The organism is Azospirillum humicireducens (assembly GCF_001639105.2).
Classification (GTDB): domain Bacteria; phylum Pseudomonadota; class Alphaproteobacteria; order Azospirillales; family Azospirillaceae; genus Azospirillum; species Azospirillum humicireducens.
In genome coordinates this window covers 1,154,006-1,374,847 of the sequence record NZ_CP015285.1, presented here as the reverse complement: position 1 = coordinate 1,374,847, position 220,842 = coordinate 1,154,006, and the positions used below count along the sequence as shown (strand labels likewise).

Genomic DNA, 220,842 nt, shown 5'->3' with positions numbered 1-220,842 from the left:
GGTGTGCTGATGCTGCTCCAATATTGTATGGCGCCTGCCGGGCTGCTGGTTCTGGCCGCCGGCCTGCTGCTGGACCGGGAAGAGATCGGGTGGGCGGGAGCGGTGCTGGCGGCGGTGGGCGTCGCCCTGCTGATCGGCCGCAGCATCGCCGTCGTCCGGCGGTCGGCGCGAATCGGTGCGCTGCTGGGTGGGGCGCTCGAAGGCATGCCGGCGGGTCAGCTGCTCTGCGACGAGGCCGACGAGGTGGTCTTCGTCAATGCCGCCTTCCGCGAGCTTGCCGGCTGGCGCCGCGGCGAACGGCCGCTGGATGCGCTGGCGCGCCAGTTCTCCGACGATCCCGACAGCGCGCGCGAGTTCCGCCGCCTGCGCGAACGGGTGCGGGCGGGAGCGGCGGCATCCGCTGAACTGGCCATCCCGGCATTGGACAACCATCCGCCGGAATGGCGCAAGGTGCAGGGCCAGCCGGTGCCCGGCTTTGCCGGCTCCGTCCATTGGCGGGTCGAGGACATCACCGCCCGGCGCGAGTTGGAGCATGTGATGCTGCGCGAGCAGGCCAAGCTCGCCGATTTCATGGAACATGCGCCCGTCGGCTTCTTCTCCGTCGATCAGAATGGCCAGTTCCTGTTCGTCAACGCCACCCTGGCCCAATGGCTGGAGGCCTTCCCCGGTGACCTGACCGATGGCGAGCTGCGCCTTCACGGCATCCTGGCCGCGCCGCCGCGGTCCGCCGCGCCCTACGACCTGTTCGACCATGGCGGCGGCGAGCAGCGCGGAGAACTGACCATGGTGGGGCTGCGCGGGCGCCGGTTCCAGGTGGCGGTGGCGCAGAGCGTGGTGCGTGCCGACGATGGGACGATTCACACCCGATCGGTGGTGCGCGATCTGTCGCCCGAGCGGGAATGGCAGGAGGCCCTTCGCCAGTCCGAGCAGCGGTTCCAGCGCTTCTTCGAGGATGCGCCGATCGGCATCGCACTGGTGGACGAGACCGGCCAGCTGACGGAATGCAACGAGGCCTTCCTGGCGCTGATCGGCAGCGAGGCCGGCAGCGTCATCAACCGCCCGATGGCCGACCTGATCGTCCCGGCCGAGCGCGAGGCGGTGAGCGCCCGCTTGAAGTCGGTCCAGGGCGGTGCCGATCCGGTTCATCCGCTGGAGGTCCGGCTGTCCGGCGGCCGGGAGCTGACAGCGCAGCTCTATGCCCGGCGCCTCGCCAATCCTGTGCGCACGGACGGGCGCGGCGAGGCCGAGAGGACAGCGATAGGCGTCGGCCTGATCCTGCATTTCATCGACATGACCGAGCGCAAGAGCCTGGAGGCCCAGTTCGCCCAGTCGCAGAAGATGCAGGCTGTGGGGCAGCTCGCCGGCGGCGTCGCCCATGACTTCAACAATCTGCTGACGGCGATGATCGGCTTCTGCGATCTGCTGCTGCTGCGGCACAAGCCGGGCGACCAGTCCTTCAGCGACATCATGCAGATCAAGCAGAACGCCAATCGCGCCGCCAATCTGGTGCGGCAGCTGCTGGCCTTCTCGCGCCAGCAGACCTTGCAGCCCCGCGTCATCAACGTGACGGACGTGCTGGCGGAGCTGGCGAACCTGCTGCGCCGGCTGATCGGCGAGAACATCGAGCTGAAGATGATCCATGGCCGCGACCTGGGGCTGGTCAAGGTCGATCAGAACCAGCTGGAACAGGTCATCATCAATCTGGTGGTCAATGCCCGCGACGCCATGGCCGGCGGCGGCAAGCTGACCATCAACACAGCCAACCACGTCGTCACCCAGCCAGAACGGCGGGAGCATGAGACGGTGCCGCCCGGCAGCTACGTCTCCATCGACGTGATCGACACCGGCTGTGGCATCGCGCGGGAGAATCTGCAGCGCATCTTCGAACCGTTCTATACGACCAAGGAGGTCGGGTCGGGCACCGGGCTCGGCCTGTCGACCGTCTACGGCATCGTGCGGCAGACGGGCGGCTTTGTGCTGGTCGATTCAGCGGTCGGGGAGGGGACGACCTTCACCATCCTGCTGCCCCGCCATCAGGGCGAATTGCGCCCGGTCGACACTGCCGAGCCGCGGGAGCGGCGCGGCAGCGACCTGACCGGAACCGGCACCATCCTGCTGGTGGAGGATGAGGACGCGGTGCGCGTCTTTTCCGCCCGCGCGCTGCGCAACAAGGGCTATCAGGTGCTGGAGGCCAAGAATGGCGAGGCGGCCTTGCAGCAGATCGAGACCAACGGCGCCTCCATCGACCTGCTGATCACCGACGTGGTGATGCCGCAGATGGACGGCCCGACGCTGGCCCGCCATGTGCGCAAGCTGCGCCCGGAGATGCGGGTGATCTTCATCTCCGGCTACGCCGAGGACCGGTTGGGCGAGATCGACGGGGTCGAGGTGGCCCATTTCCTGCCCAAGCCCTTCTCGTTGAAGCAGCTTGCCTCCAAGGTGAAGGAGGTCATCCGCGATGCGCGGTGAGGACCGGATTCGCTCGCAAGAACACGCCCGGATTCACCCTGTGAAATAGGAACATATGGGAAACATTGCTCCTTGCAAATAAGAACGGAGAGAGTACATTAAGCTCCGTTGCAAGAGCGCCGACCGTGTGTTCTAAGAGAGGGGTACCGGGCATGTCGTCCGCACAGCTTCGTTTGGTCGAGAAGGATTCCATGGACAAGCAGAAGGCGCTCGATGCCGCCCTGAGCCAGATCGAACGCGCGTTCGGCAAGGGCTCGATCATGAAGCTCGGCGCCAAGGAGAACCTGGTCGAGACGGAGGTTATTTCCACCGGCTCGCTGGGTCTCGACATCGCGCTGGGCATCGGCGGCCTGCCGAAGGGCCGCATCGTCGAAATCTACGGGCCGGAAAGCTCGGGCAAGACCACGCTGGCGCTGCATGCCATCGCCCAGGCTCAGAAGGCCGGCGGCACCTGCGCTTTCGTCGACGCCGAACATGCGCTCGACCCGTCCTATGCCCGCAAGCTGGGCGTCAACATCGACGAGCTGCTGATCTCCCAGCCGGATGCCGGCGAGCAGGCGCTGGAGATCGCCGATACGCTGGTGCGCTCCGGCGCCATCGACGTGCTGGTGGTCGACTCGGTCGCAGCATTGGTGCCGCGCGCCGAACTGGAAGGCGAGATGGGCGACAGCCATGTCGGCCTGCACGCCCGCCTGATGAGTCAGGCGCTGCGCAAGCTGACCGGCTCGATTTCCAAGTCGAACTGCCTGGTGATCTTCATCAACCAGATCCGCCTGAAGATCGGCGTGATGTTCGGCAACCCGGAAACGACCACCGGCGGCAATGCGCTGAAATTCTACGCCTCCGTGCGTCTCGATATCCGCCGCATCGGCTCGATCAAGGACCGCGACACCGTCGTCGGCAACCAGACCCGTGTCAAGGTGGTGAAGAACAAGATGGCCCCGCCGTTCCGCGTGGTCGAATTCGACATCATGTATGGCGAGGGTGTGTCGAAGGTCGGCGAACTGCTCGACCTCGGCATCCAGGCCGGTGTGGTCGACAAGTCGGGTGCGTGGTTCAGCTACGACGGCACCCGCATCGGCCAGGGCCGCGAGAACGCCAAGACCTTCCTGCGCAACAATCCAGAGATGGCCGATGCGATCGAAGCCAAGATCCGCGGCAACGCCGGTCTGGTTGCCGACGCGATGATGGGCACCCCGGAAGCCGACGGCGAAGCCTCCACGCCGGAGTAAGTCTTTGATATTTTTGTGAGCCCGCCGCCCATGAGGGCGGTGGGCTTTCTTTTTGGCAGCAACGTCCAAAAGCAAGCCGGGATTTCGGAGGGGGAGGCAATGATCAATCTGATTGCGGAAACGGCGACCTTGCCCCATGCATGGCGGTCGCGGATCGTCGGCAAGATCGCCGGCGCCAATCTGAAGATCATCCGCATGGATGAGGCGGGCATTCCATCGGAAAGCCATGCAGATTTCGATGAAGCGCTGTTTGTTCTGGACGGCAGCATGACGCTCGATGTCGAAGGCGAACTGATTGCAATGTCCGCGGGTGACTTCTTCGTCATTCCGGCGGGCAAAAGTCACCGTGTCCTGGAAGGAAGCCGGGGCCTCCTGTTCCTGGTCGATGCGGAATAGGACCAGATCACGGTCCGTGGGGACCGGTTCCGCTTAGACATCCATCACCATATGCGGCCGGAACGCTCCCTCAAGCGTCAGCAGCAGGTGCAGGTAGACCGCGACCTTGCGGGCGCGATCGGTGTTGCGAGACAGACAGTCGCGCAGTTGTTCCGCCAGTCGGGCGGTCTCCGCGTCCTGCTCCGGTGCCGCGGCCGTGGCGGCCTGGACGATATGTTCGGGGTCGACCGGCAGTGGAGCGGCCGGATCCTTCAGCAGGGCTTCCGCCAGCGCCTCTTCGTCATGATGGACCGGAGCCGGCGAGGCCGGAGACGGCGGTGCGCGACGGGACAGATGGTTGCGCAGATTGTCCTTCAGCCGCGTCCGTTGGCCCTCGTCCAGCCCGTCGAACTGATCGACTTCTTCGAACAGAAGATCATAGAGACGGCGGCGTTGCGGATTGGGCGGGGTGTGGTCGCGCCGTTCCTGCTCGCGCTCGCGCTGTTCACGCCGCGGATCGCGGCGGTGGTTGCGGTCTGTGGCGCTGCCGGCCCGCTCGACGCCCGCGGTGGTGCGGACGCTGAATTCCGGAGGGCCGATACCGCGGCCGGAAGTGAGATTGCCGGACATGAGCCGCCTCCCGGGAAATGTTTCCCCTGCGAATCAAGTCTGGCAGAGCCGGCGCTTTCGTCAATCCGAAAGCGCCGGTGTTCCGCGGGTCAGTCGCCGGCGCCGGCGCCGACCGCGTCGTCCGCTTCTCCCGGCTTGCTCTTGCCGAAGCCGATGGTGGGGAAAACGTTGATCAGCGCGGTGATGAAGGCGGCCAGATAGGGCAGAGACTGCACCACCAGCAGGCCGGACCACATGAAGGCGTCGCGGTTCTCGTGGCCGAAGACCATGACGATGGCCAGCGCCGCACCCCACAGCGACACCAGCAGCACCAACTCCTCACGCGCCATCAGGAAGGCCTGCATCAGCGCCGGCTGGTTCTCGCACTTCGGCGTGCGGACGAAGGGCCGGCCGGAGGTGAAGATGCCGAGCCACATGGCGCGGCCGACCGTGTGGGTCAGCGCCATGCCGGCCACCGCAGCGCCGACCTTGTCCCAGAAGCCGCACTTCACCCGCGCCTCATAGAGCCAGAGTGAGGCGCCAACCTTGAAGGCGAAGACGCTCAGTGTCGGGATCATGAAGACATTGGGCGGGAACTCGAAATATTTCGGGAAGGCCATCAGGCCGATGGACCACAGGATGCCGGCGATGCCGAAGATCATATGGGCGGCATCGGCAAACCAGGGCAGCCAGCCGGTGATGAAATGGTATTTCTGGCCGGCGGTCAGTTCCTTGGCGCCCGGCGACAGCTGCCGCCAGTGATGCTTCAGGATCTGCACGGCGCCATAGGCCCAGCGGAAGCGCTGTGTCTTGTAGGCGGAGAAGCTGTCGGGCACGAGACCCTTGCCGTAGCTCTCCGGCATATAGACGGCTTCATAGCCATGCTCGAACAGGCGCAGGCCGAGGTCGGCGTCCTCGGTGATGCACCACTCGCCCCAGCGGCCGACCTTTTCCAGGGCCGATTTGCGGATGATGGTCATGGTGCCGTGCTGGATGATGGCGTTGCGCTCGTTCCGCTGGATCATGCCGATGTGGAAGAAACCGGCATATTCCCAGTTGGTCATGCGCTGGAACAGATCATGTTCCCACTCGCGATAGTCTTGCGGCGACTGGACGAAGCCGACCTCCGGCCGGTTGAAGTGCGGAATGGTCGCCTTCAGCCAGTCGGGATGGACCTGATAATCGCTGTCGATGACGGCGATGTGTTCGGCATCCGGCGCGGTCTGCGCCAGACCGAAATTCAGAGCACCTGCCTTGAACCCCGGCCAGTTGTCGAGGTGGAAGAAGCGGAACTTCGGCCCCAGCTTCTTGCAGTATTCCTCGATTGGGCGCCAGACCGCCGGGTCCTTGGTGTTGTTGTCCAGCAGCAGGACTTCGTAGTTCGGGTAATCGAGCCGGGCCAGCGCGTCCAGCGTCTGCATGACCATGTGCGGCGGCTCGTTGTAGCAGGGCACATGGATCGACACCTTCGCCGCGTTCGGCAGCGGGGCGGCGGAGCAGGGAACGAACTTGCGCTTGAACTTGTGCTGCCAGACGACCTCCGTCAGCTCCATGCCGTCGATCAGCATGACCGCGAACAGCACAAGCTGGCAGAAGATCAGCAGACCCCAGGCGATTTCGGTCGTCAGCGCCAGGCCGGCGGCCGAAGCGGCGCTCACGGTGAAGACCAGGACGGAGGCCACCGCCTGGATCAGCGCGCCGTAGAAGATCTGGCCGCCGATCTTCAGGTCGCTGCGGCGCCACAGGAAGAACACCAGCGGCAGGAAGCCCAGCGCCACTGCGGTGGCGCATTTGACCTCCCAGTTGCGGACCTCGTTCACCCCACCGATCATCGGGAATTTCGGGTTGCGCTGATAGTCCCACAGGCCCCAGCTGGTGCCGGCGGTGCCTTCGATCTCCCGTTTCCAGGGCTGGTCGAAGGCCTCCATGATGAAGTAGTCGAGCTTGTTCTGGGCGGCGACGTTCAGGAAGTTGCGGATGAACTTGGCCTGATTGACCTGGCTGGCCTCGGCGCCGCGGCGCCACGGGCCGTCGGCCGGCCAGCCGATCTCGCCGATCAGGATGTGCTTGTTCGGGAATTTCTGCTTCAGCTCGTTGTAGCGGAACATGGCGTAATCGACCGACTGGTCGACCGGAACGCCTTCCCAATAGGGCAGAAGGTGGACGGCGAGGAAGTCCACGGCCTCGGCCAGTTCCGGATTCTTCAGCCAGACATGCCACGGCTCTGCGATGGAAACCGGGACATTGACCTTCTTCTTCACCCGCTTGACGTAGTCGATGGCCTGCGGAACGGTGAGGTCGGCGCGCAGGATCGCCTCGTTGCCGACCAGCACGCGGCGAACGTTGCTGTTGGCGCGGGCCAGCTTGATCAGGCCGGCCAGTTCAGGCTCGTCGATCTCGGGCTTGCCGGTGGTCCAGGCGCCGGCGGTGACCGGCAGGCCATGCTTGGCGGCGATGGCCGCCACCATTTCCGAGCCGTCGGTGGTCGAATAGGTGCGGACGGCCATCACGGCGCCTTCCAGGGCCGCCATGTCCTTTTCGATGTCGTCGGCGGATGCCTTGTCGCCCTTCGACGGGCTCTTGTCGGTGTGGAAGGGTGTGTAGGCCACGCCGGTGATGGCGCCGGCCCAGGACCGCTCGTCCACCGGGCGGTTCCACAGCGCCCAGAGGGCGACGTTGCCGAGGATCACCAGAATCAGAACCGCGAAGGCTGATTTGCGCATGTGGGTCGTACTCGCTCGCCGCACCGGAAAAACATGGATGCGGCCCGGAAAATGGCGCAAAGCGACTGTTGCCGCCCCGACCATTGCCCCGGACCGAACTCTGCAATCGTCCAACGAATGCCGCTGCGCCGTATGGCCGGCGCACACGGCCTTCTATACAAGCTTCGCGGTTGTCCCGCCACTGCCGGCTATAACAGAGCAGCGTCCGGTTTATTCCACGCGTGCGTCCTTTGGACGTCAGGAACGGAGTGAAGCATGTTTTCCCTTAACGAACGGCTACAGGCCGACACCCGCCATGTGACCGATCTCGATCTCTGCCGGGTGTTGCTGATGAACAACGCGCTGTGGCCGTGGCTGATCCTGGTGCCGATGCGCGAGAACGCTGTCGAGATCCACCGGTTGGATGCCGCCGACCAGATGACTCTGATGCGCGAGATCGCGGTGGCCTCCCGCGTGGTGGAGCGGCTGTTCGCGCCGGACAAGATGAATGTCGGAGCGCTCGGCAACATGGTATCGCAGTTGCACGTTCATGTGATTGGCCGCACGCGCGGCGATCCGGCCTGGCCGGGGCCGGTCTGGGGTTCCGGCCATGCCCGGCCCCACGAGCCGGCGGAGGCGGAATCGCTGGTGGAGCGGCTGGCGGAGGCATTGCGGGCCGACGCGTGAACTTTGGAGGGGCTGGGGTGTTTGTGTGGTCAGCCACCATCTTGGGAGACCGCCGCCATGACCGACCAGAACCGCCCGAAATCCGTGACCTCCGATGCGCCGTCGGGCGCCGCCCAGCGAATCGAGGATAAGCTGGTCGACAAGACCGGCAAGGCGTCAGGCGACCCGGACAACCCCGTCCAGAAGAAGTGGGAGGAGATGGGCGAGCGGGAGGAGATCATCGAACAGAGCCAGCGCGAGGGGGGCGGGAGTTAGCGGCGAACGATCGCCGGCATTTCGCCCCGAACCCTCTTCCGCTCTCGGGCGGCCGAAGGCCGGTCCGATTGCGGGAGAGGGGATTGCCGCCGCATTGTGAGAACCTGCCCTCTTTCTACCGCTTCACCGTGCAGCTCAGGGACAGCACGTCGGCCGCCTTGTCGAAGTCATCGGCGCGGACCAGCACGTAATCGGTGTTGTAGGTCGAGATCGCAAAGATCGGCACATGGGCCTGGGCCAGCGGAACCGCGATGCGGGCCAGGATGCCGAACAGCGAGAAATCGACCACCCCTTCCACCCGGAAGGCGCGCCAGCCGCGTTCCGCCTTCACCCCCTCGGGCACACGCTCCTCCCGGCAGAGGATCGACAGTTCCTCGCCGGTGCGGGTGGCGCCGACCAGCGGGTCGCTCCAGTCGAGCCAGTCCGGCAGGCCGCTGCCGGACGGCAACTGCGCCACGGCCAGACGGTCGGGCAGCACGGACAGGGTCAGGCCGGTTTGCTCGCGCACCAAGGCTGCGGTCAGCGTCGCCTCGTCCACCTCGAAGGGCTTCAGGATGCGCCGGGCGCGGGCGGCCAGCGACGGCACGCCTGAGCGCATTGCGCGCCCGAGCATTTCGGCCGAGGTGGCGCGCAGGCCGGCATCCGATTCCGCCAGATCCACCACGGCCTGCAACGCGCTGGTCTGGACGATGCGGCTGGGGCTGTTCTCGAACCAGTCGGCCAGCAGGACGGCGGCGCGGCGGCGCTGTGCGTCGTCCATGGTCAGTCGGGGAACGATCTGGGCGATGTGCCAGCGCACCTCCGCCTGTTCGATGGCGACGGCGTCGGTCAGCAGATGGTCGACGTAAGCGTCGAGCCAGCCGGGATTGCCGCGCGACACCCGTTCCAGCGCGTCGGCGGCGCGCATGCGCACGCTGGCATCCTGATCGAACAGGCAGCCGACCAGTTCCGCCAGCTTGCCGCGGTCGGCCGATACCTCGTCGGCGACGGACGGTGCGTCGCCCGCCGACCGCCGGTCGCCGCGCGCCAGCCGGCGGGCGAGCGACGCTTCGCGGGTCAGGTCGGTCATCTCAGCGCCGCCCGGTCGGACGGCCGAAGCGGGACGGTGTGCCGAAGCGCGACGCGATCTTGGCGCCGGTCGGCTTTGGTGGCGGCGGGGGAGGGGGGGGCGGCGGGGTCTCGCCGCGCGGCACGCCGCCGCCCGACGCCATCTCCGCCAGATCCTTCACCAGCTTCTGCACGCTGCGCACGCGGGCCTGCGGATCGGGCCATTCGCGGACATAGACCAGCTTGTGGTCGGGCCGCAGCTTCATCAGCGTCAGATGCTGGGCGATGTAGGTCAGCAGTTTGGCCGGCTCGGCATAGAAATTGTCGTGGAAGGCCAGCACCAGCCCCTTCGGCCCGGCATCCACCCGGTCGATGTTGGCCTGTTTGCACCAGCGCTTGATGGTGACGACGTCCAGCAGGTTCTCCACCTCCTCCGGCAGCTTGCCGAAGCGGTCGATCAGTTCGGCGGCGAAGCCGTCCACCTCGGCCCGGTCCACCAGATCGGCGATGCGGCGGTACAGCGACAGCCGCACCGTCAGGTCGGGGACGTAGCTTTCCGGGATCAGCACCGGCGTGCCCAGGTTGATCTGCGGCACCCACTCCTGCGCCGCGGCGGCGGCGACCGCACCCTCCTGCATCGCCGCGCGGGCATTGGCGACGGCCTCCTCCAGCATCTGCTGGTAGAGCTCGACGCCGACCTCGCGCACCTGACCCGACTGCTCCTCGCCCAGCAGATTGCCGGCGCCGCGGATGTCCATGTCGTGGCTGGCGAGCTGGAAGCCGGCGCCCAGGCTGTCCAGCGTCTCGATGACGTGCAGGCGCTGCTGGGCGGTGCTGCTCAGCGGCTTGTTGGGAGCGTAGGTCAGATAGGCGTAGCCGCGCTTCTTCGACCGGCCGACGCGGCCGCGGATCTGATAGAGCTGAGCCAGCCCGAACAGGTCGGCGCGGTGGACAATCAGCGTGTTGGCGTTGGGGATGTCCAGGCCGCTTTCGATGATGTTGGTGGCGAGCAGAACCTCGAACTTGCCCTCGTCGAAGGCGGTCATCACGTCTTCCAGCTCGCTGGCCGCCATCTGGCCATGGGCGGTGACGATCTTGACCTCCGGCACCAATTCGCGCACCCGCTCGGCGACCTTCGCCAGATCCTCGACGCGCGGGCAGACATAGAAGCTCTGGCCGCCGCGGTAATGCTCGCGCAGGATCGCCTCGCGGATCACCACCGGGTCATAGGGCAGGACGAAGGTGCGCACCGCCAGCCGGTCCACCGGCGGGGTCGCGATCAGCGACAGCTCGCGCACGCCGGACAGAGCCATCTGGAGCGTGCGTGGAATTGGCGTGGCGGTCAGCGTCAACACATGGATGTCGGCGCGCAGCTCCTTCAGCCGCTCCTTCTGCTTCACGCCGAAATGCTGCTCCTCGTCGACGATGACCATGCCGAGCCGCTTGAAGTCGAGACCCTTGGCGAGCAGGGCATGGGTGCCGACGACGATGTCGGCGGTGCCCTCCGCCAGTTCCTTCTTGACCAGCGTCTGTTCGCGGGCGGTGACCATGCGCGACAGCTGGACCACGCGGACCGGCAGCCCATTGAACCGGGTGGAGAAGGTCTTGAAATGCTGGCGGGCCAGCAGGGTGGTTGGCACGACGACGGCGACCTGCTTGCCGCTCATCGCCACCATGAAGGCGGCACGCAGAGCCACCTCGGTCTTGCCGAAGCCGACGTCGCCGCAGACCAGACGATCCATCGGCCGGCCGCTGCCTAGGTCGGTGAAGATGTCCTCGATCGCCTTCAACTGGTCGTCGGTCTCGGGGTAGGGGAAGCGGGCGGCAAATTCCTGATAGACCCCTTCCGGCGTCAGCACCGGATCGGCCTTCTTCAGCATGCGCTCCGCCGCGATCTTCAGCAGGGCTTCCGCCATGTCCTTCAGGCGCTTCTTGACCCGTGCCTTGCGGCCCTGCCAGCCGGCGCCGCCCAGCTTGTCGAGCTGGACATTGGCATCCTCCGAGCCGTAGCGCGACAGCACCTCGATGTTCTCGACCGGAACATAGAGCTTGTCGCCGCCCTCGTAGATCAGGCGCAGGCAGTCGTGCGGGGCGCCGGTGACATCCAGCGTCTCCAGCCCGTCGTAGCGGCCGATGCCGTGGTCCATGTGGACGACGATGTCGCCCTCATGCAGGGCCGAATGCTCGGCGATGAAGTTGGCGGCCTTGCGCTTCTTCTTGGCCGGGCGGACCAGACGGTCGCCCAGTATGTCCTGCTCGGTGATGACGGCGAGGTCGGCGGAGGTGAAGCCATGCTCCATCCCCAGCACGATGGTGCCGATGATGCCGCGGTCGAAGCGGCGCACATCCTCCATGCTCTCCGCCGGTTCCAGCCCCGGAATGCCATGGTCGGCCAGGACGTTGGACAGTCGGTCGCGCGATCCGGCGGAATATCCGGCGATCAGCACGCGGCGCCCGTCGGCGCGCAAGCTGCGGATATGGTCCTTCACCGCGTCGAAGACATTCACGTCGGGCCGGTTGCGCTCCTCCGCGAAGTCGTGGCCGCGCTTGCCGCCGGCATCCACCGTCCCCTTGATGCCGGGGGGCGTGGAGAAAATCTGAAGTTGCGCCACCGCGCGCTCCGCCAGCAGCGCGTCCCAGCCGATCCCGTCGAGGAACATCGAGGCGACCGGCACCGGCTTGTAGACCGGCGAGCCCGCCCGCTTCTCGATGGTCATCATGCCGTCGCGCGAGGCGTGGAAATCGACCACCTGGGCGATGCGGGCGTCGCGCGCCTCGGCCGCCTGATGGTCCAGGCTGACGATGCCGCGCGGCAGGTAATCCAGCACCGTGTCCATGCTCTCGTGGAACAGCGGCAGCCAATGCTCCATCCCGCCATAGCTGCGCCCGGCGGAAATCGCCTCGTAGAGCGGGTCGTCGTCGGTCACCGCACCGAACAGCTCGCGGTAGCCGGAGCGGAAACGGGCGATCCCGGCCTCGTCGAGAAAGACCTCCGACATTGGCTTCAGCTCGACCTTGTCGCGCTTGTCGGTGGTGCGCTGGGTCATCGGGTCGAAGGCGCGCACGCCCTCCAGCTCGTCGCCGAACAGGTCGAGGCGCAGCGGCTCCTCGGTGCCGGGCGGGAACAGGTCGACGATGCCGCCGCGCACGGCGAACTCGCCCGGTTCCCGCACCGTCTGGGCGCGGGTGTAGCCATTGCCGGCGAGGTAGCGCTGGAGCTTCTCCAGGTCGATCCGGTCGCGCAGCTTGGCCGAGAACACCGCGTTCTTGAAGGCGCTGCGCGGCGGCACCTTCTGCAACACGGCGTTGACGGTGGTCAGCACGATCAGCGGCGCCAGACCGTCGCGGTTCGCCGCCGCGTCGCGCCGGGCGATCAGCCGGGTCAGCGTGTCGATGCGCCGGGCGACGATGCCGCCGTTCGGCGACACCCGGTCATAGGGCAGGCAGTCCCAGGCCGGGAAGGTCAGCACCTCCAGCTTCGGCGCGAAGAAGGCCAGCGCTTCCGCCAGCAGGGCGCAGCGCGTGTCGTCCAGCGCCACATGCAGCAGGCCATAGGCCCCGGCCTTCTGCGCAAGCTCCGCCAGGATGCGGGCGTCATGACCCTCGGGCGCGCCGCCGATCAGGAGACGGCCGGCGCGGCCGGGCTGGAGATCGTAACTGACCAAAGGAGGATGCCTCGGAGATGCGGGGGACAGTCTGGAAATGTCGGGAGCGGGCTCCGTCAGGAGCCTTGACGTGGTGTGTAACGGAACGCCGTCAACAGGCGCATCACGTCAGTGTCATGCTCCGCCGGGACCGGCTCGCGGCCCGACATCCAGTCGTAGAGGTCGGGATCGCCAAGCTCCAGCAGCGCCTCGAAGCGGTCGAGCATAACCTGGTCGAAGCCGCCGACATGGGCGTCGGCGAAGCTGCCCATCAGCAGATCCATCTCGCGCGTGCCGCGGTGCCAGGAGCGGAAGCGCAGCCGCTTGCGCCGGTTTTCAAGCGATTCGGCCTTCTCGGGAGCCGGTGCCTCGGAAGCCGTGTGGGGGCCGTTTTCGGTCATTGCAGTCCAACGTCGAAAGCCCCCAGCGCCGCCAGCGGCGAAGGGGGGAACCATTCAGGAACCCCATCCTGCACGGGCTGGCGTGGCGATGCAACATTCCCCGCCCGTCTTGACCCGGCCGTCTTGACTGGGCCTGCAGCCTGTCCTATCTGCGGTCAGGCCCGCGGGGACGACCCCGCCGATTGCAGAGGCAAACCGGGTGGGGACGACCCCGCCATTCCAGGACGGAGGGTACCGTCATGGCGTGGGTCACGCTGTTCTTCGCCGGTCTGTTCGAAATAGGTTGGGCCGTCGGCCTGAAATACACCGAAGGCTTTACACGCCTGGTCCCCAGTGTGCTGACCGCCGCGGCGATGCTGGCCAGCATCCTGCTGCTGGGGGCTGCGCTGAAGACGCTGCCGCTCGGCACCGCCTATGCGGTGTGGACGGGCATTGGAACCGTGGGCACCGCGGTGCTTGGGATGTGGTTGTTCGGCGAACCCGCCGGGGCGCTGCGGCTGCTGTGCATCGCGGCGATCGTCGGCGGGATCGTGGGGCTGAAAATCCTGCATGGGTGAGGGGGGTAGCTTACCCCCTCACAGCGCCTCGGTCCGGCAGGTCAGTCCCAGCGTTTCTGCGGTGTTGGCCACCGCCGACAGGCAAACCTCCGCCCGCTCCGACGGGATCGACACCGAGAAGCGCAGGACATAACGCTCGCCCGCACGGTCGGGCAGGGTCTGGGCGTCCAGCCGCACGATGTTGGCGTCGAACTGGGTGAAGATCTCCGACAGGCGGGCGACGAGGCCGGGCTGGTCGCCGCCCGACACCTCGACGCGATGGGTGACCATCGCCTGCGGGCCCGGCTGGGGATCGAAGGCGAAGGGCGTCACCTTCACCTCGGCGCCGGCCAGGACGGGCAGGGACGACAGGCTGGCCTGAACCTCCGCCACCGTCAGGCCGGCGGGCAGTTCACAGACGGCGGAGAACTCGGCGCCGCTGCCCAGCGATGCGAAGGTGGCGTCGCGCAGGTTGATGCCCTGGTCGAACAGGTGGCTGGTGATGCCGGACACCAGTCCGACCCGGTCGGGGCAGAAGGTGGAAACCAGGGCCAGTCCGTCAGTCGAGTCCGTCGCCATCGCTCATCTCCCGTTTTCTGTATTCTATGCGGGCACGGGGGCGGCCGTGCCGTCCGGATGCGCGATCATCGAAGCGGGGTGCCGGGAAGGCCAGCACAAAATGGCGTTCAGCCACCGAAGTCAGCCGCCGAACAGGCGGCGGGTGGCGGCGCTGATGGCGTGAAGCTCCGCGGCAAGCGCCGGATCGACGTCGTCGACATAGTGGGAGGCGAGCAGGCCGAAATTCAGGTCCCCGGCACGGTCCAGCCGCTTGGCGCCATCCCGTGCCGCGCCGTCGACATAGTCGAGCTGGCGCTGGATGCTGGTCAGCCAGCTGTTGTCCGGTTCCCGTCCCGCCAATGCCGATAGGCCGGCCAAGGCGTATGCGATGCGGCGGCGCAGCTCGTCGGTGGTGGCGATGTCGGCCATGGCCTGGGGCTTTCTCCTGTGGATGGCGGCGGCGGCCAGTCTGATCGTCCGCCGCCGGCAAGAGAACAGGGAATCGGAGTGGAAGGTCACGGCGCTATTGGGCGAGGCCGCCGCTGGTGACGCCGGCCTTGACGCTGTTGGGAACCACCACCTGGGTGCAGCCGCCCGCGGTCTGGACGCTGGTGCCGGGCGTGGTCCAACTGTCGACGATGGGGGCGGCAACGGACCTCAGTCCCTGGCCCGACGGCAGCACCGCCTTGTACTCCGCCCGGCCGGCGCCCGAAATGCCGAGGCAATCGGGCGTCGCGGTGACGACAGGCGAGAAGAAATTCCCGAATCGGACGGTGTCGTAGCCGGTGCGGACATACTGGAACCAGGTGGTGCCGGCAGGGATGTCGATCACCTCCAGCGGTTTGGAGAAATCGATTCCCTTTGAATCGTCGGCATAGCGGGCGGTGGTGAGGTCGGTCGCGGCATAGAAGTGGCTCGCGACCACGACACGCGCGTTCAGCTGATCGGCGCTGGTCCCGGCAGCCTTGGCGACCGCCACCTGCTCCGCCGTAGGAGCGGTCTGGGCGTGGCCCGGCAGCGCCGCGGCCATCGACACACCCAATGCCAGAGAAAGAGCGAGCAATGGGCCTTTGGAAAAGCGGGAAAAGGAATTCATGGGCATCCACCGCATCCGGAAAGTTGAAAATCTCCGAGATGACGATACCCAGGCAATCGACGTGACCAAGCCCCGAATGCGACGGGGGCCGGACCATGCCCCGGTCCGGCCCCTTCATCGCATCCGATGTGACGCTGAAAGCCGTCAGGCGGCGGTGCCGCCGACCGTCAGTCCCTCCAGCTTCAGCGTCGGCTGGCCGACGCCGACCGGCACGCCCTGGCCGTCCTTGCCGCAGGTGCCGACGCCGGGGTCGAGGCGGCTGTCGTTGCCGATCATCGACACCTTGGTCAGGCTGTCCGGGCCGTTGCCGATCAGGGTGGCGCCCTTGACCGCCGGTCCGAGCTTGCCGTCCTCGATCAGGTAGGCTTCGCTGGCCGAGAAGACGAACTTGCCGTTGGTGATGTCCACTTGGCCGCCGCCGAAATTCTTGGCGTAGATGCCCTTCTTCACCGAGGCGATGATCTCTTCGGGCGTGTGGTTGCCGTTGCGCATCACCGTGTTGGTCATGCGCGGCATCGGGTTGTAGGCGAAGCTCTGGCGCCGGCCGTTGCCGGTCGGGCGCATGCCCATCAGGCGGGCGTTCATGCGGTCCTGCATGAAGCCGACCAGGATGCCGTCCTCGATCAGCGTGGTGCACTGGCCGGGCGTGCCCTCGTCGTCGACGCTGATCGAGCCGCGCGAGTTCTCGATGGTGCCGTCATCGACGATCGTGACGCCGGGCGCGGCGATGCGCTGGCCCATCAGGCCGGAGAAGGCGGAGGTCTTCTTGCGGTTGAAATCACCCTCCAGCCCGTGGCCGATGGCCTCGTGCAGCAGGATGCCGGGCCAGCCGCTGCCCAGCACCACCGTCATTTCGCCGGCCGGGGCGGGGACGGAGGACAGGTTGACCAGCGCCTGCCGCAGAGCCTCGTCGACGAAGCCGCGCCAGGTTTCCGGCTGGATGTAGTGTTCGTAGGTGACGCGGCCGCCGCCGCCATACCCGCCGGTCTCCATCCGGTCGCCTTCCGCCACCACGACGGAGACGTTCAGGCGGACCAGCGGACGCAGGTCGGCGACGCGCACGCCGTCGGCGCGCATGATCTGCACCGCCTGCCATTCGCCGCTGATCGAGCAGCTGACCTGCCGCACCCGCTCGTCCTTGGCGCGGGCATAGGCGTCGATGTCGGCCAGCAGCTTCACCTTCTCCTCGAAGGGGACGAGGTGCAGGGGATTGTCGGGGATGTAGAGCGCGCGGTTGGTGCCGGCCGGCGGCTCGGCCAGCGTGCCGGTGTGGCCGGCCTGCACGGCGCGCACGGTGGCGGCCGCGCGGCGGATCGCCTCTTCCGACAGGTTGCTGGCATGGGCATAGCCGGTCGCCTCGCCGGCGATGGCGCGAAGCCCGAAACCCTGGGTGGTGTCGAAGCTGGCGGATTTCAGCTTCCCGTCGTCCCAGCCCAGCGACTCGCTCTGGGAATATTCGAGATACAGCTCCCCATCGTCGGCACTGTGCAGGGCGTCCTGCACGACGCCTTCCACGCGGGCGCGGTCCATGCCGGCGCGGTTGAAGAAGAGATCGTCGGTGACGGCAAGCGCGCTCATGAAAACTCCGAACCTGTGATGGGGCGGAACCCGGCCTGCCCGGCCTGATCGCTTGTGCCGGCCTCGTTCCATGGTAGGACACAGTAGCATCGCGGGCCTTCTCGCGCCGCGCCGTACGATGTGTTCTAACGGTCTGACTATAGTGTGGCGACGCTGGCGCGATCCGGCAAGTTCGCCGACGCCGGATTGTGTTACCTGATGGTGGGCCGGCCACGGGGTGGTGCTGGGATGGCGGAGGGAAACATGACCGACGGAGCGGTGCCGACGACCACGGATACCCTGAACCGTGCAGGCGCGTCCGGTACAGGCGGCGGCTTGGCCGGGCCTCGTCCCTTGCGCGACCATCCGCTGCGCCAGGTCCTGACCAACGAGGTTCATGCCCGTCCGCCGGAATGCATGGCGGCGCCGGTACGCGCCACGATGCTGGCGATGCTGTCGGGGGAAGGGGCGACGGATGCCGACCGCCGCCATCTGGAGGCGCTGTGCGATTGGGCCGGCGTGGTCCGCCCGCCGCAGGGCGCCACCCACCACAGCGCGTCCTTCGGCAGCTTTCATCTGAAGTGGGAGCGGCACACCGAATTCTCGACCTGGACCGTCTTCCGCCCCAGCGCCATGCCGCCGGGCGCCCTGGTCGATCCCTTTCTGGAGCCGGCGCTGCACGCCCTGCCGCGGGAATGGCTGGCCGGTCTGCCGGGCGAACTGCTTGTCGGCATCCATGTCGCCGTGCTCGACGCCGATACGCCGGAGCCGTCGCACGCCATGATGGCGGCGATGTTCGGGTCGGAAAGCTATGTCGGATCGCGAATCGCCGGACGGTCGGCGACCGCCTGGACCGATTTCCGCATCCATGGCGACGGTTTTTCCCGCATGCTGGTCGCCGATCATTCGATGACGCCGCGCCAGACCGGTCGGGTGTTGCAGCGGCTTCTGGAGATCGAGACCTACCGGGTGCTTGCCCTGCTGGCTTTGCCGATGGCGCGCGGCGTGCTGCCCCGCATCGGTCCGATCGAAGCCGGACTGGCGGAGGTCACCGCCCGCATCGCCAGCCTGCGCGGGCTGCAGGACGAGCGTGACCTGCTCGACCGTTTGACCCTGCTGGCGGCACAGACCGAGCAGATCTCGGCCGAGACCGCCTACCGCTTCGGTGCCGCCCGCGCCTATTACGAGCTGGTGGAGCGGCGAATCGAGGAGCTGCGCGAGATCCGGATCGAGGGGTTGCAGACCGTCCAGGAGTTCATGGACCGCCGGCTGACCCCCGCCATCCGCACCTGCGAGGCGGTCGAGCAGCGGCTCGAGTCGCTGTCGCAGCGGGTGGCGCGGGCCAGCACCCTGCTGCGCACCCGTGTCGAGATCGCGGTCGAGGGCCAGAACGCCGAACTTCTCCAGTCGATGGATCGCCGCGCCCAGCTGCAGCTGCGCCTGCAGGAGACGGTGGAGGGGCTTTCGGTGGTGGCGATCAGCTATTACCTCGTCGGCATCGTCGGCTATGCGGCGAAGGGATTGAAGGGCTTTGGGCTCAAGATCGATCCCGACATGCTGGTGGGAGTGATGATACCCATCGTCATCGCCTTCGTCTGGTCGGGGGTGCGACGGATCCGGAAGGTACTGGTCGGTGAGCATTGAGGGGCGTGCATCAGCGGTATTGCTGAGTTTCTGAACGGGAGGACCAGGCCCCCACCTATCACCTTCGCGCATCTGGCCCGAAGCCGACACCTGCCTCATCCTTGATTCCTGAGTCGCGCCCGTGTGCAGCAACAATCCTGCGCGTCGGCTGGCGCGGCCCTTCATATCCTTTCCAAACTTGAACTCCGGAAAAATCCGCTACTCCAACGGACTGCGACAGAATGCCGCATGGCTAGACCCCTGTGCATGCTCAACCTTTGTTCCAATGGCGCGGCTGATTGTGAGGAAAAGTCTATGGAAATGGTGGGAGAGAGGAAAGGCTTGTAACCCAGCGCGACGTGGGGATAAGCTCCAGATGCGGGTATATGTCGCGCTAAGATGGCGTGATCCCTGCATAAACTGGCGTTCGCTGATAAGCCCAACTATGGACCGCGCGAACAGATGCCGGTCCAGCGGACAAGAGGGCGGAGGGGGCGTCGGCGGGAAGAGACGACCGCGGGCCATGACGAGCGTCGCGGCTAAGAAGGGGTTGGGGATGAGAAGGCAAAGCCTGTACGCCGCCGGCCTGGCGGCGGTCCTGTCGATGGTCGGGCCGGCGATGATGGGGTGGGGTGCCGCCCTGGCGAACGAGCCGAAGCCGTGGGAGATGGGCATGCAGCCCTCCGCTTCTCCGGTCAAGCACCTGATGACCTCGTTCAACGACCTGCTGACCATCATCATCACGCTGATCGTGATCTTCGTCGCGGCGCTGATGGCCTATTGCATCGTCCGTTTCGATGCGAAGAAGAACCCGGTTCCGTCCAAGACCTCGCACCACACGCTGCTGGAGGTTGCCTGGACCGTGCTGCCGGTGGTCATCCTGATCGTGATCGCGGTGCCGTCTTTCAAGCTTCTCTATGCCGCGGAACGCATTCCGGAAGCGGAGATGACCGTCAAGGTCACGGGCCGCCAGTGGTATTGGGACTATGAGTATCCCGACCACGGCAACATCGCCTTCTCCAGCTACATGATCCCGGAATCGGAGATCAAGCCCGGCCAGCGCCGCCTGCTGGAGGTCGACAACCGGGTCGTCGTCCCGGTCAACACCACCGTCCGGCTGATGGTGACTGCAGGCGACGTCATCCATTCCTGGGCGATGCCGGCCTTCGGCATCAAGAAGGATGGCGTTCCCGGACGCATCAACGAGACGTGGTTCAAGGCCGAACGCGAAGGCGTCTATTACGGCCAATGCTCCGAGATCTGCGGCACCAACCACGGCTATATGCCGATCGCGGTCGAGGTGGTGTCGCGCGAGGCGTTCGACGCCTGGGTCGCCAAGTCCAAGACGGCCTTCGCGCCGAAGGACCCGGCCCGCGACGTGGCGGCGCGTCCGACCGGAACCCTGGTCGAATGACGATGTCGGCCGGCCCCGCGGACTTCGCACGGCCCGGCATAGGGATGACGCGATAAGAAGAACATACCCAGCCGCCGCCGGTTCGCGGAAGAACGGACGGCGCGGCGGCCAGGGACAGCGACAAAGGGTAGAGACATGGCAAACGCCACACCGGGACAGGGGCACGCCCCCGGACATGGGCACGGGCACGAGCATGGGCATGACGATCACCATATGCCCGGCTTCGTGCAGCGTTGGTTCTATTCGACCAACCACAAGGACATCGGCACGCTCTATCTGATCTTCTCGGTGATCGCCGGTCTGATCGGCGGCCTGTTCTCCGTCATCATGCGGGCGGAGCTTCAGTCGCCGGGCCTGCAGTTCGTCGCCGACGGTCAGATGTGGAATGTTCTGATCACGGCGCACGGCCTGATCATGGTGTTCTTCGTGGTGATGCCGGCGCTGATCGGCGGATTCGGCAACTGGTTCGTGCCGCTCATGATCGGCGCACCCGACATGGCCTTCCCGCGCATGAACAACATCAGCTTCTGGCTGATCGTGCCGGCCTTCCTGCTGCTGCTGGGCTCCGCCTTCGTCGGAACCGGCGCCGGAACCGGCTGGACCATCTATCCGCCGCTGTCGGCACAGCTGGGACACAGCGGGCCGTCGGTCGACATGGCGATCTTCGCCCTGCATCTGGCCGGTGCCAGCTCGATCCTGGGCGCGGTGAACTTCATCACCACCATCTTCAACATGCGCGCGCCGGGGATGACGCTGCACAAGATGCCGCTGTTCGTCTGGGCGATGCTGGTGACGGCCTTCCTGCTGCTGCTGGCCGTGCCGGTGCTGGGCGGCGCCATCACCATGCTGCTGACCGACCGCAACTTCGGCACCACCTTCTTCAATCCGGAAGGCGGCGGCGACCCGATCCTGTTCCAGCACCTGTTCTGGTTCTTCGGCCACCCCGAAGTCTACATCATGATCCTGCCGGCCTTCGGCATCATCAGCCACATCGTGTCGACCTTCTCCAAGAAGCCGGTGTTCGGCTATCTCGGCATGGCCTACGCCATGGTCGCCATCGGCGTGGTCGGCTTCGTCGTGTGGGCGCACCACATGTACACGGTCGGCCTCGACGTCGACACCAAGGCCTACTTCACCGCCGCCACCATGATCATCGCGGTTCCGACGGGCGTGAAGATCTTCTCCTGGATCGCCACCATGTGGGGCGGGTCGATCGAGTTCCGGGTGCCGATGCTGTGGGCGCTGGGCTTCATTTTCCTGTTCACCGTCGGCGGCGTGACCGGGGTGGTGCTGGCGAACGGCGGCCTCGACAACTACATGCACGACACCTACTACGTCGTGGCGCACTTCCATTATGTGCTGTCGCTGGGTGCGGTGTTCTCGATCTTCGCCGGCTGGTATTACTGGATCGGCAAGATGTCCGGGCGGCAGTATCCGGAGTTCTGGGGCAAGGTCCATTTCTACACCACCTTCGTCGGCGTCAACCTGGTGTTCTTCCCGCAGCACTTCCTGGGCCTGTCGGGCATGCCGCGCCGCATCCCCGACTATCCGGATGCCTTCTGGGGCTGGAACATGGTGTCGTCGCTGGGCGCCTATCTCTCCTTCGCCTCCACGCTGCTGTTCGTCTGGATCGCCTGGAAGACCCTGCGCAGCGGCGAACGGGTGCCGGGCGCCTATTGGGGCCCGCAGGCCGGCACGCTGGAATGGTCTGTCAGCTCGCCACCTCCGTTCCACGCGTTCGAGACGTTGCCCCAGGTGAAGTAAGCGTGCTAACGGGCGGGCGTTGCCGCACTGCAGCGCCCGACCCATCTGGAAAGGACCAAGCCGGATAGCCCAAAAAACGGGCATAGGCAGGACGGGCGCCGGGGCGACGGACCCGGGGTTAGAAGACGACAAGGACATGACATGACGGATGTGACGAACGAACTGACGCTCAATCAGACCGGGGGGGCGTCGGCCGGTGACTTCATCGAGTTGCTGAAGCCGCGGGTCATGTCGCTTGTGGTCTTCACCGGTCTGGCCGGCATCGTCCTGGCCCCCGGCCACATCCATCCCTTCCTGGCCGTGGTCGCCGTGCTGTGCATCGCGGTCGGCGCCGGAGCGTCGGGCGCCATCAACATGTGGTACGACCGCGACATCGACGCGGTGATGGCCCGTACGGTCAAGCGCCCGATACCGTCGGGGCGCGTGGAGCCGTCCGAGGCTTTGGGATTCGGAATTACACTGTCGGTGCTGTCGGTCGTGGTGATGGGGCTGGCCGTGAACTGGGCGGCAGCCTCGCTGCTGGCGATGACCATCGGCTTCTACATCTTCGTCTACACCATGTGGCTGAAGCGCCGGACCCCGCAGAACATCGTGATCGGCGGAGCGGCCGGCGCCTTCCCGCCGATGATCGGCTGGGCCGCGGTGACCGGCAGCGTCGATCTGCCGTCGATCCTGCTGTTCCTGCTGATCTTCCTGTGGACGCCGCCGCATTTCTGGGCGCTGGCCCTGTTCCGCAACGGCGACTACACCCGCGCGGGCGTGCCGATGATGCCGGTGGTGGCGGGAGAGGCGGCGACCAAGCGCCAGATGCTGGTCTATACGCTGATTCTGCTGCCGGTGGCCGCGGCACCGTCCTTCGTCGGGATCTCCGGTCCGGCCTATCTGGCGGTGTCGGCCATCCTCGGCCTGATGTTCGTCGGCTATGCCGTCCGCGTCCTGCGCGCGACCGACGACAAGCCGGCCAAGAAGATGTTCGGTTTCTCGATCCTGTACCTGTTCCTGCTGTTCGCCGTGATGATGGCGGAGCGGCTGATCCTTGGAGGGTGGGCATGACGGCGATGGAACACGATACCCCGATCGATACCCGCGCCTCGGTGGAGGAGCAGAAGCGGCAGGAGGCCGCTCTGCGGGCGAGGAAGCTGCGCGGCCGCAATCTGGCCGTTCTGGCGGCGCTGCTGACGCTGGTCGTCCTGTTCTACGCCATCACCGTCGTGCGGATGGGCGGGGCGCACTGATGGCCAAGAGCGGCGAGATGACCAAGCGCGACGACAGGCTGCGCCGCCGCAACCGGCTCGTTCTGGGCTCCCTGTTCGGGCTGGTGGCGGGAATGATCGGGCTGACCTACGCGTCGGTCCCGCTCTACAACCTGTTCTGCGCCGTCACCGGCTTCGGCGGCACGACCCAGCGGGCCGAGCAGGCCGCGAGCCGTGTCGTCGAGCGCAAGGTCACCATCCGCTTCAACGCAGACACCAACACCGCGCTGCCCTGGTCCTTCAAGCCGGAGCAGAAGGAACTGGCGCTGAAGCTGGGCGAGACCGGCTTCGCCGCCTACCGGGCGGAGAACCGGGGGGCCAAGCCCACCGTGGGAACGGCGGTCTACAATGTCTCGCCTGACAAGGCGGGCATCTATTTCAACAAGATGCAGTGCTTCTGCTTCACCGAGCAGATCCTGGAGCCCGGTCAGGCTGTGGACATGCCGGTGGTGTTCTTCGTCGACCCGGCAATGGCCGACGACCCGAACATGGATGACGTGACCACAATCACGCTGTCCTACACCTTCTTCCGCGCCAAGGACAGCGAGGCACGGCTTGCCCAGCATGCCGTGCCTCCCGCCCCGTCCGGCGGCACGGAAGCAAGCAAACAAAAGGCGGAGCCGGGGGCGACCGCCACAAACTGAACAATATGGGGTAGTGAGACGATGGCCGACATCACCCACGGGCAAATGCCGCACGCCGAACCGTCAGCCCATGAACCGGGCGCCGGCATCCCGCATCCCTACCATCTGCTGAAGCCCAGCCCCTGGCCGCTGATCGGCGCCTTCTCCGGCGGGCTGCTGGCGACCGGTCTGGTCGTCTACATGCATGACGGCGGCTCCTTCCTGATGATCCTGGGGGTGCTGGCCATTCTGGTGACGATGTTCGGCTGGTGGCGCTCCGTGATCCGGGAATCGGTGGTGGAGCATGCCCACACCCCGGTGGTGAAGATCGGCCTGCGCTATGGCATGGCGCTGTTCATCGCATCGGAGGTGATGTTCTTCTCCGCCTTCTTCTGGGCCTTCTTCCACGCCGCCCTGGAGCCCAAGGTATCGCCGCTCAACCCCGACGCCATCTGGCCGCCGCCCAACGTGCATGTCATCGATCCGTTCGACATGCCGCTGATGATGACCATCACCCTGCTGCTGTCGGGCGTCACCGTCACCTGGGCTCACCATGCGATCGTGGAAGGGCGCAACCGCGAGGCGGCGAAGGCGCTGGGCCTGACCGTGCTGCTGGGCGTGCTGTTCAGCTTCTTCCAGGTCTATGAGTATGTCCACGCCGCCTTCAAGTTCACCGACGGCATCTTCCCGTCGACCTTCTACATGGCGACCGGCTTCCACGGCTTCCATGTGCTGGTCGGCACGATCTTCCTGGCGGTGTGCTGGGTCCGCACGGTGAAGGGCCATTTCACCCCCGAGAGCCATTTCGGCTTCGAGGCTGCGGCCTGGTATTGGCACTTCGTCGACGTGGTCTGGTTGTTCCTGTTCGTATCGGTCTACTGGTGGGGTGGTTACGGCGGTGTGATCGCCAGCCACTGACGCCACCGGCGCCGAGCCGTTCCGGCAGCCTTCACCCTTTGCCGGAGCGGCCCGAACGGGAGGTTTCAGCGTGAGCGATCATTTCCCAAGAGTATCCCCGATGTCGGCGGGCATGCGTTGCGTCTGCCCACGCTGCGGACGCGGAAGGCTGTACTCCGGCTACCTGACGGTGGCCGAGCGCTGTAACGTCTGCGGCCTCGACTTCTCGCAGGTGGACAGCGGCGACGGCCCGGCCGTCTTCCTGATCTTCATCCTGGGATTCCTCGTGGTGCCGGTGGCGCTGTGGGTATCGATGACCGTCGACTGGCCGCTTTGGCTCCACGCCACCGTCTGGAGCATCGTGGTGCTGGGCCTGACTCTGGGCATGCTGCGGCCGGCGAAGGCCTATGTCGTCGCCCTGCAGTACCGCTATCGCCGCAGCGAGGTCGAGAAGGGATCATGAAGGCCGCAACCACCGGAACAGGAACGGCGGCGGCAGATGGCGCCGGATCGCGGGAGCGCCGCCGCTTCCGTCCGTCTCTCGGCGCCACCCTGGTCACGGTCATCGGGCTCGCGCTGGCCATCGGCCTCGGCACCTGGCAGTTGGAGCGGCTGCAGTGGAAGACCGATCTGGTCGCCCGCATCGCCAGCCGGATCGCCGAGCCGCCGGTCCCACTGCCGGCCCGCATCGACGATGCCTCGGCTTGGGAGTTCCGGCCGGTCACCCTCTCCGGCCATTTCCTCAACGACAGGGAAATTCTGCTGATCGCCCGTCCGCACCAGGGACGGGTCGGTTACGAGCTTCTTGTCCCGTTCCAGCGCGCGGACGGGGCCGGCATCCTGCTGGTCAACCGCGGCTTCATCCCCATGGATCTGCGCGATCCGGCATCCCGCCCTGCCGGTCAGGTAAAGGGGGAGGTCAGCGTCAAGGGCATCGTCCGCCTGCCGCAGCAGCCCGGCCTGTTCCAGCCCGGCAACGGCACGCCGCAGCCGGGGACCGCCTGGATGCGCGCCGATCCGCCCGCCATGGCGGCGGCGCTGTCGCTGGACCGCGTGGCGCCGGTGCTGGTGGAGATGCTGCCCGGCCAGACCTTCGGCCCTCCGGACGCCGGACTGACCGGCGCGCCGCCCGGCGCGCTGGCGGGGATCGAGCCGCGGGTGGACCTGCCGAACAACCATTTGCAGTATGCCTTGACCTGGTACGGACTTGCGGTAACGCTCGCCGGGATCTACGTGCTGTCGCAGCGCAAGCGCGCCGACACCGGAACCGACGGACCATCCGATGACCGCATATCAGGAGCTTGAACGCCGCCACGCCCGCATCGCCGCCATCGGCGACGCGCTCGGCATTCTCGGCTGGGATACCCAGACGATCATGCCGGAAGGCGCGAACGACGGCCGGGCGGAGCAGACCGCGACCCTGTCGGTGATCGCGCACGAGCTGGCGACCGACCCCCGCATGGCCGACCTGCTGGCGGAGGCGGAAAGCGACGGCAGTCTCGACGCCTGGCAGCGCGCCAACCTGCGCGAGATGCGCCGCCATCATATCCAGTCCACCGCCATCCCCGCCGATCTGGTGGAGGCGACCAGCAAGGCCGTGTCGGTCTGCGAGATGACGTGGCGCACGGCGCGGGCGGAGAGCGATTTCGCCAAGCTGCTGCCCTCGCTGACCGAGGTGCTGGCCCGCGTGCGCGAGGGGGCGGAGGCGATGGGCTCCGTCATGGGCATCAGCCCTTACGATGCGCTGCTCGACAGCCACGACCCCGGTGCGCGGGCGGAGCGCATCGACGCGCTGTTCGCCGACCTCTCGGCCTTCCTGCCCGACCTGATCGGCCGTGTGCTGGACCGTCAGGCCGCCGCCCCGGCGCCGCTCGATCCGCAGGGGCCGTTCCCGGTGGAAAAGCAGCGCGAACTGGGCGTGCGTTTGATGGAGCGGCTGGGCTTCGATTTCAGCCGCGGCCGGCTCGATGTCTCGCTTCATCCCTTTTGTGGCGGGGCGACCGGCGACGTGCGCATCACCACCCGCTATGACGAGGCCAACTTCACCGATGCGCTGATGGGCATCCTGCACGAGACCGGACATGCCCTGTACGAGCAGAACCGCCCGCGGGCGTGGCTTGGGCAGCCTGTGGGCCAGTCGCGCGGCATGGCGGTGCATGAGAGCCAGTCGCTGCTGATGGAGATGCAGGCCTGCCGCTCGCCGGAGTTCATCACCTGGCTGGCGCCGATGGTGCGCGAGACCTTCGGCGGGGAGGGGCCGGCCTGGGAGGCCGGCAATCTGCGCCGGCTCTACAGCCGGGTCGAGCGCGGCTTCATCCGCGTCAATGCCGACGAAGTCACCTATCCGGCGCATATCATCCTGCGCTACCGGCTGGAGAAGGCGCTGATCGCCGGCGACCTGACCTTGCCGGACCTGCCGGGAGCCTGGAACGACGGCATGGCGGAGCTGGTGGGCGTGGTGCCGCCGAACGACAAGCTCGGCTGCCTGCAGGACATCCATTGGCCGGGCGGCGGCTGGGGCTATTTCCCGAGCTACACCCTCGGCGCCATGACCGCGGCCCAACTCTTCGATGCCGCGCGTACGGCCGATCCGGAGATCGTCCCGGCACTGTCGCGCGGCGAGTTTGCGCCGCTGGTGGCTTGGCTGCGGGTGAATGTGCACGAAACCGGCTGTTTCCATGCCTCTGGGGATGAGTTGCTGACGGCGGCTACCGGCCGTCCGCTCGATGCGTCGGTGTTCAAACGGCATCTGGAGCGGCGCTATCTCTGATCCCGTGACCGCGGCCGGCCCCTTGACGATGGGGCCGGTCCGGAAGCCGGTTGCTAAACCGCGATCTGCGTGACCATCGGCGTGTTCACCCCGGCGTCCGCACGGCGATAGGCTTCGATGGCATCGGACCAGGGTTCGATGGTCAGTCCACTGCCCATGGCCTCCTGGTGGATGCTCTGGGCGACATAGCCTGCGTTGGGAACAGCCGTCATCGGAACGGGACCGCCGCTGACCGGGCTCTGGTCGTCGGCGGTGGAACCGATGGTGAAGCCGCCGGCCGACCCGCCGGCGCCTCGCGAGCGCCCGGTCGTCGAGTCGGCATCCGCACGGCCGCTTCCCTGCAGCGCATCCCCGGTTGCCTCGGTCCCCTCCCTGTTCCGCTTGCGCTCGTCCTCGCCGGGAATCCGGCGGATCGGCTGAACGGCAGCGGCATCGCTGGCCAGCATCTGACGCAGCTTCGCAACTCCCGAGGTGGGCATCGTGCCGGTCGGTGCGGGCAGGGCGGCCAGTCCGGACAAGGGGTGCAAACCTCAGGGTGGCGGGAGGGTGAAAGCAGGCATGGTCACGGCGGTCGTGAGGCCATTTCGATCTTGCACAAACCACACGGGATTCGAAACAGGATAGCAGAGCAAAAGTTCCGAAATGCTTAAACTGTCCATTAAATGTTCTCGGGTTGCGACACCCTGACATCGACGAAGGCTCGGCAGGATCGGAACCGCCTGTTACAGTGGTTCGTTCGATCTCGGACCCGCGTAACGATGGATGGCGCGCCGACCTTGCCAGCCCAGATCCCCGATCTTCCGACGAACCTTTCCGTCACGGCCGGAACCTCCGGGACGGGGACTGCCATCGGCGACGACCTTTCGGCGCTGGCGCTGGAGCAGATGGATCAGGGTGTGATCCTGGTCGATGCCGACCTGACCGTGAAGGTGATCAACGGTCCGCTTTATGAGTTGTTCGGCTTGCCACGGGGATTTATGCCGGGGGCCGATTATGCCCAAATCATCCATTTCCTGGCCCGCAGCGGCGAATACGGTCCGGGGGATCCCGACGCCATCGCCGCCCGCCATCTGGAGCGGGCGATGCGCGCCGACCCGCCGTCATACGAGCATTGCCGACCGGACGGGCGGGTGTTGGAAGTTCGCACGCGGCGCACCAGCGGCGGGGGCTTCATCCGCACCTACACCGACGTCACCGAGCGGCGCCGGGCGGAGGACGATCTTACCAAACAGCGGCACCTGCTTCGCCTGACCCTGGAAAATATGGGGCAGGGCATCGTCCTGCTGGACCGCGACCTGCGTTACATCGCCTGGAACGGACTTGCGCTCGACATATTGGGTGTGTCGGAGGAGGTCATGCGCGGCAGGCCGCGTCTGCAGGATGTCGTGCGTCACCAGATCGCCAGCCGGCTGGTGGAAATGCCGGCCGGCTCCCCCGATTTCGGCGACGATCTCGACGCCAAGACGGCCTATCTGATGGATCGGATCGGCCGGCCGACGGGCGAGTTCGTCTATGCCCGCCCCCAGGGCGATGGCCGCTATGTCGAGGTGCGGGTGGTTCCGCTTCCCGATGGCGGACAGGTTCGCACCTTCACCGACATCACCGGCCGTGTCATCGCCGACGAGGCCGTGCGTCAGAGCCGGGAGATCCTGACCGGTGTCATCGACGCCATTCCCGCGCTGATCGACGTCAAGGATCGTGACGGCACGGTGCGCCTGACCAACCGCTTTTACCGTGAGACCTATGGACCGGACGAAATCCCTCCTTCCGGTCCGCCTGCCGACCGCGCCGCGGCACTGGACCGGCTGGTGGTGGAGAGCGGTCAGGGCGTGCCGTTTCACGAGGACCGTGCGCCCGATGGCGACGGCGCGATGCGCGACTGGCTGACCACCAAGATGCCGCTGACCGACCAGGGCGGCAAGGTGACCCACATCGTTACCGTGGCGCTGGACATCACCGCCCGCAAGCGCGCCGAGGCCGAATTGCGCGATGCCCAGGCCAGCCTGATCCAGGCGGAAAAGTTGGCATCCCTGGCGCAGCTCGTCGCCGGCGTGGCGCATGAAGTGAACACGCCGATCGGCGTTACCCTGACCGCCATCTCCCACCTTGGCGAAGAGGTCGGCCGCATCCGCTCCCTGTTCGAGGACAATCGCATCCGCCGCAGCGATTTCCAGGAATTCCTGGACGTTGCATGGGAAACGACGCGGATGATCCTGTCCAACGTGGAGCGCGCCACCGGCCTGATCCAGAGCTTCAAGCAGGTCGCCTCCGACCAGGCGAGCGGCGAACGCCGCCCCTTCGATCTCGCCGCCTATGTGGACGAGGTGATGCTGAGTCTGCGGCCCCGCCTGCGCCGCACCCGTGTCACCGTGGAACTGGACATTCCCGCCGGCCTGATCGTCGACGGCTATCCCGGCGCCTTCGCGCAGGTGCTGTCGAACCTGATCATCAACGCCCTGGTCCACGCCTATGACGAGGGCGAGACGGGCCGCATCCTGCTGTCTGCCCGTCAGCAGCCGGCCGGTTGGATCGTGATGCGCTATGCCGACGACGGCAAGGGCATCCCCGCCGACATCCGCCCCCGCATCTTCGAGCCCTTCTTCACCACCAAGCGCGGTCTGGGCGCCAGCGGGCTGGGCCTGAGCATCTGCGCCAACATCATGACCGGCACCATGCGCGGCAGCATCGCGCTGGAGGATGGCGGGGGGAAGGGGACGCGGTTCGTGCTGCGTTTTCCGATCGCGTAGCGGGAACGGTCGGGCAGGGAAGCGGCCAGGCAACCCACCCGATCATGACCGCTGACGGTGGCGCCGGGTCTGCGAACCTCCGCTGCGGCGTCTCCGCTGGAATCTGACAGCAAATCGCCTGTAACCCGTCGATTCCTTGCGAATTCGCAATGCCACCCATCCAGGCAATCATTAGGCTGTGCTCATAAACAAGACCGCCGCCGCGCATCGCGGCATGGGAATGGAGCACTCGCCATGGCGACCCACACCGACCTGAACGCCCCCGTCTATGAGAAGTTCAACCCCGGCATCTTTCTTCTCGGGCTGCTCGCGGCGGCGGCGATGCTGCTGATCCTGCCGATCGGCTTCATCTTCCATCCGAGCATCATCCTCTATGCGGCCCTGCTCGGCACCGCGCTGTATTTCGTGGCGATCTGGAAGATGACGGCCGGAGCCAAGTAGCTCTGAAAAGGGCTGATCCGAGGAACGAAAAGGCGCCCTCCCCGGCATGAGCGGGGAGGGCGCCTTCGCGTCATCTCACATCGCTGGACATCCGACGGAGCATTCACTCCGCCGCCAGCGGCTGCGGGGCGGCGACCGGGGCGCGGTAGGCTTCCAGCAGCTTGGTCTCCTTCGCCTTCGCCATCGACACGTTGCGGGCCTTCACCGGGCCGTAGCCGCGCATCTCCATCGGCAGCCTGGCGATCTCCACCGCCAGATCCAGCTTCTCACGGGTCAGGCCGTGCAGGACCTCCCCCATCACTGCCTCATACTCGGCGATCAGCTGTCGCTCCTGGCGGCGCTCGGCCGTGCGGCCGAACGGGTCGAGCCGGGTGCCGCGCAGGCGCTTGCCCTTGGCGAGCAGGCGCAGCACCGGCAGCATCCACGGGCCGAAGGTCTTCTTCTTCGGTTCTCCACCGTCCTCACCGGTTTCGCCCATCACCGGCGGGGCCATGTGGAAGGTCAGCTTCCAGTCGCCTTCGAACATGCGCGCCACAGACTCGACGAAGCCGCTGTCGGTGTAGAGGCGCGCCACCTCATACTCGTCCTTGTAGGCCATCAGCTTGAAGTGGGAACGGGCGACCGCTTCGGTCAGCAGGGTGGAGCCTGGAACCTTCTGCTGCTCGATCCGGCGGGTCCAATCGACCAGCGCATGATAGCGGGCGGCATAGGCGGCGTCCTGATAATCGACCAGGAAGCGGTGACGGCGCTCGATCACCTCCTCCAGGCTGCCGGATTGGCGGCGCTGGTCGAGCAGAAGCGACGGGGCGGTCTGCGCCACCTCCTGCGGCTTTGCGGCGGCCTCGACCGACGCCAGATCGACGGCGGCGCGGCGACCCCAGCGGAAGGCGTCGAGGTTCAGCGTCACCGACACGCCGTTCAGCTCGATGGCCTTCAGGATCGACTCCTCGCTCAACGGGATCAGGCCCTTCTGCCACGCATAGCCCATCAGGAACGGGTTGGCATAGATGCTGTCTCCCAGCAGCGCGGTGGCGAGCTTCGTCGCGTCGAAGGCATCGACATTGGCGTCGCCGCAGGCCTTTCGGATGTCGCCGACCAGATCGCGCACCGGGATCACCATGTCCGGCTTCTTGATGAAGTCGGCGGTGATGCTGTCATGGGTGTTGATGACGGCGCGGGTGCGGCCGGCCGTCATCTTCGATAGTCCGTCGCCCGCGGCTGCGACGATCAGGTCGCAGCCCAGCACCGCGTTTGCTCCGCCGGCGGCGATGCGGACGGAATGGATGTCCTCCGGCGTGTTGGCGATGCGGATGTGGCTGGTGACCGCACCGCCCTTCTGCGCCAGCCCGGTCATGTCGAGAACGCCGACGCCCTTGCCCTCGATATGGGCGGCCATCCCCAGCAGCGCGCCGATGGTGACGACGCCGGTGCCGCCGACGCCGGTGACGTAGAGGCCCCAGGTCTTGTCGATGGTGGGGAGGGCAGGGGCGGGAAGGGTGCCGGTATCGGCGGACTTGGCCGCGGCCGGCTTCGGCTTGCGCAACTGCCCGCCTTCCACCGTCACGAAGCTGGGGCAGAAGCCCTTGGTGCAGGAATAGTCCTTGTTGCAGCTGGACTGGTCGATCTGCCGCTTGCGGCCGAACTCTGTCTCCTGTGGGATCACCGACACGCAGGACGACTTGGCGGAACAGTCGCCGCAGCCCTCGCAGACCAGCTCGTTGATGACCACGCGCTTGGCCGGGTCCACCATCTTACCGCGCTTGCGCCGGCGGCGCTTCTCGGTGGCGCAGGTCTGGTCATAGATCAGCACGCTGACGCCGGGGACCTCGCGCATCTCCTTCTGCACGCGGTCGAGGTCGTCGCGGTGCTCCACATTGGCATATTGCGGCAGGCCGTTGCCGATGCCGTACTTCTCCGGCTCGTCGGAGACGACGGTGATGCGCTGCACGCCCTCGGCCCGCAGGACGTTGGCAATGGACTGCACCGTCAGCGTGCCGTCGAAGGGCTGGCCGCCGGTCATGGCGACCGCGTCGTTGAACAGGATCTTGTAGGTGATGTTGACCTTGGCGGCGATGGCCTGACGGATCGCCAGCACACCGGAATGGAAATAGGTGCCGTCACCCAGATTGGCGAAGATGTGCTTTTCCTCGGTGAAGGCGGCTTGGCCGACCCACGGCACGCCCTCGCCGCCCATCTGGGTGAAGGTATCGGTCGAACGGTCCAGCCACGTCGCCATATAGTGACAGCCGATGCCGCCCAGCGCACGGCTGCCTTCCGGCACGACGGTCGAGGTGTTGTGCGGGCAGCCGGAGCAGAAGGTCGGCTTGCGCACCACGCGCGCCACATGGGCCTTCTGCTTCTCCTGCGCGTCGAGGAAGGCGATGCGGCGGGCGAGAGTCTCGTTGTCGACAAAGCGCTGCAGCCGGCGGCCGATCACCACCGCGATCTGGGCGGGGGACAGTTCGCCTGCGCTCGGCAGGATCCACTCGCCCTCCTCGTCGAACTTGCCGACCACCTTCGGGCGGACGTCGGGGTTCCAGTTGTACAGCTGTTCCTTCAGCTGGTTCTCGATGACCGCGCGCTTCTCCTCCACCACGATGATCTCTTCCAGACCCTCGGCGAAGTGGCGGACACCGTCGCGCTCCAGCGGCCAGGGCATGCCGACCTTGTAGACGGTGATGCCCCAGTCCGCCGCCATCTCCTCGGTGATGCCCAGTTCGTCGAAGGCCTGACGGACGTCGAGGTAGCTCTTGCCGGTGGTGACGATGCCGAAGCGCGGGCGGGGGCTTTCCATCACCACCCGGTCCAGCTTGTTGGCACGCGCGAACGCCAGGGCGGCGTACAGCTTGTGCTTCATCAGCCGGTATTCCTGCTCCAGCGGCGGGTCGGGCCACCGGATGTTCAGCCCGCCTGGCGGCAGCGCGAAATCGCCGGGGATGACGGGGGAGACGCGGTGCGGGTCGATGTAAACCGATGCCGAGGTGTCCACCGTCTCCGCAATCGTCTTCATCGCGATCCAGCAGCCGGAATAGCGGCTCATCTGCCAGCCGATCAGGCCGTAATCCAGGATCTCCTGCACCCCCGACGGGTTCAGCACCGGGATCATGGAGTGCATGTAGGCGTGTTCGGACTGGTGCGGGAAGGTGGAGGATTTGGAATTGTGGTCGTCGCCGGTCAGAACCAGCACACCGCCGTGGCGGGACGTGCCGGCCGCGTTGGCATGCTTGAACACGTCGCCGGACCGGTCGACGCCCGGCCCCTTGCCGTACCACATGGCGAAGACGCCGTCATACTTGGCGCCCTTGAACATGCCGACCTGCTGGCTGCCCCAGACGGCGGTGGCGCCCAGCTCCTCGTTCACGCCGGGCTGGAATTGGATGTGGTTCTTTTCCAGGAATTTGCGGGCATTCCACAGATTCTGGTCGAAGCCGCCCAGCGGCGACCCGCGATAGCCCGAAATGAAGCAGCCGGTGTTCAGCCCGGCGGCGAGGTCGCGCTGGCGCTGCATCATCGGCAGGCGGACCAGCGCCTGCGTACCGGTGAGGTACACGCGCCCCTGCTCAAGCGCGTATTTGTCTTCGAGAGACACTGTTGCAAGCGCCATTCTTCATTCCCTCCCATCGGTCGGCAGCCTGGCAAACTCCATGACGGAGTGCTGGGGCGTCGATTTGTTCGCTGGGCAAAAAGGTAATGAAGGCTGTCTTATATCGCAACGGATGCCGGCTGACGCCTTGCAAAAAGCAAGGAATGTCGCGGCAACCGGCGGTATTCCGTAACGGAGCGTATGGAAAGTCCTGACTTGTGGAATTTCCTGCACCGAACACCCTCTCGCCCAGATCCTCTCCAGACGATATGGGGACGGACTCAGCGTCCGGTCAGGGGGATTTGCCCGGAGGCACCGGGCTGCCGTTTTCCGGCCAGTTGCCGAAGTCGGTCTGGCCGCGGGCGGCCAGGGTGCGGACGCTGGCGCGCAGCGTGCGGATCAGGCACAGCGCCACCGCCATCGACTGGGAACCGCCGTCCGAACCAACCAGCCAGCGCAATGCCGCGGCATGGGCCTGAAGGGCATCGGCATACCCCTCCACATCGGGCTCCACCCAGGTGATGCAGGTGGACAGCGACGCAACAATCGACGACACGGCGGAATCGCCGGCAGCGGCCATCTGCAGGTCGGACAGCGCGTGGCGCAGACGGCTGCCGATGGGGTCGGGGCGGTCGATCGCCGCCTCCAGCTTGTCGATCGCCAGCATCAGCCGGACCCGCCTGGGATCGTTGCTGCGCAGCGTCGCGGCACCGGCGTCCGGCGGGATGGTCGCAGGGGGCAGGCTCGAAGAGGGCGGGGGCAGTTGCACCGCCCGTCCCGCGTCCGGACGCAAAGCGGGGGGATGGGGAGAGGAGGGACCGGAGCCGTCGGTGCGGCCGTCGCTGCGCGTTACCCCTCCCCCCGTGCCGGTGCTGTTGGTGCGGGGTGCCGTTTCGCGGCGGTTCAGCACCGCGTCGATCCGGCGGGCCAGCGTGGCGGCGGGCACCGGCTTCGCCAGGACGGAATCCGCGCCGGCATCCCAGGCGCTGCGAACGGTTGCGAGGTCGGCATTCGCGGTCAGCACGATGATCGGCATCGCGGGGCGCATGCTGTTCGCGGATTGGCGAACCCACTGGATCAGTTGGGCGCCGCCCACGGGTTCCATGACCCAGTCCGTCACCATCAGGTCGAAGACCTCGCGGCGCAGCGCGTCCTTGGCTTCCTGGCCGTTGGCGACCGCTGAGATCTGGCCCACTCCCCAAAGACCCAGCATGTCCTTCAACGCCCGCTGCAGCAGCGGGTTGTCGTCGACGATCAGGATCTTGACGGGAGAGGCGGGGCGCTTCGTCATGGAGCGGTTCCGATGATGCGGCTGTCTCTTCCCCATATCCGCCTCGTATCGCGGCTTTGCATGGAGGGGGATGGGTAGCCGACCAATGAGACATCGTTTGCACCCTTCGGCAGGCGGGATTATCCCTGCCGCTGTTCGAAAGGGTTGGAGAGCATGGCAGGCACCTCTTTCGATGACATCGAGGACGCTGCGCCCATTATATGAGAATATCCTGATGGGAGTGGACGGGTCGCGGGACGGCTTCTATGATCCTGGTCCCGGTCGTTTGTGAAAGGGCGATGAGATGGACGGCGGATGCTGTGGCGGTTCCTGTGGCGGCGGCGGATCCCGCCGGCCGGCGGGCGGCTCGGGCGACCTGAAGCACACCATGCGGATATCGATGGTGGTGAATGGGCTGCTCGCCGCACTTCTGCTCGCCGCCGCCGATGCGACGCAGGCGGTTTCCCTGTGGGCGGCCGGGCTGCTGGTGCTGAACCATGCGGCGTCCAATGGCGTTGCGCTGGCGGGCATGGGACAGGCACCCGAATGGCGTGTGCGTCTGTCGGCCGTGCAGGGGGTGGCGCTGGCCGTTGCGGCCGTGGTCCTGGTGGTGGCGGCTGGACGCAGCATCGCCGGCATGGCGTTTCCCGACGTTCCGCTCGCCAGCCTTGCGTTGCTGTTCGCAATCGGCGTGACGGTGGTGGCCTCGACCCTGCTGTTCGCCGGACGGCGCGGTACGCTGACTCCGCGGGCGATCTGGCTGTGCTCCCGCAAGAATGTGTTGCCTCTGGGCGCCGGTCTGGCGGGATTGGCCGCGAGCTGGCTGCTGCTGGACGGCGCGCCCGACGCGTTGGTCGGCGCAGGGGTGGCGGCGATTCTGCTGCCGGCGGCTTTCGGGCTGATGCGCGGCGGGATGGCTGATGAGGGGATGAAACAGCCGTAAGGGCTTCCCCGTTCCCGCCCCCGGACAAGCGGGGGAGGGACGGGGAAGAGGCGCGGGGATTGACCGCTCAAGACCGCTGCCGCAACCGCTCCAACAATGCCTTGGTGGCGAAGCCGTCGGGAATTTCCCCGATAGACGCCTGGAAGCGGCGCACCGCGTTGCGCGTGTTCGCGCCGACAATGCCGTCTGCCGCCCCCGGCTCCATGCCCAACGACGCCAGACGCTGCTGCAGGTCGATGCGCTCGTCGCGGCTCAACGCCTGTTCTTCGCGCGGCCAGCCGCCCTGGACGCCCGGCTTGCCGGTCATGCGGTCCGCCAGCAGGGCGACGGCCAGCGAGTAGCTGGTGGACGGATTGTAGCGCATGATCGCGCGGAAATTGTCGCGCACCAGGAAAGCCGGACCGCGATGGCCGGCAAGCACCAGGATCGCCGCCGGGGCGTCGCCGGCAAGGTCGCCGCCATCCAGCGGATGCACACCCAGCCGGCGCCATTCCGACAGCGGCTTGGTGATGCTCAACTCCGCCTGGTCGTAGGGGAATCCATCCGGAAGCCGGACCTCCTGGCCCCAGGGCTCGCCCTGCTTCCAACCGTTGGCGAGAACGAACTTGGCGGTGGAGGCCAGCACGTCCGGCATGCTGCCCCAGATGTCACGGTGGCCGTCGCCGTCCTCGTCCACCGCGTTGCGCAGGAAGACCGTCGGCATGAACTGGGTCTGGCCCATGGCTCCGGCCCAGGAGCCGGTCATGCGCTCCGGCGCGATGTCGCCCGAATCGAGAATGCGCAGCGCCGCCAGCAGTTCCGAGCGGAAATAGGCGGCGCGGCGGCCCTCGAAAGCCAGCGTCGTCAGCGCGTCGATGACCGGGAAGTTGCCGGTCGATTTGCCGAAGTCGGACTCCACCCCCCAGAAGGCGACCAGGATCTCTCCCGGAACGCCGGTGCGGCGGGTGATGCGGGACAGCAACGCCGCTTGCTCCTGCAGCTTGCGCCGGCCGTCCTGGACGCGCTTTTCGTTCACGGCGCTGTCCAAATACTGCCACACTTGCCGGGTGAACTCGGGCTGGGACGAATCGAGTTCAACGACGCGGTCGGACAGCTTCACACGCTGGAAGGCGCGGTCGAAGGTCTGCGGACGGATGCCCTGGGACAGTGCTTCGGCACGCAGTGCCGCCAGCCATTCGGGGAAGGGAACGGACTGCCGGACGGCGGCCTGCGATTGGGCGGCGGACGGTGCCGCGGCGCCGGAGGTGGCGCTCGCGCCGCCTGCCACGGGGGCGGTGACGCCTGTGCTTTGGCAGCCGGCCATCAGCAGGGTGGCGAGAAGGAGGCGGGCGGGATGACGGAACGGAAGTCGCATGCGCTCGACCGTGATCGGAAGGGAAAGGCGGAGCGTGACCCTAGGACGCCCGGACCCGCCGCTCAACCGCCAATTCGCCGTCACCGGTGCCGATGCCGCGCATTGCATTGCTGGTGGCCCCAGGTGCGCTTGCATGGGGAGTGGCGCGGTCCATATCTCCTTTCGTACTCACAACTTCGCGGCCATCGTCCGGCGGGTCTTCGTCCTTCGGGGCCGCTTTCCCGCTGGGAAACAGGAGCCGGAGCCCAGGCCGGAACCCGCCTCGATCGACCGCGTTGACCAGCTGCCGCTTCGATGAAGGGGCCGCCTTCTGCCACGGAACGCCAAAGGTGCCGACGCCATGAAAATCGTGATCTTCGGCTTGACCAACGGGTATCGCCACGATGGCGGCAACATGGTGCGCTGGCGGGCGCTGATCCAGGCGCTGGCGATCCGCGGCCATCGCGTGGTTGCGGTCGAACGCGCCGGTCCCGACGCGGCTGCGCCCTGGACCATTCCCGGAGGCGAGGTGATTTCCTACGCCGATTGGGATGCAGTGGCGGTGAATGCGGCGGCCCAGGCCGACGATGCCGGCGTGACGCTGGTTGTGGCGCACGGCCCGGATGCCCGCGCCGCCGCCAATCTTGCCCGCAACTCGAAGGCCGTGCGCCGCGTGCTCTACGATCCGGAGGCGCCGGTAAGCCTCACCGCGTTGGAGGCGGGGGAGGCGGTGGACCATCTGCCGGCCGATGGGCTGGGCGGCTTCGACATGGTGCTCGCCTCCTGCGGCGGGCCGGCGCTGGAGCGTTACCGGGCCAAGGCAGGGGCGGAGGCGGTGGCGCCGCTCTATCCCTGGATCGTGCCGGAGTCGGACAAGCCCGGCGCCTTCAGGCGGGAGTATCTGGGCGACCTCTGTTGCATCGTTGCCGGCTCAGAAGGCATCCGTGAGGGGGTGGGCCGCTTCTTCATCGATCCGGCGCAGCGGCTGACCCGGCGGCGCTTCGTGCTGGTCGGCACCGACCTGCCGGACGGGGTTCCGCGCGCTTCCAACATCCTGACCTTTCCGGATCTCGCCCCGGCGGAGCATGCCGATGTTCTGGCCTCCGCCAGTCTGGCGCTGACGCTGGCGCGCGACGACGAACGCAAGATCGGTTGGTGCCCGTCCAACCGGCTGTTCCTGGCCGCCGCCTGCGGTGCCGCCATCGTCGCCGACCACTGGGAAGGGCTGGACAGCTTCTTCGAGCCCGGCCGGGAGATCCTGGTCGCGGCGCAAACCGATGATGTGACCACCGCGATGATGCTGCCGCGCAATCACCTGACCGACCTGGGCCGGCGGGCGCGCAAGCGGGTGCTGTCCGAACACAGCGCCGAGCGGCGTGTGCAGGAACTGCGCAGCATCCTGGACCTGAAGGGCGGTGGCGACGACTGACCTGACGGGACGCACAGACCGGCACTGCAGTCACGGGGATGCGGAAAAACGGGGGGCGGGCTATGGTCCGCTCCCTTTCGTTTTCATCGATCGTCCCAACCGGAGACCCCGCCGCCGATGCCGACCGTCACCATCCGCCCCGCCGTCGAGGCCGATTGCGCCACCATCCTGCGTTTCGTCCGCGAACTGGCCGAATTCGAGAACGAGCCCGATGCGGTCAAGGCCACTGAGGAGGATTTCCGCCGTGACGGCTGGGGAGAGCATCCGGTGTTCGAGGCGCTGATCGCCGAACTGGACGGCTCGCCGGTCGGATTCGTCCTGACCTTCCGCAATTTCTCCACCTGGGAAGGGCGCCCCGGCCTGTATGTCGAGGATCTCTACGTCGCGCCGGATGCCCGCCGCTATGGCGTCGGCCGCAAGCTGTTGGCAGCGGTGGCTCAGCTTGCGGTTGAGCGGGGGTGCCGCCGTGTGGATCTGAGTGTCCTGGACTGGAACCCGGCTCGCGCATTCTACGACCGGGTGGGCTTCCGTCAGATGGAGGAATGGCTTCCCTACCGGCTGACCGGCGACGCGCTGTCGGCGTTGGCGGCGGAAGGGAACACCGGGGCCTGACCGTTCAAACCGGAGGGGCGTCCGAAATGACCGGGATCAGACGGCGCGGTTCAACGCGGACACGCCGATGATCTCGGCATAGTCTGCGCGTTCGTTGCGCAGGCTGGACAGAAGATCAACCAGGCTGTCGCGGACGAAGGTATCGTCCTGTTCCACGATGGTGTCTTGGGTCAACCGAATGAACTGGTCGAGAAGCGCAATATGAACCGCGGATGATGCGTTGATCTTCTTCGAGTTGACGGCGCTGATCATGTAAATCTCCCTTGGCCTGAGCGTTCCCGATGGGTTTATCAAGCCATCGAGCCGGTTAAGGACTTACTAACAGGACTATGCAGCAGGTCGTATCTTCGGTGGTACTTCCGATCTTTGGCAAGGGTGCTATGACCACTCCAAAGGAGTACCTCACTGGGCTGGATGGAACACCCAATTCCTGCCGCTTTCGATCCCTGTCCGATGCCCCCCGTCGCGTCTGGTGTTCCATGAACAACACGCAACGCAATGTCCGGTTTCGCAGAGCGGTCTGGGAATAAGGGGGATGGACTATCAAAGGGTGCATTCTCTGCAACCCATTGGATAGGCGCCCCCCTGAGAATGCCTATGCTTCTGTGGTACAAGCCGGTACAGGCAGGTCATGCCTGCGGTATGGCCGAACTCGCTGCGCCATCATCAAGACTGCGGAAAAAGGCAATTCGCAGCCCGATCGATGGGCAGGCAGGCTCCTGTCTTCAGTGGAGGCATGATTGGGTTGTGACGCTGACGTCAGGCGGCGCGGCGGGCATCCATCCGGTCGCGGGCGTCGGCGCGCTCCAACGCGCGGGCGACAAGGTCGTCGAACAAGCCGCCGATGGGCACCTGGAACACCGTCGGGCGGCTGGCGAGCATCGGGCCTTCCATCAGCATGGAGCCCTCCTCCACCGGGCCGAGAACGCGCCAGCCGCGGCTCTTCATTTCCGCAACGCGTGTCCGGGCAATGAACGCGCGGACATGGTCCGGTGCATGATCGTCCATTCCGTCCCCCATTCGCTTTGGCGGCCCGCTTAACGCCGGCCCATCGGTTCACCGGGAAAGCGTACGGAAGAAAATCGAACACAACAAGAACAAATTCGACGAAAGAGTGAGGATTTTCACCGAGTCGCTCCCGCTCATGCTTGCTATGCCCTTGGCGTCCCTTGCCGCCGGGGCCGTCACCCCAAAGATCAGGCGGGGCGGCGGCGATTGCAACCCGCCCCACCCGTGACCAAAAGCGGCGATCAGGAAAGGTTCAGCCATGAGTGGCGTCCGCACCGAAACCGACAGCTTCGGCCCAATCGAAGTTCCGGCCGACCGTTACTGGGGCGCGCAGACCCAGCGCTCCCTGCAGAATTTCCGCATCGGCGGGGAGCGCATGCCAGCCCCTCTGGTTCGTGCACTGGGGATCCAGAAGCGCGCCGCGGCGGCGGCCAACATGAAGCTGGGCGTTCTCGACCCGAAGCTCGGCGCGGCCATCATGGCCGCGGCGGACGAGGTGGTCGACGGCCGGCTGGCCGATCACTTCCCGCTTGTGGTCTGGCAGACCGGCTCCGGCACCCAGACCAACATGAATGCCAACGAGGTGATCGCCAACCGGGCCATCGAGCAGCTTGGCGGCACCATGGGGTCGAAGACGCCGATCCACCCCAACGACCATGTCAACATGGGACAGTCGTCGAACGACAGCTTCCCCACCGCCATGCACATCGCGGCGGCCGACGAGATCGTCCGCAGCCTGATCCCGGCGCTGGAGCATCTGCGCACCGCACTGGACGCCAAGGCCGACGCCTTCCGGGACATCGTCAAGATCGGCCGCACCCATCTGCAGGACGCGACGCCGCTGACGCTGGGGCAGGAATTCTCCGGCTATGCGGCGCAGGTGTCCTACGGCATCGGCCGGGTGAAGGGAGCGCTGCCGCAGCTCTACCGGCTGGCCCAGGGCGGCACGGCGGTCGGCACCGGGCTGAACGCAAAGCCGGGCTTCGCCGAAGCCTTCGCCGAGGAGGTGGCGGCCTTCACCGGCCTTCCCTTCGTCACGGCGGAAAACAAGTTCGAGGCGCTGGCGACCCATGACTCGCTGGTCGATGTCCACGGCCATCTCAACACGCTGGCGGTGTCGCTGATGAAGATCGCCAACGACATCCGGCTTCTGGGCTCCGGTCCAAGGTCGGGCATCGGCGAGCTGTCGCTGCCGGAGAACGAGCCCGGCTCCTCCATCATGCCCGGCAAGGTCAACCCGACACAGTCGGAGGCGATGACCATGGTCTGTGCCCAGGTGATGGGCAACCACACCACCGTCACCGTGGCCGGCGCCACCGGCCATTTCGAATTGAACGTGTTCAAGCCGGTCATCGCCTACAACGTGCTGCAATCCATCCGCCTGCTGACCGACGCGGCGATGAGCTTCACCGACAATTGCGTCGTGGGCATCGAAGCCAACCGCGACCGCATCGCCCGGCTGGTGTCCGACAGCCTGATGCTGGTGACGGCGCTGAACCCGCATATCGGCTATGACAATGCAGCGAAGATCGCCAAGAAGGCCCACAAGGAAGGGACAAGCCTAAAGGAGGCCGGGCGGGAACTCGGACTCCTGACGGATGAGCAATTCGATCAATGGGTTCGCCCCGAACGGATGGTTGGTCCCGGCTAAGCTTGGGGTTAGGGTGGGGGTGTCCATCCCGGCCGATCCGGCCTTCCTCTGACCACCCCCATCCTGCAAACCGATGCGTGCGTGACCATGAAGAAGCGTTCGGTCCTGATTGCCGGCCACCCCACCAGCGTTTCCCTTGAAGAAGAGTTCTGGGATGCCCTGAAAACGGTGGCCCAAGGGCGTGGCCTGTCCGTGAACGCCCTGATCGAGGAGATCGACCAGACGCGCACCGGCAACCTGTCCAGCGCCATCCGCGTCCATGTGCTGAAGGCGGTACAGGGCCGCGGACCGGCGGAAGGATGATGCGGACAGCCTCAGTCCCGGCATCCGCCAATGGACACCCGCGTGCGGCGGGCGTAAACGGTGCGGGCTTGCCGCCACCTGACGCGATTACCCATCATGCCGCCCGATGCCACCACCCTCGACATCATCGCCTTCGTCTGGTTCGTCGGTTCCTGGGTCGGCTTCACCGTCATCCAGGACCATCTGCTGTCCGGCCGCAATATGGTCAACCAGCATCTGAAGATCGTACGCCGATACTGGATCGACCGGATGCTGGAACGCGAGAACCGCATCATGGATTCGCAGCTGGTCGGCCACACCATGCACAGCTGCACCTTCTTCGCCTCCACCAACATGCTGGTGCTGGCCGGCCTGATCGGTTCCTTCGGCGCGGCGGAGCGGGCGCAGGAACTGGTGTCGAACCTGTCCTTCACGGTAAAGACCTCGCACCAGCTGTTCGAGATCAAGATGCTGCTGATGGTGGTGATCTTCACCTTCGGCTTCTTCAAGTTCACCTGGGCACTGCGCCAGTATAACTACTGCTGTGCTTTGATCGGCTCGGCGCCCATGCCGCCGGTACGCCCCGAGGACCGCAAGGTCATTGCCGAGACCATTGGCGAGGCGTTGACTCTCGCCATCACCGCGCTGAACGGCGGCATGCGCTCCTACTATTTCGCGCTGGCGGCGCTCGCCTGGATCATCGGACCGATTCCCCTGATCGCGGCCAGCAGTGGCGTCATTTTGGTTCTTACCCGCCGTCAGGCATTTTCCGCCACCGAGAAGGTGATCCGCATTCAGACGGATTGGCTGAAGAAAAGCGATTCAACCAAATGAAAATAACAAATAAAAAGCCACACGATTTTGACGATGTGCGACCAAATATCCTCTACCTGACCGCGAGTTGCGGTGATTAATGTTGCCGGCATGTGATGGACCGCACCGCGAATGTCAAAATGGGTGCAGAGAAAAAGAGGGCGACGATGGACTCCAATACCGCATTGAGCATCATGGAATCGTTGGATCAGGCGGAGGATCTGCTGCGCCGCATGCGGCTGCGCGATGGCCATGCCGGCAGCGATGTGCGTGCTCGCAACCGGGAACTGTTGGACGCCGCCCGCCGCCGTCTCGATCAGGTTCACAGCATTCCGGGAATGGACGCCCTCGAGGGCAGCGCCTGCTTCCGCGTTCCGCTCCCGGCGTGAGAGCGGGGCGCCGCCTCTAGGCCGGGGACAGCGCCCAGCGCAGGGTGAAGACCGTGCCCGTCTTCCGTTCGATGTCGAACACGGCGCCCGCCTGTCCCGCCAGCTATCCATTCGCTGCGCAGCTCGCCCAGGAATTCGCAAAGCCGACCGACTCGCCCCCCTCGATGCGGTAGGCGAGCTCGTGCGTGCGAGCCACCGCGGTCATCGGGCGCCCGGCTGCGTCGAGATCGCCAGGTAAGGGGGAAACCAAGCGCGGCAGGGTGCAGGCGTGGTCCGGCCTCATCCCTTGAGCAATATCTTGCCGCCGCTGCGTACCTTGGACCAGTCCTTGGCGAAGTAGGAAAAATCGCGCGATGGCCGGCTGAACAGAAATCCTTGTGCCAGCGACACGCCGAGGCCGGTCAGCAGGTTCGCATGGACCGCCTCTTCCACCTGCTCGCCGATCAGCTCCAACCCCAGTTGGCGGCAGACATCCACCATCGAGCGCAGCATCGCCATGTCGCGCGGGCTGTTGACCGCGCCGCGGACGAACTTGCCATCGATCTTGGCATAGTCGGCCTGGATGCCGTAGAGCGACTGGAAGCTCGTCGATCCTGCTCCGACATCGTCCAGGCAAATGCGGAACCCGACCTCGCGCAGCTTCTGCAGCACCTCGTTCAGCTTGGCGATGTCGGTGACGACCACCGTTTCCGTCACCTCGATCAGCAGTTTCGCCGCCAGATCGCCATAGGGGGCGACGACCGACTGGAACTGCTTGAGGAAGATCGGGCTCATCAGCGTCTTGGCCGACAGGTTGATCGCGACGTCCGGCAGCTTGGGCTCCTTGCGGAACTCCCTCAGCGTGTCGAGCACCGTCTGGGTCAGCAGCAGATCGAAATCATAGATCAGTCCGACATCCTCGGCGAAGGTGATGAAGTCGGCCGGCGAGCTCGATCCCTCCACGCGGGTTAGTGCTTCCAGGTGGTGGACGGCGCCGGTGGCGATGTCGACGATGGGCTGGTAGACGACGATGAAATCGCGATTGTCGATGGTGGCGCGCAATTGCCCGATCCGCTCCACCGCTCCCGCCATCAGGCGGTTGGCGCCGTCCTCCAGGCTGGAGATGGTGAATTCGCCGCCTTGGGCTGAGGCGAAGGCCTGCACGGTATAGACCAGGGCGCGGGCGGCGTCGGCGGGGTCCAGCCGGTCGTCGGCCATGTCCAGGGTCCAGGACCGGATGCCGCCGGGCAGGGCGCCGCCCGCCGCCTCGACGATCTGCGCGATGTGCCCCTGCACCTCTTGCCCGTCGATGTCGGCGGCATGGACGATGCCGTAGCGGTCGCCGCCCAACTGGCCTGCGCTGTCCCCATCGGCGGAGATGCCGCGCAGATAGGCGTCGATGCCGTCGCGCACCTCGGCCGCGGCCCCCTCCGGCATGGCGTCGACCATGGCCTGCAACCCTTCGACCAGAAGCAGGGTCAGTCCCTGGTCCACCCCCCTTTCGCGGGCTGCGAGGAGCCGCTCTTCCAGGATGTTGGCGAAACCGGTTTGGTCGAGCAGTTCGCCCTGCACCGCGGACCCGGCGGAGCCGGTTCGCGGCGGAACGGTCAGCAGAATGGTCAGGAACAACGACCCCGGACAGGAATCGAGACGGCAGCCGCCCAGGAGCGCTGGAAACTGCTGCCCATCGAAGGCCTGGAACAATACACGCGATGGCTTGATCCGCGCCTTCTCCCGGATTCGTTCGAACAGGACATGAACGTATTTGCGGTCGCCGGGAGCCACCACATCCATGAGATTGGTGCCCACCAGCCCGCCGACCTCGCCCTTCGTCAGGCGGCAGCGGGCACCGGCGGAAAACAGGATGCCGCCCTGCCCATCCGTCTCGATCAGCAGATCGGCGGCGGCGAAGGCGAAGCCGACGAAGCGGTCACGATCCCGGCTGGACTGAGGCCGACGCGGTCCGAGCGGACCGGCCGCCGGGTTCACGACCGGGCTGATCGCTGTGTTGGAGCGTCCTGCATTGTCCTGCGCCAGGGGCATCGTCATCCGGATGCAAATTGCATCAAAGTTTAGATAGTTTCGATAGGAATATGACTTAGAGTAACCAATGTTGACATCAGTTAAAAGCCCGACCGCAGCCGATAACCGTCATCACACGCGAAACGCGGCATTTTGTGACGTCTCTGCCCTGAACAGGAACCTGTCGGATCGGTCGTTTCGGTTTTTGCTGGATTGGAGTTGTCTCCTGGGAAAACACAGGACAGGCATTTCGACGACCCGGTGAATCCGCGGGTTCGATAATGAGTGGCGGACAATATAAAAAGGCCCCGCCGACCATGGGGTCGCGGGGCCTCTGCATCGGTCCTGCGGAGGAGAAAGTCAGCGGCGCGGGAACAGCCGGTTGACATGGCCCATCTTGCGGCCGGGACGGGCTTCCGCCTTGCCGTAGAGGTGGAGGCGGGCACCGGGCTCCGCCAGAAACTCCGGCCAGCGCAGCACGTCGTCGCCGATCAGGTTGGTCATCTCGGCATCGGCCAGCCGGTCGACCGATCCCAGCGGCAGGCCGCAGACCGCGCGCACCAGCTGCTCGAACTGGCAGGAGGCGCAGGCGTCCATGGTCCAGTGACCGGAATTGTGCGGGCGTGGAGCCATCTCGTTGACCAGGACGGCGCCGTCCGCGGTGACGAACATCTCCACCGCCAGCACACCGACCAGATCCAGAGCTTCGGCGATGCGCCGGGCGATGCGGTCCGCTTCCGCCGCCGTCGCCGCCGACACCTTGTCCGAAGAAGCGGGGGCGATGGTGACGTCGAGGATGCCGTCCTTGTGCCGGTTCTCCACCGCCGGATAGGCGACCATCGTGCCGTCCGCGCCGCGGGCGACGATCACCGACACCTCGCAGGCAAAGGTGACGAAGCCCTCCACGATGCCCTCGACGCCGGGCTTGCCGCCGCCGATGGCGCTCCAGGCCGCTGCCGGATCGCTGCCGGCTTCGAGCCGCGCCTGCCCCTTGCCGTCATAGCCGAGGCGGGTGGATTTCAGGACGCAGCGCGGCCCGATCTCCGCCACCGCTCGGGCGATGTCGTCGGCACCGTTCGCGGCGCGCCAGGGCGCTGTCGCGATGCCCAGCCGGTTGACGAAGCTCTTTTCGGCGATGCGGTCCTGTGCCACCGACAGCACGTTCGGGCCGGGATGCAGGTTGGTGAAGCGGCGCAGATGCTCCGCCGTCGCCACCGGGACATTCTCCCACTCCAGCGTCACCACGTCGACGGAACGGGCGAAGCGTTCCAGCGCGTCCAGGTCGTTCCAATCGGCGACGGTCGCCGCGGCACTGACCTGAGCCGCGGGGCTGTCCGCCGCGTCGGGAGCGTAGACATGGGTCTTGTAGCCCAGTCTGGCGGCGGCCAGCGCCGTCATCCGGCCGAGCTGTCCGGCACCCAGCATACCGATGGTGGAGCCGGGGGCGAGGCGGGGCAGGGTGGCGCCCTTCTGATTGCCGGTCATTGCGGTGCGGCCTTGTTGCTGTCAGGTCGGGTCGTCGATCGGCGCTTCGGCCACAGCCGCTGTCTGGCGTGTGCGCCAGCCATCCAGCGCCGCGGCCACCTGCGGGTCCATCAGTGCGATGACCGAACCGGCAAGCAGCGCGGCGTTGATGGCGCCGGCCTTGCCGATGGCCAAGGTGCCGACCGGGACGCCGCCCGGCATCTGGACGATCGACAGCAGGCTGTCCATCCCCTTCAGCGCGTGGCTTTCGACCGGAACGCCGAAGACCGGCAGCGGCGTCATCGACGCGGCCATGCCCGGCAGGTGGGCGGCTCCGCCGGCACCGGCGATCACCACCTTCAGCCCGCGCGCCTTTGCGGTCGTGGCGTACTCCACCAGCCGATGCGGCGTGCGGTGCGCGGAGACGATGCGGACCTCGTGGGGGATGCCCAGGGCCGCCAGGGTGTCGGCGGCATGCTTCATGGTGGTCCAGTCCGACTGGCTGCCCATGATGATGCCGACCAGCGGCTGATCGCCTTCGGCCGCGATGTCGTTGGCCGGAACGGCGCTGTTCTGAGAGTGTTCGGCGGACACGGCGTGGCGCTTCCCTCAAGGTCAGGAAAGCGGCGCATTATAGGTGGAGTCGGGCCGCTGTCCAGAGGCGCCGCCCACCCGCTGCCCGCCGCATCGCAAATCCGTCCAGTCCGCTGCGACATCCCGGCCCTTCCGGCGGAACATGCTTCCACCTATGGTGCCGTCCCATATGATCAGGTTAGACCCCATGCAATTCCGGACCGGACCCATCCCATGACCGACAGCGTTCCCAGCGACGACCAGCGCAATGAGCGCCGTGACATCCGCACCGCCATGGCGGAGGAGCGGATGGCCACCGTCGGCATCGATGAGGAGTCGATCGAAAGGCTCGTGAGGACCTTCTACGGCAAGATCATGAAGGATGACGTGCTGGGTCCGATCTTCGGCCGGGCCATCGCCGATTGGGAGCCGCACCTGCGCAAGATGATGGATTTCTGGTCGTCCATTGCCCTGCTGACCCAGCGCTACGATGGTCGACCGATGCCGGTCCACATCTCGCTGGGGTTGGAGCCGCAGCATTTCGAACGATGGCTGGGCCTGTTCCGCGAGACCGCCCACGAACTCTTCCCGCCCGACGGTGCCGCCTTCCTGATCGGCAAGGCGGAGAACATCGCCCGCAGCTTCCAGATGGGCATTCAGTTCTTCACGGTGCCGAAGAAGGGGTGACGACGGCGTCGATGGCCTTCTTTCCCAATGGGAGAGGGCATGCCTACGCAATGATGTCCGGCAGGAGCCGGCTTTCCAGGACCATGATCTGGTCCTTCAGCATCAGCTTGCGCTTCTTCAACCGCTGCATCTGCAACTGGTCGTAGGGCGCGCGTTCGGCAAGCCGGGCGATGACGTCGTCCAGGTCGCGGTGCTCGCTGCGCAAGCTCGCCAGCTTTTCCTTCAAAATCTCTTGCTCGTTCATCGCGCCCGTTGGAAGTGGCCGTTGCCCCGGATGGGTCGGGGGTGCTCTTGCGGGTGGCCCTTTGGCTGGGCGGGCCGGACTATACCAGATTTGCGGCGGGACGGCACCGTCAAACAACCGGTGTCGTCCACTGGGCAGGAGGAGCGCCGCGCCTCCCCCCGTCGGCGGCATTCCACCTTTGCGGATGCGGGCAACGATTGCGGGAAACGCCTGATCCGGTAACATGGTGGTTCATTTCAACAAACAGGCGAACGGGACGGGAACCTCTCAATGACTGCCCCAAAGAAAGCCGGCAAGCGCATCGGCATCCTGACCAGCGGCGGCGATTGCGCCGGGCTGAACGCCGTCATCCGTGCGGTGGTCCACCGCGCCACCGGCTATGGCTGGCAGGTGCTGGGCATCAAGGAAGGCACCCAGGGCCTGCTGCAGCGCCCGGTGCAGTACCAGACGCTCGACCTCGGCTCGGTCGATGGCCACATGATGCGGCAGGGCGGCACCATCCTGGGCACGACCAACCGCGGCGATCCCTTTGCCTATCCGATGCCGGACGGCACGCTGAAGGACAGGTCGGACGAGATCGTCGGCGGTTATCGCGAACTCGGCCTGGATGCCCTGATCGGAATCGGCGGCGACGGCAGCTTCGCCATCCTGCACAAGCTGGCGCAGAAGGGCGGCTTTCCGATGGTGGGCGTGCCCAAGACCATCGACAACGATCTGGGCAAGACCGAGGTGTCGGTCGGCTACGACACCGCCGTCGCCGTCGCGGTGGAGGCGCTCGACCGCCTGCAGCCCACCGCCGCCAGCCACCACCGGGTGATGGTGCTGGAGGTGATGGGCCGCGACGCCGGCCACATCGCGCTGGCGGCCGGCATCGCCGGCGGGGCCGACGTGATCCTGATCCCTGAAATCGCCTACTCGATCGAGAGCATCGCGGCCAAGATCCAGGACGTCCGCAATTCCGGCCGCAACTTCGCGCTGGTCGTGGTGTCGGAGGCGGTGAAGACGCTCGAAGGCACCGGCGTCAAGAAGGTGCTGCAGGGTGGCGAGAAGCGCTATGGCGGCATCGGCGACTATATCGGCGAGAAGATCGCCGATGCCACCGGGGCCGAGACCCGCGTCACCGTTCTGGGCCATGTCCAGCGCGGCAGCATGCCCAGCCCGCGCGACCGGCTGATCGCGTCGGCCTTCGGCGTCCACGCCGTCGACCTGATCGCGGAAGGCAAGTTCAACCGCATGGTCGCCTGGTCGAACCGCGGCGTCATCGACGTGCCGATCACCGAGGCGATCGAGCATTACTCCTGCGTCGAGCTGGACGGGGCGCTGGTCAAGACCGCCCGCGGCCTGAACATCAGCTTCGGCGATTGAGCGGGACGGTGAACCCGTTCTGGGACTTTTCCCTGGCCGTCTACCGGCGGCCGGGGGTTCCGGCCCTTTGCCTGTCGTTGCAGGACCGGCGCGGGGTGGACGTCAATCTGCTGCTGTTCGCCGCCTGGGCCGGGCTGGAGTGCGGAATTCGTCTGTCCGATGCCGAGCTTGTCCGCATCGATTCGGCCGTCTCCGACTGGCGGGAGGAGGTCGTTCGCCCGTTGCGCGCCCTGCGCCGCCGCGCCAAGGATGAGGATGACGCCTTCTACCGCCGCATGAAGGCCGCGGAGCTGGAGGCCGAGCGCGTCCAGCAGGATCGGCTGTTCGCCGCCGCCGGGGTCATGCCGCGGCCAGGCGGCAGTGCGGAACTGGCCGCCTTGAACATGGCGCTGCTGGTGCCTGGCGGCGATCCCGCACTGGACGAACTGGCGGGGGTGATGCCCGGCAGCTGAGGCCGGCTGTCCCGTTGCCCTACCGGTTCAGAATCAACTCGTTCGGATCGCGCACCGTGTCCGACACCAGTTCGGGTTTGCCGGCGTAGAAGGCGCTGCAGCGCTTGCCGCTGACCAGACGGGTCAACGCGGCCTCCCACTCGCGGCCCTTGGGGCCGATGATGCGCAGCTTCAGCTGGTCGACCAGCGGGAAGACCTTGAACTGCTCGATCTCGATCGGCTCTGAGGTCACGGCGGTGAAGGATTCCTGCTTCAGGGTCAGGGTCTTGCCGTTGATCTCCAGTGTGACATCCTGCGCCCACGGGCAGCCGTTCGGCTTGGCACCTTCGCTGGCAATCGCAGGGGCGGTTCCGATGCACAGCGGGAGCACAAGCGCCACAGCTGCAAGAACATGCATCCGGCAGGTGCCGAATTTGGAATGGGCCCGGGCTGGGCGCGAGGTCATGATCCGCTCCTTGGATATCGGCGCGGACAATAGCGATGCGTCAGTCTCATGACAATCCAGGGAAAATCCCGATTCTGTGACCGTTTGCGACGATTGGCGACGGTCCCCGGCTGGACTGGCGCCGCGCCGGCGGCGCATGATCCGAAACACCGCCGGCCCCCGCCAACCCACAAGAGTTCCTATGGTTACTTTGTCGCAGGCCCTCCTGATCGCTCTCGACCACCACCAGGCGGGCAGGGTGGCGGAGGCGGAGGACATCTACCGCCGCATCCTGGCCGCCGATCCTGAATATGCCGATGCCATGCAACTGCTCGGCGTCCTGGCCGCACAGACGGGGCATGGGGAGGCGGCGGTGAGGCGGCTTCGCCTTGCAGCGGCATTGCGCCCCGATTCCGCCGCCGGCTGGTCCAACCTCGCGGGGGCGGAGCAGTCGGCGGGTGCGGTGGAGCGGGCGGTGGGGCTCTATGGCCGGGCGTTGCGCCTGATGCCGGAGTTGGCCGATGCCCATGCCAGCAGATCCGCCGCCCTGCGCAGGCTTGGCCGGCAGGATGCCGCGATTGCGGCTGCCGGTCAGGCGTTGAGTCTGGCTCCTGATCATGCCGATGCGCTGGCCAACCGCGCGGCAGCGCTGGCGTCGCAGGGCGAGCCGCAAGCGGCGGAAATCAGCGCCCGCCGGTCGTTGCACCTGAATGGCCGCTCCGCCGTTGCCCATGCGACGCTCGCCGCCTCGCTCGCCGCGCAGCGCCGTTGGACCGATGCAGAGGCGGCGGCCCGCAACGCGCTGGCGGCTGACCGCAACCTCGGCGAGGCATGGGAGGTGTTGGGTGCGGTGCTGGCGAAGCTCGGGCGCTTCCCCGAATCGCTGGACGCCTTCGCGGATGCTGCGCGGCTGCGGCCCGGCCCCTCGCTGTGGGCGGCCCGCGGCACGGCGCTGGTCGCCATGGCTCGGCCGGCGGAAGCAGCCACCGACTTCGAACACGCTCTGTCCGACCGGCCTCAGGATGCCGGGCTTCACTGGAATCTTGGATTTTCCCGGCTGATGGCCGGGAACTATGCCGGCGGCTGGCCCGAGTTCGAGTGGCGTCGCAGCGACGACCGGGCCGAACCGCCCTGGCGCCGCTTCTCACAACCGACATGGCGGGGGGAGGCGCTTGAAGGCCGGACCATCCTGCTCTATGCGGAACAGGGTTTGGGAGACACCCTCCAGTTCCTGCGCTATGTCCCGCTGGTGGCAGCCCGCGGCGGCCGTGTGGTCCTGGAGGTGCAGCCGTCCCTGCTGCCGCTGATGGCCGGGCTGGATGGACCGGCACAGGTGATCGCGCGGGGCGATCCGCTGCCGGCCTTCGACCTCGAATGTCCGTTGATGAGCCTGCCGCTCGCCTTTGGCACGGTGGTGGATGACCTGCCTGCGGATATTCCCTATCTGCGGGCTGATCCGCCGCGCGTCGCCGTCTGGCGCGAGCGCCTTGCGGCAGCGGAAGGGCTGCGGGTCGGCCTCGTCTGGGCCGGGAACCCGCGATTTCCCGGCGACGACCAGCGCTCTCCGCGGCTGGCCGGCTTGCGCGGGCTCCTCGACGTGCCGGGCTGCCGCTTCTACGGCCTGCAGATGGGACCGGGGCATGCCGATCTCGCCGATGCGGCCCTGCCCGACGGCTTCATGGATCTGGCACCGGAGATCAGCGATTTCGCCGACACGGCGGCGATCATGGCAAATCTGGATCTGGTGGTGTCGTCCTGCACCGGGCCGGCGCATCTGGCCGGTGCGCTCGGCCTGCCGCTGTGGATGGCGCTGCCATTCTCGGCGGACTGGCGCTGGATGACCGGCCGCGACGACAGCCCATGGTATCCGACCGCCCGCCTGTTCCGGCAGCCGGCGCCCGGCGACTGGCGGTCGGTTTCCGGGCGCATGGCCACCGAATTGGCGGCGCTGGTTCAGCGCTTCATGCCGTCGCCATAGCGCGAGCAGTCGTAATCATCGGTCCCGGCCTCCGCCTGCCCGCCGTTGGAGGTGTTGTAGCGCGGGTCGTCGCAGCGGCCGTTCCGCGCATAGGACGAGTCGGAACTGCCCGACCCGAACAGCCCGCCACCACTGCCGCCGAACAGTCCACCGCTGCTGTTGCCGCTGTTGCCGGTCTGGTTGCACGCTGCCAGGGCAAGGGGAGCAGCGATCAGGATCACAAGGGGAAGTGCAGTCTTCATGGCGTTCCCTACCTCTTGTCGGAGTGAAGAAAAACTCTTTCCTTCGGTCTCAACAGGGTAGGGCGCGCGGAAATTCCCCCGCTCGCCCCTGGGTAAGGCGTTCGCGTGGTGTTTTTATACCAGCGGCTCTCGATCCTGACCTGTCAGGATCGAGAGTTTCAGCGGCATGGACCGCCGCCGTGCCGGTCGGCGCGGATACCAGCGGTCATGTTGAAAGACCGCCGGTATCACTCGACCGGCTGGAACAGGCGGCTGGTCGGGTTGATCGCCCACATTTCGCCCGATTGAATGTCGAACCACCAGCCATGGATGTTCAGCGTCCCGGCTTCCACCCCCTGGCGCACGAAGGGGAAGGTCATCAGATTCTCGACCGATGCCCTGACTGCCGCCCGCTCGATCACCGCCGGGGTGCTTTGCAGCTTTTCCGCATCGGCCCGTGCCTGTTCGGAGCCTTCCGGTCCTACATAGGGGTCGAGCGCCGAACCGGCGATCGACACCCAGGGGGACACGAAATCATCGTTCGACTTCTGGCCGGCGCGCAGCCGGATCAAGCCCTGGATACCGCCACATTGGGCGTGGCCCAGCACGATGATCTCGGACACCTTCAGCGATTTGACCGCATATTCGATGGCGGCCGAGGTGCCGTGATAGGCGCCGTCGGGCTGATAGGGCGGGACGAGATTTGCGACGTTGCGCACGACGAACAGCTCGCCGGGTTCCGCCATGGTCAGCAGGGCAGGATCGACGCGGCTGTCGGAACAGCCGATCAGCAGAACCTCCGGATGCTGGCCTTCGGTGGCCAGCTGTCGCATGCTGTCGGGCCGGCGTTCGTAATAGCGGGCGCGGAACGCCTTGATGCCGGCCAGAAGCTGGCGGATGGGCTCGCTCGGTTGACTGCTGAACGGCATGGTCGGCTTGTCCCCGTTACTGTCTGCCGGCGGCGGCGCCGGCTCCGCATCATTTCGCATCGACAGCGGTATAACGGCATTGCGTCCGCGGTCCAAGCCGCCCGTTGCGGCATTGCAGCGCGGGTCAGCCCTCCGCCGGACGCTCACCCCACCGGCGCAGAGTGCCGGAATCAAGCCCGAACAGGTCCAGCACCCGCCCCACCGAATGGTTCACCAGATCGTCGATGCTCTCCGGCTGCGCATAGAAGGCCGGCACCGGCGGCGCGATCACCGCTCCCATTTCCGCCAGCGCGGTCATGGTGCGCAGATGGCCCAGATGCAGCGGTGTCTCCCGCACCATCAGAACCAGCCGCCGCCGCTCCTTCAAGGCCACGTCGGCGGCACGGGTCAGCAGGGTGGAGGTCACGCCGCTGGCGATCTCGCTCATCGTGCGGACCGAACAGGGGGCGACCACCATGCCCAGCGTGCGGAAACTGCCGCTGGAGATCGCCGCCCCGATATCGGCGGCGGAATAGCTGACGTCGGCCAGCGCCCGCAGCTCCGCCACCTTCATTGCGGTTTCATGCGCCAGCGTCACTTCGGCGGACCGGCTGACGACCAGATGCGATTCGACGCCGATCCGCCGCAGCGTCTGCAGCATGCGGATACCGTAGATCACCCCCGACGCGCCGCTGATGCCGACGACGAGCCGGGGCGGAGGTGTGTTGCGGTCGGTCATCGCTTGCTTTCATGCCCTCTCCCGCGACGGGGAAAGGGATGGCATCAATGGGCGTCTTCCTGTTCGGAATAGCGGTCGTCGTCGCGGCTCTCGCCATAGAAGTCCTCGGCGGCATCCTCGGGCGCGCGGGGCACGCCGCCGCGGCGGATGGCCAAAGCCAGCGCCTCTTCCAACTCGCGGCCGGAGCAGAGACCCAGCATGACCGGGCTGCGCGGCTTGATGTTGGCGACGTTCCAGTGGGTGCGGTCGCGCACGGCGGCGATGGTCGGCTTGGTGGTGCCGATCAGGCGGCAGACCTGCGCGTCGGACAGTTCCGGATGATGCTTCAGCAGCCAGGCGATGGCGTCGGGCTTGTCACCGCGCTTGGTGATCGGGGTGTAGCGCGGGCCCTTGGACCGGGAGGCGACCTGCGGCAGGTCGGCGACCAGCAGCTTCAGGCGCAGATCCTGGTTCTTCTCGCAGCGCTCGATCTCCTGCTTGGTCAGCTGGCCGTTGGCGATGGGGTCCAGCCCCACCATGCCGACCGCGACCTCGCCGTCGGCGATGGCCTGGACTTCCAGCGAATGCATGCCGCAGAAGGCGGCGATCTGCTCGAAGGACAAGGACGTGTTCTCGACCAGCCAAACGGCCGTCGCTTTCGGCATCAAGGGCAGTGCCATCATCCCTCCTGACAACTCTTCACCGGCCGCACCCGCTGGCGGGTGGTGCGGCCGGTCGTTCGAACTCGTTATGCGGCGCGAGAGCGGTTCCGCGATCCCGGGGCAGTCGCCCCTTCCTCGTCACCACGATATAGGGCGAATACCGGTCCGCGTAAGCATGCTTGCGCAGGCGCACCGGGAAATCCCGGCCGCCCGCTCGCCTCTGCTAACCCGTCTTGGCTGTCCAAGGCAAGCCCGACGGCGCCGCATCGACGAAGAAAGCGCAGAATGCGGTCCGGTTTTGCATCCCGGACCGTTCCGCCGGCCTGCTCAGACCGGGTCCGCCCCGACGGTGAGCACGATCTTGCCGATATGGGCGCTGCTTTCCATCAGGCGATGGGCCTCCGCCGCCTCGTCCAGCGGGAAGGTGCAGTGAATCTGCGGCTTGATCCCGCCGGACTCCAAAAGCGGCCAGACATGCTCGCGCAGGGCGGCGGCGATGCGGCCCTTCTCGGACACCGGGCGGGCGCGCAGGGTCGATCCGGTCAGCGTCAGGCGCTTGGTCATCACCGGCGCCATGTTCAGCGACACCTTGGCCCCCTGCAGGAAGGCGATGGAGACGTGACGCCCGTCGATCGCCATGATGTCGATGTCGCGGGCGATATAGTCGCCGCCGACCATGTCCAGCACCACATCGACGCCGCGACCGCCGGTCGCCTCGCGGATCACCGCGGCGAAATCCTCGGTCCTGTAGTTGATCGCCCGGTCGGCGCCGAGCTGTTCGCAGGCCCGGCACTTGTCGTCGCTGCCGGCGGTGGTGAAGACCGTGGCGCCGAAGGCTTTCGCCAGCTGGATCGCCGTGGTGCCGATGCCGCTCGACCCGCCATGGACCAGCAGCGTCTCGCCGCGCTTCAGGGCGCCGCGTTCGAACACGTTCGTCCAGACGGTGAAGAAGGTCTCCGGCACCGCCGCCGCCTCGACCATCGACAGCGGGCCGGGCACCGGCAGGGCCTGCACCGCCGGCACCGCGCAATATTCGGCATAGCCGCCGCCGGCCACGAGCGCGCAGACGCGATCTCCGCTGGCCCACGACTCGACGCCCTCGCCAATAGCGATGACCGTGCCGGACAGTTCCAGCCCGGGCAGGTCGGACGCGCCCGGAGGCGGGTCGTAGCGGCCCTGGCGCTGCAGGGTGTCGGGACGGTTCACACCTGCGGCGGCGACCTCCACCAGGATCTCGCCGGGGCCGGGCACCGGGGCGGGACGGCGGGTGGGGTGCAGCACCTCCGGCCCTCCGGGCTGGGTGATCTCGACGCAGCGCATGCTGTCGGGCAAGGCGAGGCCCATGGCGTACTTCCCTTCATTTCCGTGGTCGGGCAGGCATTTGCCGGCACCGGTGCATTGGAATTGTCCGGCTCGAAAGGTAGATTTGACCGACCGGCCTGACAAGGCGAAGGCGAGACACGCGGCAGGGGAGGGAACCAAGCCATGGCCATCGACGACCGTTTCGAGGATCTGGAGCCGCGAAAGGCCAAGCCGGCGCCGAAGGACCTGACCGTGATGGGTGTGGCCGAACTGGAGGCCTACATCGCGACGCTTCAGGCGGAGGTGGAGCGCGCCCGCGCCGCCATCGCCGCCAAGCGGGCTCAGAAGTCGGCCGCCGAGGCCTTCTTCAAGAAGGGCTGATTCAAGAAGGTCCGACGGAAAAGCCCTCCCCCGCGCACGGGAGAGGGCTTCGTCAAGGTTGCGGCTGCGTTACCGGCCCGGGCCGACCAGATCGCGGTAGCAATGCCAGGAGGCGTGCCCGATCACCGGCAGGGCGATCGCCAGACCGATGAAGGCGGTGACCATGCCGGCGCTCATGAACAGGGCGATGAGGAAGCCCCAGGCGATCATCGGCCGGATGTTGGCCCGCACCACGGCAATGCTGGTCGCCATGGCGGTGAAGACGTCGGTCTCGCGGTCGAGCAGCATCGGGATCGACACCACGGCGATGGAGAAGACCGCCGTTGCGATGACTCCGCCGAACAGCGTCCCGGTCAGCAGGAACGGAATGGTCTCGGCCGAGAAGAAGATTCGGTCGACCAACTGGTCCAGCGCCGGCGGCTCGGCCGAGAAGAACAGGGCGAAGATCAGGAAGGCAATGCGGATCCAGGCCAGCATGGCCAGCATCAGCACCAGCCCGATCCCGGCGATCTGCACGCCATTGCGGCGATAGGCTGCGGCAACCTTGCCGAAGGTCGGGCGTTCGCCGAGTTCCAGCAGCCGGCTGGTCTCGTACAGCCCGACCGCCAGGAGCGGGCCGACCAGCATGAAGCCGGCGCCCATCGGCAGCAGCAGGTATTCCATGTCCAGCATGGCCAGCCCGACCACGAGCGCGAAGCTGGAGATGACCGCCAGCACGCCATAGGCGAAGCTGATGGCGGGGGCTGCCATCATGTCCTGCCAGGCGGATGCCAGCCAGACCCAGGGACGGTCGATCTCCACCGCCCGGATCGGCGGCAGCCAAGACGGACCGTGTGCCGGGTTGTGCGTTTGAGGCGTTTGAACGGATCCGCGAAACGACGTCATGTCGACCATGATGACGGCCCTTTCCGACAGCCAGGGAGTGCGCCCGTCGGCGCCCCTGCCAGGTACTGTCACATGATCGCCGTGATAGTCGCAATAGTGAACTATCGGTGTATCCAATAGTAACAAAAACGCTGAGGTTATTCCGAGTGAAAAACTTGGTCTTTGCCGTGCTTTGGGACGAACGGCTCAATTTTTGTCGTCAAGCCTATGCCCATCCAAAGTTTGAGTGCTCCGCTCGGCCTCCTTGCGATCTCGTTCCTTCTCGGCTTTGGTGCGTCCGAATCGGGCCCGATTCGCTTCGGCTTCCTTCGCGCGTTCGGCCCGTTCGCGGGTCTTGCGGAAGCGGTTGAGGTTGACCACGTCGCCCATGGCAGATCTCCGTCAGCTGAATCTGCGGTTTCGGTTCCGGTGCGGCCGGGTCGAGCGGCCGCAAGCGGAGAATTCCGGGGAAAAAATCGGGCAGGCCCCAACTTGGCCGTGGGATTGCCCAAATTGCTTGTTTCTTCTGCGGGCGCTAGCTTACCGAAGGACGCTCCTCGTCGGAAGCCGCCATCGGTTCCCGACCGGCGCGGAGGAAGAGGGGCGGCGAAGGCAAGCGCGCATCTGTCCGTATCCTATGGGGGAACGGGCGGGTGCCGGTCGATGGCGACGACGTGGTAACATTGACGTGGCAAAGGGGCACGGCCGAGGATAAGGCCGGCGCAGGGAAGGCGGAAACCCGGTGAAGAAGATCCTGATCGCTGCACTGGCCGGACTGGTGGTTCTGGCCGGCATCCTGTTGGCAGCGCCGAGCCTCATCGATTGGAACGCCTACAAGGGCACCATCGCCGAGCGTATATCGCAGACGACCGGCCGGCAGGTGGAGTTGCGGGGCGATGTCGGCTTCACCCTGCTGCCGTCTCCGGCGCTGACGGTGCGCGACGCCCGGCTGGCCAATGCCGCCGGCGCCGCCGAACCCGACATGGTGCGGCTGAAGAAGCTGGACGCCCGTGTCTCGCTCGTCCCCCTGCTGAGCGGCCGCATCCAGGTCGAGAGCATCACGCTGGTCGAGCCGACCTTCGTGGTGGAAGTCCTGATGGACGGACGGATCAATTGGGACCTGTCCACCACCGGCGGCAGGTCCGGCGACGGGCTGGGTGCCGCCGAAGGGCTGGTGTCCGCCGTCAGCTTCGATCAGGTGCTGATCGACAAAGGCACCGTGATCTATCGCGACGACCGCAACGGCCGCACCGAGACGGTGGAGGGGGTGAGCGCCCGCATCGCCGCCGGCAGCCTCAACGGCCCCTTCCAAATCCAGGGCGACTTCCGATTCCGCGGCCTGCCCCTGCATGGCGAGGCGACCGCCGGCCGCTTCACCGAAGGGGCGGCGGTGCCGGTGCGGGCCACCCTGTCCATGCCCCATACCGATGCGACCCTCCGCTTCGCCGGCATTCTGACCGGCGGGGGCGGATCGAAGGTGCAGGGCGACCTCCGTGCCGAGGGCAGCGACTTCGCCAAGCTGGTGGACGCGCGCCGGCCTGCGGCGCTGGCCCAGCCCTTCAATCTGCGCGCGACGGTGGAGGCGGGAACCAGCCTTGCCACATTCTCCAGCCTGGAAGCTCAGCTGGGCGACACCCGCGCGACCGGAAGCGCCACCCTCAGGGCCGGCGATCCCGCCAGGCGCGAGGTGCCGCGGACCGAAGTGACGCTCGCCGTCAACCGGCTCGACCTTGATTCATGGCTCGCGCGGGGCGCACAGGGCGGCACGGCGGCCGGTTCAGCCGCCACGGCTCACACGACTCCCGCAACCGGAGGGGCCAAGCAGCCGGGAGTGTCCTTCGCGCTGCCGATCGGCGTCGAGGCCAAGCTGGATGTGGCGGTGGACGCCCTGAGCTACAATGGCGGCGTGGTGCGTCAGGGCCGGGTCGAAGCGAGTCTGGCCGATGGCCGGCTGAACATCGACCGGGTCAGCGCCCTGCTGCCCGGCGGGTCGGATTTCGTCGCGGCGGGAGACGTGACCACGCCGGGTGGCCAGCCGACGCTGGACATGCGGATGGAGGCGAATGCCGACAACCTGCGCGCCCTGCTGGAATGGGTGAAGCTGGATGTGCGGTCCGTTCCCGCCGACCGCTTGCGCCGCGCCTCTCTGGCGGCCCGGCTGCAGGGGCATGCCGACCGCTTCGAGATGTCGGGCATCGATTTCCGCTTCGACAGCAGCCGCCTGAGCGGGGCTGTCGCCTATGTCGACCGTGGGCGTCCCGCCTTCGGCGCGCGCCTCGAACTCGACCGCCTTTTCCTGGACGGTTACCTGCCGGCCGAACCGGCGCCGGCCCAGCCGGCAACGCCGCGCGCGATCGGCCCGCGGGCTGGCTCCGCCGGCACGGCGCCGGCGCCGCAGCGACTTCTCGGACTTGCCGACGCGAACCTCGATCTGCGGATCGGCCAGCTGACCGTGGGCGGCCTGCCGGTCCAGGGGCTTCATCTCGACGCTACGGTCGCTGCCGGCGCACTGACGGTGCGCGAAGCCAAGGTGGACAACATCGCCGGCCTGACGGCGCGGGTTGACGGGCAGGTCGCCAGCCTGATGCCGCTGCGCGGTGTGAACCTCGCCCTGGCGGCAGAGGCCAAGTCGCTCGGCGGGCTGCCCAGCGCCGTTGCCTGGCCAGCCGGTTGGCCGGTGCCGGAACGGCTGGGCGCCGTCAGCGCCAAGGCGCGGCTGGCTGGCGATGGCGAGCGGCTGGCGGTCGAGGCTTCCGCCGGAATGCTGGGCGGCACGCTGGAAGCCGGCGGCGCCGTCCTGGGGCTGGACCGCACGCCCAGCGCCGACCTGAAATTGCGCATGATCCATCCGGAGATGGGGCGCCTCGCGGCGCTGTTTGCCGACCGTGGGCTGGCCCGTGCTCTCGGTCCGCTGGACCTTTACGGCGAACTGAGTGGGAATGCGGCGTCACCGGTGCTGAGCAATCTGCAGGGGCTGGTCGCCGGCGTACCGGTGCGCGGCAAGCTGGCGATCGACCGAAAGGCGGCTCGCCCCGCCTTCCAGGCCGACCTGCAGACCGGCGACCTCGACCTCGACCGGCTGCGCAACGCGCCGCTGGTGGGTGACGGCGCCACGCGCGATGCGGTGACCTCCGCCGCCGATCCGGCGGCTGTCCCTCCCGTCGATCCTCTCGCGGACCTCGATTGGATTCAGTTTGCGGACGGCCGGCTGGCGCTGACGTCCACCTCGCTGACTCTCGGCGGACAGCGCGTCGCACAGCCGGCGCTGAGGGCGACGCTCTCCAGCGGGACCGCGACCCTGGAGCAGTTGGACGGCGAATGGCAGGGCGGTCAGATCGGCATCAGCGGCCGTGTCGCCGCGATTCCGGGGCAGCAGCCGAAGTTCGACGCCGACATCACCGTGGTCAAGGCCGACCTCGGGACTGCGCTGTCCGGATTTGCCGGGCTGGGGCTCAGCGGCGGTGCCGTGGATTTGGACATGACCGTTTCCGGCAGTGGCCATGGCGACGCGCTCCTGCGCAGTCTGGCCGGTCGCGGCCGGGCGGTGGCGTCGGGCGGTGTGCTGCGCGGGGTCGATCTCGCCGCGCTGCGCAGCCGGCTGGCCGGGGTCGAACGGACGCAGGAGGTGCTGGGCGCCGTCGCCGGTGCCTTGCAGGGAGGGGAGACCAGGCTGGAGCGGCTGGATGCCCGCTTCGCCATCGAGAAGGGGGTGATTCGCGCCGACGATGCCCGCCTGACCACCGCTCCCGCCGACGGCACGCTGACCGGAACGGTCTCGCTCCCGGACGAACGGGTGGATTTGGGTTTGACCCTTGCGGTGAAGGCCGACGGCGATCTGCCGCCGCTCACTCTGCGCGTCGCCGGACCCTGGGACGCGCCGACCCAGACTTTGGACCTGAAGGCCCTGCGCGACCGCTTCAATGCTGCGTCCCCACCCCCTGCCGCGGCCAAGCCGTGATGTCCGCCGCATGACACGGCTGCGCGCCATGGCATGCCCGTGACGGGCCAAGGGCGTTGAAGTCGCCGCCCGCGGCGTCCATAATGAACGAACGGTAACCGGAAGTCAGAGCCGATGCAGGTGGACAATAGGATTTTGGACGATCTCGCCCGTGTGGCGGGTGGCGCTCTCGGCGCCTTTTCGTCCTTGCGCGAAGAGGCCGAAGGCCAGTTGCGCGCTCAGCTCGAACGTATTCTGTCGCGGATGGACGTCGTCAGCCGCGAGGAATACGAGGCCGTCCGCGCCATGGCCGCCAAGGCCCGCGAGGAGCAGGAGGTGATGGCCGAGCGGCTTGCAGCACTGGAGGCCACCATCGCGACGCTGACCGCCGGGCATGCCCCGCTGCCGGTTGTGGCCGAGCCGGCCGGTATTCCGGCGGTGATCGACAGCGATCCGGTGACGCCGGCGCCAAAGCCCGCTGCGGATGCCACCGGCACGGGGCCCACGGCATCCTGAGCATTGCGCGGCCGCATCACCCGGCAGCCCTCCCGTCATCGTTCCGGCTCGTCCCGCCATCGGCGGACTGGCTGGATCGTGACCGGCCCGCGACCCGAACGTCGGCCGGTCAGAACGGTGAGCAAGCGTCGATGTGGGCAGACGCCGCATACCGATGCTCATCTTTTCATCACCTTCGGGGTATTGGCCCGGACCCGCGCGGTTTGCCAGGCGTGTCCTCTGGTCCGGGTGAACGGTACCGCCCATTGCGCCTTCACAGGAGGACGCTGACATGTCGGCAGTAGCCGTCGAAACCACCGCTTCCGCCCACAACCCGCTCGACGTGGTCGAGGAGATCGTAACCGCCAACGAATGGCCCTTCGACCGGGCCACCGAGGACGAACTCGTCGTCGAGATCGGCGGGCGCTGGTGCGATTACCGGCTCTATTTCGTCTGGCAGCCCGATGTCAGCGCGATGCAGTTCTCCTGCCAGTTCGACATGAAGGTGCAGGCCGCCCGCCGCACCGCTGTCGCCGAATTGCTGGCGGAGGTGAACGGCCGCATGTGGCTCGGCCATTTCGACGTCTGCTCGGAGGAGCATACGCCGATGTTCCGCCAGACCATGCTGCTGCGCGGTGCGCGCGGTGCCGCGGTGGAACAGCTGGAGGATCTGGTCGAGATCGCCCTTTCGGAATGCGAGCGCTTCTACCCGGCCTTCCAGTTCGTGATCTGGGGCGGCAAGTCGGCGCCGGAGGCGGTGTCCGCCGCCATTCTCGACACCATGGGCGAAGCCTGAGCCCGACATTCGGCATAACACAGGGGGAATGACGGGGTCATGACGGCGGAAACGGGTGCGTCGCTGCTGCTGGTCGGCTGCGGGAAGATGGGCGGTGCGATGCTGGACGGCTGGCTCGCAGCCGGAACCGTGTCGCGAGTCGTGGTGGTCGACCGCGCCGGTCTGCCGGAGCGGCTTGCCGGCGATGCGCGCGTCTCGCTGGCGTCCGGAGCGGAAGCTTTGCCGGACGGCTTCGTTCCCGATGTCGTGGTACTGGCGGTGAAGCCGCAGGTGATGGAAGAGGCGCTGCCGGCCTACCGTGCGCTGGTCCGTCCCGGCACCGTCTTCCTGTCGATCGCCGCCGGCAAGACCATCGGCTACTTCGAACGGCTGCTGGGGGCGGGGGCTGTCATCGTCCGCTCGATGCCCAACACCCCGGCCGCCATCGGCCGGGGCATGACCGTTGCCGTACCCAACGCCCATGTCAGCGACACCCAGCGCGATCTTTCCGACCGGCTGCTGCGCGCCGTCGGCGATGTCGCCTGGGTCGAGGATGAAGGGCTGCTGGATCCGGTCACCGCGCTGTCCGGCAGCGGCCCGGCCTATGTCTTCTTCATGGTCGAGGCGATGGCCAAGGCCGGTGAGGCCGCCGGGCTGCCCGCCGATCTGGCGATGCGGCTGGCCCGCGCCACCGTGTCGGGCGCCGGCGCCCTGCTCGACGCCTCGCCGCAGCAGGAAGCCGCCGATCTGCGCAAGGCGGTGACCAGCCCGAACGGCACCACCCAAGCCGCGCTTGAGCTGCTGATGGCGCCGGAGGGACTGCAACCGGTGATGACCGCCGCCATCGCCGCTGCTGCCCGGCGGTCGCGCGAGTTGGCAGGGTGACGGGACGGCCATGACTGCGACGCTCAGCCCCTCCGCCGCCCGTGTCCAAGCGCTGCTGGACAGAGTCGGCCTCGGCCATCTTGTGGTCGAGCATGAAGGCAGCACCCGCACCTCGGAGGATGCTGCGAATGCCGTCGGCTGCGACGTGGCGCAGATCGCCAAGTCGCTGATCTTCCGCACCAAGGAGACCAGCCGCCCGGTCCTGGTGGTCGCCAGCGGTGCCAACCGCGTGGACGAGAAGGCGGTCGGCAGGCTGATCGGCGAGAAGATCGAACGGGCCGATCCGGAATTCGTCCGCGAATCGACCGGCTTCGCCATCGGCGGCGTTCCGCCCATCGGGCATGCCGTGCCGCCACTGGTGCTGATCGACGACGACCTGTTGCGTCTGGAGACCATCTGGGCCGCCGCCGGCACCCCCAATGCCGTTTTCCGCCTGACGCCTGCCGATCTGGTCAGCATGACCGGCGGCCGGGTGGAGGCCGTGCGCAAGGTGTGACGATTTCGGGAGACGGGTGGCGTTTGGCCGTCCGCGCACCACCTTATGACGCGATCCCTGTCGCCTGGAGGTGATGCCATGTCCGACATGTCGTCCGACAAGCCTGAAGACAACAGCTTCCGCTCCGATTCCACCGATCCGGACTCTCTGGATCGCGCCGTGGCCGCGGCAGCGATGAGACTGGCGGCCGAGAAGGGATGGCGCGGCGTCGGGCTTCTGGAGGTTGCGCACGCCGCCGGCATCCCGCTGTCCCGGTTCCATCACCGTTACCGCGGGCGCGCCGACCTGCTGGCTGCGGTGTCGCGCGTCGCCGACGCCACGGTGTTGGCCGGGGACGTCGCCGCCGATCCGGCCGAGTCTACGCGCGACCGGCTGTTCGACGTGATGATGCGCCGGTTCGATGCGCTGCGTCCCTTCCGCGATGGCCTGGGCGCGGTTGTGCGCGACCTGCCGGTCGATCCGGCCGCCGCACTGGCCTTTTCCTGCACGTTCGGCCGCTCGATGGCCTGGATGCTGCGCGCCGCCGGGATCGATCCCGACCAGCGGGGCGGGGCGGCCCTCGTTGCCGGACTTGGCACCGTGCATGCACGGGTGATGCGGGTCTTCCTGAACGACGACACCGCCGACCTGTCGCGCACCATGGCGGCGCTCGACACCGCGCTGCGCGGGGCGGAGCGCTGGGGCGCGACGTTCTGCCGCTGGACCGGCCGCCGGGGTGCGTCTGGCCGGGGAACCGGGCCGGACTCCATGGCATCAACGGTTTAGACCGGATTGGCCATCCGAGCGGTAGGGCGACGCGGTGCTTTTACCCGCCAAGGTTATGTTGCGCCGCAAAATCCGGATTGACTAACATTTCGGCACTCTGCATAGTCAGCCCATCAATGTTGCGTCGCAACATGCCCGGATCCCGATGCGGGCAGCTAACACTGATGCTGGGATGAGAAACATGGCCAAGATGAGCGGTAACCCCTTCCTCGAATTCGATCCGTCCAAGCTGATCGGCGACCTCAAGGTTCCGGGCGTCGATATCGAGACCATCATCGCCAGCCAGCGCAAGAACATCGAGGCGGTGACTGCCGCCAACCAGTTGGCCTATGAAGGCTTCCAGGCCATCGTCCGCCGTCAGGCCGAGGTTCTGCGCACCGTGACCGAGGACGTGAACCGCGCCGTCGGTGAACTGACCGCCGCCGGCACGCCGGAAGAGAAGGCCGCCAAGCAGGCCGATCTGGTCAAGTCCGCTTTCGAGAAGTCGCTGGCCAACATCCGCGAGCTGAGCGAGATGATCGCCAAGTCGAACACCGAAGCCGCCGAGATCCTGACCAAGCGCGTGTCGGACAGCCTGGACGAGGTCAAGGTCGCCATCGCCAAGGCGAAGGGCTGATCCAGTCTCCGGTCCGCCGGGTACTGTGAGGAGGGGGGTCGCCATCGGCGGCCCCTTTTCCATTTCCGGCCGTGAAGGTCCTGCTTCCGGGTTCCGCGATGGGCGTGCGCGCGCTACTCTGGCGGCCCCATGCAACCGGATCGCATTGCCATGACCATCAGTTACGACGATTTTGCCAAGGTCGATATCCGCGTCGGCACAATCCTTGCCGTCGATCCCTTCCCGGAAGCGCGCAAGCCGGCCTACAAGCTGACCATCGATTTCGGCGGCGACATCGGGAGCAAGCGCAGCTCCGCGCAGATCACCAGCCATTACGCTGCCGATGCTCTGGTCGGCCGGCAAGTGCTGGCGGTGGTCAACTTCCCGCCCAAGCGCATTGGTCCCTTCACCAGCGAAGTGCTGTGTCTCGGCCTGCCCGATGCCGATGGCGCGGTGGTGCTGGTCGGTCCCGACCACGCGGTGCCGGACGGTGCCCGCCTGTTCTGACGGCGGCAGATTCGAAAACCCCGCCAGTCCGAAAGCAACCCCTCGGAGTTGCAAGTTCTCATGGGGAATATCGCGACAAGAGGTCGCAGAGCTCGTATGTACTTTAAATGAATTCAGTCCAAACCGGGATGGCATAGTGCGCGTGACTGTGAACCTGCACTTGCACACTGATTCCTGGTGGATTGCACTGATGGATGCTCTGCGCGCCTTTGTCGGCCGGCTTTCGATTTCTACGAAAGTCACTGTGTTGAATCTCTTCGGCATGCTGTTCCTCAGCACGGCGATCCTGTTCGCGATCGGGCAGGTGATCGTCCGCGATCTGGAACGGCAGGCGATCGAGATGCAGCGCCTCAGCATGGACATCGCCTGGTCGTCGCTGAACGAGCGTGGCGGTTCCTTCACGCTTGCCGATGGCAAGCTGCTGCTCGACGGCGACGTGATGAACGGCAACAACATCATGGTCGACAGGATCAAGCGCATCACCGGGGGGACCGCCACCCTGTTTCTGGGTGACCGCCGGATCGCCACCAACGTGACGAACGGTGACGGCACCCGCGCCGTCGGCACCACGCTGGCCCAGGGCCCCGCTTACGATTCGGTGCTGCGCCAGGGCGTTCCCTTCCGCGGCATGGTCGACATCCTGGGCGAGCCCTATTACGCCGCCTATGACCCCATCAAGGATAAGGCCGGCAAGCCGATCGGCATCCTCTATGTCGGCATCAAGAAGGCGGAGGTGTTCAAGACCTTCAACGACAGCATGCGCTTCGCGACGATGCTGGTCGTGCTGTGCGCCATCGCGCTGGCGGTTCCGGGTTATCTGGCGTCGCGCAGGCTGCTCCGCCCGCTGGGCCAGCTCAGTCGGGTGATGACGGCTCTGTCCTCCGGCGATCTGTCCGCCGATGTGGCCGGTGCGAAACGTCTGGACGAGATCGGCGCGATGTCGCGCTCCGTCCTGGTCTTCCGCAACGGCATGGCCGAGGCGGAGCGGCTGCGTGCCGAGCAGGAGCAGCAGCGTATCCAGGCGGAGGCGCAGAAGCGCAAGGCACTGCAATGGATGGCCGATACGGTGGAGCGGGAAAGCCGCGGCGCGGTGGAGCGGGTTGCCGCCCGCACCCAGGAGATGGACCGCAACGCCGGCGCTATGGCGAATTCGGCCGGTCTCGTCGGCGCCAACGCCCAGAATGTCGCCGCCGCAGCGGCGCAGGCGCTCAGCAACGCCCAGGCCGTCGCTTCGGCCGCCGAGCAGCTGACGGCATCGATCGATGAGATCGGGAACCAGGTCGGCCATGCCGCCGGTGTCACCCGTGCCGCCGTGGCCGCCAGCAGCCGGACCGAAAACACCATCGAATCGCTGTCCTCCGCCGTCGGCCGCATCGGCGACGTGGCGGAACTGATCCAGGGGATTGCGGCGCAGACCAACCTGCTGGCGCTGAACGCCACCATCGAGGCGGCGCGGGCGGGGGAGGCGGGAAAAGGCTTCGCCGTCGTCGCCAACGAGGTGAAGAGCCTGGCCAACCAGACCTCGCGCTCCACCGAGGAGATCTCGCGCCTGATCGCCGAGATCCAGTCGGTCACCGCCCGCAGCGTGGAGGAGGTGCGCAACATCAGCCGGACCATCGGCGAGATCGACGCCATTTCCGGCACGGTGGCCGCCGCGGTCGAACAGCAGGCGTCAGCAACACAGGAAATCTCGCGCAATGTCGGGCAGACGGCCGGCGCCGCCACCGATGTGTCGATCCGGATCGACGAGGTGTCGCGTGAGGCCAAGGTTACGGAGGAGCGTGCCGACCTGCTGCGGGCCGGCGCATCGGATGTCACCCACAGCATCGACGAGTTGATGCATGTGCTGGTCCGGGCGGTGCGTACGGCGACGGAGGATGTCGACCGCCGCAACCTGCCGCGTTATCGCGTGGAGGCACCCTGCACGGTCGAGGGGCCTGAGGGTCGGCTGGCCGTGTGGCTGCTCGACATCTCCCGCCTGGGCGCCGCGCTGGACGAGGCCGACGCCATCGGCAGCCGCGGCACGCTGCTGTTCGACAGCCTGGGCGTGGCCCTGCCCTTCGATGTCTTCAGCCGCGACGAGGGGGTGGTGCGTATCCGCTTCCGGCTGGCGGAGATCGACCGGCAGTCCTTCGACGCCCGCTTCGGCCGCTTTGAGGAGGCGATGGCCGGCCGGCGCCTTGCCGCCTGACGTCCGGCTGGCTGAGCGGTACAGCATGGGGCGCCGTCCCGGCGGCCCGACGGGGAAAAGCCGGGGCTCAGACCCCGGCGCGCCGGGTCGCAGCGGCATGTATGTGCGGTGGGGTCATGCCGGAGCGTGCCTGCTCCAGGGCGCCCTGCTGGCGGGCGGCGAACACGCCGGCTTCCGTCCGGTTGCGGAAGTGCAGCTTCGACAGAACGCTGCGCACCATCGACTTGATGACCGCCTCGGAGAGGTCCAGCGCGTTGGCGATGGTCCGGTTGTTCATCCCTTCGCCCAGCAGACGCAGGGTTTCGAACTCCGGATCGGACAGCCGCGGCAACAGCGTCAGACGGATCTCGTCCACACCCAGCCGCGACAGGAATTGCTTGGGCATGAGGCAATGCCCCTCCAGCCCGAGATCAAGCAGTTCGTTGATGCGGTCGACGTTCAGATCTTCGAACACCCAGGCATCGGCGAAGGCCAGGATATGGGCGGCGTCCAGCAGCTCGCGCGAGGACAGCACCACGACGATCCGTGACCGGCGGGACAGCCGGAGATAGACCATCGGTTCGTTCTCGCGAAGTGCGGTGAACTGCTGAAGACCGATCAGGATCGCATCCGGCGTCAGGGCGCTTTGGGTCAGCTCGCCGATGTCGTGCAGAACCGTCACGCGGTGGCGTCCGCCGCGGTCGAGTTGCTGCACCACAGTCTCGGTCAGCGCGTTGTTGTCGAGGATCAGGCAGACATGCATGGGAGTCACCGCGTTGCGGGTCTGGTGAGATGCTTTCTCATGGGCGTACTCATGGTGTGTGTGCATGGGTCAGCTCTGTCTGGAGGAGGCATCCACGGCCGGCCCGGCTCGGGGCGTCGCCGCCTGCGTCTAAGGGTTGAAACGGAGTCCGGCCGGTTGGCCCAGGCACGTCTTCGGTCAAGATCAAAACGGCTATGCGTAATTTTCCTGCCAAATATTCCTGCCCAGATATTCCTGCCCAAGTATTTCCACGGTGTCCGCAACCTGCCGGTCATCCCCCATGAGGGAAGTCCTGGTCGCACCGCGTGATTTAGAAATGAACGGCGCTCCGCGTAAATCAGGCGATGGATGATCAGCCAAGATCGCTTTTCGTCTCCTTGTTGGTCGCCTCAGGTTTCGAAACGGTAACACCTATGGAATGATGTGTGCTGGCCGGGTCACACGGGAATGCGCGTTGGTACAGGCATCCTTCAGGACTATCCGATCGGTTTCGCGGCGGTTTTCCTTCCTCTGTCGCGCAGCCGAATCAGGGTTAACCGATCACCTGGCACACGAACGCGGCAAAGATGGCAAGGTTCCAGAGAAATTCCCGTCGCCAATGGAGGCGGCAGATCTCATTCCGAATAGTCCCGATCGGGAGCAAGTCAATCCGATCAGCCGGCGCGATAACGCTATTCGCAGTCGTAGCAGTTTCTATGACGTTTGTCGGAAACGTTTCTTTGTCCGGCCATGACCTATGGCCCCTCGAATGGAGGTGGCAGCTTCGAATGACCTATGGCCCTTGTCCGGATACAGGGGATCTTCCGATCGTGGTATCAGGTACCCAACACAGCGAAAACAAGCCAACAACGGCAGACGGCCTTCCGGCCGACACCGGGAAGAGGCTGCAGGCACGATCGACCATCACGCCTGGGACAAGGTGATCAGGGGGGTGATCCGGGTGCCGCGGGGGCGCATCGGACACCATCGACAACAGCCCGTTCGGGGCTTGGCCTTCATCGGCCTGCCCCCGACCGGAGCCGGCGAGCGAGGATGACGGGGACCATGAAGATTCTGATCGGGGATGACCATCTGCTGTTCCGTGAAGGCCTCCGGCGGTTGCTCGAGCAGTTGCAAGGCGATGCCAGCTTCGTCGAGGCCGGCACCTTCGACGAGGTGCTGGATCAGTGCCGCGCGGGCAGCACCTTCGACATCATCCTGATGGATCTGCATATGCCGAACTGGCCGGGCTTCGACGGGCTGCGCGAAATCCAGGCGCTGCAGCCGGGCGTGCCGGTGGTGGTGATCTCCGCATCGGAGGCTCTGGGCGATATCCGCGGCGCGCTCGACCATGGCGCGACCGGCTATATTCCGAAGTCGAGCAGCGTGAAGGTCATGATGGGCGCCCTGAACCTCGTGTTCTCGGGCGGCATCTACCTTCCGCCGGGCGCGCTCACCGCCAGCATGGATGCCGCGCCGCGCCGCCGCACGATGGAGGTCGCCGACCGCAGCGCCGGCTACGGCCTGACCCAGCGCCAGCGCGAAGTGCTGGAATGCCTGCGTCTCGGCAAGTCGAACAAGCAGATCGCCTATGAACTGGGCCTGTCGGAAGGCACCGTGAAGATCCACGTCACCGCGATTTTCAAGTCGCTCGGCGTCAAGAACCGGACCCAGGCGGTCATCGCCGCCGCCGCGATGTCGGCCTAGGAAAGGTCGGCGACGGCTTCGGCCGGTCCGGCCGGCAATACGGCTTGCGGAACCGGGCTGCGGGGGAACGCCTCCGCGGCCCCTATTTCTTTGGGCGTTCAAGTCTTCTCTCTCTCATGCGGGAGAGGGAGGCACTTGACCCGACGGGTTGCCCGATGCTATCCGCCCCTCTTGATCTTGCGGAGTGCATCCGGCCGGGGAACCGGCCGGATGCACTCCGTTCGACCCGCGCCGCCATCCGGGCCGTGCGCGACGACGCCACCGCAAGGACGCCACCGCAGCGCCATGAGCGATATTTTCCGCGAAGTCGACGAGGATCTGCGCCGGGACCGCGCGGAGCACCTTTTCAAGAAGTATGGCGGCGCCATGATCGCCGCCGTCGTTCTGATCGTCGCTGGCACCGGCGGCTACAGCTTCTGGCGCCACTGGCAGGCACAGAAGAAGGAAGAGCAGACCGCCGCCCTGGTCACTGCCATCGCGCAGAGCGCGCAGGGTCCGGAAAAGGGAGTGGAGGCGCTGGCCGCCTTCGCCGGCTCCGCCAATCCCAGCCTCGCCGCCATCGCCCAGTTCAATGCCGCTGCCCTGATGATCCGCCAGGGCAAGCCGGCGGAGGCCGCGACCGTCTATGACGGCATCGCCGGCAACGGCGCCGTCCCCGCCGAATACCGCGACCTCGCCACCCTGCTGGCGGTGATGCAGCGCACCGACGGCGGCGACCCGACGCAGCTGACCGCGAAGCTGCAGCCGCTGACCGCCGACGGCAGCCCGTGGCGCTTCACGGCGCGCGAATTGACGGCGGTGCTGGCGGTTCGCGCCGGCGACACGGAAAAGGCCCGCACGCTTTTCAAGCAGCTGGCGGACGACCAACAGGCGCCGTCTGGCGTGCGCAGCCGCGCCGCCGATCTCGCCTCCCTCTACGGCAAGGGCTGACCCAAGGCCATGACGACCCAACAGGCGATTATCCGCAAGACGACGGACACCAAGTCCCGCAACATCCGCCGGACCGCGCTGCTGTCCGCGTCGCTGCTCGCCGTGTTCCTCGGCGGATGCGACACGATCGACAGCTGGATGGGCAAGACGGCCGATCCACCGCTGCCCGGCAAGCGCGTCGCTGTCCTGCAACGCGAGCGCAAGGTGGAGCCGGATGCGCAGCTGGCCGCCGTGACCGTCACCGTGCCGCCGGCGGTCGCCAATGCCGCCTGGTCGCAGCCGGGCGGCACGCCGGACCATCTGTTGGGCAATCTTGCCTTGTCGGCCAGCCCGTCCGACGCATGGCGCGCCGACATCGGTTCCGGTTCCAGCAGCTCGCGCGCGCTGCTCGGCACACCGGTGATCGCCGATGGGCGCATCTTCGCGATGGACGCCGATTCGCACGTCTCCGCCCTGAACGAGCGCAGCGGCCAGTCGCTGTGGCGTATCGACACCCGGCCGGAGAGCGAGCGCGGCGGCGCCACCGGCGGCGGCGTCGCCTATGCCGACGGCCGCGTCTATGCCGCCACCGGCTTCGCCGAAGTGCTGTCGCTCGATGCCGGCAGCGGCAAGGTTCTGTGGCGCAAGCGCATCGCCGGCCCGGTCCGCGGCGCACCGACCGTCGCCGGCGGACGCGTGATGGTCATCACGCTCGACAACCAGACCATCGCGCTGTCGGCGGATGACGGTTCGATCCAATGGTCGCACCAGGGCATCCTGGAAACCGCCGGTCTGCTCGGTGCCGCCAGCCCGGCTGTCACCGGCACGCTGGTGGTCGCTCCCTACTCGTCGGGCGAACTGTTCGGTTTGCGTCCGGAAAACGGCCGCGTCGCCTGGCAGGAAAGCCTCGCCGCCATCCGCCGCACCGGCCAGCTCAGCAATCTGGCCGACATCCGCGGCCTGCCGGTGGTCGACCGCGGCGCGGTCTACGCCATCGGCCATTCCGGCCGCATGGTCGCCATCGACGAGCGCATCGGCGCCCGCATCTGGGAAACCGAGATCGGCGGCGTCAATACCCCGTGGCTGGCAGGCGATTATCTGTTCACCGTCACCAACGACCAGGAAGTGGTCGCGGTGGCCCGCCAGAACGGCAAGGTCCGCTGGGTGGCTCCGCTCGCCCGCTTCAAGGATCCGGAAGACAAGTCCGGCCCGATCGTCTGGTCCGGCCCGGTGATGGCCGGCAGCCGCCTGTGGGTCGCCGGGTCCAACGGCCAGCTGCTGGGCCTGTCGCCCTCGGATGGCAAGGTGGAGGTGACGCGGTCGCTTCCCACCGGTTCCTACTTGTCTCCGGTCGTTGCCAACAACACTCTCTATGTGCTGTGCGACAACGGAACGCTCGTCGCGTTCCGCTGATCGCGGATTTCCTCCGTCTGTTGTGAAAGGCCTTGGGCCCCATGTCGTTCACCGTGGTCCTCGTCGGTCGGCCGAATGTCGGCAAATCGACTCTCTTCAACCGTCTGGCCGGCAAGAAGCTGGCCCTGGTGGACGATACGCCGGGCGTCACCCGTGACTGGCGCTCGGCCCCGGCCCATGTCGGTGGTCTGTCCTTCACGGTGGTCGATACCGCCGGCCTGGAGGACGTGACCGACGACAGCCTGGAGGCGCGCATGCGCCGCCAGACCGAGCAGGCGCTCGCCCGCGCCGACGTCGCGCTGTTCATCATCGACGCCCGTGCCGGCATCACGCCGTTGGACCGCCATTTCGCCAACCTGCTGCGCCGGGGCAAGACCCCGGTGCTGCTGGTCGCGAACAAGACCGAGGGCAAGGCCAGCCAGCCCGGCATGTTCGAGTCCTATGAACTCGGGCTGGGCGATCCCATCCCGCTGTCCGCCGAGCATGGCGAGGGCATGGCCGATCTGGTCGAGGCGCTGCTTCCCTATGCCCCGTCCGAGGACGAGGAGAAGGCCGAGGAGGTTGACGACGGCTTCGATCCCAGCATCCCCATCGGCGACCAGCCGGAGCCGGAAGAGGATCGCAGCAAGCCGATCCAGATCGCCATCGTCGGCCGTCCCAACGTCGGCAAGTCGACCCTGCTGAACAGCCTGCTCGGCGAGGAGCGCGTGCTGACCGGCCCGGAGGCCGGAATGACCCGAGACGCCATTGCCGTCGACTGGGAATGGCGCGACCGGCGCTTCAAGCTGGTGGACACCGCCGGCATGCGGCGGCGTGCCCGCGTCGACGAGAAGGTCGAGAAGCTGGCCGTCGCCGACAGCCTGCGCGTCATCCGCATGGCGAATGTCGTGGTGCTGGTCGTCGATGCCGCCGCCATCCTGGACAAGCAGGATTTGACCATCGCCCGGCTGGTGATCTCCGAGGGCCGCGCCCTGGTGATCGCGGTCAACAAGTGGGACACGGTCGACGACCGGGCCATGGCCCTGCGTCAGGTCGAGGACAAGCTGGAAGCCGCCCTCGGCTACATCAAGGGCGTAAAGGTCGTCACCATCTCCGCGCTCAAGGGCCACAAGCTCGACACGCTGCTGGACGGGGTGCTGGAGACCTACACGGTCTGGAACCGCCGCATTCCGACGGCGCAGCTGAACCGGTGGATCGAAGGCGTTCTTGATCATCACCCGCCTCCCCTGGTGGAAGGCCGCCGGGTGAAGATCCGCTATGTCACCCAGGTGAAGTCCCGGCCGCCGACCTTCGCCCTGTTCGTGAACAAGCCGCTCGACCTGCCGGAAAGCTACCAGCGCTATCTGACCGGCCATCTGCGCGAGAGCTTCGACATGCCCGGCGTGCCGGTGCGGCTGCTGCTGCGCAAGGGCAAGAATCCGTACGCGGAGGATTGAGGCGGGCAGGGGCGTCGTGCTCCCTCCCTCCCCCGCTTTGCGGGAGAGGGTAGATTCGCGCGATGCGGCGGTAGTCCCCTCTCCCTCGAAGAGGGGGGAGGGTTAGGGCGGGGGTAAAGCGCCCGGCGGCTCCCACCCGTCCGGCGCCATCCTGAACCCGGCGAACTCGAAGGCCGGCGCCACGGTGCAGCTCACCAGCGACCAGCTGTCCGGCCCGTCCGCCAAGCTCCGCGCCGCCTGCCACGCCCCGACCGGCACCACCGCCTGCGGCCGTTCGCCGCCCGCGATGTCCATCCCCAGCCGGCGGCGCTCGACCGTCCCGCCCTCTTCGAAGATCGAAAGCTCCAGCGGCGCTCCGCCATGCCAGAGCCAGACCTCAACGGCATCCACCGTATGCCAGTGCGACCGCTCTCCCGCCCGCAGCAGGAAATAGATCGCAGTGACGGCCGCGCGCCCATCTTCCGCCGGCGCCCGGTAGGTCTCGACGTAGCAGCCTCCCTCCGGATGCGGCTGCAACCCCAGAAGATCGATCAGCCGCTCGGCGGTCAATGCGCTGCCCGTCATCGGACGCTCCGCGCCGCCATGCCGAGTCCTTCGCGCAGTTCCGGCATCAGCATCGCGCCCAGCATGGCGATCACCGGCAGCACCGCGTAATCGCCGCGCGCCGCCGCGTCGACCAGATCGCGGGCGCTGTGCAGTTCGATCCGCATGTCCTCGAGATCGCCATGATCGGGCTCCGCCACCTTGCGGGCGCCCTTGGCGTGGAACATGTGGCAGGTGCTGCCCTTCGAATTCGCCCCGACCACGAAGCCGCCCAGCGCCGTCCAGTCGTCGGCGGCATAGCCGGTCTCTTCCAGCAGCTCGCGCTTGGCGGCGGTCAGCGGGGCCTCGCCGGGTTCGATGGCGCCGGCAGGGAAGGTCAGGCTGACTCGCCGCGCCCCATGCTTGTAGGTGCGCAGCATCACGACCTTGCCGTCCTCGGTCTCGACATACATCAGCGCGAAGTCGGGCTGGTCGAGCTGGTAGAAATTTTCCACCGTCCGACCGTCCGGCAATTGGACGGTCTCCGCCCGAACCTTCAGATAGGGGCTGGCGTCCAGGAGGTCGCGGCTGCCCAGCACCTCCCAGGGCTTCTGCTCGTCACTCATGCGGCGCTTCCATAGGGCGGCTGTGTGAAGCCGGCGGGGGAGAGTGTGAAGATCTCGCAACCGTCCTCGGTGATGCCGATCTGGTGCTCGAACTGCGCCGACAGCGAACGGTCGCGGGTGACGGTGGTCCAGCCGTCGGACAGGATCTTCACCTCGTGCCGGCCGGCGTTGATCATCGGCTCCACCGTGAAGACCATGCCGGGGCGCAGCTCCACGCCGGTGCCGGGCTTGCCGAAATGGTCGACGTGCGGCGCGTCGTGGAAAACCCGCCCGATGCCGTGCCCGCCGAAATCGCGCACCACCGAACAGCGCGCGGCTTCCGCCATCGTCTGGATGGCATGGCCGATATCGCCCAGATGGTTGCCGGGCTTGGCCTGGGCGATGCCGGCCATCATGCAGCGATAGGTCAGATCGACCAGCTTGCGCGCCTTCACGCCGACCTTCTCGCCGACGAAATACATGCGGCTGCTGTCGCCGTACCAGCCGTCCAGAATCACGGTGACGTCGATGTTGACGATGTCACCCTCGACCAGCTTCTTGTCGTCGCTGGGGATGCCGTGGTTGACGACATGGTTGGGCGAGATGCAGCTGCAGGCGGGATAGCCATGATAGCCGAGAGTCGCCGGAATGCCGCCGCGGTCGCGCTGGAACTCTTCGATCAGCGCGTCGAGCCTGCCCGTGCTGACGCCCGGCACCACGAAGGGCGTGATGTAATCCAGCGTCTCCGCCGCCAGCCGGCAGGCCTTGCGCAATGCCGCGAATTCCTCCGGACCGTGCAGCACGATCCGCTTGCCTTCCTTGTCCATCAAACCGTCATCCGTCACGTAAATCCTCTGGTCTCTTTCAGCCGCTGCGTCCATCCGCAAACCGCGCAACAAGCTATCACGCCGCCGGTCTGAAAAAAGCCCCTGCAATCCACCCCTGCAAGCATAGGATTCGGCGGATCGGCTTGCTATATGTGGCGGGCCTTATCCCCATCGGACTACCAGACCTTTGGCGAAGCCCACCACCCGATATGTCTGCCAGGCCTGCGGCGCCTCCTTCCCCAAATGGGCGGGCAAGTGCGACGCCTGCGGCGAATGGAACAGCCTCGTCGAAGAGGCGGCTCCCGACAGCGCGCCAAAGGGGCTGGGGTCGGCCCGTGGCCGCCGCATCGACTTCGTCGGCCTGCATGGATCCAGCGAGGCGCCGCCGCGCCGCATGACCGGCATCGCCGAGTTCGACCGCGTGTGCGGCGGCGGGCTGGTTCCCGGCTCGGCCATCCTGATCGGCGGCGATCCCGGCATCGGCAAATCGACCCTGCTGCTCCAGGCGATGGCGCGGCTGTCGCAGGATCACCGCTGCGCCTATGTCTCGGGCGAGGAGGCGGTCGATCAGGTGCGGCTGCGCGCCCAGCGGCTGGGCTGCGCCTCGGCTCCGGTGGACCTGGCCTCGGCCACCAGCGTGCGCGACATCGTCGCGTCGCTGGACGACGCCAAGGGGCCGGAGGTGATCGTCATCGATTCGATCCAGACCATGTATATGGACAATCTGGACAGCGCACCCGGCACCGTCGCCCAGGTCCGCGCCAGCGCGCAGGAGCTGATCCGTGTCGCCAAGCGGCGCGGCGTCGTCCTGCTTCTGGTCGGCCATGTGACCAAGGAAGGGATGATCGCCGGCCCCCGCGTGCTGGAGCACATGGTGGACACCGTCCTCTATTTCGAAGGCGAGCGCGGTCACCAGTTCCGCATCCTGCGCGCGGTGAAGAACCGCTTCGGCCCGACCGACGAGATCGGCGTGTTCGAGATGGGCGACAGTGGCCTCGGCGAGGTCGCCAACCCGTCCGCCCTGTTCCTTGCAGAGCGGCGCGGCGACGTGTCGGGCGCCGCCGTCTTCGCCGGGATGGAGGGCACCCGCCCCGTTCTGGTCGAGGTGCAGGCGCTGGTCGCCCCATCGCCGCTCGGCACGCCGCGCCGCGCCGTGGTCGGCTGGGATTCTGCCCGCCTCGCCATGGTGCTGGCGGTGCTGGAGGCGCGCTGCGGCGTTCAGATCGGCGCCAACGACGTCTATCTGAATGTGGCCGGCGGGCTGCGCATCACCGAACCGGCCGCCGATCTCGCGGTGGCCGCGGCCCTCGTGTCGTCGCTGACCGGGGAGCCGGTTCCGGCCGACGCGGTGGTGTTCGGGGAGATCGGCCTGTCCGGCGAGGTCCGCGCCGTCGGCCAGAGCGACACGAGGTTGAAGGAGGCGGCGAAGCTCGGCTTCTCCTCCGCCATCTTCCCGGCGCGACGGACCGGCAAGAAGGGCAGCCGCGGCGACAACGGCCTGAAGACGGTGGAACTCCAGCAACTCGGCGAGTTGATGCCGCTGTTCCAGTCGCAGGGCTCCTCCGGCAGGCCGCCCTCCCGCCGACCGCATGACGACAACGACACGCGCCGCTGGCGCGATGACGAATTCATCTGACGCCACTCGACAATAGCCATTCCAATAATCGGCACAGGGCCATGGACAACCTTCCCGTCAATCCGGTGGACATCGTCGTCATCGCCGTCCTGCTTCTGGCGGCGCTGCTCGCCTTCAGCCGCGGCATGGTGGCCGAGGTGGTGTCGGTCGCCGCCTGGGCCGGCGCCGCGGTGATCACGCTCTACGCGCTGCCCCATGTCCTTCCCTACGCGCAGATCTATATCCGGTTCGAGATGCTGGCCTACGCCGCTTCCGCGGTCGGGGTGTTCATCATCGCGCTGATCGTGCTGTCGCTTCTGGGCCGCAGCCTGTCACGCGGGGTGCAGGCCTCGACTCTGTCGGCGCTGGACCGTACGCTGGGCTTCGCCTTCGGGCTGGTGAAGGGCGGGGTGCTGGTGTCCATCGCCTACCTGTTCTTCCTGTGGCTGGTGCCCAACCCGGCGGAACAGCCGGTCTGGCTGAAGGAGGCGAAGACCCGTCCCTTCCTGGCGATGGGGGCGGAGACGCTCTACGGCTTCGTGCCGGAGCATTTGCGCAGGGAAGGGCTGGGCCAGATGGACATGGCGCGAGACCGCGCCCGTCAGGCGATGGAGGCCAAGCAGGCGCTCGACCGTCTGTCGACGCCGGTGCCCAGCTCCGCGAAGACCGGGGGTGCGCAGGCACCCGATACCGGTTATAAGGAGCGCGATCGCGCCGAAGCAGACAGGCTGTTTCAGAACAACGCCCGCTGAGCTTGACCGCTCGGTTTCGGCGCTATCGACGTTTGTGGACCCTGATTCTATTCCGTTGCATGTGCTGACGCGCGCCGACGGCGCCTCTTGGACGAAGGACTTCTTGTGATGCTGACGACGCATCCGTTCGACGACGACAAGCTGCGCGAAGAGTGCGGCGTGTTCGGCATCTACGGCAACCCGCAGGCGGGCGCCATCACGGCGCTGGGCCTGCACGCCCTGCAGCACCGCGGGCAGGAGGCGGCGGGTATCGTCAGCTTCGATGGCGGCCGCTTCCATTTGCAGCACACGCTGGGCCTTGTCGGCGACCATTTCAGCTCCGAGGCGATCATCGCCAAGCTGAAGGGGGCCAGCGCCATCGGCCATGTGCGCTATGCCACCACCGGCGACACCTCGATCCGCAACGTCCAGCCGCTCTATGCCGACTTCGAATTCGGCGGCTTCGCGCTGGCCCACAACGGCAACCTGACGAACGCGCAGACCCTGCGCCGCCAGCTGGTCCGCCGCGGCTGCCTGTTCCAGTCCTCCACCGATACCGAGGTGATCGTCCATCTGATGGCGACCGCCCGCGGCGGCTCGCCGGTGGATCGCCTGATCGAGGCGGTCCGGCAGGTCGAGGGCGCCTTCTCGCTGGTCGCGCTGACCTCCAAGGAAGTGATCGGCGTGCGCGACGCACTCGGCGTCCGTCCGCTGGTGCTGGGCCGGCTGGGCGACACCCATATCCTGGCCAGCGAGACCTGCGCCTTCGACATCGTCGGCGCCGAATATGTCCGCGACGTCGAGCCGGGCGAGATGATCGTCATCGACGGCGACGGCGTGCACAGCCTGCGGCCGTTCCAGCCGCAGCAGCGCCGTCTGTGCATCTTCGAGTACATCTATTTCGCCCGTCCCGACAGCGTGATGGAGGGCACCTCGGTCTACGAGGCGCGCCAGCGCATCGGCCGCGAGCTGGCCCGCGAGGCCGGCGTTCCCGCCGACGTGATCGTGCCGGTCCCCGACAGCGGCGTGCCCGCGGCGCTGGGCTATGCCCAGGAGGCCGGCGTTCCCTTCGACCTCGGCATCATCCGCAACCATTATGTCGGCCGCACCTTCATCGAGCCGACCGACCAGATCCGCCATCTGGGCGTGAAGCTGAAGCACAATGCCAACCGCGCGATGATCGAGGGCAAGCGCGTTGTGTTGGTGGACGACAGCATCGTCCGCGGCACCACGTCGAAGAAGATCGTCGAGATGGTGCGCGCCGCCGGAGCCAAGGAGGTGCATATGCGCATCTCCAGTCCGCCGACCTCGCACCCCTGCTTCTACGGCATCGACACGCCGGAGCAGGGCAAGCTGCTGGCCCACCGCATGACGGTGGAGCAGATGCGCGACTTCATCCAGGCCGACAGCCTCGCCTTCATCTCGCTCGATGGCCTCTATCGGGCGATGGGCGAGGAGAAGCGCGATCCGGCCAACCTCGGCTACTGCGATGCCTGCTTCACCGGCGATTATCCGATCCCGTTGACCGACGCGTTGGAGAACCCGCCCGTCGAGGCGAACGTCGCCGTCCGCGCGTGACCCCAAAACCCCTCTCCCTTCCTGGGAGAGGGGTTTTGTGTGTGAACGAACAATAATCCCAGGAAACGAGCCGCTCCCATGTCCCGTCTCTCCGGCCGCATCGCCCTCGTCACCGGCGCATCGCGCGGCATCGGCGCCGCAGTCGCCAAGCGCTTTGCCGCCGAAGGCGCCCATCTGGTCCTGGTCGCCCGCACCGTCGGCGGGCTGGAGGAGACCGACGATGCCATCCAGAAGATCTCCGGCCAGTCGGCGACCCTGGTGCCGATGGATCTGCGCGACTACGACAAGATCGACCAGCTCGGTCACGCGCTGTACGAGCGATTCGGCAAGCTGGACGTGGTCGTCGGCAATGCCGGCGCGCTGGAGGCGCTCGGCCCGGTTGCGCAGTATGATCCCAAGCTGTGGTCGCGGGTGATGGACCTGAACGTGACGGCGAACTATCGCCTGATCCGCTCGATGGATCCGCTGCTGCGCGCGTCGGGCACCGGCCGCGCGATCTTCGTCACCTCTGCCGCCGCCAAGGCCCCGCAGCATTACTGGATGCCCTATGGTGCCAGCAAGGCGGCCTTGGAGATGATCGTGAAGAGCTATGCCATGGAGGTGTCAAGCTCCACGGTGCGGGTCAACCTGATCGATCCCGGCGTGGTCGCGACCAAGCTGCGGACCCAGGCTTTTCCCGGCGAGGATCCGACCAGGATCACCCAGCCGGATCAGGTGGCCGATCGATTCGTGGAGCTGGCCGAGGCTGGCTGCACGAAGCACGGTGAACTGATTCTGGCGCAGTAACCGGCTTCGACATTTCCTCGTAACAGCCACATCCCGCTCCTTCCCCGCGGCCGGCAGACGCCGGGCGGGGAAGGGCAGGGCTTCGGACATTCCCCGTCTAAAGTGTGAAGATCGCCAGCAGAACCAGCACCGCGATGACGCCGGCGATGCTGTACTTCATGAATTTGGTGAAGGCGATCCAGGTCGCCTGATGGGTACGTACGGTCTCTTCACTGACCGGGTTGGGACTCACGGCCGCCATATCGATCAACCCTCCGACAGTTTCTTTTGCCAGCAATTCTGACGCAGGCGCGCGGAAACGCAACAGATTCCGAGCGGAACCGTCAACTATGCCGGAAGGATAGGGGCCGGAAGGAAAAACCCGCCTAGAGGGGCGGGTTGAGGATGGTCGCCAGTTCCGGGGCCGGACCGTCGATCCGCACCAGATCGCCGTCGACGCGGGCGCGTCCCTCCGCGATCAGGCGGACGGCATGGGGATAGAGCTTGTGCTCCGCCTCCAGCACGCGGTCGGCCAGTCGGTGGGCGTCATCTCCGGGCAGGACCGGAACGGCGGCCTGGGCGATGATCGGACCGTCATCCATCGCCGGGCGGACATGATGGACGGTGCAGCCATGGAAACGGACGCCGGTGGCCAGCGCCCGCTCATGGGTGTCCAGGCCCTTGAAGGAGGGCAGCAGGGACGGGTGGATGTTGATGAGCGCATCCTGCCAGCGCCCGACGAACCAGGGCGACAGCAGCCGCATGAAGCCGGCGAGGCAGACCAGCTCGACGCCGGCCTCCCGCAGCCGGACGTCCATCGCCGCCTCGAAGGCCGGCTTGTCGCCGGGATAGTCGCGGTGGCTGACCACCGCGATGGCGATCCCGGCCGCGGCGGCACGTTCCAGGCCGAAGGCATCGGCCTTGTTGGACAGCACCAGTGCGATCTCGGCGGGGAAACCGGGTGCGGCGCAGGCGTCGATCAACGCCTGCAGATTGCTGCCGCGCCCCGAGATCAGGACGCCGAGCTTCAACTTGCTCATCGAACTATCCTTGGGACTTTTCCTGGGGTGCGTCCCTTACGCGGTCCAGGCCGCGTCCATGCCATTGACGGTCACGCGGGCGTCGCCGTCCTTCAGTGCGGTGACGGTGCCGACGGTGTAGACCGTCTCGCCGCCCTCGCGCAGGATGCCGATTGCCTCGTCCGTCTTGTCGGCCGGAACCACGACGACCATGCCGAGACCGACGTTGAAGGTGCGCGCCATCTCGTAGGGAGCGATGCCGCCGGTCTTCATCAGCCAGGAGAAGACGGGGGGCAGGGTCCAGGTCGAGGCATCGAGAACGACACCAAGCCCGTCCGGCAGGACGCGCGGAATGTTCTCGATCAGGCCGCCGCCGGTGATGTGGGCCATGGCACGGACCGTGCCGGCGCGCACCGCCTTCAGCGTGCTCTTCACATAGATGCGGGTCGGCGTCAGCAGGGCTTCGCCCAGCGTCTTCGACTCGTCCCACGGGCAGGCGGCGTCATAGCCGAGCCCCGATTTCTCGACCAGCTTGCGCACCAGCGAATAGCCGTTGGAATGCACGCCGGTGGAGGCAAGGCCGAGGACCACGTCGCCCGCCTGGACGGCGGAACCGGTCAGGGCGTGCTGGCGTTCCACAGCACCGACGGAGAATCCGGCGAGGTCGTAATCGCCTTCCGAATACATGCCCGGCATCTCGGCGGTCTCGCCGCCGACCAGGGCGCAGCCGGCCTGGCGGCAGCCTTCGGCGATGCCGGCGACGATGTCGCGGCCGGCAGCCACGTCGAGCTTGCCGGTGGCGTAGTAATCCAGGAACAGCAGCGGCTCGGCGCCCTGGACCACCAGATCGTTGACGCACATGGCGACGAGGTCGATGCCGACGGTGTCGTGACGGTTGGCGAGAATCGCCACCTTCAGCTTGGTGCCGACGCCGTCGGTCGTCGCGACCAGGAGCGGATCCTGGTAGCCGGCGGCGCGCAGGTCGAACAGGGCGCCGAAGCCGCCCAGGCCCGCGTCGGAGCCGGAACGCGCCGTGGAGCGGGCAAGGGGCTTGATCGCTTCGACAAGCGCGTTGCCCGCATCGATGTCCACACCGGCCTGCTTGTAGGCGTCGGACATGTTATAGGACTGGGTGCTGATGGTATCCTCGCTTGGGCTGAGCTATATACCGGGCCTTGGGCTCGGGCCGAACATACTCGAATCGGAAGGCTTTGCAATGCTCCACCGCCGCCGCGCGCCGCTCCTCGCCGGTCTTGCTGCCATGTCCACCGCTCTGGTCCTGACCATGACCGGGCCGGCGGGCGCGCAGACCGGCTCCCCGCCGCCGGCCGCCGCCAATGCTGCCGCCCCTGCCGCCTCCAATGCTGCCATGCCGTCCGCCGCCGACCCCTTCGCGGTCTCGGGCGTCCGGGTCGACATCAACGGCAGCAACCCGACCACGGTCCGCGACCAGGCGATCCGCGAGGCGCAGGCCAAGGCATGGGCGGAGCTCTACCGCCGCCTCGTTCCCGGCGGCACCCCGCCGCGCCTGTCGGACATCGAGATCGCCAAGCTGGTCCAGGGCTTCGAGATCGACGAGGAGAAGGTGTCGGCCAGCCGCTATGTCGGCGCCATCACCGTGCGGTTCCGTCCCAACGCGGTGCGCGATGCGCTCGGCCACAGCGGCGGCGCCACCCAGTATGTGGAGCCGCCCGCGCGCCCCTTCGTCATCCTGCCGGTGACCCTGACCGAGGGGCGCACGATCCTGTGGCAGGACCGCACCCCCTGGCGTGCGGCATGGGAGGCGCGGCAGCCCGCGGCGTCGCTGGTGCCGCTGGTGTTGCCGGATGGGGAGCTGACCGACGCCCAAGCGATCAGCGGCGAGGATGCAATCGCCGGCAATGCCGAGGCACTGGGCCGTATCGCCCAGGCCTACAAGGCTGGCGGGGTCGTGGTCGCCCGCACCGATCTGCCGGCGAACGGACCCGATCCGGCGCGGGGCATGACCATTGACGTCACCCGCTATGGGCTTGACGGCACGCGCGACAATCAGGTCGTGCAGGTGAAGGGCGGCAGCAATGCCGACGACGTGCTGACCCGCGCGGTCGCGGCGGTCGGCAGCCAGCTGGATGAGTCCTGGCGTCGCGAACACACCACCGCCACCGGGCCGGAGCAGGACACCCTGGTCCGCATTCCGCTGTCGGCGGTGAACGACTTGGTGGAGACGCGCAAGCGGCTTTCCTCGGTCAATGCCGTGACCCGCAGCAACCTCTTGTCCATCAGCCGCAGCGAAGCGCTGATCACCCTGACCCATCGCGGCGATCCCGACCAGCTGGCCCAGGCGCTTGCCCGCCAGGATCTGGGTCTTGCGCGTACGGCCGGGGCGGCTCCCGCAGCCTATCCCGGTGCGCCGCTGCCGGCACCCACCGCGGACTGGCAGCTGACGCTGCTGCCGCGCGGGTCGGGTGCCGCATCGGCCGGAGCCGTTCCGTCCGCGACGTCTCCGGTCGCGTCTCCCACCACGCTGGCACCGTCGGCGCCGCTGGATGCCGGCGTTTCCGGCGGATCGGCGGGCGGCATGCTGGGCGCTCCGCCGCGCAACCTGGGAACGCTGCCGGCCAAGAGCGTACCGTGAGCGTTCCGAACATCATCACCTTTCTGCGCATCCTGGCTGTACCGGCCGCGATGTACATGATCCTGACCGGCAGGATGGAGTGGGCCTTCGCACTCTTCGTCGCTGCCGGACTGTCCGATGCGTTGGACGGCGCCATCGCCCGCATGTTCAGGGCGCGTACGGTTCTGGGCGGCTACCTCGATCCGCTGGCCGACAAGGCCCTGATCGTCGGCGTCTATGTGGCGCTGGCCTGGGTGGGTACGATCCCGCTGTGGCTGGCGATGATGGTGATCTTCCGCGACATCATGATCATCGGCGGCGTCATCCTGCTGTTCACGCTGAAGGAGACGCTGGCGATGCAGCCGCTCTACATCAGCAAGGTGAACACGGTCGTCCAGATCGCGCTGGCCGCCGCGGTGCTGGCGCCGCCGGCGTTGGGCCTGCCGGAGATTCATCTGTACGGCTGGGAAGTTGTCGATGTGCTGGTGTACGCCTGCACGGTGACGACGGTCCTGTCCGGCCTGCTCTATGCGCGGCGCGGCGCCCTGCTGTTCAACCGGCTCGGCGGTGTTCCGTGACCTCGGCCAAGCAACTCCGCTTCTGGCTGATCGGACTCGGGCTGTTCGTCCTTGCGCTGTGGCTGCTGGCCGGCATGCTGCTTCCCTTCGTGGTCGGGCTGGCCATCGCCTATCTGCTCGATCCGCTGGTCGACCGGCTGGAGCGGGCCCGGCTGCCGCGCTGGCTCGGCACCACGCTGGTGCTGCTGGGGTTCCTGCTGGTCCTGGTGCTGATGGCGCTGCTCCTCGTGCCGCTGGTGCAGGGGCAGATCTCGCATCTGCTGGAGGTGCTGCCGACCTACGCCACCCTGGTGAAGGAGCGGCTGATCCCGGCGCTCGACCGCTTCATCCACCGGCTTCCGGCCGATGACGTGGAGCGGCTGCGGGCCGCCGCCGGCACCTATGCCGGCGAGGTGGCGGGGATGGTGGGACGAATCGTCTCGCACATCCTGTCGGGCGGGCTGGCGGTGTTCGACATCGTGACCCTGATGTTCATCACCCCGATCGTCGCCTTCTACATGATGCGCGACTGGGACGTGATGGTGGGGAAGGTCGATTCGTGGCTGCCGCGCCAGCATGCCGAAACCGTGCGCGAACAGGCGCGCGAGGTGAACGCCACCCTGTCCGGCTTCGTGCGGGGACAGGCGATGGTCTGCCTGGTGCTGGGCGTCTTCTATGCGCTGGCGCTGTCGGCGGCCGGGCTGGATTTCGGGCTGGTGATCGGCCTGATGGCCGGGGTTCTGTCCTTCATTCCCTATGTCGGCAGCCTGTTCGGCTTCGTCGCCAGCACCGGCCTTGCCCTGCTGCAGTTCGACGAGCTTTGGCGGGTCGCCGTCGTGGTCGGCATCTTCCTGTTCGGCCAGGCGGTGGAGGGCAATGTCCTGACGCCGAAGCTGGTCGGCGACAAGGTGGGGCTGCATGCGGTCTGGGTGATGTTCGCCCTGCTGGCCGGCGGCAGCCTGTTCGGATTCGTCGGCGTTCTGCTGGCGGTGCCGGTCGCCGCGGTGATCGGCGTGTTGACCCGCTTCGCATTGCGACAGTATCTCTCAAGCCCGTACTACCGCGGCACCGACGCGGAACGCTGATGGGTGTGTCCGCATGAGCTTGCCGGCGCAGATACCGCTCGACCTCGGGCACCGGACGGCAATGGGCTGCGAGGACTTCCTCGTGGCATCCAGCAATGCCGACGCGGTGGCATGGCTCGACCGCTGGCCATCCTGGCCGGCTCCGGCGCTGACCCTGTTCGGACCGGCCGGCTGCGGCAAGACCCATCTGTCCCAGGTCTGGCGCGCCCGCAGCCATGCCGTCATCACCAGGGGCGAGATGCTCGACTCGGGCGTGGTGCCGGCGCTGCTGGCACCCGCCAACGCGGTGGTGGTCGAGGATGCCGACGCGGTGTCGGGCAAGCCCGAGCGGGAAGAGGCGCTGTTCCACCTCTACAATCTGGCCCGCGAACAGCAGGGCCATCTGCTGCTGCTGTCGCGCAAGGCGCCGTCGCGCTGGCGCACGCGGCTGGCCGACCTGCGCTCCCGCATCAAGGGCGCCCCGGCGGTCGAGGTTCGCCCTCCCGACGACGCCCTGCTTGCCGCCGTGCTGGTGAAGCTGTTCGCCGACCGGCAATTGCGGCCGGGGCTGGAGGTCATCACCTATCTGCTGGCGCGGATGGAACGCTCGCTCGACTTCGCCCGCCGGCTGGTGGCGGCACTGGACCACGCCTCGCTCGCCGCCCATCGCGGGGTGACCGTGCCGCTGGCTCGCGAGGTCCTTTCGGAACTGCAACGGACGGAACCGCAACGATCCGGTTCCAAAACGACCCGCTAAGATATTTGGGAAGGGACGAGCATGGATTTGGGTATCGCCGGCCGCCGCGCCATCGTCTGCGCCGCCAGCAAGGGGCTGGGCCGTGCCTGCGCCTTCGCGCTGGCCCGCGAGGGCGTGCATGTCACCCTGACCGCCCGCAATGCAGATGCGCTGGAAGCGACGGCGGAGGAGATCCGCAAGGCGACCGGCGTCACCGTGACGACCGCTGCCGGCGACATCACGACGGAGGAGGGTCGGGCGTCGGCGCTGTCCGCCTGTCCCGAGCCGGACATCCTGGTCAACAATGCCGGTGGGCCGCCGCCCGGCGATTTCCACGACTGGGACCGGGAGGACTGGATCCGCGCGCTGGATGCCAACATGCTGGCGCCGATTTTCCTGATCAAGGCAACGGTGGACGGGATGATCGACCGCCGGTTCGGCCGCATCGTCAACATCACCTCGGCCGCGGTGCGGGCGCCGATTCCCATCCTCGGCCTGTCGAACGGTGCGCGCAGCGGTTTGACCGGCTTCGTCGCCGGCCTGTCGCGCCAGACGGTGAAGCACAACGTCACCATCAACAACCTGCTGCCCGGCCCGTTCGAGACCGACCGTCTGCGCAAGACCATGGAAGGCGGAGCGAAGGCCGCCGGCCGCAGCATCGACGAAGAGATGGACCTGCGCCGCAAGGGAAACCCCGCCGGCCGATTCGGGGATCCGGAGGAGTTCGGGGCCGCCTGCGCCTTCCTCTGCGCCGCGCGCTCCGGCTTCATGACCGGCCAGAACATCCTTCTGGACGGTGGGGCCTATCCGGGCACCATGTGATTAAGCAATCGAGGGGTGGCGAAGCCCCCGCGTCTCAAGTTTGTCCCTCCAATTCGCATCAAAATCCGCCCATCGTCACAGGCCATTAAGAAACGACCGCGGGAAGGGGGCTTCGGCGCCGCTTCCCCGGTCCGCCGGTTCGCAAGCGCGGCAGTGCCGCGGCGCCCGGACAACGGCTGACAAGCCACTGGCATAGGAACGATGAGCATGCAGCAGAGCGTGGCGGCCCCCGCGGTCTACACCGACCTTGGCCGCGTCATGGAGAGCATCACCCGCCGCTTCCTCGACGTGCTTCGGATGGAGCTGGCCCGGATCGGCGTGACCGACCTCAGCCCGACCCAGGCCCTGATGCTGCTGCACATCGGCACCGAGGAGCTGTCTGTCCGCGATCTGCTGGAGCGCGGCTATTACCTGGGGTCCAACGCCTCCTACAATCTGAAGCATCTGGTGGAAGCCGGCTATGTCGACCGCAGCCCGTCCCTGCGCGACCGGCGGGCCGCGCGGCTCAAGCTGTCGGAACAGGGACTGGCCACCTGCGAGGCGCTGAAGAAGCTGGAAGCGGCGCGGGCCGACAGCCTGCTGCGCAGTGACAGCGACGGTGCCGATTTCGAGACCACCTACCGCACGCTGCGGCGGCTGGAGCGCGCCTGGACCGACCTGATCCGCTACGACGATGCCGATCCCGCCTGACTCTCGGCTGGAAATTTTCGCGCGTCCGACACGTAATCTTATACTCACCAACCTGTTCGATCTGTGTCCAGAAGGGAACACCTGCGCCCATAACAGGAACGTAAAGAGAACTATGCGGTTGCTGTTCAGCGTCCGTTCTGGTAGCCATACAAGAACAAGACGCGAACAATGGAGGTTGGCATGTCGGTTCTGGCTTTCCTGCGTGAATGCATGACCCTCGCCCTGTTCCTCGCCGTTCTCTATGGCTGGGCAACGGTCGGGCCGATCCTGATCGGCTGAGCGGGCCTATGACGTCGGGGCGCCTGCCCCTTCGGAAGAGGTCCCCGAACGAGGGAAGCCGCGTCGGTATTATATCCGAAATCCCAGCCCACCCCGGCCGGCGCAGCGCTTACATCGGGAACACGCGGAACCGTTCCTGGCCCGACAGAGAAGCCGAAAGGGGAGCGGTTCCGCGAACGCCGACAACGCGTGGGGATTGGGACGGATGCGGAATTTCTTTCGGAAGCGTCGCTCGGCCGCTGTGGCGGACGAACGGATGCCGGCGGCTGGCGGTGCGGGTCTAGGCGGTGCGGGTCTAGGCGGTGGCGGACTCGGCGGCGGCCTGACCGGCAACGGAATGGGCATGAGTGGACCTGGCATGTCGGGACCGGGCCTGTCCGGTCCAGGATCCACCACAGGCAACTTCCCCAATGCTCCCGGATTCTCCCGGCCCGGAGGGACGCCCCTGCGTCCGGTGGACGGCGGACAGGGCGGCGGACAGGGACGCGTCGGGTTCGAGGCGATGCGCGGTCCTGCCGCGCCGCGCCAGCCCGACATCATCGACAACGACGCCACCGGCGACCGCCGCGGCCACATGTTCCCGCAGCCCGGCGGGCGCGAGGCTGAAAGCGAGCACGAGCTGCCGCGCTTCACCATGTCGGTCAACGGCGGCTATCGCGGCGGCATGGGCGCCAACGCGCCGGCCATGCTGAAGGGCCTGACGCCGGAGCTGAACGGCCTGCTGCGCGAGGCCTTCACCCCGACCCGGCCGAAGCAGCAGCTGAACGGCCTGTTCATCGGCCGCAACGACACGCTCCGCCGCATCATCTCGGCCATCGAGGAGGAGCGGGCGCACGTCATCCTTTATGGCGACCGCGGCCGCGGCAAGACTTCCGTCGCCAATGCGATCGAGAAGATCGCCGGGCAGGCCGGCTACCTGTCGCTGAAGCTGACCTGCAGCGGCGAACTGAGCTTCGAGGACATCTTCAGGCACTTCCTGAAGAAGATCCCCTCCACCTATTACCGCTCAGCGCTCGACAACCCGTTCGCGGCCCGGCGCAACTTCGCCAGCCTGAACGAGCTGTTGCCGGACGGCACCTTCAGCGTCACCGAACTGAACGAGGTGCTGGCGGGCATCCACGCCACCCATGTGCTGCTGATCCTGGACGAATACGACCGCGTCCTTGACGAGGATTTCCGCAACAAGCTGGCGGAGCTGTTCAAGAACCTGACCGACAGTTCGATCCCGGTCACCCTGCTGGTGGTCGGCGTCGCCGAGAATCTGGACCAGCTGCTGGGCAAGCATCCGTCGATCCAGCGGTCGCTGGTGCCGGTGCATCTGCCGCTGATGACCGATCAGGAGATCGGCCGGCTGATCCAGGCCGGTGCCCAGAATGCCGGGATCGAGTTCGCGCCCGACGTGGTGCGGCGGATCGCCGAGTTCGTGCGCGGGCTCCCCTACTACGCCCAGCTTCTGGGCCTGCATGCGGCGCGCAGCGCCGTCAGCCGCGGCAGCAAGCTGGTGGAGCGGCCGGATCTGGCCTATGCCGTCGCCCGCTGCCTGCAGGAGGCCGAGCGCGGCATCGTCGAGAGCTATGCCCGCGCACTGGCGGCCGACCGCCGCGCGGAACTGGAGGATGCGCTGCTGGCCGCCGCCCTGTGCCCGGCCGACGCCTATGGCGTGTTCGATCCCAACGATCTGGCGGGCGACAGCGGTGAGTTGCCGAGTGCCGCGACGCTCGACCTGCTGAAACGCCTGACCCGCGACGACCATGGCGGCGTCCTGGCCCCGATGGTGGAGCCGGGATTGGAACGCTATCGTTTCCGTAATCAGATGATGCGCCAATATGTTCTGATGCGTCAGGCGAGTGAGCGCGGCCAGATCTGATCCATCCCCGATCAGGCCGTCCTTCGGCCCTTCCCCGGCGACGGGGGAGGGCCACTCTTTTTCAGGGGAGCTGGGTTACAGATAGGCTGCGCGGCGCTGTCCGCTGGCCTTCTGCCACGCCCACTCGACGACTGCGCTCATCAGCCGCTCCAGCCCAGGCTTCAGCTCCGCCGCCAGGTCGGGGCGGAAGCGGTAGGGCGCGTCCTCGTCCATATAGGTGGACTGGGTCAGCTCCAGCTGGATGGCGTGGATATTCTCGTCCGGCTTGCCGTAATTGCGGATGATGTAGCCGCCGCGCATGCGGCCGTTCAATGCGGCGGAGTAACGTTCCGATGCCGAAAGGACGTTCATCAGTCGGGCGACCAGCGGCTGGGCGGCGCTGCTGCCGTCGCCGGTGCCCAGGTTGAAGTCCGGCAGGGTGCCGTCGAAGAAGCGTGGAACCCGGCTGCGCACGGAATGGGCGTCGAACAGCACCGCGACCCCGAACCGGTCGCGCAGGGCGCGCAGTTCGCTGTGCAGCTGTTCATGATAGGGACGCCAGTAGGCGCCGACCCGCCGTTCGATCTCCGCCCGGTCGGGTTCCTGCCCGGCGCGATAGATCGGCGCATGGTCGAAGCTCGTCAGCGGGCAGAGTTCCGTCGGGTCGAGGCCGGGCTGGGCGACGATTCCCTCTGGGTCGCGGTTCAGGTCGACCACATATCGCGAACAGAGCGCCGTCAGGAAACCGATTCCGAGAGCCGGGGCGAAGTGATACAACCGGTCCAGGTGCCGATCGACATCGGGCTGTGCAATCCCGTGTTCGGTCATCGTCGCGGCGATATCCGGCGGAATCATGGTCCCGACATGCGGAATGCTGAGCAGGACCGGCGTTTCACCTGGCTGGAAGCGGAAGGTTTCCATGGCTCGTCTCGTTACGGGAACGGCTGGCTCAGGGCTGTGTGCAGTGCGGCAAGGACAGCCGGTGGACTATGGGGCGCGTTGCCGTAGTCCGTCAAACACATTGCGTTTTTTTGAAACCTCCAGTGACGGCGCACAAGTCGATCCTGTTCTTCCGCACCGCATTCCCTACCATGGCACACCGAGTTGGCCGTTGACCGGAAGCTCGACTTGCCGGACACTCCCGCGACATCGGCGACCGCCCGGCAGAAGGCGGCGCCCAGCACCGGATCGAGCTGTCCCCCGGCGACCGGACCGAAGACTTCCAAAACATACGGCGCCCCGATTTCGCAGCCCCGGTGACGAAGCAACGCAGCAGGGGAGAAGCGACCATGAACACCGCCACCCGTCTCGGCGCTGCCATGCCCGGCAGGCGCCAGATCCTGTTGCCGCTCGCGCTGGCGCCCGTCGCCGGCTGGGCGGTTTGGGCAGCCGGTACACCCGAGGCGCCCAGCCATCCGGCAGGGCCGTTCCACTTGCCGTTGGACGAGACGACGGCTCTGTGGCGCGACCTTGGCACGGTCCGGCTCGGCGGCCTCGCCGGCGATCCGCAGTTTCCGGTCAAGGTCTCCGCCCTGGACGGCCGTACCGTCACCGTCCGCGGCTTCATGGTTCCGCTGACCGGCGGCACCACCCACAACCGCTTCATCCTGTCCGCCAATCCCATGGGCTGCCCCGCCTGCGAAAGCCCCGGACCGGCCGGTATGATGCATGTCCACTCTTCCATCGCATTGCCCAGCACCAGGGAGCCGGTGACTCTGACCGGCACCCTGCGCCTGCGTCCGCAGGAAGGGCTCTTCTACCGGTTGGATCGCGCCGAACAGCGCTGGGCCTGACCACCACCACCACCGCCACCGCCACCGCCACCGCCACCTCCCCGGCAGTGCGGCGGTGATGACTGCTGCGTCCGGAATGCGCCTTGCTTCGGCCGCGGCGATGGCGGGAGCGCTACTGATATATGGCGGCGTCAGCGTCCCTGCGCCGCCGTCCCTGCGCTGGGGCGAGGCCGCCATCGGCCTGCTGATCCTGCTGTCCATCGGCTGGAGGCGGCCTCTGATGGTGGCGACCGGCCATGCGCTGCGCGACTCGGGGGAGGGGGCCTGGATGGCCATCGCGGTCGCGGCGCTGGGCTGGCTGCTGTGGGTGCCGCTGCTGCGTGGGGCGGCGCTCGGCTGGGAGGCGGCGGACATCCTGCGGGACGTGGTGCCGCTGTTCTATCTGTTCCTGCCGGTGCTGCTGGTTCCCGCATTGCGGCGCGCCGGAGCCTGGGGTGCGCGGCTTCTGACCGGCGGGCTGGCCCTCGCCGGATTGCTCCTGACCTTGCGCTGGTGGAAGCAGGCGGATTGGGGGTTCGGCGCCGTCGGTACGCGGGCGATGGCGGACGGGGGGGCCTATCTGCTGAATGCCCCATCGGTGTTGTTCGCCGCGGTGGCGTTGCCGGCGCTGGCGCTCTCGCTCGTGGCGGTCGGAGGAGCGTTCAGGCGCTGGATCGCGGCGTTCGCCTGCGCTGCCGGGGGAGGGCTCTGCCTCGGTGCTTTGGCAGGAGCCGTCCACCGCACCGCCTTGGGGCTGGCTGTGCTGTCGCTGACGATGGTGGCCCTGTGGTGGGTGCGGCGGCGCCCCTGGCTGGCGGCTCCGCTGCTGCTGGCGGTGGGGGTCGTCATCCTTCCCGCCGGGGATGCGCTTGTCGGTGCCTGGCAGCAGGTGGCGGAGAAGACCCGGCTGACCGGCGCCAACACGCGCTGGGAGGAAGCGGCGGCGGTGATCGACCATGCAGTTTCATCGCCCTGGATCCTGCTGTTCGGCGATGGATGGGGGGCGCGCATCGCCAATCCGGCCGTAGGAGGATGGCGGGTCGGCTACACCCACACCCTGGTCAGCTACAGCCTGCTGAAGACGGGACTCCTGGGCATGCTCGCATTCGCAGCCTACCTGTGCGCCCTGGTCCGTCCCTGGCGTCGCCTGCTGGCGGAGGATCCGCCTTTGGCCATGGCGGTGGTGCCGCCGCTGCTCATGGCGCTCTGTCTCCATACCAGTTTCAAGTATCTCGATACTGGCGTCATCCTGTCGCTGATGCTTTTGGCGTCCGAGTTCAGGAAGGGGTTGTCCAAGCCATAGAGACAAAGCATACTTTCGCGTGCAATTCTGGCTTCGGTGCGCTGTGACGCTCGGCAGACCTTCCATACTGTTCGTCAATCGGGTGTTCCCGCCCGACCGCGGGGCGACCGGGCGTTGCCTTGACGATCTGGCAACCCGCATGGTGGCTGCAGGCTGGCGGGTCACGGTGGTCGCGGATGGAGCGGTGTCTCGCGTCGCCGCGCCAGCGGGCATCGCGCTCCATCGGACCGGCGGCGAGGTGCCGGAGGGGGATCGGCCGGACGCCCGTGCGTATCTCGACTCGCTGTGCCGTCTGACCGGACTGGCCCTGCGCCTGCCGCGTCATGACGTGGTGGTGACGATGACCGATCCGCCGATGCTGGCGCTCGCCGGGCCGATTCTGGCTGCACGCCATGGCGCGGCGACGGTGCACTGGTGCCAGGACCTCTATCCCGATCTGCTGCCGGTGCTGGGTGTGCGCATGCCGGGGATGGTGCATCGGCTGGCCGTAAAAGGAATGTCGCGGGCCTTGCGCCGTCACGACGGCGTGATCGCGATCGGACGCTGCATGCGCGACCGGATCGCGGCCATGGGCGTGAAGGAGGAGCGGCTGTGCCTTCTGCCCAACTGGCCCGATCCTGCCATCCGCCCGTTGCCGAAGGCCGGCAGCGCTTTCCGCAGGTCCTTGGGGGCGAGGGAAGTCGAAAGCCGTTTTGTGGTCTCCTATTCCGGAACCCTCGGCCTTTCCCACCCGATGGACGGCGTGCTGGAGGCCGCGGCGCGGCTGCAGGACAGCGACCCGAACATCCTGTTCCTGCTGACCGGGGAGGGGAGGGGATTCGCGGCGGTGGAGGGGAAGGCGCGAAGCCGTGGCCTGCGCAATCTGCGGCGGATGCCCTGGCAGCCGGCGGAGCGGTTGGCGGAGAGTCTGTCGGCCGCCGACCTGCATCTCGTGACGATGCACCCGGCGGCGGAAGGACTGCTGGTGCCGAGCAAGCTGGCCGGCGTCCAGGCCGCCGGACGCCCCTGCCTGTTCCTGGGACCACGGGAGAGCGAGGCCGCGACGCGGGTTGCCGGCTGCGGACTCGTCATCGATCCGTTCGACGGTGTTGCCATCGCCGATGCGGTCCGGTCCTATGCCGCCGATCCGGTGCGTTGCGCAGCGGAGGGCGCTCATGCCGCCCGTCGCTCCGCCGCCTGGACGGCCGATGATGCTGCCGCCGCGTTCGCCGCAATCGCCGAACGCCTTTTGTCGGCACGGCGGATCTCCCGGCCGATGATGGTCAGGCCGCTGCCATATGCCTGATGGCGTGCTGACCCAACCCGACGCCATGACGCTGCGTCTTCCCACGAAGGGCGGGGAGGGCGATCTTCGCGGCCTCGTTCGCCTGCTGCGGCAGGGGTGGCGCTGGCTCCTTACCGGCTGCTTCGGCGGCATTGCACTTGCGGTTTGCGCCCTGTGGCTGGTTGCGCCGGCTTACACGGCGACGATGGTGATCGGTCCGACCGCCCGGGTCGGCTCCGCCGCCATGGGGGCGCGCGTGCCCACGCTGAGCGGACGCGACTCCGCCGCGATGGCGGAACCGGGCGCCGGCGACGAATCGCTGTCGGATTTCGCCCGCTATCTCGAACTTTTCGGCTCCGGTCCGGTGGCGGACCAGCTCGCGCGGGATCCCGGCGTGCTGCGCGCTCTGTTCCCCGATCGCTGGGATGCGGAGTCGCAGCGCTGGCACCCGCCCGCCGGCTTGATTCCGGCGGTGAAGCGCACGCTGCTGGCGCTGGTCGGCCGGCAGGATTGGGTGGAGCCGGATGGGGAGCGGGTGGCGCGTGCCCTGCGTGACCGGCTGATGATCGACATGCTGCGGTCGGGGCCGATGCGGCGCATCACCCTGCGCCATTCCGACCGTGCGACGGCGCTCGACCTGCTGGGCCGCGTCGCCGCAGCCACCGATGCCCATTTGCGGGCGGAGGCGGCACGGCGCAGCGCTGCCCAGATCGCCCATATCAAGGAGCGGCTGGGCGCGATCACCGTGGCCGAACACCGCCAGGCCTTGAGCGACCTGCTGCTGGATCAGGAGCGCGTGGCGATGATGATTGGAGTCGAGCTGCCCTTCGCCGCCGACATGATCCAGCCGCCCGGCGCCGCGTCCCTGCCGGACTGGCCGAATCCGGCAGTGGTCGTGCCGCTGGCGGGAATGGCGGGACTGATGGCTGCCTGCTTCTGCCTCTCTGCCCGTCATGCCCTGCGGGATGGGCGCGCGGGGAGGGACGCATGATGACCCCCATCCCCGTTTCCGTGGTGGTGATGACGCGCAACGAGGCCGCGAACCTCGTCCCCTGCCTGACGGCGCTGACCCGCTTTGCCGAGTGTTTCGTGGTCGACAGCGGCAGCGACGACGGCACGCCGGAGATGGCCCGTTCCTTGGGCGCAAGGGTGGTCCCCTTCCGCTGGAACGGCCGCTATCCGAAGAAGAAGCAATGGTGCCTGGACACGCTGCCATTCGCCCATGACTGGGTGCTGTTCGTCGATGCCGACGAGCGGCCGACCGCGCCGCTGGCCGATGAGATCGCCAAGCTGATGGCCGGCGGCCCATGCCATTCCGCCTATTGGATCGATGGCCGCCCGGTCCTGCGGGGTCGCGCGCTGCGGTTCGGCTGCTGGAACCGCAAGCTGGCTCTGCTCGACCGGCGCCATGTGCGCTTTCCCGATCAGCCTGACCTGGATGTTGCCGCCATGTGGGAGGTGGAGGGGCATTACCAGCCGGAGGTTGCCGGCACGACGGGACGGCTGCGGCACCCGATGGATCATGGCGACGCCAAGCCGCCGTCCGCCTGGTTCGACCGGCACAACCGCTATTCCGACTGGGAGGCGGCCTTGCGCGCCGATGGCCGGATGGAGCGGTTGATCGACGGTGAACCGGGCGATGGCGGGCTCCCGCGCCGGAAAACGCTGAAGCGGTTGTTTCAGCGTCTCCCCGGCCGTCCGCTCTGGGCGTTCCTGCATGCCTATGTGCTGCGCCTGGGCGTCCTCGACGGCGCAGCGGGGCTGGATCACGCGTTGGGTCGCGCGTTCTACTACTGGCAGGTCGGGCTCAAGATGCGGGCTGCCGTCCAGGCTCAGGCTTCCGCCGTGCGCCTTCCGTCGGGCTGCTCCCCTTCGCCCAGCCCTTATTCCTCGACCAGTGCGATGCGGTCGCCGCCCAGCGCCTTCAGCAGATCGAAGGTGCGCTTGCGCACACCCGGATCCTCGATCCGGTAGTAGGCACGGACCAGCTCCAGCGTTTCACGGCGGGCCATCGATTCGAATTCGTCGGTCTCGCTCGGGCTCTCAGCTGGCGCCTCGGCGGAGATCTGATCGGGAGACGGCATGTCGTCGAAGAAGTAGCTGACCGGAACGCCCAGAACCTGGGAGAGATTGTAGAGGCGGCTGGCGCTGATGCGGTTCGACCCGCGCTCGTACTTCTGCAGCTGCTGGAAGGTGATCCCGACCGCTTCGCCCAGCTTCTCCTGGCTCAGGCCGAGCAGGGTGCGGCGAAGCCGCAGGCGGGCACCGACATGGATGTCGATTGGGTTGGGACCTTCGCCGCGGCGCGACAGGGTGTGGGCGGGGGCGAGTTTGGTCTTGGTCGCGCTCATAAGTCGTACCTCGAAGGGAAAGCCGGAGGGAAGGCGCCGCGAGAATGCTTAGTTCAGAAAGTAAATTCTATGCAACCATTTGTGCGCATCAACGGTCCGTTTGGGTAGAAGTGGGAAGCCATATGCGAAAGACATTAAGTTTCCGGGCATCGGAAACGTAATTTCGCGTAAGCGGTGGGAAGATGTTGACGCACTGCCAGTGCGACTCGTTGCACTGCGGTGATCGCTGCCGCACAAAGCGGGCCCTGGCCCAACTGCATACGCCGAATCGCTTCCTGTTCACGCCGGCCGATGGCGGCATCGCGTTGCGACAGGCCGCCGGGGGCGAACAGACAGATGGGCCACCGCAGCCGGACAGCAGGTCCGCGACCCAGGGCGCCAAGCGTGAAGGCATAGTCGGCTGCGATCCTGAAGGCGGGGTCGAAACCAAGCCCTGCCAGGGCCGGTACGCTGTAGATCATGGCCTGATGGTGTGTGAACATGCCGAAAGCCGCCCAGCGGTGGGACCGCGCGCGCTTCAACAGGATACGTCCGTCGCTCTGCCGCTCCAGCGCATCGCCGTAAAGGAGGGCGGCGTCGGGATCGCGGCCGATGGCCTGCAGCACCCTCATGGCGCTGTCCGCCGCGGCCAGCCGGTCGCCGGCATTCAGAAAAAGCACATGGCTGAATCCGAGGTGCCGGGCGGCGTCGAGCGTATTGTTCATCGCCGCATAGAGCCCCCGATCCGGGGCGGACCGCCACCAGACCGGTTGGTTGCCATTCTCCGCGAGCCAATCGGCGGTTCCGTCGGTGGACCCGCCATCGGCGACCAGCCAGGCGACCTGCGGTCCCAATTGCCCCCGCAGGCTATCATGGGTGTCGATCAGGCCGGTGCGGTGATTAAGAACCACCGTCAGGATGGCCAGGCGGATCGGGAGAGCCAAGGTCATCGCGCGATCACCGAAACGGAGGCGGCGGTGATGGCAAGCTGGCTCAGGATGTTGCCGAAGGTCTTGGCGACGTCGAGGCCATCGAAGGGACGCGGGTCGCGCGGCACCACCAGGATGGAGCCGGGCGGTATCGCCTCCACCCGATGGTTCCAGGAGGACAAGGCCAGTGTACGCGCCCTGCCGTCGGGCAGAACCAGGAAGCTGCGTCCGGTATCGGCATCGCGGGTCGGTCCTCCGGCCTCGTTCAGGTAATCTTCCGCGCTCTTGCCGCTGACGAACTGGGCGGCGGTGGGATGCAGGACCTCGCCGGCGACCGCGACGGTCAGCGGCCGTTTCGGGATCACGATGCGGTCGTCCGGTTCCAGAAGCGGATCCAGCTCCGGCCGCGTGCGCAGGACGGCTGGATCCGCCTCCACCACCACGCGGCCGAGCGGTTCCGCACCGCGAAGCTGGGCGGCGAGCTGACGCGCCAGCGCGACATTCTCCGCCTTCACCGGCTCGCCCTTTTCCACCTCCAGCGCCAGCGTGCGTTCCAATTCCCGTGCCTGACGCTGGAACTGCTCCTTCTCGCGACGGCGCTCGCTCTCGCGGGTCAGGACGGCTCCGGCCGGATAGGCGTCTTCCAGTAGGCCCCCGGCCCGAGCGATCAAGGAGGACAGCGTTTCACTGCGGCCGATATCGTAGCGGCCGGGCCGGCGCACCGCCCCGTCAATGGCGACAGCACGCGATTCCAGCGCCTGTGGCCGCGGATTGATCCGCAGCGCATCGCCGGGGCCGGCCATATGCGTGCCGTCGCGCCCGAGATCGACGATTCTGCGGCTGCCAGTCACTTCCGTGAGTTCCGCCGCGGCCGGATCGGCATCGGCCGACAGACCGCCTGCAACGGCGATCAGCGCGGACAACGGCGTGCGGTCGGCGACCGGATAGCCGCCGGGATCGCGTACCGCGCCGCGCACCTGTACCGTCCGCTCTCCGATCAGTGCGACGATGGCGGGATCGAGCAACGCGGCGAGAATCGGTGGCTCGTCCGCCGCCTCTCCGTCGGCCGGCTCGGTGGACCTTGCAGCGCTGCCGGCGTCGCTGGGTTTCACCAGGCCGCGGACATCCTCCGCGGCGAACAGGTGGATGCGGTCGCCGTCGGCAAGTCTACGGTCGGCGCGTCCTGCGGCCACCTCCTGCGGGGAGAAGGGCAGATAGGCGCGGGTCAGGCTGCGCCGGTCATAACGCTCGACGATCCCCAGCAGCGGATAGACGTCCCGCTTCAGGGCCTTCCCGTCGGCCAGCGCAGCGCGCAAGGTCGTTTCCGCAGTCAGGCGGCGCGTGCCCGGACGGCGGACATGACCGATCAATTCGTACTGCGGCGCCTCCGGTTCGACGATTGCTTCGCGGGCGCCGCCGTTCGCAGCGGTGCCGGCATCGACGACCGGATAGAAGCCGGGGCGCGACACGCCGGTCAGGCGAAGCACCGAGTGGCGGAGCGCCAAGGGAAGCAGATCGGGCACGGTGGTAAACAGAGGTGGGCAAGGCGTGCGTGCGCCGGTCAGCCCGGCAGCGGCCCGTGCTTGCGGTCCGGTTGCAAGCGGCCCATCGGGGTCCGCGGCCAGGTTGCGGGCCAACGTGACCAGACCGGGGCAGGCGTCCTGCGGCGGCTGCCTCTCCCCGCGAAGCAGTGCCAGCACCGGCTCTGCCGTCAGGAAATCGATGTCGTTCGCTCCCAGAACATAGAGAATGTCGCCCCCGGCCAACCGGCGTCGGTCGCGCCCTTTCAGCACGGAGGCGAGATCGACCGGGTGGAGGACACGCGATCCCGTGGCGGCTTCGTCCGTCTCCAGTGCCGCGAAAGGCAGATAGGGAGCGGGACGCAGATCGCTGCGGGAAAGCAGTCCGGCAAGGGTCGCGGCCTGAGGAAGGGCGCGCGGGCCGGGGCGCAGGACATGTCCCTCCAGCCGCACCTCGTCGCGGCGGTCTTCGCGCAACGGGGCGATCAGCAGCAGGTCGCCGTCGCCGAACCGGCGGGCATCGGCGTCTGCGATCTCCTCCGCCGCTTCCTCGCCTGACGGGCCGATGCCGAGGCGCAGCAGCCGGGCACGGCCGGGCCGCAATGCGCCGCCGGCCAGATCGCGCAATTCGGCAGCCGACAGCTGACCGCCGCCGGGCGGCAGCTCATAGATGCCCGGCCTCTTGACCGGCCCAGCGATCCCGACCGTGGCGCCCAGCGGCGGAACGAACAGGCGGTCGCCGTCGCGCAACGGCCGATCGGCATTGCCGGCATCCCCTCCCACCTGCAGGGCATACAGATCCACCGCGATGCTTCCGCCTGCACGCATCAGGCGGATGGCCCGCAAGCTGCCGTTCCGCTCGACACCGCCCGCCGCCGACAGGGCGTCGAGCGCGGTGGCGAATGCGCTGACCTCCTGCCGGCCTGGGCGTCGCACGGCACCGGTGACCACCACACCGATCCGACGAACTTCCGCCAGCGTGGCGAAAGATTCGGTGTTTGGCCAGGTTGCGGCGACCGCAGCGGCCAGCTCCCGACGAAGGCTGTCCAACGGCAGGCCTGCCGCGGTGACCGGGCGCAGGTCGTCCACCACCAGCTGGCCGTTGCGGTCGACCACGAACCGTTTGCTGAACGACTTCTGGCCGCGCAGCGTCACCGTCACGGCATCGCCGGTGTTCAGCACATAGTCGCCCTGAACCGCGCCGGGTGCGCTCGCGTCAGCGGCTGCCGAATCGCGCGCCGGGGCGAACAGGTCATAGCCGAACTGACGCAGCGGCTCGCCGGCGCGGGCGGAAAAGGCGGCTTCAAGAGGTGAGACGGAAGGCGGCATCAAAGGATCGCTTCGCGTCGGCCCGGCGGCCAACACGGTGCACACCCACAGCAAAAACGCCACCCCTGGCGCCAATCGGGCGAGTATCCTGCACTCAGCAGACAGCATTAATGTCCATTATCCGGCCATTCACCCGCTTACGGCGAGCAAAAATCGGTGAACACTATCGAATGCATTCGACCGGAAGGCAATGGCCAGCATCCGGGGCGCCATGCAAAAGGGCGGCATCCGTGCGCACGCGGGTGAGGCTATCATGCGCCGTCCACCCGACTCGCTGCCGCGGCGGAGCCGTGAAGCGGCAAGGCACCGGCTGATCGCCGGAAAACACAAGGATACCAGTGGCGTGATCGTCATCCACAGCGAAGAGCACCGGCTGCAGGCTGGCCGGTCCGAACTCAACGACGGCCAACTCGTCCCCTGCTACGAGAAGCCGGCGCGTGCCGACATCGTGCGGGCACGGATCGAGGCGGTGGGGTTCGGGCCCATCGTCGAACCCACCCGTCACGGCCTGGCCCCGCTGGAGCGGGTGCATGATGCCGGCTATCTCGGCTTCCTCCAGACCGCCTGGGACGAGTGGGTGAAGGAACATGGCGCCGATATCGACGCTCTGCCGCTGAATTGGGTGGCGCCGGGCATGTCGCGGCGGCGGGTGCCGCGGTCCATCGACGGTCGACTCGGCTTCTATTCCTTCGATGCCGGCACACCGATCACCGCCGGCACCTGGCGGGCGGCGACGGCGGCGGCGGACAGCGCACTGACCGGCGCCGACCGGCTGCGGGGCGGCGACCGCAGCGCCTTCTCGCTCTGCCGCCCGCCCGGCCACCATGCCGGACATGCGTTCTATGGCGGCTACTGCTTCCTGAACAATGCCGCCATTGCCGCGCAGTCCCTGCGCGACGGCGGAGCCGCTCGGGTTGCGGTGCTGGACGTCGATTACCACCACGGCAACGGCACGCAGGAGATTTTCTGGGAACGCGGCGACGTGCTGTTCGTGTCGATCCACGCCGATCCGATCGATGAGTTCCCCTATTTCTGCGGTCATGCCGACGAGACCGGCGCCGGGGTGGGCGAGGGGGCGAACCTGAACCTGACGCTGCCCTGGGGCACCGACTGGACCGGCTATGCCGAGGCGCTGGCTGCGGCGGCGGCGAAGATCCGGGAGTTCGGGGCCGACGCGCTGGTCCTGTCGCTGGGGGCGGACACCTATGGCGGCGATCCCATCTCCCGCTTCCGGCTGCTGTCGGAGGATTTCCTGCGCATGGGGGCTGCCATTTCCGGCATCGGTCTCCCGACGCTGTTCGTGATGGAAGGCGGCTATGCCGTCGACGATCTCGGCGTGAACGTCGTCAATGTGCTGACCGGCTTCGAGCAGGCTTGAGCGGAAGCGGTTGGGACGACTCGGCCTTCCCGTTGCCGATAGGGTCGATTCGTTCTAATTTGGACGGAGAACCGCACCCTTCTTGAGGATGTGGACGGTGGCCGCCGACCTCTCCATCTCCAGCCTGCCCATCGGGAGCTATGGCACTCCGCGCAGCCGGCCGGCGCGCGGGGAGGACGGGAACGCGTCCGGCGTGAAGGGCGGCGGCGGTTCCGCCGGGGCGACCGACACGGTCACCCTGTCCGACGCCGCCCAGCAGCAGGTCCAGAAGCTCAAGCAGATCGATGCCAATGTCCGCCAGCACGAGGCGGCACATCAGGCGGCGGGCGGCAGCCATGCCGGCGGCGCGTCCTTCACCTACACGCGCGGGCCGGACGGCAAGAACTACGCGACCGCGGGCGAGGTGCCGATCGACGTCAGCGCCGAATCCGAGCCGGCCGCAACCATCGCCAAGATGGAGCAGGTGAAAGCCGCCGCCCTCGCTCCCGCCGATCCGTCACCGCAGGACATGCGCGTCGCCGCCCAAGCCGATGCGGCGAAGCTGAAGGCGCAGGCGGATCTGCGCCGCCAGGGTGGAGAGGGACAGGGCGGGGAAGGGCAGGGCGCCGAGCCCCCTGCCGCACGGGCCGCCGCCGCCTATGGCGCGGCACAGTCCCTGGGCTATGCCCGGTCGGACAGAGGGCTGACGGTCTGATGCCGCTCCGCGGTGGTATGGTCAGCGTCGCGGCGTGGTCTCTCCGTCCAGCGTGAGAATGGCGCCATAAAGCTCCGGACGGCGGTCGCGGAAAATCCCCCAGGAGGCGCGCTGGGCGGCGATGCGGTCGAGGTCGAAGGTCGCGGTCAGCACCGCGCGGCTTTCGCGGTCGGCCTGTGCGACGATCTCGCCCTGCGGCCCGGCGATGAAGGACGAGCCGTAGAAGGTCAGGGCGCAGCTTTCCCCCTGTTCCACGCCGACGCGGTTGGAGGCGACGAGCGGCATCAGATTGGCGCCGGCATGGCCCTGCATCACCCGTGTCCAATGGCCCTGGCTGTCGATGGAGGAGTCCTGCGGCTCCGATCCGATGGCGGTCGGGTAGAGCAGGATTTCCGCCCCCCTCAGCGCCATGACCCGCGCGGTTTCCGGAAACCACTGGTCCCAGCAGATGGCGCAGCCGATGGTGGCGTAGCGGGTCTTGAACACCGGGATGCCGGTGTCGCCGGGGCTGAAATAGAACTTCTCCTGATAGCCCGGTCCGTCGGGGATATGGGACTTGCGATAGAGGCCCAGCAGGCTGCCGTCCGCATCGACCATGGCCATGGAGTTGTAATAGGCGTTCCGCGCCTTTTCGAAGAAGCTGACGGGGATCACCACCGACAGCTCGCGCGCCAGCGACTGCATCCGCTGGATCACCGGATGACCTTCCGCCGGGGCTGCGAGTTCGAACAGAGACTGCTTCTGGTCCTTGCAGAAATAAGGGGTCTCGAACAGCTCCTGCGGCAGGATGATCTGCGCACCCTTGGCGGCAGCCTCACGGATCAGCGATTCGACGCCGTCGACGTTGGCGGCACGGTCCCAGCTGCAGGCCATCTGGGTGGCGGCGACGGTGACGGTACGGGACGAGGGGACGGTCGGCGAAGCGGTCATTGCGGTCGCTGGCTCCTGTTGCGGCACGGGACTGTGGCGGTTGATGTCTGTGTGACCAATGGTCGCGGCGGATACAAGCTGCGGCGTGGGGCGCCGCTGAATTTTAGCAAATTATTCACATTTCACTGGTTCAGAGATATGATCTGCCAAATAAAACCGATCCAAAGGGTAATCTTCGCAACCAGCATCATATGGGGATATGGCGGCCTGCGCCCGATTTGAAAAGAACGATTCCACACAAGGCGGCCATGCACCGTATCCGGGCTGCCGTTCTGCTTAAGTTGGATGGAAATTGGCGATCCATTGACCGACATATCATTGCATGCCTGCGACCGACGGCTGCGCAATTGATTTGCGCTTTGCACACAGCACGTTATGATTGGATGACGCAGCCAGGACCATTCGTGTCAAGGTGGTATCACCTGGAAGGCATGGATCCGACCGACGCTATGCCGCCAGGTACCCTCACGGGCAACCGCCCGGCGTTTGCACCCGGCGGGCGGGAATGGTTGATGGATTGGTAACGACGGCAGAGAGATTGTCGGTATGGAGGCGTCTGTCAAGGGGTGGGAGCCGGATCGCCCCGACGGTTCGGAGGATGCGGCCGGCTCGGCCGATGGTGCTTTATCGTTCGTCGTCCGTGATGTGAACCGCGCATTCGCCCGCGCCCTGCAGACGCGCATCGCGCGGTCGGGCGTCAGCATGGGGCAATGGTTCTTCCTGCGCGCGCTGTGGGAGGAGGATGGCCTGACCCAGCGAGAACTCAGCCACCGCGTCGGCATGATGGAGCCGACAACCGTCACCGCGGTCAACGTGATGGAGGGGCAGGGTCTGGTTCAGCGGGTGCGCAACAGCCATGACCGCCGCAAGATGAACATCTTCCTGACCGACAAGGGCCGGGCGCTCCGCGATTCGATGATGCCCAGCGCGTCGGAGATCGCCCAACTCGCCATCCAGGGCATCACGCCAGGCGAACTGGACCTGACGCTGGACGTGCTCCGCCGCGTCGGTGCCAACCTCAATGCGGCAGCGGCGTCGGCCCGCGACGACGGCGAGGAGTGAGCCGGGCGGCCTCCCTCCATTCTTTTCCATCGACCCGGCGCAACGTCAATCGTCGTCCGGGTCGGGCGGCGGCGGCAGGCTGGCGCCGGTCAGGTTCGCTCCGGTGAATTTTGCATCGCGGATGTTCGCGTCGCTCAGGATCGCGCCGGTCAGGTTCGCGTTGGCGAAATCGCAACCCGACAGGTTGGCTCCGCGCAGATTGGTGCGGACGCAGGACGCGTTGGTCAGCCGGGCTCCCGTCAGGTTCGCCGCCCACAACCGGCCGGTCGGCTGGCCATCCGGCCCCTTGATGTCGACCCAGCCGATGCCGGCCCCGTCCAGCCGCACCCCATCCATGTTGGCGCCCCGCAAATTGGCGCCGTCCAGGATCGCGCCGCCGAGATCGGCGCCGGCCAGCACCGACTCGGAGATGTCGCACATGATCAGCAGTGCCTCGCGCAGTTTGGCGCCGCTGAGGTTTGCGCGTTTCAGATTGGCACCGGACAGATTCACGCCGGACAGATCGATGTGGCCGAGGTCGGCGCCGGACAGGTCGGCCCGCGCGCCCATCGTGCCATTGGTGTTGATCCAGGTGTAATGGCTGTGCAGGGCCTGTTGGATCTGGACGGAGAAATTGTCGGCCGACCGCGCCAGATTGGCACCGGTCGTGTCGGCACCGGCCAGATCGGCCCCTTCCAGCTTGGCACCCTGCAGATCGGCATTGCGCAGATTGGCGCCGGCCAGCATCGCTCCGGTCAGGTTGGCGTCGCGCAGGACGGCACCCTGCAGGTTCACGCCCGACAGGTTGCTGCCGCGCAGATCGGCGCGGGCGAGATTGCAGCTCTTCATGCTGGCGCGCATCAGCGTGGCGCCGGTCAGCAGCGCGCCCTCGCAGTCGGCGCCGTTCATCGACACGTCGGTCAGGTCCGCGCCGGACAGGTTGGCGTTGTTCAGCGATGCATCGTCGAAATCGGTGCCCGACAGGTCGGATCGGACGAAATCCAGCCCCTTGCCACCCTTGCCGCCGCCCGGCCCGCCATAGAGCAGGGCGCCGCCACGCAGGTCGGCCTCCTTCAGGATGGCGCGCTTCATCTTGGCGCCGCGCATGTGGGCGCCGCGCAGGTCGGCACGGAACAGGTTGCAGCCGGACAGGTCGGCCTTGGTCAGATGGGCGGCGAACAGATCCGCGGTGCTGAGATTGGCGTTGGACAGGTCGCAATGGGACAGGTTGGCGCCGGACAGCTTGCCTTGAGCCAGGTTCACGCCGGACAGGTTCGAGCCTTCCATGTTCGCCATGGTCAGGTTGGCGCGCGAACCGCCAGACTTGTTCTTCAGCCAGCGCTCGTGCTTTTCCAGCACGGCAACCAACTCGTGCGGTGTCATCGGCCCTGTCCGGTCTGCTCGGTTGCGTGGTCCATCGATAGACCAGTGTCCAGAAATAATCTATGCCAAAGGTTAAGGCCGCATCCGGTGTGTGAGCGGCTTGGCGCGGCGGCGTCCGCCCCCCATCTGCGGGGAGTCGGGCAGCGGGCCGCCTGTCACAGCAAGGAGTTGGGGGATCATGTCGGGTGGACACACGCTTGCGGCGTTCGACACTGAACTGGCGGCGCTGCGCACCGCCATCGACCGCATGGGCGAGCTGGTGGAGCGGCAGGTCGGGCTCGCGCTCGATTCGCTGGCCGGTCCGGACGCCGATATCGCGGGCGAGGTGCTGAAGGGCGACGCCGAGATCGACCGGCTGGAGATGGAGGTGGAGGCAATGACCGTCCGCCTGCTGGCTCTGCGCCAGCCGATGGCCAAGGACCTGCGCGAGATCGTCGCGGCGTTGAAGATCGCCTCCAACCTGGAACGGATGGGCGATTTCGCCGGCTCCGTCGCCAAGCGGGCGGTCACGCTCGCCACCCTGCCGGCGGCGCCGCCGGTCGCCTCGCTGGTCCGGATGGGCCGCATGGTGCAGGCGATGATCGGCGACATGCGCCGCGCCTACACCGAACAGGATGCCGATCTCGCCGCCTCCGTCCGCGATTGCGACGGGGAGGTCGATGCGGCCTATACCGCGCTGTTCCGCGAATTCCTGACCTACATGATGGAAACGCCGGCCCAGATCACGGGCTGCACCCATCTGCTGTTCGCCGCCAAGTCGATCGAGCGAATCGGCGACCATGCCACCAACGTGGCGGAGAATATCAGCTTCCTGGTCAAGGGCCGCCTGCCGTCGGACGAGCGCCGCAAGGAGGACCACAGCAGCTACGCAGTCGCTCCCCCGCCGGACGGGGTGTGAACACGGGGCTTGACAGGCAACCGGGGCTTGTGGTGCGCTTGTCGGCATGAGCATGTCCTCGCCCCTCCTGTCGCAACATTGGTGGTGGCCCGTCTCCAACGGGCCGGCCTGGCGACGCGTGTGAACGTGGATTGACGACAAAAGGCCGCCCGGTGCATCCGGAGCGGCCTTTTTCCTGACCCGGCAGTGGGTCATCCGACGGAAAGACGGACAGGCAGGCGGAAGCACCGTGCGGCGTCACCAGCAAGACGCCCGAACCGGAGTTCCGCCGCCATGACGCCGTCACACCTGTATCCGTCCCACATCTTCCTGGCAGATCCCGCCTTCCTCGACCCGTTCGCCACCACCACCGGCGGCGGGCTGGGGGTGGGTCGTACCGCCGAGCCGGTGGAGATTGCCGGCGCACTCGACACGCTCGCCGCCGGGCTGGACGATCGGCGCGGCCTGCTGCTGTCCGGCGGCGTGGAGGCACCCGGCCGCTACCGCCGCCAGGCCATGGGGTTCGTCGATCCGCCCCTGGCCGTAACCGCCCGCGGCCGGACGGTGCGCATCGACGCGCTGAATCCGCGCGGCCGCCTTCTGCTGCCCCCGATTGCCGCCGCACTGGACGGGCATGAGGCGCTGGCCGGGCTGGAGGTGACGGCCGGCCGCATCACCGCCCTGGTCCGCCGGCCGGCAGGCGTCTTCACGGAGGAGGAACGCAGCCGCCAGCCATCGGTCTTCACGGTGCTGCGCATGCTGATGGCGCTGTTCTCCTGCCCGGACGAGCCGTTCCTTGGACTCTACGGCGCCTTCGGCTACGACCTCGCCTTCCAGTTCGAGCCGATCCGACGCCGGCTGGAGCGGCCGGACGACCAGCGCGATCTCGTGCTGTATCTGCCCGACCGGCTTCTGGTTATCGACCACGCTGCCGGGGTGGCCCGCCGCTTCGCTTATGAGTTCGTTGTGAACGGCGTTTCCAGCGAAGGGGTTGCCGGCGGCGGGCGGGTCCATGCCTATCGCCCCGACACCAACGCCGCCGCGGGGTGCGACCATGCGCCCGGCGAGTACCAGCAGGCGGTGCTGGCGGCGAAGGAGGCCTTCCGCCGCGGCGACCTGTTCGAGGTGGTGCCCGGCCAGACCTTCGCCGAGCCCTGCACCGACAGCCCCTCCACCGTCTTCCGCCGCCTGCGCGCCGCAAATCCCGCTCCTTACGAGGCGCTGGTCAATCTGGGGGATGGCGAGTTCCTGGTCGCCGCCAGCCCGGAGATGTATGTCCGCGTCGGCACCGGCCCCACCGCCGGGCGGGTGGAGACCTGCCCGATCTCCGGCACGGTGGCGCGCGGTGCCGATGCGCTGGGCGATGCCGCACAGATCCTGACGCTGTTGAACTCCGCCAAGGACGCGGCCGAACTGACCATGTGCACCGACGTCGACCGCAACGACAAGGCACGGGTGTGTGAACCCGGCTCGGTCCGTGTGGTCGGCCGGCGGATGATCGAGCTGTACTCCCGCCTGATCCACACGGTCGACCATGTGGAAGGGCGGTTGCGCGACGGCTTCGACGCGCTGGACGCCTTCCTCACCCACAGCTGGGCGGTCACGGTGACCGGCGCGCCCAAGCGTTGGGCCATGCAGTTCCTGGAGGACACCGAACGGTCGCCGCGCCGCTGGTACGGTGGAGCCTTCGGCCGCATCGGCTTCGACGGCGGGATGGACACCGGCCTGACGCTGCGCACCATCCGCATGAAGGACGGGGTCGCCTTCGTTCGTGCCGGCGCGACGCTGCTGTCCGACAGCGACCCGGAGGCGGAAGACGCCGAATGCCGCCTGAAGGCCTCCGCCTTCCTCGACGCCGTGCGGGGGGAAGGAGCGTCACCGCGACTGGCGCTGGTTGCCGCAGCGGCATCCTCCGCCGCCCGGCGGAGCGGAGAGGGGCGGCGGGTGTTGCTGGTCGACCATGACGACAGCTTCGTCCACACGTTGGCCGACTATTTCCGCCGGACCGGCGCGACGGTGACGACTCTGCGCCACAGCCATGCGCGGGCGGTACTGCGGGACGACCCGCCCGACCTGCTGGTGCTGTCGCCTGGGCCGGGGCGTCCTGAGGACTTCGACATCGGCGGCAGCGTGCGAACGGCGCTGGAGCTCGGCGTTCCGGTGTTCGGGGTCTGCCTGGGGCTGCAGGGAATGGCGGAGAGCTTCGGCGCGACGCTCGACCGCTTGCCGGAGCCGATGCACGGCAAGGCCTCTTCCCTGATCCACGAGGGTCGCGGCCTGTTCGAGGGGCTGCCGCAGGGAATGCGGGTCGGCCGCTATCATTCGCTGGTCGCAAGGCGCGACAGCCTGCCGCCTGAACTGCGCGTCACGGCCGAGACGGAGGACGGAACGGTGATGGCGATCGAGCACCGGACGCTGCCGCTGGCCGCCGTCCAGTTCCATCCCGAATCGATCCTGACGCTGGACGGCGGCCATGGGCTGGCACTGATCGACAGGGTGATGGCGACGCTGGCCCGGCGTACCGGCACGCTGCCGGACCGGGAGCAGGCTGCCTGAAACCGATGACCGCCGCGGGGGAGCCTGGCGCCGCCTGCTCCCCCGCGGCGCGATGCCGTCATACCGGCAGCCGGATCACCGCGCGCAGGCCGCCATAGGGGCTGTCGTCCAGCGTGATGTCGCCGCCATGGCTGCGGGCCACGTCGCGGGCGATGGTCAGCCCCAGGCCCGAGCCACCGGTGTCCAGATTGCGGCTGCTGTCGACGCGGAAGAAGGGCTTGAACACGTCTTCGCGCAGATAGGGCGGAATGCCGGGGCCGTCGTCGTCGACGGTGATCTCGATCACCCCCTCCTTCCGCTCGGCCTTGACCCAGGCGGTGCCGGCATGGCGCCCCGCATTGACCAGCAGGTTGGCGATGCAGCGGCGGACCGCGTTGGGACGCAGTGGCAGGACCAGCCCGTCCGGTACCGACAGCGTCACCTCCGTCCCGTCGCGCCGGGCGCCGGAGGCGACCTCGTTCAGAAGGCGCGTGAGATCGGTCGGCTGCACCGCCTCCGTTCCTTCGCCGCGGGCGAAAGCGAGATAGCCCTCGATCATCTGCTCCATCTCGGCGACGTCGGCCTTCAGTTCCTCCACCTCGGGGTCGAGCTCGGGATCCCCGATCATGTCCAGCGCCAGCTTCATCCGGGTCAGCGGAGTGCGCAGGTCGTGGCTGACGCCGGCCAGCATCTCCGTCCGCTGGTTCATCTGGCGCTGGATGCGTTCGCGCATCAGCAGGAAGGCGGAGGCCGCCTGCCGCACCTCCGTCGCTCCTTCCATCTTGAAGTTGGAGACGTCGCGGCCCTTGCCCAGCGCGTCGGCGGCAATGGCCAGCCGCTTGATCGGGCGGATCTGGTTGCGCATGAACAGGATCGCCACGGCGAACAGCACCACCGCCGACCCGACCATCCACAGGATGAAGATATAGCTGGTCGGCGTGAACAGCCGCCGCTCCGGCGACATCACCGACAGAACGCCGTCGGCCATCTGCACCCGGATCTCGTACCATTCCCGTGCAACGCGGGTGTTGATGGCGAAGGGGCGGCCGATCCGTTCGTCCAAAGCCTTGCCGAGCGTGCGTTCCAGCAGTCCGCTCAGCCGGCGCCGCTGATCCGGCAGGATCTGCCCAGGCTCCAGCGTCACGATCAGATCGGTGGTGCGGGCGACGGTGGCCAGCGTCCAGTCGCGCCCGTCCTGCGACGGGTCGTGCTCGATCATGGCGATCACGGTGGCGATATCGCCGGCCACGGCATAGGCCAGCCGGTTGGTCACCGTGTCCCAATGGCGGTCATAGAAGATCCAGGTCGCCACCGCCTGGGCCAGGATCACCGGCGTGACGATGATCAGCAAAGTCCGGCCGAACAGGGTGCGCGGCAGGAACCGCTTCAGGAACGGCGTGCGCCGCCGCCGTTCCGCCCGCCGTGCCGCGACCGTCGGGTTCGATGCCGCCGTCACGGATCGGGCCTCAGCACATACCCCTCGCCGCGGACGGTGTGCAGATAGCGCGGCTCGCGCGGGTCCGCCTCGATCTTGCGGCGCAGGCGTGTGACCTGCACATCGACGGTGCGGGCGTTGCCGGCGACCTTGCTGCGCTCGGTCAATTCCTCGCGCGTGAAGGTCACGCCGGGCGAGGCGGCGAGGATGCGCAGCAGGCTGGCCTCCGCCGTCGTCAGGCGGATCACCTCGTCGCCCTGGCGAAGCTCGTCCCGGTCGGGCAGATAGGTCAGGGGGCCGAGCCGTACCGGCACGGCGGGCGGCGCCGCCGGTTCGGGCGGACGGGCCGCCTGACGGCGCAGGATGGAGTTGATGCGCAGCAGAAGCTCGCGCGGGTTGAAGGGCTTGGCGAGATAGTCGTCGGCCCCGGCCTCCAGCCCGGCGATGCGGTCGTCCGGCTCGTCGCGGGCGGTCAGCAGCAGGATCGGCAGGTCGCGCTCGCGCCGCAGCGACTCGGTCAGCGACAGCCCGGATTCGCCCGGCATCATGATGTCGAGCACCAGCAGGTCGAAGGCCAGCCCGCCCAACTGCGCGCGGGCATCCGCGGCGTCACGGGCCGTGCTGACCAGAAAGCCGTTGCTCGCAAGGTACTTGCGCAGAAGTTCGCGCAGGCGGGTGTCGTCGTCGACGACCAGGATATGAGGCAGGTCTTCGGTCATGGCGCGACTATAACGCCTGTCCCCGCAATCGACATAGCAACACCATGCGGGACGCATCGTGGGTGTGCATGGCGGGCAGTCGTGTAAGCGGTTGGCCGTTTTGCCCTCGTTCCGTGTTACCCTCCATATGTCCTCCTCAGAGGGCCGAGAGACACAGGAGCGATCACGATGGCCTACGACCACAGGTCCAACGACCCCCGGGACCTGGACGCCCAAGACCTCGCCGAAATGACCCGCAACTTCCTGGCGAAGGGCGGCAGCATCGTTCAATGTCCGCCCGGCGCTTCGGAAAACGTCGTGTACCGCAAGGGCGGCTTCCGCCGCCGCACCCCCAACGACACCAAGGCCGCAGCCGACAAGTCGGCGGACACCAACAGCACAGAGGCCGGGGCCAAGGATGCCGGCCCGGCCGCGCCGGAGGCGAAGACCGGGTCGGGCGCCGGCTGAGGCGATTTCAGCGTCTCGTTTTCAGCGTTTCGCGGCAAGACGGGCAGGGGGAACGGGCGGTGCGAATTTCGCGCGGTCCCCCTCGTCCAGCATGCCCATCATCACCTTGCGGAAACCCTCCACCGCCTCCGCACCGGCCATGCGGTAGGCGCGGGCGATGCGCTGGCGCTGGGTCTCGGACAGCTGGCGCTCCAGCTCCACGCCCTTTTCCGTCAGCTCCAGCAGACGCTGCCGCCGGTCGCGGGCGCCCGTCTGCTGGTCGATGAAACCCTGGCGCACCAGTTCGCCCAGCACGCGCGACAGGCTCTGCTTGGTGATCTTCAGGATCGCCAGCAGTTCCGACACGGTGATCCTGGGATAGCGGCCGACGAAATATATCACGCGGTGATGCGCCCGGCCGAAGCCGATCTCCGCCAGAATTTCGTCCGGTTCGGCGGTGAATTCGCGATAAGCGTAGAAAAGCAGCTCCATCCCGGTACGGAGTTCCTCCTCGCGGAGGAAGAGCTGGTTCACGCCTGCTTTCAGGTCAGCCATGGCGACGCGGTTGGTTCGTTTTGTTCTAATTAGGACAGCGACTCAGACATAAACAATCGTGCGTCCGGTTACAAGAACAAGCTCATTCACCAGAGCGGCTTTTCCTCCGCCGCTTGGGCGCCTTGGCATCGGCCGGGTGCTACACGATGTCCCTGACGGTCGCCATGGGTGGGTGCACCGGTCGGGTGGGTGGAAATTCCGCGGCGGGCTTGGTATGGGCTGTGGTCACGAGAGGCAAAGAACGTTCCACAAGTTCCCATACAAAGCCGAGACAAGAAGGAAACGACCATGACCGCACGCCGGAAGCTGATCGCCGGAAACTGGAAGATGAACGGGTTGAAGGCCGACGGGCTGGATCTCGCCTCCGACCTTGCCGGGCGGCTGAAGGGCGCCGGCCCGGTCGCCTTCGACATGCTGGTCTGCCCGCCCTTCCCGCTGCTGTTCCCGGTGGGGGAGGCGATCGCCGACAGCCCGCTGGCGCTGGGCGGCCAGGACTGCGCCCCGAAGACCTCCGGCGCCCACACCGGCGACGTGGCCCCGACCATGCTGAAGGACGCAGGCTGCCGCTTCGTCATCCTCGGCCATTCGGAGCGCCGCGCCGACCATGGCGAGAGCGATGCCGTGGTCAACGCCAAGGCGGTCGCCGCCCACAAGGAAGGGCTGGTCGCCATCGTCTGCGTCGGCGAGACGGAGGCGCAGCGTGACGCCGGCGATGCCAACGCGGTGGTATCGGGTCAGCTCGCCGGCTCCATCCCCGCCGGCGCCACGGCGGAGAACACCGTCATCGCCTATGAGCCGGTCTGGGCCATCGGCACCGGCAAGACCGCGACTCCGGACGACGTGAAGGCGATGCATGCCCACATCCGGGCCGAACTGGCCGGAAAGATCGCCGACCCGGACAAGGTCCGCATTCTCTACGGCGGCTCGGTCAAGCCGGGCAACGCGGCGGAACTGATGGCGGTGGACAATGTCGACGGCGCGCTGGTCGGCGGTGCGTCGTTGAAGGCCGAGGATTTCTGGGGCATCGCCACCGCCTGCCGCTGATACGGAAGTCAGGTGCCAGCCATGCCGCCAATGGATACGGCATAGGTATTTTGGCGCTGGCATATCGCGCGGCTCCGCGGTACAAACAGTGGGCGCGCGCCACGGGCCCTTAAGACGGCCTGTGGCGCGCTATTCGATTTTTGGGATGGGTGTGGGGTGAGCATCGCATGGAATCGGTGATTCTGGTTATTCACCTGCTGATCGCCATCGGGCTGGTCGGCGTGATCCTGATCCAGCGGTCGGAAGGCGGCGGGCTCGGCATCGGCGGCGGCACCATGGGCGGCATGATGAGCACCCGCGGAACGGCCAATCTGCTGACGCGGACCACCGGCATCCTGGCCGCCTGCTTCTTCGCCACCAGCATCGTGCTGGCGATCCTGGCCGGCGGGCATTCCCGTCCGGCGTCGATCATCGACAGCCTGCCGGCGGCGCCCGCGCAGTCGACCGCTCCGGCGGTCCCGGCGCAGCCTGCCGCTCCGGCCCAGCCAGCGCCGCCGGTGGCCCAGTAAAGGGTTCATCCCAGCAGCGCACGGGTACGAGCGAACAGCGAGGCGGCCTCCCCGAAGCCGCCTCTTTCTTTTGAGGGCCGACGTTCGCGACGCCACCGTCACGGCGGCATCACGGCGGCGACCCTCCGGGGGACGTTGAACATCTCTCCCCATCGGGGAGAAGGACAATTCCGTCCCCTCTGGGGAAGGACAATTCCGTCCCCTCTGGGGAAGGACAATTCCGTCCCCTCTGGGGACATCGGCAATCCGTCCCCCACGGGGACATGGAACAGCTCTCAAGCTCTTCGGACGGACATGACTCGCTACATCTTCATCACCGGTGGCGTCGTTTCTTCGCTGGGCAAAGGTCTGGCGTCGGCGGCGCTTGGGGCGCTTCTCCAGGCGCGCGGCTACAAGGTGCGCCTGCGCAAGCTGGATCCGTACCTGAACGTCGACCCCGGAACGATGAGCCCCTACCAGCACGGCGAGGTCTTCGTGACCGACGACGGGGCTGAGACGGATCTCGACCTCGGCCATTACGAGCGGTTCACCGGCGTGTCGGCCCGCAAGGGCGACAACATCACCACCGGCCGCATCTATTCCACCGTGATCGCCAAGGAGCGTCGCGGCGATTACTTGGGCGGCACCGTCCAGGTCATTCCGCACATCACCGACGAGATCAAGGAATTCATCCGCGCCGACGCCACCGACGAGGACTTCGTCCTCATCGAGATCGGCGGCACGGTGGGCGATATCGAGTCGCTGCCCTTCCTGGAGGCGATCCGCCAGTTCGGCAACGAGGTCGGGCAGGAGAATGTCCTCTACATCCACCTGACCCTGCTGCCCTACATCCCGACCGCCGGCGAGCTGAAGACCAAGCCGACCCAGCATTCGGTGAAGGAGCTTCTGAGCGTCGGCATCCAGGCCAACATCCTGCTGTGCCGCGCCGACCGTCCGATTCCGGAGAACGAGCGCAAGAAGATCGCACTGTTCTGCAACATCCGTCCGGAACGGGTGATCGCGGCGCTCGACGTCGAGTCGATCTATCAGGTGCCGATCAGCTACCACGAGGAAGGCTTCGACACCCAGGTCCTGAGCTATTTCGGCCTGCCGACCGACAAGGAACCGGACCTGTCGCGCTGGACCCGCATCATGGATCGGGTGCGCAAGCCGCAGGGCGAGGTCACCATCGCGGTGGTCGGCAAGTACATCAGCCTGCTGGACAGCTACAAGTCGCTGGCCGAGGCGCTGACCCACGGCGGCATCGCCAACAACGTCAAGGTCAACCTCGACTGGATCGATTCGGAGATCTTCGAGGATGACGACGCGGCGGTGAAGCGGCTGGAGAATGTCCACGGAATTCTGGTGCCGGGCGGTTTCGGCTCCCGCGGGACGGAAGGCAAGATCCGCGCCGCCAAGTTCGCCCGCGAGCGCAAGGTGCCCTATTTCGGCATCTGCTTCGGCATGCAGATGGCGGTGATCGAAGCCGCCCGCAACATGGCGAAGATCGAGGATGCCGGCTCCACCGAGCTGGGCAAGCCGGGCAACCCGGTCGTCGGCCTGATGACGGAGTGGATGCGCGGCAACACGCTGGAGCGCCGCGCCGAAGTCGGCGACCTGGGCGGCACCATGCGGCTGGGCGCCTATCCGGCCAAGCTGCTGGAAGGCAGCAAGGTCGCCGAGGTCTACGGCACCACCGACATCTCCGAACGGCACCGTCACCGCTACGAGGTGAACGTGTACTACAAGGAGCGTCTGGAGCGCTGCGGCATGAAGTTCAGCGGCCTGTCGCCCGACGGGGAACTGCCGGAGATCGTCGAGATCCCCGATCATCCCTGGTTCATCGGCGTGCAGTTCCACCCGGAACTGAAGTCCAAGCCGTTCGAACCGCACCCGCTGTTCACCGCCTTCATCAAGGCGGCCATCGATCAGAGCCGGCTGGTCTGAGCGGCAGGCGGGGGCTTTCCCCTTCATCCCTGATCACCCGTTCCACGAAAACGCCCCGCCCCTCAAGGCGGGGCGTTTTTGTATCGGTAATATTACCTATACGTCATGTTTATTGTGCATCGGGCATCCTTATGGAACGAACTCCTGAAAATCGCTCTCTAAAACAATCAGATCAGGGATGGACCATGAACCGCGTCAGGATCGCCGCGATTAAGGCGGCGTCGTCGGCCTCAGTGTCGGATTCTGACGGAAGGCGGGATGACCGGCGCCGAGGCCGCTCCATATCAGGGGCGGATTTGCAAACGGGAGGATGACAAGACGATGCCGGAAATGATGATTGAGGCCGCCGACGGAGGGCGTTTTTCGGCTTATGTCGCCAAACCCGCCGCGACGCCGGCCGGCGGACTGGTGGTGATCCAGGAGATCTTCGGCGTCAACGCGGTGATGCGCGAGCTGTGCGACTGGTACGCCTCGCAGGGATTTCTGGCGGTGTGCCCCGACCTGTTCTGGCGCCAGCAGCCGGGCGTACAGCTGACCGACAAGACGCAGGAGGAATGGAACCAGGCCTTCGCCCTGATGAACGGCATGGACCAGGACAAGGCGGTGGAGGATCTGAAGGCGGCGCTCGCCTGGGTCCGCGGTCAGGATGGCTGCACCGGCAAGGCGGGCAGCGTCGGCTACTGCCTGGGCGGCCGGCTGGCCTTCCTGATGGCGACGCGGTCGGACGCCGACGCCAATGTCGGCTATTACGGCGTCGGGCTGGAAGGGCTGCTGGGTGAGGCCGACAGGATCGCCAAGCCGCTGCTTCTGCACATCGCGGAGAACGACAAGTTCTCCAGCCCCGACAAGCGTGACGCCGTGATCGACGGAGTGAAGGGCAACAGATGGGTGACCGCAAAGGTCTATCCGGGCATGGACCATGCGTTCGCAAGGCCGGGCGGCGAGCATTACGACCGGGATGCCGCCGACGAGGCGAACCGGCTGACGGTGGAGTTCTTCCGGACGCATCTGGGGTGACGTTTGCCCCCTCCCTAACCCTCCCCCGCTTTGCGGGAGAGGGAACCCCGCCGCTAATGCGCTCAGCTCCCTCTCCCGCAAAGCGGGGGAGGGTCGGGGAGGGGGCATTCGGCAGGCGCCTAAGTGGCTTGCAGCCCGCGGTGGCGCCCGCCATTGACCGTCCCCCCATTTAATGGGATGCAAAGGCCCACGGGCGCCGTTTCGCCCGTTTTCGTATTGGAGCACTCCGATGACCACGCCGCGCGCCGTCCAGGTCGGCGACCTGACCATTGCCAACGACCGCCCCTTCGTCCTGATCGCCGGCCCCTGCCAGATGGAAAGCCGCGACCATGCGCTGGAGACCGCGTCCGCGCTGGTGGAGATGACCAGGGCGCTGGGCATGGGGCTGATCTACAAGTCGAGCTTCGACAAGGCCAACCGCACATCCATCGCCACCGCGCGCGGTCTGGGCATGGACAAGGCTCTGCCGATCTTCGCGGAAATCCGCGAGCGCTTCGGCTGCCCGGTCATCACCGACGTGCATGAGTCCAGCCAGTGCGCCCCGGTCGCCGAGGCGGTGGACGTGCTGCAGATCCCGGCCTTCCTCTGCCGGCAGACCGACCTGCTGATCGCCGCCGCGGAGACCGGCCGGGCGGTCAACGTCAAGAAGGGCCAGTTCCTGGCGCCGTGGGACATGAAGAATGTCGCCGCCAAGCTGGTCGCCTCCGGCAACGAGCGCGTGCTGCTGTGCGAGCGCGGCGCCAGCTTCGGCTACAACACGCTGGTGTCGGACATGCGCTCCCTGCCGATCATGGCCGAGACCGGTTTCCCGGTGGTGTTCGACGCCACCCACTCCGTCCAGCAGCCGGGCGGGCAGGGCACGACCTCGGGCGGGCAGCGCGAATTCGTTCCGGTTCTGGCCCGCGCGGCCATCGCGGTCGGCGTCGCCGCCGTCTTCATGGAGACGCACGAGAACCCGGACTGCGCCCCCAGCGACGGCCCCAACATGGTCCCTCTGACGGACATGCCGGCCCTGCTGGCGAAGCTGCAGGCCTTCGACCGTCTGGCGAAGGCCTGAAGACGCTTAATTTGGCAGGAAGGCGGCGCCGTGCTTGACTGGCACCTCTTCCGTTTCAGCCGTTCGGGGGCGTGCATGATGTTCGGTCGGGGTTTTCGGGGTGCCGTCATGGCGCTCCTGCTGCTGGCGGTCGCCTTTCCGGCGGCGGCGCTGGAGACCTTCCAGAAGTCCAAGCTGACCGTTGAGACGGCGGGCGGCGGCAAGTTCCGCTTCACCGTCGAGCTGGCCTTGACCCCCGGCCAGCAGGCGCAGGGCCTGATGTACCGCCAGTCGATGCCGGCCGATGCCGGAATGCTGTTCGTCTACGATCGGGTACAGCCGGCCAGCTTCTGGATGAAGAACACCCTGATTCCGCTGGACATGCTGTTCATCGCCGCCGACGGCCGCATCGTGAACATCCACGAGCGCGCGGTGCCGGAATCGCTCGACTCCGTCAACTCCGACGGTCCGGTGAAGGCGATCCTGGAGCTGAACGGCGGCATGGCGGCGCGGTTGGGCATCCGCCCCGGCGACCGGGTGGTATCGCCCGACATTGCCAAGCCATAAGCGGAAAGACGATCCTCCGCCCATGACTTTCGCTTAAACTCCCCCAGATTGATCGCGCGGGGTACGGCGGCGCGGAGGGCGGATATGGCGGGAAGAGCAGGCAGGCGGATGGCGGTCATCGCCGGTGTGGCGCTCTGCGCCGCGGCCGGCCTGTCCGCCTATGTCGTGCTGGCGCGCGCCGAGCCGGGACCGGCCTACCGGCTGGCCCGTGTCGAGCAGGGCCCCCTGGTCAGCGCCATCACCGCCACCGGCACCATGAGCGCCCTGGTGACGGTCGAGGTCAGCTCCCAGCTCTCCGGGCAGATCGCGGAACTCTATGCCGATTTCAACAGCCGCGTCACCAGCGGCCAGATCCTCGCCCGCCTGAACGGCGACCAGCTTGCCGCCCGGCTGGCCCAAGCCGGTGCCGACGTCGACTCCGCCAAGGCGGCGCTGATCCAGCAGCAGGCCCTGCTCGACAAGGCGCGGGCCGATCTCGCCAGCGCACAGGCCAGCGTCGCCAATGCCGACGCCCAGATCCTGCGCGCCGAGCTTGCCCAACGCGATGCGGAGCGTGATCTGCGGCGGCGGCGCGACCTGCAGGGCCGGGGTGTGGTCGCCGCCGCCGACCTCGAAAAGGCCGAAACGGCCGCCCACAGCGCCCAGGCCCAGCTGGTCGCCGCCCGCGCCCAGAAGCGTCAGGCCGAAGCGGCGGAATCCTCGGCGCAAGCCTCGCTCGCCGTCGCCGCCGCGCAGGTGGAGGTCGCCCGTGCCCAGGTGGCGCAGCGCGAGGCCGCCCTGCAGCTTGTCCGCGTCGACCTGAATCGTTCGGTCATCCGCTCTCCCATCGACGGGGTGGTGGTGAACCGCGCAGTCAGCACCGGCCAGACGGTGGCGGCCAGCCTGTCCGCGCCCACCCTGTTCACCATCGCCCAGGATCTGCGGCAGATGGAGGTGCTGGCCAACATCGACGAGGCCGACATCGGCCGGGTGCGGGAAGGCATGCCGGTGCGTTTCACCGTGAACGCCTTCCCCGGCGACAGCTTCACCGGCCGCGTCGCCCAGGTGCGGCTGGCGCCGAAGGAGGATCTGACCGTCGTCACCTACATCGTCGTCATCACGGTCGAGAATCCGGAGTTGCGGCTTCTGCCGGGCATGACCGCCAATCTGCGCATCACGGTGGACGAGCGCGCGACGGCGGTTAAGCTGCCCAATGCCGCCCTGCGCTTCCGCCCGCCGGGCGTCGAGATGGCGGGCGATGCGCCGGCCCCCACCACCGGCGGTCCGAACGGGGGCCGCGGAGCCGCGGCGCTGGAGGCCGCAGCCAAGCGGGCGGTTGACGGCCTCAAGCTGGACGAGGGCAAGCGCCGCGACTTCGCCGCTCTGGTCGCCGAAGCGCGCGAGCGCTTCACCGCACTGGACGCCGAAGGCGGCGATCCTGAGCGCCGCCGGGCGGAGGCGAATGCCATCCGCACCGTGGCCTTGGAAAGGATGGCCGCACTGCTGGAGCCGGCGCAGCGCGACCGCTTCGATGCGCTGGTGGAGCCGGGCCGGGCTGCGGAAGCCACCCGCACCGTCTGGGTTCCCGGACCCGGCAACGGCAGCCCTGTCGGCGTGCCGGTCCGGCTCGGCATCGGTGACGGCAGTTTTACGGAGGTGGTGTCCGGCGATCTGCGCGCCGGGCAGGAGGTCATCACCGGCATCCTGCCCCCCGACCGCGACACCCGCCGGGGACCGCGCCTTGGCTTCTGATCCTCCCCCGCCCCTGATCGCCGTCGAGACCCTCTGCCGCCACTACCGCATGGGGCCGCAGACCGTCCATGCGCTGGACGACGTCACCGTCACCATCGCCCGCGGCGAGTTCGTGGCGGTCATGGGGCCGTCGGGATCGGGCAAATCCACCTTCATGAATCTGCTGGGTTGCCTGGACCGTCCCGATTCCGGGCGATACCGGCTGGACGGGCAGGAAGTCGCCGGCCTGTCCTCGGACGCGCTGGCGGCGGTGCGGAACCGCAGCATCGGATTCGTCTTTCAGTCCTTCAACCTGCTGCCGCGGCAGACGGCGCTCGCCAACGTCATGCTGCCGATGGTCTATGCCGGAGTCGGCCATGCCGAGCGTATGGACCGGGCGCTCACGGCGCTCGACGCGGTGGGCCTGCGGGAGCGCGCCGGACATCGGCCGACCCAGCTCTCCGGCGGGCAGCAGCAGCGCGTCGCCATCGCCCGCGCCCTGGTCAACGATCCGCTTCTGCTTCTGGCAGACGAGCCGACGGGAGCGCTCGACAGCGCCACCAGCCTGGAAATCATCGCCCTGTTCCAGCGGCTGAACCGCCGCGGCATCACGGTGGTGCTTGTCACCCACGAACCGGAGGTGGCGCGCTTCGCCGCGCGCCTCCTCCATTTTCGTGACGGCCGGTTGATCGACGACCTGCGCCAGGAGCCGGAGATGGCGGCATGACCGCATGGGACGCCCTGCGGGCGGCACTCGATTCGCTCAAGGCCAACCCGCTGCGCAGCGCGCTGACCATGCTGGGCATCGTCATCGGCGTCGCCGCGGTGATCGCCATGGTCGCGGTCGGAGCCGGTGCGCGGGATCAGGTGCTGCGCCAGATCGCCAGCCTGGGCACCAACCTGATCATGGTGGGGCAGGGCAGCGTCGTCCGCAGCGGGGTGAAGCTGGGCGCCGGCACCGCATCGACCCTGACGGAGGACGATGCGCTGGCGGTGCTGGCCGAGATCCCCGGCGTGGTGGTGACGGCGCCATCGGTGCGCTGGGGGTTGCAGATCGTCGCCGGCAACCAGAATTGGGGCACGGTGCTGTTCGGCGTCACGCCCGACTATATGGATGCCCGCGACTGGACCGTGGCGACGGGGCGGGGGCTGTCGGACGAGGATGTGGCCCAGGCCAACAAGGTGGTGGTGCTGGGCCAGACGGTGGTGCGTAACCTGTTCGGCGGCGGTGATCCCATCGGCGAGACGGTCCGCGTCTTTTCCACGCCCATGACCGTTGTCGGCGTGCTGGCGGAAAAAGGGCAGAACACCCAGGGGCAGGATCAGGACGACGTCATCTTCGTGCCGTTGTCCACCGCCAAACGCAACATTCCGGGCATGGCGAAGAGCAACCCGCGCTTCATCCACACCATGGTGGTGAAGATGCGGGACGGTGCCGACATGGCGGAGGCGCAGGCCCAGATCCGCGACCTGCTGCGCCAGCGCCACCGGCTGATCCCCGGTCAGGACGACGATTTCTGGATGCGCGACCTGTCGGAGGTGTCGGCGACCCGCGATGCCTCCTCCCGCGCGCTGTCCTTCCTGCTGGCGGCGGTCGCCGCGGTGTCGCTGCTGGTCGGCGGCATCGGCATCATGAACATCATGCTGGTGTCGGTGACCGAGCGCACGCGGGAGATCGGGCTGCGGCTCGCCATCGGGGCGCGGCGGCGCGACATCCTGGTGCAGTTCCTGATCGAATCGACCACCCTCTCGTTGATCGGCGCCGCCGTGGGGGTGGCGCTGGGCATCGCGGCCGCCATGGGGGTTGCCGCGCTTGCCGGCTGGCCGACCCTGATCCGGATCGACTCCGTTGTGCTGGCCGTGGTGGTCAGCGGGTTGATCGGCGTCTTCTTCGGCCTCTATCCGGCCCGGCGGGCCGCCCTGCTCAATCCCATCGAGGCGCTGCGGCACGAATAGCCGCGAAGTCGGCCGTCGCATCTCCGGCCAAGGCCACCATCCGCGCATCGCTGCGCGCCAGCCACAGCGCCGCTCGGGCGATCCAGGCAACCTCCCGCGGTGCGGCAAGCAGCCCGTGCTGCCGTTCCGCCACCACCCGCGCCAGCGCCAGGACGGAGGTTGCGGCGTGCCGCTTGGCGAGGTCGATCTGGCCGATGGCGGGATCGAGCGCCGCGCGCAAGGGACCGCCGCCCATCGGCGCCACGACATCCACCGCCGCACCGGTGCGCAGCAGGCGATGGGCGAGCTCGACCGCCGCCTGCCGGTCCGGCCGGTCGTCCAGGTCGGGCAGGAAGAGGGCGACGGCGAATGGAGCGGGGGTGAGCGACGGCAACGAACGGGTCCAAGAATCTGTTGAAGGGGGAAATCTGCTGAGGGGATGATGTTCAGCGACCGAACGCCGCACCGGAAGCCCGATGTTGCAGGCGGAATGGAGAAAGAGCGCGAAAGCGGTGCGCCCTTCGCTTGCCGTGGGCGTGGCGTTCGTGTATCTCACATCGCGGCGACGGGGCGTAGCGCAGTCTGGTCAGCGCGCCAGTTTTGGGTACTGGAGGCCCCCGGTTCGAATCCGGGCGCCCCGACCATCGCCGAGGGACAAAACCGCGTCCAAGCCGTAAGCGCCAGGACGCAACAGCATTGGGGGAGACGAGCGAGCCATGAACGTCCGGATCTATCAGCCGAGCAAGACGGCCATGCAGTCCGGCCGGGCGAAGACTCACCGTTGGATGCTGGATTACGAGATCGAGACTCCGCGCCGTCCGGAGCCGCTGATGGGCTGGACCAGCTCCGGCGACACGCTGAACCAGGTGCGCCTGTCCTTCGAAACGAAGGAGGAGGCCATTGCGTTCGCGGAGCGCGAGGGCTGGAACTACACCGTTCAGGAAGCGGCGGTTCGCCGCGTCCGTCCGCGCAACTACGCCGACAATTTCCGCACCGACCGCCCGCGCTTCTGACGGCGGCCGCCAGAGCCGGGATCCGGGATAAGGCCCCATAGCTCAGTTGGATAGAGCAGCCGCCTTCTAAGCGGCAGGTCGCTGGTTCGAATCCAGCTGGGGTCGCCATCTCGGCAGGCGAGTGCAGAACATGGAAAAGCCCCGCTTCGGCGGGGCTTTTTGCGTTCACGCGATCATAGTCCCGATTCCTGGTCCATGTCTGGCGGGTTGAGACTGGCGTTCACCCGAGCCGCCAGGTGCGGCCGCTCATGCCCCGCATGGAGCTGCTTGGAGCGGTCCGGTGTCACCGCCACAAGGAACCCCATCGACAGGGCTCCCTGGTCCTTCGCCGATGGCTGCGGCGCGGCGTCCCACAGGCAGCTGCGCATTGTGCCCCGGAATGTTCCCTGGAATGCAAAAGGGGCCGCCGAAGCGACCCCTCAAGGAAGGCAAGAGCCTTGAAACGGTTGGTGATCCGGGTGGGATTCGAACCCACGGCCACATGATTAAAAGTCACGTGCTCTACCGACTGAGCTACCGGATCATCCAGTGCGAAGGCTGCTAACAGCGCCCCCGCCGGAAGTGGGCGCACCATAGAAAGACGCGCTCCAAAGGTCAACCATGGGCTTGATGGAAAATGCAGGATTTTCTCTTCAAGCCCATGCCAGACCCATGAACCGGAAAGGTCAAGTCTGGTTGGTCGTCGGAGTCGTGCCGTTGCCGGCTTCGAACGCAAAACGCTCGGACAGGCGTTCTGCGACGCGGGCGGAGACGAAGTGGCGGATGTCGCCGCCCAGGCGCCCGATCTCCTTCACGAAACGGGAGGAGATGAACTGGTGCTTTTCCGAGGACATCAGGAAGATCGTCTCGACCTTCGGGTTCAACCGCGCATTCATGCCCGCCATCTGAAACTCGTATTCGAAGTCCGAGACGGCGCGCAGACCGCGGATGATGACGCTGGCGTTCATCTCGATGGCGAAATGCATCAGCAGATTGTCGAACGCCCGCACCTCGATGCTGGCCCCGCCGGCGTTCAGCGCGGCCACGTCCTCGCGAACCATGGCGACCCGCTCGTCCGTGGAGTAGAGCGGCCCTTTGCCGGCATTCCGGGCGACGCCGATGATCAGGTGGTCAACCTGACGGGCGGCACGCTGGATGATGTCCATGTGACCGTTGGTGATCGGATCGAAGGTGCCGGGATAGACACCGATTCGACGACCCTTGCTGGTCTCGGTCTGGCTGGTCGCCATGGGTTCCCCTTTAGGCCCGTCCGTTATTCGTTCGGCGTGGCGGCGCTGCCGGCATCGCCGACGGAACCGTCCGAACCGTTGGCCTCGCCGCCGGTCTCAACGCCATTGTCACCGTCTTCCTCGGCGATGGTCGCGACGGAGACCACACGCTCTTCCGCACCGACGCGGAACAGCGTCACGCCCAGCGTCTTCCGGCCCGCCACCCGCACATCGTGCAGGGGCATGCGGATCACCTGGCCGCCGTTGGTCACCATCATCACCTGATGATTCGATTCGACCGGGAAGGCCGCGACGATGGACCCGTTGCGCTCACCCATCTCCATGTTCCAGATGCCCTGGCCCCCGCGACCGGCGATGCGGTACTCGTAGGACGAGCTGCGCTTGCCATAGCCGCGGTCGGAGACGGTCAGAATATACTGTTCCTTCTGTTTCAGTTCTTCGTAGCGTTCCTGCGTCAGGGTGACGCTGTCCGCCGGCACATCATCGGCTTCCGGAGCGGCCTCGCCCTCCATCTCCAGCCCTTCGTCGCGCTTCATCTTGAAGAAGGCGGCGCGTTCCTCGGGCGTGGCATCGACATGGGCCAGGATCGACAGCGACACCACCTCGTCCCCATCGGCCAGCTTGATGCCGCGGACACCGGTGGAGGTGCGGCCGGCGAAGACGCGCACATCGTCGACCGGGAAGCGGATGCACTTGCCGCCGCGGGTCGCCAGCAGGACGTCGTCGGTCTCCGAGCAGGTGTGGACGCCGATCAGCCGCTCGCCCTCCTCTTCCAGCTTCATGGCGATCAGGCCGTTGGAGCGGATGTTGGCGAAGTCCGACATGCGGTTGCGGCGCACGTTGCCCTTCGACGTGGCGAAGACGACGTGCAGATCGGCCCAGGCGGCCTCGTCCTCCGGCAGTGGCAGGACGGTGGTGATGGTCTCCCCGTCAATCAGCGGCAACAGGTTGACGAAGGCCTTGCCGCGCGCCTGCGGGTTGCCCAGCGGCAGGCGGTAGACCTTCAGCTTGTAGACCATGCCGCGGTTGGAGAAGAGCAGCAGCGGCGTGTGGGTGTTGGCGACGAACAGGTCGCTGACCGCATCCTCCGCCTTCATCGACATGCCGGCGCGGCCCTTGCCGCCGCGCTTCTGCGCCCGGTAGGTCGACAGCGGCACCCGCTTCACATAACCGGACTGGCTGACGGTGACGACCATGTCCTCGCGCTGGATCAGGTCCTCGATGTCGGCCTCGAACTCCAGATCCTGGATTTCGGTGCGTCGCGGGGTGCCGAACCGCTCCTTCATCTCGACCAGCTCGTCGCGCAGGATGCCCATCAGCTTCGGCCGGTTGGCGAGCGTGGCCAGGAAATCGGCGATCTGGTCGGTGACGTCGGTCAGCTCGGCGCCGATCTTGTCGCGCTCCAGCCCGGTCAGGCGGTGCAGGCGCAGGTCGAGGATCGCGCGGGCCTGGACTTCCGACAGGCGGTAGGTGCCCTGTTCGCTGACGCCGCGGCCGGGCTCGTCGATCAGTTCGATCAGCGGGCCGACGTCATGAACCGGCCATTCGCGGTTCATCATCTCCTCGCGCGCCCAGACCGGATCGGGGGCGCTGCGGATCAGCTCGATCATCGCATCGAGGTTGGCGACGGCGACCGCCAGGCCGACCAAGGTGTGCGCCCGCTCGCGCGCCTTGCCCAGCAGGAACTCGGTCCGGCGGGTGATGACCTGCTCGCGGAAGCGGATGAAGGCGGCGATGATCTGCTGGAGATGCATCAGCTCCGGACGGCCGCCGTTCAACGCCAGCATGTTGACGCCGAAGGAGGTCTGGAGCTGGGTGTGGCGGAACAGCTGGGCCAGCACCACGTCGGGGACCGCGTCGCGCTTCAGTTCGATCACCACGCGCACGCCGTCGCGGTCGGACTCGTCGCGCAGGTCCGAGATGCCCTCGATGATCTTGTCGTTCACGACCTCGCCGATGCGTTCCATCAGCTTGGCCTTGTTGACCTGATAGGGGATCTCGGTCGCGACGATGGCGGTGCGGTCCTTGCGCACCTCCTCGAAATGGGTCTTGGCCCGCAGGATGATCGAACCGCGCCCGGTCTGCAGCGCCGCCCGGCTGCCCGACCGGCCGAGGATCAGGCCGCCCGTCGGGAAATCGGGTCCGGGCACATGCTCCATCAGCTCTTCGAGCGTGATGTCGGGATTGTCGATGTAGGCGCAGCAGGCGTCGATCACCTCGCCCAGATTGTGGGTCGGGATGTTGGTCGCCATGCCGACGGCGATGCCGCCGGCGCCGTTCACCAGCAGGTTCGGGAAGCGGGCCGGGACGACGGTGGGCTCGCGGCCCGAATCGTCGTAGCTGGCCTGGAAATCGATGGTGTCCTTGTCGATGTCGTCCAGCAGCGCTTCCGCCGCCTTGGCAAGCCGCGCCTCGGTGTAGCGCATCGCCGCCGGTGGGTCGCCGTCCATCGAGCCGAAATTGCCCTGGCCGTCGATCAGCGGCAGGCGCATCGAGAAGTCCTGCGCCATGCGGACCATGGCGTCGTAGATCGCGCTGTCGCCGTGCGGGTGGTATTTACCCATCACGTCGCCGACGATGCGCGCCGACTTCTTGTAGGGCTTGGTCGAGTCGTACCCGCCCTCCTTCATCGCGTAGAGGATGCGCCGGTGCACCGGCTTCAGCCCGTCGCGGACGTCGGGCAGGGCGCGGCTCACGATCACGCTCATCGCGTAGTCGAGATACGATTTCCGCATCTCGTCTTCGATGTTGATCGGCGCGATGTCGGAGGCGGGAGGAAGGGGCGTATTGCTCAAGCAGGACACTCATTCTTCGAATGCGCCGCCGCTTTAGGAATCCGCGGCAGTCACTGGCCTTGCGGGCCGAAGGTTTTGCCCAGGAAATATAGCAACTCTCGCAATTGCACACAATGATTCGGGGCCGAATGGCCTGCTCAGCGCCGGCTGAGAAGCGCGAATCGCACCGACAGGATCGTCACCGAAACCAGGCTGGCGATCAGGATTCCCTCGAACAGCCCATGGGCGCCGTGGCCGAGACCGAAAACGAGGAAGGCCGATACCGGAATCATCACCACCGCGTAGGAGAAGAAATGCAGCGCGGTCGGGACCCAGGCGTCGTGCCGGCCGCGCAGCGCGTTCGCCATCACCGTCTGGCCACCGTCGGCAATCAGGATCCAGGCGGCGAAGGCGATCAGCGGCACCACCGCCTCCAGCAGCTCGGGGTCGTTGGTGTAGATGGCGCCCAGGGCCTCGGGCATGCTGCGGTAGAGGATGCCGACGCCGGCCAGGATGGCGCTGGTGACGCCAAGCCCGGTCCAGCCGGCCAGCGCCATGTCGCTGCGGTCGCCGCGGCCGTAGGCGACGCCCACCCGCACCGCCGTCGCCGACGCCAGCCCGACCGCCGCCATGAAGGGCAGGGCGGTCAGGTTCAGGCCCACCGTATAGGCGCCCAGCGCCAGCGGGGAGATCATCCCGGCGAACAGGCCGAGACCGCCGAAGGCGCCGCTCTCCACCCCGATGCTGAGACCGGCGGCATAGCCGAGATGGCGCTGGCGGGCGGCGCCGCTCCACCAGTCGGCCACCGGCAGGCGGACCTGCCAGCGGTGATGGTCGCGCATCCACCAGACATAGGCGACCAGCCCCAGTCCCATGCCCCAGCGCACGATGGTTGTGGCCCAGGCCGAGCCGACGGCGCCCAGCGGCTCCAGCCCGACATGGCCCCAGACGAGCGCCCAGGCGAGTGCGGCGTTCACGATGTTGCCGATCACCATCGCGACCATGCCTGGCAGCGGCCGCTTGACGCCCTCCAGGAAGAAGCCGGTGGTGATGTACAGCATCATGCCGGGTGCGCCGAGGCCAAGCACCGCCAGCACATGGGCGCCGCCCGCCGCCATGTCCGGCGTCTGGCCGCCCGCCTGGAACAGCGGATCGCCCAGCAGCGAGACCAGCGCGAACAGCACCCCCAGCAGCAGCGCATAGGGAACGGACCGACGCCACGCCCGCCCGCACTCGGCATCGTTGCCGGCGCCGAAGGCGTGGGCGGTGATCATGACCGTGCCCATCAACAGGCCGACGCCGGTGCCGACCATGATGTTGCCCGGCAGATGGGCCAGCCCGTAATAGGCCAGTTCCTGCGCCGAGTAGCGGCCGACGATCGCCGTGTCGACCGCCATCATCACCATCAGCCCGGCGCGGGAGACGATCACCGGCGCCGCCAGCCGCAGCAGCTCGCCGATGTGGGCGGCGAGGCGCGCGCGCAACGGCTCGGGCGTGGGCAGGGTGGCGGTGCTCATGACGGGACCTGTATCGGACTTGGGGGATGCGGCCTTGGCCGCGCCGCCGGACCGTACTGGCTGGCTGGAAAGCGGGCAGGCTGCGCAAAAGCTGGTCATCTTGCCCGGTGGGCGTACCGCGTCAAGGCTTTCGGACGCATCGAAAGGACCGTTGCATTCCCTGCATGGCGGGAGGGGCGCCAGCGGAACCAAGCCGCCGCCGCTCCGTTGTCAGAAACAGAGACGAACGACGCCCGGACAGCCACTCAGCCCCCCTCACACCGGAGAGACGCCATGCACCACGCCAAGAACCGCCGGCAGCGCGCCACTGCCCGCGCCATCCCGTTCCCTGCGCGTGAACTGGTGATCCTGACCTTCCTGATGGCGCTGACGGCCCTGCTGACCGGCTGCAACACGGTGGAGGGCGCCGGGCAGGACGTGCAGGCCGGCGGCCGGGCGATTGAACGGACAGTCGATTGAGGCGTTGCCCCACAGCGATCCCTGACCCAGGAGGTTCCGCATGAGCGATCCGCAGAAGCCGTCCACCCCCGGCGAGAGTCCGCCGCCCTCCAACCCGAACCCGCCGCAGCCCGGCCGGCCGACGACGCCGGACCCCTATCCGGTGCCCGACAATCCCGATGTCCTGCCGGAAATCCCGCCGCCGGCCGACGAGCCGATGCCGGGCATGCCGAATCCGACGACGGCGTGACGGGAGCGAGGGGGGCACATGCTCCCCTCACCCCACCTGCGCCATCGCCTCCGCCGAGACCCACTGCTCGACCCGCTCGGCGACCGCCTGCCAGTCCTGTTCCAGCATCATCGCGTGCCCCATCCCCGGCATGAAGACCGGCTGGGTGTTCAGCGCCATCGCGGTGGCGATCACTTCCGCGCGCGGGAAAAGCAGATCCTCCTCCGCGCCCATCACCATCACAGGCATGTCGCGCGGCGGCAGCACGGGGAAGGGGATCCAGCCGCCGATGTCCAGCAGCACCCGGCGCGATTCCTCCTGCAGAAACGCCTCGTATCTCGCGGCCTCATCGCGCGGCATCTTGTCGGAGAACATGGCGCGACGGATCGCGTCCGGGTCGATGGCCTTCTCGCCGAAGGTCGTCAGCATCGCCATCTGCTGGAACACATAAGGCGACCTCCAGGCCAGCCCCATCGTGGAGGACCACAGACCGTAGGGCGGGGCCGACGCCATCAGCACGCCGCCGGCAAAGCGGCGCTTGGACAGCGCGCGCTGCACCACCATGCCGCCCATGGAATGACCGATCAGCACCGGCGGCGCCGACAGGCCGTCCGCCGCCTGCAGGACGTCATCCACATAATCGGCGATGCCGAACTCATGCAACCGGTCGCGCCCCTCGCTGTTGCCATGGCCGCGGAGCGAGACGGCATGCGCTTCCCACCCGCGCGAGGCGAACCAGGGCAGGAACTTGGCATCCCAGATCCAGGCGCCGCTGAAGGCACCATGGACGAACAGGAGCGGCGGCGCTTTCGGCGTACCGGCGGGACGGCGGCTGATGATTTCCAGGTTGGACATCGGATCGCGGTTCCTGATTTTGCGTTGCAACAAGCATGGCGGGCCGGAGGGTGCCTGTCCAGCCGCGGCCCCCTCAACCCTGATCCGCACCCCCCATCTGTTGTCAGGGGACTTGCACGGTTTGACGGCGCCGGTTCGGTTTGCGACAGTCCAACCCCGCAACGCCAATCCGGAGACCGCCCGTGCCGAAACCGCCGGTCATTGATCCAACCGCCCTGACCGCCCAAACCGGCGCCACCGACTATCCGCAGCCCTTCCGGGCGCAGGTGGCCGGGCGGCACCGGGTTGCACTGGGCGATCCGCTGGGGCTGACCAATTTCGGCGTCAATTTGACCCGGCTGGCTCCCGGTGCCTCCTCCGCCCTGCGCCACTGGCACAGCCGCCAGGACGAATTCGTCTATGTGGTGGACGGCGAACTGACCCTGGTCACCGATGCGGGCGAGACCTTGCTGACCGCCGGCATGTGCGCCGGATTTCCCCATGGCGTCGCCGACGGCCACCACCTGATCAACCGCAGCAGCCGGCCGGCCAGCTACCTGGAGGTCGGCGACCGCAGCGACGGCGACGAGGCCAGCTATTCCGACGAGGACATGGTGTGGCGCGACGGCGCCTATCGCCACCGCGACGGGACGCCCTGGGAATGACAGCCGGGGAAATGAGTGCGGACCTGACCCTGGTTCTCGGTGGCGCCCGCTCCGGCAAGAGCCGCTATGCCGAGGGGCTGGTGACTGCATTGGGCGGTCCGCGCGTCTACATCGCCACCTCGCAAGTGTGGGACGCGGAGATGGCGGAGCGGGTGGCAAAGCATCGCGACGACCGCGGCCCCGACTGGACCACGGTGGAGGAGCCGCGCGACCTGACCGGCGCGCTCCGCAGCCACGCCGCCGCCGGCACCGGCGTGCTGGTCGATTGCCTGACCCTGTGGCTGACCAACCTGTTGATGGCCGAGGCCGATATCGCGGCGGAGACCGCGGCGCTGGTGGAGCTTCTGCCGACGCTGCCGGGCCGGGTGGTCCTGGTCTCCAACGAGGTCGGGCTCGGCATCGTCCCCGACAATGCGCTGGCGCGCCGCTTCCGTGACCATGCCGGCCGCCTGCACCAATCCATTGCGGCCGTGGCGCCGCGCGTCGTGCTGACCGTCGCCGGTCTGCCGATGTTCGTGAAGGGAACCCCCGCATGACCGACACCGCGGCCGATGCCGACGAGCTGAACCGCCGCCATGCCGAGAAGATGAAGCGGCGCAAGGCGTTGCAGGAACGGGCGCTCGCCTCCAAGACGGTGGAGAAGGGCCTGCTGATGGTCCACACCGGCAAGGGCAAGGGCAAGTCGACCGCCGCCTTCGGCCTGATGATGCGCGCCGCCGGCCATGGCATGCGGGTGGGCATGGTGCAGTTCGTCAAGGGCGCCTGGTCCACCGGCGAGACGGTGGCGCTGGAGCGCTTCGAGGATCTGGTCGATTTCCACACGATGGGCGAGGGCTTCACCTGGGACACCCAGGACCGCGCCCGCGACATCGCCGCCGCCGAGGCCGCCTGGGCCAAGGCCAAGGAGCTGATGGCCGACCCGCGCTATCGCCTGATCGTGCTGGACGAGCTGAACATCGTGCTGCGGATGGAGTATCTGCCGCTGGACGAGGTGCTGGCGACGCTGGCCGCCCGCCGGCCGGACCTGCATGTCTGCATCACCGGCCGCAATGCCAAGCCGGAACTGATCGCCGCCGCCGACCTCGTCACCGAGATGACGCTGGTCAAGCATCCGTTCGAGGCCGGGGTGAAGGCCCAGGCCGGCATCGAGTTCTAAAGCGATGCCATCGCGCGCGATCATGCTGCAGGGAACCGGCTCCGACGTCGGCAAGTCGCTGCTGGTGGCGGGTTTGTGCCGGGCGCTGGTGCGGCGCGGACTGACCGTCCGGCCGTTCAAGCCGCAGAACATGTCCAACAACGCCGCGGTCACGGCCGACGGCGGCGAAATCGGTCGCGCCCAGGCGCTGCAGGCGCGCGCCTGCGGCGTGGTGCCCAGCGTCCACATGAACCCGGTGCTGCTGAAGCCGCAGTCGGATGTCGGCAGCCAGATCGTGGTGCGGGGCGTGGTGGTCGGCACCGCGCGGGCCGCCGACTATCAGGCGCGCAAGCGCGAACTGCTGGGCACCGTCCTGGACAGCTTCGAGCGGCTGCGCGCCGAGGCCGATATCGTGGTGGTGGAAGGCGCCGGCAGCCCGGCGGAGGTCAATCTGCGGGCCGGCGACATCGCCAACATGGGCTTCGCCACCGCCGCCGACGTGCCGGTCCTGCTGGTCGGCGACATCGACCGCGGCGGCGTGATCGCCAGTCTGGTCGGCACCCACGCCCTTCTACCGAAATCTGAGCAGGAGCGTATCAAGGGCTTTATCATCAATAAGTTCCGCGGTGATGTTCGCCTGTTCGATGAAGGGCTGCGGATCATCGAAAGCCACACCGGCTGGCGTGGATTCGGCGTGGTGCCCTGGCTGAAGGAGGCGGCGACCCTGCCGGCGGAGGATGCGGTCGCGCTCGACCGGCCGAGGGAGGCCGGCGACGGGGCGCTGCGCATCGCCGTGCCGATGCTGTCGCGGATCGCCAACTTCGACGATTTCGACCCGTTGGCGCAGGAGCCCGGCGTCGCGCTGACCATGGTGCGTCCGGGCCAGCCGCTGCCGGGCGATGCCGATCTGGTGATCCTGCCTGGCACCAAGGCGACGATTGCCGACCTTGCCTTCCTGCGGGCGCAGGGCTGGGACATCGACCTGCTGGCCCATTGCCGGCGCGGCGGGCGGGTGCTGGGGATCTGCGGCGGCTATCAGATGCTGGGGCGGCGCATCGCCGATCCCGACGGCATCGAGGGACCGGCGGGGGAGGCGGCAGGGCTTGGGCTGCTGGATGTCGAGACGGTGCTGAAGGGTCCCAAGGTGCTGGAGGAAGCCCATGGCCGGGAGCGCCGCACCGGCGCCGCGGTGGCGGGCTACGAGATGCACATGGGGCGCACCGACGGACCGGACCGGGCAAGGCCGATGCTGGAGCTTCAGGATGGGGTGACGGATGGCGCGGAGTCGGCGGACGGACGGATCGCAGGCTGCTACCTGCACGGGCTGTTCGGCGCCGACGGCTTCCGCGCCGCCTATCTGCGTGGAATGGGCGGCGGGTCGGAGTTGGCCTATGGGGTGGCCGTGGAGCGTGCGCTGGATGCGGTCGCGGATCGCCTGGAGTGCGTGGTGGATGTGGAGGGGCTGCTGGCGGTGGCGGAGGGGTGAGGTATCGGTGCTGATGCCCCCTCCCTAACCCTCCCCCGCCTTTGGCGGGAGAGGGAACTCCGCCGCATTTTTGTAAACGTCACCTGTCAAGCATCCTACCCCCTCCACCGCCGTAGGCGGGGGAGGGATGGGGAGGGGGCAAAAGCTGCCGTCAGCTTCTCTCAAACCGTTTCCCGCTCCACCGATAACGCGCGCGGCAGCTTGAACACGATGTTCTCGGTCGCGGTGCGCAGTTCCTCCACCGTCACGTCGAACCGCGCGCGTGCCGCCTCGATCACTTCCTCCACCAGGACTTCCGGGGCCGACGCGCCGGCGGTGATGCCGAGCCGGGAGACACCGGCCAGTGCGCTCCAGTCGATATCGGCGGCGCGCTGGACCAGATGGGCTGTCGGGCAGCCATGGGTCTTCGCCACCTCAACCAGCCGCTTGGAGTTGGACGAGTTCGGCGCCCCCAGCACCAGCAGCGCCTCCACCTTCGGCGCGATGGCCTTCACCGCCGCCTGACGGTTGGTGGTGGCGTAGCAGATATCCTCCTTCTTCGGCCCGGCGATGGCGGGGTAACGGGCCTGCAGGGCTGCCAGAATCTCCGTCGTCTCGTCGACCGACAGGGTGGTCTGGGTGGCGTAGGCGAGGTTGTCCGGATCGCTCACCTCAAGTGTCGCGACGTCGGCCACCGTCTCCACCAGCACGACCGCCCCCTCCGGCAACTGCCCCATGGTGCCGATCACCTCCGGATGCCCGGCGTGACCGATCAGCACGATCTGGCGGCCTTCCTCGAAATGGCGTTCGGCCTCGCGGTGGACCTTGCTGACCAGCGGGCAGGTGGCGTCGAGATAGAACAGGCCGCGCGCCTCCGCCGCCTGCGGCACCGATTTCGGCACGCCATGGGCGGAAAACACCACGGGGCGGCCATCCGGCACCTCGGTCAGTTCATCGACGAAGATGGCGCCCTTGGCTTCCAGGTTCTCGACCACGAATCGGTTGTGGACGATCTCGTGCCGGACATAGACGGGCGCCCCGAAGCGGTCGAGCGCCGTCTCGACGATCTGGATCGCCCGGTCGACACCGGCGCAGAAACCGCGCGGTGCGGCCAGCAGGATCGTCAAGGGCTGGAGGGCCGGGGAATGGGTGGTGGTCATATGCGCTGTTCCGCCCTTGCATGGAAGACGTGCCCTAAGGTGGCCCTGTGCCGAACCGTCGCAAGGGATAGAACCGCCGCGCGGTCTTGTGCCGGTCAAGCTGGGACACTAAAGTCGCGATCCAACAGCCCGTTAACCGATCAGGCCGAACCGATGGACCGCCGCGACCGTAAACTAGGAACCCCCGCCCGGAAAAGCCCGCTGGCGTCCCTGATGCGTAAGAGCCGCCCTGCGCTGCTTGCCGCCGGGGCCGTCGCGGTGCTGTCCGGCTGTTCCGGCATGGGATCGAACAACCCGGCGGACGCGGCGCTGGCCTGCCCGAAGGTCAATATCGTCCGCGACCTGCAGGAGGTGACGGTCTTCCGCCCCGGCGGGAAGGATCTGACCGATCTGGAGTCGCGCGCCGCCCTGACCGACTACACCGGCAACTGCGAATACACCAGCGCCGGCGTCACGGTGAACGTGAACGTCTTCCTGGTCGCCGAGCGCGGCCCGGCTCTTCAGGGCAACACCGCCAAGTACCAGTATTTCGTTGCCATCGCCAAGCCGGACGAAACGCTGGTGTCGAAGGCCTATTTCGACACCGACGTGACCTTCGTTCCCGGCCAGCCGCGCGCCGGCACCAGGGAAGAGCTGGCCCCGAAGATTCCACTGCCCAAGGATGGCAACGCCAAGGACTGGAAGATCTATCTCGGCTTCCAGTTGACGCCGGAACAGCTGAACTTCAACCGGACGCAGGTTAAGAAGTAAGGCGGATCGTTTCTGCGCTTTGTCGACCGTCAATCCCGCGAAGGCGGGAATCCAGCCGCATCAAATGCTTGGCTGCATGGTCTGGATCCCCGCCTTCGCGGGGATGACGGCCGATGAGAGGACAGAGCGGACCCGATCCGTCGATTGACAAACCTGTCTATTCGCGACACTGTGCCGCCATCACGCCGATGATCCCTCGCGGGAGAGATCGCTTGTGAGCTTGTCGTAAATCGACAGGTCCGCAGGCGGCGCCGAAGGAGCAACCGCCCCCGGAAACTCTCAGGCAAAAGGACCGCAAGGGGATAAGGCAACTCTGGAAAGCAGCCTCGGCGCCCAGTCGCCGCGACTCACCGAAGGAGTAAACCGGGTGCCCGGCTCGACCGGGCGGCGGTGAATCTCTCAGGTCCAAGACAGAGGGGGCAGCTTCCTGCGCCGATCCCGGCGTGGGCGCTAGAACCCTGTCGGAGGACCCGCGTGACCGAGGCCGCAACCGCTCTCAAGACCACCCCGCTGCACGCGCTCCATGTCGAGCTTGGCGCCCGCATGGTCCCCTTCGCCGGCTATGACATGCCGGTGCAGTATCCCCTCGGCATTCTCAAGGAACACCAGCACACCCGCGAGAAGGCCGGGCTGTTCGACGTGTCCCACATGGGGCAGGTCCGCCTGACCGGCGCCGATCCTGCCGCCGCCTTGGAAACGCTGGTTCCCGGCGACATCAAGGGGCTGGCCCAGGGCCGCATGCGCTACACGCTGTTCCTGAACGAACAGGGCGGCATCCTCGACGACCTGATGGTGACCAATGCCGGCGACCATCTGTTCCTGGTGGTGAATGCCGCCTGCAAGGAGCAGGACGTCGCCCATCTGCGCGAGAAGCTGGCCGGCAAGGCCGAGGTGGAACTGCTGGACGATCTGGCGCTGATGGCGCTCCAGGGTCCGATGGCGGCCGAGGTGATGGCCCGTTTCGTCCCGGAAGCCGCCACCATGAAGTTCATGAGCTACCTGTCCGCCAGCTTCAAGGGCGTGCCGGTGATCCTGACCCGGTCCGGCTACACCGGCGAGGACGGCTACGAGATTTCCTGCGACAAGGCCGATGCCGAGATGATCGCCCGCGCCCTGCTGGCCGAATCGGAGGTCGAGGCGATCGGGCTCGGCGCCCGCGACTCGCTGCGGCTGGAGGCCGGGCTTTGCCTCTACGGCCATGACATCGACACCGCCACGACGCCGGTGGACGGCGCGCTGGAATGGACGCTGCCGAAGCGCCGCCGCGCCGAGGGCGGTTTCCCCGGCTATGACATCATCCACCGGCAGCTGACCGAGGGCGCGTCTCGCCGCCGTGTCGGCATCCAGCCGGAAGGCCGCCAGCCGGCCCGCGAGCACACCGAAATCCAGGATGCCGACGGCAACCGCATCGGCGAGATCACCAGCGGCGGCTTCGGCCCGACCGCCGGGGCGCCGGTGGCCATGGGCTATGTCGACATCGCGCATTCGGCGGTGGGCACGCCGCTGACGCTGGTGGTGCGCGGCAAGCCGCTGCCCGCCCGCGTCGCCGCCACGCCCTTCGTGCCGCAACGCTATTACCGGGGCTGACGCTCCGGTTCTTCCAACCGCAAGCAACGTTTCGAACAGGGAACCCTTCAGATGACCAAGAAATACACCAAGGACCACGAGTGGGTTCAGGTCGACGGCGACGTCGCCACCGTCGGCGTCTCCGATTTCGCCCAGAGCCAGCTGGGCGATGTGGTGTTCGTCGAGCTTCCCGAGGCCGGCCGCGTGCTGGAGCAGGGCAAGGAAGCCGCCGTCGTCGAATCGGTGAAGGCGGCCAGCGACGTCTACGCTCCGGTCTCCGGCACCGTCATCGAGGCCAATCAGGCCCTGGTGGACGATCCGTCGATGGTCAACAGCGCCGCCGAGGGTGAGGGCTGGTTCTTCAAGATCCAGTTGAAGGACGCCTCCGAACTCGATGGTCTGATGGACGAATCGGCCTACAAGGCCTTCGTGGAGGAATCCCACTAACATGCGTTACCTGCCCCTGACCGAGGCCGACCGGCAGTCCATGCTGGAGGCCGTCCGCGCAACATCGGTCGAAGACCTGTTCCGCGATGTTCCAAAGGCGGCCCGTCTGGCCGGCCCGATCGGGGGCTTGCCCAACCATATGGGCGAGCTTGAGGTCGAACGGCTGCTCGGCTCCCTGGCGGCGAAGAACATCCCGGCGGGGTCGGTGCCGAGCTTCCTCGGCGCCGGTGCCTACCGCCACCATGTGCCGGCGACCGTCGATCATCTGGTCCAGCGCGGCGAGTTCCTCACCGCCTACACGCCGTACCAGCCGGAGGTGAGCCAGGGCACGCTGCAGGTCCTGTTCGAATTCCAGACCCAGGTCGCGCTGCTGACCGGCATGGATGTGGCCAACGCCTCGATGTATGACGGCGCCACCTCCTGCGCCGAGGCCGTCATGATGGCCAACCGCGTCACCCGGCGGAAGAAGGCCATCCTGTCCGGCGGCCTGCACCCGCATTACCGCGACGTGACCACCACCGACGCCCGCTTCATCGGGTTCGAGGCTGTCGCTTTGCCAGCCGCCCCGACCGGCGGCGAGGATCTGCTGGCGCTGGTCGACGACAAGACGTCCTGCGTCGTCGTTCAGAACCCCGACGTTTTCGGCCATGTCCGCGACTACACCGACCTTGCCGCCGCCTGCCAGGCCAAGGGCGCCCTGCTGATCGTGGTGGTGACGGAAGCGCTGTCGCTCGGCCTGCTGACGCCGCCGGGCGACATGGGTGCCGACATTGTGGCGGCGGAAGGCCAGTCCTTCGGCAACGCGCTGAACTTCGGCGGTCCCTATGTCGGGCTGTTCGCGGTGAAGGACAAATATGTCCGCCAGATGCCGGGCCGCCTGTGCGGCGAGACGGTGGATGCCGATGGCCGCCGCGGCTTCGTGCTGACGCTCTCCACCCGCGAGCAGCACATCCGCCGCGAGAAGGCGACCTCGAACATCTGCACCAACTCCGGCCTGTGCGCGCTGGCCTTCTCGATCCATGTCAGCCTGCTGGGCGAGGCGGGGATCACGCAGTTGGCCCAGCTGAACCATGCCAAGGCGGTCCAGATGGCCGACAAGCTGGCGGCGGTACCGGGTGTCGAGCTGCTGAACGACGGCTTCTTCAACGAATTCACCGTCAAGCTGCCGAAGCCGGCCGCCGCGGTGGTCGAGGAGCTTGCCAAGCGCCGCATCCTGGGCGGCGTGCCGGTGTCGCGCCTCTATCCGGGCGAGATGGAAGACCTTCTCCTGGTCGCCGTCACCGAGACCAACACCGACGCCGACATGGACGCCTTCGCCGCCGCTCTGAGTGAGGTTCTGGCATGAGCATGAACAACCAGGGCCGTCCGTCGGCCATTCCGGCCGGTGCCGCCTCGTTCGACGGCGTGACCGGTACCGTCACCGGCAACCGCGGTCTCCAGATCGAAGAGCCGCTGATCTTCGAACAGGACAGTGCCGGCCGCACCGGCGTCGATCTGCCCGATGTGCCGAAGGTCGCCTCGCGCCTGGGTGCGGTGAAGCCGCGCGCCAGGGTCGGGCTGCCCGGCCTCGCCGAGCCGCAGGTGGTCCGCCACTACACCCGCCTGTCGCAGAAGAACTACGCCATCGACAGCGGCTTCTATCCGCTCGGCTCCTGCACGATGAAGCACAACCCGCGCCTGAACGAGAAGATGGCGCGGCTTCCGGGCTTCTCCGACGTGCATCCGCTGCAGCCGGTCAGCACGGTGCAGGGTGCGCTGGAACTGATGGACCAGCTGGCCCATTGGTTGAAGACGCTGACCGGCATGGCCGCGGTGACGTTGGCGCCCGCCGCCGGTGCCCATGGCGAGATGTGCGGCATCATGGCGATCCGCGCCGCGCATGAGGCCAAGGGCGACAGCGGCCGCACCAAGATCCTGGTGCCGGAAAGCGCCCACGGCACCAACCCGGCGACCGCAGCCGCCTGCGGCTACAGCGTCGATGCCATCCCGGCGACCGCCGATGGCCGCGTCGATCTGGACGCGCTGAAGGCCAAGCTCGGCCCCGACGTGGCCGGGCTGATGCTGACCAATCCCAACACCTGCGGCCTGTTCGAGCGCGATATCATCGAGATCGCCGAGGCGGTGCATGCGGCCGGCGGCTATTTCTACTGCGACGGCGCCAACTTCAACGCCATCGTCGGGCGGGTCCGTCCGGCCGATCTCGGCATCGACGTCATGCACATCAACCTGCACAAGACCTTCTCCACCCCGCATGGCGGCGGCGGTCCGGGGTCGGGGCCGGTGGTGTTCGCGGAGTCGCTGGCGCCCTACATCCCGGTGCCCTACGTCACCCACGGCAAGGACGGCTTCGCGCTGGTCGAGAACGCCGGCGAAGGCCCGGCCTTCGGCCGCATGAAGGCCTTCCACGGCCAGATGGGCATGTTCGTCCGCGCGCTGTCCTATATGCTGAGCCACGGCGCCGACGGGCTGTGGCAGGCCTCCGGCGACGCGGTGCTGAACGCCAACTATGTCATGGCGCGGCTGGAGGACGTGTTGACGGCTTCCTTCGAAGGACCGTGCATGCACGAGTGCCTGTTCGACGACCGTTTCCTGAAGGGAACGGGTGTCACCACGCTCGACATGGCGAAGGCGCTGATCGACGAGGGTTTCCACCCGATGACCATGTATTTCCCGCTGGTCGTCCACGGCGCCCTGCTGATCGAGCCGACCGAGACGGAGAGCAAGGCCAGCCTCGACCAGTTCGTCGATGCGTTGCGGGCACTGGCCGAGCGCGCCAAGTCGGGCGATGTCGCCTACTTCCAGGCCGCTCCGCGCCTGACGCCGCGGCGTCGCCTGGACGAAACTGCGGCGGCCCGCAAACCGGTCCTGCGCTGGACGCCGCCGGTCGCGGCGGAGGCTCTGGCGGCGGAGTAAGGACCACCCCCAAACTCCCTCTCCCGCGTGGGGAGAGGGAGTTCTTTTCAATCACTTGTTGGTCTTGCCGGCATAGTTGTCGGCCTTCTTCTGATCCTCGGCAGCCTCGCGGGCCATTTCCTCGCCGATCTTCGGATCGATGCTCTTGGCTTCCTCGATCAGGTCGCGCGCCTTACGGGCATCGCCGTCGGCGGCCTTGTCCAGGGCCTGCTCGGCCAGATCATGGGCCTTCTTGTGCTCCGGGCTGTCTTCGTGGCGCGTGGCCATGGGGCTTCTCCTGCTGTTCTGGAGTCTCGAACCGGACGTTGTCCAACAGAGAGCACCTGCCGGGGTTCCGTTCTCTGCACCGCACAAAAAATTTTCGGAAGTGACGGAATAGGGAAGTCGGTCTGTCCGTTTGTGCGGATGTCCGGTGGCGAACGGCCACCCTGCAACAGGGCAACGCGAACTCCCCATGAGCAACCCGAAGAACTCGATCCGGCGCGCAGCCATCGCCGCCGCACTGCTGGCCGTGACCGCCGGCCACGCGTCCTTCTGGTCCTGGCGCAACGCGCCGACGCCGGTGGAGGCGGAGCCCGGCCGTATCGAATCGGTGTCCTACTCGCCTTCGGGCCGCAGCTACGATCCCAACCACCAGCCGGTGGTGCCGCGCCAGGAGATCGAGAAGGACATGAGCGCCATCGCCGGCTTCGCGAATGGCGTCCGTACCTATTCCACGCTGGGTTCCCAGGGCGAGGTGCCGGAGATTGCGATCTCCAAGGGCCTGGACGTGACGCTCGGCATCTGGCTGAGCGAGGACAAGTCCCGGAACGAGCGCGAGATCCTGCACGGCATCGCGCTGGCCAAGGAATTCCGCGGCATCAAGCGCATCATCGTCGGCAACGAGACGCTGCTGCGCGCCGAACTGACCGACGCCGAACTGGCCGCCTACATCAAGCGCGTGCGCGCCGCCGTTCCCGCCACCATCAAGGTCGGCACCGCAGACGTCTGGTCGGAGATGATCAAGGCCGACGCCACGGTGAAGGCTTCCGATTTCATGGGCGTCCACGTCCTGCCCTACTGGGAAGGCGTGCCGGTCGACAATGCGCTGACCTGGATCCGCGACCGCCTCGACACCGTGCGCAAGTCCCATCCGGGCAAGCCCTTGTTCGTGGGCGAGGTCGGCTGGCCGTCGGGCGGCGAGAACTTTCACGACGCCTATCCGACACCGGAGGCCCAGGCCGCCGTCGTCCGCGGCTTCGCGGCGGAGGCCAACGCGCTCGGCCTGCACTACAACGTCGTCGAAGCCTTCGACGGCATCTGGAAGTCGACCATCGAAGGCTCGCCCGGCCCGACCTGGGGCGTGCTGGATGCCGACCGTCAGCCGAAATGGTCGATGACCGGAGCGGTTGCCGCCCCCTACGGTGAACGGGTCGGTGCGGGCGTGGCGCTGGCCGTCGGCCTCGCTTTGTCGGCCTTCGCGGTGTTCCGCCGCCGGACCAATGCCGGCTTCGCGCTGGCCGCCTCGCTGGGCGCCAACATCATCGGTTTCGCCATCGGGTCCGCGGTCGCCGGCGCCTTCGCCGAATATCTCACCTTCGGTGCGGTCACCACCTGGGGTTCCGCCTTCGCGTTGGGCGCCCTGATGATGAGCGTCGCCTTCGCCGATCTGGTCGACGTCGCCCGCCGGCTGCTGACCGGCCGCGCCCCGGCCCTGCTGCCGCATGCCGTGCCCAGCACCGAGCACAAGCCGATGGTCTCCATCCATGTCGCCGCCTGCCGTGAGCAGCCGGATGTGCTGAACGCCACGCTGGCCTCGCTGTCGCGGCTCGACTACCCGAACTACGAGGTCGTCGTCCTGATCAACAACACCGAGGAGGAGCGTCTTGTCCACCCGGTGGAGGAGATGTGCCGGGCGCTGGGGCCGAAGTTCAAGTTCCATTGGTACAAGAAGATCTCCGGCTTCAAGGCCGGCGCGCTGAACGCCGCGCTGCGCCACACCGACCCGGCCGCCGAGATCGTCGCCGTGCTGGATGCCGACTACACCGTGTCGTCCGACTGGCTGTCGAAGCTGGCCCCGACCTTCGCCGATCCGTCGGTCGGCATCGTCCAGGCCCCGCAGGAGCACCGCGACGGCCACGAGACGGCACTGAAGGCAGCCATGACCGCCGAGTACCGTCCCTTCTTCGACGTCGGCATGCAGGAGGGCGTGTCGTCCCAGGCCTTCATCTGCCACGGCACGATGATCATGCTGCGCCGGTCGGCGATGGATCGGGTGGGCGGCTGGTCTGAGGCCGGCATCTGCGAGGACACCGAACTCGGTCTGCGCATCCTGTCGGCAGGCTACCGCGCCGCCTACACCGACGAGCGTCTCGGCGCCGGTCTGGCCCCGGACAACTTCATGCAGTTCCGCAAGCAGCGCGACCGCTGGGTGTTCGGCTCCACCCAGATCGTCCGCGCCCACTGGAAGAAGTTCCTGCCGGGTGCGGCCGAACTGAACGCGCGGCAGAAGCTCGGCTACGTCACCAACTGGATCCGCTGGTGGTCCGACGCCGTCGGCCTGTTCGCTGCTGTCGCCGCCGTGGTCTGGACCTTCGCCTCGCTGGTTCTGCCGCTGCATCTGCCGCCGGTTGCCGCAACCGCCGCCGTCCTCGGTGCCCTGGTCCTGCGTGCCGCCTCCAGCCTGCTGGCCTCGCGTTATGCTTCCGGGAACAGCTGGAAAGAAAGCCTGGGTGCCTGCGCCGTCGGCATGGCGCTGTCCACCACCGTGGCGCTGGCCGTCGTCCGTGGCCTGTTCCGCAAACAGGACGCCTTCCGGGTGACCGCCAAGGGCGGCAAGCGCACCGCCGGCCGTTTCTGCGCCAAGCCCGAAGCCTGGCTGTCCGCCGCCCTGGTCGCCGCCTCGGCCACCGCCGCTCTGGTCAACCCGCTGGGCACCCTGTCGCTGGAGCTGTGGTCGATGCTGCTCGCCGCCATGGCTGTGCCGAACCTGATGGCCGTCGCCTTCGGCATCGGTGACATGCTGCCGGTCCGCGAGACCAGGACTGCGCCGGTTCCCGCCACCCAGCAGGCCGCTCCGGCCGGCCAGGATCAGGGAGCGAATCGTCCGGTCGCTGCGTAAGCCATCTCCACCTTAAGCAAAAATCGGCCCCTTTCCCGCCTGCCCGGCGGGGGAGGGGTCAAGTTTTTCGGGGGTGGAACCGCTTTTCTTACCAAGGTGAAACTTGTCGGCAACAGTGCTTCGTGCGTACCATCGACCGCTTGACCGACAAGACCGCGCGAGCCAACGCGCCCGCCAATCTTCGGAGGGAGAAGGCCATGCATGTCGTTACCGCGTCCGACCGGTGCCCGCCTCTGCTGCTGTCCGATGACAACCGTATCCGCCTGGAAAGCTGGCTGGCCGCGCAGGCCGGCGCATCCCGCATCACGCTGACGGAAGATGGACGGCTCGGCGGTGGTGCGATCTCCCTGAACCTCGCGGTGACGCTGGAGATCGACGGCGGGCCGTTGGCCGGGCGCCATTCCTGCGTGCTACGGTCCGAAGCCGGCGGGCGCATTTCCGCCAGCATCGGCAAGCTGCGGGAGTTCGTGGTGCTGCGCGCCGCCTTCGCCGCCGGGGTGAAGGCGCCGGAACCGCTGTTCGCCTGCGACGACCCCGCGGTGTTGGGTCACGACTTCTACATCATGCGGCGGGCCGAAGGGCTCGGCGCCGGCCATGCGGTGACCCGTTCGGAAGCGGCACAGCCCGAACTGGCGCGCGAGCTTGGCCGGCAGCTTGGCCTGCTGCACCGGATCACCCCCGAGACCGAAGGGCTGGAGCGGCTGGGCGAAGCGCCCGACTGTCCGGCGCAGGAAGTGCTGGCGCAGTTCCGCCGCTGGTTCGGCGATCTGGGGCGCCGCGATCCGGTGATCGCCTGGGGGCTGCGCTGGATGGAGGTCAATGCGCCGCTGCCGGGGGCGGTGGTGCTGTGCCACCGCGACTTCCGCACCGGCAATTATCTGGTCAAGGACGGCGCGTTGACCGCGATCCTGGATTGGGAGTTCGCCGGCTTCAGCGACCCGATGGAGGATCTCGGCTGGTTCTGCTCCCGCTCCTGGCGGTTCCGGCGGCCCGACCGCGAGGCTGGCGGCATCGCCGACCGGGCGGACTTCTACGCCGGCTATGAGGAAACCTCCGGCCGTCGCGTCGATCCGGCGCGTGTCGCCTATTGGGAGACGGCGGCCTATCTGCGCTGGGCGGCGATTGCGGTGGAGCAGGGGCTGCGCCACAGCTCCGGCAGCGCCCCCTCGATCGAGTTGGCATTGACCGGGCGGATGCTGCCGGAGATCGAGATGGACATGCTGCGCCATCTCCACTCTATCGGCGGAACGGCGTCTGGCGTCGTGGAGAGGGTGGCCTGATGCGCGCCAATCCCGACGCCCGTGGCCTGCTGCAGATCGCCGCCACCACCTTTCGGGCGGACGTGCTTCCGCATGTCGCCCCCGAAGCCCGCTACGCCGCCCTGATGGTCGCCAATGCCCTGGAGATTGCCGAGCGCGAGTTGAAGGGGCTGGATGCCGCCGGCCATTCGATGCTGGGCGCGCTCGCCCTGCTCTATGGCGAAGACGCCGACGATGCGCTGTCCGGCGACGACCTGCGGAAACGGGTGGAGGCACTGCAGCACCGCCTGTGCATCGAGATCGCCGCCGGGGACTTCGATCGCGACGGCCAGCAGGTGCTGATGGACTCGCTGGAGGCCATCGTCCAGGCGCGGCTGGGAATCTCCAACCCGAAGGCACTGAGCTAAGCGGCGGCACTCCCTCCCCCTAGATCGGATCGACCTTCTGTCGGCCGAGAGCGGGGGAGGTCAGGAGGGGGATAGTCAGCTGCTCTGTGCCGTCGCCGGGATGATGCCCTGGAACCATGGCTGTTCTAAGATTTTCGTCCTGGACTTATCGACCAAACGGAGGCGTGATAGGAAGGAATGGCTGTTTTCTATCATGGAGGCTCGCTGTATGTCCTGTCGTTGCTGGTCTGCGAAGGGCATCTCCCTGCTCTGCATGGTCGCCGGATGAAACAGTGAACAGTGCCGCGAAACCTGTTTCATCCGGTTTCAAACGTTCCATTCATCCTCCTGCCGGTGCCCGTCCGATCCGCTATCGGTCAGTACCCCTCTTCAGCGGAGGGCTCGACAGACGGGAGGGTGGCGGCCATATAATCGGTTCCCGTTCCGTACCCTTCCTCTGATCGGATCGCCGCCCCATGGCAAGTCCCGTCCTGTCCGCCATTCCCGCCAGGCCCCTTGCGAAGCTGGAAGCCGGAAAGCAGTTCGTCATCTCATCGGATTTCGCGCCTGCGGGCGACCAGCCGAACGCGATCGAGGAGTTGACCGCCGGACTGCGGCAGGGCGAGAAGGATCAGGTTCTTCTCGGCGTCACCGGATCGGGCAAGACCTTCACCATGGCGCACGTCATCCAGACGGTGCAGCGCCCGACGCTGATCCTGGCGCCCAACAAGACTCTGGCAGCGCAGCTGTATGGCGAGATGAAGTCCTTCTTCCCGAACAACGCGGTGGAATACTTCGTCTCCTACTACGACTATTACCAGCCGGAAGCCTACGTCCCGCGCACCGACACCTATATCGAGAAGGAATCCTCGATCAACGAGCAGATCGACCGCATGCGCCACTCGGCGACACGGGCCCTGCTGGAACGGGACGACGTCATCATCGTCGCATCGGTGTCCTGCATCTACGGTATCGGCTCGGTCGAGACTTACTCGGAGATGACGGTCGACCTGCGCAAGGGCGAGGTGATCGCCCAGCCGGAGCTGCTGCGCAAGCTGACCGAGCTGCAATACAAGCGCAACGACGCCGCCTTCGGCCGCGGCCTGTTCCGCGTGCGCGGCGACACGGTTGAGCTGTTCCCGGCCCACATGGAAGACCGCGCGTGGCGCATCTCGCTGTTCGGCGACGAGATCGAGGCCATCCACGAGATCGACCCGCTGACCGGCGAGAAGCTGGCGGCGCTGGAGGCCGTGCGCGTCTATCCGAACAGCCACTATGTGACGCCGAAGCCGACGCTGAACCAGGCGATCAACCAGATCAAGAAGGACCTGAAGGACCGGCTGGAGGAGTTCGCCGCCGAGGGCAAGCTGCTGGAGGCGCAGCGGCTGGAACAGCGTACCACCTTCGACATCGAGATGATGGCGGCGACCGGCTCCTGCGCCGGCATCGAGAACTATTCCCGCTACCTGACCGGCCGCGCAGCGGGCGATCCGCCGCCGACCCTGTTCGAGTATCTGCCGGGCGATGCGCTGCTGATCGTCGACGAGAGCCACGTCATGGTGCCGCAGATCGGCGGCATGTACCGTGGCGACCTTGTGCGGAAATCGACGCTGTCCGATTACGGCTTCCGCTTGCCCAGCGCCAAGGACAACCGCCCGCTCAAGTTCGAGGAATGGGAGGGCATGCGACCGCAGACGGTCTTCGTCTCCGCCACCCCCGGCCCGTGGGAACTGGAGCGCACCGGCGGCGTCTTCACCGAGCAGCTGGTCCGCCCGACCGGCCTGATCGACCCACCGGTGATCGTCCGCCCGACCGAGACCCAGGTCGATGACCTGATCGGCGAATGCAAAGAGGTGGTCGCCAAAGGCTATCGCGTGCTGGTCACCACCCTGACCAAGAAGATGGCGGAGGCGCTGACCGAGTACATGCATGAGGCGGGCTTGCGCGTCCGCTACATCCACTCCGACGTGGAGACGCTGGAGCGCATCGAGATCATCCGCGACCTTCGGCTCGGCGCCTATGATGTGCTGGTCGGTATCAACCTGCTGCGCGAGGGGCTGGACATCCCGGAATGCGCCCTGGTGGCGATCCTGGACGCCGACAAGGAGGGCTATCTGCGCTCCAAGACCTCGCTGATCCAGACCATCGGCCGCGCGGCGCGCAACGTCGATGGGCGTGCGATCCTCTATGCCGATAAAATCACCGACAGCATGAAATACGCCATCGACGAGACTGCCCGTCGCCGTGAGAAGCAGATGGCCTACAATCTGGAGCATGGGATCACGCCGGAATCGGTCAAGAAAGCGATTGGCGACATTCTGGAAAGCGTGTTCGAGCGTGGCGACCATGTGACGGTGAAGACCGGCTTGAATTCCAACGAGCTGGTCGGGCACAACCTCAAGAGCGTCATCGCCGATCTCGAAAAGCGGATGCGCGCCGCCGCTGCCGACCTGGAATTCGAGGAGGCGGCCCGCCTGCGCGACGAACTGCGCCGGCTGGAGGCGATGGACCTCGGACTGGAAACCCCCGGCAGCATCGGCATCAGCAGCGCCCGCCAAGGCCGTGGCATCCCCGAAGGCGCTCCGAAGAAGCAGGGCCGGCGCCGGCGCGGCCCCTGACCTGAACAATGCCGACCCGAACAGGGAGTCTCGGGCTGCCCTTGTTCCGAACAGGTTGCATCACCATACTCCCGCTTCCCGTATGATGACGCGGGTTCGCAGGAGGGTCGAGGTTTGCCGTTTCGTCATGTCGTGATGGTGCCGCTGGTGGCACTGGCGCTGTCGGGCGCCGGGTTGGCATCGGTTCCCATCGCTGTCGCGGCGGATGCCAGATCCTCCAGCAAGCCGGCGTCCGTCGCTGAACTCCCCCCACCGTCGCCCAAGATGAAGTCCGGCGATTGCGAGTTGGCGGAGCAGGGCGACGCCGATGCCGCTTTCCGGCTGGCCCGCCGTTACCTGTTCGGCAAGGGTGTGCGCAAGGATCGGCGGATCGGCACCGCCTGGCTGCGCGCAGCGGCGTCACGCGGGCACCCGGAAGCGCGTCGGCTGGTCAATTATGTTCCCGGCCGCATGGGACGTATCCGCCCCTGGTGCCGTCCCGGTGCCGGCCCCGTGCGCGAGGTCGGACCGCCGCCGGCGGAGGTCGTGTCGCTGGTCAATGCCATCGCTCCGAAATACGGCGTCGACCCGGCGCTGGTGCTTGCGGTAATCCAGGCCGAGAGCGCCTTCCGGACCGATGCGGTATCGCCGAAGGACGCAGCCGGGCTGATGCAACTGATCCCGGACACCGCCGACCGGTTCGGCGTCGGAAACGTCTTCGATCCCAGGGAGAACATCACCGGAGGGGTGAAGTACCTGCGCTGGCTGCTGGCCTATTTCCAGGGCGACGTGACGCTGGCGCTGGCCGGCTACAATGCCGGCGAAGGGGCTGTGGACCGTTACAAGGGCGTTCCGCCCTACGAGGAGACGCGGAACTATGTCCGCATCATCCGTCGGAATTATGACGCCGCCCGTCATCCCTTCGACCGTTCGGTAACGACGCCGTCATCCGCACTCCCGTCCATCCGCGATGCGTCCGCCGGCAGTGACGAGGCAGAGTTGCCACGGAACGCCAAATCGCCGAAAAAGGGATGAGCCCTTCACCGCTGAACAGGAGTGCCCGCCCGTGCCGATGTCCGAACGCAGCATCCTCGGCCTCAGCGCCGCCGGCTTCCACAAGGTCGCCTATACCCAGTGGGGGCGCGACGATGCCGCGCGGACAGCGATCTGCGTCCACGGGCTGACCCGCAACGGCCGCGATTTCGACCGGCTGGCATTGGCGTTGGCGGACCGCTGGCGGGTCGCCTGTCCGGACATTGTCGGGCGCGGGCGCAGCGACTGGCTGCCGGTGCCGGCGCTCTACGGCTATCCGCAATACTGCTCAGACATGGTGGCGCTGATCGCCCGCATGGGGGTGGAGACGGTCGACTGGATCGGCACTTCAATGGGTGGACTGATCGGCATGACACTGGCGGCCCAGGCCAACAGCCCGATCCGCCGCATGGTCATCAACGATGTCGGCCCCTTTATCGCCCAGGCCGGCCTGCAGCGCATCGCCGACTATGTCGGCAAGGACCCGGTGTTCGAGGATCTGCCGGCGCTCGAATCCTATCTGCGCTTCGTCCTGATGGGGTTCGGCACGATCGGCGACGAATGCTGGCGCCACATGGCGGAGCACAGCGCCCGCCCGCTGCCTGACGGCAGGTTCCGTCTCGCCTACGATCCCGGTATCGGTGATGCCTTCAAGGCCGCGCCGGTCGGCGATGTCGATCTGTGGGCGCTGTGGGACCGCGTGCGCTGCCCGGTCCTGGTTTTGCGCGGTGCGGACTCGGACCTGCTGAGCGCGGAGACGGCGGAACGGATGGCGGAGCGTGGCCCAGGGGCGTCCGGTCTGGTGAATGTGGTGGAAATCCCCAACACCGGCCACGCCCCGTCGCTGATGACGGACGACCAGATCGCGATCGTCCGCAATTTTCTGGCCCAGGACTGAGCATTCAGGACACCAGGAAGGGCGGCCTCAGTTCACCCGGCGAAGCACCGTATCCAACCGGCCTCGGCCATCCCTGTCCAGCCAGGTGGCCGAAATCCGTCCATCCGGCCGCAGGCGATAGCGCAGCATGTTCCGGCCCTTTTCATCGAAGACCAGTTCGCCGTTCTCGATCCGGCCCTTGCGGCGCACCCGCTCGAAAGGCTGGTCGGCTTCCATGCCGGCACCCAGCAGATAGTCGGCATGGACGACATCGCCTTCGGCCTTTTCGACCGAGAGAGCGACCTCGCGGCCATTGATGTAGCTGCCATACCACATGCCCATGAAGGGGCGCAGGGCAGCAGTGGTATCGACATCGCCTTTGGCTGAGCCCGAGGCATTGGCCGGCAATGCCGCCTGCAGGAGTTCGGCGCTCGGGCTGCGGCCCCAGGATTCATCGCAGGGCGGATCGTTCGCGGCCGGCGGCGCCTCGGCAAAGCGGGCGATGCAGGCACCGAAACGGCGGACGAACAAGCCGGTGTTGGCGGCGCCATGCCCCGGAAGCAGCGACGGCTGGTCGATGATCAGGCTGCTCAAGCCGCGCTGAGCCAGGATACTGCGCGCCGGCTCGGCCCGTCCGCCGGGATCGAAATCGTCGCCATGGAAAAAGAACATCATGACTCTGGCCCGGCGGACCTCGCGCAGGATCGGCCAGAGTTGGGCGGCATTCTCGCGGTAGCTGTCATAGGCTTCGGTGAAGTTTCCGAAAGCGGCCGGCGCGGTGGCAATGACGGAATCGACGGCGTTGGTCTGTCCGGCGGCAATCAGCGAGATGAAGGCGCCGAAAGACTGCCCGGTGAGCGCGACGCGTCGGTACCCCCTGGTCTTCAGCATGTCGGAATAGCCGGCAAGCGCACGGGCACTGTTCGGAAGAGTGTCGCTGACCCGCATGCGGTCGAGCCGGTAGACGTCCCAACCGGCGTCACGCAGCGTCTTCATGTAAAGCGGGGTAGGGGCCTCCGAGTCCTCCGAATCCACCGAACGGCCATGGCTCCACACCACCGCACCGCGTGCCCTGGCCGGTCCGGACAGCGACGCCTCGCCATAGGCTGGCTTCAGAACGATCTGGGCCGCCGCCGGGCGGACCTCGGTCACGCCCCCCGCAATGCCCAATCCAACCGTTGCGATCAGTCCGAGAACAGCCCCCCGAAGCGTCCGCATCATCCCCACCGATCCCCCGTGCTGCGAGTCGGTCCAGGATTGGTCCCGGTGGTTAACGCGTCCTTTCCGGCATTCCGTACACCCACCGGAAGCCACATTTTGTCACAGTCACCCCATGCAACTAAGAATGACTCGCATTATTTCGCGTGTGGCGCTAGGATGCGCGTGCAACCGAATGAAGGAGCATCGGCATGTGCGGGACGGTGGAAGAGGGGCGGCCGTCGCCCTGGACGGTGACGGACCTGACGACGGCCGAGCGGGCACTGTTGACCGGCGTGCGGCAGTGGTTCCGCGCTGGAACTGCCGGCGCGATGGCGTCGATGCGCATCGGTCTTAACGTGGCCGGTGTCCCGAACACGGCCTTGCTGCCGCTGTTTGCGCTGCTCGGCACCTTTGCCGTGTCTGGCGTCCGCAAGCCAGAGATCCGCTGCCCGGCCTGCAGCCGCATCAGTGCGGACGAGGCGGCATTGCTGGACTCCCTGGCCGCGGTGCAGAACGGCGACGCGGAGGTTGCAGCACAATATCTCGACCGCTGGCTTCCGCTGGTCGCGCTGTGCATGGCTACCGACGCCATGCGCGAACTGGGCGGCATTCTTGACGGCGCCCGCATCTATCTGCCGCGGCGGCGCTCAGCACGCCTGGTACCGCTACCCCCAGGTGCAGCGCTGGCGGCGGAATAGTGCGGCACTTCCTGGCTTCCTAATCGGTGGCGAGGCGCAGGCTGCGACTGCCATCGGGCTTCACGGTATCGGCCATGCGTTTCTGCAAAAGCCACTGGTCGATGGCAACGCGGACCAGCCGGCCCTCCGGTGTGTGGTAAAGGAAATGTCCGCGTTCGCGGCCGCAATGTTCGTATCCCAGCCGCTCGTAGAAGGGCAGAACCCCTGCATTGTCGCGGTCGACGCCCAATTCCGTGAAAGGCACGCCCCGCTGGAGAACCAGCCGTTCCGCCGCCCGCACCAACCGGACGCCGACTCCCAGCCGCCGGAAGGGTTGGAACACACGCAACGCCCACAGCGTGGCCCGTCCGCTTGGCCGCTTGCGTAGGAAATCGATGCAGATCTGGCCTACGGGAAAGCCGTTGACGTCCGCCAGCAGCATTGATCCGTCACCACGCTCCTGCAATCGGAAGGCTCCGGCGATGATCTCGCGGTGGGGCGTATGCAAGCCATACCATTCCAGGGTCGGAAGGTCGTCTTCGCTGGCCGGCCGGATGGTTACCGGAAGGGCGAGTGTCGCATGTCCATCGTCTTCTTCCCCTGCCTCCGTTCCAAACCGTCCATTGGGGCCAATGCCGCTGGTTCCAGTGCGGCGGTGTGCTGTTGCCATGTGCCCATGCCTCGCAGGTGCTTTCCTGCCATTGTCGCCGCCGGGATCGCGGCCTCCGGTGACAACCTACACGGCGTGCCGTCGTTCCGGCTCTGTGCGGTGGGGATAAGACTTTCGCCTAGGGTGGAGAAACAGGCGCCTAAAATCAGAAATACAATAAGCGCAGTATTTATCACAATTCTCGAAAATCGATTTAGCGTAAAGAATATTTTGATGAAATTCATGCATTCAGCTGAAATATGATATATATAAGGCGCTGGGTTGAATCTGCGAAGTCTTATTGACGGCTCGGTATGTGCTTTGATGGCTATAAGCAATAAGGGCGAATTTGAATCCGAAGAATTTGATGTAGGTTTTTCTCTAAAATTCCGACGATTGGGTGGAGGATTGGACCATGATGAGAATTGTGGATCTCGGACGGACCGGCATCTTCGTCGTAATGCGTGGTGGTGTCGTGACCAGCCTGGGCGGACACAGCCATTGGCGGAGCGCTGAAGAGGTGCGACGTGCGGCCCAGACGGAAGATATCGCGATCGGCGATTTCGTTGTCCGCACTCTGCCCTGATCAGCGGAGCTTTCTTATCGTCATCATGCGCAGTGGCGGGCTTACATGGAAAAAGGGTGCGTTCAGCGAAACGCGCCCTTCCTTCATTGTGTAGTCCGGCAGCTCTGATGTCCGTCAACCCGCGCGGACGCGAGCGAGGAAGCGATCGACCTCCTTTCGCAGTGTGCTGGACTGACGCGACAATTCGTTGGTGGCTTCCAGAACCTGCCTGGCCTCTTCGCCGGCATTGTTGGCAGAGGCATTGACAGCAACGATCGTCTCGCTGACCTCGCGGGTGCCGATGGAGGCCTGTTGGACGTTGCGGGCGATTTCCGTCGTGGCCGCTCCTTGTTCCTCCATCGCGGTGGCGATGGAGGTCGAGATTTCGTTGATGCGGGCGATGGTGCCGGAGATCGACCTGATGGCGCCAACCGCCTCCTGCGTGGCGCCCTGGACGGCACCGATCTGGGAATTGATCTCCTCGGTCGCCTTGGCGGTTTGGTTGGCAAGGCTCTTGACCTCGCTTGCCACCACCGCGAAGCCCTTTCCCGCCTCGCCGGCGCGTGCCGCCTCGATCGTGGCATTCAAGGCGAGCAGGTTCGTTTGGCTGGCGATATCGTGAATCAACTTCACCACCTGGCCGATGCGGCTGGCTGCGTCGGCTAGTCCCTGAACTGTGGCGTTGGTTCGCTCGGCTTCGGTCATCGCGGCGTTGGCGATGGCGGCGGACTGTGTCACCTGATGGCTGATCTCGCCGATGGACGCCGTCAGTTCCTCTGCCGCGGCGGCAACGGTCTGGATATTGACTGACGCCTCTTCCGCGGCAGCGGCCACCTGGGTCGATTGCTGGCTGGTGGTTTCGGCAGTGCGGCTCATCGCCTGCGCCGTGCCCTGAAGTTGCTCTGCTGCGCTCGCCACCGCTTGAACAACGTCCTTCACCTCCCGTTCGAAACTGTCGGCGGTACTGCCCAGTTCCCGCGAGATGATGGCCGCGGTGTTCAGGTCGATATAGACCGAGGTGGCGAGATCCATGTCGAGGAACACCGCCTTGTTGATGGCCTGAAGCAGTTGCGACAGCTTCTCCGGCTTCTTGCGGTAAATTTGGCTCGCCAACTCGATCAGTTTGTTCAAGGTGAAGCAATAGGCGCCGGTGTACCAGCGCGGCTCAAGCCCGATGCGCTGATGTGTCTGGCCGATCTTTAGGACCTGATTGACATAAGATTCGTCGAAGGTGCCGGTGAAGACATTGCGCAACCAGTGCTGCTTCTGCAGGTCGCGCGCACGGCCGGTCACTGCCGGGTTCACCAGCATGGGAGCGACCTGCGGCACCGTACGGAGATAGCCGTAGAACTCTTCCAATATCTGATCGATCCGTTGCGCCAGATAGGGTTGGAACTCGCGAAGCGTTGCCTTCGTCGCCTCGTCGATACGCAGAAAGGTGATGCGGTCAATGATCGACTGAGTCTGGGCAGCGTTCGACATGGAGCCCCTCTCCCATTTTGGATATGACGAGCGTACTAAGAATTGCCAAAAATGCAAACTTTCCCGCGAACGGGACATCATGCGCAGACAATCTCATCTTTGAATCGGTCACATTGTCGCAGAACCTCTACTCTGGGTAATCAAGCGCCGTCATACTCCGAGTGGATCGCGGAGTGTTGCTCATTATCGAAAAGAAAATGCCGGCGAAGCCCAAAGGCGACGCCGGCATGCAGGTTGACAGGTCTGGAGGCAACAGGGGCGAGTCACAGCCCAATATAGAGACGTAGCGGATTCCGTCGGGGTGGACAGCGCCGCATGATGCCTATCCGGAACGGCACCTGCACAGGACAGGAGAACAAGTGTATGGGATCAGGCCACCATCGGGGCAACCGGACGGCGCAACGCCTGGGCCGCACTGAGCACGGCCTTCTGTAGCTTTTCGAAAGCCCGCACCTCGATCTGGCGCACGCGTTCGCGTGAGACCGAAAATTGCTGACTTAGGGCTTCGAGGGTCGAGGGATCATCCTTCAGGCGGCGCTCGAACAGGATGCGGCGTTCACGTGCATCCAAGCGGTCCAAAGCCTGACCGACAAGCCGGCGGCGCAACGCCAGTTCGTCGGCTTCCGCCAGCATGGTGTCCTGGGTGGGACGATCATCCGCCAGCAGTTCAAGCCAGTTGGTCTCACCGTCGGTAGACAGGGTGGCATCGAGCGAGCTGTCGTTGGCGGCAAGACGGCGATTCATCTCCACCACCTCGGTTTCCGGCACGTCCAACTCGGCGGCGATGGTGGCCACAGTCTCCGGCGAAAGGTCGCCCTGCTCCAACTCGGCCATCTGGCTCTTCAAACGGCGCAGGTTGAAGAACAGCTTCTTCTGGGCAGCGGTGGTGCCCATCTTAACCAGAGACCAGCTGTGCAGGATGTACTCCTGGATCGCGGCACGGATCCACCAGGTGGCATAGGTGGCGAAGCGGAAGCCGCGCTGCGGATCGAACTTTTGGGCGGCCTGCATCAGTCCGACATTGCCTTCCGCCACCAGATCGACCAGAGGCAGGCCATAGCCGCCGAAGCCGCGGGCGATCTTGATCACGAGGCGGAGATGGCTGCCCACGAGTTGCTCCAACGCTTGGGGGCTTCCGCGTTCCCGCCAAGCGATGGCGAGGTCGCGCTCCACATCCGGCGCCAGGATCGGGAAGCGCTTTGATTCTTCGATGTACCGGGTCAGGCTGGCGTTTTCACCGGTCAGCAGTTTCTTCAGCACGCGAATGCCTCCTCTCCAACGCTCCATGAGGCGGCCCACGATTGGGGACACACCCTGTCGCGACCCATGGCGGTGATCGCCCGTGAGGCGATGAACCAACGGCGAACTGTGGCGCGAACGTAGGATTAACGTCCGTCGATCCGACATTGGCTGTTGTGGGGTTTGTATTTAGCCCGGCATCGCAAGGAACTGCGTCCTTTTGACACTGCTAATGTGGCCGCGGATTTGCGGCGGATCAAGCCGGGAAAGGGCATGTTCCGGGTGTTTTTCGGCGTATACCCAGGCTCTTCCTCCACCCGCACCGGCAGTCTGGGAGAGGAGGCAATCCTATGACCCCTGACGTTCAGCCGGGTGACGTTCGGGCGGCCGCTCCTCATCCGATTGGCCGAGACGTGTCCGGGCGGACTGCCGTCGATAAGCCGCATCCGCAAAATGGAATGGCTGCAGGTCAGCCACAGGCGCGGAACGCAGCTATGCCTCTGCGGTGAGAATGATGACAAGACCGCCCGTGGTCCCTCAATCATGCCGAAACCCTAGATGGGAAGGCCGAGACGCTTCGCCATCCGTACCTTCGTCATAGGCCGTCGGGTTCGATCGTGGGTAACCCTGGGGTGGCTGACCGGTGACGGTTCGAAGCGCCAGCTTCCTTCCGCACTTTGAGGTCCGCAGGAGCGGGCGGATACGAAGAAGGCGCGACCGGGTGGCCGCGCCTTCTTCAAAACACATGACGGTGAAGACCGCTTATTCAGCTGCCGCACGCTTGCGGCCGAGACCGAGCTTGGTTGCCATTTCGGAGCGGGCCTTGGCATAGTTCGGCGCGACCATCGGGTATTCGGCCGGCAGACCCCACTTGGCGCGATATTCGTCAGGCGTCATATCATAGACGGTCTTCAGATGCCGCTTCAGCATCTTCAGCTTCTTACCGTCTTCCAGGCAAATGATGTATTCCGGCGTGACCGATTTCTTGATCGCGACAGCCGGAACCAACTCTGCCTTTGCCTGGGCCGGCTTCTCCTCGCCCAGATTGCGGAACGCCGCTTGCACGCTGTTGATCAGCGTCGGCAGGTCGTGGACCGGAACCGAGTTGTTGCCGACGTAGGCGGCAACGACCTTGGCGGTCAGCGATTGCAGTTCGGTTTGATCGATGGTCATGGCTGCACTCCCCTTGGAACGCGGTTTCGTGCGTGTCAGCCGTTCACCAGATCGCGCAGCTGCTTGGCTGGCTTGAACTTCGGAGCCTTGGAAGCGGCGATTGCCACGACTTCGCCGGTGCGGGGGTTACGGCCTTCCCGGGCGGCGCGCTCGGCCACCTCGAAAATGCCGAAACCGGCCAGGCGCACGTCTTCGCCGCGACCCAGCGCGCCGGAGATGCCCTCGAACACCGCCTGAACGACCTTGGCCGCGTCGGCCTTCTTGATGCCGGCGTTGGTGGCGACGGTTTCGATCAGTTCGGCCTGGTTCATGCAAAACTCCATTTGGTCGGTTTGGTTTCGGTTTTTCGGAGTTATTGGCAGAACGGCACCATCCGCACAAGAGCGAACACAGAATGGGCAACCGTTGGTGTTTTTCTTGCGCGACATTCGTTCCCGATCTGTGGCGGCATTGCATCAAGCGCCGAGTCCCGACGTTGCCACAGCCCGTGCAGCCCCGATTTTCCATGTCTTCGTGTCTGTGCTGCGTCCGACGGCACTCCATAGCAACCGCGACTCGTCGCGGGTTGGTTTCCGCCGAATTCCAATGACGACAAAGAATGCCGGTAGCGGGTTTGCGGACTGTGAAAAAATTAGATCTGCCGCCATCTTGACCGGAGGCGCGCCAACACCATTTCCCGGAAAGTTCGGGTCCGGGTCCCTCTGACGGCCGAGGCGTCGGCCGTGATGTCGGAACCGCTTGATTTCACCGCTGACGCAGCGTCATCAAGTGGGTCTTGTTATGGATGGTATGCTAGCAACGGTTTTCCTCGAATTTTTGGGAAAACCAATCTGGATTTGGCTTATTTTCATCGGCGTCGTGTTGACACTCCTGGTGTTGGACTTGGGAGTTCTCAACCGCCGCGACCATGTCATTGAAGTTGGTGAAAGCCTGAAACTGTCGGCTTTCTATATCGCCGTCGCAATGCTGTTCGGCGGCTGGGTCTGGTACTCGATGGGATCTGAGGCAGGTCTCCAGTACTATACGGGCTTCTTCGTCGAGAAAAGTCTGTCACTCGACAATGTTTTCGTCATATCGTTGATCTTCAGCTATTTCGCCGTGCCACGCGAATTGCAGCATCGCGTGCTGTTCTGGGGTATCCTAGGCGTCATCGTGCTGCGCGGTCTCATGATCGGCGCCGGTGCGGCACTGGTGTCGGAGTTCCACTGGGTCCTCTATCTCTTCGGTGCCTTCCTGGTGCTGACCGGCATCAAGATGCTGTTCGCGAAGGATGAGGAGACCAATCTCGGTGAGAATGCCGCCCTTCGCTTCCTGAAGCGCCATATTCGGGTGACCGACCGCTTCCATGGCCATCACTTCGTCGTCAAGGAGCCGAGCGGTCCGGGCGGTGCAATGCGCTGGTCGGCTACCCCGCTTCTGCTGGCCCTGATCATGGTCGAGTTGGCTGACCTTGTCTTCGCGGTCGACAGCGTGCCGGCGATCTTCGCCATCACCACCGATCCGTATCTGGTCTACACCAGCAACATCTTCGCCATCCTCGGCCTGCGCGCCCTGTACTTCGCTCTGGCGGCGATGGTCCATCGCTTCCGTTACCTGAAATACGCCTTGGCCTTGGTGCTGGTATTCATCGGCGGCAAGATCTTCTACACGCAGTTCTTCGGAAAGCCCGACCCGTTGATCGCGTTGGGCGTCACCTTCGCGCTGATTGGTGGTGGGGTTCTGGTATCGCTGTGGAAGACCAGCCGCGAGACCAAGACCGCGGCGGCCGAGTAAATCCACTGGATGACTGGGGCGGCACACATGTGCCGCCCCATTTCCCTTTCAGAGGCCGAGCCTGACCAGTTCCGCAATGGTGTCGGCCGCGGTGCGGTGAAGGATGAAACGGCCTCCGGCAGCCTCCCAGGGATCGCGGGCTTTCTCGCGATCATCGACGAGAATCGTACCGGTGCCGGCATAGCGGGCCTTGTCGCGGGCCATGCAGGTAATGACCGGCACATCGGCCCCCAGCATGCGGGCAACCCAGCGCTTCTTCTGTTCGGGTGCCCAGTTTCCCAGCGGCAGTCCGGTCAGGATGGTCGGCCGGTGGGGCGCGCAAAATCGCCAGAGCTCCTGCGCGTCATGCATGAACTCCAATGTGCCGAAGAAGTCGGAGTGGCGGGACAATGCCCGCCACATCTCCTGCATCGGCAGCTGATCCGGCCGCTTGCCGGTAACCGCGACGACGCCGCGGTCGAAATCGGCCAGAACTCCATCCAGGTCGAGGAACAGCGATGCCACATCAGGCTCCGCTCAGTTCAATACGCTCGCGGAATTCGTCGAGCGCCTGCGGGTTGGACAGCGCCTCCGTGTTCTTGATCGGGCGGCCATGGACGGCGTCGCGCACCGCCAGTTCGGTGATCTTGCCGGACCGGGTGCGCGGGATGTCGGTGACCTGCACGATCTTCGCCGGCACATGGCGGGGCGAGCAATTGTCCTTGATCCGCTTGCGGATCGTCGCCGCCAGCGCCTCATCCAGCTTCATGCCCTCGCGCAAGACGACGAACAGAACGACGCGCACATCGCCGTCCCATTCCTGGCCGATGCAGACCGCCTCCATGATTTCCGGCAGCTGTTCGACCTGACGATAGATCTCCGCCGTGCCGATGCGCACGCCGCCGGGGTTCAGCACCGCGTCCGAGCGGCCGTAGATCACCCAGCCGCCATGGTCGGTCTGCTCGATGAAGTCGCCATGCACCCAGATGTTGGGGAAGCGGTCGAAATAGGCGGAGCGGTATTTCGACCCGTCGGGATCGGCCCAGAAGCCGATGGGCATGCTGGGGAAGGGGCGGGTACAGACGAGTTCGCCCTTCTCGCCGCGCACAGCGTGGCCGTTGTCGTCGAACGCCTCCACCGCCATGCCGAGGCCCCGAGTCTGGATCTCGCCCTTCCAGACCGGAGAGGTTGGGTTGCCCAGCACGAAGCAGGACATGATGTCGGTGCCGCCACTGATCGAGGCGAGATGGAGATCCTGCTTGATGGAACGATAGACGAACTCGAAGTTCTCCGGCATCAGAGGAGAGCCGGTGGAGGCCAGAGCGCGGACGCTGGCGAGAGAATGGGTCTTCATCGGCTCCAACCCGGACTTCTCCAGCGACTGGATGAATTTGGCCGAGGTTCCGAACAGCGTCACCTGCTCCGCATCCGCATAGTCGAACAGGATGTTGCCGCTGGGGGCGAAGGGTGAGCCGTCATAGAGAACCAGCGTCGTCCCGCTGGCCAGACCGGTCACCAGCCAGTTCCACATCATCCAGCCGCAGGTGGTGAAGTAGAACAGCCGATCACCACGTTTCAGGTCGCAGTGCAGCCGGTGTTCCTTCACATGCTGGAGGATTGTACCGCCGGTGCCGTGGACGATGCATTTCGGCTTTCCGGTGGTACCGGAGGAATAGAGGATGAACAGCGGATGGTCGAAACCGACCCGTTCAAAGGTCGGTTCGGCAGCCGGAAAGGGCGCCATGAACTCCTGGAAACCGACGGCAGCCTGGATCGTCGAGACGTCCGGCGCCTTGTCGACATAAGGCACGATCACTGTGGCGACGACGGTCGGAAGGTCCTTCAGAACTTCTGCAACCTTCGACCGCACGTCATGGCTTTTGCCGTTGTACCAGTAGGCGTCGGGGGCGAAGACCACCTTCGGCTCGATCTGGCCGAAGCGGTCGGTGATGCCCTGGATGCCGAAATCGGGCGAGCAGGAGGACCAGACCGCCCCCAGGCTGGTGGTGGCGATCATCGCCGCAAGAGTTTCAGGCATGTTGGGCATGATGGCAGCCACGCGATCGCCCTTGCCGACACCCTTGGCCTTCAGCGCCTGCTGCAGCCGGGAAACGGTGGCCTTCAACTCCGCTCCGCTCCAGCGGTACTTGACCTTGTCCTCGCCCCAGAAGACGACGGCGTTGTCGTCAAGCGCGCCGGCAAGCAGATTCTCGGCATAGCTGAGGCTCGCTTCGGGGAACCAGCGGGCACCCGGCATCTTGTCGCCATCCAGCAGATCGACGCTGCCAAGGTCACCGGTGAGCCCGGCCCACTCCCAAAGGAAGCGCCAGAACCGCTCCTTCTCCGCGATCGACCAGTTGTAGAGCGCGTCGTAGTCGTCCAGCCGCAGTCCGAAGCGCGCATTCGCCGCCTCGCGGAAGGCTGTCAGGTTGGCCTGCGCGATGCGCTCCTCACTCGGGCTCCACAGCGGAGTGTCCATTCTCGATTCCCTCAGCGTCTCGTTATCCACCGGCGCCAGCGGCCGGCTCGCCTGCCGGGTTGTTGGTTCGTGCCCCGGATTGCCGTGCAGCATAACGCATGGCCACGCCGGTTGTCTTTCCCCCGGTGGGAGGAAGCGGATAGAGCGGACCGGCGCCAAGCGGAATGAAATCAACAGGCTACAAACGAAAACGGCGGGGAGTCTCCTCCCCGCCGTTCACGCCAAGCGGCCGATTATGCCGCCTTTTTCTTGCCCGAGCCGATCTTCGGTTCCTCGCCCTTCAGCAGCCGGCGGATGTTCGCCTCGTGGCGGATGAAGACCAGAATGGCGATGAACAGGCAGAGGCCGGCGACCAGCGGTCCGCCGAAATACCATCCGGTCAATGGACTGATGCCCAACGCCGTCAGAGCCGACAGCGAGGAGATGCGGAACAGCGCCGCCATGACGATCCAGCTCAGGCAGGCCAGCAGACCGACCGGCCAGGAGATCGCCAGCAGGACGCCCAGCGCCGTCGCCACACCTTTGCCGCCCTTGAAACCGAGCCAGACCGGAAAACTGTGGCCCAGCATGGCACCGCCGGCGGCCAGAACCGCCGCTTCGGGCCCGGACCACCACAGTGCCAGCAAGGCGGCGATGGCACCCTTGCCGCTGTCCAGCAGCAGGGTCGCCAGGGCCAGCGGTTTGTTGCCGGTGCGCAGCACGTTGGTGGCGCCGATGTTGCCCGATCCGATCTGACGGATATCGCCCAAACCCGCCATCCGGGTCAGCACCAGCCCGAAGGGGATCGAGCCCAGCAGGTAGCCCAGCAGGGCGGCAAGCACGAGAGTCACCACCGGATCAGTCCTCCGCCTGCCAGACGGTGCGCCCGTCGACGATGGTGCGCAACGGCCGGCCCTGGACCGGACGATTCTCGAAGGGCGAGTTCTTCGATTTCGACTTGAAGCGGCCGACATCGATCTGCCAGGGAACGTCGAGATCGAAGGCGACAAGATCGGCCGGCCCGCCCTTAACGATGCGGCCCACGGCCAGATCGAGAATCGCCGCCGGGTTCGAGGTGACGCAGGCCAGTGCCTTCAGCAGCGGCATCTTGCCCTTGTGTACCAGTTCCAGCGTCAGCGGGAACAGCGTCTCCAGCCCGATAACGCCAGGGGCGGCCTGGGCAAAGGGCAGGCGCTTCTGGTCCTGGTCCTGCGGCACATGGTCGGACGCAATGGCGTCGATGGTGCCGTCGGCCAGCCCCTCGACGACAGCCCGGCGGTCCATCTCGCCACGCAGCGGCGGCGACACCTTGGCGTAGGTGCGGTAATCGCCGACATCGGTCTCGGTCAGGGCGAAGTAATGCGGGGCGGTATCGCAGGTCACCTTGAGCCCGCGTGCCTTGGCGCGGCGGATCAGGTCGACCGACTCCGACGTGGTGATGTGGGCGAAATGCAGGCGCCCGCCGGTCAGCTCGGCCAGCCGCAGATCGCGCTCGATCATGATGATCTCGGCTTCGCGCGGGATTCCGACAAGGCCGAGGCGGGTGGCGATCTCGCCCGAATTCATCATGCCGCCCGCGGCCAGCGACGGCTCCTCCGGGTGCTGCACGATCAGCTTGCCGAAGGTCTTGGCGTAGCTGAGCGCGCGGCGCATCGTCTTGGCGCTGGCGATGGGCTTGGTGCCGTCGGTGAAGGCGACCGCGCCGGCATGGCTCAGCAGGCCCATCTCGGTAATCTCTTTGCCTTCGGTGCCGCGCGTGGCGGAGCCGTAGGCGAAGACCTTGACCAGCTTCACCTCGCGGGCGCGCCGCGCGATGAACTCCAGCCCGGCGACCTCGTCCAGCACCGGGTCGGTGTTGGGCAGCAGCGCCATGGCGGTGATGCCGCCGGCCGCTGCCGCGCGGGACGCGCTCTTGATCGTGTCCTTCTCCTCCTCGCCCGGCTCGCCAATCAGCACGCGCATGTCGACGAGGCCGGGAGCGAGGCATTGGCCGGCGAGATCGACGACCTCTGCCCCCTCCGGCGTGGAGCCGCTGAACAGGCCGGGACCGAAATCGGCGATCTTCTCGCCATCGATCAGCAGGTCGGCGCGCTGGTCCAAACCCGTCGCCGGATCGAGCAGGCGGGCATTGCGATAGACGATACGGGCGGTCATTGATTGGCTCCCGCAAGGTCGGACTGGCGGCGGTCTCGGGTCAGCAGGTCGAGCACGGCCATGCGCACGGCAACGCCCAGCTCCACCTGATCGAGGATCATGGAGCGCTTGAGGTCGTCGGCGACTTCCGAATCGATCTCGACACCACGGTTCATCGGACCGGGGTGCATAATGACCGCGTCGGGCTTGGCCACCTCCAGCTTCTCGTAATCGAGGCCGTAGAAGTAGAAATACTCACGGGTGGACGGGACATACTGCCCGCTCATCCGCTCGGTCTGCAGGCGCAGCATCATCACCACGTCGGCATCGCGCAGGCCGGTCTTCATCGAATGATGGACCTCGACGCCCAGCCGCTCGATCTGCGACGGCAGCAGGGTCGGCGGCGCCACGCAGCGCACCCGAGCCCCCATGGCGTTCAGAAGGTGGATGTTGGAGCGCGCAACGCGGCTGTGGAGGATGTCGCCGCAGATCGCCACGATCAGCCCATCGAGCCGGCCGAGGCGGCGGCGGATCGCCAAGGCGTCGAGCAGGGCCTGGGTCGGGTGTTCGTGGTGGCCGTCGCCGGCATTGATGACCGAGCAGTTGACCTTGTCGGCCAGCAATTTGACGGCGCCCGAATCGGCGTGGCGCACCACCAGCGCGTCCAGGTGCATGGCGTTCAGCGTCATCGCCGTGTCGATCAGGGTCTCGCCCTTCTTCACCGAACTGCTGTCGGTCGACATGTTGATCACGTCGGCGCCCAGCCGCTTGCCGGCCAGCTCGAAGCTGGTGCGGGTGCGGGTGGAATTCTCGAAGAACAGGTTCACCTGCGTGCGCCCGTCCAGCAGGGTGGACTTCTTCACGGGGCGGCGGTTCTGCTCGACATAGCCATCGGCGAGGTCGAGGATCTGGGTGATCTCGCCGGCCCGCAGCCCCTCGATACCGAGGAGATGGCGGTGCGGGAAGACCGTGTCGGGGGACGGGTTCGCGCTCATGGGCGCGGACTATAGGAGCGGTCCGGCACGCCCGCAAGCCGTTCAAGACGACGGGCCGGCTCAGGACTTCCTCCGCGCTTTTCAGCCCGTTCCGGCCTCTTCGAACAGCCAGTCGCGGAAGGCCTTCACCTTGGGCCGGGAAAAGTAATGTGGCGGCGCCACCACGTAATAGGCGAGGCTTCCCGGCAGCCGCACCTCGAACAGACGGACCAGCCGGCCGGCGGCGACGTCGTCGGCGACCAGCACTCCGCGCGCAAGGGCGATACCGTGGCCGTTGATCGCCGCCTGCAGCGTGAAGGACGAATCGTCGAATCGCAGGCCACGCTCGGTGTCCACCCCGTCGATCCCCGCCGCCCGGCACCACACCGCCCAGGAGATGTTGTAGTCGTCGTGCAGCAAGGTGTGATGCCGCAGATCTTCCGGGTTCACCAGCGGCCGGTCGCCTGCCAGTAGCGATGGGTGACCGACCGGGAAGATGTCCTCGGTCAACAGGCGCTCCACCCGCAGGTCGGACCACAGGCCGTTGCCGAAACGGATTGCCAGATCGACATCGTGGCGGGCGAAATCCACCACTTGAGATGTGCTGTGCACCCGCACATCCATCTCCGGATGGCGCTTCTGGAAGCGCATCAGCCGTGGAACCAGCCATTTGGACGCGAAACTCGGCATGGTGGAGATGGTCAGCGTGCCACTGCTGTCGGCACGGATCAGCCGGTCGGTCGCCTGGGACAGGGTGTCCATCGCCTCGCGCACCGGCGGCAGGTAATTCTGCCCGGCCTCGGTCAAGGCCAGCGCCCGGTTCATTCGGCGAAACAGCGGTAATCCGAGCCATTCCTCCAGCGCCTTGATCTGGTGGCTGACGGCGGCCTGCGTCACATGCAGTTCTTCCGCGGCTTTTGTGAAGGAAAGATGGCGCGCGGCGGCTTCGAAAGCGCGCAGCGCGTTCAGCGGGGGCAGGCGGCGGGACATGGGAGGGGCGGACCGGAGAGTGGCTTCGGATTAGTTCAGCTAATCGATTCTATGAGAAACCGTCGTTTGTCGGCAAGCGGCCTCTGCCCCATCCTCAACTCCACAAGCGAACACACGAACCGGAGCGGCGAGGCGGATGCCCCGCTCCCTTTCCCCGGAGGAGACCGGATCATGGCAAAGGCTACGCAGTCGTTCCTCTCCAGCACAGACTTGACCCGTCGCATTTCGGCCGGAGACGGCAAGGGCGCCGGTCATTGGATGATCGCCCTGTTCGACCGCTTCGCGACCTGGAGCGAGCGGCGGCGCCAGCGGCGGACGCTGCAGTCCATGCCCGACCATCTGCTGTCCGACATCGGCATTTCCCGCGTCGATGCGGAACAGGAAGCCCACAAGCCATTCTGGCAAGGTTGATATCGTGACCAGCGGGTCGAACGTCGCAACGGAGCAGGGCAGGGACGGGAATCGGGTCTGGACCGGCGGCTGCCTGTGCGGCGGCGTACGCTATGCGATCGATGCCCGGCCGGAACCGATCTCCGTCTGCCACTGCGCCCAGTGCCGCCGCCAGCACAGCCATGTCGGTGCCTATACCGGCGTGCCGCGTGCGGCGTTGCGCCTGCTCAACGACACGACGCTGATGTGGTACGCATCGTCCAGCCGGGCACGCCGCGGCTTTTGCGCATATTGCGGTGCAGGGCTGTTCTGGGAGGCACTGGAACAGGCTCCGGAGGACGGCGAACCGCGCATAACGGTGACTGCCGGCAGCCTGGACGATGCGGACGGACTGAGGGTCGAGCGGCACATCTTCGTCGACCACAAGGGCGCCTATTACGACATCGGCGACGACGGCATCGAACGCCGGACCAGCACGGGAGAGACGTGACATGAGCGGCAGCGGGAACGAACGGAAAAGCGTCACGGAGGACCTGGGGCCGGCGCTGTCCGGAGGCTGCCTGTGCGGCAGCGTACGCTTCCTGCTGGCCGAGAGGCCGGACGGGGTGGTCGCCTGCCATTGCGGACAATGCCGCCGCTTCCATGGCCATATCGGCGCCTACATCACCGTTCCGCGCGATACCGTCGTTTTCGACGCAGACGGAACATTGACTTGGTATCGCTCGTCCAACTTTGCGGAGCGCGGCTTCTGCGGCCGTTGCGGCTCCTCCCTGTTCTGGAAGGGCGACGGCAAATCGGAAATCGAGATTGCAGCCGGCAGCCTGGACCAGCCGACCGGGCTGAAGACACTCCGCCACGGCTATGTCGGGGACAAGGCCGATTACTACGACATCGCCGATGGTCTGGAGCAGTTTCCCGGCCCGTCGGAAGACGAATAGAAAACACAGTTTTTGAGGCTTCGTGGTGAGGGAGGAGGGCGGCCGCATCTGGGAAGGATGCGCGTTTCCGTCGCAGGAGCGTTGCGGCATCCGCGGATGCCTTTTGTTTGACCCCTGGCGGCTGGGGTGAGAATGATTTTCATAAGCAAGTTACCTTCCAGCCCCGAGGTCCTCCCGCGAATGCGCCGTCCATCGCTGCTTTCCGCCGCCTGTGCCATCGCCCTGACCGGTGCCGTCCTCAATCCGGCCGGTGCCGCACGCGCCGACGACGTGGTGACCATCGTCATCAAGGACCACAGGTTCGAACCGGCGGAGGTCAAGATCCCTGCCAACAAGCGCGTGACCTTGCTGGTCGACAACCAGGACGCCACGTCGGAGGAGTTCGAAAGCAACGAGATGAAGGTCGAGAAGATCGTCGGCGGTCGCAAGCAGATCAAGGTGATGGTCGGCCCGCTCAAGCCCGGCCGCTATCCTTTCTTCGGCGAGTTCCACGAAGCGACGGCGCAAGGCGCCGTGATCGCCGAGTGACGTGCTCCTGACTGCCCGCAAGTTCCGGAGACGACCATGCTCGCCAGTCTGATCATTGTGTTTCGCGAGGTCCTGGAAGCGGGCCTCATCGTCGGCATCGTCTTGGCCGCGACTCAAGGTGTGGTCGGGCGCGCCAGATGGATCGCACTCGGCATTGGGGGCGGCATCGTCGGCTCCTGCGTGGTCGCCGCCTTCGCCGACGCCATCAGCGCGCTTTTCGCCGACACCGGCCAGGAGCTGTTCAATGCCGGCGTCCTTCTGATCGCGGTGGTGATGCTGGCCTGGCACAATGCCTGGATGGCGCAGCACGGCCGCGAACTGGCGCGCGACATGAAGGCCGTCGGCCATGCGGTGCGGAGCGGCGAGAAGTCGCTGGCGGCGTTGGCCATCGTCATCGGTGTCGCCGTGCTGCGCGAAGGCTCGGAGGTCGTGCTGTTCCTCACCGGTATCCTGGCGTCGGAGGAGGGCGGCATCACCACCGTCGCCGCCGGTGGGCTGGGCGGCATGGCGCTTGGCGCGCTGGTGTCCGTACTCCTCTATGCCGGGCTGGTGCAGATTCCGACCCGCCACCTGTTCTCCACCACCACATGGCTGCTGACCCTTCTGGCCGCCGGCATGGCTGCGACGGCGGTCAATTTCCTGGCGCAAGCGGGTATCCTGATGGCGGGCGGCACCATCCTGTGGGACAGCTCCGGCATCCTGCGCGACAACAGCATGATCGGGCAGGCCCTGCATGTGCTGGTCGGCTACACCGACCGTCCGACCGAGGCACAATTGATCGCCTATGTCGCGGTGGTCGCCGGAATTCTGCTGTTGACCCGCTGGGCAGCCCGCAACTCTTCGCGGATGGTCAGCCCTGCCCGGTGATTCAATAGACACAAGGTATAGCCAGACCGACGGTTAAGCATCTGGTGCCGACCCTTGAAATCACGCCATAGTCCCCCGGTGACAGACGAGCGGCGGGGGACATGGCGGAATTGGTGACGTTGGTCGTGCTGCTGGCGGCGATGGTGGTCGCGGTGCCGGTGGCGAAAAGGTTCGGGTTCGGCGCCCCCCTGGGCTATCTCGCCGCCGGTCTGGCGGTGGGGCCTGCGGGGCTCGGGCTGGTCACCAATGTGTCGGCGATTGCTCATGCGTCGGAACTCGGCGTCGTGATGTTGCTGTTCCTGATCGGGCTGGAACTGCGCCCCGCGCGGCTGTGGGTGATGCGCAAGTCGGTTCTGGGGCTGGGCGGGGCGCAGGTTGCGGTCACCGGCGCCGTGATCGCCGGCTTGTGCGGCTGGATCCTGGAACTGGCTTGGCCGACCGCCGTCGTTCTCGGCTTCGGCTTCGCCCTGTCTTCCACGGCCATGGCACTGCCGATGATGGCGGAGCGCGGACTTCTGGCCAACCAGTCGGGGCGCAACGCCTTTTCCGTCCTGCTGTTCCAGGATCTCGCCATCATCCCGGCCGTGGCCCTGCTGCCCCTGTTGGGCAATGGCACCGTTCCGCAGGCCGACGGGGCGTGGCTGGCGGTCGGCAAGGCGGCTGTCGCCGTCGCCGTCGTACTGATCGGCGGACGCTTTCTGCTGCGTCCGATCTTCCGCGCGGTCGACCGGGCTGGGGCTCCGGAGATCTTCACCGCCACCGCCCTGCTGATCGTCATTGGCACCGCCGTGCTGATCCAGGAGGCCGGATTGTCCATGTCGCTGGGCGCCTTCATGGCCGGCGTGCTGTTGTCCGATTCGGAATACCGGCATGAGGTGCAGGCGGATATCGAGCCGTTCGAAGGGTTGCTGCTCGGCCTGTTCTTCGTTTCGGTGGGGATGGGCGCCGATATCCCGGCCTTGCTCCAGCATCCGATCCGCTTCCTCGGCCTCGCCTTGGCGCTCCTGCTGGTGAAGGCCCTGGTGATGCTGGTGTTGGCCCGCATCGCCGGGGTGCCCTGGGCCGGAGCGATGCGGATGGCGACCGTGTTGAGCCAGGGGGGCGAGTTCGGCTTCGTGCTGTTCGGGCTGGCGGTCGTGGGCGGAGCCATGGCGGGAGAGCAGGCGTCGGCAGCGATGCTGGTGGTCACCCTGTCCATGCTGGCCACACCCTTCCTGTTCGCAGCGGAGGAGCGCTGGCTCGCCCCGCGGCTGATAACGGCTAAGCCCAAGCGGCCCTTCGACTCGCCGCCCGACGACAACCCGCGTGTCATCATCTGCGGCTTCGGCCGGGTGGGGCAGGTGGTCGGCCGCGTGCTGCGGATGCGCGGCATTCCCTTCACCGCGCTGGAGCAGAGCGCAGCCCAGGTCGATTTCGTCCGCAAGTTCGGCAGCCAGGCCTATTACGGCGATCCGACCCGCGTGGAGCTTCTGCGCGCAGCGGGAGCGGACAAGGCCAAGATCCTCGTCGTGGCACTGGACGACATGGAGCAGTCGCTGCGGGTGGTGGAAGTGGCGAAGCGCCATTTCCCCAACCTGACCATCTTCGCCCGCGCCCGCAACCGCCGCCATGTCCACCATCTGATGGACCGCGGCGTCACCAACATCGTTCGGGAAACCTTCGATTCGAGCCTGCGGCTGACCGGTGACGTTCTGCGTCAGATGGGGCTGGCAGACGGCGAGGTGAGGCGGACGCTCGACACCTTCCGCGCCCATGACGAGCGCACCCTGATCCACCAGCATGCCGTCCACAATGACGAGACGAAGCTGATCCAGACTTCGCGGGATGCCGCCGCGGAGCTTCAGTCCCTGTTCGAGGCGGACCGCGAGGACGATGTGGACGGCGACGCCAGGTTTCCGGCCAAGGCCTAGCCGATCAGCAGGCTGTCGTCGCTGATCTCGGTCCCGCCGCGCTGCTTGGCGAACAGCGCCAGCAGATGCGGGACGTCCAGCCCGGCACGCTCGTCGCCGGCCACGTCCAGCACGACGCGGCCCTCGTGCAGCATCAGCGTGCGGTCGCCATAATCCAGCGCCTGCCGCATGGAATGGGTGACCATCAGCGTCGTCAGCCGATTGTCTCGGACGATGCGCCGGGTCAGGTCCAGCACGAAATCGGCGGTGGCGGGATCGAGTGCCGCTGTGTGTTCGTCCAGCAGCAGGATCTTGGAGCCCGCCAGCGTCGCCATCAGCAGGCTGACCGCCTGACGCTGACCGCCCGACAGCAGGCCCATCCGGTCGTGCAGCCGGTTCTCCAGCCCGAGGCCCAGCGCGGCGATGCGGTCGCGGAAGCCCTTGCGCCGATCGCTGCCCAGCGCCAGCCCCAGGCCGCGGCGGCGCCCGCGGGCGGCGGCCAGCGCCATATTCTCCTCGATGGTCAGGGCGGCGCAGCTGCCGGCCATCGGATCCTGGAAGACGCGGGCAACCAGCCCGGCGCGGCGCGGCGTGTCCCAGCGGGTGACGTCGGTGCCGTCGATGGAGATGCGGCCCTGCTCCGCCAGCACGTCGCCGGCCAGCGAGCCGAGGAAGGTCGATTTGCCGGCGCCGTTGGAGCCGATGACGGTGACGAACTCGCCCTCGGGGATGGTCAGGCCGATGCCGCGCAGCGCATGTTTCTCCAGCGGCGTGCCGCGGCCGAAGGTGACGTGGATGTCCTCGACGACGATCATTTGGCGGCACTCGGATTGCGGGGCGCGCCGCGGGACGCCTTGGCCTTGAGGCGCGGCAGGATCAGGGCGACGGCGACCAGCAGCGCCGTCACCAGATTGAGGTCGGAGGCCTGCAGACCGATGCTGTCGGCCGACAGCGCCACCTGCACCGCCAAGCGGTAGAGGATCGACCCGGCGACGCAGCCGATCAGCGCCAGCGCAAGGGCGCGGGCCGGCAGCACCGTTTCGCCGACGATCACCGCGGCAAGACCGACCACGATGGTTCCGATGCCGGTGGTGACGTCGGCGAAGCCGTTGGTCTGCGCGAACAGCGCGCCGGCAAGGCCGGTCAGACCGTTGGACAGCGCGATGCCGGCATAGACATGGGCGTCGGTGTCGACACCCTGGGCCCGCGCCATCCGGGCATTCACGCCGGTCGCCCGCATCGCCAGCCCGAACTCGCTGGACAGGAAGCGGGCGAGCAGCAGAACCACCGCCGCGACGATGAGGCCGACCACCAGCGGACGGACGATGTGGTCCGGAATCCCCAGGCCATAGAAGGGGGTCAGCACCGTGTCCTGCATCAGCAGAGCCACGTTCGGCCGCCCCATCACCCGCAGATTGACGGAGAACAGCGCGATCATTGTCAGGATGCTGGCAAGCAGATGCAGGATCTTGAAGCGGACGTTCAACGTTGCCGTGACCAGCCCGGCCACAGCACCCGCCAGCGCCGCGGCAAGGCTGGCGAGCCAAGGATTGACGCCCGCGATCAGGAGCACCGCGCAGACGGCCGCGCCCAGCGGAAAGCTCCCGTCCACCGTCAGGTCGGGAAAGTCCAGGATGCGGAAGGACAGATAGACGCCGATGGCGACCAGCGCATAGACGAGGCCGATCTCGATGGCGCCGAAGAGGGCGATTTCGGTCATTGCGGTGCTTTTAAATGGGCAGACACTTGCCCCCACCCTAACCCTCCCCCGCTGGGCGGGGGAGGGGACAAGCGCTTGTGCGGGAGAGCGGCGGAGTTCCCTCCCTTGCGAAGCGGGGGAGGGTTAGGGTGGGGGCGTTCGGAGCCGGCGGCCTTACTGCCCGACCACCTTCGTCGCGCGCTTCACCACCGCGTCGGGCAGGGTGACGCCCATGGCGGCGGCGGACTTCGGGTTGACGAACAGGTCGGTGCCCCTGGCCAGTTCCACCGGCAGGTCACCGGGCTTCTCGCCCTTCAGAACGCGGGCGACGATGGCGCCGGTCTGCTTGCCGACCTGGAAATAATCGAAACCGATGGAGGCCACCGTGCCGCGGGCGACGCTGTCGGTGTCGGCGGAGAAGATCGGCAGCTTGGCCTGCTGGCCGACCGCGATCACGCTTTCCAGCGCCGAGACGACCGTGTTGTCCAGCGGGATGTAGACGGCATCCGCCTTGCCGACGAGGCTGCGCACCGCCGGCTGGGCGTCCGACGATTTCGGAACGGAGGCCTCGACGACGCTCAGCCCGGCCTTGGCGGCCTCGTCCTTCAGCGCCTTGACCAGCACGACGGAGTTCGGCTCACCGGGGTTGTAGAGCACGCCGATGCGCTTGGCCTGCGGAACGATCTCGCGGATCAGGGCGACATGCTCGGCCACCGGGGCCATGTCGGACAGGCCGGTGATGTTGGCGCCCGGCTTGTCCATCGACTTCACCATCTGGGCCGAAATCGGGTCTGTCACCGCGGTGAAGACGACCGGGATGTCACGGGTCGCCGCCGCCACCGCCTGGGCCGAGGGGGTGGAGATCGGCACGATCACGTCGGGCCGCGATCCGGCGAACTGGCGGGCGATCTGGGCGGCGGTGGCCGGGTTGCCCTGCGCGCTCTGGTATTCGACCTTCAGGTTCTGGCCCTGGACGAAGCCGGCATCCTTCAGCGCCTCCACCACGCCGTCGCGGGTCGCGTCGAGCGCCGGATGCTGGACGATGGCGGTGATGGCGACGGTCTTGCTCTGCGCCAGCGCCTCGACCGGGGCGGCGAACGGACCGACGAAGGCGGCGAGTGCCGCCGCGGCGCACAACAGACGGGTGAAGGACATGGCTGCGGATCTCCTGGACACGGAAGGCCTTCCCCTAGACCGCGCAGGCGCCGCCGTCAACTCGGCAGCGGGGCGCCGGGTGGCCGGGAATGGAACATTTGAAACGCTATGAACCATAGTCCGGAGAGCGTTCCACCGTTTCATCCGCCGTTCGATCCACCATCCCCCTCCACAGCCGCAACCGGTCCGGATGTTTCATAGCATGAGGCGGCCGCGGCGGTAAGGATGGCCGTGAAAAGACGCCCATGCCGGCAAGGAGGAGTCCGGCATGGCCGACCCGCCCGCAATCGTGGGTGTCGCTCCGGTCGGAAAGAGCCTATATTGTGGGCAGCACGGAAGGAATGGTCATGACCGTTGGAACCGAAGCCGCCCCGTCGAAGTTTCTCGCGTCCTTCCGCGGCCTGATCGGATGCTGCCCCAACTGCGGGCAAGGCCGGCTGCTGCGGAACTTCCTGAAGCCGGTCGACCGCTGCGCCGCCTGCGGCGAGGCCTATGGGCATCTGCGCGCCGACGATGCGCCGCCCTGGATGACGATCCTCATCGTCGGGCATATCGTCATCCCGGCCCTGCTGTCGGTCGAACAGAGCTACGAACCGCCGACCTGGGTGCATCTGACCGTCTGGCCGCTGCTGACCCTGGTGCTGACGCTGCTTCTGCTGCCGCGCTGCAAGGGGCTGGTTCTGGGGCTGCTGTGGAGCACAGGCGCACCGGGATCGGAACAGGCCTGAGCTCCTGTTCTTCCTGTCCGCATTCCTTGCAGCCTGAAACGGACAACGGCACCGCGCGGCGTTGCGCAGTGCCGTTGTCCGTTTTACGGTTCTGTGTTCGATCCCATCCCGCCGCCGGGCGGGAATGAAGCGGTCAGCGCGCGCTGGGGCTCAGCGCGGCCGGGCCATGGCCGGCACGGTCACCGGACAGGGTGGCGCGCAGCCTGGCGAACAGCTCGCGCAGGTACTCGGCGCGCATCTTGCGAGCGGCCAGCACGATCTCTGCCTGACTGCGGGAATCGCGAATTTCGTCGAAATTAGTGTTCATGGCTCTGGGAATCTCCACGTTAGGTGAGAGACGTCCGCTCCCTTGGAATTTGTTTGCCTTGTGAGGCTTAAGATAGGGCAGAGCCGCTGCCCTAAGAAGTGCGGTCCACGCAATGCCGCCTGACGATTTCCGTATCAGCTTCCCCAATTAACGGAGGTGCGAACTATTGTCGCAGGCCGCGGTCGGTCAGCGGTCGACAATAGTTCGCCCTTCACACTATTTCCGCTCCCTGGCTCCATCCACGCCGACATTGCGGTTGGAAACCTCGCGGATGTCGAGCGGTATGGGACGTTCGTCGATACCGCCGCCGTCGCTTGGGCCGGTGGCGCTTTCGATGGTCCTGTCGTCGCGGGGCCGATCAATCCGGAGCCTGCCGTCGTCTTTGCGGCCGTCGCTCTAAGCAGGTTTTCCGCACTCCGCCCCCAGATGGGCGCTCTCCCGTCTGCGGTGTGGAGGTCTCGGTCTTGCTCAACAGGGCTGAAGCGCGCTCGTCACCGCATGTACATCGAACCAGCCGCCGACGCTGTGGCGGAGATCGTGCCGGCGATCCTGCTCCGGCGCCGGGGCGATGTCCCACAGCCAGGACATGTCGGGAGCGGGCAGGGAAAGCCCCCAGGTCGACTCCTCCACCTCCGTCACCGTTCCACGGTGCAGCCAGGAACTGTCGACATCGGTGTACAGCGCCGCCCGCCCGGCGATGCCGGTCAGCCAGCCGAGATGCCCCTGCACCATGGTCCGGGCAAAGGCCAGCCGTTCGGCTTCCGTCGTGTGGGGCGCGCGTCGCTCCACCGCGTCCAGCGGCAGAAGCGGCAGTTGCGACAGCAGATTGCAGGACAGGGCGAAGCGGAAAGGCTCGCCATCGATGGTCGGCGGCACGAACCCGGTGGGGACCGGGGCGCCACGGTCGAGCGCCATGGCGAGCGGGGCCAGGGCTCCGCTGACATCGAGTTCCAGCAGCCGGACGTTCGGCAACCCTGCAACGCGGCGGCGGACCGCCCGGCTGTGCAGGATGTCCACCAGCACCACCTGGTCGAATCGCGCGGTCAAGGGCTCCAGAGGGACTTCGATCAGCAGCCCCGACCCGACAACCAGCGCCCGTCCGCCCGGTTCCACACGCTGGATCGCCTGTTCGACGAAACGGTGGCAGGCGGCCACATGCGGCGCCCAGGCCCGCCGCTGCCGCCGATACCGGGCGCCGAGCGCCACCATTTCAGCCAGATAGCCGAAGCGGCGGGCCAGCGGATGGCAGGGCGTGGTCAGATACTCGATCGCTTCGCGCAGCATGGCCGGTCGCTTCTCCCCCCTTGACCCGCAGCGGTGGCAAGGTACCTATGACGGCATGGTCGAGATCAAGAGGAAAGCGGCCCTGGTCACAGGGGCCGGCAAGCGCATCGGGCGTGCCATCGCGCTCGATCTGGCGGGGCAGGGTTGGGACGTGGCCGTCCACTACCGAAGCTCCCGCGGGGAGGCCGATGCCGTCGTCGCGGAGATCCGCCGGGCGGGCGGGAGGGCCATGGCCTTTGCCGCCGACCTGGACCGCGAGGGGCAGGTGAAGGCGCTGGTGCCCGCGGTAACCGAACAGCTCGGCCCGCTGACCCTGCTGGTCAACAACGCCTCCCGTTTCGAGCGCGACGAGGTCGCCGATGTGACCCGCGAATCGTGGGATGCGCATATGGAGGCGAACCTGCGGGCGCCCTTCGTGCTGTCGCAGGATTTCGCCTCACGGTTGCCGGAGAGCGAAGGCGGCCTGATCGTCAACATCATCGACCAGCGCGTTTGGAATCCGACTCCGCATTTCGTCTCCTATACCCTGTCCAAGATGGGATTGTGGGCGCTGACCCGCACGATGGCGATGGCGCTCGCCCCGCGCATCCGGGTGAACGGCATCGGCCCCGGTCCCATCCTGCGCAACGACCGCCAGACGGAAGGGGAATTCTCTGCCCAATGGGAGTCCACTCCGCTCAGGCGCGGCAGTACGCCGGAGGAGATCTGCGCAGCCATCCGCTTCCTGATCGCCGCCCCGGCGGTGACAGGCCAGATGATCGCTCTGGACGGCGGGGAGCATCTGGGATGGGCGCAGCCGGCGCATGGCTTCGTCCCCAACGAATAGAGGCCTGTTACAAATCGGAAACCGCATCGGGCCGGGGCGGACCGGACCGCATCATCGCCCCGGCGCCCCTGCCGCCGGGAAAATGACCGCGCGTTTTACACAGGTGCCCCACCCCGCGCAAGAGGCGCCTGCGACCCCGCGACAATTTTGTGGGCACGCGTCAATTCCCGTCCTTGACTCGGGCCCGCCCTAGGAAAATCAATGGGTTGGCAAAATTGCCTAAAAAATGGGCGGAAGCATGGGAGCCCTTGCGGCGCCTAGCTCCGGACGTGCTACCCCCTCCGTTATCGACAAACTTATCCACAGGTTCCGTGGATATTCTTCCGGAGGGGTGAGTCGTTCCAACTGTTCCCTTCCCGTACCCGACGGTTGACCCGCGCCGGCCGCTCGACGACAGTCTGGTCATGTCCGAAACGCAATCCTCCGCCCCCCAGGCTCCTGCCACCGCAGAGCCGGCAGACTCCGCCGACGCCATCACCGCAGCCGATGCGGCGCCCGGCGAAAGCGCTGCCGCACGGCCGAAGCGGCGCCCGGCCGATATCGGCCGGGGCGTCGAAATCATTCGTGAACATCTGAAGACGCTGCCGCAGACGCCGGGCGTCTACCGCATGCTGGCGGGCGACGGCGCGGTCCTGTATGTCGGCAAGGCACGCAACCTGAAGCGCCGGGTGACCAACTACACCCAGGTCGGAAAGCTGCCGGTCAGGCTCCAGCGCATGGTCGCGGAGACCGAGACGATGGAGTTCGTCAACACCCACACCGAGGTGGAGGCGCTGCTTCTCGAATCGAACCTGATCAAGAAGCTGATGCCGCGGTACAACGTGCTGTTGCGGGACGACAAGACCTTTCCGCACATCATGATCACCAGGGACCACGACTATCCGCAGCTGACCAAGCATCGGGGCGCCCGCGGGCGCGATGCCGATTATTTCGGCCCCTTCGCCTCGGCCGGGGCGGTGAACCGCACCATCACGGCGTTGCAGAGGGCCTTCCTGCTGCGCAACTGCGCCGACACGGTTTTCGCCAGCCGGACCCGGCCCTGCCTGCAATACCAGATCAAGCGCTGCACGGCGCCCTGCGTCGGCCGGGTCACGCCGGCGGAGTATCAGGCGCAGGTGAACCAGGCCCGCGCCTTCCTGTCGGGCAAGAGCCGCGACATCCAGACGGAGTTCGCCGACCGGATGATGGCCGCCTCAGACGCCATGGATTTCGAGACGGCGGCGCGCTACCGCGACCGCATCCGCGCGCTGACCGCGATCCAGGCCCACCAGGACATCAATGTCGAGGGGGTGGTGGAGGACGCCGACGTGATCGCCGCCTATGCCGAGGGCGGCGTGACCTGCATCCAGGTCTTCTTCTTCCGCGGCGGTCGCAACTATGGCAACCGCGCCTATTTCCCCAGCCATGACAAGGCGGCGGAGACCGAGGAGGTGCTGGCCGCCTTCATCGCCCAGTTCTACGAGAACAAGGCCGCCCCGCCGCTGGTGCTGGTCAGCCACGCCCTGCCGGAACTGGAGCTGCTGAGCGAGGCTCTGGCGGTCCGGGCAGGCCACAGGGTGGAGTTGGCGGAGCCCAAGCGCGGCGAGAAGCGGCGGATCGTCGAGCATGCCCTGACCAACGCCCGCGAGGCGCATGGCCGGCGTCTGGCCGAAAGCTCCAGCCAGGCGCGGCTGCTGGACGGGGTGGCGGCGGTCTTCGGCATGGATGCGCCGCCGGAGCGGGTCGAGGTCTATGACAACTCACACATCCAGGGTGCGCACGCCATCGGCGCGATGATCGTCGCCGGGCCGGACGGATTCATCAAGAACGCCTACCGCAAGTTCAACATCCGGAGCGAGGGAGCCGCCGGCGACGACTTCGCCATGATGCGCGAGGTTCTGACCCGCCGCTTCGGCAGGGCGGTGAAGGAGGACCCGGAGCGCAGCCTGGGTAGCTGGCCCGATCTGGTGCTGATCGACGGCGGGCTGGGGCAGCTGAACGTGGCGCTGGAGGTGTTCGCGGAGCTGGGCATCGACGACGTGACGCTGGTCGGCATCGCCAAGGGGCCGGACCGCGACGCCGGACGCGAACATTTCTTCATGGAGAACCGGCCGCCCTTCCAGATGGAGCCGCGCGATCCGGTGCTGTACTTCCTGCAGCGGCTGCGCGACGAGGCGCACCGCTTCGCCATCGGCACCCACCGGGCCAAGCGCGCCAAGGCCATCGGCAAGTCGCCCATCGACGAGATCGCCAGCATCGGCCCCGCCCGGAAGAAGGCGCTGCTGCACCATTTCGGCAGCGGCGCGGCGGTGGCGAGGGCCGGGCTTGCCGATCTCGAAGAGGTGGAAGGGATCAATCGTGCCGTTGCGAAAAAGATATACGATCACTTCCATCCCGATGGTTAGAATGCGGGCACCTTCCGACAGCCGGCTCTCCCACGGGCGCCGTGCGGCGACATCCTCCAGCGGTTCGAGTTTTCCGTCATGCTGACCAGCCTGCCCAACCTGCTGACCCTGTCGCGCATCGCGGTGATCCCGGTGGTGGTCGGGCTGTTCTATGTGCCGGAGGCCTGGGCCGCCTACACCGCCTGCTCGCTCTATGCCGCGGCCTGCATCACCGACTGGTTCGACGGCTACCTTGCGCGCGCCTGGGCGCAGGAAAGCGTGATCGGCAAGTTCCTGGACCCCATCGCCGACAAGCTGCTGGTCGCGGCGACGCTGATCATGCTGGCCGGATTCCACCGGCTGACCGGGCTGTCGATCCTGCCCGCGGTGGTAATCCTGCTGCGCGAGGTGCTGGTGTCGGGCCTGCGCGAGTATCTGGCCGGCCTGCATGTCGGCGTTCCGGTGACCTGGCTGGCGAAATGGAAGACGACCATCCAGATGATCGCGCTGGGCTTCCTGATCGTCGGCGATTATGGTCCGGCGGAACTGCCGGTGACCATCATCGGCACGGTGGGCCTGTGGATCGCCGCAGCCCTGACCTTCTACACCGGGTGGGATTACATGCGTGCCGGACTGACCCACATGATGGCGGAACAGCCGGCGAAACCCGGCGCCGCCCGGTCCGCCCGCAGCGCCGGCTGAGAATTTCCGACAGGATGATTTTTGGGCCATGAAGATTTTCGGACTGACCGGCTGGAGCGGCAGCGGCAAGACCTCGCTGATGGTGCGTCTGATCCCGGCGCTGACCGGGCGGGGCCTGCGCGTCTCGACGGTCAAGCATGCCCATAAGGGCTTCGACATCGACCATCCCGGCAAGGACAGCCACAACCACCGCGTCGCCGGCGCGACGGAGGTGCTGGTCAGCTCCCCGCGCCGCTGGGCCCTGATGCACGAGCTGCGCGACGGCGAGCCCGAACTGACCCTGGACCAGCTGTTGACCAAGGTCGCTCCGGTCGATCTTCTGCTGATCGAGGGCTTCAAGCGCGACCGGCACGAGAAGATCGAGGTCTGGCGCGCCGACGTGGACAAGCCGCTGATCGCGCCGGACGACCCCACCATCGTCGCTGTGGCCAGTGACAGCCCGGTGCCGAACTGTCCGGTGCCGGTGCTGGACCTGAACGACGCGGAGGCGGTTGCGGCGCTGATCGTCAAGCGTTGCGGGTTGGGGTGAGCCACCGCGCTGGTCCAGGGCGGAGCGCCGGGGGATACAGGCTCGCCATCTTCGATTTCGACGGCACGCTGGCCGATTCGTTTCCCTGGTTCATCGGTGTTCTGAATGGTGTCGCCGACCGCTATGGCTTCAACCGGGTGCGGCGGGACGAGGTCGAACAGCTGCGCGGTTACGATGCGCGGCAGATCATGCGGCACCTGCGGGTTGCGAACTGGAAGCTGCCCTTCATCGCCAGCCATATGCGCCGTCTGATGGCGCGCGACATCGAGGGCATCCGGCTGTTCGACGGAATTCCTGACATGCTGCGCATGCTGAACGGCCGGGGCGTCACCGTCGCCATCGTCAGTTCCAATTCGGTCGAGAACATCCGTCGCATCCTTGGGCCGGACGCGGCGGGGCAGGTGGGCCATTACGGCTGTGGCGCATCGCTGTTCGGCAAAGCGGCGAAGTTCCGCAAGATTCTGAAGATGACCGGCATTCCGGCAGACCGGGCCATCGGCATCGGCGACGAGGTGCGGGACATCGACGCGGCGCGCAAGGTGGGAATCGGCTGTGCCGCGGTCGCCTGGGGATATGCCCGCGCCGATGCGCTGGCGGCACGGCGGCCGGATCGGCTGCTGGCTCGGGTGGACGAGATCGCCGGGCTTTTCGGCGGCTAAGTGCCACGTCCCGGAAAGCAGGCCTTTTCCCTCTTCGCAGGCGCCGCCGCGACGGACTAGAGTGACGGCCATGGTGCAACTCGACAATGATTGCTTCGCCTTCGGCGGGCCGATGATGGCGGTGGAGCCGGCGCTGGCGCTGCTGGCCGGACGGGTCGGGCCGGTGACGGCGACCGGGACGGTTCCGCTGACAGAGGCGCTGGGCCGGGTGCTGGCCGCCGATCTGGTCGCGCCCTTCAACGTGCCGCCGCACGACAATGCGGCGGTGGACGGCTATGCCGTGTTCTTCGACGATCTCAGCACCGACGGCCCGACGGTGCTGCCGGTCACGGCGCGGGTCGCCGCCGGGCAATGGCTCGGCCGGCCGGCGGTGCGGGGGGAGGCGGTGCGCATCTTCACCGGCGCGCCGATGCCCGCGGGCATGGACACCGTCTTCATGCAGGAGGATTGCCGCGCCGATGGCGCCACCGTCACCCTGCCGGCCGGCAACCGCCGCGGTGTGAACCGGCGGCTGGCGGGAGAGGATGTCCGCGAGGGATCGGTCGTGCTCGCCGCCGGGCGTCGCCTGCGGCCGGAGGACATCGCGCTCGCTGCCTCGCTCGGCCATGGGACGCTTGAGGTGCGCTGCAGATTGCGGGTGGCGGTCTTTTCCACCGGCGACGAGCTGCGGCAGCCGGGGCAGCCGCTGGAGGCGGGCGCCGTCTACGACGCCAACCGTTACGCGCTGATCGCGCTGCTGACCCGGCTGGGCTGCGCCGTCACCGACCTCGGCATCCTGCCCGACCGGTTCGAGACGATCCGCGATGCGCTGGCGGAGGCCGCGGCCGGCCATGACGCGCTGATCACCTCCGGCGGCATGTCCACCGGCGAGGAGGATCACGTCAAGCCGGCGGTGGAGGCGAACGGGCGGCTCGATTTCTGGCGTCTGGCGATCAAACCGGGACGGCCGGTGGCGTTGGGGCGCGTCCGCGATGCCGTGTTCGTCGGGCTTCCCGGCAACCCCGTCGCGGTGGTCGTCACCTTCCTGCGCATCGCCCGGCCGATCCTGCTGCGGTTGATGGGGGCGGCGGACGAGACGCCGCGGCCGATCCCGGTGCGTGCCGCCTTCAGCCACAGGAAGAAGCCGGGCCGGCGCGAATTCCTGCGCGGGTCGCTGACGCGGGGGGAGGATGGTGCGCTCGCCGCCACCAAATACCCGCGTGACGGCGCGGGTGTCCTGTCGTCGCTGGTCGACTCCGAAGGTTTGATCGAACTGCCGGAGGATCTTGCCCAAGTCGAACCCGGTATGACCGTCGACTTCGTGCCCTTCAAAGAATTCCTCTAGGGGATATGTGATGAAGATTCTCTATTTCGCCTGGCTGCGCAGCAAGATCGGCGTGCCGACCGAGACGGTGGAACTGCCGGCGGAGGTCGCCACCGCGGGCGATCTCGTCGAGTGGCTGAAGACCCGTAGCCCGCGCCATGCCGAGGCTCTGGCCAACAGCAAGGTGGTCAAGGTGGCGGTGAACCAGGAGCATGTGCCCTACGACCACCCGATTTCACCGACCGACGAGGTGGCCCTGTTCCCGCCGGTGACGGGAGGCTGACGCCATGGCGATCCGCGTCCAGGCGGAGGATTTCGACGTCGGCGCCGAATATGCCGCCTTCACCGCCGGCCGCACCGGCGTCGGCGGGGTGGCCATGTTCGTCGGGCTGGTGCGCGACATCGCCGGCGGCGAGGCGGTCAGCGCCATGACACTGGAACACTACCCCGGAATGACCGAAAAGCAGCTTGAGGCAATCGAGATGGAGGCGCGGCGGCGCTGGCCGCTGGACGACGTGCTGGTGATCCACCGGCATGGCCGGCTGGAGCCGGGCGACCGCATCGTGATGGTCGCCACCGCCTCGGCCCATCGCGACGCCGCCTTCGAGTCCTGCCGCTTCCTGATGGACTGGCTGAAGACCAAGGCCCCCTTCTGGAAGCTGGAGGCCACACCCGAAGGCGAACGCTGGGTGGAGGCGAAGGAGAGCGACGATGCCGCGGCGGCGCGGTGGGCCGGGCAGGGAGACTGAGCGGTGAGCGCTCAGGCGCGGCAGCTCAGGCGTGGCCGGCTTCTCCCGACAGCATGGAGACGCTGACGCCGAGCTTGCCGATGGCGCGTTCCCATTTGGCGTCCAGGTCGGTGTCGAACAGCAACTTCTCGTCGCAGGGCACGTTCAGCCAGCCGTTGGCCTGGAATTCTGCGTCCAGCTGCCCCGGACCCCAGCCGGCATAGCCCAGCAGCAGAATGTTGCGGCGCGGGCCGCGGTCTTCGGAGATCGCGCGCAGGATGTCGATGGTGGCGGTCAGCGCCACCTCGTCGTTCACCACCAGTGTGCCGTCACGGACATAATCGGTGGAGTGCAGAACGAAGCCGCGGCCCGACTCCACCGGCCCGCCGTAATGGACCGGCAGGTTGTTCATCGGCTGCGGGACGGTCATGTCGAGCTGTTCCAGCAGGTCTTCGAACGTGATCGACCCGAACAGCCGGTTCACCACCAATCCCATCGCGCCGTCTTCGTTGTGGGCGCAGACATAGATGACCGAACGCTGGAAACGCGGGTCCTCCATTCCAGGCATGGCGATCAGCAGCTGGCCGGTCAGCGATTCCGTGGTCTTGGAGTCCGGAGACTTGGTCAGGCGCGGCATGGTCGATTATCCTTGTCGTCGGTCCGGTGCGGAAGACCGCCCCCGTCCGTACGGTCGGTTGTGATTGGCGCTCTGGCGACGCTTTCCCCGGAGTGTGACAGCACCGGCCGAGCTTTGTCACCTATATATGGGCTATCATATAGGGTGTCGGGGACGCGGTTGCGCCCCTTTCCGGGAACAGAACAGTGCGCGCGATGAAAAGACATGCCTCCCTCCTGTTGCTGCTGCTCGCCGCCCTGGCTGGCGCAACCTGTCCCGCCGCGGCCCAGGACGGCATCGGAGCCTGGGTCAAAGCCGGGCAGGTCGAGGCGCGTCTCGTCTCCGCCGTGCGCGGCACCGGCACCCTGACGGCGCTGCCGCTGGGGCTGGAATTGCGGCTGGAGCCGGGATGGAAAACCTATTGGCGGTCGCCCGGCGATGCCGGCTTCGCCCCGCGGCTGGATTGGAGCGGATCGGCGAACCTGACCGAGGCGGCTCTGTCCTACCCGGCCCCGCACCGCTTCTCGGTTCTCGGGTTCGAGACCGCCGGCTATGACACCGCCGTCCTCTTCCCGATCCAGGGCAAGCCTGCCGAGCCCGGAAAGCCGGTCGATCTGGCGCTGACCGCGGAACTGCTGGTCTGTTCGGACATCTGCGTGCCGCAGACTCTGACCCTCGCGCTTGCCCTTCCCGCCGGACCGGCGGACCCGAGCGATGCCGCGAACGACGTGGCGCGCGCGCAGGCTCTGGTGCCGCGGGGACCGAACGGGCTGCTTCGCATCGACTCGGTGCGGGCCACCGGCACCACGCTGGAGGTCGAGGCGACCGCCGCCGACGGCTTCGTCAGCCCGGATCTGTTCGTGGAGACCGAGCCGCCGCTGACCTTCTCCGCACCCAAGAGCGTCTTTTCCGACAATGACCGCCATGTCCGCCTGACCCTGACAGCGACCGAACCTCAGCCTGGGCTGGAACTGGCGGGGCGCGCGATGACCCTGACGCTGGTCGATGGCGACAAGGCTGTGGAGGCGCCGGCAACGGCATCGGCCGGAGGCGCCCTGCCGGTTCCGGCCGGTGCGGGGCTGGCGGCGATGCTGGGCGTGGCCCTGCTCGGCGGGCTGATCCTGAACCTGATGCCTTGCGTGCTGCCGGTGCTGTCGCTGAAGCTGATGTCGGTGGTCAAGCATGGCGGCCAGGCCCCGGCCGCGGTGCGGGCCGGTTTCCTGGCAAGCGCCGCCGGAATCCTGGCCTCCTTCCTGCTGATGGCGTCGGTGCTGGTCGGGGTGAAGGCGGCGGGCGGAGCGGTCGGCTGGGGCATCCAGTTCCAGCAGCCGCTGTTCCTGGTCTTCATGGTCGTGCTGGTCACCCTGTTCTCGGCCAATTTGTGGGGATTGTTCGAGGTTCCGCTGCCCCGCCCCCTGGCCGACCGGCTGGGCGGGGAGGGGCTGGCCGGTCCCTTCGCCACCGGCATGTTCGCCACCTTGCTGGCAACCCCCTGTTCGGCGCCGTTCCTGGGCACGGCGGTGGGATTCGCTCTGTCCAAGGGGCCGGCGGAGATCTATGCCATCTTCACGGCGTTGGGCGTCGGGCTGGCCTTGCCCTATCTGGCGGTGGCGGCCTGGCCGCGGGTGGCAGGCTGGTTGCCGCGGCCGGGGCGCTGGATGGCGACTCTGAAGATCGTGCTGGGCTTTGCGCTGATGCTGACCGCGGTCTGGCTGCTGTCGGTGCTGACCGCGCAGATCGGCGAGGTCGCCGCCGCCACGGTCGGGCTGCTGATGGCAGGGCTGGTGCTGGCGCTGTGGATCGGACGCAGCGCCCGCGGTGTGGCACGGACCGCCGGACCGGCGCTCGCCGGCGTGCTGGCGGTCGCCGCCTTCGCCATGCCGGCGGCGGTCGGCCCGTCCGCCGGTGCCGCGCCGGTGGTCAGCGATGCCAGGACGCGCTGGGTGCCCTTCGCCGAATCCGCGATCCGCGACCATGTGGCGGCCGGCCGTATCGTCTTCGTCGATGTCACGGCGGATTGGTGCATCACCTGTCAGGCGAACAAGAAGCTGGTGCTGAACCGCGAGGCGGTCGCCACGCGGATGGAGGATCCGTCGCTGGTGGCGATGCGCGCCGATTGGACCCGGCCGGACGCGGCGATCGCCAAGTTCCTCGCCGACCATGGCCGCTACGGCATTCCCTTCAACATCGTCTACGGTCCCGGCGCGCCGGAAGGCATCGCGCTGCCGGAACTGCTGAGCGACGGCGCGGTGCTGGAGGCGCTGAACAAGGCGGCCGGAAAGGGCGCTTGAAACCGCCCTTCCGGAAAAGGCCTATGGTTGTTGCGGCTATTCTGCGGTAACAGGGCGCCTCCGGGAGGCTCTCCCGCGCCATGAGGATGATGATGGACGATCAGATCAACTGCCCGCAGTGCAGCTCCGAAAACGCCTATGACGACGGGAGCCTGTGGAACTGCCCCGATTGCGGGCACGAGTGGAACCCCGACACGGCCACAGCCGCGGCGGAAGAGGCCGGACAGGGCGTGCGGGACGCCAACGGCAATCCGCTGAGCGACGGGGACAGCGTGACCGTCATCAAGGATTTGAAGGTCAAGGGATCATCCCTGGTGGTGAAGGGCGGAACCAAGGTGAAGAACATCCGGCTGGTCGACGGTGCCGATGGCCACAACATCGCCTGCAAGATCGACGGCATCGGCGCCATGAACCTGAAGTCCGAGTTCGTGAAAAAGGCCTGACGCCCTACGCCTTGCACGCGAACCGTGCCTTGCGGCCATTGGCCGCGGGGGATAGAAGGGATGCAGGGCCGGACTCCGCCAAGGGGGTTCGGCCCAACCCAAAGGGTCAAACCCAAAAACGGGAAAGGCCCAGGAAAAACGGGAAGGGTTAGAGACGATGAGCATCCAGGTTGGCGATACCATTCCGTCCGTCACGCTGAAGTGGCTGACCGACAACGGCATGCAGGATGTGACCACCGACGAGCTGTTCAAGGGCAAGAAGGTCGTCCTGTTCTCCGTCCCCGGCGCCTTCACCCCGACCTGCTCCGCCAAGCATCTGCCGGGCTTCGTCCAGCAGGCCGACGCGCTGAAGGCCAAGGGCGTCGACAGCATCATTTGCCTCGCGGTCAACGACCCGTTCGTGATGCGCGCCTGGGGCGACAAGGGCGAAGTCGGCGACAAGGTCGCGATGCTGCCGGACGGCAACGCCACCTTCACCACCGCTCTCGGCCTGACGATGGACGGCTCGGGCTACGGCCTGGGCACCCGCGGCCAGCGTTTTGCCCTGGTCGCGGAAGACGGCAAGGTCACCCATGTCGCCGTCGAGGCCCCCGGCAAGTTCGAGGTGTCTTCGGCCGAAGCGGTGCTGGAGACGCTCTGAGGTCGCGAAGCCCTCTCCCATGGGAGAGGGCTTGTCCGTCATGGCCGCGCCCGCACGTCGGACACGCCACGCCGCGCCAATTCGTCAGCGCGTTCATTTTCGGGATGGCCGGCGTGGCCGCGGACCCAGTGGAACTCAATCTGGTGCTGCCGCTTCGCCTCTTCCAGGCGCTGCCACAGATCGACATTCTTCACCGGCTTCCTGTCGGCGGTCATCCAGCCCTTCGCCTTCCAGCCATGGATCCACTTGGTGATGCCGTTCTTCACATATTCGCTGTCGGTGAAGAGACGGACGGTCACCGGCTTCTTCAACGCCTCCAGCGCCATGATGGCAGCCATCAGCTCCATGCGGTTGTTGGTGGTCGCCGGCTCGCCGCCATACAGCTCCTTCTCCACCTCGCCATAGCGCAGGATGGCGCCCCAGCCGCCGGGGCCGGGATTGCCGCTGCAGGCGCCGTCGGTGAAGATGTCGACCGTCTTGCGGGCGGCTTCGGTCGGGGGGGCGTCGTCCGTCATCCGCTCAGGCCCCGCCCGCTTCCGGGTCGTCGAGGAAATAGTCGCCCAGCCCGCGGACCGTCTGGTGGAAGCGCAGCTTGCGCAGGTATTCCAGAGGATCCTTCGGCCGCACGAAAGCGCCCGGCGGATGGTTCAGCCAGTCATAGAGGCGGGTCAGCAGGAAGCGCACCGCGCTGCCGCGGCACAGCCAGGGCAGGGCATCCAGTTCCGCCCGCGACAGCGGACGGACCTTGCGGTAGTTGGACAGCAGCAGCCGCGCCTTGGTGGCGTTGAAGGACCCGTCGATCTCGAAGCACCAGGCGTTGATGCAGATCGCCACGTCGTAGACGAAGAAGTCGTTGCAGGCGAAATAGAAGTCGATCAGGCCGGACAGGCTGTCGCCGCGGAAGAAGACATTGTCCGGGAACAGGTCGGCATGGATGACGCCCGCCGGCAGGCCGACCGGCCAGTTGGCCTCCAACGCGGCCAGTTCGGCTTCCAGCGTCGCGCGCAGACCGGGCGCCACCTCGTCGGCACGCTCGGCCGATTTGGCGAACAGCTCCTTCCAGCCCGGCAGGGCCAGCGCGTTCGGCCGCTCCATGCGGAAATCGCCGACCGCCAGATGCAGGCGGGCCAGCGCCTCGCCCAGCTGGGCGCAATGCTGCGGCGTGATCCGGCGCGGCCACATGCCGGCCAGGAAGGTGACGATCACCGCCGGGCGGCCGCACAGTTCGCGCAGCGCCACGCCATCCCGCCCCGCCACCGGCAGCGGACAGGCGATGCCCTTGTCCGCCAGATGCTCCATCAGGCCGAGGAAGAAGGGCAGATCCTCCTTCCTCGTCCGCTTTTCATAGAGCGTCAGGATGTAGGGGCCGCGTTCGGTCACCAGCAGGAAGTTGGAATTCTCCACCCCCTCCGCGATGCCTTTGCACGACAGCACCGCGCCCAGATCGTACTGGGCGGCGAAGGTGCTGAGATCCTCGTCGGTGACTTCGGTGTATACGGCCATGATGTGCAGCGCCTTACCGGGTTTCCGGCTTGCGGTCAATTTCGGGCGTGATCGGCTCGTAATATTCCGGGCCGAAGCCGGCGAGTTGGCGGCTGGTGACGTTGAAGGGACGCTTCAGCCCGCCGCGGAAATGGCGTCCAACCAGTTCCTGCCACAGGGCGACCGGCTCCGCCCCGCGTTCGGCGCAGAGATGGACGAACCAGCGCCGGCCGGCGGCGACATGGCCGATCTCCTCGTCATGGATGGTCTGCAGCAGGTCGGCGCTCTCCGCGTCGCCGAAATCGCGCAGGCGGCGCACCGTCTCCGGCGTGACGTCCAGGCCGCGGGCCTCAAGCACCATCGGCACCAGCGCCAGCCGGGCGGCGAGGTCGTGCGCGGTCTCCGTCGCCGCCTGCCACAGCCCGTCATGGGCCGGCAGGTCGCCGTAGGAGGAACCCAGCGCGTTCAGCCGAGTCTCCAACATCCGGAAATGCCGCGCCTCGTCGTCGGCGACCTGCACCCAGTCGTCGGTGAAACCCTCCGGCAGGCCGAGATGGGCGAATCGGGCGACGATGTCCCAGGCGAGGTCGATGGCGTTCAACTCGATGTGCGCCAGCGCGTGCAGCAGGGCGATGCGGTTCTGCGCGCTGCCGCCGCGCCCACGCTTGGGCATGTCGCGCGGCAGCTTCAGCTCCGGCCGGTCGGGACGGGCAGGGCGGTCGGGCGGCGGCGCGGGCACGTCGGGAGACAGCAGGCCGTCGCGCCACGCGGCGGCGTAGGAATGGGTCAGGCGCACTTTCTCCAGCGGCGCCGCGGTGGTCAGCACCGCGGTCGCCGCCTCGCCCAGGCACGAAATGGTAACGGTCATTTCCAGCCGTAGGCGACGAAGTTCGGGTTCAGGATGTCGTCCTTGCCATAGACGAGTGGCGAGCCGTCCGGCTGCTCCACCCGGCCGCCGGCGCCGATCAGCACGGCATGGCCGGCGGCGGTGTCCCACTCGCTGGTCGGTCCGAAACGCGGGTAGAGGTCGGCCTTGCCGCTGGCCACCGTGCAGAATTTCAGCGAACTGCCGCAGGACACCCGGTCCTTGACTGTGTATTTGCCGAGAAACTCCTCCAGGATCGACCCGCTGCCGTGCGAGCGGCTGGCGACGACGGTCAGCCCGTCGGCCGGCGGGTTGCGGACGGAGATGGCATGGTCGTGCCGCCCCTCGGCGCAATGGACCGCGGTGCCAGGGCCGGCCGCGGTGTACATGTCGCCGGTGGCCGGCGCATAGACGACACCCAGGACCGGCACCCCATTCTCGATCAGGGCGATGTTCACGGTGAACTCGCCGTTGCGGGAAATGAACTCCTTGGTGCCGTCGAGCGGATCGACCAGCCAGAAGCGTCCGCCGGAGACGTCGGGCCGGTGGCCGGCAGCCACCGCCTCCTCCGCGACCACGGGAACGCCGGGCAGGAGATGGTGCAGCGCCGGAATGATCACCGCCTCCGCCGCCTGATCGGCCTGCGTGACAGGGCTGCCGTCGACCTTTGTGGCGACGTCGATGCCGTCGTTGTAAAAGCGCAGGATGACCTGACCGGCCTCATGGGCGATGGTGCGGACCGTCGGCAGCAGGCTCGCCACAGCGGCGTCGGGCATTGGGTGCTCTCCCTATGGTATGAAGAATCAGCATACCGTGCCCGCCAGCGGGCCGGAAGCTTTTGAACGGATGTCGGATGGAGAAGGCGGATGACGATGGCAGAGCGGTCGGAGGGTGGTCGGGTGGTCGGCGCAGGCGCATCGGCCCTATGGCGTGCTATGACCGCGGCCGATCTGGACCGGCTGCTTGCCATTGCGGACATCGTGCATCCGGACTACCCGGAAGACCGCAGCGTGTTCGAGGAGAGGCTGGCGCTCTACCCCGCCGGCTGCCGTGTGGCGGAATGCCGCGGCGAGACCATCGGCTATGGCGTGATGCATCCGGGCAAGCTGGGCGTCCCCCCGCCGCTCGACACGCCGCTGGGCAGCTTGCCGGCCGACACCGATTGCCTCTACCTGCACGACATCGCTCTGCTGCCGGAGGCGCGCGGCACCGGGCTGGGCGCGGCGGTGCTGGCCTATGCGCATGGGCTGGCGGTACGGGAGGGTTGGGGATGGCTGGCGCTGACCTCGACGCCGGGCGCGAGGAGCTATTGGGACCGGGTCGGCTTCACGCCGTACCGGGACGGCGGACCGGCTCTGGCGGCGAAGCTGGAGAGTTACGGCGGCGGAATGAGCTACATGACGGCACCTGTGAAGGCGCCGGCCTGAGGGATCAGGGGGCGAGCGCCGCCATTTCAGGATTTGTCACCACCGCCTCGAAGGCTGGCTTGGCGAACAGATAGCCCTGCATCAGGGTGACGCCCAGGTCGCGCAGAGCCTTCGCCTCGTCCACCGTCTCCACCCCCTCGGCGATGGGGGTGATGGCGAGGTCCTCGCACACGGCCAGGATGGCCTTGACGATGCTGCGCCGCGCCCGTTCGCTGTCGATGCTGCGGGTCAACTCCATGTCGAGCTTGATGATATCCGGCTGGAATTCCGCAAGCAGGTTCAGGCCGGAATAGCCGGAGCCGAAATCGTCGATTGCGGTCAGGAAGCCCTGGCGCTTGTATTCGCTGAAGATGCTCTTGAGATGGCCGTGGTCCACCACCCGCTCACTCTCCGTGACCTCGAAGATGATGCGGTCGGTGGGGAAGCCGGTCCGCCGGGCGGCGGCCAGCGTCGCGCGGATGCAGGCCTCCGCTTTGTACACGGCATTGGGCAGGAAGTTGATCGACAGGCGGGCGCCGTTCATCGGCAAAGCCGCGGCCAACTCGATGGCCTTGACCCGGCAGGACTGGTCGAAGGCATAGCGGGTGGCGTCGGTCACCTGTCCCAGCACCCAGCCGGCGCCCTGGCCGGCGGTGCCGCGGACCAGCGCCTCATGCGCCCACACGGCACCGCCGGCGACATCGACGATGGGCTGGAACGCCATCGTGAAGTCGAGATCGAGCCTGTCCGCGCACTGTCCACCGCACCCGCCGTCCCCAAACGCCATCGCCTTACCCCTGTCCGCCCGTTGTCTCCACCTTTAGGCAATCGACAATGCCACGGTTTTCATCCGACGGAGGTGTGGCATTTGCCACACCTCCGACCAGAACCTTCCCTGATACACCGAAGACGGCGCGATCATCGGCCTATTCGGCAGCCATCGGCGTTTCGGCGCCGCGGATCGCCGCCCACACCGTTTCCGGCGTCGCCGGCATGTCGATGTGGGTGATGCCGAGGTCCGACAGGGCATCGACCACCGCATTGATGATCGCCGGCGGCGCGCCGATGGCTCCGGCCTCTCCCGCGCCTTTCATGCCCAGCATGTTGGTGGTGCTGGGAACGCTGTTCAGCTTGACCTCGATCGGCGGCATGTCGACCGCGCGCGGCATCTGATAGTCCATGAAGGAGCCGGACAGCAGCTGACCGCTGTCGGGGTCGAACACCACCCGCTCCTGCAGCGCCTGACCCAGCCCTTGCGCCACGCCGCCATGGATCTGGCCGATCACCAGCATCGGGTTGATGACCGTGCCGAAATCGTCGACCACGCTGTAGCGCACCACCTCGATCACGCCGGTGGCGGGATCGACCTCAACCTCCGCGATGTGGCAGCCGTTGGGGAAGGTGCTGGCCGGCGGGGTCCAGCGCGCCATCTCGGAAAAGGCGATGCCGCTGCCGTTCTCGGCGGCCTTGGCCGCGACCTCCTTCAGCGATACCGCGCGGTCGGTGCCGACGATGGTGAAGCGACCGTCGGCGAACTCCACATCGATTTCGGCGGTCTCCAGCAGGTCGGCGGCGACGGACGTGGCCGCCTTCACCACCTTGGCCGCACCTTCCGCCAGCGCCGAGCCGCCGACCGGGACCGAACGCGAGCCGCCGGTGCCGGAGCCCCAGCTGACGCGGTCGGTGTCGCCCTGCACCACCTCGACATCCTCCGGCGGAACGCCCAGCCGGTCGGCGAGGATCTGCTTGTAGGCGGTCTCGTGGCCCTGGCCGTTGGTCTGGGTGCCGATCAGCAGAACCACCGTCCCGTCGCCATTGACCTGGACGGTCGCCTGCTCCGGCCCGCCGCCCGAGCAGGCCTCGATGTAGGTGGACAGGCCGGCCCCGCGCAGCTTGCCGCGGGCCTTCGCCTCGGCCTTGCGGGCGGGCAGGCCGGCCATGTCGGCTAGGATCAGGCCATCCTCCTGATTCCGGGCGAAGTCGCCGGTGTCATAGACCTGCCCCATCGGCGTGGCGTAGGGCATGGCGGTCGGCGGGATGAAGTTGCGCCGCCGGATTTCCGCCGGGCCGAGGCCGGTGACGCGCCCGGCATGGTCGATCAACCGTTCCAGCAGATAGGCCGCTTCCGGCCGGCCGGCGCCGCGATAGGCGTCCACCGGCTGGGTGTTGGTGAAGACGCCCTTCACCCGCACATAGACCGCCGGCGTGCGGTAGGAGCCCACCAGCATCGCCGATCCGGCATCGGTCGGGATGAAGGGGCCGTAGTTCGACAGGTAGGCGCCGAGATTGGCGACGGTGTCCACCCGCAGGCCGAGGAAACGGCCGTCGGCGTCGAGCGCCAGACGCGCCTTGCTGACATGGTCGCGGCCATGGTCGTCGCTGATGAAGCCCTCGATGCGGTCCGCGGCCCATTTCACCGCGCGGTTCAGCCGGCGGGCGGCGAACAGGCAGGCGACATATTCCGGGTAGTTGAACAGCTTCATGCCGAAGCCGCCGCCGACGTCGGTGGTCAGCACGCGGATGCGGGAGTCCGGCTCGTTCAGGATCTTGGCGAACTGCTTCTGCAGGCCGTGGACGCCCTGGCTCGTGACATAGATCAGCAGGCGGCCGGGGGCTCCGTCGGCACCCGATTCGACACCGGCGACACAGGCGCGGCCCTCCATCGGGTTGGCGACGACGCGGTTGTTGACCAGTTCCAGTTCGACCACGCGGTGGGCGCCGGCGAGCGCCGCCTCCACCGCCGCCTCGTCGCCGGTGTCCCAGTCGAAGCAGAGGTTGTTCGGCGCCGCGTCCCACACCAGCGGACGGCCGGGCTCCAGCGCCTCCAGCGTTCCGGTGACGGAATCGCGGTCCTCGTAATCGACCATCACCAGCTCGGCCGCCTCGCGCGCGGCCTCCAGCGTCTCGGCCACCACCATGGCGACCGGATCGCCGACATGGCGGACGAAGCCGCGGGCCAGCGCCGGGCGGGGCGTGCGGACATAGTTCGATCCATCACGCTGCTTCAGCGCCGCCTGGCAGGGAATCATGCCGACATTTTCGGCATCGAGGTCGGCGACGGTGTAGACCGCCAGCACACCGGGCTGCGCCAGCGCGTCCGACGCATCGACCGAGCCGATGGCGGCGAAGGCATGGGGGGAGCGGACGAAGGCCGCATAGGCCTGTCCGGGAAGAGACACGTCGTCGGTATAGCGGCCGCCGCCGGTCAGCAGCCGGGCGTCTTCGGTGCGCGGAACCGCCTGTCCGATGCCGAACTTCATGGGTGAACTCCCGCCTTCCGGTTCGATGCGATTGTTGTGTTCCGCGAAGATAGGCTGGCTCAAGCGTCAGGGAAACCCCCGGAGGTGTCCGGGCATTGCGGACTGGCGCCCGTCGGCCGCAGGGCCCATATTCCAGAACATGTGTGGACGCATGCTACTCACCACCCCGGTCAGCGAGGTCCAGCGCCTGTTCGGCGTTCCCGAACGGCCGAACCTGATGCCGCGCTGGAACATCGCCCCGACCCAGGACATCCCGGTCATCCGGCGGGAGGAGGACGACCGCCATCTGGCGATGGTCCGCTGGGGGTTGGTGCCGCCCTGGGCCGACGATCCGTCCATCGGCGGGCGGATGATCAACGCGCGTGGCGAATCGGTGGCTGACAAGCCAGCCTTCCGCGACGCCTTCCGCAAGCGCCGCTGCCTGATCCCGCTGGACGGCTTCTATGAATGGACCAGCGTGGGGGAAGGGGCGAAGCCGCGCAAGCAGGGCCATGTCATCCGTCGCCGCGACCGCGGCCTATTCGCTCTGGCCGGGTTGTGGGAGCGCTGGCGCGGGCCGAAGGGCGCAGCGCCGCTCGACCCGCCGCTGGAGACCGCGACGGTGGTGACGACGGCGACCAACGCCACCCTGTCCTTTCTGCACGACCGTATGCCGGTGGTACTCGCCCCTGCCGACTGGGACGCGTGGCTCGATCCGGCGACCCCGCTGCCGGTGGTGGAGGGGCTGATCCGCTCCGCGCCGGACGACTGGCTGGACGTGGTGCGGGTGGGGCCGAAGGTGAACAGCGTGCGCAACGACGACCGTTCCTGTCTCGATCCGCCGGAAGAGGCGATGCCTGCGACGGGGAAGGGCAGGCCGGGCGATGACCAGCCGAGCCTGTTCTGAGGTCATCCCGGTGACGAGGATCGTCCTGGTCCTGATTTGCGGCCTGGTCCTCGCCGCTCCTCCCGCCATGGCGCAGACCAATCAGGCAGCCAAGGGGCGCGGCCCCATCGCCAACACGCCGGACCAGACCATCAAGGGCGCCGCCATGGCGGTGGAGGGGGATCTGCTGACCGTCAACGGCACGGCGGTGCGGCTGATGGGCATCGACGCGCCGGATCCGGGGCAGAAATGCAAGAACCGCTACGGCCATGAACTCGACTGCTTCAAGGTGGCCACCGCCGTGCTCGCCAACATGGTGAAGGGCGAGGAGGTGACCTGCACCTTCACCGAACAGGACCGCACCGGGGAGAAGAAGGGCGAATGCCGGGTGCGCGGGGTCGATCTGGGGGCGGCGATGGTGTCGCGCGGCTGGGCCTTCCAATATGCCAGCCTGTCGCCCGTCTACCAGAAGGGCGAAGCCTATGCCCAGAGCAAGCGGATGGGGCTGTGGGCCGGGCAGGTGGAGAAGCCGTGGCAATGGCGCTCGCGCCAACTGCGCGAGAAGGCGAAGTGAGCGACCGGCTGTTGGATTGTTGTCTTCTTCGGCATTGACCTGCGGGCTGTGTTCGTTGGTTGGCGTTGCACACCCCCATTTCCCATTCGACCGCTCCATTGGGCATGCTAGGATTCCACCAGGACGAATAATGACCTCCACAGGCCGGCAGGCTTTCCCCGGCGAACGATCGGAGAGGCTGAACTCAAGAGCGGCAACTCCCGTAGGGGAGCGGAGTCACCGGTATGCTCGTTTACGAATGTGAACTGTTCGAAGTGGTTCCGATCCTGCGCCGCTATGCGCGGGCGCTGACGGGCGCCACCGACCGTGGCGACGTGCTGGTGACCCGCTGTGTCGAGGCGGCGATGATGGCGCCTTCGCGATTCGGCCTGAATCGCGGCGCGGAGGGTGCCCGGCTGTCGATGTATGCCCTGCTGAACCTATTGTTCGACCGCTCTCCTGAGGAGTTCGGACCGCCCGGCCGGCCGCTGCCATCGCCCCATCCCATAGAGCGCGCTCTGGCGGATCTGCCTGAGGCCGACCGCCGCCTGTATCTGCTGACCGCGCTCGAAGGGCTGAGCATCCGGCAGGCGGCGAAGGTTCTGCAGCTGTCGGCCGGCGAATCCATCGACCGGCTGAAGGCCGCCCGCGCCCGCGTGCGCACCGCGATGGTGCAGCGGGTCATGGTTGTCGAGGACAATGCCCTGCTGGCGATGGAGTTGGGGGAGCTGGTGGCCGACATGGGCCATGTCGTCTGCGGCACCGCAGGCAACGAGACGGAGGCGCTGGCCCTGCTGAAGGCGGAAAGGCCGACGCTGGCCCTGCTGGACGTCCGGCTGGCGGATGGCGGCAGCGGAATCGAGATCGCCCGCCGGCTGAAACGCGTGCGCGACCTGCGCACCATCTTCGTCACCGCCTTCGACGATGACATCCGCGCCCTGGACGCCCGCCATCTGGGGCAGATCGTACGCAAGCCCTTCACCAATGCAGGCCTTCAGGCGGCGATTTCCCGTGCCATCTTCATGCCGCAGCCGGTGGCACTGGCCTGACCGTCTCCCTCGCGTCGAGACCATGAAAAAGGGACCACCGCCGGTGCGGTGGTCCCTTTTCCTCAAGGCGGCCTCCGTCAGGCAAGCCGCCTTCGGTCGGAGCCGGCTGCAGCGTCATGTTTGGCGATCGGATTCACGCTCCAGATCGAGTCCGATTTTACGCGATCCGATCTATACCGTGTGCCGGCGGCCGGCGATCATGCGGTAGATGGCCAGGATGATGATCGCGCCGACGATGGCGCCGATGAAACCCGCCCCTTCACCCGGCCGGTACCAGCCGATGGCCGCGCCAAGATAGGTGGCCACGAAAGCGCCCGCGATGCCCAGCAGCGTGGTGATGATGAATCCGCCCGGATCGCGACCCGGCATCAGGAACTTGGCGACGATGCCGGCGATGAAGCCGATGATGATCGTCCAGAGAATGCCCATGGTTGTTTTCCCTTCCGTTGCGGGACCGTCTTCCCATGCCCAATAACGGGCAAAGCGGCGATTGGTTCTCCTTCCCGGCGGATCTTTTGGCCCGATGCTCTTTTGGCCAGCCGGAATTTGACCACGGGCATGGCCGGCTGCAGCATCGCCGATCAGGACCGCGCCGCCCTCATCTCGCCGGCGCCCAGCGGTCCGGCCGAAAAGGCACGGCCCCGCACCGCCCCCATGGAGGCGGTGCGGGGCCGTGCCTTTTCTCAGTTACAGCTCAACGCAGGGCGCGGATGTTGGCGGCATACTGATCCGGACCGCCGGTGAAGGTGGCGGTGCCGGCGACCAGGACGTCGGCGCCGGCCTCGATAGCCAGACGGGCGGTCTCGGGGTTGATGCCGCCGTCGACCTCCAGGTCGATCTGCTTGCCCAGCGCGTCGATGCGGGCGCGCAGGTCGCGGATCTTCGGCAACTGGCTCTTGATGAAGCTCTGGCCGCCGAAGCCGGGGTTCACCGTCATCACCAGAACGAGGTCGATGTCCTCCAGCACATGCTGGATGGCGTCCACCGGCGTCGCCGGGTTCAGCGACACGCCGGCCTTCTTGCCCAGCGACTTGATCAGCTGGATCGTGCGGTGCAGATGCGGCCCCGCTTCCGGATGGACGGTGATGATGTCGGCGCCGGCCTTGGCGAAGTCCGGGATGAACAGGTCCACCGGCGATATCATCAGATGGACATCGAAGACCTTGGTCGAATGCGGCCGCAGCGCCTTCACCACGCCAGGCCCGATGGTGAGGTTCGGGACGAAATGCCCGTCCATCACGTCGATGTGGATGTAGTCGGCGCCGGCGGCGTCGACCGCGCGGACCTCCTCGCCCAGCCGGGCGAAGTCGGCGGAGAGAATCGAGGGGGAAATCTTCACGGCGCGCATGGGGATTCCTGAAGCAGAGGGAGGGCTGGGACCGGGTCCGATTCGCCGCACTTCCTATCACGGGCCGGCGCGGCAAGTCATGACATGATGTGAATTCCGCAGAACCTGCGGGATCGGTCCCGGCCAGGATCGTGCAGCACGAGCCCGGCCGTTTGCCCTTTACCGCAACCGCGAAGCGTTGTATCCATCTGGATATATGTTCGACGTCAAGAGCGGCAGGAGGTGGAGATGGTCGGTGTGGGTGCGATCCTTGGGCGGGGCCGAGTCAGGCTCGCTTTGTCGGCGGCGATTCTCGGCTTCGGCCTGAGCCTTGGGGCGCCGGTGGCAATGGCTCAGGACGTGCTGGTCCTGGCTGCCGCCTCGACCAAGAATGCCGTGGATAAGCTCGCCTCCCAGTTCAAGGCGAAGACCGGCCTGTCGGTGACATCCTCCTTCGCCGCGTCCTCCGCGCTGGCCAAGCAGATTGAGAATGGAGCGCCGGCCGATATCTTCATCTCGGCCGATCTCGACTGGATGGATTATTTGCAGCAGCGCAATCTGATCAAGGTTGACAGCCGCAGCAACCTGCTGGGGAACGAGCTGGTGGTGGTGGTGCCGAAGGGGACGGCGCTGAAGCCCGACCTGACGAAGGGAGGCAAGCTGGCCGAGCAGCTGGGCGACGGACGGCTCGCCACCGGCGACCCATCGAACGTTCCGGTCGGGAAGTACGCCAAGGCGGCGCTGGAGTCTCTCGACCAGTGGAAGGCGGTCGAACCGAGGCTGGCGCGGGCCGACAGCGTGCGTGCGGCGTTGGTGCTGGTCAGCCGTGGCGAAGTGCCGATGGGCATCGTCTATCGCACCGACGCCGCCATCGATCCGGGGGTGGCGGTCGCCGCCGTGTTCCCGCCGGACAGCTATCCGCCCATCACCTATCCGGCGGCGCTGGTGGCCGCGTCCAAGAGCGCGGGCGCCGCCGCTCTCCTCGATTACATGAAGTCGCCGGAGGGCATGGCGGTGTGGACGGAATTCGGCTTCGTCCCGGCCCCCAAAGCACCGTAAGCTCTGCGGCATGGAATTCCTGACGCCGATGGAGACCACCGCGTTGCTGCTGAGCCTGCGTGTCGCGGGTGTCGCCATCGCGTTGGGATTGCCGGTCGCCGTGCTCGCCGCCTGGGTGCTCGGGCGCTACAGCTTTCCGGGCAAGACGCTGGTCGATGGGCTGGTCCATCTTCCGCTGGTCCTGCCGCCGGTGGTCACCGGCTATATCCTGCTGGTGACCATGGGGACCAAGGGGGTTGTGGGCGGCTGGCTGTACCAGACCTTCGGCATCAAGCTGATCTTCACCGCGGAGGGCGCATCGCTGGCGGTCGCGGTGACGTCCTTTCCGCTGATGGTGCGCGCCATCCGCCTGTCGGTGGAGGCGATCGACGGCGGGCTGGAGGCGGCGGCGCGCACGCTGGGCGCCGGTCCGGTCGATCGCTTCTTCACCATCCTGCTGCCGCTGATGGCGCCCGGCCTGCTGTCCGGCGCCATCGTGGCCTTCGCCGCGGCGATGGGCGAGTTCGGGGCGGTCATCACCTTCGTCTCGAACATTCCCGGCCAGACCCAGACCCTGCCGCTGGCGATCTATGCCGCCACCCAGGAACCCGGCGGCGACGCGGTGGCGGCGCGGCTGGCATCCATTTCCTTCGGCGTCGCCCTGATCGCGTTGATGCTGTCGGAATTCCTGGCACACCGCGTCCGGCGGCTGATCGGACAGACCTGACGATGCTCGATCTTGCGATCCGCCAGACGCTGGGCGCCTTCACGCTGGACATCGCCTTCACCGCGGAGGAGCGCGGGGTGACGGCCCTGTTCGGCCGCTCCGGCTCCGGCAAGACCTCCGTCATCAACGCCATCGCCGGACTCACGCGGCCGGATGCCGGGCACATCCGCATCGGCGACACTCTGTTCTTCGACAGCGCCCGGCGCATCGACATACCGGTGGAAAAGCGGCGCATCGGCTATGTCTTCCAGGATGCGCGCCTGTTCCCGCACATGACCGTGCGCAGCAACCTGGAATTCGGCCTGCGCCGCGTGCCGGCCGTGGAGCGGCACATCGCCTTCGGCCCGGTCGTCGAGCTGCTGGGGCTGGGCCATCTGCTGGACCGCCGTCCACGCGGTCTGTCGGGAGGCGAAAAGCAGCGCGTCGCCTTCGGGCGCGCCCTCCTGGCACAGCCGCGCCTGCTGCTGATGGACGAGCCGATGGCCTCGCTCGATACCGCCCGCAAGGCGGAGATCATGCCCTATATCGAGCGGCTGCGCGACGAGATGAACATCCCCATCGTCATGGTCAGCCACGCGCTGGACGAGGTCGTGCGCCTCGCCACCACCATGGTGCTGATCGGAGAGGGAAGGGTGCGCGCCGTCGGGCCGGTGGGCGCCGTGATGGGAAGGCTCGACCTGTCGGCCGTGACCGGCGCGCAGGATGCCGGCACGGTGCTGGACCTGACGGTGGAGCGGCATGTCCCGGACGACGGGCTGACCGTGCTGGCCTTCGACGGCGGCCATCTGACGGTGCCGCGGGTGGAGCGTGCGCCGGGCGCCTCGGTGCGTCTGCACATCCATGCCCGCGACGTGATCGTCGCCTTGCAGCAGCCGGTCGGCGTCAGCGTGCGCAATGCGCTGGCGGCGACGGTGGTGGAGATCGCCGAGTCGGGACCGTCCTCCGCCGACGTTCGGCTTGCGGTGGGCGGTTCGTTCCTGATCGCCCGCATCACCCGCGCAGCCGTCCGGGAGTTGGGCCTGACGCCCGGCCGCCCGGTGGTGGCGCTGGTGAAGGGCATTGCCTTCGGGCCGGGCAGCATCGGCGCGCCGGCGGAAGGACGGCGGATCGTCGATGTGTGATTATGGTCCGGCCACTGACAAAGCCCCTCTCCCCTTGCGGGGAGAAGGGCAATTGGCGATCGCCGGCCTACTGAGCGCCGGACGGGGTGGCCGAGCCGCCGGTGCCGGCACCGCCGCCGGCAGACCCGCCGGCCGTGGAGCCGCCCGGCGCCGTGGTGGTGGCGCCGCTGGTTTCGTTCATCGAGTTGCCGGAGGTTCCGCCTTGAACCGGAACACCGGTGGAGGGCGGCGGAACGGTGGTGGAGTCGCTGCTCGACCCGCTGCTGGTGGTCGGGCTGGTCTGGTTCGCCGCGTTGGAGTTCTGGGCGTTCTGGTCGTCGCAGGCCGTCAGCCCCAGAAGCAGGGCGGGAAGGGCCGCGATCAGAAACTTGCTGCGCATGGAGTGCATCTCCTCAGCCAATGAGCGGCGCCGCTCTGAAAGCCGGCAACCGGGAGCGCTTTCACAAACCCCGGTACGGCTCCGGCAACGCCGTGTGTGGGTCGAAACACGCCACCGCCGGTTTCATTCCATTCCCCCTTAGCACTATGCCCAGCGGATTCCATCCGGCGACAGGGCAGGATGCACCCGCGGGAGCGCCGGACTGTCCTGCCGGTTGACGATGAGAACTTTCACGGAACGTTCTGGCAACTTGTGGCGCGCACGTGGCAGGTCCCCATTACTGGGTTGCGCAAAGAACACGACACTTTTGCGACTTGGCTGTTCCATCTTTTTCGTTTGACCGGTGGAAAGTCGCTGTGATTCCATCCTCCGACCATGACGATGATCGCCGACTTCACCGACACGCTCGCCCGCGCTGCCAAGAGCGCGATCCGCCAAGCCATCATGCCGGCGCTGTGCGCCTGTGTGGTCGCCTACTTCGCCTACTACGCGATCCATGGCGATCGCGGGCTGGTGGCGATGAAGCAGATCCAGGGTGAGATCGCCCAGGCCGAAGAGGTCCTGAACCAGCTCCGCACCGAGCGGGAGGAGATGGAACGGCGCGCCCAGCTTCTGCGCGGCGACGGGCTGGACCGCGACATGCTGGAGGAGCGGGCGCGGTTGATGCTGAATTTCTCCAACCCGCGCGACGTCATCGTGAAGCTGCCCAAGCTGGCCGATCCGGAAGGGGGTCCGGCACAGAAGTAAGGGGAAATCAGCCGATTAACCGAAATTCGGTTAATCGAAAATAGCGCTGCAAAAACAGATATTTGCGCGGGCTGTAAAGCTCGTGTAGTGTGCGCGCCATATTCGCTTCCGGTGCGGGTTTTTCTCATGCCCGCAACGCGTGGCGGCAAGGGTCATCGTAAGGCCCAATGCCGCTTGAACCCTGGGGAGGAATCATGGCCGCGTCCCGACGCCGTCCGACCAAGGCGCAGACCGACACCGCGCCCGCTCAAGCCGTCTCTTCCGAAGAACTTCTTCATTATTACCGTGAGATGCTGCTGATCCGCCGCTTCGAAGAGAAGGCGGGCCAGCTGTACGGCATGGGCCTGATCGGCGGCTTCTGCCATCTGTATATCGGCCAGGAAGCCGTCGTGGTCGGCGTTCAGGCCGCCCTTAAGGACGGCGACAGCGTCATCACCAGCTACCGCGACCATGGCCACATGCTGGCCTGCGGCATGGAAGCCAAGGGCGTGATGGCCGAGTTGACCGGCCGCATTGGAGGCTACTCCAAGGGCAAGGGCGGCTCGATGCACATGTTCAGCCAGGAGAAGAACTTCTTCGGCGGCCATGGCATCGTCGGCGGACAGGTCCCGCTTGGCACCGGCCTGGCCTTCGCGCACAAGTACAGCAATGACGGTGGCGTGGCTGCCGTGTATTGCGGCGACGGCGCCATCAACCAGGGCCAGGTGTACGAGAGCTTCAACATGGCGGCGCTGTGGAAGCTGCCGGTTCTCTTCATCATCGAGAACAACAAGTACGCCATGGGCACCTCGCAGGAGCGCGCCTCTGCCGGCGAGCTGCACCAGCGTGGCGCCGCCTACGGCATCCCCGGCTATCAGGTCAACGGCATGGATGTGCTGGAGGTCAAGGCCGCGGCGGACCAGTGGGTGCCCCACATCCGCGGTGGCAACGGCCCCGTCATCCTCGAGATGAAGACCTACCGCTACCGCGGCCACTCGATGTCCGACCCGGCCAAGTACCGGACGAAGGAAGAGGTCGAGAAGATGCGGTCGGAGTCCGATCCCATCGATCAGCTGAAGGCGAAGATCCTGTCCGGCAACCACGCCGACGAGGACAAGCTGAAGGAGATCGACCGCGAGGTGAAGGCGATCGTCACCGAATCGGCCGAGTTCGCCCAGCAGAGCCCGGAGCCCGATCCGTCGGAGCTGTGGACCGACATTCTCGTCTGATCCTGACGTCAACGATAAGCGGGAGCGGCGCCTTGTGGGACGGGAAACCGGATTCCCCGCGCCGCCGGAGGTTGAGGAATGCCGATCGAAGTGTTGATGCCGGCCCTGTCGCCCACGATGACCGAGGGCAAACTTTCGAAGTGGCTGAAGAAGGAAGGTGACCAGGTGAAGTCCGGCGACGTCCTCGCCGAGATCGAAACCGACAAGGCGACCATGGAGGTCGAGGCGGTCGATGAAGGCCGCGTCGGCAAGATTCTGATCGCCGAGGGCACCGACAACGTCGCCGTGAACACCCCCATCGCCGTCCTGCTGGAAGAGGGCGAGGACGAGAGCGCGCTGAGGAAGGGCGGCAACGCCCCAACCGTCGCCACTGCCGCCGCCGCTCCGGCCGCCCCCGCTCCCGCACCGGTGGCGGAAGCCGCTCCTGCTCCGGCGCCCACGGTGCCGGCGGCTCCGGCCGCGGCGCCGGCCTCGGACGAGGACAGGTTCATGGCCAAGACCGTCAAGAAGACGGTTCGCGAAGCGCTGCGCGACGCGATGGCCGAGGAAATGCGCCGTGACGACAAGGTGTTCGTCATGGGTGAGGAGGTCGCGCAGTACCAGGGCGCCTACAAGGTGACCCAGGGCCTGCTGCAGGAGTTCGGTGAGCGTCGCGTCATCGACACGCCGATCACCGAGATCGGCTTCGCCGGTCTTGGCGTCGGCGCCGCCTTCAAGGGCCTGAAGCCGGTCGTCGAGTTCATGACCTTCAACTTCGCCATGCAGGCGATCGACCACATCATCAACTCGGCCGCCAAGACGCTGTACATGTCGGGCGGCCAGATGAGCAACTCGATCGTGTTCCGCGGCCCGAACGGCGCCGCCGCCCGCGTCGGCGCCCAGCACTCGCAGTGCTATGCCTCGTGGTACGCTCATTGTCCGGGCCTGAAGGTCGTGTCGCCCTGGTCGGCGGCCGACGCCAAGGGCCTGCTGAAGGCGTCGATCCGTGACGCCAACCCGATCGTGTTCCTTGAGAACGAGATCCTCTACGGCCAGAGCTTCGAGGTTCCGGAGGACGAGGACTTCGTCCTGCCGATCGGCAAGGCCAAGATCGAGCGTGCCGGCAAGGACGTGACGATCACCGCCTTCTCGATCATGGTCGGCCATGCCATGGCCGCCGCCGAGATCCTGGCCAAGGAAGGCATCGACGCGGAGGTCATCAACCTGCGCACGATCCGTCCGCTGGACACCGAGACCATCGTCAACAGCGTCAAGAAGACCAACCGCCTCGTTTCCGTCGAGGAGGGCTGGCCCTTCGCCGGCATCGGTTCGGAAATGTGCGCGCTGATGATGGAGCAGGCGTTCGACTATCTCGACGCGCCGGTCGCCCGCGTGGCCGGACTGGACGTGCCGATGCCCTACGCCGCCAACCTGGAAAAGCTGGCGCTGCCGCAGGTCGATCACATCGTCAAGGCCGCCAAGCAAGCCTGCTATCGTTGAGAGGAGGGCTGATAGGATGACCGTTCAGATTCTGATGCCCGCCCTCTCGCCCACGATGACCGAGGGCAACCTCGCCAAGTGGCTGAAGAAGGAAGGCGACACGGTGAAGTCCGGCGACGTGCTCGCCGAGATCGAGACCGACAAGGCCACCATGGAAGTCGAAGCGGTCGATGAAGGCCGCATCGGCAAGATCCTGATCCCGGCCGGCAGCCAGGGCGTGGCGGTGAACACCCCCATCGCCATCCTGCTGGAAGAGGGCGAGGACGAGAGCGCGCTGGCGTCCGCCGGTTCCGCTCCGGCCCCGGCGGCTGCCGCTCCGGCCGCTGCCCCGGCTCCGGCCGCTGCCCCGGCTCCGGCTGCCGCTCCGGCGGCTGCTGCTCCGGCCCCTGCCGCCCCGGTCTCCGCTCCGGCGGCGGGTGGCGCCCGCGTGTTCGCCAGCCCGCTGGCACGCCGCGTCGCCGAGCAGGCCGGCGTCGACCTGAAGACCGTCAAGGGCACCGGCCCGCACGGCCGCATCGTCAAGGCCGACGTCGAGGCCGCCAAGGCCGCCGGCCCGGCCAAGGCCGCTGCTGCCGCCCCGGCCGCTGCTTCGGCTCCAGCTGCCGCCGCTCCGGCTCCCGCGGCGGCTCCGGCCCCGGCGAAGGCCGAGGGTGTCGATGCCAAGGCGCTCGCCGACAAGCTTGGCATGGCCTACACCGCCGTGCCGAACAGCGGCATGCGCAAGACCATCGCCAAGCGCCTGGGCGAGGTGAAGCGCACCGTTCCCGACTACTTCCTGACGGTGGATGTCGAGATCGATGCGCTGATGAAGGTCCGCGCCGAGCTGAACGGCCGGTCCGACGCCTACAAGCTGTCGGTGAACGACTTCATCATCCGCGCCGTGGCGCTGGCGCTGAAGAAGGTCCCGGCGCTGAACGCCGCCTGGACCGACGAGGCGATGCTGCAGTACAGCCACGCCGACATCTCGGTCGCCGTCGCCACGCCGACCGGGCTGATCACCCCGATCGTCAAGAAGGCGGAGACCAAGGGGCTGGCCGACATCTCCAACGAGATGAAGTCGCTGGCCAAGAAGGCGCGCGACAACGCGCTGAAGCCGGAAGAGTATCAGGGTGGCACGATCTCCATCTCCAACCTTGGCATGATGGGGATCAAGCAGTTCCAGGCGATCATCAACCCGCCGCAGGCCTGCATCCTGGCGGTCGGCGCCAGCGAGCAGCGCCCGGTGGTCAAGGACGGCGCGCTGGCCATCGCCACGGTGATGAGCCTGACCGGCACCTTCGATCACCGCGTGGCCGATGGCGCCGTCGGTGCGGAATTCCTTGGAGCGGTGAAGAAGCTGCTCGAGGATCCGCTCTCGATGCTGCTCTGACGGCTGGAGGACCGGTTCCATGTCGAAAAGCCTTGCCCCGCTCCGCGCCGAGATCGACGCAATCGACGACGAGATCGTCGCGCTGCTGGGCAAGCGCCTGTCCGTCGTCCACCGCGTCGCTGCGGTGAAGATGGCGGAAAACCTGCCGGCCGTACTGCCCGACCGCGTCGAAGCGGTCAAACGGCGGGCGGCCGAGGCGGGGCTGGCGTACGGCCTGGATCCGGACTTCATGGCCACCCTGTACCAGACGATCATCGACGAGGCGTGCCGGGTCGAGGAAGGCATCTTTGCCGCCGGCCGCGAGGATGCGCCTCGCTCCTGAATGGGGAGAACACCCTTGGCCGACATCAATTACGACGTCATCGTCATCGGCGGCGGGCCGGGCGGCTATGTGGCGGCGATCCGCGCCGCGCAGCTGGGCCTGCACACCGCGGTCATCGAGCGTGAGAACCTGGGCGGCATCTGCCTGAACTGGGGCTGCATCCCGACCAAGGCGCTGCTGCGCTCCGCCGAGGTCCTGCATCTCGCCAAGCATGCCGCCGACTACGGCCTGGTCATCCAGAACCCGTCCTTCGACCTCGACAAGGTCGTCGCCCGCTCGCGCAAGGTCGCGGGGCAGCTGAACGGCGGCGTCAAGCATCTGCTGAAGAAGAACAAGGTCGCGGTGATCGAAGGCTCCGCCAAGCTGCTCGGCAAGGGCACGGTGGCGGTGACCAAGGGCGATGCCCCGGTCGGCACCTTCGGCGCCAAGCACATCATCATCGCCACCGGCGCCCGTGCCCGCACGCTGCCGGGCCTGGAGGATGACGGCAAGCTGGTCTGGACCTATCGCAAGGCGATGACCCCGGATGCCATGCCGAAGTCGCTTCTGGTCATCGGCTCCGGCGCCATCGGCATCGAATTCGCCAGCTTCTACAATGCCTTGGGCGCGAAAGTTACAGTGGTCGAGGTGATGGACCGCATCCTTCCGGTGGAGGATGAGGAAATCTCCGCAATGGCCCGGAAAGCCTTCGAAAAGCAGGGCATGCGCATCATCACCGGCGGCAAGGCCGGCAACCTGCGCAAGGCCGCCGACAGCGTGACCGTGTCCGTCGAGGCCGGCGGCAAGACCGAGGACATCACGGTCGACCGCGTCATCGTCGCCGTCGGCATCAGCCCGAACACGGAGGGCCTCGGCCTGGAGAACACCAAGGTCAAGACCGACCGCGGCCAAGACCAACGCCATGTGCGAGACCGACGAGCCGGGCGTGTACGCCATCGGCGACGTGACCGGCGCACCCTGGCTCGCCCACAAGGCCAGCCACGAGGGCGTGATCGTCGCCGAGCACATCGCCGGCAAGCATCCGCATGCGCTGAACGTCCGCAACATTCCGGGCTGCACCTATTCGCACCCGCAGATCGCGTCGGTCGGCCTGACGGAGAAGAAGGCCAAGGAAGCCGGCTACGAGATCAAGGTCGGCCGCTTCCCCTTCGTCGGCAACGGCAAGGCCATCGCGCTCGGCGAGCCGGAAGGCCTGATCAAGACCATCTTCGACGCCAAGACCGGCGAGATGCTGGGCGCCCACATGATCGGCGCGGAAGTGACCGAGCTGATCCAGGGCTACGGCATCGCCAAGTCGTCGGAGCTGACCGAGGCCGAACTGATGCACACGGTGTTCCCGCACCCGACTTTGTCTGAAATGATGCATGAGTCGGTCCTTGATGCCTATGGCCGGGCGATCCACTTCTAACTAATGTTTCCGAGGTGACGTTCTTCCCAGCCGGATGGGGCCATGGACCGCAGCAGCGCCGCGTATGACGAAGATTTCTACGCCTGGACCCAAGCCCAGGCGCAGGAGCTTCGCCGTGCCGGCGCCGAACGGAACAACGCCCCGGTCGACTGGGAGAACGTCGCCGAGGAGATCGAGTGCATGGGCCGCAGCCAGAAGTCAGAGATCGACAGCCGGCTGACCGTGCTGATCGTGCATTTGCTGAAATGGTTGTTCTGTCCTGACCTGCGCGAACGATGCGAGCGTGGCTGGCGGCTGACCATCCGGGAGCAGCGGGAAAAGCTGATCGACGAGATCGCCGCGAGCCCAAGTCTGCGCCCGTTCTGCGAGTCCATCTGCGACAAGGTTTACCGCCGCGCCCGCCTGCGGGCCGCCGTCGAGGCGGATGTTCCCGACGGCCATTTCCCGGTCGAGCTGCCTTTCACACTTGACCAGGCGCTCGATCCGGCCTATCCGGCCGAGCTGTTTCCGCCGGAATGGCGGGTTTGACACCCTCATCGCACCTATTGTCGGGGCCGGGGCATCGCGTCGGCCATCGGGAGCTTTAGACCATGACCCTCGTCGACCAGACCGAGAAGCTGCGCCACCCCGAAAAGGCCCATAAGCCCGACAACCCGATCCAGCGCAAACCGGCCTGGATCCGGGTCAAGGCGCCGATGAGCCAGGAATACAACGAGACCCGCCAGTTGATGCGCGGGCTGAAGCTGAACACCGTGTGCGAAGAGGCCGCCTGCCCGAACATCGGGGAGTGCTGGAAGCACAAGCACGCGACCTTCATGATCCTGGGCTCCATCTGCACGCGCGGCTGCGCCTTCTGCAATGTCGAGACCGGACGCCCGGACCTGCTGGACCCGCATGAGCCCGACAATGTGGCCGAGGCGGTCGGCAAGCTGAAGCTCAGCCACGTCGTCATCACCTCGGTCGACCGCGACGATCTGGCCGACGGCGGTGCGGAGCATTTCGCCCGCACCATCCGCGCCGTCCGCGCCGCGTCGCCGACGACGACCATCGAGATCCTGACCCCCGACTTCCAGAAGAAGAAGGGTGCCGTCGAGGTGGTGGTTGAGGCCAAGCCCGATGTCTTCAACCACAATCTGGAAACCGTTCCGCGCCTCTATCCCACCATCCGTCCGGGTGCGCGCTATTTCGCCTCGCTGCAACTGCTGGCGCGGGTGAAGGAGCTGGATCCGACGATCTTCACCAAGTCGGGCCTGATGGTCGGGCTTGGCGAAACGAAGGAGGAGATCGGGCAGGTGATGGACGATCTGCGCTCCGCCGATGTGGACTTTCTGACGATTGGGCAGTATCTCCAGCCCACGCCCAAGCATGCGGCGGTGGATCGCTTCGTGACTCCTGAGGAGTTCGACGGTTATTCCACTGTTGGCCGCGGCAAGGGCTTCCTGCTGGTGGCCTCGTCGCCGCTGACGCGCTCGTCCTATCATGCGGGTGCGGATTTCGAGAAGCTGCGCGAAGCCCGGCTGCGCAAGTTGGGGGCCGCGGCCGCCTGATGCAGGCGGTTCAATAGACAAGGATATGGTACGGGCATGCCCACGCACGCGGAACAGAAGGTTCTTCCCTACACCCCCCGGCAGATGTACGACCTTGTCGCCGACGTGGAGAAGTATCCGGAGTTTCTGCCCTGGTGCCTGGCGGCCCGCATCCGCAAGCGCGAAGGCAATGTCATGTTCGCAGACCTGATCATCGGCTTCAAGATGGTCCGCGAACGCTTCACCTCGCGGGTGGAACTTAACGAGTCCGCTTGCCGCATCGACGTGCAATACACCGACGGTCCGTTCCAGTACCTGAACAACCACTGGATCTTCAACGATCATCCCGACGGCTGCTGCGTCGATTTCTTCGTCGATTTCGAGTTTCGCTCGAAGATGCTGCAAAAGATCATGGGCCTGCTGTTCAACGAGGCGGTGCGGCGCATGGTGCAGGCCTTCGAGACGCGGGCGGCCCAGTTGTACGGGCCGGGCAGGGCGACGCAACCGGCGTGACGCCCTGCTGGCTCAACTGAGAAGCGGGTGGGTCAGGTCTTGTCCGACCACAGCTCCCCGCCGCTGGCCCAGTCGCTTTTCTTCACATCCTGGAAGATGATGTCCACCGCCGAGGGGGAGCAGCCGAGGACCTTCACGGTCGCCTCGGTCAACGCCTTGGCATACTCTCGCTTCTGTTCGACGGTGCGGCCTTCGAACAGCTGGATATTGATGGTCGGCATCAGGTTTTTTCCTTCCTTATGAACAGTTTATAGCGGTTTCTTCAGCGCAGGCTTCCAGTTGGACGAGCCAGCCGCAACCGTTCCAGCGCTGCCTGGACGGTCGCCATCCGCACGGCGTCACGGTCACCGGGGAATGTGTACTCCTTCGCCTTGGCCGCCCCGCCGCGCACGGCGGTGGCGACATAGACGCGGCCCACCGGCTTGGTTTCCGTGGCTCCGCCGGGGCCGGCGATACCCGTCACCGCCACCGTCACGTCGGCGCGCGACCGCGCCAGCGCGCCGACGGCCATGGCGACCGCCACCTCCGGGCTGACGGCGCCATGAGCGTGCAGCAGACTGGCGGGAACACCCAGCAGTTCCGTCTTGGCGATGTTGGTATAGGTGACGAATCCGCGGTCGACCACCTTGGACGAGCCGGCGATGTCGGTCAGGGCACCGGCAATCAGCCCGCCGGTGCAGGATTCGGCGGTTGCCAGCATGAAGCCGGCGAGGCCGTATTCGGCAAGCACCTGGGCGGACAGCTCGCGGATGGTCTCGGGAAACATGGCGGCCCCTCCCGCTTCGTTTGATTGGGTCGGATGTTAGCCGGGAAGTCGGATGGTCGCCACCGCCTGCGCTGCGATGCCCTCCCGCCGGCCGGTGAAACCCAGCTGTTCGGTGGTGGTCGCCTTGACGCTGACCCGCCCGACCTCGATGCCCAGGATTTGGGCAATCCGCTCCGCCATCGCGGCCCGGTGGGGGCCGACCTTCGGCCGTTCGCAGATGATGGTCACGTCGGCATGGGCGATGACGCCGCCCCGCTCCGCCACCAGATCGGCGGCATGGCGCAGGAACTTCGCACTGTCCGCCCCGCGCCAGCGCGGATCGGTCGGCGGGAAGTGGCTGCCGATGTCGCCGGCGGCCAGCGCGCCGAGGATGGCGTCGGTCAGGGCATGCAGCCCGACATCGGCGTCGGAATGCCCCTCCAGCCCATGGCTGTGCGGAACCTGCAGGCCGCACAGCGTCACGAAGTCGCCGTCGGTGAAGCGGTGGACATCGAATCCGCTGCCCGTCCTGACATCCCACAGGCTGCTTATGATCGCGCGGGTGGCGCGGGCCAGGTCGTCGGGGGTGGTCACCTTGAAATTGTCCTCCTTGGACGGCACCAGAGCGACGGCCAATCCGGCGCGCTCCGCCACCGCGGCATCGTCGGTCAGCGACAGGCCGGCGGCGGCGCGGTGCGCCTCCAGAATGTCGGAGAAGCGGAAGCCCTGCGGGGTCTGAGCCCGCCACAACCCGTCGCGGTCCACCGTCTCACCGATACTGCCGTTGGCCCCGCGCTTCAGCGTGTCGGCCACGGGCACCGCGGCGATGGCGCCGGGCCTGTCGTCGAGGGCCGCGATCACCGCGCCGATGGTCGCTTCGTCGATCAGGGGGCGCGCGGCATCGTGGATCAGCACAAGATCGGGGGCGCCGTCGGCGGCCAGCGACTCCAAACCGTTGCGCACCGACTCCTGCCGGCTCGGGCCGCCGGCGACCGGGGCGGGGAGTCCAAGCCCGGCGACGGCGGCATCGTAAGCCTCGCGCCAGATCGGGTCGATGACCACCTGGACGCCGGTGACCTGCGGATGGCGCAGGAAAGCCTCAACCGTCCGGCGCAACACCGGCTTTCCGGCAAGGTCGAGATATTGCTTCGGCCGTTCGGCTCCGAACCGTTGGCCGGATCCGCCGGCGACGATCAGCGCGATGCAGGTGGGCGCGATGCAGGTGGGCATGAGGCAAACCGTAAGATATGATAGCCACTTGACGGAAACGTCGCGGAGCCTAGCCTGTCGCCGTGGTTCCGCCAAGTGCCGAGCCTGCCTGTTTCATCGCCGGACGCTTCCCGGCGGGTCAATGGCCACAGGGGACGGGGCCACAGGACGGGTCGGCATGTCGGGGCGGAAAGACGGGAGTGCGTTCGGGTCCATGTCGCAGAACATCCTCTTGAGCCTGACGGCGCTGGTGACCCTGGTGCCGGCTGCCTTCTATCCCTACCGCCGCATCGCGGGACAGGGGGTGGAGGGACGCGGCTGGTCCTTTTGGGGCGCCCTGCTGCTGGCGGCCGCCGGGCCCGGCATGTGGGCGATCCTGCAGGTCGCGGGGCAGTGGCAGACCGGCTTTTCCACCGCGTTGTGGGTGACCACCGCCGCCTGCATGGCGCTGTTCATCGGGCTCAGCCTGTTCCATGGCACGGCCTGGAGGCTGGCGCCGCTGCTGCTGCCCTATCTGCTGGTCGTCTGCCTGTTCGCCACCCTGACCGAGGACGCGCCGGCTCCGATCATGCGCGGCAATGCCCCCGGCGTGTGGATCGACCTGCACATCGCGGTGTCGGTGTTCACCTATGCCCTGCTGACGCTCAGCGCCGTGGCGTCGCTGGCTGCGGTGCTGCAGACGCGGGCCTTGAAGACCAAGCGGCCGACCCCGCTCAGCCGCTTCCTGCCGCCGGTGGCGGAGAGCGAGCGGCTTCAGCTGCGCCTGCTGATCGCGTCCGAGGTGGTGCTGGGCGCCGGTCTCGCCACCGGCATGGCAGTGCTGTATTTCGAGCAGGGACGCCTGTTCCGCACCGACCACAAGAGCCTACTGTCACTCGCGACCTTCGTGGTGATCGGCATCCTGCTGCTGGCGGAGTACCGCACCGGCGTGCGCGGACGGACGGCGGCGCGGACGATGCTGATCGTCTATCTGCTGGCGACGCTCGCCTATCCGGGCGTCAAGTTCGTGTCCAACGTGCTGATCGGGCAATGGACCTGGTAGGCAGGATATAGCCACGCCGGACGGCCTTGCGGACCGGGCGGTAACGGGCGCCGAGTGGGCGGGCTCCGTGGGCGGTTGTCGTGGGAGGCGCGGTCCCGGCGATGGGCTTCGCCCTTGCGCGGCGTCGTGCCCGCGTGATAACTTGCTTAAAATGTTGGCACTTTGTTGTTTTGCCCATCAATCGGGCAGGTGAGAATGACCATACAAATCGGACCCATCACGCTCGCCGGACCGGTGATCCTGGCGCCCATGTCAGGCGTGTCCGACCTGCCGTTCCGCCGTCTGGTGAAGCGCGCGGGCTGCGGTCTCGTCGTGTCGGAGATGATCGCCAGCCAGGCGATGATCCGCGAGAACCGCCAGACCCTGCGGATGGTGGAGACCGAACCCGAGGAATTCCCGATGGCCGTCCAACTCGCCGGCTGCGAGCCCGAGGTGATGGCCGAAGCCGCGAAGCTGAACGAGGATCGCGGCGCCGCGGTGGTCGACATCAATTTCGGCTGCCCGGTGAAGAAGGTGGTCAACGGTCATGCCGGCTCCTCGCTGATGCGGGACGAGGCACTGGCCGGCCGCATCCTGGAGGCGGTGGTGAAGGCCGTCGGCATCCCGGTGACGCTGAAGATGCGGCTGGGCTGGGACGAAACCAGCCGCAACGCCCCGGCCCTGGCCCGCATCGCCGAACAGTGCGGGATCAGGATGGTGACGGTCCATGGCCGCACGCGCATGCAGTTCTACACCGGCACCGCCGATTGGACCGCCGTCCGCCCGGTGAAGGAGGCCGTGTCGATCCCCGTCGTGGTCAACGGCGACATCTCCAGCATCGAGGCGGTGGACCGGGCCTTGGCCGAAAGCGGTGCCGACGGCGTGATGATCGGCCGGGGCAGCTACGGCCGCCCCTGGTTCCCGTCCCAGGTCATGCACCACCTGCGCACCGGCCAGAGGCTGCCCGATCCGCCGCTGCTCGATCAGATGAACACCCTGCTGGAGCATTTCGACAGCATGCTGAGCCATTACGGCAAGGACGGCGGCATCAAGGTCGCCCGCAAGCATGTGTCCTGGTATTCCACCGGCCTGCGCGACTCCAACGAGTTCCGGCAGGAGGTCAACCGGCTGGGCGACCCCGAGGCGGTGCGTGAGCGCATCCGTGCCTTCTATGAACCGGCAATCGAAAGGATGGCCGCCTGATGGATCCCGTACCGATGACCGTCCCAATCCAGCGTGGCCGCAACCGGTCGGGTTCGTCGCGGGCGCCGCGGCTGGAGTCCCTGGTGGTGCTGAACAGCCTGCCCGATCCGGTGCTGGTGGTCGATGGCAACGGGGAGATCCGCTTCGTCAACCTGGAGGGGCAGGAGTTCTTCGACCTGTCCGCCAACGCCATGGAAGGCATGCCGCTGCCCGACCTGTTGCCGCCCGACAGTCCGGTGATGGGCCTGATCGAGCAGGTCCGCCGCGGCAGCCGCCGGGTGTCGCAGGATGGTGTCGTCATCGACACGCCCCGCATCGGCCCGCACCATGTGACGGTGCAGGTGGCGACCATGGGCGATCCGCCCGACCATGTGGTGCTGACCATCCATGAGCGGTCGCTGGCCCGCAAGATCGACCATTCCCTGACCCACCGCCATGCCGCGCGGTCCGTCACCGCCATGGCGGCGATGCTGGCGCATGAGGTGAAGAACCCGCTGTCGGGCATCCGGGGCGCGGCCCAGTTGCTGGAGGAGAACGCCAGCGACCAGGACCGGGTGCTGACCCGCCTGATCTGTGACGAGGCCGACCGCATCGTGGCGCTGGTCAACCGGATGGAGGTGTTTTCCGACGAACGCCCGCTGGAACGCGCCGCGGTGAACATCCACACCGTGCTGGAACATGTGCGCAAGGTGGCGCAGAGCGGGTTTGCCCGAAAAATACGCTTTGTCGAGCGTTACGACCCGTCACTGCCTCCGGTTTATGGCAATCGCGACCAACTTGTGCAGGTTTTCCTGAATCTGATCAAAAATGCGGCAGAGGCTGCACCGGAATCGGGCGGCGAGATCACGCTGACCACCGCCTACCAGCATGGTGTGCGCATGGCCCTGCCCGGCGGCGACATGCGCCGGCATCTGCCGCTGCTGGTGACTGTTCAGGATAATGGCGACGGCATTCCGGAAGACCTGCAGTCGAACCTGTTCGATCCCTTCGTGACCAGCAAGGTGAACGGGACTGGCCTTGGTCTTGCATTGGTGGCGAAACTCATAGGCGATCACGGCGGAACCATCGAGTTCGACAGCCAACCTCGCCGGACAGTCTTCAAGGTGTCGCTGCCGATGTACGATGAATCGAAATACGAAGACTCGAAACTTTCCGGGAATTCGAAGATTTCTGACGCTGGTCCGCAATCCAAGGGCGGCCGGGGGAGTCGTTGATGGGCGCGGCGACCATTCTGATCGCGGATGACGACCGCGCCATCCGCACCGTCCTGACCCAAGCCCTCGCCCGCCTGGGCCACGAGGTGCGGACCACCGGCAACGCCGCAACCCTGTGGCGCTGGGTCGCGGACGGGCAGGGGGATCTGGTCATCACCGACGTGGTGATGCCCGACGAAAACGGTCTGGACCTGATCCCGCGCATCAAGAAGCTGCGGCCGGAACTGCGCGTCGTCGTCATGAGCGCGCAGAACACGCTGATCACCGCGGTGAAGGCGGCGGAACGGGGCGCCTTCGAATATCTGCCCAAGCCCTTCGACCTGAAGGAGCTGGTTTCGGTCGTCGAGCGCGCGTTGAACGCCAACAACGCGCCCGCCCCCATGCCCGGCGGCGACCAGGAGAGCGAGGAGCAGCTTCCCCTGATCGGCCGTTCGCCGGCGATGCAGGAAATCTATCGGGTGCTGGCGCGCCTGATGGGCACCGACCTGACGGTGATGATCACCGGCGAGTCCGGCACCGGCAAGGAGCTGGTGGCCCGCGCTCTGCACGATTACGGCAAGCGGCGCAACGGCGCCTTCGTCGCCATCAACATGGCGGCCATACCGCGCGAGCTGATCGAGTCCGAACTGTTCGGGCATGAGAAGGGGGCCTTCACCGGCGCCACCAACCGGTCGACCGGCCGGTTCGAACAGGCGCAGGGCGGCACCCTGTTCCTGGACGAGATCGGCGACATGCCGCTCGATGCCCAGACCCGCCTGCTGCGCGTGCTGCAGGAGGGCGAATACACCACCGTCGGCGGGCGCACCGCGATCAAGACCGACGTGCGCATCATCGCCGCCACCCACCGCGACCTGCGCACGCTCATCCGCCAGGGCCTGTTCCGCGAGGATCTGTTCTATCGCCTGTGCGTGGTGCCGATCCGCCTGCCGCCTCTGCGCGAGCGCACCGAAGACATCCCGCTGCTGGTCCGCCATTTCCTGAACATCGGCATCAGCCAGGGCCTGCCGGCCAAGAGCATCGATCAGGCGGCGATGGACCGGCTGAAGCGCTACCGCTGGCCGGGCAATGTCCGCGAGCTGGAAAATCTCGTCCGCCGGCTGGCCGCGCTCTATTCGCAGGAGGTCATCGGCCTGGATGTGGTGGAGGCCGAGCTGGCCGATGCCACACCGGCCGCCCAGCCGGTCGAGGAACCGCAGAGCGAAGGGCTGTCGTCGGCCGTCGAACGCCATCTGAAGGACTATTTCGCCGCCCACAAGGACGGCATGCCGTCCAATGGTCTCTATGACCGCGTGTTGCGCGAGATCGAACGGCCGCTGATCTCGCTGAGCCTGTCGGCGACCCGCGGGAACCAGATCAAGGCTGCCCAATTGCTGGGGCTGAACCGCAACACCCTGCGCAAGAAGATCCGCGATCTGGACATTCAGGTGATGCGCGGGATCAAGTAGCGGGCCCGCCACGCTGCCGCAACCGCTCCGTGCCAAAATTGTGACACAGGTCCGGCACGGGCGGCTGCGCCTCTTCCGGCTCCGATTGCTCCCTTCAGTGCATATCGGCCGGCATACCGATGCCCTGTCCGAAAGACAGAGCCATTGCATCTTGGCAGGGCCGCAACAGAGGTGTATCTTTCCGGCAACAGATTAGCGCCGGACCATGCCCCTGACCACCAACAATCCTGCGGCCGGACAGATGCCGGTCTGGCAGAAATTCCTCCATTGGTCCCGGCGGGTCGGCCTGGGCAAGCGGATGGCCCTTGCGCTGTCGCTGGCGGCGCTGGCTGCCGGGTTTGCCACCTATGCGGCGATGACCGAAAGCGCGCCCTTCGGGCAGGCCAATCCGCGAACGGTCACGCTTCTGCTGACGCTCGACCTCGCGATTCTGCTGACGCTGGGCGTGCTGATCGCCCGGCGCATCGTGGCGATCCTGATCGGACGGCGGCGCGGGCTCGCCGGCTCGCGGCTGCACACCCGTCTGGTCCTGGTGTTCAGCGTTCTGGCGGTGGCGCCCGCCATCATCATGACGGTCTTCTCGACCCTGTTCTTCTATGCCGGGGTGCAGAGCTGGTTCAGCGACCGCGTCCGTACGGCGGTGAACGAATCCCTGGTGGTCGCCAGCGCCTATCTGCACGAGCACCAGCAGAACATCCGCGCCGATGCCCTGGCCATGGCCAACGACCTGTCGCAGGAGGCGCGCTTCTCCAGCGACCCGCAGCGGTTCGAACAGGTGGTGGCCACCCAAGCGATGCTGCGGGCCCTGTCCGAGGCCATCGTCTTCAACGGCACCACCGGCGCCATCGTCGCCCGTGTCGGCTACACCTTCACGCTGGAGTTCGAGCCGATCCCGGAAGAGAAGCTGCAGCAGGCCCGCAATGGCGAGGTCGCGCTGATCGTCAAGGAATCCGACGATCGTGTCCGCGCACTGGTCAGCCTGGACCGGATGTCGGACACCTTCCTCTATGTCGGCCGCATGGTGGAGCCGCGGGTCCTGCAGCATATGGCGGCGGCCGAGGGGGCGGTGAAGGAATACAGCGCGCTGGAAAACCAGCGCGGCAGCCTGCAGATCACCTTCACCCTGATCTTCCTGGTCGTGGCCATGCTGCTGCTGCTGGCGGCGGTGTGGGCGGGGCTGAATTTCGCCACCCGTCTGGTCCGTCCGATCAGCGCGCTGATCGGCGCCGCCGAACGGGTGCGCGCCGGCGACCTGACCGTGCGCGTGGCGGAACCGCCGGGAGAGGACGAATTCGTCCTGCTGTCCCGCGCCTTCAACCGGATGACGACCGAGATCGAGGGGCAGCGGCGGGAACTGCTGTCGACCAACCGCCTGCTGGACGAACGCCGCCGCTTCACCGAGACGGTGCTGTCGGGCGTGTCGGCCGGTGTTCTGGGCCTGGATGCCGACGGCGTCATCAACCTGCCGAACCTGTCCGCCGCGCGCCTGCTGGGCGAGGACGATCCGGAACGGCTGGTCGGCCTGCCGCTGGTCGAGTTGCTGCCGGACATGGGCGACCTGCTGGAAAACGCGCCGAAGAAGCCCGGACGCGTCGTGCAGGACCAGATCCATGTGCGCCGGCCGGGCAAACCGATGCTGACCCTGCTGGTCCGCATCGCCGCCGAAGTGCGTGACGGCACCGTGCGCGGCTATGTCGTCACCTTCGACGACATCACCGAACTGGTGTCGGCACAGCGCAAGGCGGCCTGGGCCGATGTGGCGCGCCGTATCGCGCACGAGATCAAGAATCCGCTGACGCCGATCCAGCTGTCGGCCGAACGGCTGCGCCGCAAGTATCTGAAGGAGATCTCCAGCGACACGGAGGTCTTCACCATGTGCACCGACACCATCGTCCGGCAGGTGGACGACATCCGCCGTATGGTGGACGAGTTCTCCGCCTTCGCGCGCATGCCTCAGCCGGTGATGAAGCCGGTCAACATCAACGATCTGGTCCGACAGGCGGTGTTCCTGCAATCCAGCGCGCACACCGGCAGGATCCGGTTCGAGACGCGGTTGCCGGCGGGACCGCTGACGGTGGCCTGCGACAGCCGCCAGATCTCGCAGGCGCTGACCAACCTGCTGCAGAACGCCGCCGACGCCATCGAAGGGCGCGGCCAACCAGCCGACGGGTCGGAACTGCCGCCCGGCGAGGTGTCCATCGCGGTGGAGGATGACGGCGAAAAGGTCGTCGTGACCATCGAGGACAACGGCAAGGGCCTGCCCGGCGGCGAACAGCGCGACCGGCTGACCGAACCCTACGTGACGACGCGGGCCAAGGGCACCGGGCTGGGGCTGGCGATCGTCAAGAAGATCATGGAGGACCATGGCGGCGTGCTGACCCTGGAGGACCGCGAAGGCGGGACCGGGGCACGCGTGACCCTGGTCGTTCCACACCCGGTTACGGCCGCGAACGACGCGGGTGGCCGTGACGACAGGCCGGCGGAGACCGGCGGAGAGTTGAGGCACGAAGCCCATGGCGCATGACATTCTGATCGTCGACGACGAAGCTGATATCCGGATGCTGATCGCCGGCATCCTGAACGACGAAGGCATCAAGACCCGCGAGGCCGCCGACGCCGATCAGGCCTTCGCCCAGGTGGCGTCGCGCCGGCCGAGCCTCGTCGTGCTCGACATCTGGCTGCAGGGCAGCAGGCTGGACGGCCTGCAGATCCTGGAACAGCTGATGCGCGACCATGCCAACCTGCCGGTGATCATGATCTCCGGCCACGGCAACATCGAAACCGCGGTGCAGGCGATCAAGATCGGCGCCTACGACTTCATCGAGAAGCCGTTCAAGGCCGATCGCCTGCTGCTGATGGTGGAGCGCGCCATCGAGGCGGCGCGGCTGAGACGCGAAAATCAGGAGCTGAAGCTGCGTGCCGGCGGCGACGTCGAGCTGATCGGCCGCTCCTCCGCGGTCAATCAGGTGCGCCAGTCGATCGACAAGGTGGCGCCCACCGGCAGCCGCGTGCTGATCTCCGGCCCGGCCGGCGCCGGCAAGGAGGTGGTCGCGCGCCTGATCCACGCCCGGTCGCGCCGCGCCGGCGGTCCCTTCGTCGGGCTGAACTGCGCCACCATGCGGCCGGAACGGCTGGAGATGGAGCTGTTCGGGACCGAGGCCGGCGTCGACGGCCCCAGCCGCAAGATCGGCACCTTCGAGCAGGCCCATGGCGGCACGCTGCTGCTGGACGAGGTCGCCGACATGCCGCTGGAAACCCAGGGCAAGATCGTCCGCGCCCTGCAGGAGCAGGTGTTCGAACGGGTCGGCGGCGGTCAGCGGGTCGAGGTCGACGTGCGCGTCATCGCCACCTCCAACCGCGACCTGCAGGCGGAGATCGAGCAGGGCCGTTTCCGCCAGGATCTGTTCTACCGCCTGTCGGTGGTGCCGATCCGCGTGCCGTCGCTGGCCGAGCGGCGGGAGGACATTCCGGTTCTCGCCCGCCATTTCATGCAGCGCTCCGCCGAGGCGTCCGGCCTGCCGGTCCGCGAATTCGGCGAGGACGCCATGGCGGCGCTCCAGGCCTATGACTGGCCGGGCAACGTGCGCCAGCTGCGCAATGTGGTGGACTGGCTGCTGATCATGGCGCAGGGCGACCCGAAGGAGCCGATCCGCGCCGACACCCTTCCGCCGGAGATCGGCGCGATCACGCCCACCGTTCTGAAATGGGACAAGGGCGGCGAGATCATGGGCCTGCCGCTGCGCGAAGCCCGCGAGGTGTTCGAGCGCGAATATCTGCTGGCCCAGGTCACCCGCTTCGGCGGCAACATCTCCCGCACCGCGTCCTTCGTCGGCATGGAGCGTTCCGCCCTTCACCGCAAGCTGAAGTCGCTGGGCGTCCATGGCAGCGAGAAGGGGAAGATGTTCATCGAGTGACGGAAAGGAAGGTCTACCCCCACCCTAACCCTCCCCCGCTGGGCGGGGGAGGGGACTGTCGCCACCCTGCCAAACATGCACCAATCTCCCTCCCCTGCTCAGCGGGGGAGGGTTAGGGTGGGGGCAAGTGGCAGCCATGGTTAACACATAGTGAGAGCGCTCCCCTTGTCCGCCCCCATCACCCTGCCGCGCGCCGTCATCTATGACTGGGACAACACCCTGGTCAGCAATTGGGATACGGTGCGCGAGGCGCTGAACCATGCGCTGGTGTCCTTCGGCCTCGCCCCCTGGAGTGCGGAGGAGGCGCGCGAACGGATCAAGGCATCGCTGCGCGACAGCTTCCCCCGCATCTTCGGCGAGCGCTGGACCGAGGCGCGCGACC

General features: G+C 67.0%; 216 protein-coding genes, 3 tRNA genes, 1 pseudogene and 1 riboswitch (2 of these 221 only partly in view). Of the genes and pseudogenes, 138 read left to right on the top strand and 82 right to left on the bottom strand.

Annotated elements, in window-relative coordinates; all coding sequences use genetic code 11:
- The 3 genes from A6A40_RS06310 to A6A40_RS06300 form a co-directional block, all read left to right on the top strand.
- On the top strand, positions 1–2,469 hold the 3' portion of the coding sequence (locus tag A6A40_RS06310; RefSeq protein WP_063634642.1) for an ATP-binding protein. It extends 66 nt beyond the left edge of the window; the window shows 2,469 of its 2,535 coding nt (coding positions 67–2,535); its start codon lies beyond the left edge, outside the window; the stop codon is at positions 2,467–2,469.
- Between the two features lie 152 nt (positions 2,470–2,621).
- Positions 2,622–3,701 carry a recombinase RecA gene (gene recA, locus A6A40_RS06305; RefSeq protein ID WP_063634641.1) on the top strand — a complete coding sequence of 360 codons (1,080 nt, stop codon included), beginning with the start codon at positions 2,622–2,624 and terminating at the stop codon, positions 3,699–3,701.
- A gap of 99 nt (positions 3,702–3,800) precedes the next feature.
- Positions 3,801–4,097 carry a cupin domain-containing protein gene (locus tag A6A40_RS06300; RefSeq protein ID WP_063634640.1) on the top strand — a complete coding sequence of 99 codons (297 nt, stop codon included), beginning with the start codon at positions 3,801–3,803 and terminating at the stop codon, positions 4,095–4,097.
- A gap of 33 nt (positions 4,098–4,130) precedes the next feature.
- Here the strand turns inward: A6A40_RS06300 and A6A40_RS06295 are convergent, their stop codons facing one another.
- Both A6A40_RS06295 and A6A40_RS06290 read right to left on the bottom strand, forming a co-directional pair.
- A complete protein-coding gene (locus tag A6A40_RS06295) occupies positions 4,131–4,706 on the bottom strand; it encodes a hypothetical protein (RefSeq protein ID WP_063634639.1) in 576 nt (191 codons plus the stop codon).
- A gap of 89 nt (positions 4,707–4,795) precedes the next feature.
- Positions 4,796–7,408: a glycosyltransferase family 2 protein gene (locus tag A6A40_RS06290; RefSeq protein ID WP_063634638.1), complete on the bottom strand. Its 2,613-nt coding sequence runs from the start codon at positions 7,406–7,408 to the stop codon at positions 4,796–4,798.
- Positions 7,409–7,663: 255 nt separating this feature from the next.
- Between A6A40_RS06290 and A6A40_RS06285 the strand changes: the two genes are divergently transcribed.
- Together A6A40_RS06285 and A6A40_RS06280 are read left to right on the top strand one after the other, a co-directional pair.
- Positions 7,664–8,074 (top strand): HIT domain-containing protein, encoded by a 411-nt coding sequence (locus A6A40_RS06285; protein WP_063634637.1) that lies wholly within the window; start codon positions 7,664–7,666, stop codon positions 8,072–8,074.
- Between the two features lie 57 nt (positions 8,075–8,131).
- Entirely contained in the window at positions 8,132–8,329 is a 198-nt protein-coding gene (locus A6A40_RS06280; protein WP_063634636.1) for a hypothetical protein, read from the top strand.
- 115 nt (positions 8,330–8,444) lie between these two features.
- On the opposite strand, the gene A6A40_RS06275 is transcribed toward A6A40_RS06280, so the two are convergent.
- From A6A40_RS06275 to A6A40_RS06265, 3 genes are read right to left on the bottom strand one after another with little or no spacing between them, the layout of a single operon-like run.
- A complete protein-coding gene (locus A6A40_RS06275) occupies positions 8,445–9,398 on the bottom strand; it encodes an ACT domain-containing protein (protein ID WP_082860743.1) in 954 nt (317 codons plus the stop codon).
- A gap of 1 nt (position 9,399) precedes the next feature.
- The gene (gene mfd, locus A6A40_RS06270; protein ID WP_063634635.1) at positions 9,400–13,041 is read right to left on the bottom strand and encodes a transcription-repair coupling factor; all 3,642 of its coding nucleotides are present in this window, start codon (positions 13,039–13,041) and stop codon (positions 9,400–9,402) included.
- Positions 13,042–13,097: 56 nt separating this feature from the next.
- Entirely contained in the window at positions 13,098–13,421 is a 324-nt protein-coding gene (locus A6A40_RS06265; protein WP_063634634.1) for an FAD assembly factor SdhE, read from the bottom strand.
- A gap of 239 nt (positions 13,422–13,660) precedes the next feature.
- Here A6A40_RS06265 and sugE point away from each other — a divergent pair, with 239 nt between their 5' ends.
- Positions 13,661–13,978, top strand: coding sequence for a quaternary ammonium compound efflux SMR transporter SugE (gene sugE, locus A6A40_RS06260; RefSeq protein WP_063634633.1), 318 nt, complete (start codon positions 13,661–13,663; stop codon positions 13,976–13,978).
- A gap of 18 nt (positions 13,979–13,996) precedes the next feature.
- Here the strand turns inward: sugE and A6A40_RS06255 are convergent, their stop codons facing one another.
- From A6A40_RS06255 to tldD, 4 genes are all read right to left on the bottom strand, one after another.
- Complete coding sequence (locus A6A40_RS06255) at positions 13,997–14,536, bottom strand: glycine cleavage system transcriptional repressor (RefSeq protein ID WP_063634632.1); 540 nt, start codon at positions 14,534–14,536, stop codon at positions 13,997–13,999.
- A gap of 120 nt (positions 14,537–14,656) precedes the next feature.
- Positions 14,657–14,944 (bottom strand): immunity protein Tsi6 family protein, encoded by a 288-nt coding sequence (locus A6A40_RS06250; protein WP_063634631.1) that lies wholly within the window; start codon positions 14,942–14,944, stop codon positions 14,657–14,659.
- A 94-nt stretch (positions 14,945–15,038) separates the two neighbouring features.
- On the bottom strand, positions 15,039–15,578 hold the full coding sequence (locus A6A40_RS06245) for a polymorphic toxin type 46 domain-containing protein (protein ID WP_236783753.1): 540 nt from the start codon (positions 15,576–15,578) through the stop codon (positions 15,039–15,041).
- 177 nt (positions 15,579–15,755) lie between these two features.
- Positions 15,756–17,189 (bottom strand): metalloprotease TldD, encoded by a 1,434-nt coding sequence (tldD, locus tag A6A40_RS06240; RefSeq protein ID WP_063634630.1) that lies wholly within the window; start codon positions 17,187–17,189, stop codon positions 15,756–15,758.
- A gap of 243 nt (positions 17,190–17,432) precedes the next feature.
- On the opposite strand from tldD, the gene A6A40_RS06235 reads away from it, so the two are divergent.
- From A6A40_RS06235 to A6A40_RS06190, 10 genes are all read left to right on the top strand, one after another.
- A complete protein-coding gene (locus A6A40_RS06235) occupies positions 17,433–18,812 on the top strand; it encodes a DUF3422 family protein (RefSeq protein ID WP_108546682.1) in 1,380 nt (459 codons plus the stop codon).
- Positions 18,813–19,347: 535 nt separating this feature from the next.
- Complete coding sequence (gene coxB / locus A6A40_RS06230; RefSeq protein ID WP_063634629.1) at positions 19,348–20,205, top strand: cytochrome c oxidase subunit II; 858 nt, start codon at positions 19,348–19,350, stop codon at positions 20,203–20,205.
- A 135-nt stretch (positions 20,206–20,340) separates the two neighbouring features.
- On the top strand, positions 20,341–21,969 hold the full coding sequence (gene ctaD, locus A6A40_RS06225; RefSeq protein ID WP_174718509.1) for a cytochrome c oxidase subunit I: 1,629 nt from the start codon (positions 20,341–20,343) through the stop codon (positions 21,967–21,969).
- A gap of 141 nt (positions 21,970–22,110) precedes the next feature.
- Positions 22,111–23,022, top strand: a complete 912-nt coding sequence (gene cyoE, locus A6A40_RS06220) for a heme o synthase (protein WP_063634628.1) — start codon at positions 22,111–22,113, stop codon at positions 23,020–23,022.
- On the top strand, positions 23,019–23,204 hold the full coding sequence (locus A6A40_RS06215) for a hypothetical protein (RefSeq protein WP_063634627.1): 186 nt from the start codon (positions 23,019–23,021) through the stop codon (positions 23,202–23,204). Before cyoE ends, A6A40_RS06215 begins: the two co-directional genes overlap by 4 nt.
- Complete coding sequence (locus tag A6A40_RS06210; protein WP_063634626.1) at positions 23,204–23,866, top strand: cytochrome c oxidase assembly protein; 663 nt, start codon at positions 23,204–23,206, stop codon at positions 23,864–23,866. Before A6A40_RS06215 ends, A6A40_RS06210 begins: the two co-directional genes overlap by 1 nt.
- A 21-nt stretch (positions 23,867–23,887) precedes the next feature.
- Complete coding sequence (locus tag A6A40_RS06205; protein ID WP_199275890.1) at positions 23,888–24,763, top strand: cytochrome c oxidase subunit 3; 876 nt, start codon at positions 23,888–23,890, stop codon at positions 24,761–24,763.
- 100 nt (positions 24,764–24,863) lie between these two features.
- On the top strand, positions 24,864–25,205 hold the full coding sequence (locus tag A6A40_RS06200; RefSeq protein WP_063634625.1) for a DUF983 domain-containing protein: 342 nt from the start codon (positions 24,864–24,866) through the stop codon (positions 25,203–25,205).
- A complete protein-coding gene (locus A6A40_RS06195; RefSeq protein WP_082860742.1) occupies positions 25,202–26,047 on the top strand; it encodes an SURF1 family protein in 846 nt (281 codons plus the stop codon). Before A6A40_RS06200 ends, A6A40_RS06195 begins: the two co-directional genes overlap by 4 nt.
- Positions 26,025–27,512: a carboxypeptidase M32 gene (locus A6A40_RS06190; protein ID WP_063634624.1), complete on the top strand. Its 1,488-nt coding sequence runs from the start codon at positions 26,025–26,027 to the stop codon at positions 27,510–27,512. The genes A6A40_RS06195 and A6A40_RS06190 overlap by 23 nt, the downstream gene beginning before the upstream one ends.
- A 53-nt stretch (positions 27,513–27,565) precedes the next feature.
- On the opposite strand, the gene A6A40_RS06185 is transcribed toward A6A40_RS06190, so the two are convergent.
- On the bottom strand, positions 27,566–28,030 hold the full coding sequence (locus A6A40_RS06185; RefSeq protein WP_082860741.1) for a hypothetical protein: 465 nt from the start codon (positions 28,028–28,030) through the stop codon (positions 27,566–27,568).
- Between the two features lie 258 nt (positions 28,031–28,288).
- Between A6A40_RS06185 and A6A40_RS06180 the strand changes: the two genes are divergently transcribed.
- Together A6A40_RS06180 and A6A40_RS06175 are read left to right on the top strand one after the other, a co-directional pair.
- A complete protein-coding gene (locus A6A40_RS06180; protein ID WP_063636148.1) occupies positions 28,289–30,259 on the top strand; it encodes a PAS-domain containing protein in 1,971 nt (656 codons plus the stop codon).
- A 234-nt stretch (positions 30,260–30,493) separates the two neighbouring features.
- On the top strand, positions 30,494–30,700 hold the full coding sequence (locus A6A40_RS06175; protein WP_063634622.1) for a hypothetical protein: 207 nt from the start codon (positions 30,494–30,496) through the stop codon (positions 30,698–30,700).
- A 103-nt stretch (positions 30,701–30,803) separates the two neighbouring features.
- Here the strand turns inward: A6A40_RS06175 and A6A40_RS06170 are convergent, their stop codons facing one another.
- Positions 30,804–34,304, bottom strand: a complete 3,501-nt coding sequence (locus A6A40_RS06170; RefSeq protein WP_063634621.1) for an indolepyruvate ferredoxin oxidoreductase family protein — start codon at positions 34,302–34,304, stop codon at positions 30,804–30,806.
- Between the two features lie 271 nt (positions 34,305–34,575).
- The gene (locus A6A40_RS06165; RefSeq protein WP_063634620.1) at positions 34,576–35,574 is read right to left on the bottom strand and encodes a response regulator; all 999 of its coding nucleotides are present in this window, start codon (positions 35,572–35,574) and stop codon (positions 34,576–34,578) included.
- A 367-nt stretch (positions 35,575–35,941) separates the two neighbouring features.
- Here A6A40_RS06165 and A6A40_RS06160 point away from each other — a divergent pair, with 367 nt between their 5' ends.
- Positions 35,942–36,496 (top strand): hypothetical protein, encoded by a 555-nt coding sequence (locus A6A40_RS06160; protein ID WP_236783752.1) that lies wholly within the window; start codon positions 35,942–35,944, stop codon positions 36,494–36,496.
- A gap of 67 nt (positions 36,497–36,563) precedes the next feature.
- Here the strand turns inward: A6A40_RS06160 and A6A40_RS06155 are convergent, their stop codons facing one another.
- On the bottom strand, positions 36,564–37,850 hold the full coding sequence (locus A6A40_RS06155; RefSeq protein WP_063634618.1) for a lytic murein transglycosylase: 1,287 nt from the start codon (positions 37,848–37,850) through the stop codon (positions 36,564–36,566).
- 340 nt (positions 37,851–38,190) lie between these two features.
- Here A6A40_RS06155 and A6A40_RS32185 point away from each other — a divergent pair, with 340 nt between their 5' ends.
- Complete coding sequence (locus A6A40_RS32185; RefSeq protein ID WP_063634616.1) at positions 38,191–39,258, top strand: glycosyltransferase family protein; 1,068 nt, start codon at positions 38,191–38,193, stop codon at positions 39,256–39,258.
- Between the two features lie 117 nt (positions 39,259–39,375).
- Positions 39,376–39,870 carry a GNAT family N-acetyltransferase gene (locus tag A6A40_RS06145; RefSeq protein WP_063634615.1) on the top strand — a complete coding sequence of 165 codons (495 nt, stop codon included), beginning with the start codon at positions 39,376–39,378 and terminating at the stop codon, positions 39,868–39,870.
- A gap of 36 nt (positions 39,871–39,906) precedes the next feature.
- Here the strand turns inward: A6A40_RS06145 and A6A40_RS06140 are convergent, their stop codons facing one another.
- The 3 genes from A6A40_RS06140 to A6A40_RS06130 form a co-directional block, all read right to left on the bottom strand.
- Complete coding sequence (locus A6A40_RS06140) at positions 39,907–40,122, bottom strand: hypothetical protein (protein ID WP_063634614.1); 216 nt, start codon at positions 40,120–40,122, stop codon at positions 39,907–39,909.
- Between the two features lie 507 nt (positions 40,123–40,629).
- Positions 40,630–40,818 (bottom strand): hypothetical protein, encoded by a 189-nt coding sequence (locus A6A40_RS06135; protein WP_236783751.1) that lies wholly within the window; start codon positions 40,816–40,818, stop codon positions 40,630–40,632.
- A 108-nt stretch (positions 40,819–40,926) separates the two neighbouring features.
- Positions 40,927–41,139: a hypothetical protein gene (locus A6A40_RS06130; RefSeq protein WP_063634612.1), complete on the bottom strand. Its 213-nt coding sequence runs from the start codon at positions 41,137–41,139 to the stop codon at positions 40,927–40,929.
- On the opposite strand from A6A40_RS06130, the gene fumC reads away from it, so the two are divergent.
- The 4 genes from fumC to A6A40_RS06110 all read left to right on the top strand — a co-directional run bounded on the left by fumC (position 41,138) and on the right by A6A40_RS06110 (position 44,013).
- Positions 41,138–42,529, top strand: coding sequence for a class II fumarate hydratase (fumC, locus tag A6A40_RS06125; protein ID WP_063634611.1), 1,392 nt, complete (start codon positions 41,138–41,140; stop codon positions 42,527–42,529). The genes A6A40_RS06130 and fumC overlap by 2 nt on opposite strands.
- An 87-nt stretch (positions 42,530–42,616) precedes the next feature.
- Positions 42,617–42,832, top strand: coding sequence for a ribbon-helix-helix domain-containing protein (locus A6A40_RS06120; protein ID WP_063634610.1), 216 nt, complete (start codon positions 42,617–42,619; stop codon positions 42,830–42,832).
- 96 nt (positions 42,833–42,928) lie between these two features.
- Positions 42,929–43,645: a DUF599 domain-containing protein gene (locus A6A40_RS06115; RefSeq protein ID WP_063634609.1), complete on the top strand. Its 717-nt coding sequence runs from the start codon at positions 42,929–42,931 to the stop codon at positions 43,643–43,645.
- A 95-nt stretch (positions 43,646–43,740) separates the two neighbouring features.
- The gene (locus A6A40_RS06110) at positions 43,741–44,013 is read left to right on the top strand and encodes a hypothetical protein (RefSeq protein WP_146191541.1); all 273 of its coding nucleotides are present in this window, start codon (positions 43,741–43,743) and stop codon (positions 44,011–44,013) included.
- Positions 44,014–44,292: 279 nt separating this feature from the next.
- Here A6A40_RS06110 and A6A40_RS06105 read toward each other — a convergent pair whose 3' ends face one another.
- The 3 genes from A6A40_RS06105 to purE all read right to left on the bottom strand — a co-directional run bounded on the left by A6A40_RS06105 (position 44,293) and on the right by purE (position 48,072).
- Entirely contained in the window at positions 44,293–46,041 is a 1,749-nt protein-coding gene (locus tag A6A40_RS06105) for an EAL domain-containing protein (RefSeq protein WP_063634607.1), read from the bottom strand.
- A 333-nt stretch (positions 46,042–46,374) separates the two neighbouring features.
- Positions 46,375–47,499 (bottom strand): 5-(carboxyamino)imidazole ribonucleotide synthase, encoded by a 1,125-nt coding sequence (locus A6A40_RS06100; protein ID WP_063634606.1) that lies wholly within the window; start codon positions 47,497–47,499, stop codon positions 46,375–46,377.
- A 21-nt stretch (positions 47,500–47,520) separates the two neighbouring features.
- Positions 47,521–48,072, bottom strand: coding sequence for a 5-(carboxyamino)imidazole ribonucleotide mutase (gene purE / locus A6A40_RS06095; RefSeq protein ID WP_082860740.1), 552 nt, complete (start codon positions 48,070–48,072; stop codon positions 47,521–47,523).
- A gap of 213 nt (positions 48,073–48,285) precedes the next feature.
- Between purE and A6A40_RS06090 the strand changes: the two genes are divergently transcribed.
- A complete protein-coding gene (locus A6A40_RS06090; protein ID WP_236783750.1) occupies positions 48,286–48,738 on the top strand; it encodes a group III truncated hemoglobin in 453 nt (150 codons plus the stop codon).
- 43 nt (positions 48,739–48,781) lie between these two features.
- Here the strand turns inward: A6A40_RS06090 and A6A40_RS06085 are convergent, their stop codons facing one another.
- Positions 48,782–48,982, bottom strand: coding sequence for a YdcH family protein (locus A6A40_RS06085; protein WP_012974357.1), 201 nt, complete (start codon positions 48,980–48,982; stop codon positions 48,782–48,784).
- Between the two features lie 270 nt (positions 48,983–49,252).
- On the opposite strand from A6A40_RS06085, the gene A6A40_RS06080 reads away from it, so the two are divergent.
- Together A6A40_RS06080 and A6A40_RS06075 are read left to right on the top strand one after the other, a co-directional pair.
- Complete coding sequence (locus A6A40_RS06080; RefSeq protein WP_063634605.1) at positions 49,253–50,347, top strand: ATP-dependent 6-phosphofructokinase; 1,095 nt, start codon at positions 49,253–49,255, stop codon at positions 50,345–50,347.
- 8 nt (positions 50,348–50,355) lie between these two features.
- The gene (locus A6A40_RS06075) at positions 50,356–50,799 is read left to right on the top strand and encodes a TIGR02444 family protein (protein ID WP_236783749.1); all 444 of its coding nucleotides are present in this window, start codon (positions 50,356–50,358) and stop codon (positions 50,797–50,799) included.
- Between the two features lie 19 nt (positions 50,800–50,818).
- On the opposite strand, the gene A6A40_RS06070 is transcribed toward A6A40_RS06075, so the two are convergent.
- A complete protein-coding gene (locus tag A6A40_RS06070) occupies positions 50,819–51,244 on the bottom strand; it encodes a hypothetical protein (protein ID WP_063634603.1) in 426 nt (141 codons plus the stop codon).
- A 181-nt stretch (positions 51,245–51,425) separates the two neighbouring features.
- On the opposite strand from A6A40_RS06070, the gene A6A40_RS06065 reads away from it, so the two are divergent.
- Entirely contained in the window at positions 51,426–53,201 is a 1,776-nt protein-coding gene (locus tag A6A40_RS06065) for a tetratricopeptide repeat protein (protein ID WP_063634602.1), read from the top strand.
- Here the strand turns inward: A6A40_RS06065 and A6A40_RS06060 are convergent.
- The 5 genes from A6A40_RS06060 to A6A40_RS06040 form a co-directional block, all read right to left on the bottom strand.
- Complete coding sequence (locus A6A40_RS06060; RefSeq protein ID WP_063634601.1) at positions 53,177–53,443, bottom strand: hypothetical protein; 267 nt, start codon at positions 53,441–53,443, stop codon at positions 53,177–53,179. The two genes, A6A40_RS06065 and A6A40_RS06060, sit on opposite strands and share 25 nt — an antisense overlap.
- A gap of 227 nt (positions 53,444–53,670) precedes the next feature.
- Positions 53,671–54,351: a carbonic anhydrase gene (locus A6A40_RS06055; protein WP_063634600.1), complete on the bottom strand. Its 681-nt coding sequence runs from the start codon at positions 54,349–54,351 to the stop codon at positions 53,671–53,673.
- Positions 54,352–54,475: 124 nt separating this feature from the next.
- Positions 54,476–55,069: a UbiX family flavin prenyltransferase gene (locus A6A40_RS06050; protein ID WP_063634599.1), complete on the bottom strand. Its 594-nt coding sequence runs from the start codon at positions 55,067–55,069 to the stop codon at positions 54,476–54,478.
- Between the two features lie 44 nt (positions 55,070–55,113).
- Positions 55,114–55,728, bottom strand: a complete 615-nt coding sequence (locus A6A40_RS06045) for a DUF1013 domain-containing protein (protein ID WP_063636145.1) — start codon at positions 55,726–55,728, stop codon at positions 55,114–55,116.
- Between the two features lie 309 nt (positions 55,729–56,037).
- Positions 56,038–57,054 (bottom strand): NAD(P)H-quinone oxidoreductase, encoded by a 1,017-nt coding sequence (locus A6A40_RS06040; RefSeq protein ID WP_063634598.1) that lies wholly within the window; start codon positions 57,052–57,054, stop codon positions 56,038–56,040.
- A gap of 141 nt (positions 57,055–57,195) precedes the next feature.
- On the opposite strand from A6A40_RS06040, the gene A6A40_RS06035 reads away from it, so the two are divergent.
- Positions 57,196–57,393, top strand: coding sequence for a DUF1192 domain-containing protein (locus tag A6A40_RS06035; protein ID WP_063634597.1), 198 nt, complete (start codon positions 57,196–57,198; stop codon positions 57,391–57,393).
- A gap of 69 nt (positions 57,394–57,462) precedes the next feature.
- Here A6A40_RS06035 and A6A40_RS06030 read toward each other — a convergent pair whose 3' ends face one another.
- Entirely contained in the window at positions 57,463–58,287 is an 825-nt protein-coding gene (locus A6A40_RS06030; RefSeq protein WP_063634596.1) for a DUF2189 domain-containing protein, read from the bottom strand.
- A gap of 177 nt (positions 58,288–58,464) precedes the next feature.
- Positions 58,465–58,647 (bottom strand): DUF4169 family protein, encoded by a 183-nt coding sequence (locus tag A6A40_RS06025; protein ID WP_063634595.1) that lies wholly within the window; start codon positions 58,645–58,647, stop codon positions 58,465–58,467.
- 352 nt (positions 58,648–58,999) lie between these two features.
- On the opposite strand from A6A40_RS06025, the gene A6A40_RS06020 reads away from it, so the two are divergent.
- The 9 genes from A6A40_RS06020 to A6A40_RS05980 all read left to right on the top strand — a co-directional run bounded on the left by A6A40_RS06020 (position 59,000) and on the right by A6A40_RS05980 (position 68,903).
- Positions 59,000–62,215 (top strand): AsmA family protein, encoded by a 3,216-nt coding sequence (locus A6A40_RS06020; RefSeq protein WP_063634594.1) that lies wholly within the window; start codon positions 59,000–59,002, stop codon positions 62,213–62,215.
- A gap of 114 nt (positions 62,216–62,329) precedes the next feature.
- Positions 62,330–62,710, top strand: a complete 381-nt coding sequence (locus A6A40_RS06015; protein ID WP_063634593.1) for an accessory factor UbiK family protein — start codon at positions 62,330–62,332, stop codon at positions 62,708–62,710.
- A 271-nt stretch (positions 62,711–62,981) separates the two neighbouring features.
- Complete coding sequence (locus A6A40_RS06010; protein ID WP_063634592.1) at positions 62,982–63,485, top strand: type III secretion system chaperone family protein; 504 nt, start codon at positions 62,982–62,984, stop codon at positions 63,483–63,485.
- A gap of 39 nt (positions 63,486–63,524) precedes the next feature.
- Entirely contained in the window at positions 63,525–64,349 is an 825-nt protein-coding gene (gene proC / locus A6A40_RS06005) for a pyrroline-5-carboxylate reductase (protein WP_063634591.1), read from the top strand.
- 10 nt (positions 64,350–64,359) lie between these two features.
- On the top strand, positions 64,360–64,845 hold the full coding sequence (locus tag A6A40_RS06000; protein ID WP_063634590.1) for a YbaK/EbsC family protein: 486 nt from the start codon (positions 64,360–64,362) through the stop codon (positions 64,843–64,845).
- A gap of 78 nt (positions 64,846–64,923) precedes the next feature.
- Entirely contained in the window at positions 64,924–65,610 is a 687-nt protein-coding gene (locus A6A40_RS05995) for a TetR family transcriptional regulator (protein ID WP_063634589.1), read from the top strand.
- Positions 65,611–65,791: 181 nt separating this feature from the next.
- Positions 65,792–66,226, top strand: coding sequence for a phasin family protein (locus A6A40_RS05990; RefSeq protein ID WP_063634588.1), 435 nt, complete (start codon positions 65,792–65,794; stop codon positions 66,224–66,226).
- Between the two features lie 150 nt (positions 66,227–66,376).
- The gene (locus tag A6A40_RS05985) at positions 66,377–66,712 is read left to right on the top strand and encodes a tRNA-binding protein (RefSeq protein WP_063634587.1); all 336 of its coding nucleotides are present in this window, start codon (positions 66,377–66,379) and stop codon (positions 66,710–66,712) included.
- A 262-nt stretch (positions 66,713–66,974) separates the two neighbouring features.
- Positions 66,975–68,903 (top strand): methyl-accepting chemotaxis protein, encoded by a 1,929-nt coding sequence (locus tag A6A40_RS05980; protein WP_236783748.1) that lies wholly within the window; start codon positions 66,975–66,977, stop codon positions 68,901–68,903.
- A gap of 67 nt (positions 68,904–68,970) precedes the next feature.
- Here the strand turns inward: A6A40_RS05980 and A6A40_RS05975 are convergent, their stop codons facing one another.
- The gene (locus tag A6A40_RS05975; RefSeq protein ID WP_236783747.1) at positions 68,971–69,711 is read right to left on the bottom strand and encodes a response regulator transcription factor; all 741 of its coding nucleotides are present in this window, start codon (positions 69,709–69,711) and stop codon (positions 68,971–68,973) included.
- Positions 69,712–70,689: 978 nt separating this feature from the next.
- On the opposite strand from A6A40_RS05975, the gene A6A40_RS05970 reads away from it, so the two are divergent.
- From A6A40_RS05970 to der, 4 genes are all read left to right on the top strand, one after another.
- Complete coding sequence (locus A6A40_RS05970) at positions 70,690–71,331, top strand: response regulator transcription factor (protein WP_063636144.1); 642 nt, start codon at positions 70,690–70,692, stop codon at positions 71,329–71,331.
- Positions 71,332–71,616: 285 nt separating this feature from the next.
- Positions 71,617–72,261, top strand: coding sequence for a DUF2659 family protein (locus A6A40_RS05965; protein WP_063634584.1), 645 nt, complete (start codon positions 71,617–71,619; stop codon positions 72,259–72,261).
- Between the two features lie 9 nt (positions 72,262–72,270).
- Positions 72,271–73,653, top strand: a complete 1,383-nt coding sequence (locus A6A40_RS05960) for an outer membrane protein assembly factor BamB family protein (protein ID WP_082860739.1) — start codon at positions 72,271–72,273, stop codon at positions 73,651–73,653.
- Between the two features lie 41 nt (positions 73,654–73,694).
- Positions 73,695–75,089 carry a ribosome biogenesis GTPase Der gene (der, locus tag A6A40_RS05955; RefSeq protein WP_063634583.1) on the top strand — a complete coding sequence of 465 codons (1,395 nt, stop codon included), beginning with the start codon at positions 73,695–73,697 and terminating at the stop codon, positions 75,087–75,089.
- 102 nt (positions 75,090–75,191) lie between these two features.
- Here der and A6A40_RS05950 read toward each other — a convergent pair whose 3' ends face one another.
- From A6A40_RS05950 to map, 3 genes are read right to left on the bottom strand one after another with little or no spacing between them, the layout of a single operon-like run.
- Positions 75,192–75,653, bottom strand: coding sequence for a cupin domain-containing protein (locus A6A40_RS05950; protein WP_063634582.1), 462 nt, complete (start codon positions 75,651–75,653; stop codon positions 75,192–75,194).
- Complete coding sequence (locus A6A40_RS05945; protein WP_063634581.1) at positions 75,650–76,237, bottom strand: NUDIX hydrolase; 588 nt, start codon at positions 76,235–76,237, stop codon at positions 75,650–75,652. The genes A6A40_RS05950 and A6A40_RS05945 overlap by 4 nt, the downstream gene beginning before the upstream one ends.
- Positions 76,234–77,043: a type I methionyl aminopeptidase gene (map, locus tag A6A40_RS05940; RefSeq protein WP_082860738.1), complete on the bottom strand. Its 810-nt coding sequence runs from the start codon at positions 77,041–77,043 to the stop codon at positions 76,234–76,236. Before map ends, A6A40_RS05945 begins: the two co-directional genes overlap by 4 nt.
- A gap of 187 nt (positions 77,044–77,230) precedes the next feature.
- Here map and radA point away from each other — a divergent pair, with 187 nt between their 5' ends.
- The 4 genes from radA (at position 77,231) to A6A40_RS05920 (ending at position 81,753) form a co-directional block, all read left to right on the top strand.
- Complete coding sequence (radA, locus tag A6A40_RS05935; protein WP_063634579.1) at positions 77,231–78,679, top strand: DNA repair protein RadA; 1,449 nt, start codon at positions 77,231–77,233, stop codon at positions 78,677–78,679.
- Between the two features lie 41 nt (positions 78,680–78,720).
- Positions 78,721–79,410, top strand: coding sequence for a CvpA family protein (locus A6A40_RS05930; protein WP_063634578.1), 690 nt, complete (start codon positions 78,721–78,723; stop codon positions 79,408–79,410).
- A 108-nt stretch (positions 79,411–79,518) separates the two neighbouring features.
- Positions 79,519–80,967: an amidophosphoribosyltransferase gene (gene purF / locus A6A40_RS05925; RefSeq protein WP_063634577.1), complete on the top strand. Its 1,449-nt coding sequence runs from the start codon at positions 79,519–79,521 to the stop codon at positions 80,965–80,967.
- 78 nt (positions 80,968–81,045) lie between these two features.
- Positions 81,046–81,753 carry an SDR family NAD(P)-dependent oxidoreductase gene (locus A6A40_RS05920; RefSeq protein ID WP_063634576.1) on the top strand — a complete coding sequence of 236 codons (708 nt, stop codon included), beginning with the start codon at positions 81,046–81,048 and terminating at the stop codon, positions 81,751–81,753.
- 97 nt (positions 81,754–81,850) lie between these two features.
- Here the strand turns inward: A6A40_RS05920 and A6A40_RS05915 are convergent, their stop codons facing one another.
- The 3 genes from A6A40_RS05915 to purM form a co-directional block, all read right to left on the bottom strand.
- Positions 81,851–82,057: an aa3-type cytochrome c oxidase subunit IV gene (locus A6A40_RS05915; protein WP_199275889.1), complete on the bottom strand. Its 207-nt coding sequence runs from the start codon at positions 82,055–82,057 to the stop codon at positions 81,851–81,853.
- A 61-nt stretch (positions 82,058–82,118) separates the two neighbouring features.
- Entirely contained in the window at positions 82,119–82,772 is a 654-nt protein-coding gene (gene purN, locus A6A40_RS05910; RefSeq protein ID WP_063634575.1) for a phosphoribosylglycinamide formyltransferase, read from the bottom strand.
- Between the two features lie 36 nt (positions 82,773–82,808).
- Positions 82,809–83,870, bottom strand: a complete 1,062-nt coding sequence (gene purM / locus A6A40_RS05905) for a phosphoribosylformylglycinamidine cyclo-ligase (protein WP_063634574.1) — start codon at positions 83,868–83,870, stop codon at positions 82,809–82,811.
- 97 nt (positions 83,871–83,967) lie between these two features.
- On the opposite strand from purM, the gene A6A40_RS05900 reads away from it, so the two are divergent.
- The 7 genes from A6A40_RS05900 (at position 83,968) to A6A40_RS05870 (ending at position 91,359) form a co-directional block, all read left to right on the top strand.
- Positions 83,968–85,365 carry a DUF2066 domain-containing protein gene (locus tag A6A40_RS05900; RefSeq protein ID WP_063634573.1) on the top strand — a complete coding sequence of 466 codons (1,398 nt, stop codon included), beginning with the start codon at positions 83,968–83,970 and terminating at the stop codon, positions 85,363–85,365.
- Positions 85,362–85,922: a CDP-alcohol phosphatidyltransferase family protein gene (locus A6A40_RS05895; protein ID WP_063634572.1), complete on the top strand. Its 561-nt coding sequence runs from the start codon at positions 85,362–85,364 to the stop codon at positions 85,920–85,922. Before A6A40_RS05900 ends, A6A40_RS05895 begins: the two co-directional genes overlap by 4 nt.
- Positions 85,919–86,986: an AI-2E family transporter gene (locus tag A6A40_RS05890; protein ID WP_063634571.1), complete on the top strand. Its 1,068-nt coding sequence runs from the start codon at positions 85,919–85,921 to the stop codon at positions 86,984–86,986. Before A6A40_RS05895 ends, A6A40_RS05890 begins: the two co-directional genes overlap by 4 nt.
- A 13-nt stretch (positions 86,987–86,999) precedes the next feature.
- Positions 87,000–87,722 carry an HdaA/DnaA family protein gene (locus A6A40_RS05885; protein ID WP_063634570.1) on the top strand — a complete coding sequence of 241 codons (723 nt, stop codon included), beginning with the start codon at positions 87,000–87,002 and terminating at the stop codon, positions 87,720–87,722.
- A gap of 21 nt (positions 87,723–87,743) precedes the next feature.
- A complete protein-coding gene (locus A6A40_RS05880) occupies positions 87,744–88,523 on the top strand; it encodes an SDR family oxidoreductase (RefSeq protein WP_063634569.1) in 780 nt (259 codons plus the stop codon).
- Between the two features lie 201 nt (positions 88,524–88,724).
- Positions 88,725–89,213, top strand: a complete 489-nt coding sequence (locus A6A40_RS05875; protein ID WP_063634568.1) for a MarR family winged helix-turn-helix transcriptional regulator — start codon at positions 88,725–88,727, stop codon at positions 89,211–89,213.
- Between the two features lie 637 nt (positions 89,214–89,850).
- Positions 89,851–91,359 (top strand): ATP-binding protein, encoded by a 1,509-nt coding sequence (locus tag A6A40_RS05870; protein WP_236783746.1) that lies wholly within the window; start codon positions 89,851–89,853, stop codon positions 91,357–91,359.
- Positions 91,360–91,434: 75 nt separating this feature from the next.
- Here the strand turns inward: A6A40_RS05870 and hutG are convergent, their stop codons facing one another.
- Entirely contained in the window at positions 91,435–92,259 is an 825-nt protein-coding gene (gene hutG, locus A6A40_RS05865; RefSeq protein WP_063634567.1) for an N-formylglutamate deformylase, read from the bottom strand.
- Positions 92,260–92,627: 368 nt separating this feature from the next.
- Between hutG and A6A40_RS05860 the strand changes: the two genes are divergently transcribed.
- The 5 genes from A6A40_RS05860 (at position 92,628) to A6A40_RS05840 (ending at position 97,651) form a co-directional block, all read left to right on the top strand.
- Positions 92,628–93,131 carry a hypothetical protein gene (locus A6A40_RS05860; RefSeq protein WP_063634566.1) on the top strand — a complete coding sequence of 168 codons (504 nt, stop codon included), beginning with the start codon at positions 92,628–92,630 and terminating at the stop codon, positions 93,129–93,131.
- A gap of 58 nt (positions 93,132–93,189) precedes the next feature.
- On the top strand, positions 93,190–94,413 hold the full coding sequence (locus A6A40_RS05855) for a hypothetical protein (RefSeq protein WP_063634565.1): 1,224 nt from the start codon (positions 93,190–93,192) through the stop codon (positions 94,411–94,413).
- Between the two features lie 139 nt (positions 94,414–94,552).
- Positions 94,553–95,698: a glycosyltransferase family 4 protein gene (locus A6A40_RS05850; RefSeq protein ID WP_063634564.1), complete on the top strand. Its 1,146-nt coding sequence runs from the start codon at positions 94,553–94,555 to the stop codon at positions 95,696–95,698.
- On the top strand, positions 95,691–96,668 hold the full coding sequence (locus A6A40_RS05845) for a GumC domain-containing protein (RefSeq protein ID WP_063634563.1): 978 nt from the start codon (positions 95,691–95,693) through the stop codon (positions 96,666–96,668). The genes A6A40_RS05850 and A6A40_RS05845 overlap by 8 nt, the downstream gene beginning before the upstream one ends.
- Complete coding sequence (locus tag A6A40_RS05840; protein WP_236783745.1) at positions 96,665–97,651, top strand: glycosyltransferase family 2 protein; 987 nt, start codon at positions 96,665–96,667, stop codon at positions 97,649–97,651. The genes A6A40_RS05845 and A6A40_RS05840 overlap by 4 nt, the downstream gene beginning before the upstream one ends.
- Here A6A40_RS05840 and A6A40_RS05835 read toward each other — a convergent pair.
- From A6A40_RS05835 to A6A40_RS05825, 3 genes are all read right to left on the bottom strand, one after another.
- Positions 97,561–98,028 (bottom strand): helix-turn-helix domain-containing protein, encoded by a 468-nt coding sequence (locus tag A6A40_RS05835; protein WP_063634561.1) that lies wholly within the window; start codon positions 98,026–98,028, stop codon positions 97,561–97,563. The two genes, A6A40_RS05840 and A6A40_RS05835, sit on opposite strands and share 91 nt — an antisense overlap.
- Positions 98,029–98,162: 134 nt before the next feature.
- On the bottom strand, positions 98,163–98,957 hold the full coding sequence (locus tag A6A40_RS05830) for a glycosyltransferase family protein (RefSeq protein ID WP_063634560.1): 795 nt from the start codon (positions 98,955–98,957) through the stop codon (positions 98,163–98,165).
- Complete coding sequence (locus tag A6A40_RS05825; RefSeq protein WP_236783744.1) at positions 98,954–101,785, bottom strand: SLBB domain-containing protein; 2,832 nt, start codon at positions 101,783–101,785, stop codon at positions 98,954–98,956. The genes A6A40_RS05830 and A6A40_RS05825 overlap by 4 nt, the downstream gene beginning before the upstream one ends.
- Before the next feature lie 253 nt (positions 101,786–102,038).
- On the opposite strand from A6A40_RS05825, the gene A6A40_RS05820 reads away from it, so the two are divergent.
- On the top strand, positions 102,039–103,163 hold the full coding sequence (locus A6A40_RS05820; RefSeq protein WP_269467682.1) for a histone deacetylase family protein: 1,125 nt from the start codon (positions 102,039–102,041) through the stop codon (positions 103,161–103,163).
- An 88-nt stretch (positions 103,164–103,251) separates the two neighbouring features.
- A complete protein-coding gene (locus A6A40_RS05815) occupies positions 103,252–103,857 on the top strand; it encodes a putative metalloprotease CJM1_0395 family protein (protein ID WP_063634558.1) in 606 nt (201 codons plus the stop codon).
- Between the two features lie 21 nt (positions 103,858–103,878).
- On the opposite strand, the gene aguB is transcribed toward A6A40_RS05815, so the two are convergent.
- Entirely contained in the window at positions 103,879–104,787 is a 909-nt protein-coding gene (gene aguB, locus A6A40_RS05810) for an N-carbamoylputrescine amidase (protein ID WP_063634557.1), read from the bottom strand.
- A gap of 546 nt (positions 104,788–105,333) precedes the next feature.
- Between aguB and A6A40_RS05805 the strand changes: the two genes are divergently transcribed.
- The gene (locus tag A6A40_RS05805) at positions 105,334–105,849 is read left to right on the top strand and encodes a MarR family winged helix-turn-helix transcriptional regulator (RefSeq protein WP_063634556.1); all 516 of its coding nucleotides are present in this window, start codon (positions 105,334–105,336) and stop codon (positions 105,847–105,849) included.
- Positions 105,850–105,894: 45 nt separating this feature from the next.
- On the opposite strand, the gene A6A40_RS05800 is transcribed toward A6A40_RS05805, so the two are convergent.
- Positions 105,895–107,211: a pentapeptide repeat-containing protein gene (locus A6A40_RS05800; protein ID WP_063634555.1), complete on the bottom strand. Its 1,317-nt coding sequence runs from the start codon at positions 107,209–107,211 to the stop codon at positions 105,895–105,897.
- 178 nt (positions 107,212–107,389) lie between these two features.
- Here A6A40_RS05800 and phoU point away from each other — a divergent pair, with 178 nt between their 5' ends.
- Both phoU and A6A40_RS05790 read left to right on the top strand, forming a co-directional pair.
- Positions 107,390–108,109, top strand: coding sequence for a phosphate signaling complex protein PhoU (gene phoU, locus A6A40_RS05795; RefSeq protein WP_063634554.1), 720 nt, complete (start codon positions 107,390–107,392; stop codon positions 108,107–108,109).
- Between the two features lie 273 nt (positions 108,110–108,382).
- A complete protein-coding gene (locus A6A40_RS05790; protein ID WP_082860736.1) occupies positions 108,383–110,644 on the top strand; it encodes an anthranilate synthase in 2,262 nt (753 codons plus the stop codon).
- Positions 110,645–110,702: 58 nt separating this feature from the next.
- Here the strand turns inward: A6A40_RS05790 and A6A40_RS05785 are convergent, their stop codons facing one another.
- Both A6A40_RS05785 and A6A40_RS05780 read right to left on the bottom strand, forming a co-directional pair.
- On the bottom strand, positions 110,703–112,079 hold the full coding sequence (locus A6A40_RS05785) for an ATP-binding protein (RefSeq protein ID WP_063634553.1): 1,377 nt from the start codon (positions 112,077–112,079) through the stop codon (positions 110,703–110,705).
- The gene (locus tag A6A40_RS05780) at positions 112,076–112,777 is read right to left on the bottom strand and encodes a response regulator (RefSeq protein ID WP_063634552.1); all 702 of its coding nucleotides are present in this window, start codon (positions 112,775–112,777) and stop codon (positions 112,076–112,078) included. Before A6A40_RS05780 ends, A6A40_RS05785 begins: the two co-directional genes overlap by 4 nt.
- A gap of 168 nt (positions 112,778–112,945) precedes the next feature.
- Here A6A40_RS05780 and A6A40_RS05775 point away from each other — a divergent pair, with 168 nt between their 5' ends.
- Complete coding sequence (locus tag A6A40_RS05775; protein WP_063634551.1) at positions 112,946–113,224, top strand: hypothetical protein; 279 nt, start codon at positions 112,946–112,948, stop codon at positions 113,222–113,224.
- A gap of 21 nt (positions 113,225–113,245) precedes the next feature.
- Here A6A40_RS05775 and A6A40_RS05770 read toward each other — a convergent pair whose 3' ends face one another.
- The gene (locus A6A40_RS05770) at positions 113,246–113,758 is read right to left on the bottom strand and encodes a MarR family winged helix-turn-helix transcriptional regulator (RefSeq protein WP_014247562.1); all 513 of its coding nucleotides are present in this window, start codon (positions 113,756–113,758) and stop codon (positions 113,246–113,248) included.
- A gap of 288 nt (positions 113,759–114,046) precedes the next feature.
- On the opposite strand from A6A40_RS05770, the gene tpiA reads away from it, so the two are divergent.
- The 9 genes from tpiA (at position 114,047) to A6A40_RS05725 (ending at position 123,523) form a co-directional block, all read left to right on the top strand.
- The gene (gene tpiA, locus A6A40_RS05765) at positions 114,047–114,802 is read left to right on the top strand and encodes a triose-phosphate isomerase (protein WP_063634550.1); all 756 of its coding nucleotides are present in this window, start codon (positions 114,047–114,049) and stop codon (positions 114,800–114,802) included.
- A 167-nt stretch (positions 114,803–114,969) separates the two neighbouring features.
- A complete protein-coding gene (gene secG, locus A6A40_RS05760; protein WP_063634549.1) occupies positions 114,970–115,311 on the top strand; it encodes a preprotein translocase subunit SecG in 342 nt (113 codons plus the stop codon).
- Positions 115,312–115,605: 294 nt separating this feature from the next.
- Positions 115,606–117,237, top strand: coding sequence for a CTP synthase (locus A6A40_RS05755; protein WP_063634548.1), 1,632 nt, complete (start codon positions 115,606–115,608; stop codon positions 117,235–117,237).
- Between the two features lie 321 nt (positions 117,238–117,558).
- A complete protein-coding gene (locus tag A6A40_RS05750; protein WP_063636139.1) occupies positions 117,559–118,254 on the top strand; it encodes a dienelactone hydrolase family protein in 696 nt (231 codons plus the stop codon).
- Between the two features lie 229 nt (positions 118,255–118,483).
- The gene (gene kdsA, locus A6A40_RS05745) at positions 118,484–119,311 is read left to right on the top strand and encodes a 3-deoxy-8-phosphooctulonate synthase (RefSeq protein WP_063634547.1); all 828 of its coding nucleotides are present in this window, start codon (positions 118,484–118,486) and stop codon (positions 119,309–119,311) included.
- 108 nt (positions 119,312–119,419) lie between these two features.
- Entirely contained in the window at positions 119,420–119,857 is a 438-nt protein-coding gene (locus tag A6A40_RS05740) for a DUF192 domain-containing protein (protein WP_418208607.1), read from the top strand.
- A gap of 108 nt (positions 119,858–119,965) precedes the next feature.
- Positions 119,966–121,588: an efflux RND transporter periplasmic adaptor subunit gene (locus tag A6A40_RS05735; protein WP_236783743.1), complete on the top strand. Its 1,623-nt coding sequence runs from the start codon at positions 119,966–119,968 to the stop codon at positions 121,586–121,588.
- A complete protein-coding gene (locus A6A40_RS05730; protein ID WP_236783742.1) occupies positions 121,578–122,294 on the top strand; it encodes an ABC transporter ATP-binding protein in 717 nt (238 codons plus the stop codon). The genes A6A40_RS05735 and A6A40_RS05730 overlap by 11 nt, the downstream gene beginning before the upstream one ends.
- Positions 122,291–123,523, top strand: a complete 1,233-nt coding sequence (locus A6A40_RS05725) for an ABC transporter permease (protein WP_063634544.1) — start codon at positions 122,291–122,293, stop codon at positions 123,521–123,523. Before A6A40_RS05730 ends, A6A40_RS05725 begins: the two co-directional genes overlap by 4 nt.
- Here A6A40_RS05725 and A6A40_RS05720 read toward each other — a convergent pair.
- Positions 123,492–123,896, bottom strand: a complete 405-nt coding sequence (locus tag A6A40_RS05720; RefSeq protein WP_063634543.1) for a hypothetical protein — start codon at positions 123,894–123,896, stop codon at positions 123,492–123,494. The two genes, A6A40_RS05725 and A6A40_RS05720, sit on opposite strands and share 32 nt — an antisense overlap.
- A 172-nt stretch (positions 123,897–124,068) precedes the next feature.
- On the opposite strand from A6A40_RS05720, the gene A6A40_RS05715 reads away from it, so the two are divergent.
- From A6A40_RS05715 to A6A40_RS05705, 3 genes are all read left to right on the top strand, one after another.
- Positions 124,069–124,146 (top strand) — tRNA-Pro (locus tag A6A40_RS05715).
- 72 nt (positions 124,147–124,218) lie between these two features.
- Positions 124,219–124,515, top strand: a complete 297-nt coding sequence (locus tag A6A40_RS05710; RefSeq protein ID WP_063634542.1) for an ETC complex I subunit — start codon at positions 124,219–124,221, stop codon at positions 124,513–124,515.
- 31 nt (positions 124,516–124,546) lie between these two features.
- Positions 124,547–124,623 (top strand) — tRNA-Arg (locus tag A6A40_RS05705).
- Between the two features lie 339 nt (positions 124,624–124,962).
- On the opposite strand, the gene A6A40_RS05695 is transcribed toward A6A40_RS05705, so the two are convergent.
- The 4 genes from A6A40_RS05695 to A6A40_RS05680 form a co-directional block, all read right to left on the bottom strand.
- Positions 124,963–125,038, bottom strand: a tRNA-Lys gene (locus A6A40_RS05695).
- A 142-nt stretch (positions 125,039–125,180) separates the two neighbouring features.
- Positions 125,181–125,744, bottom strand: coding sequence for a pantetheine-phosphate adenylyltransferase (gene coaD / locus A6A40_RS05690; protein WP_063634540.1), 564 nt, complete (start codon positions 125,742–125,744; stop codon positions 125,181–125,183).
- Between the two features lie 23 nt (positions 125,745–125,767).
- On the bottom strand, positions 125,768–128,539 hold the full coding sequence (gene gyrA / locus A6A40_RS05685; RefSeq protein WP_063634539.1) for a DNA gyrase subunit A: 2,772 nt from the start codon (positions 128,537–128,539) through the stop codon (positions 125,768–125,770).
- A gap of 137 nt (positions 128,540–128,676) precedes the next feature.
- Positions 128,677–130,035 (bottom strand): MATE family efflux transporter, encoded by a 1,359-nt coding sequence (locus A6A40_RS05680; RefSeq protein WP_063634538.1) that lies wholly within the window; start codon positions 130,033–130,035, stop codon positions 128,677–128,679.
- A gap of 273 nt (positions 130,036–130,308) precedes the next feature.
- Here A6A40_RS05680 and A6A40_RS31075 point away from each other — a divergent pair, with 273 nt between their 5' ends.
- Entirely contained in the window at positions 130,309–130,494 is a 186-nt protein-coding gene (locus A6A40_RS31075) for an entericidin A/B family lipoprotein (RefSeq protein ID WP_063634537.1), read from the top strand.
- Positions 130,495–130,534: 40 nt separating this feature from the next.
- Positions 130,535–130,723 (top strand): hypothetical protein, encoded by a 189-nt coding sequence (locus tag A6A40_RS05670; protein WP_063634536.1) that lies wholly within the window; start codon positions 130,535–130,537, stop codon positions 130,721–130,723.
- A 27-nt stretch (positions 130,724–130,750) separates the two neighbouring features.
- Here A6A40_RS05670 and A6A40_RS05665 read toward each other — a convergent pair whose 3' ends face one another.
- On the bottom strand, positions 130,751–131,557 hold the full coding sequence (locus A6A40_RS05665; RefSeq protein ID WP_063634535.1) for an alpha/beta hydrolase: 807 nt from the start codon (positions 131,555–131,557) through the stop codon (positions 130,751–130,753).
- 182 nt (positions 131,558–131,739) lie between these two features.
- Here A6A40_RS05665 and A6A40_RS05660 point away from each other — a divergent pair, with 182 nt between their 5' ends.
- The 4 genes from A6A40_RS05660 to A6A40_RS05645 are packed head-to-tail and all read left to right on the top strand — an operon-like array spanning position 131,740 to position 134,822.
- Positions 131,740–132,201 (top strand): cupin domain-containing protein, encoded by a 462-nt coding sequence (locus tag A6A40_RS05660; protein WP_063634534.1) that lies wholly within the window; start codon positions 131,740–131,742, stop codon positions 132,199–132,201.
- A gap of 11 nt (positions 132,202–132,212) precedes the next feature.
- Positions 132,213–132,737 carry a bifunctional adenosylcobinamide kinase/adenosylcobinamide-phosphate guanylyltransferase gene (cobU, locus tag A6A40_RS05655; RefSeq protein ID WP_063634533.1) on the top strand — a complete coding sequence of 175 codons (525 nt, stop codon included), beginning with the start codon at positions 132,213–132,215 and terminating at the stop codon, positions 132,735–132,737.
- Positions 132,734–133,357: a cob(I)yrinic acid a,c-diamide adenosyltransferase gene (cobO, locus tag A6A40_RS05650; RefSeq protein WP_063634532.1), complete on the top strand. Its 624-nt coding sequence runs from the start codon at positions 132,734–132,736 to the stop codon at positions 133,355–133,357. Before cobU ends, cobO begins: the two co-directional genes overlap by 4 nt.
- Before the next feature lie 4 nt (positions 133,358–133,361).
- The gene (locus tag A6A40_RS05645; protein WP_063634531.1) at positions 133,362–134,822 is read left to right on the top strand and encodes a cobyric acid synthase; all 1,461 of its coding nucleotides are present in this window, start codon (positions 133,362–133,364) and stop codon (positions 134,820–134,822) included.
- A gap of 161 nt (positions 134,823–134,983) precedes the next feature.
- On the opposite strand, the gene ispH is transcribed toward A6A40_RS05645, so the two are convergent.
- Positions 134,984–135,961: a 4-hydroxy-3-methylbut-2-enyl diphosphate reductase gene (gene ispH, locus A6A40_RS05640; protein ID WP_063634530.1), complete on the bottom strand. Its 978-nt coding sequence runs from the start codon at positions 135,959–135,961 to the stop codon at positions 134,984–134,986.
- Between the two features lie 213 nt (positions 135,962–136,174).
- On the opposite strand from ispH, the gene A6A40_RS05635 reads away from it, so the two are divergent.
- From A6A40_RS05635 to gcvPB, 5 genes are all read left to right on the top strand, one after another.
- Positions 136,175–136,711, top strand: coding sequence for a lipoprotein (locus tag A6A40_RS05635; protein ID WP_063634529.1), 537 nt, complete (start codon positions 136,175–136,177; stop codon positions 136,709–136,711).
- A 189-nt stretch (positions 136,712–136,900) separates the two neighbouring features.
- Positions 136,901–137,016: riboswitch (glycine riboswitch) on the top strand.
- A gap of 169 nt (positions 137,017–137,185) precedes the next feature.
- Positions 137,186–138,298 (top strand): glycine cleavage system aminomethyltransferase GcvT, encoded by a 1,113-nt coding sequence (gcvT, locus tag A6A40_RS05630; protein ID WP_063634528.1) that lies wholly within the window; start codon positions 137,186–137,188, stop codon positions 138,296–138,298.
- 51 nt (positions 138,299–138,349) lie between these two features.
- On the top strand, positions 138,350–138,724 hold the full coding sequence (gene gcvH, locus A6A40_RS05625; protein ID WP_063634527.1) for a glycine cleavage system protein GcvH: 375 nt from the start codon (positions 138,350–138,352) through the stop codon (positions 138,722–138,724).
- A 1-nt stretch (position 138,725) separates the two neighbouring features.
- Positions 138,726–140,069: an aminomethyl-transferring glycine dehydrogenase subunit GcvPA gene (gene gcvPA, locus A6A40_RS05620; RefSeq protein ID WP_063634526.1), complete on the top strand. Its 1,344-nt coding sequence runs from the start codon at positions 138,726–138,728 to the stop codon at positions 140,067–140,069.
- Positions 140,066–141,637: an aminomethyl-transferring glycine dehydrogenase subunit GcvPB gene (gene gcvPB, locus A6A40_RS05615; RefSeq protein WP_082860735.1), complete on the top strand. Its 1,572-nt coding sequence runs from the start codon at positions 140,066–140,068 to the stop codon at positions 141,635–141,637. The genes gcvPA and gcvPB overlap by 4 nt, the downstream gene beginning before the upstream one ends.
- Before the next feature lie 51 nt (positions 141,638–141,688).
- On the opposite strand, the gene A6A40_RS05610 is transcribed toward gcvPB, so the two are convergent.
- On the bottom strand, positions 141,689–141,904 hold the full coding sequence (locus tag A6A40_RS05610) for a hypothetical protein (RefSeq protein WP_063634525.1): 216 nt from the start codon (positions 141,902–141,904) through the stop codon (positions 141,689–141,691).
- A gap of 187 nt (positions 141,905–142,091) precedes the next feature.
- Here A6A40_RS05610 and A6A40_RS05605 point away from each other — a divergent pair, with 187 nt between their 5' ends.
- The 6 genes from A6A40_RS05605 (at position 142,092) to A6A40_RS05575 (ending at position 150,909) form a co-directional block, all read left to right on the top strand.
- Entirely contained in the window at positions 142,092–144,737 is a 2,646-nt protein-coding gene (locus tag A6A40_RS05605; protein ID WP_063634524.1) for a glycosyltransferase, read from the top strand.
- 197 nt (positions 144,738–144,934) lie between these two features.
- Positions 144,935–146,017: a phosphotransferase family protein gene (locus A6A40_RS05600; protein WP_063634523.1), complete on the top strand. Its 1,083-nt coding sequence runs from the start codon at positions 144,935–144,937 to the stop codon at positions 146,015–146,017.
- A complete protein-coding gene (locus tag A6A40_RS05595) occupies positions 146,017–146,403 on the top strand; it encodes a DUF6285 domain-containing protein (protein WP_063634522.1) in 387 nt (128 codons plus the stop codon). The genes A6A40_RS05600 and A6A40_RS05595 overlap by 1 nt, the downstream gene beginning before the upstream one ends.
- 455 nt (positions 146,404–146,858) lie before the next feature.
- Positions 146,859–149,000, top strand: a complete 2,142-nt coding sequence (gene uvrB, locus A6A40_RS05585; protein WP_063634520.1) for an excinuclease ABC subunit UvrB — start codon at positions 146,859–146,861, stop codon at positions 148,998–149,000.
- Positions 149,001–149,114: 114 nt separating this feature from the next.
- Complete coding sequence (locus A6A40_RS05580) at positions 149,115–150,014, top strand: lytic transglycosylase domain-containing protein (RefSeq protein ID WP_063634519.1); 900 nt, start codon at positions 149,115–149,117, stop codon at positions 150,012–150,014.
- 37 nt (positions 150,015–150,051) lie between these two features.
- Positions 150,052–150,909: an alpha/beta fold hydrolase gene (locus A6A40_RS05575; RefSeq protein WP_063634518.1), complete on the top strand. Its 858-nt coding sequence runs from the start codon at positions 150,052–150,054 to the stop codon at positions 150,907–150,909.
- 27 nt (positions 150,910–150,936) lie between these two features.
- Here the strand turns inward: A6A40_RS05575 and A6A40_RS05570 are convergent, their stop codons facing one another.
- Positions 150,937–152,040 (bottom strand): alpha/beta hydrolase, encoded by a 1,104-nt coding sequence (locus tag A6A40_RS05570; RefSeq protein WP_236783741.1) that lies wholly within the window; start codon positions 152,038–152,040, stop codon positions 150,937–150,939.
- Between the two features lie 257 nt (positions 152,041–152,297).
- Here A6A40_RS05570 and A6A40_RS05565 point away from each other — a divergent pair, with 257 nt between their 5' ends.
- Positions 152,298–152,786 carry a hypothetical protein gene (locus A6A40_RS05565; RefSeq protein ID WP_063634516.1) on the top strand — a complete coding sequence of 163 codons (489 nt, stop codon included), beginning with the start codon at positions 152,298–152,300 and terminating at the stop codon, positions 152,784–152,786.
- A gap of 19 nt (positions 152,787–152,805) precedes the next feature.
- On the opposite strand, the gene A6A40_RS05560 is transcribed toward A6A40_RS05565, so the two are convergent.
- Positions 152,806–153,273 (bottom strand): GNAT family N-acetyltransferase, encoded by a 468-nt coding sequence (locus A6A40_RS05560; RefSeq protein WP_236783740.1) that lies wholly within the window; start codon positions 153,271–153,273, stop codon positions 152,806–152,808.
- A 556-nt stretch (positions 153,274–153,829) separates the two neighbouring features.
- Between A6A40_RS05560 and A6A40_RS30675 the strand changes: the two genes are divergently transcribed.
- Complete coding sequence (locus A6A40_RS30675) at positions 153,830–154,000, top strand: hypothetical protein (protein ID WP_158279279.1); 171 nt, start codon at positions 153,830–153,832, stop codon at positions 153,998–154,000.
- A gap of 114 nt (positions 154,001–154,114) precedes the next feature.
- On the opposite strand, the gene A6A40_RS05555 is transcribed toward A6A40_RS30675, so the two are convergent.
- The 4 genes from A6A40_RS05555 to A6A40_RS05540 all read right to left on the bottom strand — a co-directional run bounded on the left by A6A40_RS05555 (position 154,115) and on the right by A6A40_RS05540 (position 158,184).
- On the bottom strand, positions 154,115–155,461 hold the full coding sequence (locus tag A6A40_RS05555) for a globin-coupled sensor protein (RefSeq protein ID WP_063634514.1): 1,347 nt from the start codon (positions 155,459–155,461) through the stop codon (positions 154,115–154,117).
- A 369-nt stretch (positions 155,462–155,830) separates the two neighbouring features.
- Positions 155,831–156,721: an RNA polymerase sigma factor RpoH gene (rpoH, locus tag A6A40_RS05550; protein WP_063634513.1), complete on the bottom strand. Its 891-nt coding sequence runs from the start codon at positions 156,719–156,721 to the stop codon at positions 155,831–155,833.
- A gap of 741 nt (positions 156,722–157,462) precedes the next feature.
- Positions 157,463–157,873 (bottom strand): Ros/MucR family transcriptional regulator, encoded by a 411-nt coding sequence (locus A6A40_RS05545; RefSeq protein WP_063634512.1) that lies wholly within the window; start codon positions 157,871–157,873, stop codon positions 157,463–157,465.
- Positions 157,874–157,908: 35 nt separating this feature from the next.
- Complete coding sequence (locus tag A6A40_RS05540) at positions 157,909–158,184, bottom strand: HU family DNA-binding protein (RefSeq protein ID WP_012974184.1); 276 nt, start codon at positions 158,182–158,184, stop codon at positions 157,909–157,911.
- A 469-nt stretch (positions 158,185–158,653) separates the two neighbouring features.
- Here A6A40_RS05540 and A6A40_RS05535 point away from each other — a divergent pair, with 469 nt between their 5' ends.
- Positions 158,654–159,646 carry a TerC family protein gene (locus A6A40_RS05535; RefSeq protein ID WP_063634511.1) on the top strand — a complete coding sequence of 331 codons (993 nt, stop codon included), beginning with the start codon at positions 158,654–158,656 and terminating at the stop codon, positions 159,644–159,646.
- Between the two features lie 48 nt (positions 159,647–159,694).
- Here the strand turns inward: A6A40_RS05535 and A6A40_RS05530 are convergent, their stop codons facing one another.
- From A6A40_RS05530 to A6A40_RS05505, 6 genes are all read right to left on the bottom strand, one after another.
- Positions 159,695–160,150, bottom strand: coding sequence for a hypothetical protein (locus tag A6A40_RS05530; protein ID WP_063634510.1), 456 nt, complete (start codon positions 160,148–160,150; stop codon positions 159,695–159,697).
- A 1-nt stretch (position 160,151) separates the two neighbouring features.
- Positions 160,152–162,104: an acetoacetate--CoA ligase gene (locus A6A40_RS05525; protein WP_063634509.1), complete on the bottom strand. Its 1,953-nt coding sequence runs from the start codon at positions 162,102–162,104 to the stop codon at positions 160,152–160,154.
- 233 nt (positions 162,105–162,337) lie between these two features.
- Positions 162,338–162,937, bottom strand: coding sequence for a glycerol-3-phosphate 1-O-acyltransferase PlsY (plsY, locus tag A6A40_RS05520; protein ID WP_063634508.1), 600 nt, complete (start codon positions 162,935–162,937; stop codon positions 162,338–162,340).
- A gap of 4 nt (positions 162,938–162,941) precedes the next feature.
- Entirely contained in the window at positions 162,942–164,237 is a 1,296-nt protein-coding gene (locus A6A40_RS05515) for a dihydroorotase (RefSeq protein WP_063634507.1), read from the bottom strand.
- A complete protein-coding gene (locus A6A40_RS05510) occupies positions 164,234–165,211 on the bottom strand; it encodes an aspartate carbamoyltransferase catalytic subunit (RefSeq protein WP_063634506.1) in 978 nt (325 codons plus the stop codon). The genes A6A40_RS05515 and A6A40_RS05510 overlap by 4 nt, the downstream gene beginning before the upstream one ends.
- An 81-nt stretch (positions 165,212–165,292) precedes the next feature.
- Complete coding sequence (locus tag A6A40_RS05505) at positions 165,293–166,180, bottom strand: transcriptional regulator GcvA (protein ID WP_063634505.1); 888 nt, start codon at positions 166,178–166,180, stop codon at positions 165,293–165,295.
- Between the two features lie 171 nt (positions 166,181–166,351).
- Here A6A40_RS05505 and A6A40_RS05500 point away from each other — a divergent pair, with 171 nt between their 5' ends.
- The 6 genes from A6A40_RS05500 (at position 166,352) to A6A40_RS05475 (ending at position 170,813) form a co-directional block, all read left to right on the top strand.
- Positions 166,352–166,591: a DUF1127 domain-containing protein gene (locus A6A40_RS05500; protein ID WP_063634504.1), complete on the top strand. Its 240-nt coding sequence runs from the start codon at positions 166,352–166,354 to the stop codon at positions 166,589–166,591.
- Between the two features lie 4 nt (positions 166,592–166,595).
- Positions 166,596–167,060 (top strand): GFA family protein, encoded by a 465-nt coding sequence (locus A6A40_RS05495; RefSeq protein WP_063634503.1) that lies wholly within the window; start codon positions 166,596–166,598, stop codon positions 167,058–167,060.
- 1 nt (position 167,061) lies between these two features.
- On the top strand, positions 167,062–167,508 hold the full coding sequence (locus A6A40_RS05490; RefSeq protein WP_063634502.1) for a GFA family protein: 447 nt from the start codon (positions 167,062–167,064) through the stop codon (positions 167,506–167,508).
- Positions 167,509–167,688: 180 nt separating this feature from the next.
- A complete protein-coding gene (locus tag A6A40_RS05485; protein WP_063634501.1) occupies positions 167,689–168,036 on the top strand; it encodes a cupredoxin domain-containing protein in 348 nt (115 codons plus the stop codon).
- A gap of 36 nt (positions 168,037–168,072) precedes the next feature.
- On the top strand, positions 168,073–168,903 hold the full coding sequence (locus A6A40_RS05480; RefSeq protein ID WP_063634500.1) for an FTR1 family iron permease: 831 nt from the start codon (positions 168,073–168,075) through the stop codon (positions 168,901–168,903).
- A gap of 101 nt (positions 168,904–169,004) precedes the next feature.
- Positions 169,005–170,813 (top strand): monovalent cation:proton antiporter-2 (CPA2) family protein, encoded by a 1,809-nt coding sequence (locus A6A40_RS05475; RefSeq protein WP_063634499.1) that lies wholly within the window; start codon positions 169,005–169,007, stop codon positions 170,811–170,813.
- Here A6A40_RS05475 and A6A40_RS05470 read toward each other — a convergent pair.
- From A6A40_RS05470 to A6A40_RS05460, 3 genes are all read right to left on the bottom strand, one after another.
- Entirely contained in the window at positions 170,810–171,607 is a 798-nt protein-coding gene (locus A6A40_RS05470; RefSeq protein WP_063634498.1) for an ABC transporter ATP-binding protein, read from the bottom strand. The genes A6A40_RS05475 and A6A40_RS05470 overlap by 4 nt on opposite strands.
- Entirely contained in the window at positions 171,604–172,512 is a 909-nt protein-coding gene (locus A6A40_RS05465; RefSeq protein WP_063634497.1) for an ABC transporter permease, read from the bottom strand. The genes A6A40_RS05470 and A6A40_RS05465 overlap by 4 nt, the downstream gene beginning before the upstream one ends.
- Positions 172,513–172,665: 153 nt before the next feature.
- Positions 172,666–173,646: an ABC transporter substrate-binding protein gene (locus A6A40_RS05460; RefSeq protein WP_082860733.1), complete on the bottom strand. Its 981-nt coding sequence runs from the start codon at positions 173,644–173,646 to the stop codon at positions 172,666–172,668.
- A gap of 347 nt (positions 173,647–173,993) precedes the next feature.
- On the opposite strand from A6A40_RS05460, the gene A6A40_RS05455 reads away from it, so the two are divergent.
- Positions 173,994–174,374, top strand: a complete 381-nt coding sequence (locus A6A40_RS05455) for a DUF983 domain-containing protein (RefSeq protein ID WP_063636135.1) — start codon at positions 173,994–173,996, stop codon at positions 174,372–174,374.
- A 133-nt stretch (positions 174,375–174,507) separates the two neighbouring features.
- Here the strand turns inward: A6A40_RS05455 and A6A40_RS30670 are convergent, their stop codons facing one another.
- On the bottom strand, positions 174,508–174,681 hold the full coding sequence (locus A6A40_RS30670) for an RSP_7527 family protein (protein ID WP_158279278.1): 174 nt from the start codon (positions 174,679–174,681) through the stop codon (positions 174,508–174,510).
- A gap of 468 nt (positions 174,682–175,149) precedes the next feature.
- Positions 175,150–175,965 (bottom strand): hypothetical protein, encoded by an 816-nt coding sequence (locus tag A6A40_RS05450; protein WP_063634496.1) that lies wholly within the window; start codon positions 175,963–175,965, stop codon positions 175,150–175,152.
- A 55-nt stretch (positions 175,966–176,020) separates the two neighbouring features.
- Between A6A40_RS05450 and A6A40_RS05445 the strand changes: the two genes are divergently transcribed.
- From A6A40_RS05445 to moaE, 8 genes are all read left to right on the top strand, one after another.
- Positions 176,021–176,791 carry an SDR family oxidoreductase gene (locus A6A40_RS05445; RefSeq protein WP_063634495.1) on the top strand — a complete coding sequence of 257 codons (771 nt, stop codon included), beginning with the start codon at positions 176,021–176,023 and terminating at the stop codon, positions 176,789–176,791.
- Between the two features lie 404 nt (positions 176,792–177,195).
- Positions 177,196–179,175, top strand: coding sequence for an excinuclease ABC subunit UvrC (gene uvrC, locus A6A40_RS05440; RefSeq protein ID WP_082860732.1), 1,980 nt, complete (start codon positions 177,196–177,198; stop codon positions 179,173–179,175).
- A gap of 78 nt (positions 179,176–179,253) precedes the next feature.
- Complete coding sequence (gene pgsA / locus A6A40_RS05435) at positions 179,254–179,856, top strand: CDP-diacylglycerol--glycerol-3-phosphate 3-phosphatidyltransferase (protein WP_063634494.1); 603 nt, start codon at positions 179,254–179,256, stop codon at positions 179,854–179,856.
- Between the two features lie 28 nt (positions 179,857–179,884).
- The gene (gene mobB, locus A6A40_RS05430) at positions 179,885–180,385 is read left to right on the top strand and encodes a molybdopterin-guanine dinucleotide biosynthesis protein B (protein WP_063634493.1); all 501 of its coding nucleotides are present in this window, start codon (positions 179,885–179,887) and stop codon (positions 180,383–180,385) included.
- Positions 180,382–181,044, top strand: coding sequence for an HAD hydrolase-like protein (locus A6A40_RS05425; RefSeq protein ID WP_063634492.1), 663 nt, complete (start codon positions 180,382–180,384; stop codon positions 181,042–181,044). Before mobB ends, A6A40_RS05425 begins: the two co-directional genes overlap by 4 nt.
- A 70-nt stretch (positions 181,045–181,114) precedes the next feature.
- Positions 181,115–182,368 carry a molybdopterin molybdotransferase MoeA gene (moeA, locus tag A6A40_RS05420; RefSeq protein WP_063634491.1) on the top strand — a complete coding sequence of 418 codons (1,254 nt, stop codon included), beginning with the start codon at positions 181,115–181,117 and terminating at the stop codon, positions 182,366–182,368.
- A 10-nt stretch (positions 182,369–182,378) separates the two neighbouring features.
- On the top strand, positions 182,379–182,630 hold the full coding sequence (gene moaD, locus A6A40_RS05415) for a molybdopterin converting factor subunit 1 (RefSeq protein ID WP_063634490.1): 252 nt from the start codon (positions 182,379–182,381) through the stop codon (positions 182,628–182,630).
- A 4-nt stretch (positions 182,631–182,634) separates the two neighbouring features.
- Positions 182,635–183,096, top strand: a complete 462-nt coding sequence (gene moaE, locus A6A40_RS05410) for a molybdopterin synthase catalytic subunit MoaE (RefSeq protein WP_063634489.1) — start codon at positions 182,635–182,637, stop codon at positions 183,094–183,096.
- 25 nt (positions 183,097–183,121) lie between these two features.
- Here moaE and A6A40_RS05405 read toward each other — a convergent pair whose 3' ends face one another.
- On the bottom strand, positions 183,122–183,712 hold the full coding sequence (locus A6A40_RS05405) for a YqgE/AlgH family protein (protein WP_063634488.1): 591 nt from the start codon (positions 183,710–183,712) through the stop codon (positions 183,122–183,124).
- A 194-nt stretch (positions 183,713–183,906) separates the two neighbouring features.
- Here A6A40_RS05405 and A6A40_RS05400 point away from each other — a divergent pair, with 194 nt between their 5' ends.
- From A6A40_RS05400 to A6A40_RS05390, 3 genes are all read left to right on the top strand, one after another.
- A complete protein-coding gene (locus tag A6A40_RS05400; protein ID WP_063634487.1) occupies positions 183,907–185,982 on the top strand; it encodes a protein-disulfide reductase DsbD family protein in 2,076 nt (691 codons plus the stop codon).
- A 92-nt stretch (positions 185,983–186,074) separates the two neighbouring features.
- Entirely contained in the window at positions 186,075–186,425 is a 351-nt protein-coding gene (locus A6A40_RS05395) for a zinc ribbon domain-containing protein YjdM (protein ID WP_063636133.1), read from the top strand.
- A 157-nt stretch (positions 186,426–186,582) separates the two neighbouring features.
- The gene (locus A6A40_RS05390) at positions 186,583–187,065 is read left to right on the top strand and encodes a peroxiredoxin (RefSeq protein ID WP_063634486.1); all 483 of its coding nucleotides are present in this window, start codon (positions 186,583–186,585) and stop codon (positions 187,063–187,065) included.
- Positions 187,066–187,103: 38 nt separating this feature from the next.
- Here the strand turns inward: A6A40_RS05390 and rnhA are convergent, their stop codons facing one another.
- The 4 genes from rnhA to cysQ are packed head-to-tail and all read right to left on the bottom strand — an operon-like array spanning position 187,104 to position 190,188.
- Positions 187,104–187,580, bottom strand: a complete 477-nt coding sequence (gene rnhA, locus A6A40_RS05385) for a ribonuclease HI (protein WP_063634485.1) — start codon at positions 187,578–187,580, stop codon at positions 187,104–187,106.
- Between the two features lie 4 nt (positions 187,581–187,584).
- The gene (locus A6A40_RS05380; protein WP_063634484.1) at positions 187,585–188,568 is read right to left on the bottom strand and encodes a homoserine kinase; all 984 of its coding nucleotides are present in this window, start codon (positions 188,566–188,568) and stop codon (positions 187,585–187,587) included.
- 13 nt (positions 188,569–188,581) lie between these two features.
- Entirely contained in the window at positions 188,582–189,415 is an 834-nt protein-coding gene (locus A6A40_RS05375; RefSeq protein WP_063634483.1) for a ferritin-like domain-containing protein, read from the bottom strand.
- The gene (gene cysQ, locus A6A40_RS05370; protein WP_063634482.1) at positions 189,412–190,188 is read right to left on the bottom strand and encodes a 3'(2'),5'-bisphosphate nucleotidase CysQ; all 777 of its coding nucleotides are present in this window, start codon (positions 190,186–190,188) and stop codon (positions 189,412–189,414) included. Before cysQ ends, A6A40_RS05375 begins: the two co-directional genes overlap by 4 nt.
- A gap of 90 nt (positions 190,189–190,278) precedes the next feature.
- Here cysQ and A6A40_RS05365 point away from each other — a divergent pair, with 90 nt between their 5' ends.
- Positions 190,279–190,839 (top strand): GNAT family N-acetyltransferase, encoded by a 561-nt coding sequence (locus tag A6A40_RS05365; protein ID WP_063634481.1) that lies wholly within the window; start codon positions 190,279–190,281, stop codon positions 190,837–190,839.
- Positions 190,840–190,843: 4 nt separating this feature from the next.
- Here A6A40_RS05365 and A6A40_RS05360 read toward each other — a convergent pair whose 3' ends face one another.
- Positions 190,844–191,542, bottom strand: a complete 699-nt coding sequence (locus A6A40_RS05360; RefSeq protein ID WP_199275888.1) for an EAL domain-containing protein — start codon at positions 191,540–191,542, stop codon at positions 190,844–190,846.
- A gap of 202 nt (positions 191,543–191,744) precedes the next feature.
- The gene (locus A6A40_RS05355) at positions 191,745–194,078 is read right to left on the bottom strand and encodes a xanthine dehydrogenase family protein molybdopterin-binding subunit (protein WP_063634479.1); all 2,334 of its coding nucleotides are present in this window, start codon (positions 194,076–194,078) and stop codon (positions 191,745–191,747) included.
- A 151-nt stretch (positions 194,079–194,229) separates the two neighbouring features.
- Here A6A40_RS05355 and A6A40_RS05350 point away from each other — a divergent pair, with 151 nt between their 5' ends.
- The 3 genes from A6A40_RS05350 to A6A40_RS05340 all read left to right on the top strand — a co-directional run bounded on the left by A6A40_RS05350 (position 194,230) and on the right by A6A40_RS05340 (position 196,545).
- Positions 194,230–194,964 (top strand): SOS response-associated peptidase, encoded by a 735-nt coding sequence (locus A6A40_RS05350; protein ID WP_063634478.1) that lies wholly within the window; start codon positions 194,230–194,232, stop codon positions 194,962–194,964.
- Between the two features lie 10 nt (positions 194,965–194,974).
- Positions 194,975–195,517, top strand: a complete 543-nt coding sequence (locus tag A6A40_RS05345) for a thermonuclease family protein (protein WP_236783739.1) — start codon at positions 194,975–194,977, stop codon at positions 195,515–195,517.
- 224 nt (positions 195,518–195,741) lie between these two features.
- Positions 195,742–196,545, top strand: a complete 804-nt coding sequence (locus tag A6A40_RS05340) for a response regulator (RefSeq protein WP_063634476.1) — start codon at positions 195,742–195,744, stop codon at positions 196,543–196,545.
- 171 nt (positions 196,546–196,716) lie between these two features.
- On the opposite strand, the gene A6A40_RS05335 is transcribed toward A6A40_RS05340, so the two are convergent.
- On the bottom strand, positions 196,717–196,974 hold the full coding sequence (locus A6A40_RS05335; protein WP_063634475.1) for a GlsB/YeaQ/YmgE family stress response membrane protein: 258 nt from the start codon (positions 196,972–196,974) through the stop codon (positions 196,717–196,719).
- A 265-nt stretch (positions 196,975–197,239) separates the two neighbouring features.
- Entirely contained in the window at positions 197,240–197,893 is a 654-nt protein-coding gene (gene rpe, locus A6A40_RS05330; protein WP_063634474.1) for a ribulose-phosphate 3-epimerase, read from the bottom strand.
- 228 nt (positions 197,894–198,121) lie between these two features.
- On the opposite strand from rpe, the gene modA reads away from it, so the two are divergent.
- From modA to modC, 3 genes are read left to right on the top strand one after another with little or no spacing between them, the layout of a single operon-like run.
- Positions 198,122–198,931 (top strand): molybdate ABC transporter substrate-binding protein, encoded by an 810-nt coding sequence (gene modA / locus A6A40_RS05325; protein WP_063634473.1) that lies wholly within the window; start codon positions 198,122–198,124, stop codon positions 198,929–198,931.
- 10 nt (positions 198,932–198,941) lie between these two features.
- Complete coding sequence (gene modB / locus A6A40_RS05320; RefSeq protein ID WP_063634472.1) at positions 198,942–199,637, top strand: molybdate ABC transporter permease subunit; 696 nt, start codon at positions 198,942–198,944, stop codon at positions 199,635–199,637.
- 2 nt (positions 199,638–199,639) lie between these two features.
- Positions 199,640–200,758, top strand: a complete 1,119-nt coding sequence (gene modC / locus A6A40_RS05315; protein WP_063634471.1) for a molybdenum ABC transporter ATP-binding protein — start codon at positions 199,640–199,642, stop codon at positions 200,756–200,758.
- Between the two features lie 67 nt (positions 200,759–200,825).
- Here the strand turns inward: modC and A6A40_RS05310 are convergent, their stop codons facing one another.
- Positions 200,826–201,137 (bottom strand): hypothetical protein, encoded by a 312-nt coding sequence (locus tag A6A40_RS05310; protein ID WP_063634470.1) that lies wholly within the window; start codon positions 201,135–201,137, stop codon positions 200,826–200,828.
- 375 nt (positions 201,138–201,512) lie between these two features.
- Here A6A40_RS05310 and A6A40_RS05305 point away from each other — a divergent pair, with 375 nt between their 5' ends.
- From A6A40_RS05305 to A6A40_RS05265, 9 genes and pseudogenes are all read left to right on the top strand, one after another.
- Complete coding sequence (locus A6A40_RS05305) at positions 201,513–201,884, top strand: FtsB family cell division protein (protein ID WP_174718508.1); 372 nt, start codon at positions 201,513–201,515, stop codon at positions 201,882–201,884.
- A 194-nt stretch (positions 201,885–202,078) separates the two neighbouring features.
- A complete protein-coding gene (gene pdhA / locus A6A40_RS05300; protein ID WP_063634469.1) occupies positions 202,079–203,092 on the top strand; it encodes a pyruvate dehydrogenase (acetyl-transferring) E1 component subunit alpha in 1,014 nt (337 codons plus the stop codon).
- Between the two features lie 78 nt (positions 203,093–203,170).
- Positions 203,171–204,571, top strand: coding sequence for a pyruvate dehydrogenase complex E1 component subunit beta (locus A6A40_RS05295; RefSeq protein WP_063634468.1), 1,401 nt, complete (start codon positions 203,171–203,173; stop codon positions 204,569–204,571).
- 16 nt (positions 204,572–204,587) lie between these two features.
- On the top strand, positions 204,588–205,940 hold the full coding sequence (locus A6A40_RS05290; protein WP_063634467.1) for a pyruvate dehydrogenase complex dihydrolipoamide acetyltransferase: 1,353 nt from the start codon (positions 204,588–204,590) through the stop codon (positions 205,938–205,940).
- A gap of 19 nt (positions 205,941–205,959) precedes the next feature.
- Positions 205,960–206,262 (top strand): chorismate mutase, encoded by a 303-nt coding sequence (locus A6A40_RS05285; protein WP_063634466.1) that lies wholly within the window; start codon positions 205,960–205,962, stop codon positions 206,260–206,262.
- A 15-nt stretch (positions 206,263–206,277) separates the two neighbouring features.
- Positions 206,278–207,670 (top strand): annotated as a pseudogene (lpdA, locus tag A6A40_RS05280) (dihydrolipoyl dehydrogenase).
- A gap of 42 nt (positions 207,671–207,712) precedes the next feature.
- The gene (locus tag A6A40_RS05275) at positions 207,713–208,198 is read left to right on the top strand and encodes a DUF29 domain-containing protein (protein ID WP_063634465.1); all 486 of its coding nucleotides are present in this window, start codon (positions 207,713–207,715) and stop codon (positions 208,196–208,198) included.
- A 62-nt stretch (positions 208,199–208,260) separates the two neighbouring features.
- Entirely contained in the window at positions 208,261–209,217 is a 957-nt protein-coding gene (gene lipA, locus A6A40_RS05270; RefSeq protein WP_063634464.1) for a lipoyl synthase, read from the top strand.
- A gap of 36 nt (positions 209,218–209,253) precedes the next feature.
- On the top strand, positions 209,254–209,709 hold the full coding sequence (locus A6A40_RS05265; RefSeq protein ID WP_063634463.1) for a type II toxin-antitoxin system RatA family toxin: 456 nt from the start codon (positions 209,254–209,256) through the stop codon (positions 209,707–209,709).
- Between the two features lie 32 nt (positions 209,710–209,741).
- On the opposite strand, the gene A6A40_RS05260 is transcribed toward A6A40_RS05265, so the two are convergent.
- From A6A40_RS05260 to A6A40_RS05250, 3 genes are read right to left on the bottom strand one after another with little or no spacing between them, the layout of a single operon-like run.
- The gene (locus tag A6A40_RS05260; protein ID WP_014247666.1) at positions 209,742–209,930 is read right to left on the bottom strand and encodes a 4-oxalocrotonate tautomerase; all 189 of its coding nucleotides are present in this window, start codon (positions 209,928–209,930) and stop codon (positions 209,742–209,744) included.
- A gap of 41 nt (positions 209,931–209,971) precedes the next feature.
- A complete protein-coding gene (locus A6A40_RS05255; protein WP_063634462.1) occupies positions 209,972–210,475 on the bottom strand; it encodes a CinA family protein in 504 nt (167 codons plus the stop codon).
- A gap of 36 nt (positions 210,476–210,511) precedes the next feature.
- A complete protein-coding gene (locus A6A40_RS05250) occupies positions 210,512–211,684 on the bottom strand; it encodes a bifunctional 2-C-methyl-D-erythritol 4-phosphate cytidylyltransferase/2-C-methyl-D-erythritol 2,4-cyclodiphosphate synthase (protein WP_108546634.1) in 1,173 nt (390 codons plus the stop codon).
- Between the two features lie 193 nt (positions 211,685–211,877).
- Here A6A40_RS05250 and A6A40_RS05245 point away from each other — a divergent pair, with 193 nt between their 5' ends.
- The 7 genes from A6A40_RS05245 to A6A40_RS05215 all read left to right on the top strand — a co-directional run.
- A complete protein-coding gene (locus A6A40_RS05245; protein ID WP_063634460.1) occupies positions 211,878–212,705 on the top strand; it encodes a cytochrome C assembly family protein in 828 nt (275 codons plus the stop codon).
- Between the two features lie 195 nt (positions 212,706–212,900).
- Complete coding sequence (gene dusB / locus A6A40_RS05240) at positions 212,901–213,887, top strand: tRNA dihydrouridine synthase DusB (RefSeq protein ID WP_063634458.1); 987 nt, start codon at positions 212,901–212,903, stop codon at positions 213,885–213,887.
- A 14-nt stretch (positions 213,888–213,901) separates the two neighbouring features.
- Positions 213,902–215,101 carry a two-component system sensor histidine kinase NtrB gene (locus tag A6A40_RS05235; protein ID WP_063636130.1) on the top strand — a complete coding sequence of 400 codons (1,200 nt, stop codon included), beginning with the start codon at positions 213,902–213,904 and terminating at the stop codon, positions 215,099–215,101.
- Positions 215,101–216,546, top strand: a complete 1,446-nt coding sequence (ntrC, locus tag A6A40_RS05230; protein WP_063634456.1) for a nitrogen regulation protein NR(I) — start codon at positions 215,101–215,103, stop codon at positions 216,544–216,546. The genes A6A40_RS05235 and ntrC overlap by 1 nt, the downstream gene beginning before the upstream one ends.
- A 205-nt stretch (positions 216,547–216,751) precedes the next feature.
- Positions 216,752–219,070: a sensor histidine kinase NtrY-like gene (locus tag A6A40_RS05225; RefSeq protein ID WP_063634453.1), complete on the top strand. Its 2,319-nt coding sequence runs from the start codon at positions 216,752–216,754 to the stop codon at positions 219,068–219,070.
- A complete protein-coding gene (gene ntrX, locus A6A40_RS05220; RefSeq protein WP_063634450.1) occupies positions 219,060–220,460 on the top strand; it encodes a nitrogen assimilation response regulator NtrX in 1,401 nt (466 codons plus the stop codon). The genes A6A40_RS05225 and ntrX overlap by 11 nt, the downstream gene beginning before the upstream one ends.
- 165 nt (positions 220,461–220,625) lie before the next feature.
- Positions 220,626–220,842, top strand: partial view of an HAD family hydrolase gene (locus A6A40_RS05215; protein WP_063634449.1) — the beginning only. 512 nt of this gene lie beyond the right edge of the window; 217 of the gene's 729 nt are visible here — the first part of the coding sequence; it begins with the start codon at positions 220,626–220,628; its stop codon lies off the right edge, out of view.

What these genes read in the sequence shown, in the direction of transcription:
- A6A40_RS05725 (WP_063634544.1), top strand. Translation starts at nt 122,291, where the DNA reads ATGACCGCATGGGACGCCCTGCGGGCGGCACTCGATTCGCTCAAGGCC.
- ntrX (WP_063634450.1), top strand. Translation starts at nt 219,060, where the DNA reads ATGGCGCATGACATTCTGATCGTCGACGACGAAGCTGATATCCGGATG.
- A6A40_RS05885 (WP_063634570.1), top strand. Translation starts at nt 87,000, where the DNA reads ATGAGCTTGCCGGCGCAGATACCGCTCGACCTCGGGCACCGGACGGCA.
- A6A40_RS06195 (WP_082860742.1), top strand. Translation starts at nt 25,202, where the DNA reads ATGAAGGCCGCAACCACCGGAACAGGAACGGCGGCGGCAGATGGCGCC.
- A6A40_RS06300 (WP_063634640.1), top strand. Translation starts at nt 3,801, where the DNA reads ATGATCAATCTGATTGCGGAAACGGCGACCTTGCCCCATGCATGGCGG.
- A6A40_RS05825 (WP_236783744.1), bottom strand. Translation starts at nt 101,785, where the DNA reads ATGCCGCCTTCCGTCTCACCTCTTGAAGCCGCCTTTTCCGCCCGCGCC.
- cyoE (WP_063634628.1), top strand. Translation starts at nt 22,111, where the DNA reads ATGACGGATGTGACGAACGAACTGACGCTCAATCAGACCGGGGGGGCG.
- A6A40_RS05635 (WP_063634529.1), top strand. Translation starts at nt 136,175, where the DNA reads ATGCGTAAGAGCCGCCCTGCGCTGCTTGCCGCCGGGGCCGTCGCGGTG.
- A6A40_RS06155 (WP_063634618.1), bottom strand. Translation starts at nt 37,850, where the DNA reads ATGCGACTTCCGTTCCGTCATCCCGCCCGCCTCCTTCTCGCCACCCTG.
- A6A40_RS05930 (WP_063634578.1), top strand. Translation starts at nt 78,721, where the DNA reads ATGGACAACCTTCCCGTCAATCCGGTGGACATCGTCGTCATCGCCGTC.
- A6A40_RS05290 (WP_063634467.1), top strand. Translation starts at nt 204,588, where the DNA reads ATGACCGTTCAGATTCTGATGCCCGCCCTCTCGCCCACGATGACCGAG.
- gcvPB (WP_082860735.1), top strand. Translation starts at nt 140,066, where the DNA reads ATGAGCATGAACAACCAGGGCCGTCCGTCGGCCATTCCGGCCGGTGCC.
- A6A40_RS05310 (WP_063634470.1), bottom strand. Translation starts at nt 201,137, where the DNA reads ATGCGCAGCAAGTTTCTGATCGCGGCCCTTCCCGCCCTGCTTCTGGGG.
- A6A40_RS30675 (WP_158279279.1), top strand. Translation starts at nt 153,830, where the DNA reads ATGATGAGAATTGTGGATCTCGGACGGACCGGCATCTTCGTCGTAATG.
- A6A40_RS05235 (WP_063636130.1), top strand. Translation starts at nt 213,902, where the DNA reads ATGACCGTCCCAATCCAGCGTGGCCGCAACCGGTCGGGTTCGTCGCGG.
- A6A40_RS06215 (WP_063634627.1), top strand. Translation starts at nt 23,019, where the DNA reads ATGACGGCGATGGAACACGATACCCCGATCGATACCCGCGCCTCGGTG.
- lipA (WP_063634464.1), top strand. Translation starts at nt 208,261, where the DNA reads ATGACCCTCGTCGACCAGACCGAGAAGCTGCGCCACCCCGAAAAGGCC.
- purM (WP_063634574.1), bottom strand. Translation starts at nt 83,870, where the DNA reads ATGTCCGACGCCTACAAGCAGGCCGGTGTGGACATCGATGCGGGCAAC.
- A6A40_RS05750 (WP_063636139.1), top strand. Translation starts at nt 117,559, where the DNA reads ATGCCGGAAATGATGATTGAGGCCGCCGACGGAGGGCGTTTTTCGGCT.
- A6A40_RS06280 (WP_063634636.1), top strand. Translation starts at nt 8,132, where the DNA reads ATGACCGACCAGAACCGCCCGAAATCCGTGACCTCCGATGCGCCGTCG.
- A6A40_RS05710 (WP_063634542.1), top strand. Translation starts at nt 124,219, where the DNA reads ATGAACGTCCGGATCTATCAGCCGAGCAAGACGGCCATGCAGTCCGGC.
- A6A40_RS06025 (WP_063634595.1), bottom strand. Translation starts at nt 58,647, where the DNA reads ATGGGCGACGTGGTCAACCTCAACCGCTTCCGCAAGACCCGCGAACGG.
- A6A40_RS05995 (WP_063634589.1), top strand. Translation starts at nt 64,924, where the DNA reads ATGTCCGACATGTCGTCCGACAAGCCTGAAGACAACAGCTTCCGCTCC.
- A6A40_RS31075 (WP_063634537.1), top strand. Translation starts at nt 130,309, where the DNA reads ATGCACCACGCCAAGAACCGCCGGCAGCGCGCCACTGCCCGCGCCATC.
- rnhA (WP_063634485.1), bottom strand. Translation starts at nt 187,580, where the DNA reads ATGACGGACGACGCCCCCCCGACCGAAGCCGCCCGCAAGACGGTCGAC.
- A6A40_RS05245 (WP_063634460.1), top strand. Translation starts at nt 211,878, where the DNA reads ATGTCGCAGAACATCCTCTTGAGCCTGACGGCGCTGGTGACCCTGGTG.
- A6A40_RS05800 (WP_063634555.1), bottom strand. Translation starts at nt 107,211, where the DNA reads ATGACACCGCACGAGTTGGTTGCCGTGCTGGAAAAGCACGAGCGCTGG.
- fumC (WP_063634611.1), top strand. Translation starts at nt 41,138, where the DNA reads ATGAGTGGCGTCCGCACCGAAACCGACAGCTTCGGCCCAATCGAAGTT.
- A6A40_RS05975 (WP_236783747.1), bottom strand. Translation starts at nt 69,711, where the DNA reads ATGCACACACACCATGAGTACGCCCATGAGAAAGCATCTCACCAGACC.
- A6A40_RS06040 (WP_063634598.1), bottom strand. Translation starts at nt 57,054, where the DNA reads ATGGGCCTCGCCTTGCCCGACAGCATGCGCTGCGTCGAGATCACCCAG.
- A6A40_RS05305 (WP_174718508.1), top strand. Translation starts at nt 201,513, where the DNA reads ATGACGATGATCGCCGACTTCACCGACACGCTCGCCCGCGCTGCCAAG.
- A6A40_RS06275 (WP_082860743.1), bottom strand. Translation starts at nt 9,398, where the DNA reads ATGACCGACCTGACCCGCGAAGCGTCGCTCGCCCGCCGGCTGGCGCGC.
- coxB (WP_063634629.1), top strand. Translation starts at nt 19,348, where the DNA reads ATGAGAAGGCAAAGCCTGTACGCCGCCGGCCTGGCGGCGGTCCTGTCG.
- A6A40_RS05600 (WP_063634523.1), top strand. Translation starts at nt 144,935, where the DNA reads ATGCATGTCGTTACCGCGTCCGACCGGTGCCCGCCTCTGCTGCTGTCC.
- A6A40_RS05990 (WP_063634588.1), top strand. Translation starts at nt 65,792, where the DNA reads ATGGCCAAGATGAGCGGTAACCCCTTCCTCGAATTCGATCCGTCCAAG.
- A6A40_RS05460 (WP_082860733.1), bottom strand. Translation starts at nt 173,646, where the DNA reads ATGTCCTTCACCCGTCTGTTGTGCGCCGCGGCGGCACTCGCCGCCTTC.
- A6A40_RS05665 (WP_063634535.1), bottom strand. Translation starts at nt 131,557, where the DNA reads ATGTCCAACCTGGAAATCATCAGCCGCCGTCCCGCCGGTACGCCGAAA.
- A6A40_RS05960 (WP_082860739.1), top strand. Translation starts at nt 72,271, where the DNA reads ATGACGACCCAACAGGCGATTATCCGCAAGACGACGGACACCAAGTCC.
- A6A40_RS05540 (WP_012974184.1), bottom strand. Translation starts at nt 158,184, where the DNA reads ATGAACCAGGCCGAACTGATCGAAACCGTCGCCACCAACGCCGGCATC.
- gcvPA (WP_063634526.1), top strand. Translation starts at nt 138,726, where the DNA reads ATGCGTTACCTGCCCCTGACCGAGGCCGACCGGCAGTCCATGCTGGAG.
- A6A40_RS05250 (WP_108546634.1), bottom strand. Translation starts at nt 211,684, where the DNA reads ATGCCCACCTGCATCGCGCCCACCTGCATCGCGCTGATCGTCGCCGGC.
- A6A40_RS05595 (WP_063634522.1), top strand. Translation starts at nt 146,017, where the DNA reads ATGCGCGCCAATCCCGACGCCCGTGGCCTGCTGCAGATCGCCGCCACC.
- purN (WP_063634575.1), bottom strand. Translation starts at nt 82,772, where the DNA reads ATGAGCAAGTTGAAGCTCGGCGTCCTGATCTCGGGGCGCGGCAGCAAT.
- A6A40_RS06235 (WP_108546682.1), top strand. Translation starts at nt 17,433, where the DNA reads ATGACCGACGGAGCGGTGCCGACGACCACGGATACCCTGAACCGTGCA.
- A6A40_RS05870 (WP_236783746.1), top strand. Translation starts at nt 89,851, where the DNA reads ATGTCGGGACCGGGCCTGTCCGGTCCAGGATCCACCACAGGCAACTTC.
- A6A40_RS06135 (WP_236783751.1), bottom strand. Translation starts at nt 40,818, where the DNA reads ATGAAGAGCCGCGGCTGGCGCGTTCTCGGCCCGGTGGAGGAGGGCTCC.
- modB (WP_063634472.1), top strand. Translation starts at nt 198,942, where the DNA reads ATGGAATTCCTGACGCCGATGGAGACCACCGCGTTGCTGCTGAGCCTG.
- A6A40_RS06190 (WP_063634624.1), top strand. Translation starts at nt 26,025, where the DNA reads ATGACCGCATATCAGGAGCTTGAACGCCGCCACGCCCGCATCGCCGCC.
- A6A40_RS05820 (WP_269467682.1), top strand. Translation starts at nt 102,039, where the DNA reads ATGCGCCGTCCACCCGACTCGCTGCCGCGGCGGAGCCGTGAAGCGGCA.
- sugE (WP_063634633.1), top strand. Translation starts at nt 13,661, where the DNA reads ATGGCGTGGGTCACGCTGTTCTTCGCCGGTCTGTTCGAAATAGGTTGG.
- A6A40_RS05445 (WP_063634495.1), top strand. Translation starts at nt 176,021, where the DNA reads ATGGTCGAGATCAAGAGGAAAGCGGCCCTGGTCACAGGGGCCGGCAAG.
- A6A40_RS05740 (WP_418208607.1), top strand. Translation starts at nt 119,420, where the DNA reads ATGGCGCTCCTGCTGCTGGCGGTCGCCTTTCCGGCGGCGGCGCTGGAG.
- A6A40_RS05965 (WP_063634584.1), top strand. Translation starts at nt 71,617, where the DNA reads ATGAGCGATATTTTCCGCGAAGTCGACGAGGATCTGCGCCGGGACCGC.
- cysQ (WP_063634482.1), bottom strand. Translation starts at nt 190,188, where the DNA reads ATGCCCGACGCCGCTGTGGCGAGCCTGCTGCCGACGGTCCGCACCATC.
- A6A40_RS05525 (WP_063634509.1), bottom strand. Translation starts at nt 162,104, where the DNA reads ATGGACACTCCGCTGTGGAGCCCGAGTGAGGAGCGCATCGCGCAGGCC.
- A6A40_RS06085 (WP_012974357.1), bottom strand. Translation starts at nt 48,982, where the DNA reads ATGAACGAGCAAGAGATTTTGAAGGAAAAGCTGGCGAGCTTGCGCAGC.
- A6A40_RS06285 (WP_063634637.1), top strand. Translation starts at nt 7,664, where the DNA reads ATGTTTTCCCTTAACGAACGGCTACAGGCCGACACCCGCCATGTGACC.
- A6A40_RS05770 (WP_014247562.1), bottom strand. Translation starts at nt 113,758, where the DNA reads ATGGCTGACCTGAAAGCAGGCGTGAACCAGCTCTTCCTCCGCGAGGAG.
- coaD (WP_063634540.1), bottom strand. Translation starts at nt 125,744, where the DNA reads ATGGCGACCAGCCAGACCGAGACCAGCAAGGGTCGTCGAATCGGTGTC.
- hutG (WP_063634567.1), bottom strand. Translation starts at nt 92,259, where the DNA reads ATGGAAACCTTCCGCTTCCAGCCAGGTGAAACGCCGGTCCTGCTCAGC.
- A6A40_RS06055 (WP_063634600.1), bottom strand. Translation starts at nt 54,351, where the DNA reads ATGCCGTTCAGCAGTCAACCGAGCGAGCCCATCCGCCAGCTTCTGGCC.
- A6A40_RS05405 (WP_063634488.1), bottom strand. Translation starts at nt 183,712, where the DNA reads ATGCCGCGCCTGACCAAGTCTCCGGACTCCAAGACCACGGAATCGCTG.
- der (WP_063634583.1), top strand. Translation starts at nt 73,695, where the DNA reads ATGTCGTTCACCGTGGTCCTCGTCGGTCGGCCGAATGTCGGCAAATCG.
- A6A40_RS06295 (WP_063634639.1), bottom strand. Translation starts at nt 4,706, where the DNA reads ATGTCCGGCAATCTCACTTCCGGCCGCGGTATCGGCCCTCCGGAATTC.
- A6A40_RS06165 (WP_063634620.1), bottom strand. Translation starts at nt 35,574, where the DNA reads ATGACGAAGCGCCCCGCCTCTCCCGTCAAGATCCTGATCGTCGACGAC.
- rpe (WP_063634474.1), bottom strand. Translation starts at nt 197,893, where the DNA reads ATGCGCGCCGTGAAGATTTCCCCCTCGATTCTCTCCGCCGACTTCGCC.
- A6A40_RS05450 (WP_063634496.1), bottom strand. Translation starts at nt 175,965, where the DNA reads ATGCTGCGCGAAGCGATCGAGTATCTGACCACGCCCTGCCATCCGCTG.
- A6A40_RS05490 (WP_063634502.1), top strand. Translation starts at nt 167,062, where the DNA reads ATGAGCGGCAGCGGGAACGAACGGAAAAGCGTCACGGAGGACCTGGGG.
- A6A40_RS06170 (WP_063634621.1), bottom strand. Translation starts at nt 34,304, where the DNA reads ATGGCGCTTGCAACAGTGTCTCTCGAAGACAAATACGCGCTTGAGCAG.
- A6A40_RS05515 (WP_063634507.1), bottom strand. Translation starts at nt 164,237, where the DNA reads ATGACCGCCCGTATCGTCTATCGCAATGCCCGCCTGCTCGATCCGGCG.
- A6A40_RS05350 (WP_063634478.1), top strand. Translation starts at nt 194,230, where the DNA reads ATGCTACTCACCACCCCGGTCAGCGAGGTCCAGCGCCTGTTCGGCGTT.
- A6A40_RS05950 (WP_063634582.1), bottom strand. Translation starts at nt 75,653, where the DNA reads ATGACGGGCAGCGCATTGACCGCCGAGCGGCTGATCGATCTTCTGGGG.
- A6A40_RS05545 (WP_063634512.1), bottom strand. Translation starts at nt 157,873, where the DNA reads ATGACCATCGATCAAACCGAACTGCAATCGCTGACCGCCAAGGTCGTT.
- aguB (WP_063634557.1), bottom strand. Translation starts at nt 104,787, where the DNA reads ATGACCGCTTCGCCGACCGTCCCCTCGTCCCGTACCGTCACCGTCGCC.
- A6A40_RS05365 (WP_063634481.1), top strand. Translation starts at nt 190,279, where the DNA reads ATGACGATGGCAGAGCGGTCGGAGGGTGGTCGGGTGGTCGGCGCAGGC.
- A6A40_RS06145 (WP_063634615.1), top strand. Translation starts at nt 39,376, where the DNA reads ATGCCGACCGTCACCATCCGCCCCGCCGTCGAGGCCGATTGCGCCACC.
- A6A40_RS06070 (WP_063634603.1), bottom strand. Translation starts at nt 51,244, where the DNA reads ATGACCTCGCGCCCAGCCCGGGCCCATTCCAAATTCGGCACCTGCCGG.
- A6A40_RS06175 (WP_063634622.1), top strand. Translation starts at nt 30,494, where the DNA reads ATGGCGACCCACACCGACCTGAACGCCCCCGTCTATGAGAAGTTCAAC.
- A6A40_RS05380 (WP_063634484.1), bottom strand. Translation starts at nt 188,568, where the DNA reads ATGGCCGTATACACCGAAGTCACCGACGAGGATCTCAGCACCTTCGCC.
- A6A40_RS06060 (WP_063634601.1), bottom strand. Translation starts at nt 53,443, where the DNA reads ATGAAGACTGCACTTCCCCTTGTGATCCTGATCGCTGCTCCCCTTGCC.
- A6A40_RS05790 (WP_082860736.1), top strand. Translation starts at nt 108,383, where the DNA reads ATGACGCCGTCACACCTGTATCCGTCCCACATCTTCCTGGCAGATCCC.
- A6A40_RS05500 (WP_063634504.1), top strand. Translation starts at nt 166,352, where the DNA reads ATGGCAAAGGCTACGCAGTCGTTCCTCTCCAGCACAGACTTGACCCGT.
- A6A40_RS05985 (WP_063634587.1), top strand. Translation starts at nt 66,377, where the DNA reads ATGACCATCAGTTACGACGATTTTGCCAAGGTCGATATCCGCGTCGGC.
- A6A40_RS05780 (WP_063634552.1), bottom strand. Translation starts at nt 112,777, where the DNA reads ATGACCGAAGACCTGCCTCATATCCTGGTCGTCGACGACGACACCCGC.
- A6A40_RS06065 (WP_063634602.1), top strand. Translation starts at nt 51,426, where the DNA reads ATGGTTACTTTGTCGCAGGCCCTCCTGATCGCTCTCGACCACCACCAG.
- kdsA (WP_063634547.1), top strand. Translation starts at nt 118,484, where the DNA reads ATGACCACGCCGCGCGCCGTCCAGGTCGGCGACCTGACCATTGCCAAC.
- A6A40_RS05335 (WP_063634475.1), bottom strand. Translation starts at nt 196,974, where the DNA reads ATGGGCATTCTCTGGACGATCATCATCGGCTTCATCGCCGGCATCGTC.
- A6A40_RS05260 (WP_014247666.1), bottom strand. Translation starts at nt 209,930, where the DNA reads ATGCCGACCATCAATATCCAGCTGTTCGAAGGCCGCACCGTCGAACAG.
- A6A40_RS06115 (WP_063634609.1), top strand. Translation starts at nt 42,929, where the DNA reads ATGCCGCCCGATGCCACCACCCTCGACATCATCGCCTTCGTCTGGTTC.
- A6A40_RS05340 (WP_063634476.1), top strand. Translation starts at nt 195,742, where the DNA reads ATGCTCGTTTACGAATGTGAACTGTTCGAAGTGGTTCCGATCCTGCGC.
- A6A40_RS05875 (WP_063634568.1), top strand. Translation starts at nt 88,725, where the DNA reads ATGAGCATGCAGCAGAGCGTGGCGGCCCCCGCGGTCTACACCGACCTT.
- modC (WP_063634471.1), top strand. Translation starts at nt 199,640, where the DNA reads ATGCTCGATCTTGCGATCCGCCAGACGCTGGGCGCCTTCACGCTGGAC.
- pdhA (WP_063634469.1), top strand. Translation starts at nt 202,079, where the DNA reads ATGGCCGCGTCCCGACGCCGTCCGACCAAGGCGCAGACCGACACCGCG.
- A6A40_RS05945 (WP_063634581.1), bottom strand. Translation starts at nt 76,237, where the DNA reads ATGAGTGACGAGCAGAAGCCCTGGGAGGTGCTGGGCAGCCGCGACCTC.
- A6A40_RS05395 (WP_063636133.1), top strand. Translation starts at nt 186,075, where the DNA reads ATGGACGATCAGATCAACTGCCCGCAGTGCAGCTCCGAAAACGCCTAT.
- A6A40_RS06090 (WP_236783750.1), top strand. Translation starts at nt 48,286, where the DNA reads ATGACCGACAGCGTTCCCAGCGACGACCAGCGCAATGAGCGCCGTGAC.
- A6A40_RS05475 (WP_063634499.1), top strand. Translation starts at nt 169,005, where the DNA reads ATGGCGGAATTGGTGACGTTGGTCGTGCTGCTGGCGGCGATGGTGGTC.
- A6A40_RS06210 (WP_063634626.1), top strand. Translation starts at nt 23,204, where the DNA reads ATGGCCAAGAGCGGCGAGATGACCAAGCGCGACGACAGGCTGCGCCGC.
- recA (WP_063634641.1), top strand. Translation starts at nt 2,622, where the DNA reads ATGTCGTCCGCACAGCTTCGTTTGGTCGAGAAGGATTCCATGGACAAG.
- A6A40_RS05850 (WP_063634564.1), top strand. Translation starts at nt 94,553, where the DNA reads ATGGTGGCTGCAGGCTGGCGGGTCACGGTGGTCGCGGATGGAGCGGTG.
- A6A40_RS05840 (WP_236783745.1), top strand. Translation starts at nt 96,665, where the DNA reads ATGATGACCCCCATCCCCGTTTCCGTGGTGGTGATGACGCGCAACGAG.
- mobB (WP_063634493.1), top strand. Translation starts at nt 179,885, where the DNA reads ATGAAGATTTTCGGACTGACCGGCTGGAGCGGCAGCGGCAAGACCTCG.
- A6A40_RS06105 (WP_063634607.1), bottom strand. Translation starts at nt 46,041, where the DNA reads ATGACGATGCCCCTGGCGCAGGACAATGCAGGACGCTCCAACACAGCG.
- A6A40_RS06100 (WP_063634606.1), bottom strand. Translation starts at nt 47,499, where the DNA reads ATGACCGGCAATCAGAAGGGCGCCACCCTGCCCCGCCTCGCCCCCGGC.
- A6A40_RS05670 (WP_063634536.1), top strand. Translation starts at nt 130,535, where the DNA reads ATGAGCGATCCGCAGAAGCCGTCCACCCCCGGCGAGAGTCCGCCGCCC.
- A6A40_RS05510 (WP_063634506.1), bottom strand. Translation starts at nt 165,211, where the DNA reads ATGAGCGCGAACCCGTCCCCCGACACGGTCTTCCCGCACCGCCATCTC.
- gcvH (WP_063634527.1), top strand. Translation starts at nt 138,350, where the DNA reads ATGACCAAGAAATACACCAAGGACCACGAGTGGGTTCAGGTCGACGGC.
- A6A40_RS05455 (WP_063636135.1), top strand. Translation starts at nt 173,994, where the DNA reads ATGACCGTTGGAACCGAAGCCGCCCCGTCGAAGTTTCTCGCGTCCTTC.
- A6A40_RS05355 (WP_063634479.1), bottom strand. Translation starts at nt 194,078, where the DNA reads ATGAAGTTCGGCATCGGACAGGCGGTTCCGCGCACCGAAGACGCCCGG.
- proC (WP_063634591.1), top strand. Translation starts at nt 63,525, where the DNA reads ATGACGGCGGAAACGGGTGCGTCGCTGCTGCTGGTCGGCTGCGGGAAG.
- A6A40_RS06255 (WP_063634632.1), bottom strand. Translation starts at nt 14,536, where the DNA reads ATGGCGACGGACTCGACTGACGGACTGGCCCTGGTTTCCACCTTCTGC.
- pgsA (WP_063634494.1), top strand. Translation starts at nt 179,254, where the DNA reads ATGCTGACCAGCCTGCCCAACCTGCTGACCCTGTCGCGCATCGCGGTG.
- A6A40_RS06110 (WP_146191541.1), top strand. Translation starts at nt 43,741, where the DNA reads ATGGACCGCACCGCGAATGTCAAAATGGGTGCAGAGAAAAAGAGGGCG.
- map (WP_082860738.1), bottom strand. Translation starts at nt 77,043, where the DNA reads ATGGACAAGGAAGGCAAGCGGATCGTGCTGCACGGTCCGGAGGAATTC.
- A6A40_RS06035 (WP_063634597.1), top strand. Translation starts at nt 57,196, where the DNA reads ATGGCCATCGACGACCGTTTCGAGGATCTGGAGCCGCGAAAGGCCAAG.
- A6A40_RS05830 (WP_063634560.1), bottom strand. Translation starts at nt 98,957, where the DNA reads ATGACCTTGGCTCTCCCGATCCGCCTGGCCATCCTGACGGTGGTTCTT.
- tpiA (WP_063634550.1), top strand. Translation starts at nt 114,047, where the DNA reads ATGACCGCACGCCGGAAGCTGATCGCCGGAAACTGGAAGATGAACGGG.
- A6A40_RS05225 (WP_063634453.1), top strand. Translation starts at nt 216,752, where the DNA reads ATGCCCCTGACCACCAACAATCCTGCGGCCGGACAGATGCCGGTCTGG.
- ntrC (WP_063634456.1), top strand. Translation starts at nt 215,101, where the DNA reads ATGGGCGCGGCGACCATTCTGATCGCGGATGACGACCGCGCCATCCGC.
- A6A40_RS06205 (WP_199275890.1), top strand. Translation starts at nt 23,888, where the DNA reads ATGGCCGACATCACCCACGGGCAAATGCCGCACGCCGAACCGTCAGCC.
- A6A40_RS06140 (WP_063634614.1), bottom strand. Translation starts at nt 40,122, where the DNA reads ATGATCAGCGCCGTCAACTCGAAGAAGATCAACGCATCATCCGCGGTT.
- A6A40_RS06015 (WP_063634593.1), top strand. Translation starts at nt 62,330, where the DNA reads ATGCAGGTGGACAATAGGATTTTGGACGATCTCGCCCGTGTGGCGGGT.
- A6A40_RS32185 (WP_063634616.1), top strand. Translation starts at nt 38,191, where the DNA reads ATGAAAATCGTGATCTTCGGCTTGACCAACGGGTATCGCCACGATGGC.
- moeA (WP_063634491.1), top strand. Translation starts at nt 181,115, where the DNA reads ATGGTGCAACTCGACAATGATTGCTTCGCCTTCGGCGGGCCGATGATG.
- A6A40_RS06200 (WP_063634625.1), top strand. Translation starts at nt 24,864, where the DNA reads ATGTCGGCGGGCATGCGTTGCGTCTGCCCACGCTGCGGACGCGGAAGG.
- A6A40_RS06000 (WP_063634590.1), top strand. Translation starts at nt 64,360, where the DNA reads ATGACTGCGACGCTCAGCCCCTCCGCCGCCCGTGTCCAAGCGCTGCTG.
- cobO (WP_063634532.1), top strand. Translation starts at nt 132,734, where the DNA reads ATGACCGACACCGCGGCCGATGCCGACGAGCTGAACCGCCGCCATGCC.
- secG (WP_063634549.1), top strand. Translation starts at nt 114,970, where the DNA reads ATGGAATCGGTGATTCTGGTTATTCACCTGCTGATCGCCATCGGGCTG.
- A6A40_RS05480 (WP_063634500.1), top strand. Translation starts at nt 168,073, where the DNA reads ATGCTCGCCAGTCTGATCATTGTGTTTCGCGAGGTCCTGGAAGCGGGC.
- A6A40_RS06130 (WP_063634612.1), bottom strand. Translation starts at nt 41,139, where the DNA reads ATGGCTGAACCTTTCCTGATCGCCGCTTTTGGTCACGGGTGGGGCGGG.
- A6A40_RS05470 (WP_063634498.1), bottom strand. Translation starts at nt 171,607, where the DNA reads ATGATCGTCGTCGAGGACATCCACGTCACCTTCGGCCGCGGCACGCCG.
- A6A40_RS05775 (WP_063634551.1), top strand. Translation starts at nt 112,946, where the DNA reads ATGGCCTACGACCACAGGTCCAACGACCCCCGGGACCTGGACGCCCAA.
- A6A40_RS05980 (WP_236783748.1), top strand. Translation starts at nt 66,975, where the DNA reads ATGCTGTTCCTCAGCACGGCGATCCTGTTCGCGATCGGGCAGGTGATC.
- A6A40_RS05255 (WP_063634462.1), bottom strand. Translation starts at nt 210,475, where the DNA reads ATGTTTCCCGAGACCATCCGCGAGCTGTCCGCCCAGGTGCTTGCCGAA.
- A6A40_RS05485 (WP_063634501.1), top strand. Translation starts at nt 167,689, where the DNA reads ATGCGCCGTCCATCGCTGCTTTCCGCCGCCTGTGCCATCGCCCTGACC.
- A6A40_RS05565 (WP_063634516.1), top strand. Translation starts at nt 152,298, where the DNA reads ATGTGCGGGACGGTGGAAGAGGGGCGGCCGTCGCCCTGGACGGTGACG.
- A6A40_RS06265 (WP_063634634.1), bottom strand. Translation starts at nt 13,421, where the DNA reads ATGACCGAAAACGGCCCCCACACGGCTTCCGAGGCACCGGCTCCCGAG.
- A6A40_RS06045 (WP_063636145.1), bottom strand. Translation starts at nt 55,728, where the DNA reads ATGGCACTGCCCTTGATGCCGAAAGCGACGGCCGTTTGGCTGGTCGAG.
- A6A40_RS05275 (WP_063634465.1), top strand. Translation starts at nt 207,713, where the DNA reads ATGGACCGCAGCAGCGCCGCGTATGACGAAGATTTCTACGCCTGGACC.
- A6A40_RS05735 (WP_236783743.1), top strand. Translation starts at nt 119,966, where the DNA reads ATGGCGGTCATCGCCGGTGTGGCGCTCTGCGCCGCGGCCGGCCTGTCC.
- modA (WP_063634473.1), top strand. Translation starts at nt 198,122, where the DNA reads ATGGTCGGTGTGGGTGCGATCCTTGGGCGGGGCCGAGTCAGGCTCGCT.
- A6A40_RS05555 (WP_063634514.1), bottom strand. Translation starts at nt 155,461, where the DNA reads ATGTCGAACGCTGCCCAGACTCAGTCGATCATTGACCGCATCACCTTT.
- uvrC (WP_082860732.1), top strand. Translation starts at nt 177,196, where the DNA reads ATGTCCGAAACGCAATCCTCCGCCCCCCAGGCTCCTGCCACCGCAGAG.
- A6A40_RS05285 (WP_063634466.1), top strand. Translation starts at nt 205,960, where the DNA reads ATGTCGAAAAGCCTTGCCCCGCTCCGCGCCGAGATCGACGCAATCGAC.
- A6A40_RS05815 (WP_063634558.1), top strand. Translation starts at nt 103,252, where the DNA reads ATGTGGACGGTGGCCGCCGACCTCTCCATCTCCAGCCTGCCCATCGGG.
- A6A40_RS05970 (WP_063636144.1), top strand. Translation starts at nt 70,690, where the DNA reads ATGAAGATTCTGATCGGGGATGACCATCTGCTGTTCCGTGAAGGCCTC.
- A6A40_RS05920 (WP_063634576.1), top strand. Translation starts at nt 81,046, where the DNA reads ATGTCCCGTCTCTCCGGCCGCATCGCCCTCGTCACCGGCGCATCGCGC.
- A6A40_RS05835 (WP_063634561.1), bottom strand. Translation starts at nt 98,028, where the DNA reads ATGAGCGCGACCAAGACCAAACTCGCCCCCGCCCACACCCTGTCGCGC.
- A6A40_RS05645 (WP_063634531.1), top strand. Translation starts at nt 133,362, where the DNA reads ATGCCATCGCGCGCGATCATGCTGCAGGGAACCGGCTCCGACGTCGGC.
- A6A40_RS05295 (WP_063634468.1), top strand. Translation starts at nt 203,171, where the DNA reads ATGCCGATCGAAGTGTTGATGCCGGCCCTGTCGCCCACGATGACCGAG.
- A6A40_RS05755 (WP_063634548.1), top strand. Translation starts at nt 115,606, where the DNA reads ATGACTCGCTACATCTTCATCACCGGTGGCGTCGTTTCTTCGCTGGGC.
- phoU (WP_063634554.1), top strand. Translation starts at nt 107,390, where the DNA reads ATGTCGGGTGGACACACGCTTGCGGCGTTCGACACTGAACTGGCGGCG.
- A6A40_RS05265 (WP_063634463.1), top strand. Translation starts at nt 209,254, where the DNA reads ATGCCCACGCACGCGGAACAGAAGGTTCTTCCCTACACCCCCCGGCAG.
- cobU (WP_063634533.1), top strand. Translation starts at nt 132,213, where the DNA reads ATGAGTGCGGACCTGACCCTGGTTCTCGGTGGCGCCCGCTCCGGCAAG.
- A6A40_RS06160 (WP_236783752.1), top strand. Translation starts at nt 35,942, where the DNA reads ATGCGGATATCGATGGTGGTGAATGGGCTGCTCGCCGCACTTCTGCTC.
- A6A40_RS05845 (WP_063634563.1), top strand. Translation starts at nt 95,691, where the DNA reads ATGCCTGATGGCGTGCTGACCCAACCCGACGCCATGACGCTGCGTCTT.
- ispH (WP_063634530.1), bottom strand. Translation starts at nt 135,961, where the DNA reads ATGACCACCACCCATTCCCCGGCCCTCCAGCCCTTGACGATCCTGCTG.
- A6A40_RS06010 (WP_063634592.1), top strand. Translation starts at nt 62,982, where the DNA reads ATGTCGGCAGTAGCCGTCGAAACCACCGCTTCCGCCCACAACCCGCTC.
- A6A40_RS06030 (WP_063634596.1), bottom strand. Translation starts at nt 58,287, where the DNA reads ATGGTCGACATGACGTCGTTTCGCGGATCCGTTCAAACGCCTCAAACG.
- A6A40_RS05610 (WP_063634525.1), bottom strand. Translation starts at nt 141,904, where the DNA reads ATGGCCACGCGCCACGAAGACAGCCCGGAGCACAAGAAGGCCCATGAT.
- A6A40_RS05390 (WP_063634486.1), top strand. Translation starts at nt 186,583, where the DNA reads ATGAGCATCCAGGTTGGCGATACCATTCCGTCCGTCACGCTGAAGTGG.
- A6A40_RS06290 (WP_063634638.1), bottom strand. Translation starts at nt 7,408, where the DNA reads ATGCGCAAATCAGCCTTCGCGGTTCTGATTCTGGTGATCCTCGGCAAC.
- A6A40_RS05860 (WP_063634566.1), top strand. Translation starts at nt 92,628, where the DNA reads ATGAACACCGCCACCCGTCTCGGCGCTGCCATGCCCGGCAGGCGCCAG.
- A6A40_RS05375 (WP_063634483.1), bottom strand. Translation starts at nt 189,415, where the DNA reads ATGACCGTTACCATTTCGTGCCTGGGCGAGGCGGCGACCGCGGTGCTG.
- purF (WP_063634577.1), top strand. Translation starts at nt 79,519, where the DNA reads ATGCTGACGACGCATCCGTTCGACGACGACAAGCTGCGCGAAGAGTGC.
- ctaD (WP_174718509.1), top strand. Translation starts at nt 20,341, where the DNA reads ATGGCAAACGCCACACCGGGACAGGGGCACGCCCCCGGACATGGGCAC.
- A6A40_RS05360 (WP_199275888.1), bottom strand. Translation starts at nt 191,542, where the DNA reads ATGGCGTTCCAGCCCATCGTCGATGTCGCCGGCGGTGCCGTGTGGGCG.
- A6A40_RS05505 (WP_063634505.1), bottom strand. Translation starts at nt 166,180, where the DNA reads ATGTCCCGCCGCCTGCCCCCGCTGAACGCGCTGCGCGCTTTCGAAGCC.
- A6A40_RS05575 (WP_063634518.1), top strand. Translation starts at nt 150,052, where the DNA reads ATGTCCGAACGCAGCATCCTCGGCCTCAGCGCCGCCGGCTTCCACAAG.
- A6A40_RS05805 (WP_063634556.1), top strand. Translation starts at nt 105,334, where the DNA reads ATGGAGGCGTCTGTCAAGGGGTGGGAGCCGGATCGCCCCGACGGTTCG.
- A6A40_RS30670 (WP_158279278.1), bottom strand. Translation starts at nt 174,681, where the DNA reads ATGAACACTAATTTCGACGAAATTCGCGATTCCCGCAGTCAGGCAGAG.
- A6A40_RS06080 (WP_063634605.1), top strand. Translation starts at nt 49,253, where the DNA reads ATGACTGCCCCAAAGAAAGCCGGCAAGCGCATCGGCATCCTGACCAGC.
- dusB (WP_063634458.1), top strand. Translation starts at nt 212,901, where the DNA reads ATGACCATACAAATCGGACCCATCACGCTCGCCGGACCGGTGATCCTG.
- A6A40_RS06120 (WP_063634610.1), top strand. Translation starts at nt 42,617, where the DNA reads ATGAAGAAGCGTTCGGTCCTGATTGCCGGCCACCCCACCAGCGTTTCC.
- moaD (WP_063634490.1), top strand. Translation starts at nt 182,379, where the DNA reads ATGAAGATTCTCTATTTCGCCTGGCTGCGCAGCAAGATCGGCGTGCCG.
- A6A40_RS05900 (WP_063634573.1), top strand. Translation starts at nt 83,968, where the DNA reads ATGCTCCACCGCCGCCGCGCGCCGCTCCTCGCCGGTCTTGCTGCCATG.
- uvrB (WP_063634520.1), top strand. Translation starts at nt 146,859, where the DNA reads ATGGCAAGTCCCGTCCTGTCCGCCATTCCCGCCAGGCCCCTTGCGAAG.
- tldD (WP_063634630.1), bottom strand. Translation starts at nt 17,189, where the DNA reads ATGAGCGCGCTTGCCGTCACCGACGATCTCTTCTTCAACCGCGCCGGC.
- A6A40_RS05465 (WP_063634497.1), bottom strand. Translation starts at nt 172,512, where the DNA reads ATGACCGAAATCGCCCTCTTCGGCGCCATCGAGATCGGCCTCGTCTAT.
- A6A40_RS06250 (WP_063634631.1), bottom strand. Translation starts at nt 14,944, where the DNA reads ATGGCCGACATCGCCACCACCGACGAGCTGCGCCGCCGCATCGCATAC.
- moaE (WP_063634489.1), top strand. Translation starts at nt 182,635, where the DNA reads ATGGCGATCCGCGTCCAGGCGGAGGATTTCGACGTCGGCGCCGAATAT.
- A6A40_RS06050 (WP_063634599.1), bottom strand. Translation starts at nt 55,069, where the DNA reads ATGACCGACCGCAACACACCTCCGCCCCGGCTCGTCGTCGGCATCAGC.
- A6A40_RS05400 (WP_063634487.1), top strand. Translation starts at nt 183,907, where the DNA reads ATGAAAAGACATGCCTCCCTCCTGTTGCTGCTGCTCGCCGCCCTGGCT.
- A6A40_RS05535 (WP_063634511.1), top strand. Translation starts at nt 158,654, where the DNA reads ATGGATGGTATGCTAGCAACGGTTTTCCTCGAATTTTTGGGAAAACCA.
- A6A40_RS05880 (WP_063634569.1), top strand. Translation starts at nt 87,744, where the DNA reads ATGGATTTGGGTATCGCCGGCCGCCGCGCCATCGTCTGCGCCGCCAGC.
- A6A40_RS05855 (WP_063634565.1), top strand. Translation starts at nt 93,190, where the DNA reads ATGACTGCTGCGTCCGGAATGCGCCTTGCTTCGGCCGCGGCGATGGCG.
- A6A40_RS05680 (WP_063634538.1), bottom strand. Translation starts at nt 130,035, where the DNA reads ATGAGCACCGCCACCCTGCCCACGCCCGAGCCGTTGCGCGCGCGCCTC.
- A6A40_RS05605 (WP_063634524.1), top strand. Translation starts at nt 142,092, where the DNA reads ATGAGCAACCCGAAGAACTCGATCCGGCGCGCAGCCATCGCCGCCGCA.